Source organism: Streptomyces sp. NBC_01428 (assembly GCF_036231965.1).
Lineage (GTDB): Bacteria > Actinomycetota > Actinomycetes > Streptomycetales > Streptomycetaceae > Streptomyces.
Window position 1 is genome coordinate 4,802,573 of record NZ_CP109499.1, and the last position, 229,189, is coordinate 5,031,761.

A 229,189-nucleotide genomic window follows, 5' to 3' on the forward strand; every position below is an offset into this window, starting at 1 on the left:
GGTGCGCACCGACGACCGGCCGCGCTCTCCCGCACCCTCCCGCTCTCCCCTGCTGCTCGGCCTCGGACTGGCCACCGCCGCGCGGTGCGGTCCCGAACTGTCCTCGCCCGACGGTGTCGAGGCACAGACCTGTGTCCTGACGCAGGGCGAGGAGACCTGGGCGCGCACCTACTACCGCAACGCGACCGGAGAAGAGCTGAGTTCCCTGCTGAGCCTGATGGGCCCCGGAGGGCGCACGGTGCAGATCAACTGCGCGGTGGACGCCGAGGACGATCCGGGGGTGTGCGAGACGCCCAGGGAGCGCACCGCGGGAGGCGCGGAGGCGTACACGGCGATCGCCGAGTTCGCGAAGGGATCCGGGCCCGACGGGCCGCTGTTGCTGCGCTCGGGGAGCAACTCCGCCTCGTAGCAAGGCTGTTGACCGCATGTCTGACAGCGGGCATGAAAAGACCCGGTTGCTGGCGACGGGGGATGCACCAGCAACCGGGCTACTCGAACGGTAACAAGAGATCGGCGGTTCGCAAATTCGATCTCGGCTATTCGGACACGGATTTCCCTGTCACAACGGGGAGTTGTGACAGGAGTCACCCGCTTCCGAGGTCGCGACCAGCTGACCGGTCGGTCAGTGTCCGAGTCTGTGAGTCAGCTGAGCGTCACCTGTCGGTTGGTGAGTCCGCCGCGCGCGCGACGCTCGTCCGCCGTCAGCGGCTCGTCCGTGGCCAGAGCGGTGGCGAGGCGCTCGGCGAACTCCGCCGCCGGCTTCTCGACGTCGTCCGCCGTGACCCCCGTCGGCAGGTCCCAGACCGGCACGGTGAGCCCGTGCGCGCGGAAGGAGCCGACCAGCCGGGTGCCCTCACCGAGACCCGAACGGCCCGCCGCGTGAAGGCGCGCGAGGGCGTCCAGAAGCTGCTCCTCCTCGTGGGGCATGACCCAGCGCAGGTGGTTCTTGTCGGGCGTCTCGCACCAGTAGGCGGCGTCGACCCCGGAGAGCTTCACGGTCGGGATGGCCGCGGCGTTGGCCCGCTCCAGAGAAGCGGTCACCTCCGCCGTCGCGTTCTCCGCGTCCGGGACCCAGAACTCGAAGCCGCTGTGCACAACTGGCTCGAAGGCGCCTTCCGGGTCGAGCAGGTCCTGCAGGCGCGGACCCTCGGCCGGGGCGCGGCGGCCTTCGACCGGGGTGCCCGGCTGGGCGGTGAGCGCACGCTGGAGGGTGTCGGCCAGGTCGCGGCTGATGTCACCGGAGGCCGTGTCGTTCTGCAGGCCGAGCAGCACCGAGCCGTCGTCGCGGCGCAGCGCGGGCCAGGCCATCGGCAGGACGGTGGCGAGCGTGACCGAGGGAACTCCCTCCGGCAGGCTCTCCTTGAGTTTCAGCTCGACCGTCGCGGCGGGCACCAGCTCGCGCAGCGCGACCCAGTCCCCCTCGCCCGCCAGGCCCTCGAAGGGGCGGTGCACCAGCTCGGTCACGGCGTGCGCTGCGGCTCGGCCGTGGCAGGCCTTGTAGCGGCGGCCGCTGCCGCAGGGGCAGGGCTCGCGAGCGCCGACGACCGGGATCTCTCCGTCCTTCGGCTGCTGCTGCTTGGCCCTCGTCTGAGGTCGCTTCTTGGCCATCGTGGGCGTCTCCCGATCACGGCTCGTCTCGTACGGGCGCGAGCCTAGCCGTTCGTACGGGGGCCGACGGGACCCTGTGGACAACGCACCGCGTCGCACCGGAACCCGTGGTTCGGGCCGCGCGTGCCTCAGCCGAGGTCGTCGAAGGCGTCCGCGAAGTCCAGGCCGGATATCCCGGACACCGTCGGTGACGCGACGCGCGTAGCGAAATCGTCGCGTCTGCGGGCCGTTTCCACGTCGTCCTGGATGACCACCCACACGGTGACCTCGCCGTGGATGTCGTCCCGGACACCCCAGTCCTTGGCCAGCGCGGTGATGATGTTCAGCCCACGGCCGCCACGAGCGGTGACCGAGGGCGTCGACGGGACAGGGCGGGTCGGACCACCGCCGTCCGTCACTTCGACCGTCAGCCGTCCCGCCGGTTCGACGCGCCAGGTCGCCCGCACGTCGCCGTCGCCGGAGAGTGCGTCGCCCAGGGGCCTGCCATGTCGGCAGGAATTGCTGAGCAGTTCGGAAAGGATCAGTACCGCGTCGTCGATGACCGTTTCCGCCACGCCACCGGAGCGCAGGTGATCCCGCATCCGATGCCTTGCTTCCCCCACGCCCGCAGGGCCATGGGGTACGGCCATGCTCGACGACGTGGGCACCTCCTGTGCCACCACCAACGCCACCCCCGAGACCTCCTTTGCCCCACGCCACGGAGTGGATGCCCCTTTGGACTGGACCGGAAACCGGCCAATCGACGTCTGCTGACGCACTTGTAACGATCGAATACGGAGTGAACGCGCCGGTGCACTCCCTGTGACGGGCGTCCGGTTTTCGATGGTTTTTGAGGGGCGATCGTGGTGCTTTACGTGGGTGTCCGGGGTCGGAAGGAGCGGATTCAGCGGCCCAGTTGACGCAGTACCGCGCGCGGGCGGTTGGTGATGATGGCGTCGACGCCCAGCTCAACGCAGAGGTCCACGTCCTCGGGCTCGTTCACGGTCCAGACGTGCACCTGGTGCCCGGCCCGCTTGAGGCGCTCGATGTACCCGGGGTGGCTGCGTACGATCCGCATCGAGGGGCCTGCGATCCGGACACCCGCGGGCAGTCGTCCGTCCCGCAGCCGCGGGGAGACGAACTGGAGCAAATACACCGTGGGCAGGGTCGGGGACGCCGCCCGGACGCGGTGCAGGGAGCGCGCCGAGAAACTCATCACACGGACCGGGGAGTCGGTGGCGGATGCGGGGGAGTCCAGGCCGAAGCGCTTCAGCAGGACCAGCAGCCGTTCCTCGACCTGGCCCGCCCAACGGGTCGGGTGCTTCGTCTCGATGGCCAGCTCGACGCGACGGCCGGCGTCGGCGACGAGTTCGAGCAGTCTCTCCAGCGTGAGGACGGAGGTGTCCTCGGGGCCTCCGGGGGCGTGCTCCCAGTCGGGGGACTCGTCGCGGTTCTTCCAGGAGCCGAAGTCCAGGGCGGCGAGATCGGCGAGTTCCAGGGCGGAGACGGCGCCGCGGCCGTTGGACGTACGGTTGACGCGGCGGTCGTGCACACAGACGAGATGGCCGTCGGCGGTCAGGCGCACATCGCACTCAAGGGCGTCCGCACCGTCCTCGATCGCTTTCCTGTACGCGGCCAGTGTGTGTTCCGGGGCCTCTTCGGAGGCTCCGCGGTGGGCGACCACCTGGATCGGGTGCTGTCGTGCGAGGGTCACCGCGTCATGGTGCCACCGTCGCGGGGTAGGCGTGAGGTGGGAGACGTAGCGCTTCCTCCTTTTAGTCACAGAAGTCCGTTATAAAGAGTCGCCCCGGACGCACAGGCACCGCTTATGGTGCTCTGACGCCCGGTGGGAAAAGCTGACGGCGTACAAAAGCACATGCACAGCTGAATCGCGCCGGGCCATCAGCAAGCGTGAGTGGGTGTGACCGAGTGCGACCGAGAACAACAGCCGTGGATCGAGGAGAAGAGCTGTGAGCACCGAGAACGAGGGCACCGAGGTACCCCCGGCCCCGTCCGCACCTCCTGTGCCGGTGGACACTCCCGCTGTTTCCGCGCAGGCCCCGCACGGCGGGAGCGCACCGACCGCTCCGATCCCCGCCGTTCCGCACGGCGCCCCCGGCGCATCGGAGCACGCGTCGGCGCCCGCGGGCGCTCCGGCGTACGCCTCGACCGGCGCCGGGCACGGAGCCGACCCCTACGGACAGGGCGCCGACCCCTACGCACAGAGCACCGGAGCCCAGGGCTCCGCCCCCGAGGCGGGCTGGCCGCCTCCGCCGCCCGCCACCCCTTCGTATGCCGACGGCGGTTCGGGAACCGGCGGCTGGGGCTCCTCTTACCAGCAGCCCGCTCCGAAGCCGAAGAACGGCCGCGGCGGCCTGGTCGCCGCAATCCTGGTGGCCGCACTGGTCGCCGGCGGAGTCGGCGGCGGCATCGGCTACGGCCTGGCCAAGAACAACGACGACTCCACCGGCTCGACGACGGTCTCCGCCCCGAGCACCAGCGGGCAGGTGAAGCGCGCCTCGGGCACCGTCGCGAACGTGGCCGCCACGGCGCTGCCGAGCACCGTCACCATCGAGGCGCAGAGCACCAGCGGCGAGGGCGGCACCGGCACGGGCTTCGTCTTCGACACCCAGGGCCACATCCTCACCAACAACCACGTGGTGGCGGAGGCCGTCGACGGCGGCAAGCTGAGCGCGACCTTCCCGAACGGCAAGAAGTACGACGCCGAGGTGGTCGGACACGCGCAGGGCTACGACGTCGCGGTCATCAAGCTGAAGAACGCGCCCTCGGGAGAGCTGAAGCCGCTCACCCTGGGCAACTCGGACCAGGTGGCCGTCGGCGACTCCACGATCGCGATCGGCGCGCCCTTCGGTCTGTCGAACACGGTGACCACCGGCATCATCAGCGCCAAGAACCGTCCCGTCGCCTCCAGCGACGGCAGCGCGAGCAGCAAGGCCTCGTACATGAGCGCCCTGCAGACCGACGCCTCGATCAACCCGGGCAACTCCGGCGGTCCGCTGCTCGACGCATCGGGCGCGGTCATCGGGATCAACTCGGCGATCCAGTCGTCGAGCAGCGGCGGCCTCGGCGGCTCCGGCCAGTCCGGTTCCATCGGTCTGGGCTTCGCGATCCCGATCAACCAGGCGAAGAACGTCGCGCAGCAGCTGATCAAGAACGGCAAGCCGGTGTACGCGAAGATCGGCGCCTCCGTCTCCCTGGAGGAGGGCACGAGCGGCGCGAAGATCACCGAGCAGGGCGCGAGCGGCGCGGCGGCCGTCGAGTCCGGCGGTCCCGCGGCCAAGGCCGGTCTCAAGCCCGGCGACGTCATCACCAAGCTGGACGACATGGTGATCGACAGCGGCCCGACCCTCATCGGTGAGATCTGGACGCACAAGCCGGGCGACACGGTGAAGCTCACCTACACGCGCGACGGCAAGACCCGCACCACCGACGTCACCCTCGCCTCGCGAGAGGGCGACAGCTGACCCACGGGCCGGGCACGGGACCCGTTACTCTTGTCCCCGCGCCGCCGATCAACGGCAGCGCGGGGTGGGTTGCCCGAGCGGCCTAAGGGAACGGTCTTGAAAACCGTCGTGGCAGCGATGTCACCGTGGGTTCAAATCCCACACCCACCGCAGGTGAACGGCCCCTGACCGGGTTTTCGGTCAGGGGCCGTTCGCGTGCTCCTCGGTTCCGGCGCCGCCGGGTGCGCGGCCGTCACGCGTGGCCCCCGGCGATGGCGCGCCCTCAGCGCTGCCGGGGTGAAGGAGCCGTCATACGGGCCGCGGAGGCGATCGTCGAGCGGGCCTCGTGCTCGGTGAGGCCGGTGCGGACGGCGGCCCGGACGAGAGGGGTGGTCAGCTGGGGGCCGATGCCGTTCTCGTAGGCACGGCAGGCCGCCCAGAAGAGGCGCGTGTTGCGCTGGCCCTCGTGCGCGGCGAGGACGAACTGGACGAGTCCCTGGCCCTGTTGCCCGGTGGCGGAGGGGGTCGGGTGGTGCCTGCGCGGCGGTGGCAGCAGCAGGTCCAGGAGCTCGCGCGGGCAAGGTGCGGGTGCGAGCCGTGCGGTGCCGGGAGCGGTGCCGTACACGCCGTGTTCGGTGCGTGAACCGGGGCCGACGAGGTAGCCGCCCGCGCCACGGATGTCGATGCCGGGGGCCAGCCTGCTCGCGGAGTTGGGGACGACGACGTCCGGCGGGCCGCTCAGCCACAGGTGCCGGCCGCCGCTCGGGGTCAGGACCACGACCGTCTCCGGGATCGTGAACAGATGGCGCAGGGCCAGTTCGCGCAGGGCGGTGGAGGAGTCCGTACCGGATTTGGTGTCGAGGTCGATGCCGATGAGGTGGTGGGGGTCGAGGCCGCAGGCGATGCCGTAGCCGGTGGCCCACGGGGCGGCGGCGAAGAGTTCGCGGATGCGCCGGGGCTCGGTCGAGGCGTCGTACACGCCGTGTCCGAAGCGCCCGCACTCGCCGTGGCAGGGAGTGGGTTCGGGGTCGTCGCGGTGAGGGGAACGCAGGGCCGGGAGCTTCGTTCGGGACAGCGGGATCACCGCCAGTCCGCGCTCGGCGGCGGACAGGGCGTGGGCCAGGGCCAGGGTGGTGGCCTGCCGGTCGATGGTGGCCATGGCTCCATGTTCGTACGAGTGTTCGAAAAAAGGAAGAGCTCGCCGGGTGTGTGGGTACCCGAAGTCGCCGATGGGTGAGATTGGCCGAAAATGTGCCGGAACGCTTCATCTGGTGCAGCGCCTGGGGAGGGTCGGGGGTTGGGTGGTCGCCCCAGTGCTGAACAGGGGTTTTGTCCGATGGAAGCGGGTTTATCGACTTGTCATCACGCTTGAGGGGGAATCATTGCTTCCGGGGTGGTTCACCGAGGTCCCGTGGGCAACTCTGGAATCGCGACGTCGTGCACTTCGCCAAGGCGGTCGGCCAACTGCCTTGGAACAAGCCGTACTTCCCGTACAGCCCGGTTCATCGCCGGTGCGTACACCCCGGTTCTGGAGGAATTCACATGGCAGGCATCCGTACCGCTCGCGTCCTCGCCGCCGTCGCGGCCCTTCCGCTGGCCGCCGCCCTCTGCACGGGCGTCGCGTCGGCGGACAACGGTGGCTTCGCGAGCAACGGATCGAACGCGGGAGCGGCCACCGTCAGCGGCGGTGTCGGACACGACAACAACGGCAACTCCTCCACCACCCAACAGCAGGCGGTCGGGGCCGGAGCCTCGAACCAGAACAACACCGCCCAGGTGAACGGATCCGCCTTCACGGCCATCAACCAGGGCAACTCGAACGTCCTGGTGAACTTCGTCAACCTCTGGTGAGCGGACGGCCGATGCGCTCTCATCGGCCGCGGGACGTCCGTGTGGGGTAGTGCTCTGTGGGGTTTCACAGCGGCTGCGCGACGGTGCTTCGGCGCCGTCGCGCAGCCGTGTTTTCGGGGCGTGCCCCTCCGGAGCGCATGCGCGCGCCCGGCCGTTCGAGGGCCCCCGGCAGGCTGACCGTCGCGGCATCGGGGGCGGCGTCCGTGACCTTGACAGTGCAGTGCATCTGACGGACAGTCAGAAACCCCTGTCCGTACGAGGTCCGGGAGGCCGCCGCGGTGCACCTCGCCCCCACCGAACGCCAGCAGCGGCTGCGTGCCGAACTCCGCGCGTACTTCAAGGACCTGATGCCGGACGGACCGCCGCCCGCCGACGATCCGGCACGGCAGCGCGACCTGCTCCGACGCATCGGCGCCGACGGACTGCTCGGCCTCGGCTGGCCCGTCGCGTACGGCGGACAGGGGCGCGGCGCGGACGAGCAGTTCGTCTTCTTCGACGAGGCCTACCGGGCGGGCGCGCCCGTCTCGATGGTCACGCTGAACACCGTCGGCCCGACCCTCATGAAGTACGGCAGCGAGGAGCAGAAGGAAACCTTCCTGCCCCGCATCCTGAGCGGCGACCTCGTCTTCGCCATCGGCTACTCGGAGCCGTCGGCCGGCACCGACCTCGCCTCCCTGCGAACGCGTGCCGTACGGGAACCGGGCGCGTCCTCGGATCCGGAGGGCGCCGGGGACGGGTACTGGCGGATCGACGGGCAGAAGATCTTCACCTCCAACGCCCAGAACGCCGACTGGATCTGGCTCGCCTGCCGGACCGACCCGGAGGCGCCCAAGCATCAGGGCATCTCGATCGTCCTCGTCCCCACGGACGCGCCCGGTTTCTCGTGGACGCCGATCGAGACGGTCGGCGGCCAGACGACCACCGCGACCTACTACGACGGTGTCCGCGTCCCGGCCGCGAACCTGGTCGGCGAGGAGAACGGCGGCTGGGGACTCATCACCAACCAGCTGAACCACGAGCGGGTCGCCCTCGCCGCGATCGGCATGCAGGCCGAGGACTTCTACGCGGCCGCGCTGGCGGCGGCCAGGACACCCGATCCGGTGACGGGGCGGCGGCGGGTTGACGAGCCGTGGGTCCGTTTCCAGCTGGCCGAGGTGCATGCCCGGCTGGCGGCATCACGCCTGCTCAACTGGCGTTTGGTGGGGGACGTGGGAGCCGGTCGATTGGCGCCGGGAGACGCCAGCGGCGTGAAAGTCGTGGGAACCGAATCCGCGGTCGCGGTGTACCGAATGTGTCAGCACATTGTGGGAGAGGACGCACTGGTCCGCTCCGGTTCACCAGGGGCGTTCGGGGCCGGCGAGCTGGAGCGGATGAACAGGGCGGCGCAGATCAACACGTTCGGGGGCGGGGTGAGCGAGGTGCAGCGGGAGATCGTCGCGACGATGCGGCTCGGGATGAAGAGGGGGCGGCGATGAGCGGGCGCGGGAGGGGACCCGGAGACACTCCGGCGGACGGTCGCGGCCGAGGCCGCGGTGGGGGCGGATTGAGTGCAGATGGCCTCGGCACGGGTGGTGACCGCCAGGGTGGGGCTGGGGCCGGGGCCCGGGTTGGAGTTGGGGCGGAGATGGGTGCGGGTGCGGGCGTCGGTGCAGGGGGTGCGGCCGGTGGCGAGGGCTTCGCGGTGAGCGCCGGGGGCGGTGAGCGTGGGGATGGGGGCGACGAACTTCTGCTGAAGCTCCGGGAGTTCGAAGGGCGCGCTGCCACGGTCGGAGGCATCGGCAGGGACCCGGTCAACGCACCGATGATCCGGCACTGGTGCGAGGCGATGGGGGACGCCCACCCGGGCTATCGGGGGCCGGACGCGGTGGCTCCACCCACCATGCTCCAGGCGTGGACGATGGGCGGCCTCGCGGGTCACGCCGGTCGGCCCGGCCGCTCGGACACGAACGACGAGCTGTTCGCGCTCCTCGACGGAGCGGGCTGTACCTCGGTGGTCGCCACCGACTGCGAGCAGGAGTATCTGCGTCCGCTGCGGCTCGGGGACGAGATCACCTTCGACTCGATGATCGAGTCCGTCTCCGAGCGCAAGACGACCAAGCTGGGCACGGGGTACTTCATCACGACGCGCATGGACGTCCGCGCGGGAGGAGAACTCGCCGGGACACACCGGTTCCGCATCCTCAAGTACGCGCCAGCGCGGCGGAATCCGCAGGGCGATGAAGGTCCCGCCGGGGTGAGCGCCGCGAAGGGCGCCGGGCGGACCACCGACACCACCGACACGGCCAGCCCGGCCGACTCTGCGACAGCGGCCAGTACCGCCGCCCCCGCTGCACCGGTCGGGCCCGCGGAGCCTGTCGGCGCCACCGGCTTCGCCGTACCGGTCGGCTCCGCTGCGCCCATCGGCTCCGCCCCACCGGTTGGCTCCGCCGAACCGATCGGCACCGGCGCCGCGCCCCGGCCGGGGAGCAGTCGTCCGCGTCCCGTGGTCAACCGGGACAACGCCGGTTTCTGGGAGGGAGTCGGACACCGGCGGTTGCTGATCCAGCGCTGCACGGGGTGCGGGACGCTGAGGTTCCCGTGGCTGCCGGGGTGCAACACGTGTGGTGGCCCGGAGTGGGACACCGTGGAGGCGAGCGGTGAGGGGACCGTCTACTCGTATGTCGTGATGCACCATCCGTCGTTCCCCGCCTTCGACCCTCCCTACGCGGTCGGCCTGATCGAACTCGCCGAGGGCGTGCGCATGGTGAGCAACGTGGTGGGCGTGCCGCACGACCACGTCCGGGTCGGCATGCCTGTGCGCCTCGAATTCCGGCAGTACGACGAGGAGTTGCTGCTGCCGGTGTTCCGGGCCGGCACGGGACGCGAGGGCGACGGAACGGCCGGCGGACCAGCCACTTCGCCGGCCACGCCCGGCGCTGTCGGCGTCCCCTCGGGCGGGGGGAGCTGACATGGACTTCACGCCCACCGAGGAACAGGCGGCGGCCCGGGACCTCGCCGCCCGGATCTTCGGCGACCTCTCCACGCCCGAGCGGCTCACCGCGGCCGGGACGGACAGTGACGCGGGGCTGTGGAAAGAGCTGTGCGCCGCCGGGCTCGTGGCGGCCGTCGAGGACATCGGGCTCCTCGGCCTGGTGCTGCTGCTGGAGGAGCAGGGCCGCACCACGGCGCAGGTGCCGTTCGCCGCGAGCTGCGTGTACGGGCTGCTCGCGGTTGCGGCGCACGGTTCTCCCGAGCAGCGCGAGCGGCTGCTGCCGGGAATCGCGGACGGGACCGTGGTGGTGGCCGGAGCGCTGCGCGGCTCGGGCTCGGTCGTCGGCATCGAGGCCGGCCGCTCCTCGCCCGATGCTGATGCGGGACGGCCGCTGCTGACGGGGGTCGTCCCGGCGGTGCCCTGGCTGCGGGACGCGACGCATGTTCTGGTGGCCGACGACCGGCGCGGGCTCTGGCTGGTGCGCACCGCGGAGGCGCCGGCGGGCGAACCAGTCGAGCTGACGGCGCCCTGGTCGGCCATCCGCCTGATCCTTCAGGGAACGCCGGGCGAGCCGCTCGGCACGGCGAGTGCGTACGAGGACGTGCTGGCCATGGCCCGCACAGCGTTTGCCGGACTGCAGGCCGGGGTGTGCGCGGGATCGCTGGCGCGCGCCGTCGTTCACACGAACGAGAGGGAGCAGTTCGGACGCCCGCTCGCCGCCAAGCAGGGAGTCCAACTGCGCGCCGCCGACGCGCACATGGACATCGAGGCGATACGGGTGACGGCGTACGAGGCGGCGTGGCGCCGGGACGAGGGGCTGCCGTACCGGACGCATGCCCTGACCGCCGCTTGGTGGGCGTCCGAAGCAGGGCAGCGCGTGGTGCACGCGGGCCAATATCTGCACGGCGGAGCGGGGGCCGACCTCGACCATCCGGTGCACCGGCACTTCCTGTGGGGCCGGCAGCTGGACGCGTATCTGGGAGGCGGGGGCGAAGTGCTGCAGGAACTAGGTGAGTTGATCGTCGAGGGCGAGCCGATCGTCGAGGGCGAGCCGATGGTGGAGGGGGAGGTAGAGACATGAGGGGGGAGCGGACCGTTGCGGGTTCGGCGACCCGGGCCGGCGGTTCCGGGCCGACGCCTGGACCCGGAGAACCTGGTCATGGAGGCCCCGGTCATGGAGGCCCCAGTCATGGAGACCCCGGTCACGGAGGCCCCGGGTTTGGAGACCCAGGCCACGGAGACCTCGGGCTTGGAGACCCAGGCCACGGAAGCCCGGGAGCGGCAGCCGTGTCCGGCGGCACGGAATCGGCCTACAAGGCCGGTGACGCACTGCCGCCGCTGGAGATCGAGATCACCCGTACGTTGATCGTGGCCGGGGCGATCGCGTCGCGGGACTACCAGGACGTGCACCACGACGTGGAGCTGGCTCGGGAGAAGGGCTCGCCGGACATCTTCATGAACATCCTGACGACCAACGGCCTGGTCGGACGGTACGTGACCGATCACTTCGGCCCGGCTTCCGTACTGCGCGCGGTCGCCATCCGGCTCGGCGCCCCGAACCATCCGGGGGACACCATGGTGATGACGGGCTCGATCGAGAAAGTCGAAGGGGACACGGTCACGGTGCGCGTCCTCGGCACCAACAAGATCGGCCGGCACGTCATGGGCACGGTGACGGTGACCGTTCCAGGTCCGACAACGACGGCACCACCCTCTGCCCTGATCGCTGCCTCCTCCCGTTCCACGCCCGCTGCCCCCTCCTCTCCTTCCGCCTCCGGCAAGGCCCAGGCTGAGGGTGGTGCCTCGTGAGTGTGCGCAGGCGGGACGACCTCGGAGGGCGGGCGGCGATCGTCGGGATCGGGGCCACCGAGTTCTCGAAGGACTCGGGGCGCAGTGAGCTGCGGCTGGCGGTGGAGGCGGTGCGGTCAGCACTGGACGACGCGGGGCTGACGCCGGACGACGTGGACGGGATGGTGACGTTCACGATGGACACCAGCCCGGAGATCACCGTCGCCCAGGCGGCCGGGATCGGGGAGCTGTCCTTCTTCTCCCGCGTCCACTACGGCGGCGGTGCGGCCTGTGCGACCGTCCAGCAGGCGGCGCTCGCGGTGGCGACCGGGGTGGCCGACGTCGTCGTCTGCTACCGGGCGTTCAACGAGCGGTCGGGCCGCAGATTCGGCTCGGGTGTCCAGCGGCGGGAGCCGTCGGCGGAGGGCGCGGCGCTGGGCTGGGCCCTGCCGTTCGGACTGCTCACCCCGGCCTCGTGGGTGGCGATGGCGGCCCAGCGGTATCTGCACACCTACGGTCTGAGCCCGGAGGTGTTCGGGCATGTCGCGGTGACGGACCGGAAGTACGCGGCGACGAACCCGGCGGCGTACTTCCACGGAAGACCGATCACGCTCGCCGAGTACGCGGCGTCCCGGTGGATCGTGGAGCCGTTGCGGTTGCTGGACTGCTGCCAGGAGACCGACGGCGGCCAGGCGCTGGTCGTCACCTCCGTGGAGCGGGCCCGCGATCTGCCCCGTCCGCCGGTGGTCGTCGCGGCCGCCGCGCAGGGGGCCGGCCGGGCACAGGAGCAGATGACGAGCTTCTACCGGGACGATCTCACCGGGCTGCCGGAGATGGGCGTGGTGGCCAGACAGCTGTGGCGGACCGCGGGACTCGGGCCGGCGGAGATCGACGTGGGGATCCTGTACGACCACTTCACCCCGTTCGTGCTGACGCAGTTGGAGGAGTTCGGGTTCTGCAAGCCGGGGGAGGCGGCCGACTTCGTCGCGGAGGAGCGGCTGCCGTTGAACACGCACGGAGGACAGCTCGGGGAGGCGTATCTGCATGGGATGAACGGAGTGGCGGAGGGCGTCCGGCAGCTGCGGGGCACGTCCGTGAACCAGGTGGCCGGAGCCGAACGGGTCCTGGTCACGGCGGGCACGGGGGTCCCCACGTCGGGCCTGATCCTGGCCTCCGACGGCTGAGGGAGGCGTCCGCCCCGGCCTCGCGTCTCAGGGGGATCCAACTGTCTCCCTGCCGCCTCCGGCTGTCTCCCTGCCGCCACTTCTCCCGGCCGTTGTCAGGGGTGAACCCTCAGGGGGTGGTGGGCGCTCGTCCACCTTCAGGAGGTGGGGCCACCCCCCTTCCTACAACCTGAGGCGGACATGGCTTCGGGACCTGCGGCCGATCCGCTGGAGGAGGGGTCGAACCTAGCGTGGAGCCATGACCACACTCGTCTGCACCAGCGCCTCGGACGCCGCCACTCCGGCGACGCAGACCCGTTCGTACCCGTCGTTCTCCTCCTACATGAGGGCGCGCCAGCCGGTGTTGCTGCGGACCGCCCGGTCGCTCACCGCGAACCCGAGCGATGCCGAGGACCTGCTGCAGACGGCACTGACGAAGACGTACGTCGCCTGGGACCGTATCGAGGACCATCGGGCGCTGGACGGCTATGTGCGGCGGGCGCTGCTGAACACGCGGACGTCGCAGTGGCGCAAGCGCAAGGTGGACGAGTTCGCGTGCGACGAGTTGCCGGAGCAGGAGGGGCTGCCCGCGGCGGACCCGGCCGAGCAGCAGGCGTTGCGCGACGCGATGTGGCGGGCGGTCATGAAGCTGCCGGCGCGTCAGCGGGCGATGGTGGTGCTGCGCTACTACGAGGATCTGAGCGAGGTCCAGACGGCGGAGGTGCTCGGCGTCTCCGTCGGCACGGTCAAGTCGGCGGTGTCGCGCGCGCTGGGCAAGATGCGGGAGGACCCGGAGCTGGCCCCCGCCGCCTAGGGCGTCTCCGCGGGCCCGGTCCGGCGGATCCGGCGAGGACGTGGGGTCCGTTCCCGTGCTCCGTACCGTGCCCGAGCAGGGGTGGCGCTGATCGATCATTCCTGCGCCTAGTGACATACCACGCGGTATGTGAGCAGAATCAGCGGAACCCATTACTACCGCGTAGGCAATGTCGCCCCCGGGAGGACGCCGTGCTGAGCACGATGCAGGACGTACCGCTGACTGTGACCCGCATTCTCGTGCACGGGGCGCGGATCCACGGAGAGTCGCAGATCACGACCTGGACCGGAGAGGGCGAGCCGCACCGGCGCAGCTTCCGCGAGGCCGGCGCCCGCGCCAACCAGCTCGCCCACGCCCTGCGCGACGACCTCGGGGTGACGGGCGACGAGCGGGTCGCGACGCTGATGTGGAACAACGCGGAACACGTCGAGGCGTACTACGCGATCCCCTCCATGGGCGCCGTGCTGCACACGCTGAACCTCCGTCTCCCGGCCGAACAGCTCGTGTTCATCGTGCAGCACGCCGCCGACCGCGTGGTCATCGTCAACGGCTCGCTGCTCCCGCTGCTCGCTCCGCTCCTCCCCCACCTGTCGACGCTGGAGCACGTCGTGGTGTCCGGCCCCGGTGACCGTTCGCTGCTCGACGGGGCGAGCGTGCGGGTGCACGAGTACGAGGAACTGCTCGCCGGGAAGCCGACGGAGTACGCGTGGCCGGAGCTGGACGAGCGGCAGGCCGCGGCCATGTGTTACACCTCCGGCACCACCGGAGACCCCAAGGGCGTCGTGTACTCGCACCGTTCGATCTACCTGCACTCCATGCAGGTCAACATGGCGCAGTCGATGGGGCTCACCGACCAGGACACCACGCTGGTCGTGGTCCCGCAGTTCCACGTCAACGCCTGGGGTCTGCCGCACGCGACCTTCATGTCCGGCGTCAACATGCTGATGCCCGACCGTTTCCTCCAGCCCGCGCCGCTCGCCGAGATGATCGAGAGCGAGCGGCCGACGCACGCCGCGGCCGTCCCGACGATCTGGCAGGGTCTGCTCGCCGAGCTCACCGCCAAGCCGCGGGACGTCTCCTCCCTCACCCAGGTGACGATCGGCGGCTCCGCCTGCCCGCCCTCCCTGATGGCCGCCTTCGACGAGCTGGGTATGAGCGTCTGCCACGCCTGGGGTATGACCGAGACCTCCCCGCTCGGCACGGTCGCCCGCCCGCCGGCCCACGCCGTCGGCACGGAGGAGGAGTTCGCGTACCGGCTCACGCAGGGCCGTTTCCCGGCCGGTGTCGAGGCGCGCCTCACCGGCCCGGGCGGCGAACGCCTGCCGTGGGACGGCGAATCGGCCGGCGAGCTGGAGGTCCGCGGCCCCTGGATCGCGGGCGCCTACTACGGCGGTGCCGGCGCGGAACCGCTGCGCCCCGCCGACAAGTTCAGCCCCGACGGCTGGCTCAAGACCGGTGACGTCGGCACGATCAGCCCCGACGGCTTCCTGACCCTCACCGACCGCGCCAAGGACGTCATCAAGTCGGGCGGCGAGTGGATCTCCTCGGTCGACCTGGAGAACGCCCTCATGTCCCACCCGGACGTGGCCGAGGCCGCGGTCGTCGCCGTACCCGACGAGAAGTGGGGGGAGCGCCCGCTGGCCACCGTCGTCCTCAGGGAGGGCTCCACCGCCGACTTCGCGTCGCTGCGCGCCTTCCTCGCCGAGGAGGGCAAGATCGCCAAGTGGCAGCTGCCGGAGCGCTGGACGATCGTCGAGGCCGTGCCGAAGACGAGCGTCGGCAAGTTCGACAAGAAGGTGCTCCGCCGGCAGTACGCCGAGGGAGGCCTGGACGTGACCCGGCTCTGACCGATCGCTCCGGACGCATCGCGACACCTGCGCCGGGCGGGCGCCTCACGGCCCTGCCCGGCGTACCGCTGTCCCGGTCCCGGAGCGGCGAGCGGTCCCCGAGCGGTCCCCGACCTGCTCGGTGCCACCTCCGCGCCGCGGGGTGGGATGTGCACGACGGGATGTGCGCGGGGCGCTAGTTGGTACCGATGCGCGCCAGCAGGTCGACGATCCGGTCCTGGACCTCGTCGCTCGTGGAGCGCTCGGCGAGGAACAGCACGGACTCCCCCGCGGCCAGCCGCGGCAGTTCCGCGGGATCGACGGCGGCGGTGTAGACGACCAGCGGCGTGCGGTTCAACTGTCCGTTCGCCCGTAGCCAGTCGACGATCCCGGCGCGCCGACGACGTACCTGCATCAGATCCATCACCACGAGGTTCGGCCGCATCTGCGCGGCCAGCGTGACGGCGTCCTCGTCCGTCGACGCCCGCGCCACCTGCATCCCGCGCCGCTCCAGCGTCGCGGTGAGGGCGAGCGCGATCTCCGCGTGCTCCTCGATGAGCAGGACGCGCGGCGGATGCTGCTCGGAGTCGCGCGGCGCGAGGGCCTTCAGGAGGACGGCGGGGTCGGCACCGTACGCCGCCTCGCGCGTCGCCTGTCCGAGTCCGGCCGTCACGAGGACGGGCACCTCGGCGGCCACGGCCGCCTGCCGCAGGGACTGGAGGGCCGTGCGCGTGATCGGCCCGGTCAGCGGGTCGACGAACAGCGCGGCGGGGAACGCGGCGATCTGCGCGTCGACCTCCTCGCGCGAATGCACGATGACGGGACGGTAGCCGCGGTCGCTCAGCGCCTGCTGGGTGGTGACGTCCGGCGCCGGCCACACGAGCAGCCGCCGCGGGTTGTCCAGCGGCTCCGGGGGCAACTCGTCGTCCACCGGCCGGGGCTGGGGCTGGTCGGCGACCTCGACGGCACCGCCGGGCCCGTCGAGCGGCTCGGGGCCCTCGGCGGCGTTCTCGTCCGGTGCTCCTATGGCGTACGACCGTCCGGCGCCCTCGGTGGCTCCGGGCCGCCGAGGTCCGGTCCCGGGCTGGCCGGCCTGCTGGGGCGACCGGGTGCCGTTCTCCGGGCGTTCGACGACGGGCTCGGGCGGCGTGCCGAGTTTGCGGCGGCGGCCCGAACCGTTCGTCTGGTGCGGGGGAGGCGTCGGCGCCTGGACACCGCCACCCGGCTGGGCCGCGGCGACCTGGCGGGCGAAGGGGACGCCCTGTCCGAGGGTGCGCACGCTTATGGCACGGCCCTGCGTCGAGTTGGAGTCGGCGGCGGCGGACGCTGCCGACGCCTCGGCGGGCAGCGGCTGCGCGACCCGCGGGGCGGGCCGCTCCGGCGGAAGCGGCGCGGTGGCCGGCTGCGGCGCGGACGGCGCGGCCTGGGCGGCCGGTGCGGCACCGGGAACACCGGGCTGTACGGGGCGACCGGCACCGGGCGCCGGGGTGTTCGCGCCCGAGGTGTCGTCGGCACCGGTGGCGGTGCTCGCGTCGGGCCACGCCTGCGGGGGACGGCCCTGAGCCGGAACGCTGTGAGCGGGTGCCCCCGGCGCGGGAACGCCCGGCGCGGGAACCCCTTGCCCGGGTCCGGCCTGGCCGGGAACGGGCTGCCCCGGAACACCGCGTCCGGGGACCGCCTGCCCCGGTACCTGCTGCGCGGGAACACCCTGCGCCGGAACACCCTGTGCCGGGATGCCCTGCCCAGGAGCCCCAGGAGCCCCGGAAGGCTCAAGAGCCCCAGGAACGCCGGGCGTTCCCGTCGGCCCCGTCGTCCCAACCGTCGTTCCAGTCGTCATCCCCGTAGTCGTTCCCGTCGGAGCGACCGGCTGACCGGGCCGGCCCGGCGTCTCGATCTGGCGGGCGCGACGGCGGCCCGGGCCGGATACGGGATGCGGCTGCGGCGGGGTGTGGTCGTCGTCGGCGCCGGCGTGCGGCACCGCGTCGTGGCGGCCGTCGTCGGCCTGACCGTGACCGGGCCCGACCGGGCCGGCGGCCTGCTGGGCCCGGGCGACCTGGGCCTGCGCCTCCTGGGCGGCGTGCGCCTGGAGTGCCTGGACCTGCGCCGCCTGTGCCTGGACGGCCTGGGCCTGGGCGGCCTGCGCCTGCGCCTCGGCCTGGACGTACTCCGGCGAACGGTCCGCCTCCGCGGGCGGCAGCGCGAACACCGTACGGGCGCCCGTCTCCTGTGCCGCGGCCCGTTCGGCTGCCGCGGCCAGCGCACGACGGCGCCGTCCGGTCGGCTCCGCGTCCGGGGCGTCGTCGTCCGGACCGGCCGGACCCGTGCTCCCGGCCCCTGCCTGCGCACCGGCGGCGGCCGGCAACGCGGCGGGAAGTGCCTGCTGTTCACCGTCGCGGCGGGCGCGTCGTCCGGAGGGCACCGGCACCCCCTGCGGAGGCACCGTCCCGCCCAGTCCCGACCCGATGGCCGCCGTTCCCGCGCCGTGCTCGCCCGCCATGACGACCGCGCCCTCGGAGACGGCGTCGTCCGCGCCCGGAACCGCCGCGTCGCCCGCGCCCTCGGTCGGACTCGGCCGGCCACGACGGCGCCCGGTACCGCCCGAGCCCTCACCGGCCGCCTCGGCCGCGGTCCCCTGCGCGGGCACCGGAACCTCGCCGACCACGGGCTCGCCCGCCGCGCGCCGACGGCGCCGACCGGTGGGAACCGCCCCGCCGGCCCCGGTGCTGTCCCCGGACTGCGTGTCGGACTCGGCGGTGGCGTCGCCGTCCAGGAAGGCGTCGACCGAAGAGCGCCGGGCCCGTCGCCGGCCGCCGCTCTGCTGCGCGGCCTGCTCGGGCAGCGCGACCTCGGTGGAGACCGGCGGCCCGATCACGGGCGCGACCGCTCCGGCGCCGCCCCCGATCGGCACTTCGAGGACGAAGGCGCTGCCGCTCATCCCCGGCACCTCGTGGGTCTGGAGCACGCCGCCGTGGGCGCGCACGATCCCGCGCACGATCGGCTCGTGCACCGGGTCGCCCCCGGCGTACGGCCCGCGCACCTCGATCCGGACGACCTCGCCGCGCTGCGCCGCCGCCACGACCACGGTGTTGTCCATGTAACCGCCCGCCGAGACGGGCGCGTTGCCCGTGGCGTCGACTCCGGCGACATCCGCGATGAGGTGGGCGAGGGCGCGCGCGAGCCGCTGCGGGTCGACCTCGGCCTCGATGGGCGGCGCGTGCACGGCGAACTGGACGCGTCCGGGCCCGATCAGGTCGACGGCCCCGTCGACACCGGCCGCGACCACGGCGTCGAGCATGACGTTCGTACGGGCGATGGTCTCGTCGCCGGCGTCGAGGCGCTGGTAGCCGAGCACGTTGTCGACGAGCGTGGTGATCCGCGAGTAGCCGGCCGCGAGGTGGTGGAGCACCTGGTTGGCCTCCGGCCACAGCTGCCCGGCGTCGTCGGCCGCGAGCTTGGAGAGTTCGCCGCGCAGCTGGTCGAGCGGTCCGCGCAGCGACTGGTCGAGGACGGCGAGCAACTGCTCGTGCCGGGCGGTCAGTGCCTCGTAGCGGTCCTTCTCCCGCTCACCGAGGGACGCGTACCGCTCGTCCCCCGCGGCGAGTTCCTCCTCGTGCCGCTCGGTCAGCTCGGTGACCTCGGCCGTGTGCCGCTCGCGCAGGGCCTCCAGTTCGGCGGCGTGCTCCTCGCCGATCCGCTCCAGTTCCTCGGTGTGCCGGGTGGCCGCGGCGTCCTTCTCCTCGACGAGGGTGTCGTACGGCCGCCGGTCGGTGAAGGTCATGACGGCGCCGACGAGCTGGTCCCCGTCGCGTACCGGAGAGGTCGTCAGGTCGACCGGCACCTGGGCGCCGGACTTCGACCACAGCACCTGGCCGCGCACCCGGTGCTTGCGTCCGGAGCGCAGGGTGTCGGCGAGCGGCGACTCGGGATAGGGGAAGGGCTCGCCGTCGGCCCGCGAGTGCAGGATCAGGGCGTGCAGGTCCTTGCCGCCGAGGTCGCTGGCGCGGTAGCCGAGGATCTGGGCGGCGGCGGGGTTGACGAGGACGACCCGGCCCTCGGTGTCGGTCCCGACGACACCCTCGGCCGCGGCGCGCAGGATCATCTCGGTCTGGCGCTGCGAACGGGCGAGTTCCGCCTCGGTGTCGACGGTGCCCGAGAGGTCGCGGACGACGAGCATGAGCAGTTCGTCGGGGGTCGGGCCGTAGCTGTCGTAGGCCTGCTGGCCGTCCTCCAGGTTCGCGCTGGTGACCTCGACCGGGAACTCCGAGCCGTCGGTGCGCCGCGCGATCATCCGGGTCGGCTTGGTGCGGCCGCGCTGGTCGATGGTGTCGGGCCGCCGCATGGATCCGGGGATCAGCCGGGAGTCGAACTCGGGCAGCAGGTCCAGGAGCCCACGGCCCACCAGTGCCGTACCCGGGGTCTCGAAGGCCTCCAGGGCGATGGTGTTGGCGTTGACGACGGTTCCGTTGGCGTTGACCAGCAGCAACGCGTCGGGAAGGGCATCCAGTATGGCTGCGAGGCGAGCAGCGCCTCGGGATGGCCTGCTGCTCACGAGACGCTTCCTCCCTGTTACCGCACCTTGCCGACCGCGGATGCCATCTTGCCAACCTGCCCGCGGCGTGTCACGCGACGGAGTCTACGGGCAGAGGTCCCGCCGACGGTGCCGGATGAGAGGGAGGTCGCACGCAGAACACACGCAGAAGCGACGAAGAAGCTGTGACCACGTGTTTTCGCCCAACCGGGCGGTGACTCCCCGCGCGGCCGCCCTGTCCGGTCCGCCGACGGGTCAGGACATCAGGTCGGGCAGGAACGGGACCATGCTGTTCCAGCGGGAGATCTCGCACCCGTTCGTCCGGTCGTAGCGGGCGTCGACGGGCCGTCCCGCCCAGGTGCCCGTGACGTGCGCGGTGGCCGGGCCGCCGTACTGCAGGGTGCAGAGGGCGTTCGGCCGTACGGGGGCGAAGAGGTCCTTGCCCCAGGTGGTGTTCCCGTCGAGCAGGTCGCAGGCCTCGGCGGGCCGCGGGTGACTCCCGCCCGCGGGATGACAGTCCAGCTCGTACGTGCCGTCCGCGCCGTTCCCCGCGTCCTGGACCGTCACCGTCAGCCGGTCCCCGGAGTCCTCGGGGCGGGCCGGCGGTGGCGTGGCGGCGGGCTCCATTCCACCGCGTGCGGCGGTGTAGAGAGAGGACAGGCCGACGGGAGCGGCGGCCAGGGGTGCGGAGGACGCGGTGGGGAGCGGGGATGCGGCCGGCGGGGGTGCGGGGGTACCGGCCGATGCGCTGGGCACGGCGGTGAGCGCGGCGGTGGCGGACACGGCGGCGGTGAGGAGCAGTCGGCGCAACATGTGCTGCCTAACGCGACGCGTCCTCGCTGGTTGCGCGCGGTCGCGCGCCGGTGGCGGGCTTTGCCCTCCGGCCTGCCTGCCTAGTACCGTAGGGGGCGATTGGTGACGCGGCGCTCGTCTGTGTCATCATCTGCACGCACCACTCGCGCTCGCGTGAGCGGTTGTGCGGGAGGCGTCGCCTAGTCCGGTCTATGGCGCCGCACTGCTAATGCGGTTTGGGCCTTCAAGCCCATCGAGGGTTCAAATCCCTCCGCCTCCGCGCGAAGATCCGAAGCCCCGGTCCAGTGGACCGGGGCTTCGTCGTTCCCGGGCCGCCTCGAACCGCCCAGAACGGCGTTTTCGCAGCTCACAAGGGGTGAGGCAAACGGATTTCACATGGCGGCGGCAGTCATGTAATGTTCTTCCTGTCGCCGCGAGCGGGGGAAAACCCCGGGAAGCGAAGGCAGAAGGACAACAAAACAAGCACTCGTAGCTTAACGGATAGAGCATCTGACTACGGATCAGAAGGTTGCAGGTTCGAATCCTGCCGAGTGCACACAGATCGAAGGCCCCGCCGGGTGAACCGGCGGGGCCTTCGGCGTTGGTCATGACATCGACGCCGGTGTGGTCCCGGAGCGGGTGTCGATGTCATGTCGGTCGGGTCGGGCGCCAGTTGGCGGCTCGCGGTCCGGGGGTGTGGCCCGGGATGCCGCGAGGTGGCAGCGAAGGCCTCGGGGTGTCAGCCGCAACTGCACCCGGCCGGGGTCTCGTCGGGCGTCCGCGCGGTGCAGCATCCGTCGCCCGCCGCGCCGGGGTCGGCGCTCTTGCCGAGGGTGTCGGCGTCCGCCTTGACCACGTAGACCTCCCAGGGCTCCTGTCCCGGGCCGTGGACCCACACCTTGTCCTGGAGGGCGTAGCAGCAGGAGGTGTCGTTCTCCTCGAAGGTGGCCAGGCCGGCGTCCTTGAGGCGGGTGGTGGCCGCGGTGACCTGGTCGGTGGACGCGACCTCGACGCCCAGGTGGTCGAGCCGGGTCTCCTGGCCTGGCTCGCCCTCGATGAGGACGAGCTTGAGCGGCGGCTCGGTGATCGCGAAGTTGGCGTAGCCCGCACGCCGTTTGGCGGGCTCGGTGCCGAAGAGCTTCGAGTAGAAGGCGATCGAGGCTTCCAGGTCGCTGACGCGCAGGGCCAACTGGGCACGGGACATGGCCGGACTCCCATCCGCTTGTATTGATGACTGTCGATATAACCTTGCGCGCTGGATCGAAAAACGTCAACATAGAAGCATGTCGAAACAAGAGCTCGTGGTGATCGGGCAGGACGACCCGTCCGCGGCCTGCTGCCCCGGCCTCGCGACCGCCCCTCTGGACGAGGAGCAGGCGGCCGGGCCGGCGAGGGCCTTCAAGGCCCTCGGTGATCCGGTCCGCCTGCGCCTGCTGTCGATGATCGCTTCGAGGGCGGGCGGCGAGGTCTGCGTGTGTGACCTGACCCCGGCCTTCGACCTGTCCCAGCCGACGATCTCGCACCACCTCAAACTGCTGCGGCAGGCGGGGCTGATCGACTGCGAACGCCGCGGCACGTGGGTGTACTACTGGGTGCTCCCCGCCGCCCTCGGCCGGCTCTCCGCGTTCCTGGCCACCGTGCGGGCCCCCGAGGCCACCGCGTGAGCGCGCGGCTGGGGCGGCGGGTCCTCGCCGAGGCCGTCGGCTCGGCCGCGCTGGTCGCCGTGGTGGTCGGCGCGGGGATCCAGGCCACCGAACTGACCCCGGACAACGGGGTGCGGCTGCTGGCCGACTCCCTCGCCACGGTCTTCGGGCTGGGTGTGCTGATCGCCCTGCTCGGGCCGGTCTCCGGCGCGCACTTCAACCCCGTCGTCACCCTCGCGGTCTGGGTCACCGAGCGCGGTTCCGCCGAGGGACTGAGCGGCCGGGAGGTGGCCGCCCGGGTGCCCGCCCAGACCGTCGGGGCGATCGGCGGCGCGGTGCTGGCCGACGCCATGTTCGCCCGCCCGCTCGTCCACTGGTCCACGCACGACCGCTCCGCCGGCCATCTGTGGCTGGGCGAACTCGTCGCGACGGCCGGTCTGGTCCTGCTGGTCCTCGGGCTGGGGCGGACCGGACGTGCTCACCTCGCTCCGGTGGCCGTGGCGTCGTACATCGGCGCGGCGTACTGGTTCACGTCCTCGACGTCCTTCGCCAACCCGGCCGTCACGGTCGGCCGGGCGTTCACCGACACCTTCGCGGGCATCGCGCCCGCCTCCGTGCTGCCCTTCGTGGTGGCCCAACTGGCCGGCGCCGTACTCGGGCTGGCGCTGGCCCGGGCCCTGTTCGGACGCCCTCAGCCGGTGCGAACGCGTGTCCCTCCCGGCCGGAGCGCTCCCGAACCGGCCGCACCCTCGCCCTCCTGACCCGTCTCCGCCGAGAAGGACACCCGCCATGACGACCCCCGCCGACCGTCCGTCCGTCCTGTTCGTCTGCGTCCACAACGCCGGCCGCTCCCAGATGGCCGCGGCCTTCCTCACCCACCTCGCCGGGGATCGCGTCCAGGTGCGTTCCGCCGGGTCCGCGCCCGCCGACACGGTCAACCCGGCCGTTGTGGAGGCGATGTCGGAGTCCGGGATCGACATCGCCGCCGAGGTGCCCAAGGTGCTCACGACGGATGCCGTCCGGTCGTCCGACGTGGTCGTCACGATGGGCTGCGGCGACAGTTGCCCGGTCTTCCCCGGCAAGCGCTACCTCGACTGGCGGCTTCCCGATCCGGCCGGGCAGGGAGTCGCCTCCGTGCGCCCCATCCGCGACGCGATCGAACAGCGGGTCCGCGGACTGATCGACGAGATCGTCCCGCCCGGCCGCGCGTGACGCCGCCGGCCGGAGTCCGCGGTCGAGGGGCGAAGGCCGGGTCGTGGCGCGTCCGGTGGGCTTGGCGTACGGGCCGACGGCCGCCGCCGCCGTTCGCGGGCGAACGCGGCGGCGACGGCCGTGGGTGCGAGACGGGTCCGGGCTCCCCTCCCGTCTCCGGCTCGCACCGATCGTCCTCACCACCCACCCGGGCGTGCGGGAGTGCATCCCGGACTCCAAAAAGGCAGGAGAGGACGAGGGCCGGGAGCTGCGTCGTCGGTGATGCGGCCCCGGCCGTTCACAGTGGTCGGACGGTCACGAGGACCCGGGGGCCGGGGGCCTGAAGACAGGGAGGCGTCGCCGTCACCGGTCGGAACCGGGATGCGACGGGCCCTGGTGCGTGCAGCGTATACCGGGCCCCATGGCGGCAGCGCGCGTGTTTCGGCCGATGTGGGCGGGGGTCCACGGGCAGGGGCGTGCTGCTGAGGGGGCGGTGGGGGCCTGTGTCCACCTGTCCGGAGTGCCGCGGGCGGAGGATCCGCGGCCGGCGGTCCCCGGCGCTCGCGCGCGGGTGGCCTGAACCGTCCCGGCGCGCGAACTCCCCACGCCCCTAAGCGCCGTTGGCGGTCGCCGTGTGCCGGATCGCCTCCTCCATCGTGGTGAGGACCTCGAAGTGCGGGCCGAGTCCGGCGGCCCTGAGGATCCGCAGGTGCCAGGGCCGGACACACACCAGCGCCAGCCGGCCCTCGCGTTCGATGACCCGGCGCCGGGTCCGGCAGAGCACACCGAGTGCCGAGCAGTCGAGGAACTCCACCGGCCGCAGGTCCACGACCACCCGGGAGCCCCGGTAGGCGCTCGCGGCGTCCGTGTGCACCCGGATGTCGGGGATGACGTTCAGGTCGACGGTGCCGTGCAGCTCCACCACCGTCACTCCCCGGTCGAGACGGCTGCGCGCGTTCGGGCCCGGTGGCGGGAGGGGCCCCAGGGGCGCCGCGCCTCCGAGCGGGGTGGCGTCCGTGTGCCTGTCCTTGATGCCCATGGCGTTCCTCATACGAGATCCCTGGCGGGAGCTGTGGCCGTCGGAACGTCACCGGGGGCAGGGGCGACGCCCGACCACCGTAGAAACATCGAGGGAGGAAGAAACGCCCAGACGCCCGATGTGTCACCCGTGTGGGTGAACGGCGCTTGCGTCCGGGCGGTGACACCCCATGGTCGCCTCGCCCCTGTTGGTCCGATCCGGTCGATGTCAGTGCCGGGCTCTACTGTCGGTGGGGTGCGGCAGGTGTGGGCGTGTTCGGGGTTGCGGTGGTCGGCTGACGGGCCGGTGCTCGTGTGGAGCGGTGGGCGGGAGAGCCCGCTGGTCCGCGGGCGGCGCGTGGCGTTCGGGGTCGTGGATGGGGGTGTGCGGACATGCGTCGGTGCCAGGGGGAACGCGTGTGCCGTGCGCGCCGTCGTCTCCGCGCGCGGTACGGGCGCGCGCTGCGAGGACTGCGCCCGCCTGGACCGGGCGCACTCCGTGGCCGCCGACACGATGGCCGACGACCCGCGGCCTTACCGCGTGTATCTGGCGTGGTTCGGACCGGGCCTGGTGAAGGTGGGGATCACGCGGGTCGAGCGGGGTTCCGCACGGCTTCTGGAGCAGGGGGCCGTCACCTTCAGCTGGCTGGGGCAGGGGCCGTTGATGGCGGCGCGACGGGCCGAGGAGTTGCTGCGGGCCGCGCTCAGGGTGCCGGACCGGATTCCGTACACCGCCAAGCGGGCGGTGCGGGCCACCCTGCCGGGGCCCGAGGAGCGGATCGCCGGCATCGGAGAGCTGCACGCACGGGTGGGGCTGCTCGACGACTGGCCCGAGTCCCTCCGCCGCGAGCCCTTCGAACCCGTCGACCACACGGACGTGTTCGGGCTCGACGGCATGCCCCCCGCACAGGGGGTCGTCGGTGAGCTGGTGGCGGGAGGGGCGATCAGCGGTGAACTGTGCGGTGCCGCGGGGCCCGATCTGCACCTGGCGACCGGGCGCGGAGTCCTCGTCCTCGACACCCGGCTGCTGACCGGATGGGAGCTGACCGGCGCCACGGAGGAGAGCGGTGTACGGGCCTTCCCCGTACGGGAGTTGCCCGTGGAGGCGGTGGTCCAGGACGGGCTCTTCTGAGGGACTGGTCCGGTCGCCCGGGTTCCGACCGGGGCCTGACGGACGTCGCGTCCGTGGGCCGGCCCCGTGGGGGAAGTGCTGGACGCCGGGGGACCGGCGGACGGAGAGTGGCGGACATGAGCGATCACTCTGACGTACCCGCCGGGCCACAGCCGGCAGAGCGGGCGCCCGCCCCGGCAGTGGTGCCCGGTGAGGCCGCGGAGGTCCGCGCGTTCTGGCAGGGACTTGGGCTGCCCGGACTCGTGGACGTCCACACGCACTTCATGCCCGAGCGGGTCCTGCGCAAGGTCTGGGACTACTTCGACCGCGTCGGGGAGCTGACCGGCGGCGTCGAGTGGCCCATCACCTACCGCGCCGACGAGGACGAACGGCTCGCGCTGATCAGGGAGTTCGGGGTCCGCGCCTTCACCGCGATGCTCTACCCGCACAAGGCCGGCATGGCCGAGTGGCTCAACTCCTGGGCCGTCGACTTCGCGCGCCGCACCCCGGACTGCCTGCACACCTCGACCTTCTTCCCCGAGCCGGGCGTCGACCGGTACGTGCGCGAGGCGGTCGAGGCGGGCGCACGCGTCTTCAAGGCCCATGTGCAGGTGGGGGCGTACGACCCGGGGGACGAACTCCTCGACCCGGTCTGGGGGACACTCGCCGAGGCGGGCATACCCGTGGTGATCCACTGCGGATCGGGCCCCTCGCCCGGCAAGCACACGGGACCCGGCCCGGTCGCCGGCGTCCTCGCCCGCCATCCCCGGCTGCGGCTCGTCGTCGCGCACCTCGGCATGCCCGAGTACGAGGACTTCCTCGCCCTCGCCGAGCGGTACGACGAGGTGCGGCTCGACACGACGATGGCGTTCACGGACTTCAGCGAGCGGCTCGCGCCGTTCCCCGCCGGACTGCTGCCCCGCCTCGCCGACCTCGGCGACCGGGTCCTCCTCGGCACCGACTTCCCGAACATCCCCTACCCCTATGTCCACCAACTGCGCGCCCTGGAACGGCTCGGCCTGGGGGACGACTGGCTGCGCGCGGTCTGCCACGGGAACGGGGCGCGGCTGTTCGGGCTGTGAGGCGCCGGGACGTGCCGGCGGGCCCCGGGAAATCCACGAAGGTAAGAGCGGCACATGACCTTTCCAGGAGGTTCCTGAGAGGCGCCTGTGCGTTTCTCAGATAAATCACAGGTTGCCGAAAGGATGCTCTCAGCGGCACCGGCCAAGGTGTCCGCTATGACCACGACCTCGCCCCAGGGGCGCACCGAACTGCTGAGGCCGGACGGGAGCCCCGTCCGCGTGCTGGTGGTGGACGACGAGCTGTCGATCACCGAGCTGCTGTCCATGGCCCTCCGCTACGAGGGCTGGCAGATCCGCAGCGCGGGCGACGGGACGGGCGCGGTGCAGACCGCGCGCGAGTTCCGGCCCGACGCCGTCGTCCTCGACATGATGCTGCCGGACATGGACGGGCTGGCCGTCCTCGGGCGCCTGCGCCGGGACATGCCGGACGTGCCGGTGCTGTTCCTGACCGCGAAGGACGCGGTCGAGGACCGGATCGCGGGGCTCACCGCCGGCGGCGACGACTACGTCACCAAGCCGTTCAGTCTCGAAGAGGTCGTGGCCCGGCTGCGTGGACTCATACGACGTGCGGGTGCCTCGGACCGGCGCTCCGAGTCCGTGCTCGTCGTCGGGGACCTCACGCTCGACGAGGACAGCCACGAGGTGTCCCGGGGCGGCGCCAACATCCACCTCACGGCGACCGAGTTCGAGCTGCTGCGGTTCCTGATGCGCAACCCGCGCCGGGTGCTGAGCAAGGCGCAGATCCTCGACCGTGTGTGGTCCTACGACTTCGGCGGCCAGGCCAACGTGGTCGAGCTCTACATCTCGTACCTGCGCCGCAAGATCGACGCCGGGCGCGAGCCGATGATCCACACCCGGCGTGGGGCCGGCTACCTGATCAAGCCCGCCGCGTCATGAGTGGACGACGACGGCCGCGGACGCAGGGGAGGCGAGGACAGCCGCGCACTCTGCGGACGCGGCTCGTCGTCGCGTCCGTCGCGCTGATCGCCGTCGTGTGCGCCGTGATCGGCACGGTGACGACGATCGCGCTGCGCTCCCATCTGTACGACCAGCTGAACGGCAACGTGGCCCAGATGGCCATGCGCGCGGCCGGGGGCCCGCTGGGCGACCTGCCGGGCGGTGGCGGCAGTCCGAGGCCGCCGGGCGACGACGGCATCGTCAAGGATCCCCTGGACTTCGTCACCCGGGGCCAGGCCATCGGCGCCATCGGCGCCATCGTGAAGAACGGCGACGTCACCCAAGGCGTCGTCAGCGTCGGGAAGAAGGACTCCAGCGGCGCCGAGCAGCCCACTACGGTCAAGCTCGGCGACAGCCAACTGGCCGCCCTCGCCTCCGTGGCCAAGGACGGCAAGCCGCACACCGTGGAGGTCCCGGGCCGCGGCGCGTACCAGGCGCAGTACAAGAACGGCCCGCACGGCGCCTTCTACGTGGCCCTGCCGACCAAGGACGTCACCAACACCCTCACCACACTGATCTACGTCGAGATCAGCGTGACCGCCGCGGGCCTCGTGGCGGCCTCCCTCGCCGGAGCGGCCATCGTCACGCTGGCCCTCCGCCCCCTCCGCAAGGTCGCGGCCACCGCCACCCGGGTCTCCGAACTCCGCCTGCACACCGGGGAGGTCACGCTCTACGAGCGGGTGCCGGAGTCGGAGTCCGATCCGCACACCGAGGTCGGGCAGGTCGGGGCGGCGCTCAACCGGATGCTCGACCACGTCCACGGAGCGCTGCACGCGCGCCAGCAGAGCGAGACGCGCGTACGGCAGTTCGTCGCGGACGCCAGTCACGAGCTGCGCACCCCGCTCGCCTCCATCCGCGGATACGCCGAACTCACCCGGCGCGGCCGGGAGGAGACCGGGCCCGACACCCGGCACGCGCTCGGGCGGATCGAGTCCGAGGCCGGGCGGATGACGCTGCTCGTGGAGGACCTGCTGCTCCTCGCGCGGCTCGACGCCGGACGGCCCCTCGAGTACGAGCAGACCGACCTCGTCCCGCTGGTGATCGATGCCGTGAGCGACGCGCGGGCGGCCGGGCGGGACCACTACTGGCGGCTCGAACTGCCCGAGGAGCCCGCGCTGGTGGCGGCGGACGCCGCACGGCTGCAACAGGTCATGGTCAACCTCTTCGCGAACGCCCGGACGCACACCCCGTCGGGCACGACCGTCACCGCGCGGGTGCACCGGCACGGGCCGTGGCTGTGCGTCGACGTCCAGGACGACGGGCCCGGCATCCCCGGCGACCTGCTGCCCCGCGTCTTCGAGCGGTTCGCGCGCGGCGACTCCTCGCGCTCCCGGGCCTCCGGCTCCACCGGTCTCGGGCTCGCGATCGTGCAGGCCGTGGCGGCGGCGCACGGGGGCGCGGTGACCGTGGACAGCGTCCCCGGCAGGACCGTGTTCACCCTGCACCTGCCCGCGTCCGCACCCGAAACGACGTGGCAACAGCACTCACAGGCACAGCACAGCGCCACCACATGGGCACAACAGGGCGCGTGACGACAGTCGTTCCATGCGAACCGACTCTTCTCCCGGCGACCTGCCGGCGCGGGAGCATCTCCCGGCCACAGACGCCGGTACGCCTGTCCTGGACGTAGTGATCCCCGTCTACAACGAGGAGAAGGACCTCCAGCCCTGTGTGCTCAGACTCCACGAGCACCTCAAGCGCACGTTCCCGTACGCGTTCCGCATCACGGTGGCGGACAACGCGTCGACGGACACCACCCCGCAGGTGGCGGCGCGGCTGGCGGCCCGGCTCCCGGAGGTCGTCTCCCGCCGGCTGGAGCAGAAGGGCCGCGGCCGGGCGCTGCGGACCGTGTGGTCGGCGTCCGACGCGCCGGTCCTCGCGTACATGGACGTCGACCTGTCCACCGATCTGAACGCCCTGCTGCCGCTGGTGGCGCCGCTGATCTCCGGACACTCGGACCTCGCGATCGGTTCGCGGCTCGCCCGCTCCTCGCGGGTGGTGCGCGGCGCCAAGCGGGAGTTCATCAGCCGCTCGTACAACCTGATCCTGCGCGGCTCGCTCCAGGCCCGTTTCTCGGACGCGCAGTGCGGGTTCAAGGCGATCCGCCGTGACGTCGCCCAGGTGCTGCTGCCCCTGGTCGAGGACTCCGGCTGGTTCTTCGACACCGAGATGCTCGTGCTGGCCGAACGGGCCGGGCTGCGCATCCACGAGGTGCCGGTCGACTGGGTCGACGACCCGGACTCGACCGTCCACATCGTCAGGACCGCGACGGACGACCTGAAGGGAGTGTGGCGGGTGGGACGCGCCCTCGCCGGCGGATCGCTCTCGCTCGACCGGCTCGCCCGGCCCTTCGGGGACGATCCGCGCGACCGCGAACTGACCGACGTGCCCAAGGGGCTGGCCCGCCAGCTCGTCGGCTTCTGTGTCGTGGGCGGCCTGTCCACGCTCTTCTACCTGCTGCTCTACAGCGGCTTCCGCTCCTTCTCCGGGTCCCAGATCGCCAACGCGCTCGCGCTGCTCGTCTCCGCCGTCGCCAACACCGCGGCCAACCGGCGGCTGACCTTCGGGGTCCGCGGCCGGGGCGGCGCCGTCCGCCACCAGGCGCAGGGGCTGGTCGTCTTCGGTATCGGGCTCGTCCTGACCAGCGGATCCCTCGCCGCCCTGAACGCGGCGACGAACGATCCCGCGCACGCGACCGAACTGGCCGTCCTGATCGCCGCGAACCTCGCCGCGACCGTCCTGCGGTTCCTGCTCTTCCGCGCCTGGGTCTTCCCGGACCGGCACGACGAGCCGTCGACGTCGCCGTCGACGTCGACGCCGGCACCGTCGCCGGTGGTGGCCTCGCACCGGCCGGGCGGACACGCCGCACATCCGGCGGCGCCCCACCCGATGCCCGTACGGCCCGGCCCGCCGGCGTACCGGCCGCTGCCGCAGCGGCCGACGGCGCCCGCGACCCCGTCCTCCCCCACCCAGGCCGCGACCTCGTACGACACGGCTCCGTTCCGCGCCGGTGACGCCGCGGACCAGGGCTGGGGGGACTCGACCATGCAGATGCAGGCAGTGCGCCCGCACGACCACGACCCGAGGAACGCGCGATGACGACGCAGCCCGACACGAGTACCGGGAACGGTACGGGCACGAGCGGTGCCGGAGACCCGAGTCCCGGCACGGACGCCCGGTTCGCCACCAGCCCCGCCCCCTCCTGGGGCCCGCCCGCCCCCACGCTCCCGTCCGAGCCGGTCCGCCCCGCGGCCGCGCCCGGAGCCGGTGAGCCCGCACGGCCGTTCCTCCACCGTGCCTGGCGGGGCAGGCCCGAGGACCCGCGCTGGGCGCGCCCCGCGTTCCTCGCCCTGCTGCTCGCCACCACGGTGCTGTACCTGTACGGCCTGAGCGCCTCCGGGTACGCCAACTCCTTCTACTCCGCGGCGGTCCAGGCGGGCAGCCAGAGCTGGAAGGCGTTCTTCTTCGGCTCGCTCGACTCGGCCAACGCCATCACCGTCGACAAGCCCCCGGCCTCGCTGTGGCCGATGGCCCTGTCGGTTCGGATCTTCGGTCTCAGCTCGTGGGCGATCCTCGTCCCCGAGGTGCTCATGGGCGTGGCGACGGTCGGCGTCCTGTACGCCGCCCTGCGCCGCCGGTTCGGCCCGGCCGCGGGCCTGATCGCGGGCGCGGTGCTCGCGCTCACTCCCGTCGCCGCCCTGATGTTCCGGTTCAACAACCCGGACGCGATGCTCGCGCTGCTCATGACCGTCACGGTCTACTGCGTGATCCGGGGTCTGGAGGACGGCCGGACGAAGTGGCTCGTCTGGGCGGGCGTCGCGGTCGGCTTCGCGTTCCTCGCCAAGACGCTCCAGGCGTTCCTGATCCTGCCGCCGCTGGCCGTGCTGTACGCGGTGTGCGCGCCGGTGAGCCTGCGGAAGCGGTTCGCGCAGATCGGCCTCTCGGCGGGGGCGATGGTCGTCGCGGGCGGCTGGTGGGTCGCGATCGTCGAGCTGTGGCCCGCGTCCTCGCGCCCCTACATCGGCGGCTCGCAGAACAACTCCTTCCTGGAGCTGACCTTCGGCTACAACGGGCTCGGCCGGATCAACGGCGACGAGACCGGCAGCGTCGGCGGCGGTGGCGGCGGGGGCGGCACCGGGCAGTGGGGCGAGACCGGCTGGAACCGGATGTTCAACTCCGAGATCGGCAGCCAGATCTCCTGGCTGCTCCCGGCGGCCCTGATCCTGCTGGTGGCGGGCCTCGTCCTCACCCGGAAGGCGAAGCGGACCGACCTGACCCGCGGGTCGTTCCTCGCGTGGGGCGGCGCGCTGCTGATGACCGTGCTCGTCTTCAGCTACATGGCCGGCATCTTCCACCAGTACTACACGGTGGCGCTGGCCCCCTACATCGCGGCCGTCGTGGGCATGGGCGCGACGGTGCTGTGGGAGGAGCGCGGCAAGGTGTGGGCGTCGCTCACCCTGGCCGGGGCGGCCACCGCGTCCGCGGCCTGGGGGTACGTCCTCCTCGACCGCACCTCCGACTACCTGCCCTGGCTCAAGTGGCTCGTCCTCGTCGGCGGTCTGACCGGCGCCCTCGGTCTGATCTTCGTGACGCGGCTCGGCCGCCGGCTGGCGCTCGCGGCGGCGGCGCTGAGCTGCGCGGCCGCGATCGCGGGCCCGACCGCGTACACGCTCTCCACGGTGAACACCGGGCATTCGGGTTCCATCGTGACGGCCGGTCCGTCCGGGGCGAGCACGATGGGCGGACCCGGCGGCGGTGGCGGCATGCGCGGCGGCTTCCCCGGCGGCGGCCAGAACCAGCAGAACGGCGACGGTGCCCAGAACGGGCAGCAGGGTGGCGGCACGGGCGGGCCCCCGACGGGCGGCACCGGCGGTTTCCCCGGCCAGAACCAGCAGGGCAACGGGAACACGCAGGGCAACGGCGGTACCCGGGGCGGGAACCAGCAGGGCGGCATGCCCGGCGGTGGCCCGGGTGAGGGCGGCATGGGCGGAGGCGGTGGCGCGGGCGGTCTGCTGAACGGCGCGAACGTCGGCTCCGCGGCCAAGGCGCTGCTGTCGAAGAACGCCGGCGACTACACGTGGGCGGCGGCGGCCATCGGCTCCCAGAACTCGGCGAGTTACCAGCTCGCCACGGGCAAGCCCGTGATGGCGATCGGCGGCTTCAACGGCACCGACCCGTCGCCGACCCTGGCCCAGTTCAAGAAGTACGTGACCGACGGGAAGATCCACTACTTCATCTCGGGCGGCGGTATGGGTGGCGGCGGGGGCGCGAGCTCCTCGGCCTCGTCCCGGATCAGCTCCTGGGTCACGGCCAACTTCAAGAAGGTGACGGTGGGTTCGGCCACCTTCTACGACCTGACGCAGCCGACGAGCAGCAGCTGATCCCTCGACCGACGGAACGCCCCGCGGGGCGGCAGGCGGTGGCCCGGAGCGAACCCGCTCCGGGCCACCGCCCGTTCGCACGGGTCGAGAACGGTGGCGGTCCGGCTCCGGGACGCCTGTCCTGGACCGGCTCCGGGGCAGGCGGCGGACCGGCTCGGGGCGGGCGGCGAGCGGGCCGTTCCAGCGGCGGGCGCCCCCGATAAACCGCGTTGTACGCCGTATAGCGACTGTTCTACGGTGTACGGCATGTCAATCTCGTCCCCTCCCCAAGGGCACCCCCAGCGCTGGCTGATCCTCGGGGTCATCTGTCTCGCCCAGCTCACCGTGCTGCTCGACAACACCGTCCTGAACGTCGCCATCCCCTCCCTCACCCGCGAGCTGGGCGCGGCGACCTCCGACATCCAGTGGATGATCAACGCGTACTCGCTGGTGCAGTCGGGACTGCTGCTCACCGCGGGCAGCGCCGCCGACCGCTACGGCCGCAAGAAGATGCTGGTCAGCGGACTCGCCCTGTTCGGGGTCGGCTCGCTGGTGGCCGGACTCGCCGACTCCACGGGCCAGTTGATCGCCGCGCGGGCCGGCATGGGCGTGGGCGGGGCGCTGCTGCTCACCACCACCCTCGCCGTCGCCATGCAGATCTTCACCCCGGACGAGCACCCGAAGGCGATCGGCATCTGGAGCGCGGTCAACGCGGTGGGCTTCGCCGCGGGGCCGCTGATCGGCGGCTTCGTGCTGAACCACTTCTGGTGGGGGGCGATCTTCCTCATCAACCTGCCCGTCGCGGCACTCGGTCTCGTCGCGGTGATCGTGCTCGTCCCCGAGTCGAAGGCCGCGCCGCGCGTCACCGCCGTCTCCGGGTCCCCGGGCGAAGCGCGGCGCGCGGACCGGCCGGACATCGTCGGCGCCCTCCTCTCGACGGTCGGCATGACCGCCCTGGTGTTCGCGATCATCTCGGGCCCCGAGCACGGGTGGACATCGGCGCGGGTGGCGGCCACGGCCGCGCTCGCCGTGGTCGTCCTCGGCGCCTTCGCCGCCTGGGAGAGCCGGATCCCGTACCCCATGCTCGACCTGCAGTTCTTCCGCAACCAGCGGTTCACCGGTGCCGTCGCGGGCGCCGTCCTCATCACGTTCGGGATGGGCGGTGCGCTGTTCCTGCTGACCCAGCACCTCCAGTTCGTGCTCGGTTACGGGCCGTTGGAGGCGGGCCTGCGGACCGCGCCGCTCGCGCTCGCCGTCGTCGCGCTGAACTTCTCCGGACTGTCGGCCCGCTGGACCGCGCGGCTCAGCACGCCCCTCTCCATAGTGATCGGCATGACGCTGATGTCCGCGGGCCTGGTGTCGATCGCCACGCTCACCGGCCACGGATACGCCGGGACACTCGCCGGACTGCTCCTCATCGGCGCGGGCTGCGCGGTGGCCAATCCCGCGATGGCGCACGCCATCATGAGCGCCATCCCGCGCGAGAAGGCGGGCGTCGGCGCCGGGATCAACGGCACGCTCGCCGAGTTCGGCAACGGGCTGGGCGTGGCCGTGCTCGGCGCGGTGCTCAACTCGCGGTTCGCGGCGCTGGTTCCGGTGGCCGCGGCCTCGCTGCCCGCCGCGCTCGCCTCCGCCGGGTCGGCCGAGGAACGCGGGCGGATCACCGACGCGTTCTCCTCGGGCCTGGAGACCAGCCAGCTGGTGGGCGCCGTCGCCGTGCTGCTCGGAGGACTCCTCGCTGCCGCGTTGCTGCGGCGGGCCGAGAGGGCGGACTCCGCCGTGGCGGTCACCGTGTGAGGGCGGACGAGTCCGCGCCCAGGCGTTTCGGCGGCTGCCCGCAGGACACATCGGACAGAGACGGCTCGGTGGTGACCGTCGAGCGCCGTCGAGCGCCCGCTTAGCATCGTCAGGGTGACGGACCGGGGAGCCTCCGGTCCGTGCCGTGGTTCGAGTTCCGAGGAAGGTGCGCCATGGTGAGGGCAGCCGGCAGGGCCAAGCGTCCGGCGCGGACCAGTGTCTGGCTGGAGGGCAAGGCACCCCGGGGCCGGGCCGCGCGGAACGGAGGGCAGCCGTCGGGGCTCGACCGGGAGCGGATCACCGAGGCCACCGTGCGGTTGCTCGACGCGGAGGGACTCGCGAAGTTCTCGATGCGGCGTCTGGCCGCCGAGCTGAACGTCACGGCCATGTCCGTGTACTGGTACGTCGACACCAAGGACGACCTCCTGGAGCTCGCCCTCGACGCGGTGTTCGGCGAACTGGCGCTGCCGGACGTCGAGTCGGCGGAACACTGGCGGGATCAGCTGCGGGCGCTGGCCGTCGGCAACCGGGCGCTGCTGGTGCGCCACCCGTGGGTGTCGCCGCTCGTCGGGAGCTTCCTGAACATCGGGCCGCACTCCATGGCGTTCTCCATGTGCGTCCAGCGGGTGATCCGGAACACCGGGCTGCCGCCGCGCGGGCAGACCGGGGCGATGTCGGCCGTCTTCCAGTTCGTGTACGGGTTCGGCACGATCGAGGGCCACTTCGTGCAGCGGTGCGCCACGGCGGGGGTGTCGCAGGACGAGTACTTCCGCGAGGCCATGAGCACGATCAGCGAACAGCCCCAGCTGGCAGCGGACTTCGCCAGCGCGGCGGATCTGATGGAGGCCCGGGGCGGCGACACCGTCTCGGAGATGCGGGACCGGGACTTCGGGTTCGCGCTGGAGTTGTTGGTCGCGGGGATCGAGGCGATGGTGGCACGAGGCTGAGGCTCGGCTGCGCGCCGGGCGTTCCGGCTCCGGTGCGGTGGGTGGGTCGGGGCCGTGCCGGTACATCCGCCCGTCGCCGCTGCATCAGACGTGGAACATCAACGCCGGGCTGCTCGATCCAGGCGTAAGCGACGGGCATCTGATGTACCGGCACGGCCCCTCCTGCCGGACGCCGGGTGCGGGAAATTCAGCCCCTCCGGCGTTTGAGGAGCGGGGTCTGGGGCGGAGCCCCAGGTACGGGTCGGGCAGGGGCGGAGGGGGCGAGAAACCGCTGTACCTGGCCGGGTGGCTACTCCTGGGGGGCCAGGTGGGCCGGGAAGCCGCCGGTGGCCACCGGGCCCCAGCGGGTCGGGGTGACCCGGATGATCGACTTGCCCTGCTTGAGCATGGCCGCCCGGTACTCGTCCCAGTCCGGATGCTCCCCGGCGATGTTCCGGTAGTACTCGACGAGCGGCTCGACGGAGTCGGGGGAGTCGAGGACCTCGGCGGTCCCGTCGACCTGGACCCAGGGCCCGTTCCACTCGTCGCTGAGGATCAGGAGGGAGACCCTCTCGTCCCGCTTGGCGTTACGCGTCTTCGCCCGCTCCGGGTACGTCGAGAGGACGATGCGCCCCGAGTCGTCGACACCGCAGGTCAGCGGGGAGCCCTGCGGGCCGCCGTCGGCGCGGCGGGTCAGCAGGACGGCCCGGTGCCGGGGACGTACGAAGTCCAGCAACTCGTCGAGGGAGACGGAGGTGTTCGTCGCGATGTTGGGTGCCATGCGATCAGCGTAGGCCGCGTGCGCCCCTGGCGCCCCCGAGCTGTGACCGTGCCGCCACCGCACCCCATCCGAACAGCTAAAGTGCTGTTCGTCCTGTGCTCGCAGTCGGGAATGTGCTGCGGAGCTCTCCTGCGCATGGCCGTTTGGCCGTGCATGCCGAAGAGGTTCGTGGTGGCTGCGTCCGAGTTTTCTGAATTGCCCCGTTCTGCTACGGGTTTCGAGCTGGCGGATGCCCTGACGGTCGCCGCTCAGCAGTTGCACGACACCGTGAGCACCCACAGCACCCTGAAGACCGCCGTACGGCTCGCCGTGCACGTCCTGCCGGGCGCCGAGCACGCCGGGATCTCCGTCATCGAGCGCAAGGCCCACCGGGAGACGCTCGCCTGGACGGACGAGGTCGTCCGCTCCGCCGACGCGTTGAACGCGGGCCGCGAGCACCTGCCGTACTGGAACCGGCTGTGGACGGCTCCGGTGGCCCGGATCGAGGACAGTGCCTCCGTGGAGGAGGACGGGGACCTCGCGCTGTCGAGCCTCGGGCTGAGATCGGTGCTGTCGCTCAGACTCAGGGCCGACCGGCGCCGGCTGACCGTCCTGACGGCGTACGCGGGCAAGCCGCGCGCCTTCGACGACCAGGCCACCCGGGTCGGCCGGCTGTTCACCGCGCACGTCAGCATCGCGCTGGAGACGGCGACGATGCGCGAGCAGCTCACCGAGGCGATGCGCACCCGGGATCTGATCGGGCAGGCCACGGGCATCCTGATGGAGCGGCTCGACATCGACGCGTCGGAGGCGTTCGACAGCCTCGTGCGCACCTCCCAGCGGGAGAACGTCAAGCTCCGTGACCTGGCCCGACGGATCGTCGACGCCAGTGAAGGCGAGTGAGCCGGGCTCAGACGGCCGGCAGCGACTCCCCCTGCACCGCCTGGATGTCCAGCTCCACCTTCAGCGTCGTGCCGATGGCGGAGATGCCCGCCTGGACGACCTGGTTGTAGTTCATGGCGAAGTCCTCGCGGCGCAGTTCCACGGTCGCGCGGAACGCGGCGCGGGTGCCGCCCCAGGGGTCGGCGCCGGTGCCGAGGTAGGCGAGAGCGAGGTCGACGGGGCGTACGACGCCGTGCATGGTGAGTTCGCCGTGCACGGTCCAGCGGTCGGAGCCCGCGGGCGTCACGCCCGTCGACCGGTAGGTGATGTGCGGGTACTTCTCGACGTCCAGGAAGTCCGGGGACTTCAGGTGGCCGTCGCGCATGCCGTTGCCGGTGTCGATGGAGGCGGCCGAGATGGTCGCCTCGACGCGGGACGTGGCCACGTCGTCGGGGGCGATCTCGATGCGGCCGGCGAAGTCCGTGAAGCGGCCGTGCACGCTGGAGATGCCCAGGTGCTGGGCGACGGCGCCGATGGAGGAGTGCGCCGGGTCGATGGTCCACGGTCCGGGCGGGGGCAGTTCGGTGCCGCCCTGGCGGGCCAGCGTCACCTGGCCGACCTCGGCCCGGCCGGCCGCCGTGACGATCGCGCTGGACGCGGCGGGCGCGTACCCGACCGCGGTCACGATCACGGTGTAGGCGCCCGGGGTGAGGGCCGTGGTGTCGTGGACGGCCCCGTCGGTGTCCGCCTCGGCCCGCAGCACCTGCGTGCCGGTCATGTCGGTCACCGTGACGACCGCGTGCGACACGGCCCATCCGTCCCGCGTACGGATCTTCGCGGTCAGTCCCATGTGCAGTAACTCCTTGCGATGCAGCATGCAGCAATGAAAACCGGCCCGTGGGGGGCGCACCTCCGCTCAGAGTGCGCGCTCCCCACGGGCCGGGGCTTCGGACTACTCGCCGGGGTGGGCGAGTTCGATGTCGTGGTCGTCCACGCCACGGCCGTCGACGGTCAGGGCCGTCGCCACCGGCGGGTAGCCGGTCGCGATGACGGTGTACTCGCCGCCGTCCAGGTCGGTGAAGGCGTAGGCGCCGTCCGCGCCGGTCCTGGCCGTGCCGACCACGTTGCCGGCCGCGTCGACCAGCGTCACGCGGGCGTCCGACAGGGGGCCGTGCGGTGCCTTGACGACACCCTGGACCTGGGAGCCCGAGTCGAGGTCGACCTCGATCCGGGTGACCCCGGTGCCGCCCACCTCGACGGGCAGCGCGCGCGGCCGGTGGCCGGCCGCGTTCACGGCGACCGTGACGATTCCGGGCACCAGCTCGGCGAAGGCGAACTCGCCCTGCTCACCGGTGGTTCCGGTGGCGAGCACGTCACCGCGGACGTCGGTCACGATGACCATCGCATCCTTGACGGGGGTACCGCCGTCGGCCGCCCGGACGACACCGCTCAGCCCGCTCGTGCCGCTCAGCAGGATGTCGTACGTGAGCGGCTCGTCGTTGACGACGATCGTCGAGGCCTGCGGCTGGAAGCCGTCGGCGGAGGCGATCAGCACGTAGGAGCCGACGCCGGGCGCGTCCACCGCGTAGGAGCCGTCGGCCTGGGCGACCGAGCGGCCGAGCTGACGTCCCGCGAGGGAGATCAGCGTGACCGCGGCCTGCGGTACGGGCGCACTCTCGTTGCCGCGGACCTGGCCGCGCACCGGGATGCCGCCGGACGCGGGCTGCGGCACGCTCTCACGCGTCGCCGTGGCGACGGCCGCGAGGCGCTGCGTGCCCTCGGGGCCCGCCTCGGTGGCCGCGACGGCCTGGGCGGGGATCCGCTCGTCGTCGGCCGGGGGCTCGACGGACTCGGCGACGGTCGTCTCGGTGGCCGGGGCGCCGGACTGCTCGGCGGCGGCCTGGGCCATCGCGCCGGACGTCCGCAGCGGGACCTCCTTGATGAACAGCACGATCAGGAAGGCGACCAGCGCCATGCCCGCGGCGATCAGGAAGACGTCCGCGATGCCGTGGCCGTACGCGCTCTCCATCACGGTGCGCAGCGGCGCGGGGAGCTTGTCCATGTCCGGGATGGTGGAGCTGGAGTCCGAACCGGAGCCGAGGGAGGCGTACTTGGGGCCGAGGTCGGTCAGCCCGTCCTTCACGTAGTCGGTGATCCGGGTGGCCATGACCGCGCCGAGCGCGGAGACACCGATCGCACCACCGAGGGAACGGAAGAAGGTGACGGTGGAACTGGCGGAGCCCAGGTCGGACGGCGCCACCTGGTTCTGCGTGGACAGCACCAGGTTCTGCATCATCATGCCGATGCCGAGACCCAGCAGCGCCATGAAGATCGCGATGTGCCAGTACGTCGTGTCGTAGCGGATCGTGCCGAGGAGGCCGAGGCCCGCGGTGACCAGGAAGCCGCCGCTGACGAGCCAGTACTTCCACCGTCCGGTCTTGGTGATGACCTGGCCGGAGACCGTGGAGGAGATGAACAGACCGGCGATCATCGGGATCGTCATGACACCCGACATCGTCGGGGACTTGTCCCGCGCCAGCTGGAAGTACTGGCTGAAGAAGACGGTGCCGGTGAACATCGCGACGCCGACGAACAGCGAGGCGAGGGACGACAGCGTGATGGTCCGGTTGCGGAACAGCCGCAGCGGGATGATCGGCTCGCTGGCCTTGGACTCGACGAGGACGAACAGCAGACCGAGGACGACCGCGCCCGCGACCATCACGTACGTCTGCCACGAGACCCAGTCGTACTTGTCACCGGCGAAGGTGACCCACAGGAGGAGCAGGGAGACCGCGGCGGAGATGAAGAACGCGCCGCCCCAGTCGACCTTGACGTCCCGCTTCACGACGGGCAGGTGCAGGGTCTTCTGCAGCACGATGAGCGCGATGATCGCGAAGGGCACACCGACGTAGAAGCACCAGCGCCAGCCGAGCCAGCTGGTGTCGGTGATGACACCGCCGAGCAGCGGACCGCCGACCGTCGCGACGGCGAACGTCGCGCCCAGGTAGCCGGAGTAGCGCCCGCGCTCACGCGGGGAGATCATCGCGGCCATCACGATCTGCGCGAGGGCGGACAGACCGCCGACGCCGACGCCCTGCACGACACGGCAGGCGATGAGCATGCCGGCGTTCTGCGAGAGACCGGCGGCGGCCGATCCCAGTACATAGATGACGAGCGCTATCTGGACGAGCGCCTTCTTGCTGTACAGGTCGGACAGCTTGCCCCACAGGGGCGTGGTCGCGGTCATCGAGAGCAGCGCGGCCGTGACGACCCAGGTGTAGGCGGACTGGCCGCCGCCCAGGTCACCGATGATGCGAGGGAGCGCGTTGGAGACGATCGTCGACGACAGGATCGCGACGAACATGCCGAGCAGCAGCCCGGAGAGCGCCTCCATGATCTGCCGGTGCGTCATCGGAGCGCCGTCGGCGACGCCTCCGTGCTTGGCGTGAGAGCCCCGCACACCGGCTGGTGTGGTCGTTGCCATGGGCTTCCTTTTCTTACGTACTAAGCGGGTGTACGGGTGGTCAGTTCTGATACGTCTGTCGCGTACGGGGGAGGGTGCGCCGGGGTCCGCTGGGTGGAGCGGCAGTCGCCGAAGCTCTCGCGCAGCCTGCTCATCAGCTCGATGAGGAGCCCGACCTCGTCGTCGGACCAGTGGCTGAGCCGGTCGGCCAGCAGCCGGGAGCTGCGCAGGGAGAGCTCGTCGAGCTGCTCCTGGCCGGAGCCGGTGAGGCGCAGGATGCGTGAGCGCTTGTCGGCGGGGTCGGGGAACCGTTCGATCCAGCCCCGGTCGGCGACATGCGCGACATGGCGGCTGGTCACCGACATGTCCACGGAGAGAAGCTCCGCGAGTCTGCTCATCCGCATCTCGCCGTACCGGCCGAGCAGCGTGAGCACGGCCGCGGAGCCTCCGGGACAGTCGGGCGGCAGGATCCGCCCCATGTCCCTCTTCACGGCACCGATGGCGCTGAGCTGACGAGCCAGTTCCTCGTACTGCGCCTGCTCGGCCATCACACCTCCCCTATTCGTTGCTTAGGGCAACCATAAAAGCAGTTGGTTGCCGCAGGCAAACGAGTTCGGGACTTCAGGGCTAAAAACTTGGCAAAGGCAAGCATTGGCGAATGTAAACCCGCAGGTGAGGGTGGTCGTCAGACTATGGATTCGCTGTGACGGGGTCCGGAGCGCCCGCCGGACGCGTGTTCGGCGGCGCGCGGGATGCCCACGGAACGGGTGTTCCGGTCGAACCGCCCCTGGCCCGGGGGGAAAGCGGAACCCTGCACTTGGGCAGACCCCGCGGATTCGCTAGTGTCCTGGCCTATGGCAAACACCCAGGGCCCCGAGGGCAACTACGACCCCGCGGGCAGCACCCAGATGTTCCGTGCGTTCGTCGACGAGTCCCCCCAGGGCCGACAGCAGCAGCAGGCGGCGGCTCCCGCCGGTCCCCGTGTGGGTCTGATCGTCGGCGTCATCGTCGCCGTCGTGGTCGTCGCCGCGGTGGCCTGGCTCGCGTTCAAGTAGGCGGTCGGGCCGGACTTCCCGGCCACCACGCGAACCCTTCCGCGTCGCTCCGTGGTCCTACTTCCACTGGACGGACACGTCCCGCGTCTCGATGTGCATGCCCAACGGCACCCGCCACGCGTCGACGCACACCGTCCAGGTGCCGTCCTTCCCCGCACCGGCGGCGATCGGTGCGGGAAGGGCCTCGGTCGACGTGATCGTCGCCCAGTCGATCCCGAGCGACCCGATGATGTGCGTCCCGAACGTCACCGTGCCCGACCGCACCGCCGTCCCACCGGTGTTGCGGAACGAGACGGTGACCTTCTCGCACCACCGGTGATCGGTGGCGGCCCGCCGGGTGTCCGCCACCCCGAGCGCCGCCGGCCGGGGGCTCGCCGACGGTGCGGGCGTGACCGGAGCGGAGGGCTGCCCGGCGCCACCGCCGGCACCTGCGCCCGGACCTCCGCTCGAACTCCCTCCCGTACCACCCGAGTCGGACCCGGAGGACGCATCGGAACCGGTGCCGCCCGCGCCGGCCCCCGTGCCGCCGGAGCCGGCCCCGGCCTTGGCGCCGCCCGCTTTCTTCGTCCCTCCCGGGCCGCCGGTCCCGTCGCCCGCGGCCGAGCCCGGGCCGCTGCCGGACGCCGTCGATCCGTCCGCGCCCGAACCGGACCGCCCGTCAACGGACTTGGCGCCGCCCGCCCCGGAGTCCCGCTTCCCGGAGCCGTCCAGCGGCACCAGGGACACGTCGTCCGACGGGGCCACCGCGACTCCCGAGCCCCCTGGTGGACCGCCCCCGGGGCCGACCGCGACATAGCCGCCACCGGCTCCGCCGCTCCCGCACGCGGCCAGGACTCCGCCCAGACACAGCACGGCCGCCGAGGCACCCCAGAGGGCACCCCGGCGTCCGGGTATCGACTCGTGACGCATCGCGCCAGTGTGACTGACGGACCGTCAATTATGAACCCTGCGTGGGGCGATCAGTCGGAGATGAGGCCCTCGCGCAGCTGGGACAGCGTGCGGGTGAGGAGGCGGGAGACGTGCATCTGCGAGATGCCGACCTCCTCGCCGATCTGCGACTGGGTCATGTTCGCGAAGAAGCGCAGCATGATGATCCGGCGCTCACGGGGCGGCAGTTTGGCGAGCAGCGGCTTGAGCGACTCGCGGTACTCCACGCCCTCCAGCGCGGTGTCCTCGTAGCCGAGGCGGTCCGCGAGGGAGCCCTCGCCGCCGTCGTCCTCGGGCGCGGGCGAGTCGAGCGAGGAGGCGGTGTACGCGTTGCCGACGGCGAGACCGTCGACCACGTCCTCCTCGGACACCCCGAGCACGGTGGCGAGTTCGGCGACCGTCGGCGAGCGGTCGAGCTTCTGGGAGAGCTCGTCGCTGGCCTTCGTGAGGGCGAGCCGCAGCTCCTGCAGCCGGCGCGGGACACGCACCGACCAGGAGGTGTCACGGAAGAAGCGCTTGATCTCGCCCACGACCGTCGGCATCGCGAACGTCGGGAACTCCACGCCGCGTTCGCAGTCGAAGCGGTCGATCGCCTTGATCAGGCCGATCGTGCCGACCTGGACGATGTCCTCCATCGGCTCGTTCCGGGAGCGGAAGCGGGCTGCCGCGTACCGGACGAGCGGGAGGTTGAGCTCGATGAGGGTGTCCCGGACGTAGCCACGCTCCGGGCTGTTCTCGCCGAGTGCGGCGAGCCGCAGGAAGAGGGAGCGGGACAGGGTCCGGGTGTCGATGGCGCCCGAGGACTCGGGGACCAGAACGGCTTCCGGGGCCTCGGTGGCAGGGACATCGGGAAGCGCGGCGTGCGCCTCGGGCACTGCGTCGCTCTTCGTGAGCGTGAGCACCTTCGAGCTGCCCTGATCTGCGGACATGCCACCCCCTTTGGGTCGCGGACGGTCGCGGCAATCGCTCCCGTCGGAGGAACGCAGCCTCCACCTGAATACCGGAGGCGGGGCCGCGGCAAACGCGCTTCCGGAAGAATGTCACATGTCGGCAACACGCTGTAGTGACATGTCGACATGGGGAGGGTGAATAGGCCCTGGAAAAAGGGGGTCTGACGGTTTATCAGCGCTCAACCGCCGGAAAAAGTGACCTTGAGCGATTCGCTCTTGTCGGTTACGCCTCGATCCTGTTTGCGGATCGAAGACGCGCGAAACTGCGGGCGAGCAGCCTTGACACATGCATCTGGGACACTCCCAGCTCCGCGCTGATCTGCGACTGCGTGAGGTTGCTGTAGTAGCGCAGCAGCAGGATCCGCTGCTCGCGTTCGGGCAACTGTACGAGCAGATGCCGTACGAGGTCACGGTGTTCGACCCCGTCGAGCGCGGGGTCCTCGTAGCCGAGCCGGTCGAGCAGTCCCGGCAGCCCGTCGCCCTCCTGGGCGGCCTCCAGGGAGGTCGCGTGGTACGAGCGGCCGGCCTCGATGCAGGAGAGCACCTCCTCCTCGGTGATGCGCAGCCGCTCGGCGATCTCCGAGGTGGTGGGCGAGCGTCCGAAGGCGGTCGTCAGGTCCTCCGTCGCGGAGTTCACCTGCACCCACAGCTCGTGCAGCCGCCGCGGTACGTGGACGGTGCGGACGTTGTCGCGGAAGTACCGCTTGATCTCGCCGACGACCGTCGGCATCGCGAACGTCGGGAACTGCACGCCCCGGTCCGGGTCGAAGCGGTCGATCGCGTTGATCAGACCGATCGTGCCGACCTGGACCACGTCCTCCATCGGTTCGTTGCGGGAGCGGAAGCGGGCCGCCGCGTACCGGACGAGGGGGAGGTTGGCCTCGATGAGCGCCCCGCGGACCCGGTTGTGCTCGGGGGTGCCGGGCTCCAGCACCTTGAGCTCGCCGAAGAGCACCTGGGTCAGGGCGCGGGTGTCGGCGCCGCGGCGTCGCTCGGGCGCGACCTCCGGGGCGGTCTCGACGACGGGCGCCACGGGTGCGGCGCTGGTCGCGGTGCCTGCTGCGGCGTCGGGTGCGGTGCTCTGCGCCGGGGGCGAGGGCGGGACCTGGGCCGGGGCATGCGTGGGGGCCGGTGCCTGGGCCTGGGCCGGGGCTTCCTCCTGGGGCGGCGCAGTACTGGCCGACACGGTCAACGCCACCTCGTCATTCGTCAACGTCCGTCAACGTATCCGTCAACTCATCCGTCAAAAGCGGTCATAGCATCACAAGACATGTGCACTGTGTGCAAGCACCGCATATTGCCGTGTTGGGGGTGAGTTGGGGCGTAAGACACCAAAAACCCCTGACCGGTTGCGGTCAGGGGCGGGAAATGGGGGCGCCGCGGCCGGTCGCGGCAATCGGATCGTTCTGATCGAACGAGCGGAAAACCGACGCGGAGCGGGCGTATGGATCAGAACGGATAGTCGGCGATCACCCAGGTGGCGAACTCGCGCCAGAGGGCGACGCCCGCCTGATGGGCCGGGTGTTCCAGGTACCGGGTGAGCGCTTCGGTGTCCTCGACGGCGGAGTTGATCGCGAAGTCGTACGCGATGGGCCGGTCGGTGATGTTCCAGTCGCACTCCCAGAACCGCAGCTCGGGGATCCGGTCACCGAGCGCGCGGAAGGCGGCGACGCCCTCGACGACACGGGGCTCGTCCCGCTCGACGCCGTCGTTGAGCTTGAAGAGGACCAGATGGCGGATCACGGGAACTCCTTGGTGGTGTCGGCGCCGGGCGTCAGTTCTGGGCTCCGTCGGCGACCCAGGTCATGAAGTCGCCCACCGCCTGGGCGGCGCTCGATATGCCCTCGAAGCCTATCTGGACGTAATCGGCGGCCTTGGCCGGATCCGTGATGATCACGTAGAGCGCGAAGACCACGATGACGTAGATCGCGATCTTCTTCGAATTCACCGCCATGGCGGCCTCCCCTGTGCCTGCTGCGCCCGGTGGGCCCCCTGTGACGGCGGTGAGTTTAACCTTCACACGCTCTTTAGGGACCAACGGCCCACTGGTCGAGGTCTTTTGCCCGGCCCGGGGCGCGCTGCCGCAGGTCACGATGGAAGAGAGCCCGGCGGAACCGGCAGGAACTCCGCGGGGCCCGGAGGGGCCTCACTGCGGGGTCCGCGCCGCAGCTTCCCCCGAGACGGCGGCGTGGACCTGAGGGTCCTTGAAACGGGGGAGGCGGCTGTCCCCCCGATGCCGCCTCCCCCGCCCCTTGTGGGTGCGGAAGGTAAGCCCCGGCGACTGAGCGGACGCCGGGGCTTTTCCGTGCCCGGAGCCCCGGAAGGGCCCGCCCGGCCAGGAACGCACGAAGGGCCCCGTCTTTCGACGAGGCTCTTCTGAAGCGGTAGCGGAGGGATTTGAACCCTCGGTGACGGGTTACGCCACACTCGCTTTCGAGGCGAGCTCCTTCGGCCGCTCGGACACGCTACCGAGGAAGACCCTACCCCAAGGTGGGCCATGGTCTGAAATCCGTTTCGGGACCCCTGAACGTCCGCGCGGGACACGGGCCCACGAGCCCATCCGGGGCGCGGTCAGAGGTCGCGGAAGAAGTCGGTGAGCAGCGCGGCGGACTCCTCGGCGAGGACACCTTCGACGACCTCGGGCCGGTGGTTCAGCCGTCGGTCCCGGACCACGTCCCAGACGGATCCGGTCGCGCCCGCCTTCTCGTCACGGGCGCCGTAGACCACCCGCTCGACCCGGGACTGCACGAGCGCGCCGGCGCACATCGTGCAGGGCTCCAGGGTGACGACGAGCGTGCAGCCGGTCAGCCGCCATTCCCCGAGCCGTGCGGCGGCCCCGCGCAGCGCGAGGACCTCGGCGTGCGCCGTCGGGTCGCCGGTGGCCTCGCGTTCGTTGTGCCCGGCCGCCAGCACGGTCGCCCCGTCCGGCGCCAGCACGACGGCCCCGACGGGAACGTCCCCGTCCCGGACGGCCAGCCGTGCCTCGTCCAGCGCGAGCCGCATCGGGTCCCGCCAGGGGTCGCGTACGGGGTCGGGCCGGGGTGCCTGATGGGAGGTGCTCACCCCGGGAACCTAGCGGAACCCCCGCCGGGCCGAGGCGCGGAGAGCTGCCCGAGGGCACCGCGGATGCGGTGAGGCGCGAGCGGCCCGGGAGTGTGGGGCGCCGCGAGACCGGACGGACAGGGGTGACCCGGCCCCGCCCGGGGCCGGGTCACCGATCCCGTGTGATGCCGGGGCCGTCCGCCGGCGGTGTCGTCGTCCTGCCGCGTGCGGACAGGACTGTGGAGCCGGCCGCGTCCTACGCGCCGGCGCGGCGACTGTTGTCGTTGCTGATGTCGTTACCGCGTCGTTCGGTCCGGGGAGCGGGGGCCTGGCTCGCCGGTACAGAGGACCTGCCCGCCGTCCCGGGGCTAGCGGACGGTCTCCAGGACCTCGGCCGCCCCCAGCGACTCGGCGATCGTGCTGAGCGCCTCGCCTTCGTCCAGGGCCAGCAGTTCCCTCTCGCTCACTCCGAGGTCCGCGAGGATGTAGCGGTCCCCGACGGGGCTGTGCGACACGGCTTCGCCGGACACACTCCCCTCTTCTTCCTCCTCGTCGTCCTCGGAGTCCGCGGGCTCACCGTCCTCCGTGCCGTCCAGGTCGAGGGCGTCCAGGTCGGCGTCGTCGCCGCCCGGTTCCCGTCCCAGCACTTCGTCCGTGAGCAGGATCTCGCCGTACGAACTGCGGGCTGCGGCGGCGGCGTCCGACACGTAGATGCGAGGGTCCTCCTCGCCGTCCACGCGGACGACGCCGAACCACGCGTCCTCCTGCTCGATGAGCAGAAGCACCGTGTCCTCGTCCGAGACTTCACGGGCCAGGTCGGTCAGATCCGACAGGGTTTCCACATCGTCGAGCTCTGTGTCGCTCGCTTTCCACCCGTCTTCGGTGCGCGCGAGCAGTGCGGCGAAGTACACCGTGACTCTCCCACTGGTCATAGGTGTGCCGGTTGGGGTTCCCCCCGGCGGAGGCTGTGGACGGGGAGTGTTGCGCTGAGCCCCGCCCACTCGGAATCGTGGCAGAAACAGAGCGCTCAGGGGACGTCTTCGGCCTGCTGTGTCTGCCTCTTTTGATCGCTACCAGCGGATCGTACGCGGATGCCCCCGCCGCGCAGGCACCTCCCGGCCCGACACGGCGGCGTGCCGCCGAGGGCGCGCGGGGTGCGATGCCGCCCGCGTGGCGGGCGCGTCGCGGGCATCGGCCTCGGCCGTGATCCGGGCCTCGCGCTGGGCGAGTTGGCGACGGCCGGGCGGTCGTGGCGCCGGCCCGGTGCGGGCGCGTCGCCCGCGGTGTCGCTCGGTGTCGTGCCCGTCGGCGGGGCGGAGGTGCGGGCCGGGCCCGCCGGGCGGGCCGCCTACCAGCGGAACGTGCGCATCCGCATGGCGTGGCGCAGGCGGGCCGTCTTGGCCCGGCGGGGCTGGACCCGGTCGCGCAGCTCGCGCGCCTCGGCCAGGTCGCGCAGGAACTGGGCCCGTCGCCTCCTGCGCTCGGCCTCGCTCTCCTGCCGCTCGGAGGTCTCCTCTTCCGGGTTCCGCATTGGCACACCACCCCAGGTCCGTCCCTCCCACCTTCCCTCCGATGGTCGGTTTGATGCCAGCGGACGGGTGACGCGGCGGGCCGGGGCGTGCGGGACGGGGCAGTGGCGGGCGTCCGGGGCCCGGCTACTGTTGTGGACATGCGTCTCCACGTCGTCGACCACCCTCTGGTCGCCCATAAGCTCACCACCCTGCGCGACCGGCGCACCGACTCCGCGACCTTCCGGCGGCTCGCCGACGAGCTGGTCACCCTGCTCGCCTACGAGGCCACCCGTGACGTGCGGACGGAGCAGGTCGACGTCGTGACCCCGGTCTCCCCGACCACGGGCGTCAAGCTCTCCTACCCCCGTCCCCTCGTCGTGCCGATCCTGCGCGCGGGCCTCGGCATGCTCGACGGCATGGTCCGGCTGCTGCCGACGGCGGAGGTGGGCTTCCTGGGCATGGTGCGCGACGAGGAGACGCTTCAGGCCTCCACGTACGCCACCCGCATGCCGGACGACCTCTCGGGCCGCCAGGTGTACGTCCTGGACCCGATGCTGGCCACCGGCGGCACGCTCGTCGCGGCGATCCAGGAGCTGATCAAGCGTGGCGCCGACGACGTCACCGCGGTCGTCCTGCTGGCCGCGCCGGAGGGCGTCGAGGTGATGGAGCGAGACCTGGCGGGCACGCCGGTCACCGTCGTCACGGCCTCGGTCGACGAGCGCCTGAACGAGCACGGTTACATCGTGCCGGGCCTCGGCGACGCGGGGGACCGGATGTACGGCGCCGCCGAGTAACGACGGAACGGACGGCTCCCCGGAAACGGGCTCTGCGGAACGGGTGTTCGGCAGAGCCCCGGGTTCCGTTCCGAGGGGTCAGCAACTCTTCTTGGCGGAGGGCGTCGGCACGGGCTGGGCCAGGACGGTCAGCGCCTTGTCGGCGTCCTCTTTTGTCGTGAGGGTCTTGAAGCCGTTGCCGATGATGAGGTCGACGGTGGTCGCCTGCTTCCGGCCGTCGGTCTTCAGCTGGGCGCCGGAGAGCTGGGTGTTGAGGACAGGGAGCGCGGCCCGGTCGGCGTCCTTGGCGCCGAGCAGCAGCCCCGCGCCCTCGACCTTCTTGTCGTAGGCGGCGGTGGCGTTGCCCACGTCACCGATCTTGAAGCCGCGTTTCTTCAGTTCGTCCGCGGTCTGCTTGGCGAGCCCGCTGCGGGGCGTCGCGTTGAGGACGTTCACGGTGATCTGGCCCGGCTTCGGAAGGGTGCCCGCGACCGCGGCCGCCGCGGAGGCCTTCGCCGCCGGGGAGGCCTTGGACCCGCAGTCCGCCTTCGTGCCCGCGGCGCTGGCCTTGCCGCCACCGGTGAAGACGTCGATGAGCTGCAGGGTTCCCCACCCGATCAGCCCGAGTGCGGCGACGGAGGCGACGACCAGGAACGCGAGCCTGCGGCGCCCCCGGGGTCGGCGCATCCGCGGGTACTTGTCCCCCGTGATCCGGTACTGGCCACCCATGCCAGGGGGAGTGAGCATGCTCATGGGCGCAGCGTAGTGCGCCCGGACGGCGATGCCTACTAAATGATCATTGCTCGGCGCTCAGTTCAACCCATTGGGGTCAAGCCGTGGCCATTAGTCCAGTTCAAGGACGCGCGCGTGCAGCACCTGGCGCTGTTGGAGCGCGGCGCGGACGGCGCGGTGCAGGCCGTCCTCCAGGTACAGATCGCCCTGCCACTTGACGACGTGGGCGAAGAGGTCGCCGTAGAAGGTGGAGTCCTCGGCGAGGAGGGTCTCCAGGTCCAGCTGGCCCTTGGTCGTCACGAGCTGATCGAGGCGGACCGGGCGCGGCGCGACGTCCGCCCACTGCCGGGTGCTTTCCCGGCCGTGGTCGGGGTACGGCCGGCCGTTTCCGATGCGCTTGAAGATCACACGGAAAGCCTACCGGTCAAGACCTTCCGGGCGCAGCCACGGCGACGGAGTGCGACGCTGGAAAAGCCGCCGCAAAGCCGTGCAAACCGGAAACAGGGGTCTGATATGAGTGACAGCGAGACCGTGCCGTCGGCTGCCGCTGGGGCCGGTCCCGAGGGGCCCGGCGGCGCCCCCGCACTCCCGCAGGAGGCCCTGGAGATCGCCGCCGGCTACGCCTTCGCCGGGCCGGCGCTCGACCTCGGCGCGCTGCTCTGGGACGGAGCCTGTCTGCCCGACGCGCAGATCCGCGTGCCGCTGCCGATGCTCAACCGGCACGGTCTGGTCGCGGGCGCCACCGGCACCGGCAAGACCAAGACGCTCCAGCTCATCGCCGAACAGCTGTCGGCGCAGGGCGTTCCGGTGTTCCTCGCCGACGTCAAGGGCGACGTCTCGGGGATCTCGGTGCCGGGCGAACCCGGGGACAAGGTCCGGGAACGGGCCGCGGAGGTCCACCAGGAGTGGACGCCGGGCGGCTGCCCCGCTGAGTTCTACGCGCTCGGCGGCCTCGGCCACGGCATCCCCCTGCGCGCCACCGTCACCAGCTTCGGACCGGTCCTGCTCGCCAAGGTGCTCCAGCTCAACCAGACCCAGGAGCAGTCGCTCGGCCTGATCTTCCACTACGCCGACCAGAAGGGCCTGGAGCTCGTCGACCTCAAGGACCTGCGCGCGGTCGTCGCCTTCCTGACCTCGGACGAGGGCAAGCAGGAGCTGAAGGGGATCGGCGGACTCTCCACCGCCACGGCGGGCGTCATCCTGCGCTCCCTCACCGCCTTCGAGGCGCAGGGCATGAGCCCCTTCTTCGGTGAGCCGGAGTTCGACACGAGCGAGCTGACCCGGACGGCACAGGACGGCCGGGGCGTCGTGTCGGTCCTCGAACTGCCCGCCGTGCAGGACAAGCCGCAGCTCTTCTCGACCTTCCTCATGTGGCTGCTCGCCGACCTCTTCCACGACCTCCCGGAGGTCGGCGACTCGGACAAGCCGAAGCTCGTCTTCTTCTTCGACGAGGCCCATCTGCTCTTCGACGACGCGTCCAAGGCGTTCCTCGACTCCATCACCCGGACCGTCCGGCTGATTCGCTCGAAAGGGGTCGGCGTCTTCTTCGTGACGCAGACGCCGAAGGACGTGCCCGGTGATGTCCTCGCCCAGCTCGGCAACCGCGTCCAGCACGCGCTGCGCGCCTTCACGCCGGACGACCAGAAGGCGTTGAAGGCGACGGTGAAGACGTTCCCCAACTCCCCGTACGACCTCGAAGAGGTGCTGACCGGCCTCGGCACCGGCGAGGCCGTCGTCACCGTGCTGAGCGAGAAGGGCGCCCCGACGCCGGTCGCCGCGACCCGGCTGCGGGCACCGCGGTCGCTGATGGGGCCGGTGGCGCCGGACGCGCTCGACCGGGCGGTCCAGGCGTCGCCGCTGCACGGCCGCTACGCGCAGGCGGTGGACCGGGAGTCGGCCTACGAGAAGCTCACGGCCGCGCAGGCCGCCGGCGCCGCGGCGGCCGGTACCGCCGGGCGGGGCGAGCAGGAGGCTCCGCGGCCCGCGCGCTCCGGCGGCGGCCGGAGCCGGGCGCCGAAGGAGGACGCCTCGGTCGTCGAGCAGGTCGTCGGCAGCGGGATGTTCAAGTCGCTGGCGCGGTCGGTGGGCACCCAGATCGGACGGGAGATCACCCGGTCGCTCTTCGGGACGGCCCGCAGGCGGCGGTAGCGCGCGGCGGGTGAAGCGCGGCGCGACAGCGCCGGAGGCGGCCGTCCCGGGCGGGGCGGCCGCCTCCTGGTGTCAGGTGCGCGGGGTGTCCGGGGGCGAGCCCGGGTGCTGTTCGTCCGGGTCCGGGCGCGGCACGGGGCGCGGATTCGGTTCGGGGGCGTGATCGCGGGCTGCTTCCGCGCGCAGAAGGGCGCGCAGGACCGCGTACGGGTCCGTGGGCATGGGGGTCCTGTCCTGTTCCTCGGTTCCGGGACGGTGGTGCGCGGGGATGGCGGCACGCCGTGATGCCGGAAGGCGGGACTACCGGGGTTCGCTGGTGAGAGACCGGGCCGGGGGCTCGGGCCTGGGGCCGGGGCCGATCGGCGGGGCCGGATCCGTCAGCAGCGCAGGACCACGCAGCGGAGCGTGTTCAGCGTGGGCGAGGGGACGGGAGCGGGGCCGGTGGGCGCGGCTGCCCGTGGGGGGCGGGGGTGTCGTCCCGAGGGGCGCGGGGCGGCCGGGCGCGGTGGTGCGAGGGGCCGGTGGGCCTGGCGGTGCGGCGGGCGGAGCGCCGTGTCGGGCACGTCGTGCTCCGCGGCGCCCTCAGCGCCGCCGGAGACGGCGGCGACGGACGCCATCGGCGCGGTGAACGCCTCCGGGTGCGGGCCCGTCGCGAGCAGCGCGACGACGAGCAGGACGAGGATCCGGGCGACCTTGTTCCGGGCCCCCGTGTTCGGTCCGTTCCTTCCGGCGCGAGCCCCTCCCCGCGTCCGCCCGCGGCGGCGCAGCGGGTGCGGGCGGCGCGGGGTGGGGCTCATGAGCGTCATGTCCCCACCGGAGGCGGGGAGCTCACCGGGTCGGTGGCGAGATGCACCCGGTCGGCGTACACCTCAGAGGGAGCGGGGGATCGCCCGGGCGCCGGAGCGGATGCGGAACGCGACGATGATCTCGGTGATGCCGACCGCGACGAGCCAGATCCCGCCGACCACCGTCAGGACGGCGACGGATTCGAACGGCGACACGATCAGCACGACGCCCGCGAGGAAGCTGATGATCCCGAGGACGATCTGCCAGCCGCGGGCCGGCACGCTCGGGTCCGACGCGGCCGCCAGGGTCTGGGTGATGCCGCGGAACAGCCAGCCGATGCCGATCCACAGGGCGAGCAGCAGGATCGACTGCGTCGCGCCCCGGAAGCAGAAGAGGCCGAGCACGATCGACAGGGCGCCGCTGATGAAGGCCATCACGCGCAGCGAGGTCGCCACATGGGTGCCGAACGCGGCGACGAGCTGGAGGATGCCGCTGACGACCAGGTAGAGGCCGAAGAGGATGCCCGCGACGAGGAGGGAGGCACCGGGCCAGACCAGGACGATGACGCCGAGCGCCAGGGCCGCGACACCGGCGGCGAGGACGGCCTGCCAGGCACTGCGCGAGAGCAGGTGCAGCGGCCCTTCGAGGAGGGGGCCGTCCGGATCGATGGTTGCCTGGGTCATGGGCCCATGCTGTGAACGGGCGGGGCGGGGAGCCACCGGGGTGACCCGAACGGGTTCCGCCCGCCGGAGAACGCGTGCCGGGCCGGGCGCGTGGATTTCAGCCCCTCCGGCGTTTGAGGAGCGGGGTCCGGGGCGGAGCCCCGGGTACGGGACGGGCAGGGGCGGAGGGGGCGAAGAGAGGTCTGTTCACGGGGCCGGCACCGGCGCCGGAGAGGGGGAACCCCGGTTCACGGGGACCCGGTCACTTGCCGGAGGCCTTCGCCGCCTTGGCCGCCGCCTTCATCTCCTGCTTGTGCGCCCGCACCTTCGTCAACGACTCCGGCCCGGTGATGTCGGCGACGGAGCGGAAGGACTTGGCCTCGCCGTAGGGGCCCGCCGCCTCCCGCCACCCCGCCGGCCGCACCCCGAGCTGCTTGCCGAGCAGCGCCAGGAAGATCTGGGCCTTCTGGGCACCGAAGCCGGGGAGGTCCTTGAGGCGGCGGAGCAGCTCCGCGCCGTCGTCGGCGTCCTTCCAGACGGCGGAGGCGTCCCCGTCGTAGTGCTCGACGAGGTACTGGCACAGCTGGTGGATCCGCTTGCCCATGGAACCGGGGTACCGGTGCACGGCGGGCTTGGCGGAGAGCAGTTCGGCGAACTTCTCCGGGTCGTACGACGCGATCTCGTGGGCGTCGAGATCGTCCGACCCCATCCGCTGCGCGATCGTGTACGGCCCCGCGAAGGCCCACTCCATCGGCACCTGCTGGTCCAGCAGCATGCCGATCAGGGCGGCGAGCGGACTGCGGCCGAGGAGCTCGTCGGCTTCGGGCTGCTGGGCGAGGTGAAGAGTGACGTCCATGGACCGATGATCCCGCGTGCGGGGACGGGCCGCTCGGTCGCCACCGCCCGGGTCCACGGGGCCCTCACCAGGCACGTACGATCTCGGGGCATGCTAGTTAGGTGAGCCTAACCTGAGAAGAGTGGGGACGGATCGTGACCGCCGAGATCTACCGTGACGCCTGGGGCATCCCGCACCTGCGTGCCGAGAGCGCGCAGGAACTGGCGCACGCCCAGGGACGGGTCACGGCCGTGGACCGGGCCTGGCAGCTGGAGGTCGAACGGCACCGCTCACAGGGCACCTCGGCCGCGTTCCTCGGCGCGGAGGCGGTGGGCTGGGACCGGTTCGCCCGGCAGGCCCGCCTCGACGACACGGCCCGGCGCTGCTTCGCGGCCCTGGAGGAGCGGGACCCCGAGACCGCCGCGTGGATCGTCGCGTACGTCGACGGGGTCAACGCCGGGCTGGCGGAAGGCGCCCGGCGCGCACCCGGGTTCGGCGCGACCGGGCTCGCCCCGGGCCGCTGGGAGCCGTGGAGCCCGCTCGGGGTCTGGCTCGGCACGCACATCCTCTTCGCCGGCTTCCCGGCGAAGCTGTGGCGCGAGGAGGTCGTGCGCCGGCTGGGCGCGGACGCGGTCGGCCTGTTCGCCATGGACGGCCCCGGCACGGCCGGCAGCAACGGCTGGCTGGTGAGCGGCGAGCGCACCGCGGGCGGGCACGCGCTCGTCGCCGGGGACCCGCACCGCTACATCGAGGACCCCGGCGTCTACCAGCAGATACGTCTGGCCTGCCCGGAGTTCGACGTCGTCGGCATCGCGGTCCCCGGCATCCCGGGCATCGCCCACTTCGCCCACACCGGCACGGTCGCCTGGGCCATCACCAACGCGATGGCCGACTACCAGGACCTCTACCGGGAGCGTCTGCGCAGGGCGGACGGCGGCGAAGTCGAGGCACTCGACCCGGACGGCGTGTGGCGGCCCGCCGCCCGGCACGTGGAGCGCGTGGAGGTGGCGGGGGGACCGTCCGTCGAGGTCGAGGTGGTCGAGACGGCCCGCGGACCCGTGGTGATCGGCGACGCCGGTGCCGGGGAGGGCGTCAGCCTCCGGTATCCACCGCGCGTCACCCACGACCTCGGCTTCGGCGCGCTCCTGCCGCTGCTGCGGGCCCGCCGGGTCGCCGACGTGGATCGCGCGTTCGACCAGTGGGCCGAGCCGGTGAACGTCGTGCAGGCCGCCGACACCGAGGGCGGACTGCTGCACCGCGTCGCGGGCCGCGTCCCGGTGCGCGCCACGGACAACCGCGTGCGGATCGTGCCCGCCTGGGAGCCCAGGCACGCGTGGACGGGCTGGCACACGATGCCGTACGGCTCCGTCGAGGACGGTGTCGCGGTGATGGCGAACCAGCGCGGCCCCGCGGCCCCGCTCGGCATCGAGTTCGCCCCGCCGCACCGCGCCGCCCGGATCCGGCAACTCCTCTGCACTGGCGGCGGGTTGACGGCCTCGGACATGCCGGCCCTGCACATGGACACCCATCTCGCCTCCGCGGCACCCCTGTTGGACCGGCTCGCCGCCCTCGACCTGTCGGGCCCGGCCGCCGAGTTGAGGGACCGACTCCTGTGCTGGGACCGGCACATGGACGCCGGAAGCACCGCGGCGGCGGCGTACGCGGAGCTGCGGAGCGCGGTCGTCCGGCGGCTCGCCGCCCACCCCGCGCTCGCCGTCCTCGCCGAGCCGCCCGCCTACCCGGACGTCTTCCTGCCCTGGCTCGCACTCACCCCCCGCGTCGGCCTCGCCCTCGAAAACCTGCTGACCGCACGGGAGTTGTACGGCATCGACCGCGACACCGTCGTGCGTGAGGCCGCCGAGGAGGTGGCCGCCCGGCCCACCGCACGCACCTGGGGCGACACCCACCGCCTCGCCCCGTGGCGCGCGCTCACCGACACCGCGTACGACGAACCGGCGCTCTCCGGCGACAACGACTGCGTGCTGTGCACCTCGTCGGTGCCCGGCGTCACCGACCTCAGCGCGCGCGGACCCGCCGCCCGCTACGTCTGGGACCTCGCCGACCGCGACGCCAGCCTCTGGGTCGTGCCCCTCGGCGCCGACGGCGTACCCGGCGCCCGCCACCACCGTGATCAACTCGCCCTGTGGCTCGCCGGAGAACTCGCCCCGGTGACCACCGACTGGAAGACGCTGACCAAGGAGAGCGATGACGGCCACTGACACGACGGACACCGGAGCCACGACCACGGAGCCGTACGCCGCGGGCCGCGCCGCCGTGCACGAGCAGCCCGTCGAGGGCTTCGGCACGGTCCGGGTGCTGCCCGTCGACCCGCACGCCGACCTCGACGTCGTCCACGCCTGGGTGAGCGCGGAGCGCGCCGCGTACTGGGGCATGACCGGGTTCACGCGGCAGCAGGTCCTGGAGACCTTCCTGCACCTCGACGCGCTCGACACCCACCACGCCTTCCTCGCGGTCAAGGACGGCGTGCCGGCCGCGCTCTTCCAGACCTACGAACCCGGGGCCGACCGCGTCGGCGAGTGCTACGAGGTCGAGCCCGGCGACATCGGCATCCACCTGCTCATCGGCCCCCCGGCCCCCGGGAGCGGCCCCCTGCCGGGCTGGTCGGCGGCGCTGCTGGACGCGTTCACGGCGTACGCCCTGACCGGTCTCGGCCGGCGGCGCGTCGTCGTGGAACCCGACGCCCGCAACACCAAGGCCGTCGAACGGCTGACCCGGCAGGGCTTCGTGCCCGCCGGCGACATCGTGCTCCCCGAGATCGACCTGCCCGAGGTCCACCTGGCCGAGAAGCACGCCCGTCTCCTCTTCCTCACCCGCGCGTCCTTCGAGGAGGGTTCGCCCTCGGCGAGGTGAGCAGGACACCGCCCGGGTCCGTACGTAACCGAGACTCTGCCCATGCGAATACGGAGACGGCGTGTGAACGGAAGCGGGCGGCGAAACCGGCGGCACGGAGCCCGGGTGCTGACGCTCCTGGGCGGCGTCCTGATGCTGGTCCTCTTCACGGGCGTGAGCGGCGCCTCCGCGCACGCGGCGCTGACCGGCACCGACCCGCAGGACGGCAGTGTGCTGAAGTCGGAGCCCCGCCGGGTGACCCTGACGTTCAGCGAGTCCATCGGGCTGCTCGACGACTCCTTCCGCGTGCTCACCCCGGAGAACCGGCGCGTCCACACCGGTGCGCCGAGCCATGCCGACGACCGGTCCGACACCGCGAGCGTCACCCTGCCCCGCGGCCTCGGGACCGGCACGTTCACCGTGGCCTGGCGCGTCGTCTCCGCGGACAGCCACCCCGTCTCGGGCGCCTTCACCTTCTCCATCGGCAAACCCTCCGCGACCACCGCGCCGCTGCCCTCCGCCGCCGCGAGCAACCCCGCCTCCACCGGCCTCTACGACATCGCCCGCTACGCCGCCTACAGCGGACTCGCCCTGCTCATCGGCGCGGCCACCTTCGTCCTGGGCTGCGGCCACCGCGGCTCCGTACGGCGGCTGCTGCTGACCGGCTGGTGGACGCTGCTCGGCTCGACCCTCGCCCTGCTCCTGCTGCGCGGCCCCTACGAACGCGGCACCGGACTCGGCGACGCCCTCGACCCATCGATCCTGAGCGACACCCTGACGAGCCGCCCCGGCATCGTGCTGGTGGCCCGTCTCGCGCTGCTCGCCGCCGCCGTCCTCGTCCCGCTGCGAGCGCCGCTGCGGGACCGGGCGCCGGGTCCCGCCGTCCTGGTGCCCGGCGGAGTCCTCGCCCTCGGCCTCGCGGTCACCTGGGCCGCCGCCGAGCACGCGTCCGCGGGCATCCAGGTCCCGGTCGCAATGGTCTCCTCCGTGCTGCACCTGCTTGCCATGGCCGTCTGGCTCGGCGGTCTGGCCGCCCTGCTGAGCGCGCTCCACCGCCCGGCCGAACCCGTCGCCCCGGCCGTCGTCACCCGCTTCTCGCGGCTCGCCCTCGTCTCGGTCGCCGTCCTCGCCGCCACGGGCGTCTACCAGTCCTGGCGCGGCCTCGGCTCCTGGGACGCGCTGACCTCGACGTCGTACGGCCGTCTCCTGCTCGTGAAGGTCGCCGCCGTGGCGCTGCTGCTCGCCGGCGCGGCCGTCTCGCGGCGCTGGACGGCACGGCTCGCGACACCGCGCGCCGCGGTCACGGTCCCGGCCGGACGCGTACCGGTGACGGTGCCGGCCGGCGGCCCCGGCGAGACGCGGGAGGGGACGGACGGCCCCGGGGAGGAGCGGGGGCCGGAGCCGGAAGGCACGGAGGACCGGCGCGACGGACGGACCGAGGTCGGACACGACGGCGGACACGACGGCGGAGACGACGGCGGACACGACGGCGGACACGACGGCGGACACGACGGCGGACACGACGGCGGACACGACGGCGGGGCGGGCGGAACGATCGACGCCGGACAGCGCCAGGGGCTGCGGCGTTCGGTCCTCGCCGAGGTCACGGTCGGCATCCTCGTCCTCATGATCACCACGATGCTGACGGGGACCCAGCCCGGCCGTGCCGCCGAGGAGACCGCGGCCGCCACCGCGGCGGCCGACCACCCCGCCTCGTCGACGACGACGGTCCCCTTCGACGTCGGCACCCCGGGCGGCCACGGCAAGGTCCAGGTGGAACTGTCACCGGGCCGGGTGGGCGAGAACTCGGTGCAGGCCGTGATCTTCGGCCCCGACGGCGGCCTCGCGACCGTCCCCGAACTGCGCATCACCTTCACCCTGGAATCCCAGCAGGTCGGCCCGATCGACGCGGAGATCACCGACAAGGGCGGCTACTGGACCTCCGACACCCTCACCCTCCCGCTCCCCGGCACCTGGACCATGAAGACCACGGTCCGCACCACCGACGTCGACCAGGTCACGGTGGAGCGGAAGGTGAGGGTGAGCTGAGGCGGGGAGGCCCGGCCGGGCGGTCGCACGGCCGGGATCCGGGCACGGCACGGTTCGGTACGTCCCGCGGCTCGCACGCCTGACTTCCCGCAGCTCGTACGCCTGTTGGCGCCGCGCACGGCGCCGCCAACGTCGAAGGGCCCCACCTCGCGGTGGGGCCCTTCGACGTTAGTGCCCGGTGAGGCACTGGCGGAGGATACGAGATTCGAACTCGTGAGGGGTTGCCCCCAACACGCTTTCCAAGCGTGCGCCCTAGGCCACTAGGCGAATCCTCCGCGGCAAACAATACAAGACGTTGAGGAGTGCTCGCGAACTCGTTCCCCCTCCCAGGATCCTGTACTCTTTGCGGAGCCCCTCACGTGGCGCTATCTGACTGAACTCCCCCAGGGCCGGAAGGCAGCAAGGGTAGGTTGGCTCTGGCGGGTGCGTGGGGGGCGCTTACGTTTCCGGGGCCGGGTGTCCGGGCGGGTGCGAGGCGGGCTCCGAATCCGCCGGGTGCGCCCCGCGGGCCGGTACCGAGTCGGGGGTCACGTCCGCGAAGGGCTTCGGACGGTCCTGCTTGTCAGTGGGCGCCTATAACCTCGTAGACGTGTCGTCTCTCGCGCTGTACCGCCGCTATCGCCCGGAGTCGTTCGCCGAGGTCATCGGGCAGGAGCATGTCACCGACCCGTTGCAGCAGGCGCTGCGGAACAACCGGGTCAATCACGCGTACCTGTTCAGCGGTCCGCGCGGATGCGGCAAGACGACCAGCGCGCGCATCCTGGCCCGCTGTCTCAACTGCGAGCAGGGTCCGACCCCGACGCCGTGCGGGGAGTGCCAGTCCTGCCGCGACCTCGCGCGCAACGGACCGGGCTCTATCGACGTCATCGAGATCGACGCCGCCTCGCACGGCGGTGTGGACGACGCCCGTGACCTGCGCGAGAAGGCCTTCTTCGGCCCCGCGAGCAGCCGTTACAAGATCTACATCATCGACGAGGCCCACATGGTCACGTCGGCCGGTTTCAACGCGCTCCTGAAGGTCGTCGAAGAGCCCCCGGAGCACCTCAAGTTCATCTTCGCCACGACCGAGCCCGAGAAGGTCATCGGGACGATCCGGTCGCGGACCCACCACTACCCGTTCCGGCTGGTCCCCCCGGGCACCCTGCGGGAGTACCTGGGCCAGGTCTGCGGCCAGGAGGGCATCCCCGTCGCCGACGGCGTGCTGCCCCTGGTCGTCCGGTCCGGCGCCGGTTCCGTGCGTGACTCGATGTCCGTGATGGACCAGCTGCTCGCGGGCGCCGCCGACGACGGTGTGACGTACGCCATGGCGACGTCCCTCCTCGGGTACACGGACGGCTCGCTGCTCGACTCGGTCGTCGAGGCGTTCGCGGCCGGGGACGGCGCCGCCGCTTTCGAGGTCGTGGACCGCATCATCGAGGGCGGCAACGACCCGCGGCGGTTCGTCGCCGACCTGCTGGAGCGGCTCCGCGACCTGGTGATCCTCGCGGCCGTCCCGGACGCGGCGGAGAAGGGGCTCATCGACGCCCCGGTCGACGTCGTGGAGCGCATGCAGGCCCAGGCCGGGGTCTTCGGCGCCGCCGAGCTGAGCCGCGCCGCCGACCTCGTGAACGACGGACTGACGGAGATGCGCGGAGCCACCTCGCCGCGCCTCCAGCTCGAACTGATCTGCGCGCGCGTGCTGCTGCCCGCCGCCTACGGGGACGAGCGGTCCGTGATGGCCCGCCTCGACCGCATCGAGCGCGGGGTGAACTTCTCCGGCGGCGGAGCGGCCCCGGCCATGGGATACGTGCCCGGAGCCGAGGCGCACGCCGCGCCGCCGGCCTACCAGCCCGCTCCGGCGGCACCGCAGGCCGCGCCGGTGGTCCCGCCCGGCGGCGGCCCGGCCGCGGCCCGCGCGGCGGCACGCGGAGCCGGACCCGGCGCGGGAACCGGAGCCGTTCCTGCGCCCGAACCCGCGGCGCCCGTCGCCCCGACGCCACCTCCCGCCTCCGTTCCGCAGCCGGCCCCGGCGGCGGCCCCCGCGGCACCGGAACAGCCGCCGGCCGGTCCCCCCGCGGGCTCCGCGCCCGGCGCCTGGCCCACCGCGACGGCCGCCGGCAGTGGCAGGCGCCCCGGCGGCTGGCCCACGGCGGCACCCGCGGGCGGCGGACAGCCGTCGGCGCAGCCCGCACAACCCGCGCAGACGCCCGCCGCGAGCCCCGCTCCGCAGCAGGCCGCGCCCGCGGCGCCCGCGCAGGCTCCCGCTCCCGCGCCGGCCATGGGCGGCCCCGACCCGCGCACCCTCTGGCCGAACATCCTGGAGGCCGTGAAGAACCGCCGCCGCTTCACCTGGATCCTCCTCAGCCAGAACGCGCAGGTGACGGGCTTCGACGGCACGACCCTGCAGATCGGCTTCGTGAACGCCGGGGCGCGCGACAACTTCGCGAGCAGCGGCAGCGAGGACGTGCTGCGCCAGGCGCTGTCGGAGCAGTTCAACGTGCAGTGGAAGGTCGAGGCGATCGTCGACGCCTCGGGCGGCTCGGCCCCGCCCACCGCGCCGCCCGGAGGCGGTTACGGCGGAGGAGGCGGCGGCTACGGCGGCGGTGGCGGGAGCTACGGAGGCGGTGGCGACGGCGGAGGAGGCGGCGGCGGGTACGGCGGCGCCCCGTCCGGCCAGCGCCCCGCGTCCCCGGCAGCGGCCGCACAGCCGCCCTCCTCGCAGAGCGGCCCGTCGGGCGGACACGGCCAGGGCGGGGGCGCGTCCGCGTCCACCCGGCCCCCGGCTCCCGAACCGCACCCGGTCTCCCCGGAGGACGACACCCCGGAGGACGACGACCCCGACCTGGACGAGTCCGCGCTCTCGGGCCACGACCTGATCGTCCGCGAACTGGGCGCCACGGTCATGGAGGAGTTCTCGAACGAGTGAGCGGCCGGACCGGGTGACGGCACCCCGGACCGCCCCCTCCTCGGAGGATCGCACCAACCCCCTGGGGCTCCGTCTTCGGAAGCCCCCACAAGGGCAGCCCCGGCCGACGGCTAGGCTGACCCCCGTGAAGGTCCTTGTCATCGGTGGCGGCGCCCGCGAACACGCCCTGTGCCGCTCCCTGTCCCTCGACCCCGACGTCACCGCCCTGTACTGCGCCCCCGGTAACGCGGGGATCGCGGACGTGGCGGAACTGCACGCGGTCGACGCCCTCGACGGCGCCGCCGTGGCCGCGCTGGCCACGAAGCTCGGCGCCGAACTGGTGATCGTGGGCCCGGAGGCCCCGCTGGTCGCCGGTGTCGCCGACGCCGTGCGCACGGCGGGCATTCCCTGCTTCGGCCCCTCGCTGGAGGCCGCGCAGCTGGAGGGCTCCAAGGCCTTCGCGAAGGACGTGATGGCGGGTGCCGGCGTCCCCACGGCACGCTCGTACGTCTGCACGACGCCCGAGGAGGTCGAGGAGGCACTCGACGCCTTCGGCGCGCCGTACGTCGTGAAGGACGACGGACTCGCGGCCGGCAAGGGCGTCGTCGTGACCGGCGACCTCGACGTCGCCCGGGCGCACGCCAACGCCTGCGACCGGGTCGTCATCGAGGAGTTCCTCGACGGCCCCGAGGTCTCCCTCTTCGCGATCACCGACGGCACCACCGTCGTCCCGCTCCAGCCCGCCCAGGACTTCAAGCGGGCGCTGGACGGCGACGAGGGCCCGAACACGGGCGGCATGGGCGCGTACTCGCCGCTGCCCTGGGCGGACCCGAAGCTCGTGGACGAGGTCATGGAGACCGTCCTCCAGCCGACCGTCGACGAGCTGCGCCGCCGCGGCACCCCCTTCTCCGGCCTGCTGTACGCGGGTCTGGCGATCACCGGTCGTGGCGTGCGGGTCATCGAGTTCAACGCCCGCTTCGGCGACCCGGAGACCCAGGTGGTCCTCGCCCGTCTGAAGACCCCGCTGTCCGGCGTTCTGCTGGCCTCCGCGACCGGCACCCTCGCCGATCTGGAGCCGCTGCGCTGGAGCGGGGACGCGGCGGTCACCGTGGTCGTGGCCTCGCACAACTATCCGGAGACCCCGCGTACGGGCGACCCGATCACCGGCCTGGACGAGGTGGCCGCGCAGGACGCCCCGCACGCGTACGTCCTGCACGCGGGCACCCGGCACGACGGCGACGCCGTGGTCAGCGCGGGTGGTCGTGTGCTCTCGGTCACAGCGACGGGATCCGGCCTCGCCGAGGCCCGCGAGCGCGCCTACGCGGCGGTCGCCCGCATCGGTCTCGACGGCTCGCAGCACCGCACGGACATCGCGGCGAAGGCGGCGGCCGAGGCATAGCCGCAGGTCCCCCACGGCGTCACCGGACCCCGGACTCCAGGCGGAGTCCGGGGTTCCGTCGTGTCCGGACCCGGCCTCTCCCGTCTGGCCGTTTCTGTACGGAACCGGGGGCCTGATCATCGCCCACTGTCATCCACCTCTCCCCAGAGCCATTCCATCGAGTGACCGATGGCCCATCCGGCTGACTGGGGCCGGGGCCCCAACTAGGGTGCGGCGAAAGCATTCCGGCACTTGGCCCACCGGCATTGCGATGTCGGTGGCGGGTGCCACAGTGGGGGAGTGACCAACGCCAGGACATCCGTCGGCACCGGCCGCGTGAAGGCCGGAGCACGGCGGGCAGTAGGGGGTGACGTCCGGTCGTGACCGGTATGGGTGTGGAGGTGGGCGCGCAGGCCGCGCGCTCCCGGGCTCTCGCCGTGCTGCGGATCCGCAGCAGGGCGTCGGCCGTCGCCCTGCTGCCCGCGGCCGTCGCCGTCGTGCTGCTGGCCGGTGGCGCCACCGGCCACATCGTCGGCGGGCACTGGGGGACCGTGCGCTGGATCGTGACGGTCCTCGCCGTCGTCGTCCTGCTCGCGGCGGCGGGCGTCGCGCTCGTGATCGCCCGCGCCCGGCCCGCGATGAGCCCCACGGTCCCGGTCTCCGAGGCGTCGGCCCCCGACCTGTACCGCATGGTCCGCGACCTGGCCGACCGTCTCGACGTCCCGGCGCCCTCCGCGATAGCCCTGACCCCGGACTGCGACAGCTGGCTGGAGGACCGCACCCACCGGGCGCACGGCCGCTCCGCCACGGGCGGCGGGACGGACGGCACGGACACCGACCGGGCGGGCGTGACCGGAGGCCGCGGTGCCACGCGCTCGGCGAACCGCGCGCGCCGTGCGTCGGCCGCCCCCGTCCTCGTCATCGGCTCCCCTTTCCTGTGGTGGATGCGCGTCGGCGAACTGCGCGCGGTCCTCGCCCCTGTCGTCGCGGGTACGGGCCCGTCGGCCCACCCGGACATAGCCGCCGCCCGCCGTTTCGTGCGCGGACTGGACGCGGCCGTCGCCGTGACCTCGGAGCCCGGACGCGGCCCCCTGTCCCGCACGGTCCTGGCCGGAGCGGGCTGGGTGACCCGGCTGCTGCTGCGCAGCTGCCGCGTGCACGCCGCCGAGATGGAGCGGGGTGTCGCCGCGGCGGCGGCCGAGCGCGCACAGGCCGTGGACTACGGCCTGCGGATCGTCGCCCAGGAACAGGTGGGCCTGGCCTACGCGGGCTGGGACCGGCTGCTCACCCGGGTCGCGCTGCCCGCCTGGCGGATGGGCCGCTGGCCCTCCCGGCTGGACGTGGGCGTCGTCGCCGCGCTGACCGAGCTGTCCCGGCGCGACCGGCTGGCCGAGGGGTTCACCTCCCGGCTCGGCGAGCGGCCCGCCTGCGATCTGCTCGAAGAGCCCGGTTCGGTGGACGAGGCGACCTCGCTGCTGGCCGCCCGGCTCTTCCACGGCGGCCCCGCGGAGGCCGGCCCCGACTGGGCGCCGGTCGACTGGCAGGACTATCCGGACGAGGTCGTCGACCGCACCTGGCGCACCGACGCCGCCCGGCTGCACCGCGTTCTGGACGCGCTCGGCGTCCGGCACCCGGCCGGTCCCGGCCGGCCCGAGACGGGCGGCCCCACGCTGGCCCGGGTACTGGATCACCTCGCCATCCCGGTGGAGGACCGGCCGACGCCCGACGCGGACGCGGACCTCGATCCGGAGGCGGCCCTCGGCGTGCACGGCGCGCAGGCGTACGAAGGGATCGGCGTCCCCGGCGACGAGGACGACCCGGACCTCGCGGTGAGCAGTGAACGCACGGCGGCGCTCGCGGCCGGCCTCACGGCGGAGGTTGCCCGCGAGGAGGCGGCCGCCCCGGCGCCGCCCGTCGCGGGCGCGGAGCAGCAGGGGCCCGATCACGCCCTCTGGGACGACGGGACGCTTCCGCTGTTCCCGCTCCAGCCGCCCCGCACCGGCCGTGACCTGCTGGCCGACCACGTCACGGCGATGGTCTGCTGCGCCGCCATGGACACCGCGGGAGCGACCCCCGGACTCGACTGGCTGGACGGCCCCTCCCTGCTCGTCGCGGGGGAGCGCGCCGCCGACCTCGGCCCCCGCGTCCTCACTCTCATAGAGACCGGCGACCCCGCACCCCTGCGCGAATGGCTCCTGCGCCTCGGCGTCCGCCCGGAGAAGCCGGTCCGGCTGGTCTGACGGCCGGCTGGTCCGGCTGGTCCGACGGCCGCGGCCTGGTCCGACGGCCGCGGCAGCTCCGGCGGAGGCCGGCCGATCCGGCCGAACAGCCCGACCGTCGCTGCGCGGTACCGCTTCGGAACGGGCCGGTCCTGCGGGCTTCGCGGCCGCGCGAGGCCGGTTTCGTCCGAATTCGGTTTGTCCGGCCCGGCGCTCTTCCGGCCGGTCGGACGCACACTGTTCGCAGCCCGTCTCAGCCCCAGACGGAGCGCCCCGTTCCACTCACGTCAATTCGCGACGAACGGTGACGGACTGCGTGCGTAATGTGATGTGCTGGGACCGATCGCGCGCAAGGGCAAGGGCTTGCCGAACGACGGGGGCACGAGGGAGGGGACCGGCATGGGGTCGGAGCAGATCCGCCGCTGGGAGTCGGGCGCACTCGCACACGCCGTCACGGATCCCTTCGGCCAGGGCCCCGTCCCCTGGCTGCGCGGCAGCGAGACGTACTTCGACGACACCGGCCATGTCGTCCCCTGGTACCTGGACGCGGACACGGCTCCGGCCCCGCATCCCGAGTCCGGCGGTTCCCGTATCCCGGCGCCGCGCGCCACCTCGGGCACCCGCGCCCGCTCCGGCTCCGGCGGCCCCCGCTCCGCGGACGACGTCCACCGCCAGATCAAGGGGTTCACCACCACGGGCGCCGCCGCCCCGGGCGAGTCCATCGACTTCCACGTCACCGTCGACCCGCCGCAGGAATTCAGCGTCGACATCTACCGCATCGGCCACTACGGCGGTGACGGCGCCAGCAAGGTCACCACGAGCCCCCGGCTCTCCGGCATCGTGCAGCCCGCGCCGCTCACCGCCGACCGCACGGTCTCCTGCCACCACTGGTGGCTGTCCTGGCGCCTGCAGATCCCGTCGTACTGGAGCACCGGTGCCTACGTCGCCGTCCTCACCACCGTCGACGGCTACCGCTCCCACGTCCCGTTCACCGTCCGCAACGACCAGCCGGCCGACCTGCTCCTGCTGCTCCCGGACGTCACGTGGCAGGCGTACAACCTGTATCCGGAGGACGGCCACACCGGCGCCAGCCTCTACCACGCGTGGGACGAGAGCGGCCGGCTGCTCGGCGAGGCCGACGCCGCGACGACCGTCTCCTTCGACCGCCCGTACGCGGGCGCGGGCCTGCCCCTCCACGTGGGCCACGCCTACGACTTCATCCGCTGGGCCGAGCGCTACGGCTACGACCTCGCCTACGCCGACGCCCGCGACCTGCACGCCGGCCGCGTCGACCCCACCCGCTACCGGGGCCTGGTCTTCCCCGGCCACGACGAGTACTGGTCGCCGCAGATGCGCCGCACCACGGAGCGCGCCCGCGAACACGGCACCTCGCTCGTCTTCCTCTCCGCCAACACCATGTACTGGCAGGTCGAGTTGGGCCCGTCCCCGTCCGGTGTCCCCGACCGCCTGCTGACCTGCCGCAAGCGCCGGGGCCCGGGCAAGCCCGCCCTCTGGCGCGAGATCGACCGTCCGGAACAGCAGCTCATCGGCATCCAGTACGCGGGCCGGGTGCCCGAGCCGCACCCCCTGGTCGTCCGCAACGCCGACCACTGGCTGTGGGAGGCGACCGGAGCGCACGAGGGCGACGAGGTGGAGGGCATGGTCGCCGGAGAGGCGGACCGTTACTTCCCGCGCACCCCCCTGCCCGATCACCAGGCCCGCATCCTGCTCGCGCACTCGCCGTACCCGGACAGCGAGGGCGTCCCCCGCCATCAGGAGACCTCGCTGTACCGCGCCCCGTCCGGCGCCCTGGTCTTCGCGTCCGGAACGTTCGCGTGGTCTCCCGCGCTCGACCGCCCCGGCCACGTGGACCCACGTATCCAGCGCGCCACGGCGAATCTCCTCGACCGCATCTGCAAACACGACTGAGGATTCCCGGCCGGGTGTCCAGCCCCGCGCCCGCACCCGGCGACGGAACCGCCCCCGTTTCCTTCGCGACCACACGGCCCCTGTCCGCGGCCGCTCGCCCCATACGGGAGAATCGAGTCACTAGGACAGAACCACGGGGAGGAACCGTGTCCGGATTCGTCGAAAAGCCCGAGCCCCTTCAGGTGCCGGGTCTGGTACATCTGCACACCGGCAAGGTGCGCGACCTGTACCAGAACGAGGCGGGCGACCTCGTGATGGTCGCCAGCGACCGCATCTCCGCGTACGACTGGGTTCTCCCCACCGAGATCCCCGACAAGGGCCGAACGCTCACCCAGCTCTCGCTCTGGTGGTTCGACCAGCTCGCCGAGCTGGCGCCCAACCACGTGCTCAGCACCGACCTCCCGCCGGGCGCCCCCGCCGACTGGGCCGGCCGCACCCTGATCTGCACGTCTCTTCGGATGGCCCCGGTCGAATGCGTCGCCCGCGGCTATCTGACCGGCTCGGGTCTCGTCGAGTACAACGAGTCCCGCACGGTCTGCGGCCTCGCCCTCCCTGAGGGTCTCGTCGACGGCTCGGAACTCCCCTCGCCGATCTTCACCCCGGCCACCAAGGCCGCCGTCGGCGAGCACGACGAGAACGTCTCGTACGAGGAGGTCGCCCGTCAGGTCGGCGCCGACACCGCCGCCGAACTGCGCCAGGCGACCCTCGCCGTCTACAGCCGGGCCCGCGACATCGCGCGCGATCGGGGCATCATCCTCGCGGACACGAAGTTCGAGTTCGGCTACGAGGGGGAGACGCTCGTCCTCGCCGACGAGGTGCTGACCCCGGACTCCTCACGCTTCTGGCCCGCCGACGCGTGGGAGCCGGGCCACGCGCAGCCGTCCTTCGACAAGCAGTACGTCCGGGACTGGCTGACCTCCGCCGAGTCGGGCTGGGACCGCAAGAGCGAGCAGCCGCCGCCGGCCCTCCCCGAGAACGTCGTGGAAGCCACCCGCGCCAAGTACATCGAGGCCTACGAACGCCTCACGGGCATGAGCTGGACCTGACCCCGCCCCGGGCCCGGCTCCGAGCCGGGCCCGGAACACCCGGGCACCGCCCCCGGACACGAAGAAGCCCCCGATCGGAGATCGGGGGCTTCTTTTCCGGAGCGGACGACCAGGTTCGAACTGGCGACCTCAACCTTGGCAAGGTTGCGCTCTACCAACTGAGCTACGTCCGCATGCGCCGTGGCGCGACAGCCACTATACCCAACCTCGCAGGCGTGCGAGACGCACTGCCGCGTGACGGTTCTCCGCCCCCAGTTTGGACGCGGCCGACGACAGATAGTTCCGCACGGTCCCCTGGGACAGCGCGGCCCGCTCCGCGATCTCCGCCACCGGCGCGCCGTCGGCGGCGAATTCCAGCACCTCGGCCTCCCGGGCGGTCAGCGGAGAGTCCCCGGCGGAGATCGCGTCGGCCGCCAACTCGGGATCCACATAACGGTTTCCCGCGTGCACCGTGCGAATGATCTCCGCGAGCCGCTGCGCGCTGACCGTCTTCGGCACGAACCCGCGCACACCCGCCGCAAGCGCCCGCTTCAGATGACCCGGTCGTCCATGACTCGTCACGATCAGCACCTGACAGCCCGGCAGTTCGGCCCGCAGGGATGTGGCCACCCTCACACCGTCCGCTCCCGGCATCTGAAGATCCAGGACGGCGACGTCCGGTTCATGGGCCCGCGCCATCGCCAGTGCCTCGGGTCCGGTCGCCGCCTCGGCCACCACGACCAGGTCGTCCTCCAGCCCGAGCAGCGCGGCCAGCGCACCCCGGATCAGATGCTCGTCGTCGGCGAGCAGCAGCCGCACGGGAGCGGCCGGCGCCGCCGCGTCCTCCGGCACGGACGTCATGGCGTGACCTCCCCTGCCTGGTGCGGCACGGACGAAGACGTCCCTCCCTCATGCCCGGCGGCCCCGACCTCCAGGACTCTGTCCTTGTCCCCGCCGACTCCGCCGACTCCGCCGACTCCGCCGACTCCGCCGACTCCGCCGACTCCGCCGACTTCGCCGTCCCCACCATCTCTACGGTCTCTTCGGTCCTGACCGGCCCGGCCCTCGCCCGTCCTCACGCTTCTGACCACGTCCTTGTCCCAGTTACTGTCCGCGTCCGCGTCTGCGTCTGCGTCTGCGTGTGCGTTTGTGTCTGCGTCCCGGTCAGGGCCGGTGTCCGTCGACGGTCGGCCCGTCCCTCGCCCGGCCTGCACGGTTCTCCCGCGGTCCCGGTCCGGGGCGGGGGCCGGGTGCGGGTCCGAGCCCGGGGTGCGCGGAACGGGCAGGGGAACCTCCGCGGTCAGCCGGAAGAGCCCTCCGCTCGCGCCGGCCCGCAGTACCCCGTCCACCTCCCCCAGCCGCTCCCGCAGCCCCACGAGCCCGGATCCCCGGATCGGTTCGGAGCCGCCTTCCCTCCGGGGGCTCGGACCTTCCGTGTCCGGAGCCCCGTCGTTCTCGACCGTCAGGATCACCACGTCCGCGGCCGCCCGCAGCGACACCGCACAGCTCTTGGCGTCCCCGTGCCGGAGCACATTGGTCGTCGCCTCCCGGACGACCCAGCCGAGCGCCGACTGGATCGCCACGGGCAGCTCCGTGCTTGCGCCGGTGACGGAACAGTCGATGCCGGCCGCCGTCAACACGCCCTGGGCTCCCGCCAGTTCGACTCTCAAGTCCGCCTCGCGGTATCCCCGCACCACAGCCCGCACCTCCCGCTGGGACTCACGCGCTATCCGCTGGACCTCGGTCATCTGGTCCACGGCCTCGGGCCTCCCGCGCCGGGACAGCTGGACGGCCAGCTCGCTCTTGAGGGCGATCACCGCGAGATTGCGGCCCATCACGTCGTGCAGATCGCGGCCGAAGCGCAGCCGCTCCTCGGCGACGGCGAGCCGGGCCCGGGTCTCGCGGGCCGCGTCGAGTTCGTAGACGGCGTTCAGCAGCCAGACCGAGAACGCCGCGGTGAAGGTCAGGAACCCGGCGGTGAGCAGGACGGCGACGGCGGTGATCAGCGCGGCGGGACCGGGGAAGCCGAGCGGGAAGGAGACCGCTCCGCCTCCCGCGGCCGCTCCGACCACGGCTGAGGTCATCCGCCTGCGGTCGCGGGTCCCGAGGGCGAGCGTGCCGGTGCCGAACGCTATGACGCCGACGAAGATCGAGGACGACACCCGCATCTCGTCCTCGGTCGCCGGGCGCCAGTCGGTGCCCGACAGTGCCAGCGCCACGACGGCCACCGCGGCGGTGACCAGGGCCAGCGCGAGCATCAGTCGACCGGGCTGCCGCCGCGTACCGCGCGTCCAGTCCAGCGACTGCGACGCCGTCACCGCGCAGAGCACGGCGTGCGCGCACACCAGCAGGAACAGCGGCCAGGTCAGGGCGGACGAGACGTTGCCGAAGATCGGCAGGCCGAACGTGACGACCTCGATCACGGCGAAGAAGTGGAACGACCACCGCGTGTACGCCTCGACCTTGGCGGGTGTGCTCTTGTCGCGCCACCAACCGGTCGGCTCGTTCATACCCACCCCGTGTCCGTGGTCATCGTCGCGGCTCCCAGCGGAACCACCGCCGTACAGCAAACACCGCGATCGCGGCCCAGACCACCGCCGTGCCGACCGCTCCCAGGGTGTCGTGGGCGGAGAGGTGCCCGGTCCAGCCGCCGCGTATCAGGGTGATCACCGGAGTGAGGGGCAGCAGTTCGCAGAACGAGGCGACGCGGTCGGGCAGCACCTCCAGCGGTATGAAGGTCCCGGATCCGACCAGGGACACCAGCGTCAGGGGCATCGCCGCGACCTGGGCTCCCTCGATGCTCTTGCTGAAGCTCGCGGTGACGGCTGCCAGCGCCGGCCAGGTGAGGAACCCCAACAGGAGCCCGAGCAGAACGAGATGGGGTGCCCGGGGCGCCCCGATGTCGAGCATCACGGCATAGGCGGCGGTCAGGATCAGGCACTGGGCGAGACCGATCGTCACCGAGGGCAGTGCGGCGCCCAGGAGGATCTCCACGTCGCGTGGTTCCCCGGTGCGCAGCCGCTTGAGGACGAGCTCCTCCCTGCGGGCCGCGTAGACACTCACCAGCGAGCTGTAGACCGCGAAGAGCAGGGCGAACCCGATCGAGGACGGGAGCAGGATCGACCCGACGGTGAGCCCGGTGCCCTTCAGATCCATCTGGTCCACGGTCGAGCGGAGCGTGAAGGGCATGATCAGCGGCACGAACACCGCCGCCGCGAGCGTCGCCTTCGTACGGCCGAGCAGGGTCAGCTCGGCGCGGGCCAGAGCTCCCATCCGCCCCACCGCCGTGGTCCGGGCCGGGCCGGCTCCCGTAGTGACTGCTGTCCCGCTCATGCCGCCGTCCCCTTCGTCTGCCGTGTCCGCCCCGTCCGGCCCGTCCGCCTCGGTCCGGCGGACATGCCCGCTCCCGCCGGTTCGGGCCGGTGCCCGTCCTGCACCGCCGCGTCTCGCGCTATGCGCAGGAACGCCTCCTCCAGGGACGCCGAGCGCACATCGAGCCCCCGCAGCTCGACCCGTGCCCGCTCCGCCCACACCAGTAGGGCGGTCGCGGTCCGCTGCAGTTCGTTCGTGCGGAGTCTGATCACCCGGCCCACTGTCTCGTGGCTGCTCACGCCGAGTTCGGCCAGCGGGGGCAGGTCGCCCGGGAAGTACCCCTCGGGCAACTCGAAGGAGACGCGCGACGGCTGGGCCGCGGTGACCTCGGCCGGAGTGCCGAGGGCCGCGATCCGTCCCTCGTGGAGGATCGCCAGCCGGTCGGCGAGACCCTCCGCCTCCTCCAGATAGTGGGTGGTCAGCAGGACGGTCGTTCCGCCGTCGCGCAGCTCGCGCACCAACTCCCAGGTGCTCTGGCGGCCTTCCACGTCGAGTCCGGTCGTGGGTTCGTCGAGGAAGAGGACGTCGGGGCGACCGAGGAGCGCGAGCGCGAGGTCCAGGCGCCGCTTCTCGCCCCCGGACAGCTGTTTGACCCGGACCGCACTTCTGCGGGCGAGCCCGACCAGCTCCAGCGCCTCGCCGACAGGCCGCGCTCCGCTCGTGCATCCCGCCCACATGCGCAGGGTCTCCGCGACCGTCAGTTCGGAAGGGAAGCCGCCCTCCTGGAGCATCACGCCGATCCGGGGCCGCACGGCCCTCCGCTCCATGTACGGATCGTGCCCGAGGACCCGCACGTGCCCGCCGGCCGGAGGTGCGAGGCCCTCGATCAGCTCGACGGTGGACGTCTTGCCCGCGCCGTTCGTCCCGAGCAGGGCGAACAGTTCGCCGCGGCCCACCGAGAACGTGACGCCGCGCACCGCTTCGAAGTCTCCGCCCTCACCCCCGTACACCCGCCGCAGGTCAGTGACCTCGATCACGTGATCGTGCCCGTTCGTGTTCATGCATTCAGCCTCGCCGCGAACGTGGCCCCGCAGCAGTGCGCGGTGTCATCACTCCTCATGACAAATGTCAGACGACGCAGGGAGATCCGGCGGGAAGGGAGCCGTACGGAGAGGGAGCTGCGACGCGGGCGAGGTCGGAGAGAGTTGCCCGATGCCCGTCCGCGGTTGAAGGCGGGTGTGACGTGCACCGCCGTCGCGAACGGAGAGGCCGGTGACCGCAGGGATGGCATACGACAAAGGCCCCGGTCGACTGACCGGGGCCTTTGTCTTCTGAGCGGACGACCAGGTTCGAACTGGCGACCTCAACCTTGGCAAGGTTGCGCTCTACCAACTGAGCTACGTCCGCATTGCCTCCGACCGGCTTCCACCGATCGGCGCGAGCACCACCCTACCTGATCGACAAGACCGATCGGTAAGAGATGCAGAGCGGGTGACAGGAATTGCACACTGCGCCTTCCCCCTGGAAGGGGGATGTTCTACTACTGAACTACACCCGCGCGACCCCGTGGGTTTCGGCTTTCGGCCTTGCCCCTCGGCGTGTTCCAGACTCTAGCTGATCAGCGGGGGGTCAGCGCAAGTCGGCTGTCTGCGGGGTCCGGTGGCGGTCCCTCGCGGGTGTCCCCCGGTGCGGGGCGGCGGCTCAGTGGGACTCGGCGAACGCCTCGTAGACCTTCTTGGGGATCCGGCCGCGCGGCGGCACGTCCATCTTGTTGGAGCGGGCCCAGGCGCGGACGGCGGCGGGGTCGGGCGTCAGCGCGGTGTGCGTGTACGCCTTCCCGGACTTCGACTGCTTGCGGCCGGCCTCGAGGTACGGCGCGAGGACCTTGCGCAGTTTCTTGGCATTGGCTGGATTGAGGTCGATCTCGTACGACTTGCCGTCCAGTCCGAAGGCGATCGTCTCCGCCGCTTCCGAGCCGTCGATGTCGTCAAAGAGAGTGACCACGACACGCTGCGCCACGAATATCGGTCCCTTCGCGCGACAGCTCTGCGATCAACGGTCATGACGTGCGCGGACGTCACGGAGTTGTCGGGGAGATGTCGACTGTCCGGCTGTTATTGGGCAAAGTATCGGCTAATGCCAATTCCTTTGTACAGTGCCCGGCATTGCATTGTGAAGCCCGACTAAATCCTTCCGCGTGTCCGGAGGCAATGGGCTCCCGTCGCTCTTCTGCTGTTTTTCCCAGGATTTTCCGCGGAAGACCCCTTGTCGATGCGGGATCGTGATCGGGGTCACGTAGGATTCTACGAATCTACGCGAGTAGAAATTTTGTACGGGTAGTCTGAAGGGACCTGCTCAGCACCACACACCGGGAGTGCCAGTGGCACGCGTCGTAGTCGACGTCATGCTCAAGCCGGAGATCCTCGACCCCCAGGGCCAGGCGGTGCAGCGTGCACTGCCGCGCCTCGGTTTCGACGGTGTCTCCGACGTACGTCAGGGAAAGCGATTCGAACTGGAAGTGGACGGACCGGTGGACGACGCCGCGCTCGCCCGCATCCACGAACTTGCGGAATCCTTCCTCGCCAACACCGTGATCGAGGACTTCACCGTCAAGGTCGAGGAAGTCGCGGAGGCCGGAAAGTGACCGCTCGTATTGGAGTCGTCACCTTTCCGGGCAGCCTCGACGACCGTGACACGCAGCGCGCGATCCGGCTCGCGGGTGCCGAACCCGTCGCTCTCTGGCACAAGGACAAGGACCTCAAGCAGGTCGACGCCGTGGTGCTGCCCGGCGGTTTCTCGTACGGCGACTATCTCCGGGCCGGCGCCATCTCGCGCTTCTCGCCGGTGATGGAGACCGTCGTCGAGCAGGCGAAGTCCGGAATGCCGGTTCTCGGCATCTGCAACGGCTTCCAGGTCCTCACCGAGGCGCACCTCCTTCCCGGCGCGATGCTCGGCAACAACCACCTCCACTTCATCTGCCGTGACCAGAAGCTGCGGGTGGAGAACGCGGAGACCGCCTGGACCGCCGACTACGTGTCCGGCCAGGAGATCCACATCCCGCTGAAGAACATGGACGGGCGGTACGTCGCCGATTCGCGGACGCTCGACATGCTGGAGGCCGAGGGCCGGGTCGCGTTCCGCTACGTGGACGTCAACCCGAACGGCTCGCTGCGCGACATCGCCGGCATCACGAACGAGGCGGGCAACGTCGTCGGTCTGATGCCGCACCCGGAGCACGCCGTCGAGCCGCTCGTCGGCTCCGGCCGCACCGACGGCCTCCCCTTCTTCACCTCGATCCTCAAGAAGCTGGTCAACGCATGAGCCGCACGCCTCTGGACACGGTCGAGAACGCGGCCGCGACCCCCGACGTCGAGCTGCCCTGGGCCGAACTGGGCCTGAAGAAGGACGAGTACGAGCGGGTCGTCGAGATCCTCGGCCGCCGGCCCACCGGTGCCGAGCTCGCCATGTACTCCGTCATGTGGTCCGAGCACTGCTCCTACAAGTCCTCGAAGGTCCACCTCCGCCAGTTCGGCGAGAAGGCCCCGCAGTCCGACGCGCTGCTCGTCGGCATCGGCGAGAACGCCGGCGTCGTCGACGTCGGCCAGGGCTACGCGGTGACCTTCAAGGTCGAGTCGCACAACCACCCGTCGTACGTCGAGCCCTACCAGGGCGCGGCCACCGGCGTCGGCGGCATCGTGCGCGACATCATCGCGATGGGCGCCCGTCCGGTCGCCGTCGTCGACCCGCTGCGGTTCGGCGCGGCCGACCACCCCGACACCAAGCGCGTCCTGCCGGGTGTCGTCGCGGGCATCGGCGGCTACGGCAACTGCCTGGGCCTGCCGAACATCGGCGGTGAGGTCGTCTTCGACGCCTGCTACCAGGGCAACCCGCTGGTCAACGCCGGTGCCATCGGCGTCATGCGGCACGAGGACATCCACCTCGCGAAGGCGTCCGGCACGGGCAACAAGGTCATCCTGTACGGGGCCCGCACGGGCGGTGACGGCATCGGCGGCGCGTCGATCCTCGCCTCGGAGACCTTCGACGACGCCAAGCCGTCGAAGCGTCCCGCCGTCCAGGTCGGCGACCCCTTCCAGGAGAAGCTCCTCATCGAGTGCACCCTGGAGGCCTTCGCCGAGAAGCTCGTCGTCGGCATCCAGGACCTCGGCGCGGCCGGACTGTCCTGCGCCACCAGCGAGTTGGCGTCCAACGGCTCCGGCGGCATGCGCGTCACCCTCGACGATGTACCGCTGCGCGACTCCACGCTCTCGCCCGAGGAGATCCTCATGAGCGAGTCGCAGGAGCGCATGTGCGCGGTCGTGGAGCCGGAGAAGGTCGACCGCTTCCTCGAGATCTGCGACAAGTGGGATGTCATCGCCACCGTCATCGGTGAGGTCACCGACGGCGACCGGCTGGAGATCTTCTGGCACGGCGGCAAGATCGTCGACGTCGACCCGCGCACCGTCGCGCACGACGGCCCGGTCTACGAGCGCCCCTACGCCCGCCCTTCGTGGCAGGACGCGCTCCAGGCCGACGACGCGAACAAGCTGCCCCGCCCGGCGACGAGCGCCGAGCTGAAGGACCAGGTCCTGCGGCTCGTCTCCTCCCCGAACCAGGCCTCCAAGTCCTGGATCACCTCCCAGTACGACCACTTCGTGCAGGGCAACACCGTGCTGGCCCAGCCCGAGGACTCGGGCATGATCCGCATCGACGAGGAGACCGGGCTCGGTGTCGCCATCGCGACGGACGGCAACGGCCGCTACGCCAAGCTCGACCCGTACACCGGTGCGCAGCTGGCCCTCGCCGAGGCGTACCGGAACGTCGCGACCACCGGTGCCAAGCCGCTCGCCGTCTCCGACTGCCTGAACTTCGGCTCGCCGGAGGACCCGGCGGTCATGTGGCAGTTCGCCGAGGCGATCCGCGGACTGGCCGACGGCTGCCAGCAGTTGGGCACCCCGGTGACCGGCGGCAACGTCTCGCTGTACAACCAGACCGGCGAGGCCGCCATCCACCCGACTCCGGTCGTGGCCGTGCTGGGCGTCATCGACGACGTCGCCCGCCGCACGCCGGTCGCCTTCCAGGAAGAGGGCCAGCTCCTCTACCTGCTCGGTGACACCCGTGAGGAGTTCGGCGGTTCGGCTTGGTCCCAGGTCGTCCACGACCACCTGGGCGGTCTGCCCCCGCAGGTCGATCTGGAGCGCGAGCGGCTGCTCGCCGAGATCCTCATCTCGGCCTCGCGCGACGGAATGATCGACTCCGCGCACGACCTGTCCGACGGCGGCCTCATCCAGGCCGTGGTCGAGTCGGCGCTGCAGGGCGACAAGGGCGCGCGGCTGATCGTCCCGGACGGTCTCGACGCGTTCACCTTCCTCTTCTCGGAGTCGGCGGGCCGCGCGGTCGTCGCCGTCCCGCGCTCGGAGGAGCTGCGCTTCAACGACATGTGCGGTGCCCGGGGTCTGCCCGTCACCCGCATCGGTGTCGTCGACGGCGACGCGGTCGACGTCCAGGGCGAGTTCGCGCTCTCCCTGGCCGAGCTGCGCACCGCTCACGAGGAGACCATTCCGGCGCTGCTGGCGTGATCCGCTGACCTGCGCGAAGGCCCCGTCCGGACTCCGGGCGGGGCCTTCGCGCGTCCTGGCCTGTCGTGTTCGACTCAGGCAGCGACGGGCTGTTCCTCCCGCGCCCGCTCGGGTATGGAAGTCCCGGGCCGGGTGCCCGACCGGGGCAGCCGCAGCGCCAGCATCACGCCGACCGCCATGACCGCCGCCGCTCCCCAGAAGACGACGTCCATGGCGGAGACGAAGGCCTCGACCCCGTCGGTGCGGGCCCTTCCGGTGAGCCGGGCGAGGGAACCGATGCCGCCGCCGGGCCCGTCGGCCGCGTACAGACGGGCGAGGACGGTGCCGAAGACCGCGGTGCCGAGGGCGCTGCCCAGGGTCTGGAAGAAGCGGACGCCGGTGGTGGCGATGCCCAGCTGGTGCCGGGGTGCCGCGTCCTGCACGAGCAGGATCAGCTGGCCCACGAGCTGTCCGAACCCGGCCCCGAACAGCAGGAGTTCGGCGCGGATCAGCCAGAGGGAGGTGTCGGGACCGGTGGTGGACAGTGCGACGAACGCGAGCGCGGTGGTCGCGGTGCCGCTGATGGTGAAGGTGCGGGCCGACCAGCCACGGTCGGTGAGGCGGCCGGAGAGGATGCCGACGGCGGTCATTCCGGCCGCCATGGGCAGGAGATAGAGCCCGGCGGAGGAGCTGCCGATGCCTCGGGCCACCTGGAGATAGACCAGCACGTAGTAGATGGCGCACATCATCGAGGCCCCGACGAGGCCCTGGATCGCGAAGCCGAGGCGCAGCTCCGGAACCCGGAACAGGGAGAGTGGAAGCACCGGTTCGGGCGCCCGCGTCTGGCGCCACAGGAACAGGGCGAGTGTCGCGGCCGAGGTGAGCAACAGGCCCGCGATGACGGGTGAGGTCCACGCGTACTCCTGGCCGCCCCAGTCGGTGACGAGCAGCAGGGAGCAGGCGAAGGCCGCGACGAGGGCGGCGCCGGCGTAGTCGATCGGGCGGCGGACGGGGCGCTCGGGGAGCTTGAGGGCGAAGGCGGACGCGGCCAGGACGGCGACGCCGATCGGCAGGTTGACGTAGAAGATCCAGCGCCAGCCCGCGTGGTCCGCGAGCAGGCCACCGATCCAGGGGCCGACGGCCATGCCTCCGCCGGCGACGACCCCGCCGAGGTTGTTCCCCTTGCCGCCCTTCTCGCCGGGGCCCTTGAGGTGGGCGATGACGACCATGGTCACGCTCATCAGCCCGCCGCCACCGAGACCCTGGAGCGCGCGCGCCGCGATGAGCTGGCCCATCGACTGGGCGGCGCCGCACAGCGCCGAGCCCACCAGGAAGGTGGCGATGGCGCCGGTGAAGACCCGCTTGGGGCCGAGGACGTCGCACAGCTTGCCGTACAGCGGGAGCATCGCCGCCGAGGCCAGCGCGAACGAGCTGACCAGCCACGGGATCTTGTCGACACCGTGCTCGGGGTCGAGGTCGCGGACGATCGGGACGGTCGCCGCCGAGACGATCTGCAGGTCCAGGATGGCCAGCACGATCGTGACCAGGCAGACGAGGAAGCCGATCGTGCGCTGCCGCTCGGTCATGCCGGTCCCCGCCGCGGGGGCGGAGGTCCCCTCCGTGACGGCGGCGTTCGTGGCGGACCCCTCCGAGTCGGCGGCCTTCTCAGCCCCCTCCGCTGCCTTCTTCGCCTTCTTCGCCGTCCTGTCCCTCCCGCCCGTCCTGTCGGTCCCGCCCGTGCTGCCCTTCCTCTCCGCGCCGGTGTTCGTCCCCGGCGCGGAGCCGCCGCGACCCGTCGTCCCGGTGTCGGCCGATTTCCTGCGGGCTGATGTGGACATGCGTGACTCCCCGTCCCCGGCGGCGGGTTGGGCCCGCCGACTGCGATGGCACCACCATGCCCGACAATTATGTATCGGGTCAATGTTTTTTCTCGGATCAAATTTCATCCTGGTACAGTCATGGCTATGGCAGAGGCGATGGGACTGCGGGAGCGCAAGAAGCGGCAGACAGCCATGCGGATCTGGCAGACCGCCGTGGAGCTGTTCGTGGAGCGCGGGTTCGACGCCGTCTCCGTCGCGGAGATCGCCGACGCGGCCGAGGTCTCCAAGATGACGGTGTTCAACTACTTCGGAACCAAGGAGGACTTGGTCTTCCGGCCCATGGAGGAACACTTCGGGGACGCCGCCCGCGCGGTCCGCGAGCGGGAGCCCGGGGAATCCGCCGTGGACGCTGTCCGCCGCCAGTTCCTCGACATGGTCGAGGCGCGTGATCCCTCGATCGGTCTGAACACGGAGCCGTTCGCCCGCACGCTGCGCACCCTCGTGGGAGAGACGCCGGCCCTGCGGGAGCGCGCGCTCATCGCCTCGCACCGGGGTGAGGAGGAGCTGGTCCGGACCCTCGCCGAGGAGAGCGACGACCCCGTGCTCGCCGCCATCGCGGCCGCCCAGCTGATCAGCGCGCGCAACGCGCTGGTGGAGGCGCACCACCGCCGTATCAACGACGGCGAGAGCCCCGAAGCCGTCGCCGAGGACGCCGCCGACCAGGCCAACCGCGCGTTCGACCTGATCGAGAGAGGCCTCGCCGGATACGCGGTCCGGAAGTAGACCACCGGAAAACCCCACCGGCCCCCGTCCGAGCCGCCCCCGGTCCTAGGGTGAGGATCATGCCCCCCGCCAAGAAGCGCGCCCGTGCCTACGACTCCGCCAAGATCCGCGCGGCGGTCCTCGCCCAGTTCGGGAACGTACGGGACGGCGTGCGCACCCTGAGCGAGGAGCAGTCGGCGCGTCCCACGCACCTCGGCGGGTGGACCGTACGCGACCTCGCGGCGCACGTCACGACGGCCCTGGACACGGTGAGCCGCAGTCTCGACGGCCCCGAGCCCACCGCCAGGGAACTGTCCCTGCTCGACTGGCCGTTCGCCACCGCCGCCCGGGCCGCCGACATCGCGGCCGACACCCGTGAGCTCGCCGCCCGGAACGCGGACCTCGACGCCCTGTTCGCCCGCACCGAGCAGCGGATCACCGAGCGCCTGGCCACCGCGCCGGACGGCCGGCTGCTCGCCGCGCGCACCGGGACGATGACCCTCGCCGACTACCTCGTCACCCGCACCGTCGAACTCGTCGTCCACACCGACGACCTGAACCGCGCGGTTCCCGGCCTCGACATCCCGTACGACCGCCAGGCCCTCGCCGCCTGCACCCGGCTCCTCGCCGACGCGCTCGCCGTGAAGGCGCCCGGCGCGTCGACGGAGGTGCGGATCCCGCCGTACGCGGTCGTGCAGTGCGTCGAGGGCCCCCGGCACACCCGCGGCACTCCGCCGAACGTGGTGGAGACGGACCCGCTGACCTGGATCCGGCTCGCGACGGGACGTACGGAGTGGAAGACGGCACTCGACGAGGCGAAGGTCAGCGCCAGCGGCGAACGCGCCGACCTCGCCGGCCTGCTGCCCCTGATGGGCTGAACCGCCGGGCCGGTCGCTGCCGCCCGGTGCTCGCTCGACGACCCCGAGCGGCCCGGCGCCCGCGGGCCACCACCGCGGCCACCACGTCCTGACCCCCCCCGGACGTCCGCGAGCCACCACCGCGGCCACCACGTCCGAACTCGAGCCACTGCCTTCGGCACGGCCCGAAACCGTCCGGCGCACCCGGGCCGCCCCCAGGCCGATCCCGTCCGCGCGCACCGAACGTCCCGAACGCCCCGCCGTCCACCGCCTCCTGACGTGCTGAACCGTCCGCGTCCGGGCCCGTCACCCCAGCCGCGGCCGCCGCTCGATCGGGCGTCCTCGCCCGGGGAGGGGAACCGGACCCCCCACCCCTCCCGTCCCATCGGCATGGACAAGCAGCGAATGACCCTCAGCGTCCTGACCCTGCTTCCCCTCGCCGTGGCGTGCGGTACCCAGACGGCGGGAAGCGGTTCCGTCGGGACGGGATCCCCGGTGACCGGAGTCCACTGGACGGTCGACAGCCTCACCGTGGACGGAAGGACCGCGAAGGCACCGGCCGGCGCGTATCTGAAGATCGGCGAGGACGGCCGGGCCAGCGGCAACCTCGGCTGCAACGGCTTCGGCTCGAAGGCCACGGTCAAGGGCGACCGGGTCGCGTTCGGCGCGCTCCGGACGACCGAGATGGGCTGTACGAAGGGCCCGACCGCCTTCGAGCGGAACCTGAGCCGCTCGATCGCCGGCCAGGACGGGTTCACCGCCAGGACCGACGGTGATCGGCTGACCCTCACCGCCGACAGCGGCGACCGGGTCAGCCTCACCAAGGAGAAGGACGCACCCCTGCGCGGGACGAAGTGGACGGTCACGGCACTCGGTGACAGGAACACCTCCCGGTCGCTCCCGAAGGGCACCGACGCCTACTTCGTCCTGGGCGAGAAAGGCACCCTCGACGGCCGCCTCGGCTGCAACCACGCGTCCGCCCGGGCCACCGTGAGCGACGGACATATCACCCTCGGGCCGGCCAGGACCACCCGCATGATGTGCGACCGCTCACTCATGAGGACCGAGAAGGCCCTGCTGGAGCTCTTCGACGGCCGCACCTCGTACGCGGTGGATCATCGTGGCATCACGCTGACCAGCGGAAACGGCAAAATCGTCCAAGCGGTGGCCGCTGAGTGACCGGTGGGGAGCCCCTATCCCCAATTCGGACCAGTGGTCGATCTCGCCTACACTCGGTGCCGTGCCACGTGGTGACGGTCGACTCAATCATGATCTGCTCCCCGGTGAGAAAGGCCCCCAGGACGCTTGCGGCGTCTTCGGTGTCTGGGCTCCGGGCGAAGAGGTCGCCAAGCTCACTTACTTCGGGCTCTACGCCCTCCAGCATCGGGGTCAGGAATCCGCGGGAATCGCGGTCAGCAACGGCTCCCAGATCCTCGTCTTCAAGGACATGGGCCTCGTGTCCCAGGTCTTCGACGAAACCTCGCTCGGTTCGCTCCAGGGTCATATCGCGGTCGGTCACGCCCGCTACTCGACCACCGGTGCCTCCGTGTGGGAGAACGCCCAGCCGACGTTCCGTGCGACCGCGCACGGCTCCATCGCGCTCGGCCACAACGGCAACCTGGTCAACACGGCGCAGCTCGCCGAGATGGTCGCCGACCTGCCCAAGCAGGAGGGCCGCACCACCCGGGTGGCGGCCACCAACGACACCGACCTGCTCACCGCGCTCCTCGCGGCCCAGGTCGACGAGGACGGCAAGCCGCTGACCGTGGAGGAGGCCTCCACCAAGGTCCTCCCGCAGGTCATGGGCGCCTTCTCGCTCGTCTTCATGAACGAGCACACCCTCTACGCCGCCCGTGACCCGCAGGGCATCCGCCCGCTGGTCCTCGGCCGCCTGGAGCGTGGCTGGGTGGTCGCCTCCGAGTCCGCCGCCCTCGACATCTGCGGCGCCAGCTATGTGCGCGAGATCGAGCCGGGCGAGTTCGTCGCCATCGACGAGAACGGTCTTCGGAGCTCGCGATTCGCGGAAGCGAAGCCCAAGGGCTGCATCTTCGAGTACGTGTACCTGGCTCGCCCCGACACGGACATCGCCGGTCGGAACGTGTACCTCTCGCGTGTCGAGATGGGCCGCAAACTCGCCAAGGAAGCCCCGGTCGACGCCGACCTGGTCATAGCGACCCCGGAGTCCGGGACGCCCGCCGCGATCGGTTACGCGGAGGCCTCCGGCATCCCGTTCGGCGCCGGCCTGGTCAAGAACGCGTACGTGGGCCGGACCTTCATCCAGCCCTCGCAGACCATCCGCCAGCTGGGCATCCGGCTGAAGCTGAACCCGCTCAAGGAAGTCATCAAGGGCAAGCGTCTGGTCGTCGTCGACGACTCGATCGTGCGCGGCAACACCCAGCGCGCCCTCGTCCGGATGCTCCGCGAGGCGGGCGCCGCCGAGGTCCACATCCGGATCTCCTCGCCGCCCGTGAAGTGGCCCTGCTTCTTCGGCATCGACTTCGCGACCCGCGCCGAGCTGATCGCGAACGGCATGACCATCGAGGAGATCGGCACCTCGCTCGGCGCCGACTCCCTCTCGTACATCTCCATCGACGGCATGATCGAGGCCACGACCATCGACAAGCCGAACCTCTGCCGCGCGTGCTTCGACGGCGAGTACCCGATGGAGCTTCCCGACCCCGAGCTGCTCGGTAAGCAGCTCCTGGAGACCGAGCTGGCCGCGGGTCCCGCAGCCACGGCCGCGGCTGACGCCATCCGTCGCCCGTAAGTGCCGCAGAGCCCCGTTTCACCAACCCGAAAGATCCCAGGCAATGTCTTCTGTGTCTGATCAGTCACCTACGGCGACGGGCAGTGCCTCCGGTGCTTCCTACGCGGCTGCCGGCGTCGACATCGAGGCCGGCGACCGCGCCGTGGAGCTCATGAAGGAGTGGGTGAAGAAGACGCAGCGCCCCGAGGTCCTCGGCGGCCTCGGCGGATTCGCCGGCCTCTTCGACGCCTCCGCCCTCAAGCGGTTCGAGCGCCCTCTGCTGGCCTCGGCCACCGACGGCGTGGGCACCAAGGTCGACGTGGCCCGTCGGCTCGGCGTGTACGACACCATCGGCCACGACCTGGTCGCCATGGTCATGGACGACATCGTCGTGTGCGGTGCCGAGCCGCTCTTCATGACCGACTACATCTGCGTGGGCAAGGTCCACCCCGAACGGGTGGCGGCCATCGTGAAGGGCATCGCCGAGGGCTGTGTCCTCGCGGGCTGCGCCCTGGTGGGCGGCGAGACGGCCGAGCACCCCGGTCTGCTGGGTCCGGACGACTTCGACGTCGCCGGCGCCGGTACGGGTGTGGTCGAGGCCGACCAGCTGCTCGGCCCGGACCGCATCCGGACGGGTGACGCGGTGATCGCCATGGCGGCCTCCGGTCTTCACTCGAACGGGTACTCGCTCGTCCGGCATGTCCTCCTGGAGCGGGCCAAGCTCGGCCTGGAGCAGCACATCGAGGAGTTCGGCCGCACGCTCGGCGAGGAGCTCCTGGAGCCCACCAAGATCTACTCGCTGGACTGCCTGGCCCTGACGCGGACCACCGAGGTGCACGCGTTCAGCCACATCACGGGCGGCGGCCTCGCGGCCAACCTGGCCCGGGTGATCCCGGACGGCCTGCACGCCGTCGTCGACCGCGAGACCTGGACCCCGGCCCCGGTCTTCGACCTGGTCGGCCGGACGGGCGACGTCGAGCGCCTGGAGCTGGAGAAGACGCTGAACATGGGCGTCGGCATGATGGCGATCGTCCCGGAGGAGTCGGCCGAGGTCGCCCTCGCCACCCTCGCGGACCGCGGAGTGGACGCCTGGATCGCCGGTGAGATCACCGAGCGCGGCGACCACGCCACGGGCGCGGAGCTGATCGGCGACTACGCGAACTGATGCCCCCTGGGCAGCACAAAACCCGGTCCGGCGGCTGTGGCCCCGGACCGGGTGAAGTGCAGTCACTACGAGAAATCCGCCAGGCGGGATCTACCGGAAAACCACTTCAGGGAGACCCGCGGAGAAGATCGCGGAAACTGCGAGGGACGCTGGTGCGTCAAGCGCCACGACGTTGCGACTGAGGACCGGACTGGTCGTCGTCATCCTCGTCGTCGTCGTTGTAAAGATCCGCGTACTGTGCGTACGGGTCGTCTTCCTCGTCGTCGTCCTCGAACGGCTCGCCATTCGGCGGCTGGCTCGAAGTCGAAGCGCCCAGCTCATTGGCCAGACGCGAGAGGTCAGTCCCGCCGCTGCTGTACTTCAGCTGGCGGGCGACCTTCGTCTGCTTGGCCTTTGCCCGGCCGCGCCCCATGGCTCGACCCCCTCGGATACGGGGCTCGATGGCCCCAGAGTCTTGACACGCGTTCATGATCTGGAACGGACTCTCCGTGGAGAGACCGGTCCGTAGGGCTTCCACGGTACCTGAGCCCGCGCCCATACGGTACGTCGCCCGCAGCACGCGCCCTTGCCCAGAACCAACAAGGTGCCCTGTCCTCGCTGGTCAACCGCGATTTTAACCTCTTCTTGGCGTCCGACCCGCCGACAGACGTGAGAGTTGTCTCCCCGACGGCCGTCGGCGGGTCCCTGACAAGCACTTATGGCCCTCGAAAGGGTCAGTGAGAGCGTGCCTCCGCCATCCGCTGTTCGGCGATCCGGTCGGCCGCGGCGGCCGGCGGAATCCCGTCCTCCTTCGCACGTGCGAATATGGCCAGCGTCGTGTCGAAGATCTTCGCCGCCTTGGCCTTGCACCGGTCGAAGTCGAAGCCGTGCAGCTCGTCGGCGACCTGGATGACACCGCCCGCGTTCACCACGTAGTCGGGGGCGTACAGGATCCCGCGGTCCGCGAGGTCCTTCTCCACACCCGGGTGCGCCAGCTGGTTGTTGGCCGCGCCGCACACGACGCTCGCGGTCAGCGCCGGCACGGTCGTGTCGTCGAGCGCCCCGCCCAGCGCGCACGGCGCGTAGATGTCCAGGCCCTCGGTGCGGATCAGCGCCGCGGTGTCGGCGACGGCCGTGACACCGGTGGGGTGCTGGTCCAGGATCCGCCGTACGGAGTCCTCGCGCACGTCCGTGATCACGACCTCGGCGCCGTCCGCCCGCAGGTGGTCGACCAGGTGGTGGCCCACCTTGCCGACGCCCGCGACGCCGACCTTGCGGCCGCGCAGCGTCGGGTCGCCCCACAGGTGCTGGGCCGAGGCCCGCATGCCCTGGAAGACACCGAAGGCGGTCAGCACCGACGAGTCGCCCGCGCCGCCGTTCTCCGGGGAGCGGCCGGTCGTCCAGCGGCACTCGCGGGCCACGACGTCCATGTCGGCCACGTAGGTGCCGACGTCGCAGGCCGTGACGTACCGGCCGCCGAGCGAGGCGACGAACCGGCCGTAGGCGAGGAGCAGCTCCTCGGTCTTGATCTGCTCGGGGTCCCCGATGATCACGGCCTTGCCGCCGCCGTGGTCGAGACCGGCCATGGCGTTCTTGTACGACATCCCGCGGGCGAGGTTGAGCGCGTCGGCGACGGCCTCCGCCTCGCTCGCGTACGGGTAGAAGCGTGTACCGCCGAGGGCGGGGCCCAGAGCGGTGGAGTGGAGGGCGATGACGGCCTTCAGGCCGCTGGCGCGGTCCTGGCAGAGCACGACTTGCTCATGACCGCCCTGGTCCGAGTGGAACAGGGTGTGCAGTACATCAGCAGGCGCGCCGGTTACGTCGGTCACTGTGGTGACTCCCAGGTAATGAGCGGCGGTTGGGTGCGGGGCCCGTGCGGATGGCGGGCTCCGTGGGCATGAGAGTAGGGCCTGCGCCGACCCGCCTTCGGCGCAGTGTTCAGGATCACCCACCGACGGGGTACGACCATGGTTCGATTTGCATAGATTTCTCTTCAGGTCGTGAGTGGTTCTCGCTGGTTTTCCCGGTGGTCGTCGGGGGAGGGAGCAGGCGTGCCCAAGGTGTCCGCGGTGATCGTGCCGTACACGTCGTATCTGCGTGTGTACGAGCCACTCGTGGCGTTCCCGGAGGCGGAGCGCGATCACTGGACGCGCTACGCCCGGCGCACCGAGCGCCCCTCGTACCAGGACGAACTGCGCCGTTCGCTGGCCGACTTGCTGCCCACTCCGCCGGTGCCCGTGCCGGTGCACGAGAGCGCCGACGCGTTCGTGGCCGAGGTGGACGGCGTGGTCTGCGTCTGCCCCTGGCGCACCCGGCTGCGCGGCTGGCAGGCCCTGGACGAGATCGGCGAGGAACTCCCGGCCCCGGTCCTCGACGCGGTGCTGCCGCCGCTGGTGCGCCGTCAGGCCGCCCTCGACTACGAGCGCTGGCTCGCCCGCAACCCCGACGCCCGCCCGTGGATCCGCACCTCGACCTGGCAGGTGCCGCTGAACTGGTTCGTGCTCGTCTCCGAGGAGGAGCGGGAGTACGAGAAGGGGGCGGGCCCGGGAGGTGCCGCGCCGCGGCTGCGCTACCGGACGCCGATGGTGCAGGCCCGGCGGCGCACGGCGCGGGCCCTGCGCACGCTCCGGGACGCCCTGGACGAGGGACCGCTGATCGACGGTCTGGTGGACGTGGGGCGCTGGCTGGAGGAGTTCCATCCGCGTTCCCTGGTCGAGCTGGACTACGGAGGGCTCGTGCACACGTTGCCGGCCGGGCACCTGGAGGACGACCACTCGGCCGCGGACGTCGCGGAGGGCATCGAGGCGCTGCGCACCGGGGACGGGGCGACGGCCGGCGAGGCGTACGGGCGGCTGGTGGAGCGCTGGCGGACGGTCAGGGACCGGCGTTCGGCGAACTGACGGCGAACCGGCACCAGCTGCATCCACGAACGGGTCATGCGGGACACTTCCGGATGATTCAGCCCAACGGGCTGTTCCGGGTGGTTCCTGTGGGACGGGAGGGGCTCCTGGGCCCGCCGAGCAGTGTGATCTGCTTCTCACAGGAACGGTGTCGAACTCGCGTATGGTCCTCACACGCTGAAGAACCCTCACTCCAGGACGTAGGTCCCGATCCGGGCTTATGCGTCAACGGGTGTCAAGCGTGATGGATGGCACTTACCTGGCTCTTGCATCGCTTGCCCCTCCTCGTGCCAAAATAGGACAAGGAGTCCGGGGGAGGACTCTATCCGCCCACGTATGGGTGGAATCTCAGCATTGCACGCTATGGGGGGTCTGATGACTCCTGACGCCACTGTGACTGATCGTCACAGTGGCGTGACTGTCCGCTATGGCATGGTCCATCGGCTTCCGTCGCTGATGAACACCTGGGAGGGCAATTCCATCGGTTTGGCCGACGCGGCTGGACGGATGGTGTAGTTGTAGTGCCGAGGACAAGCCGTTCGTCCTATAACCGACTCGACTCGCGTCCGCCATTTCGGGCAACGCGGGTCAAGGTGCAGAATTTAGAGGAAAGAACCGAGAAGGTTCGGTTCTCCCGAGGAGGCCGCTCATGACCGCTCGCACCCCTGATGCCGAGCCGCTGCTGACCCCGGCTGAGGTCGCCACGATGTTCCGCGTCGACCCCAAGACGGTCACGCGGTGGGCGAAGGCCGGCAAGCTTACGTCCATCCGCACGCTCGGCGGACACCGCCGCTACCGCGAGGCTGAGGTCCGCGCACTGCTCGCGGGTATCCCGCAGCAGCGCAGTGAGGCCTGAGACCCCGCATAACCGGACAAGCCGACGGACCCCCCAATCCGCCGAGGCGTCCGAACCACAGCTCCAAGCGACGCGGGTTCTGCCCCAACAGAGCCCACGCCCCAGCTTTTCCGCCATATGAACAGGGTGCGTCGTAGATCGCGCTGGACTCCGCCGGGTCCAGCGCGATCTTTTTTGTGCGGTCCACGCGCCTCGACGACCGGCCTGTGAGCGGCCTTGTCGGAGTCTGGGGGCGGGTGTCGGATCGGCTGTGAACAGCCTCGACGGCGAGTGCAATTGCACATATTAAATTGACTCGTTGTAGGAGGGGGGTAAGTTCCGCACTTCTGAAAACCTATGCGGTGACTCCCGTCACATGCCAGAGTCCTTGTCGCCCGCGAGCCTTCTGCGCTAAGGGAGTTGAGCCCGAACGCGCGCTCCTTCATCTCAAGGGTCGCACCGCGCGGACCTCCTGGCCGGGGTCTTCGGTCACGCGGTGGAGGGGCTTTCGTCCTCGGGGGCGCCGTCGGCATCCTGCTCGTCGTACGGACCGGGTTCCATGGCCAGCCGCAGGAGCCGATGGCAGACCGTGCAGTGCCGCGTCAGATGGCGATAGCCGGAGGCGGCCGCCAGATGGGCTCGGAGCAGAGCCCGGGTCTCGTGCCGGGCGGACACCGCCATACGCACCTCCAGGGGGCCGACAGGGCGCGAGCCCCGGCTTCCGGAGTACCCGCTGGAATGTGACGCCGTCAAGAAGCGGGAACGCGTCCTGGGGGCGGCCGTTGGGGCGCCGGCGGGCGCACACGAAGCGGTGCGGGGTGCAAAGCGGCGGAGGGCGTGGAGGGGGAGGGGCATGGAGCGGCGGCCGACGCGAAGAAGGCCGACGCGAAGAAGGCCGCGGCAAAGAAGGCCGACGCAAAGAAGAAGGCCCGGAGCCGAAGCTCCGGGCCTTCTCTACTGCGGTCCTGACGGGATTTGAACCCGCGGCCTCCACCTTGACAGGGTGGCGAGCACTCCAAGCTGCTCCACAGGACCTGGTTTCGCAGCGACTTGTTCGTGCGCTGTGCTGCGAAAAGAGACTGTACAGGAGGGTGGGCCCAGGGTCGAACTCACCGCGTGTACAGGCTCCGTCACGGTGCCGCCGCGTCGATCGCCTTCACGATCCGTTTGTCGGAGACGGGGTACGCCGTGCCGAGCGCGTGGGCGAAATAGCTGACCCGCAGCTCCTCGATCATCCAGCGGATGTCCCGGACCGAGGCGGGCACCGGCCGGCCCTGCGGCAACTGCTCCAGGAGCCAGGCGTACTCGTCCTGCATCTCGTGGACCTTCTCCATACGGCTGGTGTCCCGCTGGACGCCGGTCGGCATCTGCTGCAGCCGGCGGTCCGCGGCCACCAGATAGCGCATCAGGTCCGGCAGCCGCCGCAGCCCGGTCGCCGTGACGAAGCCGGGCTTCACGAGGGCGTCCAACTGCTTGCGCACGTCCGTGAGGTTCGCGAGCAGGGTCGGGCTCCTGACGCCCTTCAGCCGGCGCTCACAGGCCTGCCAGGCGGCCAGCACCTGCTCCACCTGCCCGACGGTGCGCACGGTCGTGTCGACGATCTCGGCACGCACCTTGTCGTACAGCTTGCGGTACGACTCCTCGTCCCACGCGGGGCCGCCGAAGTCGCCGATCAGCTTGTCCGCCGCGGCCATGGCGCAGTCGTCGAAGAGCGCCTGGACCGAGCCGTGCGGGTTCGCGGACAGGGCGAGCTTCTGGGCGTTGGTGAGCTTGTCCGAGGCGAACTTGCCGGGGTTCACCGGGATGTTCCGCAGGATCAGCCGGCGGGTGCCCTTCCACATCGCCTCGGCCTGCTCGGCCTCCGTGTCGAAGAGCCGGACCGAGACGGTGTTCGCCGCGGGCCCGTCGTCGACCAGCGCGGGGTACGCCTTGACCGGCTGGCCCGCCCGGCGCGTCTCGAAGAGACGGCTGAGCGAGCCGATCGTCCAGTCCGTCAGCCCCGTGCGCTCCAGGGACTCGCCGCCCGAGCGCTCCGCGGTCGCCGCGGCGGCCTGCGAGATGGCCTGGCGCGCCTTGGGCCTCAGCCGGAGCTTGAGTGCCTCCAGGTCCTTGTCCTCGGCGAGCTTGCGGCGCCGCTCGTCGACGATCCGGAAGGTGGTCCGCAGGTGGTCGGGGAGCCGGGACCAGTCGAAGTCGTCCGCCGTCAGCGGCACCCCGACCATCCGCTTGAGCTCGCGCGCCATGGTCTGCGTCAGCGGCTCCTGGAGAGGTACCGCCCGCTCCAGGAACTTCTGCGCGAAGTTCGGGGCGGGGACGTAGTTCCGCCGGATCGGCTTCGGGAGGGAGCGGATCAGTTCCGTGACCACTTCCTCGCGCAGCCCCGGGATCTGCCAGTCGAAGCCCTCGTCCGTGACCTGGTTGAGGACCTGGAGCGGGACATGGACGGTCACGCCGTCCGCGTCCGCCCCCGGCTCGAACTGGTAGGTCACCCGGAACTTCAGCGGTCCCTGCCGCCAGGAGTCCGGGTAGTCGTCCTTCGTGACCTGACCGGCGCGGTCGTTGATGAGCATCGAGCGCTCGAAGTCGAGGAGTTCGGGCTCCTCGTGGCGCTTGTGCTTCCACCAGGAGTCGAAGTGGGCCCCGGACACGACGTGTTCGGGCACCCGCTGCTCGTAGAAGTCGTAGAGGGTCTCGTCGTCGACCAGGATGTCCCGGCGGCGCGCGCGGTGCTCCAGCTCCTCGACCTCGGTGAGGAGCTTGCGGTTGTCGGCGAAGAACTTGTGGTGCGTGCGCCAGTCGCCCTCGACCAGCGCGCTGCGGATGAACAGTTCGCGGCTGACCTCCGGGTCGATCCGCCCGTAGTTCACCTTCCGCTGGGCGACGATCGGCACGCCGTACAGCGTGACCTTCTCGTACGCCATCACGGCGGCCTGGTCCTTCTCCCAGTGCGGCTCGCTGTACGTCCGCTTGAGGAGGTGGCCGGCCAGCGGTTCGATCCACTCCGGCTCGATGCGGGCGTTGACGCGGGCCCAGAGCCGGGAGGTCTCGACGAGTTCCGCGGACATCACGAAGCGCGGGGGCTTCTTGAAGAGGGCCGAGCCCGGGAAGATCGCGAACTTGGCGTTGCGCGCGCCGAGGTACTCGTTCTTGCCGGAACCGCGTCCGCTCTCCCCGCCGGTCTCCTTCACGTCCTTCATGCCGACGTGCGAGAGCAGACCGGCGAGCAGCGAGACGTGGACGCTCTGTTCGGGAGCGTCCTCCTCGTTCAGGTGGATGTCCATCTGCTTGGCGACGGTCCGCAGCTGGCTGTAGATGTCCTGCCACTCGCGGATGCGCAGGAAGTTCAGGTACTCCTGCTTGCACATCCGGCGGAAGGCGGACGAGCCGCGCTCCTTCTGCTGTTCGCGCAGGTAGCGCCACAGATTGAGGAAGGCCAGGAAGTCGGACGTCTCGTCCTTGAAGCGGGCGTGCTGCTGGTCCGCCTGGGCCTGCTTCTCGGAGGGCCGCTCGCGCGGGTCCTGGATGGAGAGCGCGGCGGCGATCACCATGACCTCGCGGGCGCAGCCGTTCTTGTCGGCCTCCAGGACCATCCGGGCGAGGCGGGGGTCGACGGGGAGCTGGGCGAGCTTGCGGCCGGTCGGGGTGAGCCGCTTGCGGGCGTCCTTCTCGGCCGGGTCCAGCGCGTTCAGTTCCTGGAGGAGCTGGACGCCGTCGCGGATGTTGCGGTGGTCCGGCGGGTCGATGAAGGGGAACTTCTCGATGTCGCCGAGGCCGGCCGCGGTCATCTGGAGGATGACGGAGGCGAGGTTCGTGCGGAGGATCTCGGCGTCGGTGAACTCGGGCCGGGACAGGAAGTCGTCCTCGGAGTACAGCCGGACGCAGATGCCGTCGGACGTACGGCCGCAGCGGCCCTTGCGCTGGTTGGCGCTGGCCTGCGACACCGGCTCGATGGGCAGCCGCTGCACCTTGGTGCGGTGGCTGTAGCGGGAGATGCGTGCCGTGCCCGGGTCGATGACGTACTTGATGCCCGGCACGGTCAGCGAGGTCTCGGCGACGTTGGTGGCCAGAACGATCCTGCGGCCGGTGTGCTGCTGGAAGACGCGGTGCTGCTCGGCGTGCGAGAGCCGCGCGTACAGGGGGAGCACCTCGGTGAAGCGGTAGTTCCTCTTGTCCAGCGCGTCCGCCGTGTCGCGGATCTCGCGCTCGCCGGAGAGGAAGACGAGGATGTCGCCCTTGCCCTCCGCCTGGAGCTCCTCGACGGCGTCGCAGATCGCGGTGATCTGGTCGCGGTCGGTGTCCTCGGAGTCCTCTTCCAGCAGCGGGCGGTAGCGCACCTCGACGGGATACGTCCGGCCGCTCACCTCGACGATCGGGGCGTCCCCGAAGTGCCGGGAGAAGCGCTCCGGGTCGATGGTCGCGGAGGTGATGACGACCTTGAGGTCGGGGCGCTTGGGCAGCAGCTGGGCGAGGTAGCCGAGCAGGAAGTCGATGTTGAGGGACCGCTCGTGGGCCTCGTCGATGATGATCGTGTCGTAGGCGCGCAGCTCGCGGTCGGTCTGGATCTCGGCGAGCAGGATGCCGTCCGTCATCAGCTTGACGAAGGTGGCGTCCGGGTTCACCTGGTCGGTGAAGCGGACCTTCCAGCCGACGGCCTCGCCGAGCGGTGTGTCCAGCTCGTCGGCGACCCGCTCGGCCACGGTGCGGGCGGCGATACGACGGGGCTGGGTGTGCCCGATCATGCCGCGCACGCCCCGGCCCAGCTCCATGCAGATCTTCGGGATCTGGGTGGTCTTTCCGGAGCCGGTCTCGCCGGCCACGATCACGACCTGGTGGTCACGGATGGCGTCCGCGATCACGTCCTTCTTCTGGCTGACCGGGAGCTGCTCGGGATAGGTGATGGCGGGTACGCGGGCGCGGCGCTCGGCCATGCGGGCCTCGCCCTTGGTGACCTCCGCCTCGATCTCGGCGAAGACGGCGGAGCGGGCCTCGGGCTTGCGGATCTTGCGCGCGCCTTCGAGCCTGCGTCCGAGCCGGTGCGCGTCGCGCAGGGTCAGCTGGGCCAGGCGGGGGGCGAGATCGCCGAGGGCGGGGGCAGGGTGCGTAGACATACGCGGTCCAGGATCTCACCTCGGCGAAATGACTGGCGAACGCTTTTGCGCGCCGGTCCCGCGCCGGGGCACGAAAAAGGCCCCGATCCGAAGATCGGGGCCTCTGCTGTGGCTGGGGCCGGGGTCGAACCGGCGACCTATCGCTTTTCAGGCGATCGCTCGTACCAACTGAGCTACCCAGCCACGAGGCTTCCGGGGAAACCTCAGCGGTCCTGACGGGATTTGAACCCGCGGCCTCCACCTTGACAGGGTGGCGAGCACTCCAAACTGCTCCACAGGACCAAGCTTTGTGTGCGAACGAGCGAAGCAAGTCTCGCACACGGTGTTGCGTACCCCCAACGGGATTCGAACCCGTGCTACCGCCTTGAAAGGGCGGCGTCCTAGGCCGCTAGACGATGAGGGCTATCGGCCCGCCTGTTCGCTTCTCAGCGCGTCGGGGACGTGAGAAGCATATGGGATGGCGGCGGCTATCGCCAAAACGGTTTACCGAGCCGTCCCGGCGGGGCTCGGGGAGGGGGTCGCGCCGGGCTGGTTCTCCTTGGGGAGATGGCGGCTGACCTCGGCGCTCGTGAGGCCGAGACCGCCCAGCTTGATCTCGTCCCAGGCCTGGAGATGCCGGGTGTCCCGGTCGAAGTAGAGGACCGAGGCCTCGATCGGGTCCGGGTACGTGCCCTCGACCGCCCGCAGACCGCTGCCGCCCGTCGAGCCCTCGACGCGCAGCCGGGTGCCGTACTTCATGACCTCCATCTCCTCGTGGTGCAGATGGCCGGAGAGCACCAGCGGCACCACGCCGTCCGTCCCGCGCGCGGCGGCGGGTTCGTGCACGATCGCGACGTCCGCCGGGGTGCCCGCGGCGCGCTGGTCGCGCAGGGCCGAGGCGAGGCGGGCGCCGGCGAGGTCCTCCGCCGCGTCGCCGCCGGGCGCGACCGCGCGGTCCGGGGTGAACTGGGGGTCGCCGATGCCCGCGAAGCGCAGCCCGGCGACGGAGACGGCCCGGCCGTCGTCGAGGACGTGGACGTTCTTCATCCGTTCGAGGTAGCTCTGGGTGAGGCGCGAGTCGTGGTTGCCGCGCACCCAGACGTACGGGGCGCCCAGGTCCGGGACCGGGTCCAGGAAGCCGTTCTCGGCGGCCGTGCCGTGGTCCATGGTGTCGCCGGAGTCGACGATCACGTTGATGGAGTACTGCTTCACGAGCGAGGCGATGATCTTCCAGCTCGCCGGGTTGAGGTGGATGTCGGAGACGTGCAGGACCCGGATCGTGGTCGGGTCGGGCTCGTAGGCGGGGAGGGTGGACGTGACGTCGTACAGCTTCGTCACGTTCGTCACCAGGCGCGCCAGCTCCTTCTGGTAGACGTCGAACTCGCTGACGATGTTGCGGGCGTTGCCGACCAGGGAGGGCGCGGAGGACAGCAGCCCGGAGTACTTCGGTTCCAGGACCGAGTTGGGGTTCCAGGTGGCGAAGGCGGTCGCTCCGGAGGCGGCCAGCAGGGCGAGGGCGAGGCCGCCGGCGGCGAGGGCCCGGCGCGGCCGGCGGTAGACGCCGAGGCCGAGCGCGGTGGCGCCGACGACCACGGCTATGCAGGAGCGCACGGCCAGGTCGATCGTGCCGTCCTCGACGTCGCGGGCCACTTCGTCCTGGAGGCCGGAGAGCCGTTCGGGGTGGTCGACGAGGGCCTGGGCGCGGTCCGGGTCGAGCTGGTCCACGTCCACGTCGAGGCGCAGCGGGGCCCGGTGGCTCGCGAGCTCCAGGGCGCCGAGCGGTGAGACGTTGATCTTCGTGCCGCCGGTGAGGGAGGGACGCAGGGTCATGGTGGTGTTCATGGGGCCGACGGGGACCCGCACGTTGCCCACGACCAGCAGTCCGAGCCAGGCGCCGAGCAGCACCACGCTGAGGAGTCCGAGGGCGCGGACGTACGGGTTGGGCCGGGCGGCGAGCTCCGGCACGGCGCGCGAGCGGCGGGCGCGACGGCGGCCGAGGGCGCCGAGGGTGGGGAGCGCCCGGCGGGCGCGGTCGGCGGTACGGCGGACGAGGGCGGTTGCGGCGGCGGGGGCGCGGACCATTGGTCCCGTATGCCCAAGTGCCGGGGCGGGTATGCGGACGGCGCCCGCCCCGGCGGGGACGCGGCGGCTCGGACGCGTGTACGCCTGGCCGCCGTCCGGTCAGCCCCAGCCCAGCTCGTGCAGCCGTTCGTCGTCGATCCCGAAGTGGTGGGCGATCTCGTGGATGACGGTCACGGCGACCTCGTGGACCACCTCGTCCGGGGTCTCGCACATCCGCAGGATGGGACCCATGTAGATCGAGATGCGGTCGGGGAGCACTCCGGCGTACCACTCGCCGCGGTCGGTGAGCGGGGTTCCTTCGTAGAGGCCGAGGAGTTCGGGGTCGTCGGCCGGGGGCTCGTCCTCGACGAACACGGCGACGTTGTCCATGACCCGGGTCAGCTCGGGCGGGATCTTGTCGAGGGCCTGGCTCACGAGCTCTTCGAAGGTTTCGCGCGTCATCTCCAGCACAGGGCCATTGTCGGGGACGAGGTGCTCCCGGCGGGTACCGGCGGAGGGTCCGACGGGGCCGGATGTGGCGTGGGGCCTCGGACCGCACCCCGGCCCCGGGCACGCTCCCCGGACATCGAACTGTCCTGACGGACCCTCCGCGTGACGCGTCGTCAGCGGTCGGCACGGCAGTCCGGGTGCGTCCCCGGGCCCGGCCGGGCCCGCGGGCGCGTGTCCTCTTGCGGGCGGCGGGAGTTGGACAGGGGGAACTCCCGTTCCTTCCCCGCGCTCCCGGCTCCGCCCGAGCGGGGGACGCCCCCTACGGAGGTGGCCGCCCGTGCGCGCCTTGTACGTACCCGTCCGTCTGGCCGCCACGGTCATGGCCGTCGCAGCCGCCGCCGGCTGCATGAGCGTGGGGAACGACGGGGACGACCGGCCCGGGCCCTCGCACTCGGCGGGGCATCGGGCCGGCGAGGAGCCGGACGGCGGGACCTCGGTGGGCGGCGGCGGGATCGGGTCGCACGGCGGGAAGGGTGGCAAGGGTCACAAGGGGTCGCCGAAGCCGGGCGAGTCGGAGTCGGGTGACGCGTCTCCCTCGGCGTCCGCGTCGAAGGGCGGCAATCCGTCCGCGAAGGCGACGGACAAGGGCGGCGGCGACCCGTCCACGGACCCGGTGCCGCCGGGTGAGCCGACCCCCACGCGCACGACGGCGGAACCGACCCCCGAACCACCGCCCGTGTCGACGCCCCCGTCGTCCGATCCGGGGTCCGCCGAACCGTCGTCGTCGGCGCACGAGCAGCCCGCGACCCAGCTCGTCCAGCGGGAGCCGGCACCCGAGGCCGGCTCGCCCGTCTAGGCTCCTGGCGGCGGCCAAAGGTGTCCTGACCTGGGCGTATGGGGTCGGGTTTGCCTTCAGGGGTGGAGGGTGCGTATGGTGGTAGATCGTTTGATCCCATTTGCCCGGCGCCGCCAAAGAGAGCGCCGCGTGGCGCGTACTCTCCCTTGCCGTGGCCGGACCGCATAGAGGCGGTCGATTGCGACTTCACGGAGTTTGGGCGCGTGCCGAAGAACTCCGGAAGGTTCGCATTTCGCATGTCTGTTTCCAGTACTGATCACGTCGTCGTGCCCGAGAACGACCAGAACGACACCGTGAACGAGATCATCGAGGTCGTCGAGACCGTCGAGTCCGCCCCCGAGATGACCTTCTCCGACCTCGGTCTGCCCGAGGGTGTCGTCCGCAAGCTCGCACAGAACGGCGTGACCAGCCCCTTCCCGATCCAGGCCGCGACCATCCCGGACGCCCTGGCCGGCAAGGACATCCTCGGCCGTGGCCGCACCGGCTCCGGCAAGACCCTCTCTTTCGGTCTGCCGCTGCTCACGCAGCTGTCCGGTGGCCACACCGAGAAGAAGAAGCCCCGCGGCATCATCCTCACGCCGACGCGTGAGCTCGCGATGCAGGTCGCGGACGCCCTCCAGCCGTACGGCGACGTCCTCGGCCTGAAGATGAAGGTCGTCTGCGGCGGTACGTCGATGGGCAACCAGATCTACGCCCTGGAGCGCGGCGTCGACGTCCTCGTCGCCACCCCGGGCCGCCTGCGCGACATCATCAACCGCGGCGCCTGCTCCCTCGCGAACGTCCAGGTCGCCGTGCTTGACGAGGCCGACCAGATGTCCGACCTGGGCTTCCTGCCCGAGGTCACCGAGCTGCTCGACCAGATCCCCGGCGGCGGCCAGCGCATGCTGTTCTCCGCCACGATGGAGAACGAGATCTCCACGCTGGTCAAGCGCTACCTGACCAACCCGGTCACGCACGAGGTCGACAGCGCCCAGGGCAACGTCACGACCATGTCGCACCACATCCTCATCGTGAAGCCCAAGGACAAGGCGCCGGTCACCGCCGCGATCGCCTCCCGCAAGGGCCGCACGATCATCTTCGTCCGCACCCAGCTGGGCGCCGACCGTATCGCCGAGCAGCTGCGTGACGCCGGTGTGAAGGCCGACGCGCTGCACGGCGGCATGACGCAGGGCGCCCGTACGCGGACGCTGGCCGACTTCAAGGACGGTTACGTCAACGCGCTCGTCGCGACCGACGTCGCCGCCCGCGGTATCCACGTCGACGGCATCGACCTGGTCCTGAACGTGGACCCGGCCGGTGACCACAAGGACTACCTGCACCGCTCGGGCCGCACCGCCCGCGCCGGCCGCTCCGGCACCGTCGTGTCGCTGTCGCTGCCGCACCAGCGCCGCCAGATCTTCCGGCTGATGGAGGACGCGGGCGTCGACGCCGCGCGTCACATCATCAACTCCGGTACGGCCTTCGAGCCCGAGGTCGCCGAGATCACCGGCGCCCGCTCGATGACCGAGGTCCAGGCCCAGTCCGCGGGCGACGCCGCCCAGCAGGCCGAGCGTGAGGTCACCCAGCTCACCAAGGAGCTGGAGCGCGCGCAGCGTCGCGCCGCCGAGCTGCGCGGCGAGGCCGACCGTCTGGTCGCCCGTGCCGCCCGTGAGCGGGGCGACGACCCGGAGGTGGCCGTCGCGGCCGCCGCCGAGGCCGCCGAGCAGGCTGTCGCCGAGGCACCGGCCGCGGAGGCCCCGGCCGAGCGTCCCGTGTCCGACGAGACGCGTCAGCGCCGTGACGAGCGGGGCAACTACGAGCGCCGCGACAACGACCGTGGCGGCTTCCGCCGTGACGACAACCGTGGTGGCGGCTTCAACCGCGACGACCGCGGTGGCCGTCGTGACGACCGCCGTGACGGTGACCGTGGCGGCTTCCGCCGCGACGACAACCGTGGCGGTGGCTTCCGCCGTGACGACAACCGTGGTGGCGGCTTCAACCGCGACGACCGCGGTGGCCGTTCTTTCGAGCGTCGTGACGACAACCGCGGTGGCGGCTTCCGCCGTGACAACGACCGTCGGGACGACAACCGTGGTGGTGGCTTCAACCGCGACGACCGTGGCGGCCGTTCTTTCGAGCGTCGTGACGACAACCGCGGTGGCGGCTTCAACCGTGAGAACCGCAGCGGTGGCTTCAACCGCGACGACCGTGGCGGCCGCTCCTTCGAGCGTCGTGACGAGCGTGGCGGCCACCGTGGCAGCGACCGTCCCTTCAACCGCGACCGTCAGGGTGACCGCCCCGCGGGCGGCGGCTTCCGCGCCGGCGGCCACGACCGCCCGACCGGCCGCCGCGACGACCACCGCACGACCGGCACCGGAACCGGCACCGGTTCGTTCCGCCGCGACGACAAGCCGCGCTGGAAGCGCAACGGCTGACCGCCGCTGAGCTGACCAACTGACGTGGCCCCCACCCGACTCGGGTGGGGGCCACGTCGTCGTCTCGGGTGCCGTCCACCTGTTCGCGGCGAGGAGCGAGGCACCGGCACCGGGTCGTTCGGGGCGCGGGTGAAGATCAGCGGTGGCCGGCAGACCTGCAAGGGAGCTTTTCTGGCCAACTTGATGTTCCGCCCCGCGCATGTCGTGCCCCCCACGAGGGAATCGCTGGGGGCATGACAAATGACGCCACGGGCAGTGGGCTGTCGGACGAAGAACGGCTCGCCCAGCTCGGCTACACGCAGGTGCTCGCCCGCCGCATGTCGGCGTTCTCCAACTACGCGGTCTCCTTCACGATCATCTCGGTCCTGTCGGGCTGCCTGACGCTGTATCTGTTCGGCATGAACACCGGCGGTCCCGCCGTGATCACCTGGGGCTGGGTCGCGGTCGGTCTGATGACGCTGTTCGTCGGACTCGCGATGGCCGAGATCTGTTCGGCCTATCCGACCTCCGCCGGGCTGTACTTCTGGGCCCACCGGCTCGCCCCCGAGCGCAGCGCGGCGGCCTGGGCGTGGTTCACGGGCTGGTTCAACGTCCTCGGCCAGGTCGCCGTGACCGCGGGCATCGACTTCGGCGCCGCGTCGTTCCTCGGCGCCTACCTGAACCTCCAGTTCGACTTCGAGGTGACGCCGGGCCGCACGGTCCTGCTGTTCGCCGGGATCCTGATCCTGCACGGGCTGCTCAACACGTTCGGCGTGGGGATCGTCGCGCTGCTCAACAGCATCAGCGTGTGGTGGCACGTCGTCGGTGTCGCCGTCATCGTCGGCGCGCTGACCTTCGTGCCGGACCAGCACCAGTCGGCCGACTTCGTGTTCACCAAGTTCGTCAACAACACGGGCTGGGGCAGCGGGGTCTACGTCGTCCTCATCGGACTGCTCATGGCCCAGTACACGTTCACCGGGTACGACGCCTCCGCCCACATGACGGAGGAGACCCACGACGCCTCAACGGCCGGCCCGAAGGGCATCGTGCGGTCCATCTGGACCTCGTGGATCGCCGGTTTCGTCCTGCTCCTCGGCTTCACCTTCGCCATCCAGTCGTACGACAAGGAGCTGAACTCGGCGACCGGCGCGCCCCCGGCGCAGATCCTCCTCGACGCGGTCGGCGCCACGTCCGGAAAACTCCTGCTGCTCGTCGTGATCGGTGCCCAGCTCTTCTGCGGCATGGCCTCGGTGACGGCCAACAGCCGCATGATCTACGCCTTTTCGCGGGACGGAGCGCTGCCCTTCTCGAACGTCTGGCACACGGTGAACCCGCGCACGCGGACGCCCGTCGCGGCGGTCTGGCTGGCCGCGCTCGGCGCGCTCGTGCTCGGACTGCCGTACCTGATCAACTACGCGGCCTACGCGGCCGTGACGTCGATCGCGGTCATCGGCCTCTATGTCGCCTACGTCATCCCGACGTTCCTGCGGGTGCGCAAGGGCGAGGACTTCCAGCGCGGGCCCTGGCACCTGGGCCGCTGGTCCCGCCCGATCGGGGTGATCGCGGTCGGCTGGGTCGTCGTCATCACGATCCTGTTCATGCTGCCGCAGGTCTCCCCGGTCACCTGGGAGACGTTCAACTACGCCCCGGTCGCGGTTCTCGTCGTGCTCGGCTTCGCCGCGGCCTGGTGGCTGGCCTCGGCCCGGCACTGGTTCCTCAACCCCGGACACGAGCGCAACATCGCCCGTGAGGCCCTCCGCAAGGGAGCGCCCGAACCGGTGGATCCCTGACCTTGTGCGCGTCCGGCGTGGCCGGGTCACCGATACCCGATCGGCGTCCCGGCCACGTCCGGCTATGCTCGGGGATGCATCGGCGCGTCCGGTGCGCCGCATCGGCGTCGGCCGGTGCGGGGACCCTTAGCTCAATTGGCAGAGCAGTGGACTTTTAATCCATTGGTTGTGGGTTCGAGTCCCACAGGGTCTACCGCGTGACAGCGCCCCGTCCGGCTTCCGCCGGGCGGGGCGCTGTCGTGTCGTCAGGGCGCGGGCCCCGTGCGGGTGTCAGCCCGCGGTGAGCTCCGTGAGGCCGGTCAGCTCCGGCAGCGGCAGGGTGTGCTGGGTCTGGAGGACCTTGGCGCGCAGGTACCGGACGTTGTGCGCGGTGGTGAAGACGCCCGTCGGGACGCGGTGCGCGACCGTGACGCCGAGGTCGCGCAGCTGTTCCGCCTTGTCGGGGTTGTTGGAGAGCAGGTCGAGCGTGTCGATGCCGAGGGCCTGGAGCATCTGGGCGGCGGCCGTGTAGTCGCGGTCGTCCTCGGGCAGGCCGAGGGCGGCGTTGGCGGCGTACGTGTCGAGGCCCTCGTCCTGGAGGGCGTACGCGTCGAGCTTGTTGTAGAGGCCGATGCCGCGGCCCTCCTGGCGCAGGTACAGCAGGACGCCGCCGCGCTCCGCGATCTGCTCCACCGCCTCGCGCAGCTGCGGTCCGCAGTCGCAGCGGGCCGAGCCGAAGACGTCGCCGGTCAGGCACTCGGAGTGCAGCCGCACCAGCGGGTCGGTGCCCGGGTCGCCGAGGACGACGGCCAGGTGTTCCTTGCCGTCGACGAGGCCGTGGAAGGTGACGAGGTCCGCGTCGACGGAGTAGCCGTCGCCGAAGCGCAGGGGTACGCGGACGCGGGTGCGCACCGTGGCGGTGGGGTGGTCGCGCATGTTGTCTCTCCGTCCAGCGGGTTCGTACGGGACGGCGTTCACGGATTGTGCTTCAGATTTGAAGCACACCGTCCGGGACGAGACACTACATCTGCTTCAAAGTTCAAGCAACGGGGAGGAGTGCCGTCCGTGCCGTCCTGGTGTCGTCGTCCGCGCTCCTCATGACGAGCAGGAACGCCGCCGCCACGGCAGATCTTCCCCGCGCGCCGCCGAGTCCTCGTCCTGGATCGCCCGGGTGATGGCCCCGCAGATCTCCTCCAGCTGGCCCACCTGCTCGGGGGTCAGCCGGTCGAAGACCGCCGCCCGGACCGTCGCGACATGCCCGGGCGCGGTCCGCTCCACGAGGTCCATGCCCTCGTCCGTGAGTACGGCCACATGGCCGCGCCGGTCGGTCGGGCAGCCCTCACGGCGCACCGTGCTGTCCTTCTCCAGCCGCGTCACGGCGTACGTGAGGCGGCTGCGCGTGATCTTCAGCGTCTCGGCCAGCTCCGTCATCCGCAGCCGCCGCTCGGGCGCCTCGGACAACCTCGCCAGGATGGAGTAGTAAAGGTGGGGCATGCCCGCCTCGGCCTGGAGCCCGCGGTCGATGGTGTCCTCCAGGAGGGAGCTCGCGGAGATGTACGAGCGCCAGGCGCGCTGTTCGGCGGGGGAGAGCCAGCGGGTCGTCATGGGACCAGTCTAGGTATTGTTTAAAACTTGAACCACTGTGCGCGTGCGACCGGAGGAAACGCCCCCATGCCCCGTCCCCACGTCCTGTTGTCCGCCGCCGTCTCCCTCGACGGCTTCCTGGACGACACCGGGCCCGAGCGGCTGCTGCTCTCGGGCGCGGCCGACTTCGACCGGGTCGACGAGGTGCGGGCGTCCTGCGACGCGATCCTGGTCGGCGCCGGCACCCTGCGCGCCGACAACCCCCGGCTCCTGGTCAACTCCGCCGAACGCCGCGCGGCCCGCGTCGCCGACGGGCGCCCGGCCTATCCACTGAAAGTCACCGTCAGCGGCTCGGGCGACCTCGACCCGGAGGCGCAGTTCTGGCACACGGGCGGCGAGAAGGCCGTCTACACGACCGACGAGGGCGCGCGCCGGGCCGCCGGCCTGCTGCACGGCCTGCCCGGCGTCGACATCGTCGCGACCGGACCCGAGCTGGACTGGCGCGTGCTGCTGGAGCACCTGCACGACGTCCGGGGCGTACGCCGGCTGATGGTCGAGGGCGGCGGACGGGTCCACACCCAGCTCGTACGGGAAGGGCTCGCCGACGAGCTGCAACTCGCCGTCGCCCCCCTCTTCGTCGGGCAGCCGGACGCGCCGCGGCTGTTCGGGCCCGGCGCCTATCCCCCCGGCCGGCTGCGACTCGTCGAGACCCGGCCCGTCGGGGACGTCGTCCTCATCCGTTACGTCCCCACCGCCCCCGGCACCGGCCGGAGCGCCTCCGCCGCCGACCGGCAGTGGCTGGCCCTGGCCTGCGAGCTGGCGGCGTCCTGCCCGCCCTCGGAGACCGCGTTCAGCGTCGGCGCCGTGGTGGTCGCCGCGGACGGGACCGAGCTGGCCCGCGGCCACTCCCGCGAGGGCGGCGACCCCGTGGTGCACGCCGAGGAGGCCGCCCTCGCCAAGATCGACCCGGCCGACCCGCGGCTGCCCGCCGCCACCGTCTACAGCAGCCTGGAGCCGTGCGCCCGCCGCGCCTCCCGCCCCGCTCCCTGCGCCCGGCTCATCCTCGACGCCGGCGTACGGCGGGTCGTCACCGCCTGGCGCGAGCCGGACACCTTCGTCACCGACGCCGACGGCAACGGACTCCTCGCCGCCGCGGGCGCCGACGTCGTCCTTCTGCCCGAGTACGAGCAGCGCGCCAAGGCACCCAACCGCCATCTCCTGGACGGGGCCGCGCACGGCAGGGACTGAGGGGGCCGAGGCCCCCGGAACCGTGGTTCGGCCGCACGGAAGGGGCCCCGGTATACGTGTGTGCCGAGGGCCCCGCGGATGCCGTACACTGGCTCTTACGACGCGGGGTGGAGCAGCTCGGTAGCTCGCTGGGCTCATAACCCAGAGGTCGCAGGTTCAAATCCTGTCCCCGCTACTGAAGGCCAAGGGCCGGAACTCGGATTCACGAGTTCCGGCCCTTGGTGTTGGTACAGCCCCTTGAGCGTCCTCCCTTCCCGTCACCGTGTTCGCTCCGGAGGGTCGCGGAATCCCTCGGTCGGGCCACACCGGTCGCCCCCCGTCCCCGCTCCGGGTCTGCTGGACGGGTGGGTCAGCCAGGAGGTGAGGAGCGGACCGGAGAACTCGACGACCGGGCCGACCGCCCGCCCCTCGGTGATCCGCGGGCGACGGGGGGTGCCGGTCCTTCGGGTGCGTCCGGACCCGCGGGCGATCCCGGAACCGGTCCGGCGCGATGGCGGACGGGTCGTATCTCCGCCGTGCGTGCCCTGGTCCGGGCCCTGCCGGTGCTGCTGGTCGTCGGCGGGACCTTCTACGACTACTTCACGCCGGGCGAGTTCACCGCCGCCCCCCTCTTCACCGCCGCCACCCTGGTCGCCGCGCCCCTCTATTCGCTGCGCGGCACCGTCCTCACCGGCGCCGCCGCCGTCGGCGCGCTGATCCTCGTGCACTTGCGCCTCGGCATCGTCCTTCGGGTCGACGCGGTCACCGAGGTCGTCACCGTCGCCACGGCGGCCGTCCTGGGCGTCCTCATCAACATCCTCGTCCGGCGCAGCGACGAGCGGCTCGCCTCCGTCCGGGAGATCGCCGAGTTCGCGCAACGGGCCGTGCTGCCGGAACCGCAGGCACGGATCGACGGCCTCGACGTCGCCGCGCGCTACGAGGCGGCCCAGGCGGACGCGTTCATCGGCGGGGACCTGTACGCCGTGCAGGACACCCCGTACGGCGTGCGGCTGGTCGTCGGGGACGTGCGGGGCAAGGGGATGACCGCGGTCGCGGCCGTCGCCGTGGTCATCGGCGCCTTCCGGGAGGCGGCGGAGCAGGAGACGACCCTGGAGGCGGTCGCGCAGCGGCTGGAGCGGGCGCTGAAACGCGAGGGCACCCGGCGCGACAACCTCGACGCCGTCGAGGGGTTCACCACCGCCGTCCTCGCGGAGATCCCGCACGAGGAGGAGACCGTCCGCATCGTCAACCGGGGCCATCCGCCGCCCCTGATGCTGCACCCCGACGGCACACTCGTCCCGCTCACCGGCGGGCCCGCCGCGCTGCCCCTCGGGATGAGCGACCTGGGCAGCACGCCCGACCGGGCGGTGCCGGCCCGCTTTCCGCGCGGCGCGATCCTGCTGCTGCACACCGACGGGCTGTCCGAGGCCCGGGATGTGAGCGGGGAGTTCTACGATCCGGCCGCGCGGCTGGCCGGGCGGGTCTTCCCGGGGCCCGACGCGCTGCTGAACACCCTCGCGGTCGAGGTCCGCAAGCACACGGGCGGCGCCCTCAGCGACGACATGGCGCTGCTCGCCGTCCGGCGCGGCTGACGCCCTCGATGGCCCTTCTCGACTGCTGTCACGAGGAGTGAGCGAACCGTGTCCCTCCGCATAACGACTGACACACCGTCACATGAATCCGTGGCGACGGAATGAGGCCAACTCGCCCGTTTTTCAGTGCGCATGACCCCAAAGTCCTGGCCAAAAAGCGTTAACGATCAGTCGGAACAGCTTGGAATCAGGTGGCCAGGTCTATTAACGTTCGATAACGCAGCGCGGTCGTCCCAGCCGTCACAAGAGATGGCTCCGTGCGCACGCGCCGAATCCCGCAAGGGAACCGGGGAACCACCAACTTGGGGTGAATCGAGCGTCCTCCACCGTGGCAGCACGGTGGGTATACGCGCGTAGGAGACCTTCCTGCTCCGAACCCGTCAGCTAACCCGGTAGGCGAGAAGGAAGGAAAGGAGTGCGCCCACGTGGCGTCCAACCGGCCTGCTCAGCCAACCTCGTTCGCACCGAATGACACCCAGTCCTTCGGTTTCGCCCACGGCAAGGACGAGGGACCCTGGGAGGAGTGGAATCCCACCGAGGATTCCGTCCGTCCCGTTCGTGGCCGGCACCGCGTGGGAAAGCAGCGCGGCGGAGGACTCGCCCGCAGCTCCACGGTCCTCGGCGTAGGCGTGATAGCCGCCGTCGGCGCCGGTGGCATGGCCACCGCGGCGCCCGGCAAGGCGCCGGTCTCGATCTCGCTGCCCGACCTGTCCTCGGTCACGCACTCGGCCAAGGCCCTGATCAGTGACGGCGCCGAGACACCCAAGGGCTCCTCGACTCCGCTCACCGGCGCGGGCCTGACCACCGCCGACACCGCTCAGGGCACCGCGGACGCCGGTGAGGCGCTGCGGACCCGCATCATGCAGCAGGCCGAAGCGCAGCAGAACCAGGTCGACAGCGCCGCCCAGGAGGCGGCCGAGACAGCCGCCGCGAAGCAGGCCGTCGCGCTCGCCACCAAGCAGCAGGACGCCGCCGAGGCCAAGGCGGACGCCGCGAAGAAGAAGGCGGAGGAGGAGGCCAAGGCGAAGGCCGAGGCCGAGCGCCTGGCCGAGCTCGCCAAGAGCTACTCGCTGCCGACCTCCTCGTACACCCTGACCTCGCGCTTCGGCGAGGCCGGCGCCCTGTGGTCCTCGGGCTACCACACGGGTCTCGACTTCGCCGCGCCCACCGGCACGCTGATCAAGGCCATCCACAGCGGCACCATCACCGAGGCGGGCTGGGCCGGTTCGTACGGCTACCGCACGATCCTCACCCTCGACGACGGCACCGAACTCTGGTTCTGCCACCAGTCGTCGATCAGCGTCAGCGCCGGCCAGAAGGTCGCCACGGGCGACGTCATCGGCCGCGTCGGCGCGACGGGCAACGTCACCGGGCCGCACCTGCACCTGGAGGTCCACCCCGGCGGCGCGGCCACCGGCATCGACCCGATGGCGTGGCTCCAGGGCAAGGGCCTCAACCCCTGACGGGTGTTCCGGACCAGGGCCTCGGCCCCTGATCCGCACGGATTGCCGACCGGCCGGTCGTGGGGACTCCCGCGACCGGCCGGTTTCGTCCGCCGTACCGGCCGTGCGGGATGCGGCAGACGTGCGGGATGGATGTGGAATACAGGCATCCGACCCGGGCGTTGAATCGACACATGACTTCTCTTCGCAAGCTCGGCTCCTCCGACCTCGAGGTCTTCCCGCTCTCCCTGGGCGGCAACGTCTTCGGGTGGACGGCGGACGAGACCCAGTCCTTCGCGGTCCTCGACGCCTACGCGGCCGCCGGGGGCAACTTCCTCGACACGGCCGACTCGTACTCGTCGTGGGTCGACGGCAACGAGGGCGGCGAGTCCGAGACCATCATCGGCAAGTGGCTGAAGGCCCGCGGCAACCGCGCGGACATCGTCGTCGCGACCAAGGTCAGCCAGCACCCCGCCTTCCCGGGCCTCTCCGGCGCCAACATCAAGGCCGCCGCCGACGCGTCCCTGCGCCGCCTGGGCACCGACCACATCGACCTCTACTACACGCACTTCGACAAGACCGAGGTGCCGGTCGACGAGATCATCGGCGCCCTCGACGAGCTCGTGAAGGCCGGCAAGGTGCGGAACATCGCCGCCTCCAACATCTCCCCGGAGCGGCTCCAGGAGTCCCTGGAGTTCTCCGACCGCGAGGGCCTCGCCCGCTACGTCGCGCTCCAGCCGCAGTACAACCTGGTCTCGCGCGACACCTACGAGGGCGATCTGCGCGACGTCGCCTCCCGCGCCGGACTGGCCGCCGTCCCGTACTTCGCGCTCGCCGCGGGCTTCCTCACCGGCAAGTACCGTCCGGGCGCGACCGTCGACTCGCCCCGGGCCGCGGGTGCGTCCAAGCACCTGGAGACGGAACGCGGGAAGCGGGTCCTCACCGCGCTCGACGAGATCGCCGAGGCCCACAACGCCGCCGTCGCGACCGTCGCCCTCGCCTGGCTCGCCGCCCAGCCCACCGTCGCCGCGCCGATCGCCTCGGCTCGCACGGTGGAGCAGCTCCCCGCCCTGCTGGGTGTCGCGGACCTGTCGCTGACGGACGCGGAACTGTCGCGCCTGACCGAGGCGTCGGCCTGACACCCGCCGTGTGATCCCGGGCCCCCGCCCGAGCGAGGCGCCGCCCCGCGCGGACGGGGGCTAGGAACGGTAGGGGTTGTAGTCGTACGTCGGATCCGGCACCGGCGGCGCGTACGGCTGGGCCGGTGGGACCGCGTACCCGTAGCCGTGCGCCGGCCAGGGGGGCGGTGCGGGGATCGGCGAGGTGGTGCGGGCCGCGTAGGCGAGGGACGGCCGGGCGATCTCCCGGCGGCGCCACAGCTCGTGCAGCAGCTCGCGTTCCCGTACGACGAAGTCGGCGCCCGCGCGGCCCCGGCGCCCCCGGTGGCGCAGGAACGCCAGCGAGGTCGCGTACGCCTCGTACTCGGCGACCGAGCGGCCCGCCGACTTCCCCCAGTGATGTCGGGCGTACTCGCGGGCGAGCCGCCGGGCCCGCATCGAGCCGAGGACGTACGGCTCGGCCGTGCCCAGCCAGCCCGCCGTCGTGTACGCGGGCAGTTCCGTGCGTACGGTGCGCAGCTCGCGCTGCCGGGTCCACACGACCAGCCAGGTCAGCAGCCCGAACGCGGGCACCATGAACGCCGCGTAGACCGCGAAGAAGCCGTACTCGCCGAAGTCGGACGAGCTGTTCCACACCGAGTGCATCCCCATCGCGAGCAGCAGGCCGGCGAACGGGATCAGGGTGCGACGCACGTGCTGGCGCTCGGCGGACAGGGCCGCGACGCCGAAGCCGATGCCGGTCAGCACGGTGAACAGGGGATGCGCGAAGGGCGACATCACCACGCGGACGAAGAAGGTCGCGGCGGTGACGGAGGTCAGCCCGCTGCCCCCGCTGAGCCGGTCGGTGCCGAAGGCGGTGCCGAGATAGAGGATGTTCTCGGTGAACGCGAAGCCGGTGGCGGTGACTCCGGCTATGACCACCCCGTCGACGATCCCGGTGAAGTCACGTCTGCGGAAGAGGAAGACCAGCAGGACGGCCGCCGCCTTCGCCGACTCCTCCACGACGGGGGCGATGACGGTCGCGCCGAGGGTGTCGGCGCTGGAGGGATCGGCGGTCGCGGTCGCTATCCACCGCGTGGCGAAGCTGTTGGCGACGATCGCTATGAGCGCGGCCGCGCAGGCGCCCCAGGCGAACGAGAAGACCAGGTTGCGCCAGGGGCCGGGCTCGACCCGGTCCAGCCACCGGAAGGCCGCTATGAGCAGCGGCACCGGGAACACGGCGAGGCCGAGGCCGACCAGGAAGCCCTCGGTGCCCGTCTGTTCGCGGACGAGCGCGAGGATGACGAGACCGGACAGCACCAACAGGGTGATCAGTGCTCCGTACCGGACCCATCGGCGCTGCCACCAGTGCGGATGCCGCAACGCGTGCCCGGCGGGGACGCCGGGCTGCGGGGGGTACGGGGGACTGATGGCCACGGCATTGACCCTAACGAGGGAGGGCGGGACTCGCGACGGTGGCCGGAGTCGCCCCGGCGTGCGGGATCCCGGGGACGTCGGAGGGCCGTGCGCGGGTCAGGTGCCCGGGGCGTGCTGGTCTCGATGCTGTACGCGCCGGAAGAGGAGGTCGTTCACCACATGACCCTTGTCCAGTCCCTGGCCCTCGAAACGGGTGAGCGGCCGGAACTCGGGGCGCGGCGCGAAACCGTCGTCCGGCCGCGTGTTCTCGAAGTCGGGGTGGGCGCTCAGAACTTCGAGCATCTGTTCGGCGTACGGTTCCCAGTCCGTCGCGCAGTGCACGAGCGCACCCGGTTTGAGGCGCGTCGCGGCGAGGTCCAGGAACTCCGGCTGGATCAGCCGTCGCTTGTGGTGCCGCTTCTTGGGCCAGGGGTCGGGGAAGTAGACCCGCAGGCCGTCCAGGGACGCGGGCGGGAGCATCTCCCGGAGCAGGATGATCGCGTCGCCGTTCGCGACCCGGATGTTGGTCAGGCCGCTGCGCTCCGCGAGGCCCAGCAGGTTCCCCTGGCCGGGGGTGTGCACGTCGACGGCGAGGATTCCGGTCTCCTGGTCCTCGGCCGCCATCTGCGCGGTGGCCTCACCCATGCCGAAGCCGATCTCCAGCACGACGGGCAGGTCGGCCCCGAACAGCTCCGCGAGGTCGAGCGTGCGCTGTCCGTCGATGTCCAGGCCCCACTGGGGCCACAGGCGCTGCAGAGCCTCGCCCTGTCCGGTCGTCACCCGGCTCCGGCGCGGCTGGAAGCTCCGGATCCGCCGCTCGAAGTGCGATCCGGCGGGGTCGGCCTGCGGCCCGTCGGGAAAGCGGGGCTCGCGCTGGGAGCGGTGGTGACGCGGCGAGCCGTCCTCGGCGGAGGCGGGCCGGGTCTCTTCGGAGGAGTCGAGGAAGTCAGACACAGTGCGGTCGATTTTACGGGGGGTCGCGGCGGGGCGTGTCCGGACCGGGTCGGGTCGGTCCACCGGGGGTGCGGCCCGGCGCGGGCCGCACTCAGCTTGCCGCGAGAGCCGCCAGGGCCCGGCGGGCGACCTCGCGGCCGATGGGGAGGGACGCCGTGGCCGCGGGGGACGGCGCGTTCAGGACGTGCACCGTGCGCGGGCCCTCCTTGATCAGGAAGTCGTCGACCAGGGTGCCGTCCCGCAGGACGGCCTGGGCGCGGACGCCGGCCGCGGCCGGCAGCAGGTCGTCCGGGGTGACGGCGGGCAGCAGCCGGCGGACCGCCGCGGTGAACGCCGCCTTCGACACCGAACGCCGCAGCTCTCCCGCGCCGTACCGCCAGTGGCGGCGGGCTATCCGCCAGGAACCCGGCCAGGACAGCGTCGCGCCCAGCTCACGGGGGTGGACGACGCCCCAGCCGTATCCCTCGCGGGCGAGGGCGGGCACCGCGTTCGGGCCGACGTGGACGCTGCCGTCGATGCCGCGGGTGAGATGGACACCGAGGAAGGGGAAGGCCGGATCGGGCACCGGATACACCAGGCCGCGGACCAGCTCCGGCCGTGCCAGGGTGAAGTACTCGCCACGGAAGGGGACGATCCGCATCTCCGGGTCGTCGCCCGCCAGCCGGGCCGTCTCGTCGCAGTGGAGTCCCGCGCAGTTCACGAGGACCCGGCCGCGGACGATCGTGCCGTCGGCCGTGCGGACCGCGGCGCCGAGATCGGGGCGCCGGTCGATCCGCACGACGTCCGCGCCGTACCGGATGTCCGCGCCGGAGGCCTCTCCGAGCTGCCGGGCCACCGCTCCGTAGTCGCAGACGCCGGTGGTGCCCACGTGGATCGCGGCGAGGCCGCGCACCTCGGGCTCGGCCTCGATGATCTGGGCGGGGCCCAGCTCCCTGACCGGAATGCCGTTCTCCCTGCCGCGCTGGACCAGGGCGTGCAGGCGGGGCAGCTCGGCCTTCTCCGTCGCGACGATCAGCTTGCCGGTGACCGCGTGCGGGATGTCGTACTCCGCGCAGAACTTGACCATCTCGGCGGCGCCCCGCACCGCGTACCGCGCCTTCAGGGAGCCCGGGCGGTAGTAGACACCGCTGTGGATCACGCCGCTGTTGCGGCCCGTCTGGTGGCGGGCGGGGCCCTGCTCTTTCTCCAGCACCGTGACCCGGGTGCCCGGCGCCGCGCGCGTGACGGCATAGGCCGTCGACAGGCCGACGATTCCGCCGCCGATCACCAGCACATCGCAGTCGTACGCGCTCCGCACCTGCACCACCTCCCGGCTTCGATAGTGCACTGCGCCACTGACAATGCCCTCAAACCCGAGATTCACGCCCCGCCGCGTTTCGCCCGGTCGAAGGGGCGGCGGCAGCGGGACGCGGTGCCGCGGCTACGCCGGAGCCATCAGCAGCGGTCGCGCGCGCTCCCGCAGCTCCACCACACGCGGCTCGTCGCCGTACGGCTCCAGGCGGTGCAGCAGGTCCTTCACGTACTCGGTGGTGCGCGCGGACGAGATACGGCCCGCGACCTCCACCGCCCGTACGCCCTGCTCGCACGCCGCGTCGAGGTTGCCCGACTCCAGTTCGGCGACCGCCGAGACGACCAGGCGCAGCCCGTGCGACCGGACGAACTCCTCCGTCGGCTGGGACAGCGCCTGCTCCGTGAAGCGGCGCACCTGGCGGGGCGCCTTCAGGTCGCGGTAGCACTCGGCCGCGTCGGCCGCGAAGCGGTCGTACGAGTAGAAGCCGAGCCAGGACGGGTCGTGGTCGCCGTCACGGGCGCGCTCCAGCCAGCCCTCGGCGGCCTTCAGGGCGGTGCCGGCCGCCTGGGCGTCACCGGCGCGCGCGTGGGCGCGTGCCTCGACGAGCCGGAAGAAGCTCATCGTGCGGGCGGTGGCGAGGCCACGGTTGCGCTCCACGGCGGCCTGGGCGAGGTCGACGCCCTCGTCGCCGAAGCCCCGGTAGGTCGCCTGGAGGGACATGGAGGCCAGCACATAGCCCCCGAGAGGGACGTCCGCGGCGGCCCGGGCCAGGCGCAGGGCCTGGATGTAGTAGCGCTGCGCCGCCTCCTGCTGGCCCGTGTCGAAGGCCATCCAGCCGGCGAGACGGGTGAGTTCGGCGGACGCGCCGAACAGGGCCCGGCCGACCTCGTCGGAGTAGGAGCCGAGCAGCAGCGGCGCCGCCTCGACCCGCAGACACTCGGGCACCATGGACGAACGCCAGTCGCCGCCCCCGTACTTGGAGTCCCAGCGCCTGGCGTCCTCGGCTGCCTCACGCAGCTTCAGCACGTCGCTGTGGCCGACTTTCAGCGGTGCGCCCGAGTCCTCACCGGGGCTCACGTCGCGCGCCACCGAACTGTCGGCCGGGGTTATCAGCCAGCGCGACGCGGGGGTCGCATAGGCGCTCACGGCGAAGGAACCGGCCAACGACTGCCAGATGCCACCACCGCCGGCCCGGCGCCCGGCGAGATCGAGGCGGTACAGCTCGGTCGCCGAGCGCACCGCCTGCCCGACGTCACGGGGGAAGGCGAGACCCACCTCCGGCGCCGGATCGGCGTCGGCCAGGCCGATCTCGTGCAACGGCACCGGACGGCCGAGTTTCTGGCCGATGGCGGCCGCGATGAGGTGCGGCGCGGCGCCTTGCGGCACCATGCCTTTCGACACCCAGCGCGCCACCGACGTCTTGTCGTAGCGAAGTGTCAACCCGCGTTGAGCGCCAAGATCGTTGACGCGACGCGCGAGTCCTGCGTTGCTGATTCCCGCGAGGGCGAGAACGGCGCCGAGTTTTTCGTTCGGCCCGCGTTGCTCCCTGGACATGCGCCACCCCTCGACACAGACGGCTGCCGCACTGGCATAACCACGCGGCATTCGTAAACCCAGCGTAGTTCGCCCGATCCCCAGCGTTAAGGGGCGTAGGTCCGGTTGGCGGGATTGTGGTCCGTACGACTGTACGGACGGTCGCGGCGTGCTCCTGGTGTGTGGCCGTGCGCCTGTGCGTGCGCTCTTCTCCGGCCATCGGGGGAGCGCTTCCATGGAACGTGCGTGGGTCGGCCCGCTGTACTGGATCCAGTGGGCTGGGGGACACCGCCGCCTACATCCCCGCGGGCGGCGGACCGGTCCGGGAGGCGAACTCCGCCTCCCGGACTGTGCGTTGCCGAAGCGGTGCGCAGGGCCTGTACGGAGCGTGTCCGAACGTGTCCATCGAGCGCCGATTTGGCCGAAAATCGACGGTCGGTTCTGCGGGTGATCAGCCCTCTCACCACCACAGTTGAGGGCGCTAAGGGCGTCTTGGGGGAGCGTATCGGGGGCGCATTCACGTCGACTCCGCAGGGGTGGGTGACGTGCGGAGTGCGGACGGGGCGTTGCCCGCGAGGCCGGCCGGGGTGGCCGCCGGCCCGGTGACCTAAGTGCCGGGATGCGTACGGCGACGCGAGGCCGGGCTGGGCACAAGTGGGGTGCCGCCGAAGGTGATTCAGCGGTGCGTGGCGGTCCGGCCACACGGCACTCTGTGAAGTCCCCTTCCGCGGGGGCTATTTGTCGGAAGTGTGGCACCCCGTGGCGGCGCGAGCGGCGGCACGGGGGCGCACTTCGGGGAGCGCAAGCCGCCGCAGGGGCCCTCCCTCACGCTTCCTTCGTGGCAGCATGGTGCCGAGTTCGTACGTGCACTGGTTGTCCACAGCCTGTGGAGGCGGCGATGCGATGGTTGGTGGGGTGGAGCAGCACCGTCGCCAGAGCGCCTGTGATCGGCTCGGCGGGCGCCACCGGGAACGACGGCGAGACCGTGCACCCGGTGGGATCCCAACTCCTGTGGGGCGACCCCGATCCGCTGTGGGCCGTGGGCGACTGGCGCCCCGACGAGGTGCGCGTCGTGAAGGCCGACCCCGAGAACCGCATCGCCGTCCTCGGTACCTGCGGCGCCTCCGACGAGGAACTCCGGGTGGGGCTGTTCGCCGCGCGCGGCGGGGCGCTCCGCCACCTCACCAACTGGCCCGGGAGCTACACGGCGGTCGTCCAGGTCGGCCGCCGGGTCACGGTCTGCGGTGACCTAGCCGGCGCCCGGCCCGTGTTCTACACCCCCTGGGCGGGCGGTACGGCCTACGCGACCGCCGCGCTCCCGCTCGCCGACCTCATCGAGGCCAACCTCGACTTCGGACATCTCGCGGCCCTGCTCGCCGCGCCCGACGTACCGGCCGCCGTGCACGACTCCACCCCCTACGAGGGCGTGCGGCGCATCCCGCCGGGCCACACCCTGATCCTGCGCGCCGGGGCCCGCGAGATCGCCGGCTACGAACCCGTCGCCTCCCTCGCCGTCGCCGCGCCCACCGCCGACCCCGACCGCGCCGTCGACGCCGTACGGGACGCCCTCGTGGAGGCCGTCCGCACCCGGCTCTCGGCACCCCGCCATGTACCCGGCACCGACGTGGACCCCGGACCCGTGCCCGGCATGGGCCCCGCCGAACGGCGTGCCGCGCGCGGGATGCCGGTTCCGGGCATCGGCGCCGACCTCTCCGGAGGGCCCGCCTCGGGGACCCTCGCCCTGCTCGCCGCCGGACTTCCCGGAGCGCCCGGCACGGTCCTCGGACACGGCACCGGCGCCGGTGAGCGACTGCTCGCCGTGACCTTCAACGACCTCGCCGTACCGGGGCGCGAGGCCGAACTGGAGCGGGCCGGGACGCTCGCCGCGAACCCCCGGCTGCACCACGTGGTCGTCGCCGGGGGCGAGGAGACGCTGCCCTACGCCGATCTGGAGGGCCCCCTCACCGACGAGCCCGCGCCGTCCCTGGTGACGGCGGCCCGGCACCGGGCACGGCTCGCCTCCGGCAGCGCCGACCACTTCACCGGATACGGCGCCCGGCAGGTCCTCGACGCACATCCCGCGCGGCTCGCCGACCTCCTGATGGACCGCAAGCGGCGCCATCTGGTGCGACCCGTCGCCGCGTTGACCAAGGCCGACGGCTCGGTGATGGTCCCCGCGCGCGTGTACGGCGCCGCCCGCAAACTCGCCCGGACGCCGTACCGCACCGGGGTGGACGCCCTCGCCGACCGCCTCCTGCACCGGCGGTTCGACGAGCCCGGCGGTGCGGTGGGGGCCTCGCTCGCCGCGCTGAGCTGGGCCAGACCCGGGCCCGCCGCGCGATGGCTGACCGGTGAGGCACTGGCCGAAGTATCGGTTCGCCTGCAGGGCGGCGGGGGACGTCTGAACGTCGGCCCCGGACAGCGGCCGGGCGACTTCCGCGCGCGGGCCGCACTCGCCCGTCACGCGGCGGACGTACGCGTCCTGGAGCAGGCCGCCGAGATCCGCTTCCAGCGGCTGCACACGCCGTTCCTCGACAACCAGGTCGTCCGGGCCTGCCGTGACCTGCCGGAGGCGCTGCGGGTGCAGCCCGGGGCGCGGGCGGCCATCCTGCGCAGGGTGCTGGAGGGCGCCGGGGTGGCGGATCTTCCCCCCGGGTGGGGTGCGCCGTCCCACGCCTCCGCCGCCGCGGCGGCGCGCACGGGGCTGCGGGTCGCCGCCGACTCCCTGATCGACCTCTTCGATACCCCGCTGCTCGCGCAGGCGGGCCTGGTGGAGGCCCGGGTCGTCCGCAAGGCGCTGCGCGCCGCCGCGGAGGGATCGCCGCTGCCGCTCGACGGGCTGGCCGATCTGGTGGCGCTCGAACTGTGGCTGCGGCGGCTGCTGGCGCGGCGCGGCACCTGCTGGACGGGGACGCCGGCACGCCAGCGCGCTGTTCCGGCGGGGATCGTGCCGCAGGGGCGGGCGTTGGGGGCGGGAGCCGGGGCGGTCGTGCAGCGGCGTTGACGCGGTTGCTCTTCCGGCTCCGGCTCCTGTCCGGTGGGTGGGTCGGGGCCGTGCCAGTACATCCGCCCGTCGCCGCTGAATCAGACGTGAGTGGAGAAGCGGACCGCTGCTCGATCCGGGCGTAAGCGACGGGCATGTGATGTACCGGCACGGCCCCTCGCGTCGGACGCCGGGTGCGGGCAGCGACTGGCCGGGGCGCGTCCCTTTCGTCGGGTGCCGGGTGCGGGCGTGAATTGCAGCCCCTCCGGCGTTTGAGGAGCGGGGTCTGGGGCGGAGCCCCAGGTACGGGTCGGGTAGGGGCGGAGGGGGCGAAAGAAGCCCTGGCTTCGGCCGAGGGTGGCGGGGCACTGGCGGGCTCGCCGGGGGGAAGCCGTGACCTGGGGGCGGGGGGACGGTGAGAATGGGGGCGTGCGGTACAGGATTCTGGGGGTCACCCAGGTGGAGGACGACCGGGGGGCCCTGGTCACCGTCGGCGGCCCCCGGGTCCGCGCGCTGCTCACCGCCCTCGCCCGCCACCCCGCCCGCACGACGAGCCCGGACACCCTGATCGACGAGGTGTGGGGCGACGACCCGCCGCAGGACGCCCCGGCCGCGCTCCAGGCACTGGTCGGCCGCCTCCGCAGAGCCATCGGGAAGGACGCGGTCACCTCGGAGCCGGGCGGCTACCGCCTGCGCGCCGCCCGCGACGACGTGGACCTGCACGTGTTCGAGCGACTCGTGGCGGGGGGCAGGACCGCGCTCGACCAGGGTGACGCCTCCACCGCCGCGACCCGGCTGCGCGAAGCCCTCGCCTTGTGGCGCGGTCCCGCCCTCGCCGACCTCCCCGACCGTACGGCGGCGACCCGTCCGGAGGCCCTGCGCCTGGAGGCGACCCGCAGCCGCGTCGAGGCGGACCTGCGGCTGGGCCGCGCCGCGGAGGTCGTACCGGAGCTGAAGGGGCTGACGGCGGACCACCCGTACGACGAGGCCCTGCACGTGCTGCTCATCCGGGCCCTGCACGAGGCGGGCCGCGGGGCGGACGCCCTGGCCGCGTACGAGGAGGTGCGCCGCGCGCTGGCGGAGGGCCTCGGCACGGATCCCGGGCCGGAACTCCGCTCCCTGCACGCGGCGTTGCTGGACCAGGGAGACGCCGCGGGACGGCAGGACGTGCGGCTCGGGTCGGGCGGTGCCTCGGCAGCCGGGGCCGTTGCGGGGCTCGGCCTCGCGGATCCGTCCCGGGAACGGCGGACCGGCAACATCCGTCCCCGGCTGAACTCGTTCGTGGGGCGGGAACCCGAGGTCGGGGCGATCCGTTCGGATGTGCAGAGGGCCCGCCTGGTCACGCTGACCGGACCGGGCGGTTCGGGGAAGACCCGCCTCGCCGAGGAAGCCGCCGCCGGGCTTCCGCAGGCGTGGCTGGTCGAGCTGGCACCGCTCGACCGGCCCGAGGCGGTCCCGGGCGCGGTCGTCAGCGCCCTCGGTCTGCGCGAAACCGCGCTGATCACCAACGAGATGACGACGGCGCAGGCCGACCCGGTCGCCCTGCTCGTCGAGTACTGCGCCCCGCGCAGCCAACTCCTGGTCCTTGACAACTGCGAGCACGTCATCGGAGCGGCGGCCGACCTAGCCGAGACCCTCCTGACCCGCTGCCCCGGGCTCACGATCCTCGCCACCAGTCGTGAACCCCTGGGAGTCCCCGGCGAGTTGGTGCGTCCCGTCGAGCCCCTGCTGCCCGACTCCGCGCGCCGCCTCTTCCTGGAGCGGGCAGCGGTCGTCCGTCCCGACGCCGCGACCGCGCTTCCCGACCTGGTGGCCGTGGACGAGATCTGCCGACGGCTCGACGGCCTGCCCCTGGCCATCGAGCTGGCCGCGGCGCGGCTGCGGCTGCTCACCCCCCGGCAGATCGCCGACCGGCTCGACGACCGCTTCCGCCTGCTCACCTCCGGAAGCCGCACGGTGCTGCCCCGCCAGCAGACCCTGCGCGCCGTCGTCGACTGGTCCTGGGACCTGCTCGACGAGCGGGAGCGGACCGTGCTGCGCGAGGCCTCGGTGTTCGCCGGCGGCTGGGACCTGGCGGCCGCGGAAGCCGTGTTCACCGGCTCCGCCGCCGACCTCGTCGGCGCGCTCGTCGACAAGTCCCTCGTCGTCGCCACGCCCTACGACTCGCAGGACCGTGACGGCGGTGAGGGCGGTGTCGGCGGTCAGGACAGTGGGGCGGGGGGACGTGCGGGGTTCGACGGGGGAGACGGCGGTCCGTCCGCGCCGGGCGGCCGGGGCGGTGACAGTGCTGCGGCCGGCCCCGGGGCCGGCATGTGGTACCGCCTGCTGGAGACCATCCACGAGTACGCCGGTGAGCGTGCCACCGAGGTACCCGAGCTGCGTGCCGCCGCCGAGCGGCGTCACCGCGGCTGGGCGCGGTCCCTCGTGGAGGAGGCCGAGCCGCGGCTGCGCTCGGGGGACCAGCTCCCCTGGGTGCGGCGCCTGGAGACCGAGCTCGACAACATTCGGGCGGCGCTCCACCGCTCACTCGTCGCGCAGGACGAGGAGGAGGCCGGAGCCCTGGTCCTCGCCATCGGCTGGTTCTGGTGGCTGCGCAACTTCCGGACCGAGGGAATGGAGTGGATGGACCTCGTCCTGAAGCTCGGCGCATGGCTCGACACCACGACCGGGGGCCGCGCGCACGAGAACGCCTGCGACGCGATCCTGTCCGAGCTGGAGAGCGTGGATCCCGTCGCCTCCTTCCTCGACGACCCCGAGGGCGACGAGCGGCATCCGCTGCACCGCATGCGGATGCGTCTGCGCATGTTCCATCTGTTCATGAAGGTGGACGCCGTCCCGCTGGACGAGTGGGGGGACGGGCGGACACGGGAGTACGTGGAGCGGGTGCGGGCCGTCTTCGAGAAGGGAGGCCCGGACGCCGCGCGCATGCCGGGGATCATCTGGCCGCTGGCGGCGTTCTTCCTCGGCACCGCGGAGGACATGCGGGCCGCCATGGACGCGACCGTCGCCAACTGCCGTGAGTACGGCGGCGAATGGGAGATCGGCGTCGCGCTGATGTTCCGTACGCATGTGGTCGTCGACGCCCCGGGCGGGATGGCCGGCGTGGACGACGACCTGGCGGAGCTGCGTGTGCTCAGCCGACGGGTCGGCGACCGCTGGATGCGCGCCCAGGTGTGCAGCGCCGCCGGTGAGGCCGCGATGGCGCGCGGCCGCTTCGACGCGGCGCGCGGGGAGTACGCGGAGGCGTTGCGGCTCGCCTTCGAGGTGGGGGCGTACGCGGAGACGCCGTTCCTGCTGGCCCGGCTCGGCGAGGTCGCCTACCGCTCAGGGGATCAGGTCAGGGCGCTGTCCCTGCTCGACGAGGCGAGCGTCGCCGCCGACCGGTACGGCGTTATCGATTCCCGGGCGTTCGTCAACATGCTGCGTGCCCAGATCGCCCTCGACGACGGGCGGACCGAGCTGGCGCGCGAGCTGTGGAGGGAGGCGCGGGAGGACAGCTCCCGTGGCACCCCGCCCCCGCAGTTCATGGCCGCGCTGAACTGGTCCGACGCGATGATCACGGCGGCCGAGTCCGGTCCCGCGCACGGCCTTCGGAAGCTGCGCGGTGCCGTGCGGGAGGCGGTGGACGAGCGGTGTGCCGACGTGGTGGTCGCCGGTCTCGTCGAAGCCGCGGCGGCCTTCCTCGGCCGGCTGGACGCCCACCCGGCCGCGACCCGGCTGATGGCCGCCGGCACCACCTGGCGCGGGGGACTTCCGCGGGCCGCCCGTGAGCGCGCGGAGGCCGAGCGCACCGAAGCAGCGGCACGGGCCTCCCTCGGCCCCGAGCGGTACGAGTCCGAGCGCGCCGAGGGCTCCGGCTACACCATGGCGGAGGCACAGAGCGACCTCGCCGAGGCGCTCAGGGAGTATCCCGAGGACTAGCGGACGCGGCGCGCGGCGAACGGGCATGGCGAACGGACGCGGTGCGCGGCGAACGGACATGGTGCACGGCGAACGGACATGGCCGGTCCAAGTCCCGCATGTGTCCAGCTTGTTCAGCCGGTCGAGGCGTGCAGCGGTGCGGCCGCGGGCCGTCGCCCGTGCGGGTGCGGAGGCGTCACTGGCAGAGGAACTTCGACTCCGCCCAGTCGCCCAGCGCCGCCGACGCGAACGGACTCCGGGGTTCGACGACGAGCCGGATCGTCCGGTGACCGGTGAGGTTCACATGGACGGGCACCGCCCGGTCGCCGCCCTCGATCACGGGCGACCGCCAGACCGGGGAGCCGTCGGCGTAGACGGCGAAACGCATCCTGCCTAGACCCAGTGTCAGGTCGTCGACGCCGACCATCGCGTCGTACGCCGTGCAGCTGCGGTTGAGGTCGATGGTGACGGAGGACCTGCCGTGGACGGTGACCCCGTGCGCGTAGTCGGTGTTCGCGATCGACACCCCGCTGCGCTGCCACACCCAACTGCTCTGGCCCAGCCGCATCTCGGGCTTCGTGTGGTCGCCCGCGACGCCGTACTCCAGCTCGCTCCACTGGTAGACGACCGGAGCGGGCGGTGGTGGTGGCGCCGGAGCCGGTGGCGGAGTGGGTGTCGGTGTGGGCTTCGGCGGAGTGGGGGCAGGGGTGGGCGTGGGCTTCGGTGCAGGCGGCGGAGTGGGCGACGGCTTCGGCTTCGGGGTGGGCTTCGGCCGGGGCGAGGGGGGCGGGGTCGGTGTGGGCGCGGGCGCCTTCAGGACCGGTGGCGCGGGTGCGGGAGCCTTCTCGGGCGGCTCGGGAGTGGGAACCGGCGCCTCGACGGCGGGCGAGGCGGCCGGCCGGGCCTCGGGCCGCTTGGCCGCGCTGTCGTTGCCGACGAGGGCGAGTGCCACCGCCGCGGCGGCGACCGCGACGACTCCCGCGGCGATGCCCGCCTTGATCGGGGCGCCGATGCCCTCGGAGGCCGCCGCGCCTCCGCCGGCGCCCGCTCCTCCCGAGCTGCCGCTCGCCGCGGCGGCCGCGCCCGCCGCTCCGGCCGCGCCCGTTCCCACGCCACCGGCGATCAGCGCCATGACCTTCGCGTACCCGGCGGCACCGAACCAGCCGATGACCGCGACCGGGACGACCGCGGGGATGCCGCTGGCGACTTCCTTGATCTGGCCCGCCGCCAGGCGGCACTTGGCGCACTCCTCCAGGTGCTTGCGCAGGCCCCGTTCCGCACGGGTGCGCAGACCGCCGCGGGCGTAGGCGCCGAGCCGGTCGGCGTAGCGAGCGCACTCCTCGTCCATCGTCAGCGTGGTGCTGACGTGGGCCTGGAGGTACGCCTGCTTCAGCCCCTCGCGGGCGCGGCTGGCGAGGACGCGGGTGCCGTTGGCGTCGAGGCCGAAGAGCGTGGCGACCTCGCTGGGCGACTCGTCCTCGACCTCCGTGTGCCACAGCACGGCCTGCCAGCGCTCCGGCAGCGAACGGAAGGCCTGCATGGCCATCGACTGCTCGGCCTCGTGCATGGCCCGGACGTCGGCACCGAGGTCGAGGGTGTCGTCGTCGGAGACCTCGGAGCCGCGGGCGGCCTGGGCGGCGAACACCGCGAAGTCGTCCACGAGTTGCTCTCGCTTGGCGGACTTCGTCCAGTGCGCGGCGACCCGGCGCACGGTGGTGAGGAGATAGGCGCGGACGGCGTGCTCGGGACCACTGCCGCCGCGTACGGCCTGGAGCATGCGGGCGAACACCTCGGCCGTGAGGTCGTCGGCGGTGTGCGCGTCGCGGCAGCAGGTGCGGGCGTACCGGCGGACGGCGTCGGAGTGCCGGCGGTACAGCTCCTCGTAGGCGGTGTCGTCGCCCGCGCGCATCCGCTCGATCAGACCGGCGTCGGGGGGCGGCAGTTCCACCGGGGGTGGCAGCACACCGGGGTCACGCCGGTCGAACCGGTCACGCTGCGGAGGAACGCTCGGGTCGGGGGCGCCCGCTCCGGAGGGTCTGCTCCCGGACGCCGGGCCGCTGCCGGAAGCCGGTCCGGGGACGGGTGTTGGTCCAGGGGCTGCCGCGGGTCCGGGGACGGATGCCGGGCCGGGGCCGGGCGTGCGGCCGGTCGTGGAAGCAGGTCCGGTGCTGGTTCCCGGGGTGCCGGTTCCCGGATCGGGCGCGGCGTCGGACGGCGGGCCGGGCGGAGGGATGTGGGCGGTGCCGCCGCCGCGCGGGCCGCCCTGACTCGGCACCTGGTGCGGGGATGCGCCGCCGGATTCCGTGTCGCCGTCGGCGCCACCGTCACCGAGGGACTCGTCCCGCCCGTCAACGCTCATCGCGGAAAGCCCCCGCCTGCACACTCGGACCCGAATACCGGGACAGAGTGCCACATGCTCCTGAAGCGGGGCCTGTTCGTACGGACCAACCACTCGTCCGAGGGGATTTGCCGCTCGGCAGTACTAACCGTCACCCGTTCGGGGAATGGTCAACGGCCGCGTTGCTGCCGGGAGTTGACGTCCCGCACCGAGATGACCGGATAGGGGTGGAAGCTCCCGGTACGCGCAGGGAGTCCCTGCGCGTACCGGCGGAGCGAGCGTGCGGGCGTCCGTCCGTGCGGACGGCGTGGGTGCGCCGGGGTGGCCCCGGCGCGGATCACGCCGGACGCGAACGGAGACCCTCCAGCAGGATGTCCAGCAGCCGGGCCGAGGCCGCGGCCTGCTGGGCCGGGTCCGGCAGCGAGGGCGCCGCCGTCGCGATGACGAGCAGCACGTCCGCCACGGTGACGTCGGCGCGCAACTCACCCGCGGCGCGCGCCCGGTCGACCAGCCGGCCGACCACCTCGAGCAGCGTGGCCGCGCCGGCGTCGTCCACCGCCGCGATCACCTCGTCCTCGGGAGCGGGCCGCTGCTCGACGAGCCGCAGCTCGGGCGTGAGCTGGGACCGCTGCTGCGGCACCCGCGCCCCGTCCGGCTCCGTCTCGTCCTCCGGCACGCCGACCCGCAGCACCTGCGGGGGCAGCAGCCGTCCGGCGCCCGAGGCCACCGACGTCCGCAGGAAGCGCGAGAGCGCCGACCACGGCTCGTCCTCCTGGCCGAGCGCGGTGCGTGCCTGGTCGGTCAGCCGGGAGGTCTCCTCCTCGGCTATCCGGCGCACCAGGACGTCCTTGCTCGGGAAGCGCCGGTACACCGTGCCGACGCCGACCCGGGCGCGACGCGCGACGTCCTCCATCGGCGCGCCGTAGCCCAGCTCGCCGAAGACCTCGCGTGCCGCGCGCAGTACGTGTTCAAGGTTGCGCTGTGCGTCCACACGCAGCGGTGTCGTGCGCGATCCGTCCACCGGACCGCGGCCGTTCCCGCCCGCCGCGCCGACCGCGCCACCGGGTGCGATGGCAGAAGCCGTCGACCAATGAGAGTCCTGAATGTGCATAAGCGTTCCCCCGGTAATGACGTCTCCCCCCGGAGACTCTCCCCGCCATTGATAGCCGGAGCGTGCGGAACAAGCTTGTGCGCGGGCCCTCGTGCGGACCCACCGAGCGCATCCCCCTACACCCCGTCGACACACGAACATAGTTGAGTGAGGGTCAATTCAGAAGGGGCAGGTTCCGCACGGAGCGCCCCCCGATCGGAGTACGGGCCGGGTACGTCCCGGTTGCGCCCCCTCCGAGTACCCCCCTCGCCCACCGTGACCTGGCCTTCTCCTGCGGACTCCGGCAAATCGGCCAAGTCCGTACGTTGTCCGCGACCGGTCACACAAATTGCTGGGGCTGTGGACAAACTCCGGACAGGGGTGCGTCATGGGATGGTGAAGGAACGTGCGCGCATTCTCATTGTCGGCGGCGGCTACGTCGGGATGTACACCGCTCTGCGTCTCCAGCGAAAGTTGAAGGCCGAACTGAAACGGGGCGACGTCGAGATCGTCATCGTCTCCCCCGACCCATATATGACCTATCAGCCGTTCCTTCCGGAGGCCGCCGCGGGCTCCATCTCCCCGCGCCACGTGGTCGTTCCGCTGCGCCGGGTCCTCGACCAGTGCCGGATCGTCATCGGCGAGGCCCGCTCGATCGACCACGCCAAACGCACCGCGACGCTCACCACCCTCGCCACCGCGGAGGAGGGCGCCGGCGAGGAACAGATCTCGTACGACGAACTCGTGCTCGCGCCCGGCTCGATCTCCCGCACCCTCCCGATCCCCGGACTCGCCGAGTACGCCATCGGCTTCAAGACCGTCGAAGAGGCCATCGGGCTGCGCAACCACGTCATCGAGCAGATGGACATCGCCTCCTCCACCCGCGACCCCGCGATCCGCGACGCCGCCCTGACCTTCGTCTTCGTGGGCGGCGGATACGCGGGCGTCGAAGCGCTCGGCGAGCTGGAGGACATGGCCCGCTACACCGCGCGGTACTACCACAACATCCAGCCCGAGGACATGAAGTGGATCCTCGTGGAGGCCTCGAACCGCATCCTCCCCGAGGTCGGCGAGGAGATGGGCAAGTACACCGTCACCGAGCTGCGCCGCCGCAACATCGACGTACGCCTGGAGACCCGCCTCGACAGCTGCGCCGACCGGGTCGCCGTCCTCGACGACGGCTCGCGCTTCCCGACCCGCACCGTCGTCTGGACCGCCGGCGTGAAACCCCACCCGGTTCTCGCCGCGACCGACCTCCCGCTGAACGAGCGCGGCCGGCTGCTGTGCACCCCTCAGCTGACCGTCGACGGCGCCCCGCACGCGTGGGCGGCGGGAGACGCCGCCGCCGTCCCCGACGTGACCGCGGAGCCCGGCAAGGAGACCGCGCCCAACGCCCAGCACGCCGTGCGCCAGGCGAAGGTCCTCGGCGACAACCTCGCGCACACCCTGCGCGGCGAACCCCTGGAGACGTACTCCCACAAGTACGTCGGCTCGGTGGCCTCCCTCGGCCTGCACAAGGGTGTCGCACACGTCTACGGACGCAAGCTGAAGGGCTATCCTGCCTGGTTCATGCACCGCGTCTACCACCTCAGCAGGGTGCCCACCTTCAACCGCAAGGCCCGTGTGCTCGCCGAATGGACCCTGGCGGGCCTCTTCAAGCGGGAGATCGTGTCCCTCGGCTCACTCGAACACCCCCGTGCGGAGTTCGAACTCGCGGCCGGTGGAAAGCCTCCGACCGACCCGAAGGGGTCGTCCTGACCGGACGCAGGAACTCCACCGGCTGGGGCGGCGTCTGAAGGATGTCGGCCCGGTCGGTCAGACTGCCAGACTGGTCCACGACTTTGGGCGGGTGCACCGCTCGCCCTTCTAACACGAGGCTTTCCCCACTGTGAACTTCACGCGCTGGAGCGCCCGGCTCCCCGGAACGCAGCGCCGCGCCGCAGCGCGGACCGAGCACACGGCCGTCCCGGACCGGCGCGGGGAAGGCGCCGTGCCCGCGGCCCGGGCCGAGCAGCTCACCGACGACGCGCCACCCGGACTCGCCGTCGACGAACTCCCCGTGCGCGAGGTCCTCGACCGCGTCCCCGCGCTCGTCGCCCTCGTGCACGGCCCCGACCACCGCGTCGCCTACGTCAACGACGCGTACATCGCCGCCTTCGGCGCCCGGCCCGCCGCCGAGCCCGCGCGCGAGGCCCTGCCCGAACTGGAGGAGCTGGGCCTGCTGCCGCTCCTCGACCAGGTCCTGCGCAGCGCCAAGTCCCGCACGGTGAAGTCCCGCAAGGTGTCGACCGGCCGCTCGTACACGTTCACCTGCACCCCCGTCGAAGGCTCCCCGGAAGGACACGGCGGAGGCGTCCTGATCTTCGCGACCGACGTCACCGACCACGCCGAGGCCGCCGAGCGGCTCCGCGCCAGCGAGCGCCAACAGCGCGAGACCGCCGTCACCCTCCAGCGCTCCCTGCTCCCCCAGGAGTTGGAGGAGCCCGACGACCTGCGCATCGCCGCCACCTACCTGCCCGGCGGCACGGAAGCGGCGGTCGGCGGCGACTGGTACGACGTCATCACCCTCGGCGGCGGCCGTACCGCGCTCGTCATCGGCGACGTCATGGGCCGCGGGATCCGCGCCGCCGCGGTCATGGGCCAGCTCCGCACCGCGGTCCGCGCCTACGCCCGCCTCGACCTGCCGCCCCACGAGGTCCTCCAGCTCCTCGACGGCCTCGCCACCGAGATCGACGCGAACCAGATCGCCACGTGCGTGTACGCGATCCACGACCCGAACGAGGGCCGGCTGGTCTACGCGTCCGCGGGCCACCTGCCGATCCTGGTCCGCAACGAGGACGGCACCACACACCGCGGCGACGAACCGACCGGGCCGCCACTCGGCACGGGCGGCTGGCTGCACGCCTCCGGCTCGGTCCCCCTCGGCCCCGGCTCCACGGCCGTCCTCTATACGGACGGCCTGGTCGAGCGCCGGGACGAAGACCTCGACGAGGGCATCGCGTCCCTGGAACGCGCCCTGGCCGGCGCCACCGGAACCCCCCAGGTGGTCTGCGACCGACTGGTCCGCGCGGCCGGCGTCACCGCCGAGCACGACGACGACGTCGCCGTCCTCGTCCTCCAGCACCCGTCCCGCACCGGCCCCGACGGCGAACTCTTCCGCAACGCGGCCCTGGAACTGCTCGGCGGAGTCGAAGCCACCCCACGCGCGCGTGCCTTCGCCTCCGGCGTGCTCACCAGCTGGCGCTTCCCGGCCGAGCTGCACGACCTCGGTGTGCTGGCCGCCAGCGAACTCGTCGCCAACTCACTCCAGCACGGCACCCCGCCCATGCGCCTGCGGCTGCGCCGTACCGACCGCCGCCTGATCATCGAGGTGACCGACGGCGACGACCACCTGCCGCGCCGCCGCCGCGCCGAACCCGCGGACGAGGCGGGCCGCGGCATCGCCATCGTCGCCACGATCGCCTCCAACTGGGGCTCCCGCCGCACACCGGGCGGCGGCAAGGCGGTCTGGTGCGAGTTCGCCCTCCCACGCGCCGGGAGCTGAAGCGCCCGCCGGAAACCGAGACCGCCCGTCGGACCGGCACCCCGCGTCCGCCCGGACACTCACCGACGGCCACCCGGAAACATCCGTGCGTCCCCTGGCCGAGCGCGGCACCCGGTGCTAAGAGCTCCCCATGGCAGATGAATCGGGCTTTCAGCTCAAAGGAAGCGCCCCCGAGCGCTACGAGCGGTACGCGGCACCGTTCATGGCGCCCTTCGTGGAAGCGATCCTGGACGCGGTCGACCTCTACCCCGGAGCCACGGTGCTCGACCTGGCCTGCGGCACCGGCTTCGCGGCCCGCGCGGCGGCCGCCCGGGTGGGCCCCGCCGGCCGGGTCTCGGGGGCGGACATCAACACCGGCATGATCGGCGTGGCCGCGGAGCGCGCGCCCCGCATGTATCCGGACATCGAGTTCACCGTCGCCCCCGCCGAAAGGCTCCCCTACGAGGACGCGGCCTTCGACGTGGTCGTGTGCCAGCAGGGCGTCCAGTTCTTTCCCGACCTGGACGCGGCCTTCGCGGAGACGGCCCGCGTGACGCGCCCCGGCGGCCGCTTCGCCGCCACCGCGTGGGCCGCCCGAGAACTCATCCCGTACTTCGCCGCCCAGTACGAAGCGGTCGAGGAACACGGCGGGAAGGAACTCGCGGAGGACTACGAGGGCGCGTTCTCCGGCACCTCCGAACGGCTCTCCGCCGCCCTGCGAGGCGCCGGCTTCCACGATGTCGCCGTCCACCGGATCACTTTCGGCATCCCCTTCCCGCCCCTCGACGCGTACGCCCCCGGCCAGCTCTCGTCCACATCCTGGGGGCAGGCGATCGTCGACACCGCGGGCGAGGACGCGCTCCTGCGCGCGGGACGGGCGGTCCACACCAAACTCGCCGGCCACACCGCCCCCGACGGCACCGCCACCCTCCCCTTCACCGCCAACCTGCTGACCGGCATCCGCTGACACCCCTCCCGCACACACGAAGCGGCCGCCATCACGTCCCTTCGTGATGGCGGCCGTCGTGGTCCGCGTCCGTCCCGCAGCCCGGCGGTCAGGCGCTCGCGGGCACCGGCTCGGCCGGAGCCCCGCCCTGCGCGACCACCCGGCTCCTCGCGAGCCACGGCTGGTTCTGCACCGGCGTGAGCTGCCGCCCGAGCCGCACGGCGAGCACCGTGATGCCGAGCGAGAACAGCAGGAACACCACAACGTACGGGCCGTGCAGCGACGCCCCCATCGGACCGCCCACCGCCGGACCCACCGCCAGCGCGAGCTGCTTCACCAGGGCGAACGCCGAGTTGTACTGACCGGCCATGCCCGTCGGCGCCAGATCGGCGACCAGCGGCGCGACCGTCGGCGACAGCATCGCCTCACCGAGCCCGAAGAGCGCGTACGTCGAGACGAAGGCGGCCGTGGCCATCGTCTGGCTGCCGTGCCCGAGCCCCGCGTAACCGGCCGCCAGCCAGGCGACCGCCCAGATCAGCCCGACCGCGGCGATCACACGGGACCGCTTGCGACGCTCCACGAACTTCAGCACCGCGAACTGCGCGACCACGATCATCGCCGTGTTCGCCGCCATCGCCGTACCGAGCGCGGACGTGGAGATCCCGGCCGCCTCGACACCGTAGGCCGAGAGCCCCGACTCGAACTGGCCGTAGCAGGCGAAGAACAGCACGAAGCCCAGCACGGACAACTGCACCATGGCCCGGTTGCCGAGCAGCTGCTTCCAGCTGCCTCCCTTGCCCTGCGGCGCACCCTCGCCGATCCGTGGCGCATGCGGCATCCGCACCGTCGCCACGATCACGGCCAGCAGCAGGAACATCGCCGCCTCGATCGCGAACAGCAGCGTGAACGAACTCGCACGGCTGGTGTCGACGATGTGCCCGCCGATCAGACCGCCGACCCCGAGACCGAGGTTCTGCAGGAAGAACTGCATCGCGAACGCCCGCGACCGCGTGTCCGCCGTCGAGCAGTCCACGATCATCGTCGCCAGCGCCGGCTGCATCACGGCCTGACCGGCACCCAGCGCCGCAGCCGACAGCAGTACGGTCGTCGCGCCGCTCGCAAGCCCGAGGCTCAGCGCCCCGAGAGCGGCCGTCACCAGGGCGACGAGAAGGACCGGCAGCGGGCCGCGCCGGACGATCGCCCGCCCGGCGAACGGCAGCACGACGAGAGCGGCCACGGCGAAGACGGCGAGCACGATGCCCGCCGTCATGGAGCCGAGTCCCCGCACCTGCGCCACATAGACGTAGAGGAAGGGGACGGTAAAGCCGAGCCCGAACGCGCTGAGTGCGTTGCCCACGTGGATCCGGCGCATCGCTGCGCCCATCGCCCTGGTCACTTTCACCTGCCTTGATCGAGAAGCCGTCGCGGCCCACGTCCGTACGGGAGCGTCCAGGAGACGCGTTCCCCCGCATGGATGCAGGCCTGAAGACTTCGAAGCTAAAGTTAGATATTGAACTGTACACCTCGAAGGACTTCGACGCCAAGCGGTGCCGTGCCATACTCGGGCCATGGGCGACACCCCCGGCGTCAGCGAGCCGACACTCGACGAACAGATCGCCGCGTACCAGCGCGAGTTCCAGGACCTGGACCCCCAGGTCGAGGAGATCGTCTCGGCGCTGTCCCGCCTGAACCGGCGGATGAACGTCGCCTACGGCCGGCAGACGGCCGCACTCGGCATCAGCAACGCCGAGTGGGAGGTCCTCAAGGCCCTCGTGCTCGCGGGTGCCCCGTACCGCCTGGGCCCGAGCGAACTGGCCAAGCGGCTCGGCCTGACCCCCGCCGCCATGACCCACCGCATCGACCGCATGGTCGGCGAGGGCCTGGTCACCCGGGAGCGGGACGAGTCGAACCGGGTCCGCGTCATCGTCGAGCTGACGGACGAGGGCCGGGAGAAGTGGCTGGAGGCGATGCGGATGGCCACGGTCTTCGAGGAGGACCTGCTCCAGGACCTCTCCACCAAGGAGCGCGGTGTACTGGGAGAGGTGCTGACCCGTCTCCTGCGCAGGGTGGAGGACGCCCAGCCGGACGCCGGCGGCCGGCTCAGCGACCTCGATTAAAGATCTTGACAGGGGAGGGTTGACACTGCCTCCCCGGATCCGTAAGGTTCTTCGAGTTGCCACGGGGCCGGAACGGTTCCGCGACAACACATCCGCCGCGGATGCGGCACCCAAACCTTCAGTACGATCTCCCACCGGGATTCAATTCGGCGTGCCCGAATTGAATTCGATTTGGGCCTGGCAGCCCGATTAGGAACTGCCGGGAGGATCCGCTAAAGTTTGGGACGTCGGAACGGCCCAACAGCCGCGAGGACAAGCCCCGCTGACTGGGGGTCAGGCCCGAAAGGATCTGATAGAGTCGGACTCGCCGGAAAGGGAAACGCGAAAGCGAAAACCTGGAAAGCGCCGAGGAAATCGGATACGGAAACGGTCTGATAGAGTCGGAAATGCAAGACCGAAGGGAAGCGCCCGGAGGAAAGCCCGAGAGGGTGAGTACAAAGGAAGCGTCCGTTCCTTGAGAACTCAACAGCGTGCCAAAAATCAACGCCAGATTTGTTGATACCCCGTCTCCGGCCGATCGGCCGGGACGAGGTTCCTTTGAAAAAAGTCCTGCCCCTTGGGGTAGGCGCACAGCGAGGACGCTGTGAACGACCGGTCCTATTCCGACCGGTTGTTCCGCTCTCGTGGTGTCGTCCCGATTACGGGAAAACATTCACGGAGAGTTTGATCCTGGCTCAGGACGAACGCTGGCGGCGTGCTTAACACATGCAAGTCGAACGATGAAGCCTTTCGGGGTGGATTAGTGGCGAACGGGTGAGTAACACGTGGGCAATCTGCCCTTCACTCTGGGACAAGCCCTGGAAACGGGGTCTAATACCGGATAACACTCCTGCCTGCATGGGTGGGGGTTAAAAGCTCCGGCGGTGAAGGATGAGCCCGCGGCCTATCAGCTTGTTGGTGAGGTAGTGGCTCACCAAGGCGACGACGGGTAGCCGGCCTGAGAGGGCGACCGGCCACACTGGGACTGAGACACGGCCCAGACTCCTACGGGAGGCAGCAGTGGGGAATATTGCACAATGGGCGAAAGCCTGATGCAGCGACGCCGCGTGAGGGATGACGGCCTTCGGGTTGTAAACCTCTTTCAGCAGGGAAGAAGCGAAAGTGACGGTACCTGCAGAAGAAGCGCCGGCTAACTACGTGCCAGCAGCCGCGGTAATACGTAGGGCGCAAGCGTTGTCCGGAATTATTGGGCGTAAAGAGCTCGTAGGCGGCTTGTCACGTCGGTTGTGAAAGCCCGGGGCTTAACCCCGGGTCTGCAGTCGATACGGGCAGGCTAGAGTGTGGTAGGGGAGATCGGAATTCCTGGTGTAGCGGTGAAATGCGCAGATATCAGGAGGAACACCGGTGGCGAAGGCGGATCTCTGGGCCATTACTGACGCTGAGGAGCGAAAGCGTGGGGAGCGAACAGGATTAGATACCCTGGTAGTCCACGCCGTAAACGGTGGGAACTAGGTGTTGGCGACATTCCACGTCGTCGGTGCCGCAGCTAACGCATTAAGTTCCCCGCCTGGGGAGTACGGCCGCAAGGCTAAAACTCAAAGGAATTGACGGGGGCCCGCACAAGCAGCGGAGCATGTGGCTTAATTCGACGCAACGCGAAGAACCTTACCAAGGCTTGACATACACCGGAAAGCATTAGAGATAGTGCCCCCCTTGTGGTCGGTGTACAGGTGGTGCATGGCTGTCGTCAGCTCGTGTCGTGAGATGTTGGGTTAAGTCCCGCAACGAGCGCAACCCTTGTTCTGTGTTGCCAGCATGCCCTTCGGGGTGATGGGGACTCACAGGAGACTGCCGGGGTCAACTCGGAGGAAGGTGGGGACGACGTCAAGTCATCATGCCCCTTATGTCTTGGGCTGCACACGTGCTACAATGGCAGGTACAAAGAGCTGCGAAGCCGCGAGGCGGAGCGAATCTCAAAAAGCCTGTCTCAGTTCGGATTGGGGTCTGCAACTCGACCCCATGAAGTCGGAGTTGCTAGTAATCGCAGATCAGCATTGCTGCGGTGAATACGTTCCCGGGCCTTGTACACACCGCCCGTCACGTCACGAAAGTCGGTAACACCCGAAGCCGGTGGCCCAACCCCTTGTGGGAGGGAGCTGTCGAAGGTGGGACTGGCGATTGGGACGAAGTCGTAACAAGGTAGCCGTACCGGAAGGTGCGGCTGGATCACCTCCTTTCTAAGGAGCATCTAGGCCGCCAAGCTTGCTTGGTGGTCCAGGGCCATTACGTCGGCATACGTTCGACGGTGGTTGCTCATGGGTGGAACGTTGATTATTCGGCACTCTTGACTGTCTTCTCCTTCGAGTACTGTCCTTCGGGGCGTGGAAAGAATGAGGGAAGCAGGAAGAGGGTCGGGCACGCTGTTGGGTGTCTGAAGGTACGGCCGATTGTTGGCTGCCTTCAGTGCCGGCCCCAGTGAACTCCGGTGGTAACCGGGGGTGATGGGTGGTTGGTCGTTGTTTGAGAACTGCACAGTGGACGCGAGCATCTGTGGCCAAGTTTTTAAGGGCGCACGGTGGATGCCTTGGCACCAGGAACCGATGAAGGACGTGGGAGGCCACGATAGTCCCCGGGGAGCCGTCAACCAGGCTTTGATCCGGGGGTTTCCGAATGGGGAAACCCGGCAGTCGTCATGGGCTGTCACCCACTGCTGAACACATAGGCAGTGTGGAGGGAACGCGGGGAAGTGAAACATCTCAGTACCCGCAGGAAGAGAAAACAACCGTGATTCCGGGAGTAGTGGCGAGCGAAACCGGATGAGGCCAAACCTTGTATGTGTGAGACCCGGCAGGGGTTGCATGCAAGGGGTTGTGGGATCTCTCTTTCACAGTCTGCCGGCTGTGAGGCGAGTCAGAAACCGTTGATGTAGACGAAGGACATGCGAAAGGTCCGGCGTAGAGGGTAAGACCCCCGTAGTCGAAACATCAACGGCTCGTTTGAGAGACACCCAAGTAGCACGGGGCCCGAGAAATCCCGTGTGAATCTGGCGGGACCACCCGCTAAGCCTAAATATTCCCTGGTGACCGATAGCGGATAGTACCGTGAGGGAATGGTGAAAAGTACCGCGGGAGCGGAGTGAAATAGTACCTGAAACCGTGTGCCTACAAGCCGTGGGAGCGTCGCGCATCGAGTTTACTCGGTGCGTCGTGACTGCGTGCCTTTTGAAGAATGAGCCTGCGAGTTTGCGGTGTGTTGCGAGGTTAACCCGTGTGGGGAAGCCGTAGCGAAAGCGAGTCCGAATAGGGCGATTTAGTAGCGCGCTCAAGACCCGAAGCGGAGTGATCTAGCCATGGGCAGGTTGAAGCGGCTGTAAGAGGTCGTGGAGGACCGAACCCACCAGGGTTGAAAACCTGGGGGATGACCTGTGGTTAGGGGTGAAAGGCCAATCAAACTCCGTGATAGCTGGTTCTCCCCGAAATGCATTTAGGTGCAGCGTCGTGTGTTTCTTGCCGGAGGTAGAGCACTGGATAGGCGATGGGCCCTACCGGGTTACTGACCTTAGCCAAACTCCGAATGCCGGTAAGTGAGAGCACGGCAGTGAGACTGTGGGGGATAAGCTCCATGGTCGAGAGGGAAACAGCCCAGAGCATCGACTAAGGCCCCTAAGCGTACGCTAAGTGGGAAAGGATGTGGAGTCGCACAGACAACCAGGAGGTTGGCTTAGAAGCAGCCACCCTTGAAAGAGTGCGTAATAGCTCACTGGTCTAGTGATTCCGCGCCGACAATGTAGCGGGGCTCAAGCGTACCGCCGAAGTCGTGTCATTGCAGCAATAGGGCCAACGCCCGCTGTGATGGGTAGGGGAGCGTCGTGTGCCGGGTGAAGCCGCGCCGGAAGGCAGTGGTGGACGGTTCACGAGTGAGAATGCAGGCATGAGTAGCGATACACACGTGAGAAACGTGTGCGCCGATTGACTAAGGGTTCCTGGGTCAAGCTGATCTGCCCAGGGTAAGTCGGGACCTAAGGCGAGGCCGACAGGCGTAGTCGATGGATAACCGGTTGATATTCCGGTACCCGCTGTGAAGCGTCAAACATCGAGCCCATTAATGCTAAGGCCGTGAAGCCGCCCTGATCTCTTCGGAGTTGAGGGGAGTGGTGGAGCCGCCGGCCCAAGGTGGTAGTAGGTGAGTGATGGGGTGACGCAGGAAGGTAGTCCATCCCGGGCGGTGGTTGTCCCGGGGTAAGGGTGTAGGCCGTGTGATAGGTAAATCCGTCACACATTAAGGCTGAGACCTGATGCCGAGCCGATTGTGGTGAAGTGGATGATCCTATGCTGTCGAGAAAAGCCTCTAGCGAGTTTCATGGCGGCCCGTACCCTAAACCGACTCAGGTGGTCAGGTAGAGAATACCGAGGCGTTCGGGTGAACTATGGTTAAGGAACTCGGCAAAATGCCCCCGTAACTTCGGGAGAAGGGGGGCCATCACTGGTGATCCGATTTACTCGGTGAGCTGGGGGTGGCCGCAGAGACCAGCGAGAAGCGACTGTTTACTAAAAACACAGGTCCGTGCGAAGCCGTAAGGCGATGTATACGGACTGACGCCTGCCCGGTGCTGGAACGTTAAGGGGACCGGTTAGTCACTCTTCGGGGTGGCGAAGCTGAGAACTTAAGCGCCAGTAAACGGCGGTGGTAACTATAACCATCCTAAGGTAGCGAAATTCCTTGTCGGGTAAGTTCCGACCTGCACGAATGGCGTAACGACTTCTCGACTGTCTCAACCATAGGCCCGGTGAAATTGCACTACGAGTAAAGATGCTCGTTTCGCGCAGCAGGACGGAAAGACCCCGGGACCTTTACTACAGTTTGATATTGGTGTTCGGTTCGGCTTGTGTAGGATAGCTGGGAGACTTTGAAGTCATGGCGCCAGCCATGGTGGAGTCGTCGTTGAAATACCAGTCTGGTCGTGCTGGATGTCTAACCTGGGTCCGTGATCCGGATCAGGGACAGTGTCTGATGGGTAGTTTAACTGGGGCGGTTGCCTCCTAAAGAGTAACGGAGGCGCCCAAAGGTTCCCTCAGCCTGGTTGGTAATCAGGTGTTGAGTGTAAGTGCACAAGGGAGCTTGACTGTGAGACCGACGGGTCGAGCAGGGACGAAAGTCGGGACTAGTGATCCGGCGGTGGCTTGTGGAAGCGCCGTCGCTCAACGGATAAAAGGTACCCCGGGGATAACAGGCTGATCTTCCCCAAGAGTCCATATCGACGGGATGGTTTGGCACCTCGATGTCGGCTCGTCGCATCCTGGGGCTGGAGTCGGTCCCAAGGGTTGGGCTGTTCGCCCATTAAAGCGGTACGCGAGCTGGGTTTAGAACGTCGTGAGACAGTTCGGTCCCTATCCGCTGTGCGCGTAGGAATATTGAGAAGGGCTGTCCCTAGTACGAGAGGACCGGGACGGACGAACCTCTGGTGTGCCAGTTGTCCTGCCAAGGGCATGGCTGGTTGGCTACGTTCGGGAGGGATAACCGCTGAAAGCATCTAAGCGGGAAGCCTGCTTCGAGATGAGTATTCCCACCCCCTTGAGGGGTTAAGGCTCCCAGTAGACGACTGGGTTGATAGGCCAGATCTGGAAGGCGGGTAACCGCTGGAGGTGACTGGTACTAATAGGCCGAGGGCTTGTCCTCAGTTGCTCGCGTCCACTGTGTTGGTTCTGAAACCACGAACAACCGTCGTAGCTATGCCACGGCTCCGGTTGACAGTTTCATAGTGTTTCGGTGGTCATAGCGTGAGGGAAACGCCCGGTTACATTCCGAACCCGGAAGCTAAGCCTCACAGCGCCGATGGTACTGCAGGGGGGACCCTGTGGGAGAGTAGGACGCCGCCGAACAATTTTTGAGAAGACCCCCGTGCCGGGGATACCGGTACGGGGGTTTTCTGCGTTCCAGGGCCTTTTTCGTACGGCCGGGCGTCGGTGAATTGAGAAAGACGAAGGAATGGGGGGCGGTCTCCTTATGGAGACCGCCCCCGATTCCTGTTTTCCGGCTACTTCAGGCGGGACGACGCGACGATCGAGACGATGTGGGCCGGCACCAGGAGCCAGACGATCGCCGTCACGGCGATCGTGGCGACGCGGGTGGCGGTCAGGTCGCCGAGGGCCAGGTCGACGACCGCGGTGACGAGCAGCAGAAGAGTGCACTCGATGCCGTTGACCAGGCGGTGGAGGCCGACGGCCGAGGCGAGCCTGCGGACGTTGGCGAGACCGCTGGAGCGCGGGACGACGGACTGATCGGTGGCCTTCTGCATGCCACTGTCGGAGCGTGCCACGTGCACGAGGTCCGAGGACGACTTCAGCAGCAGGACGCCGACGGCCGCCGCGAGCCCCGCGACCAGGTAGGGGTCCAGACCGAGCTGGGCGGCCCGGATGCCCATGCCGACCATGACGGCCGCGTCGGCGAGGTAGGCGCCGAGCCGGTCCAGGTAGACGCCGAGCGGGCTGAACTGGCGCCGCCAGCGCGCCACTTCACCGTCCACGCAGTCGAGCAGCAGGTACAGCTGCATGAACAGGACGGAGAGGACCGCGCCGCCGAGGCCCGGCAGGATCAGGGCGACTCCGGACAGGACACCCGCGGCCACCATGATCACGGTGATCTGGTTCGGCGAGATACGGGCGTCGACGAGCCGGAGGGTCACCCGGAGGGACAGGGACCTCATGTAGAGGCGGCCGGCCCAGTGTTCGGCCCTGCTGTCCAGCTTGCCCTCGGGATGAATGACGGTGCGGAGTTCCTCGAGTTGGACCTTGGCCATGCGGTGTTTCTCCCTGACGAGCCGATGCTGTAGCGGTTGTTGGCTGGAGCTGTCGTACAAGGGAAGAGCATGACGGGGGGTGGGCAGACGGCGTTCGGCAGGGTGGATATCCGGGTGAGCGATGGTGCGGCGCCGTACTACCGTGACCCTCATGACCCACGTGATCCGTTCCATATGGCCCGACGAGTGGCGCCAGGTGAAGGAGCTCAGGCTCGACGCACTCCGGGACCCCGTCGCTCATCTCGCGTTCCTGGAGACCTACGAGGACGCGTCCGCCAAGGCCGACGGCTTCTGGAAGGAGCGGGCGGCCGGCGCTGCCGTGGGCGTCGAGCAGCGGCAGCAGCTCGTCGCGGTCGGCGAGGACGGAGCGTGGGGCGGGTCCGTGACCGTTCTGGTCGAGGAGGCCGGGTCGGTCGACCCGTTCGGGCAGGTCACCGAGCAGAGCCAGGGACATCTGGTGGGGGTCTTCGTACGGCCCGAGCACCGGGGGAGCGCGGCCGGGGTGACCCAGGCACTCTTCGACGCCGCTCTCGTGTGGTCCTGGGGGATCGGACTGGAGCGCGTACGGCTCTTCGTCCACGAGAAGAACAGCCGGGCGGAGGCGTTCTACCGGAAGGCCGGTTTCCGTCCCACCGGGAACACCGTGCCGATGCCCGGGGACACCGGGGAGCTGGAGCTGGAGTTCGTGATCACCCGGAGCGAGTGACGGAGCGCCCTCCGGTATCCGGCGCGGCGGCCTAGGATTCCCGGGGAGGATCGCAGCCGTCCCGGGGGAGCAGACGTGGAACTCGCCGCTGTCGGAACGAGGTTGGCCTCGGCCGCCGTGGGCCCTCTCGTGAAGAGACTGTTCGTCACCGAAGGACCCGGTGCCGGGCTCGTCGACCGGCCGATCCGTATCTCCGGGTATGTCTCCTTCACCGGGGAGAAGCGCTCCCTCACCGAGGCGGACGTCCGTGAACTCGCGGCGAAGCTGGTCCGGCAGGGGCTGCGGAGCGGCGAACGGGCCATCGCGGACGCCGAGGAACAGGCCGTCGTCGACGCGCTCGGCGCCACGCTCCACGCACTCGGTGACCTCACCCTCACCGACCTCGACGCCGTACGGCTGGGGCACCAGGAGTTCGCGCGGGAGCTGCGGCGGGCCGGTGACCGTCCCGAGCGCCGTCTGAGTTCCGCGGCGACGTACTTCTACGAGCGGCTGGTCGACACCGCCTGTCTGCACATCCTGCAGTTCTTCACGCAGCGGTCGACGTTCGTCGCGCACGCTCTGGTGGAGCAGGCCCGGGGCCTCGACGAACTCATCTCCAAGGTGGACGAGTTGGTCCGGCGCAGCCCCCTGCCGGGCGGCGAGGACGCCGCCTTCGAGCAGCGGTATCTGGAGCATCTGCGCAAGAAGCACGGGAAGCTCACCATCCACGGGATCGACCTGAGCAGCTCGCCCACGCGGTGGCCGCTGGATGTGGCGTACCTGAACCTGGAGACGACCCGTCGGGTGCCGAGTCCGGCGCCCCGGGGGGAGACCGGGCAGGCCTATCAGCGGGCGCTCGCCGACGGGACCGAACCCGCCGACCAGGTCCTCGACGCCGACCGTCGGGTGCTGCTGCGCGGTGAGGCGGGTTCCGGGAAGAGCACGCTCGTGCAGTGGCTGGCCGTCACCGCCGCCCGCGGGGGGTCGACCGGGCGGCTGGACCACCTCGACGGCCGGGTGCCCTTCGTCCTGCCGCTCCGTACCCTCACACGCCACGGCCTGCGGCTGCCCAACCCCCGTGACCTGCTCGCCGCGACCGGCTGCCCGTTGGCCGGCGGGCAGCCGGACGGATGGGAGGACCGGGTGCTCCTCGCCGGACGCGGGTTGATCCTCGTCGACGGGATCGACGAGGTCCCCGAGCCCGAGCGGGAACGGACCCGCGGCTGGCTGCGGGACCTGATGGAGACGTACGACGGGGAGAACCGCTGGCTGGTCACGTCCAGGCCCTCCGCCGTAGGCCACGACTGGCTGGTCGAGGACGGGTTCCGCGAGGTGACGCTCTCCGCCATGGGACCGGCCGACGTCGCGGCCTTCATCGGGCGGTGGCACGCGGCGGCCGGCGCGGGTTCGGACGACGGGGGCGAGCTGGACCGGTACACGGCACAGCTCCGTACGGCCGTGCGGACGCAGCCGGACCTGGGGCGGCTCGCCACCAACCCGCTGATGTGCGGCTTGATCTGTGCCCTCCACCATGACCGGCGCGGCTCCCTGCCCCACGGCCGCAAGGACCTGTACGAGGCCGCTCTGTCGATGCTGCTCAGCCGCCGCGACCGGGAGCGGGACATGGCGCTTCCCGCGCTCCGCGAGGAGCCGCAGCTGGCGGTGCTCCAACTCCTCGCCTACTGGCTCATCAAGAACGGCCGTACCGAGATGGACCGTTCACGGGCGGAGGCCATCGTGGCCCGGGTGCTGCCGGCGATCCCCGAGGTCGCGGAGCTGGGCGGGGCGCCGGCCGTCCTCGACCACTTCGTCCAGCGCAGCGGCCTGGTGCGCGAACCCGCGCCCGGCACCGTGGATTTCGTCCACCGGACCTTCCAGGACTTCCTCGGTGCGCGGGCCGCCGTCGAGGAGGGCGACTTCGGGCTGCTGGTCGAGCACGCGGACGACGACCAGTGGGAGGACGTGATCCGCATGGCCGTCGCGCTCGCCCGCCCCCGGGAGCGCGAGGCGATCTTCCGGGAGCTGTTGGCGCGGGGGGAACATGCACCGGACCAGCGGGTACGGGCGCGGATCCACCTGCTCGCGGCGGCCTGCCTCGAGCACGCCACGTCGCTCGCTCCGTCCGTGCGGGAGGCCGTGGAGCGGGCGACCGCGGCCCTCGTCCCTCCGGGGAACGAGGAGGAGGCGCGGGCACTGGCCGATGTCGGGCCGTTGATCCTGCACCTGTTGCCCGGGCCCGGGGACCTCGACGACGACATGGCCGCGTACCGCACGGTCATCGCGGCCTCGCACATCGCCTCGGACGCGGCGGTCGCCTTCCTCGCCCGCTTCACCGGGCACCCCTTCGTCCGGGTCCGTGCCCAGCTCATGTGGGCCTGGTCCCGCTTCGACAGCGCGCGGTACGCCGACGAGGTCATCGGGCGGCTGGATCCGGAGGGCCTCATCCACACCGTCCGCACCGACGAGCAGCTCGGTCACCTGCGGCGACTCGGGCGGGTGCCGGAGAGCATGGACGTGAGGGCCGGTGTGTCCGTGGCCGCTCTGGCCTCCTACCTCGCGGTGCACCGCGTCCGTGAACTGACGCTTCCCGAGGGCATGGTGGCCGGTGTGCGCGCCGCGCTGGGGGAGGTCTCCGTCGACGTGGACGCCGATCCCGTGCGCGGTGCCGACGGCCGGGTCCGGGTGGTGCGGCTGACGCTCGATGGGTGACGGGTGGCGGGTGATGGACGGGGCGGGGAGCGGTTCTCGGCCGGTCAGTCCGGCAGCTCGTACGACGGCCACCGCGAGCGGAGTTGTTCACGCGAGCGGAGGAGGGCCAGGGTCGGGAGGCCGCGGGCCGGGCCCGTGGTGAGGAGGTCGGGGAGCTGGGGGAGCGGGGCCACCGCCGCCACGTCGTCCAGGACGAGCGTGAGTGGTGGGTCGAGCCGACCGGAGGATGACCGTTCGGCCATGCGCCGGCCACGCTCGACCACGCTTGAGGTGAGGGCCGTCAGGAGCGGCATGGCGCCGGGGTGCGCCTTGGGGTCCTCGATCGGTTCACCGACCACATAGAGCGTGCCCCCTTCGTCCACGAAAGAATCCAGGGTGAGGCTGTCAGTTCGGTTCGGGGCGCAGGATTCCCGGATGTTGACCGTGCCGAGCGAGGAAAGGGCCCGTGCCGTCAACTCCTGGGCGATGTCCCGGCGTTCGGGGTGCGAGGTGAGTGCGGCCTCCAGTTCGCCGGCGGCGCCGGACGCGGCCTTGGGGTTCGTCCGCAGGGCCCGTACGGCGTCCTGGACCTGGGTGCCCTGGGCCCACCGATGCACGTGGCGGAAGGCCTTGCCCTCGACGGCCGCGGCGTGCAGATAGCTGCGCAGGAGCGTTTCGGCGACGTCGGCCATCGCCTGGTCGACCTTGGCGGTGGGGCGCACGCCGGCGAGGAGGGCGCTCGCGCGGGCAGCGGCCGTCTCCCTGTCCTGGCAGCCGGCCGCGGGGGACCAGTGCATGCGGGCCGGGGTGTCGCACAGGTGGGTGGGGTCGTAGAGGAGGACGGGGCCCAGCTTGGCGCGGGCGTCTTTGGTCTCCGACCAGATGCGCGGGTCGGAGGTGACGACGAGCGCGGGACCCTCGGCGTCGCGCACGGCCTGGGTGGCGGTGGGGCGGCGGGCCTCGGCCGCGCCCAGGACCACCGCGTGGGTGTTCTCCCAGGCCTGCTTAGGCTGGGCCGGTGTCGTGGTGAGGGGGGCCGTGCCGTCGGTGGGCGCCACCTCCCGGCCGCCCGCCCACATCGTGGCCGCCGTGGCGGCTCCCGCGCCCGCGTCCGCACCCGGGGCGGCAGGTGCCCGCCCGGCCGGCTGTGCGTCTGTCTGTACGCCCGCCTGGGCGGTGCCCGTCCGTCGCCCGGACCGATCCGCCGTCGGGGCGTCCTCGGCGGCCAGGGAGGCCGTGGGAGCCGTCACCGGCGGCTGCGTAGCGGATGTCGGCTGTGCGGGGCCGGGATACTGCGCGGTCGCCGGGGGCTGCTGCTCCGCCCACGCCTGCTGCTCGGCCCTGGCCGACGGCACCACCGGGCCGATCGCACCGGCGGACGCCACCGCTTCGGCACGTCTTCGGGCCCGGCCCGCACGCCACCGGGCCACCGTCCCCATCACGAACACGGTGAGGACCAGCAGGACCATCAACTGGCCGATGAACAGGCCCCAGAAGAGCCCGTAGCCGGACAGCTGCGCGGCGGGGGTGTCGGGCCAGGCGCCCGGCAGGTCGTGCGGCGCGCCGATCAGATGCCGCATGGCCAGGGGCGTCCGCGGAAAGGTGACCGCGTCCGGCCAGGCACCGCGGGCGAACAGGCCCGCGAGGCCCGTCGCCGTCCACACCATCAGGGTCATGCCGAGGAGGAAGCCGAGCACCCCGATCAGCAGGCCGTCGGGGATGCCGCCCTCCCCCTCGCGCCGGGGGCCGTTCCGGTCGTCCGGTCTCATCGCAGGCCGCCTCACGCCACCGTGGACTCGGAGGAGTCGTCGATGTCGCTGAGGTGCTGCTCCATGAAGGCCGCCGCCCGTTCCTCCGCCTCCAGTTCGGCGGCGCGCATCGCGTCGTCGGAGAGGAGGAGGTCGGCCGAGGACTCGGTCATGGCCCGGTCGGTGAAGACCAGGGGGCGCTCCGTCTCGGTGATGAGGTGCTTGACCACCTGGACGTTGCCGTTGACGTCCCAGACCGCGATGCCCGGAGTGAGCGTCGGGATGATCTCGACCGCCCACCGTGGCAGGCCGAGGACCCGGCCCGTCGCCCGTGCCTCGTCGGCCTTCTGGGCGTAGATCGTTCTGGTCGACGCCATCTTCAGGATCGCCGCGGCCTCCTTCGCCGCCGCTCCGTCGACGACGTCGGAGAGGTGGTGGACCACCGCCACGAAGGACAGGCCGAGGCGCCGCCCGAACTTCAGCAGCCGCTGGAAGAGCTGGGCCACGAAGGGGCTGTTGATGATGTGCCACGCCTCCTCCACCAGGAAGATGCGCTTCTTGCGGTCGGGCCGGATCCAGGTGTGCTCCAGCCACACGCCGACGATCGCCATCAGGATCGGCATGGCGATGGAGTTCCGGTCGATGTGCGACAGGTCGAAGACGATCAGGGGGGCGTCCAGGTCGATGCCCACCGTCGTCGGACCGTCGAACATGCCCCGCAGGTCACCGTCGACGAGCCGGTCGAGGACGAGGGCGACGTCCAGACCCCAGGCCCGAACGTCGTCTATGGCGACGTTCATCGCCTCGGCCGACTCCGGTTCGGGGTGGCGCAGCATCTCCACGATGTCGGTGAGGACGGGCTGGCGCTCGACGACCGTCTCGTTGACGTAGGCGTGCGCGACCTTCAGGGCGAAGCCGGAGCGTTCGTCGAGGCCGTGGCCCATGGCGACCTCGACGATGGTGCGCAGCAGGGCGAGCTGGCCCGTCGTCGTGATCGCGGGGTCGAGCGGGTTGAGCCGGATGCCCATGTCGAGGGCGGCCGTCGGGTCGAGCCGGATGGGGGTTATCCCCAGCTCCTCCGCGATGAGGTTCCACTCGCCGACGCCGTCCTCGCCCTGGGCGTCGAGGACGACGACCTGGCGGTCGCGGAAGCGCAGCTGGCGCAGGACGTAGGTCTTCTCCAGGGCCGACTTGCCGTTGCCGGACTCGCCGAGGACCAGCCAGTGCGGGGCGGGGAGCTGCTGCCCGTACAGCTGGAAGGGGTCGTAGATGTAGCCCTTCCCGGAGTACACCTCGCGGCCGATGATGACGCCCGAGTCACCGAGGCCGGGCGCGGCCGTGGGGAGGTAGACGGCCTGGGCCTGTCCCGTGGAGGTGCGGACGGGGAGCCGGGTCGTCTCGACCTTTCCGAAGAGGAAGGACGTGAAGGCGTCGGTAGCGATGGACAGCGGATCCCGCATCAGTGCATCAGCCCCTACCTGCGGATTCCGGTGGCGAACGGCAGTGTGTTGACGAAGGCGCGGTGGTGCTCGCGGTCGCACCACTCCAGCTTCAGGTACGACTTGCCGGCCGAGGCGCGGATGGTGCGCTTGTCGCGCGCGAGCGCCTCGGGGTTGCGCGAGGACACCGTGATGTAGCCGACGAGGTTGACGCCCGCGGCGCCGCTCGCGAGGTCCTCGCCGCGCTGGTCGAGCCGGTTGTGCGAGGCGATGTCGCGGGGGTCGACGGTGCGGTTCATCTTGGCGGCGCGGCTGGTCTCGGCGTCGTCGTTCGTCTTCTCGGTCAGCATGCGTTCGATGGCGATCTCGGTCGGTTCGAGGTCCATCGTCACGGAGACCGTGCGGATGACGTCCGGGGTGTGGACGAGCAGCGGGGCGAGGAAGTTGACCCCCACGGGGGTCATCGGCCACTCCTTCACCCAGGCCGTGGAGTGGCACCAGGGCGCGCGGGTGGAGGACTCGCGGGTCTTCGCCTGGAGGTACGTCGGTTCCATGGCGTCCAGCTCGGCCGGCCAGGCGTTGCGCTTGGTCATGGCCTGGATGTGGTCGATCGGGTGGTCCGGGTCGTACATCGAGTGCACCAGGGAGGCGAGCCGCCCCTGACCGAGCGGCTGCCGTACGCGGATGTCGGCTTCCTGGAGCCGGGAGCAGATGTCGGTCAGCTCGCGCGCCATGACGACGGCGAGTCCGGCGTCCCGGTCGAGCTTGCGTCCGCCCTGCGGCCGGGCGGCGCGCGCCATGGCCTGCGCCTCGGAGGCCAGTTCGCGCGAGTAGTGCATGCACGCGACGAGGTAGGCGCGGTGCTGCTCGCTGCTGGTGGACACCATCGACTGGAGCTGGTCGTAGGACTGCTGGAGCCAGCCCGGGGCGCGCTCGTCACCGCGGACCGAGACGTCCTTGGCGTGGGCGTCCGGGTCGGCGGGGAGGGTGCGGGCGAGCATCTGGAGGCGGGTGACGAAGCCGTCGCCGTTCGCCACGTGCTTGAGCAGCGTGCCGAAGCGGTCGACGAGGGCCTCCTGGTCCTCGCTGTCGCGCAGGCCGACGCCGGGTCCCTCGATCTCGATGGCGGCCGTGACGGTGCGCCGGTCGGCGTGCAGCAGCACGGCGATCTCGTCGGGGCCGAAGGGGGCGGCGAGCCAGGAGATCCGGCCGATGCCGGGCGGCGGGCCGATCTCGACCTCCTTGCCGTCGATGCGGACTCCGGCCTCCATCACCTGGCTGCGGTACGCGGTGCCCTTGCGCAGGCTCCGCTTGTAGCTGCGGTTGATCTCGAACCACTTGTAGAACGTGCGGCGCTTGTACGGGACGTACACCGCGGCCAGCGCGAGCAGCGGGAAGCCCATGAGCAGCACGATCCGCAGGGACAGGACCGGGACGATCAGGCCGCACATCATGCCGAGGAACGCGCCCGCGATGATGAGCGCGATCTCGCCGGACTCGCGGTTGCGGCCGACGATCGCGTTCGGCCGGGCGCGGCCGATCAGATATGTACGGCGGGGCGTGACCACGTGGGACACGTGGGACTCGGTCGTCAACGCCCTTCACCTCCCGTGCTGTTGGTGCTGCTGTTGCGGGTGTTGCTCGCGTGCGGGGTGTTGACCGGGCTGCTACGCGGTGGGGGTGCGGCGGAGGGGACAGATCCGCCGCCTCCGTTCGGCGTACGACTGCTGTGCGCGGCCACACCACCGGACGCGGGGTTGGCGGGGCGGGGCTGGCTGCTCCCGCCTCCGCCGCCGTTGTTGTCCGCGCGGGTGCTGTGCGTCTTGATGCCCTGCGCGACCATGGTGGCCGGGGAGCTGATGACGGCGGCTGCCTTGCCTTCGGCGCCCTGCATGATGCGGTTGTTGCGGGATCCGGCGAGTTCGTCGCCGAAGCCCGGTACGAAGCGGTAGATCATCGCGCTGGCGAAGATGGCGAGCAGGATGATGGCGAGGCCGGAGACGACCGCGGAGAAGGCGTCGGGGCCGCTGTCGGAGCTGAGGGCGCCGGCGAGGCCGAGCACGATCACGATGACCGGCTTCACCAGGATCACCGCGATCATGATGCCCGCCCAGCGGCGGACGTGGCCCCACAGGTTCTTGTCGACGAGGCCCGCGTAGACGACGGTGCCCAGCAGGGCGCCGACGTAGAGCAGGGCTGCCCGGATCACCAGCTCCAGCCAGAGGACGCCGGCGGCCAGGATCGAGACCAGCGAGACGACGATCAGCATGATCGGGCCGCCGCCGATGTTCTCGCCCTTGCCGAGCGCGCCGGAGAACGTCCCGAAGAACGCGTCCGTCTGGTTCCCGGTGGTCTTGGCGAGCACCTCCGTCACGCCGTCCGTCGCCGAGACGACCGTGTAGAGGATCAACGGGGTGAACGCCGAGGCCAGCACGGTCAGCCAGAGGAACCCGATCGCCTCGGACAGGGCCGTGCCGAGGGGGACACCCCGGACGGCCCGCTTCGCCACGGCCAGCAGCCACAGCAGCAGGGTCAGGATCGTGGACGCCGCGAAGACGACGGCGTACTGCTGGAGGAACTTGGGGTTCGTGAAGTCGACGTTGGCGGTGTCGTTCACGGCGGAGGAGAGTTTGTCGACGGTCCAGGAGGCGGCGTCGGCGCAGCCCTTCGCCAGGGAGGACAGGGGGTCGAGGGTCGACCCGAGCCCCCCGGGGTCACTGGTGAGGCCGGTCTTGCCGCCGCCCTTGTCGCTCTCGCAGTACTTCTTGGCGGGGCCGCGCACGAGATCGCACGCGTTGCTGCTGGGAGTCGGGGTGGGGGCCGCCATGGCGTTGGTGGCCAGCAGGACGGCGGCCGACTGCACGGCCGCCACCGCGGCAGCGAGCGAGAGGGCACGACGCGGCTTGTTAGCGGGCATACGTGAACCCTCCGTACTCCTCGACAGCCTTGGTCATGTCGTCGGCGGTGGAGGCCTTCTGGTCCCGACCGACCGGGACCGGCCCGTCCTTCTGGGTGAAGTCGGCGACCTTCCAGTCGCCGCCCACCCACTTGAGCTGGTAGGTCGTCGTGTACCAGCTCTCGGACACCGGGTTGGTGGATCCTTCTCCGGTCAGTCCGAACAGCGACGTGTACCAGAGCTCGACGGTGGCCGTGTCACCGCCGGACGCGGTGAGTTTGGTGCCCACGGGGATGATCCGCGAGACGAACGTCTGACCTGCCGGTGCGGCCCCGCTCTTGTCCAGACCGATGTTGGTCAGGAACTTCTCACTGGAGTACGCCGCGTCCAGGTCGGGCTGCCGTGCGGCGGCCACGTCGGGCGCGTACACGGCGTCGACGATCGCGTGCCGCTGTCCGGTGTCGAACATCCCCGTCGAGCCCAGCGCGATCCCGTAGTTGGTGGCCGCGCTCTGCGCGCCCTCCCCCGTGTGGGGGAAGCCCGAGGGGATGCCTGCGGATCTGGTGTCCACGGGGTGGTCGCCCGAGGCGGCCGTCGGGGACGTCTTCGCCTTGTCGCCGCCCGTGTCGCCCGACGAGGGCGAGTCGTCGCCGCGGTTCGCGAAGGCGATCGCGGCGATGAGGAGGACGACGACGCCGACGACCGTGATCAGGCTCCGGGAGGAGGATCCGCGGCCCCGGCGCGCGCCGCCGTAGACGTCGCCCGGGCGGTCGGGGAGGCGGGTGCGGGTCTGGCCGGAGCCGCCGTACCCTCCGTCCTCGCCGCGCGAGGCGTCGCCGTACCCGGGTTCGTCTCCGAGACTCATGCCGCGTACGCCCCCTCAACCTCTCGCTGAACCACGTAGTACGACGGTAGCCGTGCTGGTTCCCGCGCGGGCGCGGTGTGGTGACTCGACATCAGGGAAACGCAACCTCAGCCGGTGGGCACGACGGACGGGTGGGTCGGAGGACGGGGTGTCCGGGCACGCCCGGCCGGGGACTGACGGTGCGCCGGCTGCGGCGCGGTCCGGCCGGGCTACACGGCCATGCCGTACACGATGGTGAAGAGCGTGCCGAGGGAACCGATGATGAAGACTCCCGTGAGCCCGGCGATGATGAGGCCCTTGCCCTGTTCGGCGCTGAAGGTGTCGCGGAGGGCGGTCGCGCCGATGCGCTGCTTGGCCGCTCCCCAGATCGCGATGCCGAGGCACAGCAGGATGGCGACCGCCATCACCACCTCGACCATCACCTTGGCTTCGTTGCCCAGGCTGCCGAAGGGGCCCCAGTCCGGGGCGATCCCGCCGATGATCGTGTTGATGTCGCCCTTGTCGGCTGCGAAAAGCATGTAAGTCACCGCCCCTAGTGGGTAGTTCTGCACCCCCTGCCACTGCGCAGAGGTCGGGCCCATTCTCGCCGACAAAGACGCCTTCGTATGTCGACTTGACGTCATTGGTTGGCGGATTTCGCACGAATCCCTTGTCACCGGCGTGCGCGGGGACCCTTTCGGGAGGCGTACGGCGGTATACGTAGAGTCGTATGGTCACTCTGTGTATCACGGCCGGTCACGCCGGGCAATGAAGTGGGAGCGAAACCTGTCGTGTGGTTCCGTCGTTGTCCCCTTCTACGGCGCTCGCGCGGACCGCTGCCGGCCGACACGGCGCCCCCGTACCGCTCATGACGGTCCGTCGCCTCCAGGCTATCCCCCCGTGCGGGCGCGGGGGTACGCGCGTGGGGCTTCCGCAAGGGCGGACCGAGGCACCTCGGCTCAGGGGCGGTCGTCTGAGGGAGCCGGGGGCCGCTCGTCGTGGGCGCCCGCCACGAAGTGGTCGAACTCGCCCGCCCGGACACCCAGGACGAACGCGTCCCATTTCCTGCGCGTGGTGGTGACGACGTTCTCCGGGTCGCCGGTCTCCCGGAGGTGGACCAGGCCGTCCGTGCCGAAGGCGAGCTCGATCCAGGGGCCGGGTCCGGTCACGCCGTCCGGCGCGGCCCGCACCCAGTCGAGGCCCGGGGGGATGTCGGTCAACGGTGGTGTTCCTCTCCGGCCAGGTGGAAGCAGGCCTCTGCCTCGCCGCGTCCGGACCCCGGGTCCGTGATCGGAGACTTCCGCGGCCACCGTATCCCCGGCCCACGGCCCTCGTGGCGCGTGGACGGCAGCTCGCCCGGGGCTGTCCGGAAGAGGGCTGTCACCCGGCCGGCCGCCCTGCCGGGCCCGGGCCCCGCAGGGCCCGCGGGGTCTGGACGGGCGGCGCCGGAGGTCTCGGGCGATACTCGGACTCGTCCAAGGTTTCGCTCACCCGCTCGGGGCAAGGTGAGAGGCGATGAAGCGCACCCGCGTCACCCCTTTCCCCGGAGCCAGGCGGCGGCCCGCGCTGCTCGGCGCGGCGGTCGTGCTGCTGGCCGTGACGTCCTCGTCGGTGGCGGTGGCCGACGACGGGCCGGGACCGTTCGGCGTGACCGTCCAGGCCGCCGCGAACGCCCGCACGGCCCGCATCGGCGCCCTGTTCCACGGGGACGCGGCGAGCAAGGGCGGCGGCGGGCACTTCTGCACCGCCTCCGTCGTGCACAGCGCGGGACACGACCTCCTCATCACCGCGGCCCACTGCCTGGACGGGGGCCGGGCGATGTCCTTCGCGCCCGGCTACCGGGACGGCACCGCGCCGTACGGGTTCTGGGACGTCCGGCGCGTGTTCCTGCCCGACGGGTGGAAGAACGGGCGAGCCGAGGACAGGGAGGACAGCGACATCGCGTTCGCCGTCCTCGGCGAGCGGGACGGCAAGAAGGCCGAGGACGCCGTCGGCGGCGCCAACGCCTTCGCCGCGCACCGCGCCACCGGAGCCACCGCGGTCACCGTCACCGGATACCCCAGCTCCGCGGACACCGCCATCACCTGCACCGACAAGCCCACCGCGCAGAGCCGCACGCAGCAGCGCGTCGCGTGCCCCGACTTCGCCGGCGGGACCAGCGGCAGCCCCTGGGTGAACGGGGACGGCGCCGTCGTCGGCGTGATCGGCGGCCACGAGCAGGGCGGGAAGACCGACGACATCTCGTACAGCGCCGTGTTCGGCACCGAGGCCGCCGACCTCTACCGCGAGGCCGGACTGGCCGGCTAGGGACTGGCCGGTTAGGGACTGTCCGGCGGAACCTCGCCTCCCGCCTGTGCGCGATCTCCCCCGCGCGCGGAGCCCGCCTCTACACTGACGTCGGCGGACTCCTGTGCGGTGAGGGGCGGTTGACGGTGCGTAAGGCGTGGATCGTGGCGACCGTTGCCATCGGCGCGGGGATCAGCTTCGTGATGCTGCTCGTCGTCGGCGTCTACATGGTCGCCGGGAACCTCGCCAACGGCATCGGCGGCGGCGCCGTCGGACTCGCCAAGGGCGCCGTGCCCGCCGCGTACCAGCCCCTCGTGCAGAAGTGGGGCAATCTCTGCGGAGCGATCAATCCCGCGCTGCTGGCCGCCCAGCTGTATCAGGAGAGCGGATTCAATCCGAACGCGAAGAGTCCCGCGAAGGCCGAAGGGATAGCGCAATTCATCCCGGGGACCTGGGCCACGCACGGAGTGGACGGTGACGGCGACGGTGACCGCGACGTCTGGGACCCGAATGACGCGATTCCGTCGGCGGCCTCGTACGACTGCCAGCTCGCCTCGTACGTGAAGAACGCGCCCGGAAACGTCACCGAGAACATGCTCGCCGCCTACAACGCGGGCGCGTACGCGGTCATCAAGTACAAGGGCGTACCGCCGTACAAAGAGACCCAGAACTACGTGAAGACGATCACCACGCTGTCGAAGAGCTTCGCCGCTCCGGTGACCCGCGTGGACCCGTCGAAGCAGGCCGCGACCGCCATCACCTACGCGCAGAAGAAGCTCGGCACGCCCTACCTGTGGGGTGGCACCGGCACCGCTGACCAGGGCGGACGCTTCGACTGCTCGGGTCTCACCCAGGCCTCCTACGAGAGCGCCGGGATCACCCTGCCGCGGGTCGCCAACGACCAGTACAACGCGGGAGCGCACCCCAAGAGGTCCGAACTCCTGCCGGGCGACCTGGTGTTCTTCTCCGACGACCTCACCAACTCCCGCGCCATCCGGCACGTGGGGATCTACGTGGGCGGCGGATACATGATCGACGCGCCCCGCACAGGTGCCGTCATCCGCTTCGACCCCATCGACACCCCCGACTACTTCGGGGCCACCCGAGTGACGGAAGATGGCGCGAAAGCATTGCCCACTTCGATCTGAACCCACCCCCTGAGCTGCGGCGATGTGTCTCTCTTCGATAACGTCTGCGTGATCGTTCCGTGGAGTGCGGAACCCACCGCAGGGAACTGTGCGTTCCTATTCCACGTAGAGAACCTGTTCTACGACCACGGGGGTGGATCGAGCGGCGCGCGAAAAGGCGCGACCGTGGGAAAGACGACGAAGGGGCCGCAGCACCATGGCTGGACTCGCCGAATCCGGTTCGAACCCCGACGTCGACCTGCTGTACGACATCAATGGCCTGGCCAAGGACGCGCCGCACTGGTTCGACCGCGGTATGGAGTTCGTCGGTGAGTGGGGTCTCCTGCTCGCGATGGTCCTCCTGGTCGTCGGGTGCTGGTGGACCGTCCGGCGGCGGGGCGGCACCGACGCCGCGTCCTCCGTGGCCGCCCTCGTCTGGGCCCCGCTCGCGGCCGGCATCGCCGTCCTGGTGAACGTTCCGATACGGGGTTTCGTGGAGCGGCCGCGCCCCTTCGTCGACCACCAGGGCCTCGACGTCCTCATCGGCGGCAAGACCGACTTCTCCTTCGTCAGCGACCACGCGACGCTCACCATGGCGATGGGCGTCGGACTCTTCGTCGCGAACCGCAAGTTCGGCCTCGCCGGCATAGGGCTCGCCCTGCTCGAAGGCTTCTGCCGCGTCTACATGGGAGTGCACTACCCGACGGACGTCATCGGCGGCTTCGCCCTCGGCACCGCGGTCGCCCTGTTGCTGTCGCCGCTCGCCATGGCCCTGCTGACCCCGGTCATGAAGGCCGTGGAGCGGTCCCCGCGCGCGGGACGGCTGATCCGCGCGCGGAACGGCGCTCCCGCCGGGCAGGAGACGCTCATCCCCGGGGCGCGCACCGAGCACTCCGAGGAGCGGGACCTCGCGGCCTGAGCGTGCGAGCGGGTGCCCGCGGCGGTGACGGGCGGCGCCCGCTGCCGGGGCGCCCGTCACGGCGGCGGACTACAGCGCCTGCGGGAACGAGAAGAAGCGGTCCGGGTCGTAACGGTGCTTCAGCGTCTTGAGGCGGGTCGCCGCGTCCCCGTAGTAGGCCTTGCGCCAGTCCGTCAGGGTCGCGTCCGTGTAGTTCTGGTAGGCCGCGCCCGAGGCGTGCCGGGCCATCGCGTGGTGCGCGCCGGTCAGCCAGGACTGGGCGGTGGTGCCGGACGTGCCCGCCTGCCACGACACGATGTACTGCGCGAGCATCCGGGAGCGGCGGTGCACGAACGCCGTCGCCGTGGGCGACACCCGGTTGACCGCGCCGCCGAGCGCCGTGAGCGCGATGCTGCCCGCCCCGCCGCGGACCGCGGAGATCTGGCTCAGCAGCGTCTGGATGCCGGCCGCGGAGATCGACCGGTCGAAGAAGTCCGAACGGGCCGCGTACGTCTCGCGTCCGAGGGCGCCCTGCGTGTCGCGGCCCGGCGTCGAGCCCGGCAGATGGCACTGGGCGTCCGCCGAGAACGACGAGCAGCCCGCGTACACCTCCATCGACTCCTCGTACGAACGCCGCTTGAGGGAGACGCTGCGCGCGGGGGAGCCGATGCGGTCGGCCAGTTTGTCCACGGCGTTCTGGAGCTCGCCGTAGGTGCCGAGGGAGAAGGCGGCGACCGAGACGGTCGGGCTGCCGCCGGAGGCGCTCGCGAGATGGCACGACGACCAGATCTCGTCCGGCTGGTCCGGGCCCCATTCCTGCCAGGCCTTCACCACGGCGGCGGCCTTCGCCCACGGCCAGGTCATGTACGCGGAGACGCCCTGCGGCGCCGGGTGGGTCTTGAAGCGCAGTTCGGTCACGACGCCGAAGTTGCCGTTGCCCGCGCCGCGCAGCGCCCAGAACAGGTCCTTGTTCGCGGAGGAGTCGGCGGTCAGCTGCTTGCCGTCGGCGGTGATCAGCGTCGCCTGCGTGAGGCTGTCGCAGGTCAGTCCGTACGCCCGTGACACCACGCCGTGGCCGCCGCCCAGCGTCAGACCGGAGACGCCCACGGTGGGGCAGGAGCCCGCGGGGATCGTGACGCCCTTCGCGGCCAGCGTCCGGTAGACGTCGATCAGCTTCGAGCCGGCCCCGACGACGGCCTCGTTCGCCGAGGCGCGGATCTTGTTCAGCTTGGAGACGTCGATGATCAGGCGGCCGTCTCCGGAGGACCAACCGGCGTACGAGTGGCCGCCGTTGCGTATCGACACCTTGACCCCGTGGGCGCGGGCGTAGTCCATCGTCGTGCGTATGTCGCCGGCGTGCGCGACGTAGGCGACGGCGGCGGGCTTCAGGCCGTCGAAGCGCGTGTTGTACAGCTGGTGCGCGGCCGACCAGCTGCGGTCGCCCGGGCGCACGAGGGCACCGTCCAGGGAATGGGAGAGGGCTGTCCAGTTGGCGGCCGCGCGCGTGCTCGCGGTCGCCGAGCGTATGCCGGAGGCGTCCGCCGCGCTGTTCCCCGCCGTGCCGGAGGCACCTGAAGCACCGCCGCTGTCCGTGCCGTTGCACGCGGACGTCGCCGCCGCCGCGAGGACGGCTGTGGTGCCGCCGATGAACGTACGCCGTTGCATGTGCGCCTCCCCTGGGTTCCGTGGAACGAGACGGGCCCCCGGGCCCGCAGGTTCCACGTCCGAACGTCGCGAAACCGCTACAGCTCCCGCATCCCAGCACGCGCGCACCGTGAGGGGAACGGCGGGGTGGTCACGAAGGGGGAGCGAAAGGCGGAAAGGGAGGGGATGGAGAGGAGGGAGAGGAGGCCGGTGGGGGAGAGGGAGACGGGGGAGGGGCGGACGAGTGTTCCTCAGGGGGCGTCGCGTTCCTCAGGGGGTGTCGCCCGTCGCGTGGGCCGCGCCGTCCGCGCGGGCCTGGCTTCTCGCGCGGCGGGCCGGGCCCCGCCAGCCGCAGGTGCAGCGGGCCAGACAGAAGGGACCTTGCTCGACGGTGGTCGCGCGGTGCTCTGATACCGGGTCGGTGATGTCCTGCTGCTCCACACCGACAACGTTACCCAAGGCAAGTGAACGGACTCCTGCCGCGTGACGACCGCCCCCACCCGTCGTTAAGCGGGAGGACAGGGAGGCCCGGGACGGACCGGCTGGGGGTCGGCGGACGATGGTGGCGCAGCAGGAGGGACGGGCGACCGCGATGGCGCTCGTCATGGCGGGACTCGTGGTCTGCGGAACCGGGTGCTCGGGCGGCGGGGCCGCCGCCGAGGACGTCGGCACCGGCGCCGACACCGTGGGGACGCTGCGCCAGGCGGCCGGCGCGCTGGAACGCGCGGGCAGCGCCAAGGCCACCACGTCCATGGAGATGGCGACCGGCGGCACCCGGGTCACCATTCGCGGACAGGGCGTCTACGACTTCAGGAAGCAGACCGGTCGGCTGAAGGTGCTGCTGCCCGAGGACCCCGCCGGGGCCGACGAGCACCGGCCGATCACCGAGCTGCTCGCCCCGGGTGCGCTGTTCATGAAGAACCGGGGCGCCGGTGTGCCCGCCGACAAGTGGGTCCGGGTGGACACCGCCGGTCTCTCGGACGGGAACCTGGTCACCGGCGGGGCCACCGACCCGTACGCCGCGGCCGAGCTGCTGCGCGGCGCGCGGACGGCCACGTACGTGGGCCGGACCGAGGTGGCCGGCACCTCGGTGCGGCACTACCGCGGGACCGCCGATCTGCTGGTGGCCGCGCGGGGTGCGTCCACCGGGCAGCGGCCCGCGCTGAACGCGGCGGCGAAAGGGTTCGCCACCACCGCCGTGCCGTTCGACGCCTACCTCGACGACCAGGGGCGGCTGCGCAAGGTCCGGCACCGGTTCAGTTTCGTCAACGACCAGAAGAAGGGCACCGTCGACGTCGCCTCGACGACCCTGCTGTACGACTTCGGCGCCGCAGCGGACGTACGGCTGCCCGACTCCGCGGACATCTACGCCGGGAAGATCGCGGAGTAGTGGGTTCCGGCGGAATGGGCAAGAGCATCCGGAGCCGTAGTTTCACCGGAGGGCCGGAAATGGCCCTTCCGTGCCATGCGCGGTGTGTAGGCCGCTCCCTACTCTAGGAAGTCGGTGACGGCAGGAAGAGGTGATGCACGTGGCTCCGGTCGGCGGTACGGCAGTTCAGGACCACGTGGCCCTCGCCGAGATCGAGTTGTGCGGTGACCTGATCATCGCGGCCTCGGCCGCCGACGAGGACCGGCTCAGCCTGGAGAGCATCGACGAGGTGCTGAAAGTGGCCGAAGAACGCGCCCGTCCGCGCGGCACGGGGGACTAGCGCCCGGCTGTGAGGGCGCGGCGCCGCGGAGCAGGCGTCCTGTTCCGTCCGTTCGGTCCGGAGTTCCGGTTCAGGTGCTCGGAGTCCCGCCCTCCGGAGGTCCGGTCCAGGCACTCGACCTCCCGGCGTGCGGAGCTCCGGTTCGGGCGCTCGGCGTCCCGTCCTGTCGCACGGCGTTCGGGACGCGGGGCCTGGTGTCGCGTCGACTCTGCGTCCCGGTCCGGGTCCGGAACGTCACATGAGTCGGGGATGTCACATACGTCCCCCGCGTCGCGTGCGTCACATCTCTCAGGTGCGGAGCAGGCGGCCGATCGCCTTCGTCGCTTCTTCGACCTTGGCGTCGATCTCGTCGCCGCCCTTGAGGGCCGCGTCCGCGACGCAGTGCCGCAGGTGCTCCTCCAGGAGCTGGAGGGCGAAGGACTGCAGGGCCTTCGTGGAGGCGGAGACCTGGGTGAGTATGTCGATGCAGTAGACGTCCTCGTCGACCATCCGCTGGAGCCCGCGGATCTGCCCCTCGATCCGGCGCAGCCGCTTCAGGTGCTCGTCTTTCTGCTGGTGGTAGCCGTGGATCCCGCGGTCGTGATCGGTCACGACCTCGTGTTCTCCGCCGGAGGGCGCGGTCGCGCCGGCCTCGGTGCTCGTCATCGCGTCCTCCTGGTGGTCCGCTCGGCGGTTTTGTCAGGGGCCTGCCCGGGGACTGTCCCGGATGCCGGTCGTGATCCGGCCGGAAAGCCTGGCCGAATCTCGTCTGTTAAGCCCTGTACGTATACCCCTGGTGGGTATATGGTATCGAACTTTGCCGGGTATAGGGCCCTTGCCAGAAGCCGGTACCGGACCCTGTGCTGATCACTCTGCCCGATGGGCGACACTGGGGGACGGCCCATTAGCCGTGGCCGGATGATGCGCCTAGCATCAGCCTGACCGAACCGAAGCACCCCGAGGACCCCAACGTGCGCTTTCGTCTGACCCCCAGGGAGACGAGCTTCTACGACATGTTCTCCGCATCCGCGGACAACATCGTCACGGGCTCGAAACTCCTGATGGAACTGCTCGGCGCGGACACCTCCGCCCGGGCCGAGATCGCAGAGCGTATGCGGGCCGCCGAACACGCCGGTGACGATGCGACACACGCGATCTTCCACCAGCTGAACTCCTCGTTCATCACGCCGTTCGACCGCGAGGACATCTACAACCTGGCGTCCTGCCTCGACGACATCATGGACTTCATGGAGGAGGCCGTCGACCTGGTCGTCCTGTACCAGGTCGAGGAGCTGCCCAAGGGTGTCGAGCAGCAGATCGAGGTGCTGGCGCGGGCCGCGGAGCTGACCGCGGAGGCCATGCCGAACCTGCGGACCATGGACAACCTCACCGAGTACTGGATCGAGGTCAACCGTCTGGAGAACCAGGCCGACCAGATCCACCGCAAGCTGCTGGCCCACCTCTTCAACGGCAAGTACGACGCCATCGAGGTGCTGAAGCTCAAGCAGATCGTGGACGTGCTGGAGGAAGCGGCCGACGCGTTCGAGCACGTGGCGAACACGGTGGAGACCATCGCCGTCAAGGAGTCCTGACCCGTTCATGGACACCTTTGCTTTGATCGTGACCATCGGGGTCGCGCTCGGATTCACGTACACGAACGGTTTTCACGACTCGGCGAACGCCATCGCCACGTCCGTGTCCACGCGTGCCCTGACGCCCCGGGCCGCGCTCGCCATGGCCGCGGTGATGAACCTCGCCGGTGCCTTCCTCGGCAGCGGGGTCGCCAAGACCGTCAGTGAGGGGCTGATCGAGACGCCGGAGGGCTCGAAGGGGATGGGTATCCTCTTCGCCGCTCTCATCGGCGCGATCACCTGGAACCTGGTCACCTGGTACTTCGGCCTGCCCTCGTCGTCCTCGCACGCCCTGTTCGGCGGCATGGTCGGCGCGGCTCTGGCCGGCGGCACGACGGTCTACTGGAACGGCGTGCTCGACAAGATCATCATTCCGATGTTCCTCTCGCCCGTGGTCGGTCTGCTCGTCGGCTATCTGGTGATGGCCGCGATCATGTGGCTGTTCCGGCGCGCCAACCCGCACAAGGCCAAGCGCGGCTTCCGTATCGCGCAGACCGTCTCGGCGGCCGGCATGGCGCTCGGACACGGTCTTCAGGACGCCCAGAAGACGATGGGCATCGTCGTGATGGCGCTGGTCATCGCCGATGTGCAGGGTCCCGGCGACCCGATCCCGGTCTGGGTGAAGCTCGTCTGCGCGATGATGCTGTCGCTGGGGACGTACGCCGGTGGCTGGCGCATCATGCGGACGCTCGGGCGGAAGATCATCGAGCTCGATCCGCCGCAGGGGTTCGCCGCGGAGACGACCGGTGCATCGATCATGTTCGCCACCGCCTACATCTTCAAGGCGCCGATCTCCACGACGCATGTCATCACGTCCGCGATCATGGGTGTGGGGGCTACGAAGCGGGTGAAGGCCGTGCGGTGGGGTGTCGCCAAGAACATCGTCCTCGGCTGGTTCATCACCATGCCGGCGGCGGCGCTCGTGGCCGCGCTGAGCTTCTGGATCGTGAACGTCGCGGTTCTCTAGCGGGCTTTGCGTTCCCGTTCTTCCAGGGTCCGGTCGTCCGGAGGGTTTCCTCCGGGGGGCCGGATCTTTTGTTTCGCCCCCTCCGCCCCTTCCCTTCCCGTCCCCGAGGGCTGCGCCCCCGGACCCCCCTTCGGCCTGGACGGCCTCGTCCTCAAGCGCCGGACAGGCTGAAGCGAGGGCTGTGTTCCGGGACCCGGTTCCGCCTGGACGGTGGCTTTGTCCTCAAGGGCCGGACGGGCTGAGGCGAGGGCTGTGTTCCGGGACCCGGTTCCGCCTGGACGGCCTTGTCCTCAAGCGCCGGACGGGCTGACCGGGCCTTGTCCTCAAGTGCCGGACGGGCTGAAGATTTCCTGCGTGGCCGAGTTGAAGGCTCATGGTCCGGACGGGCCGATACGTAAACGAGTGGGCCCGCCCCCGGGAGCCAGGGGCGGGCCCTTTTCGTCCTCGCGGTGGCACCGCCATGCAGCACCGCGAGGGGTTCGAGGAGGAGGTCCGGTCTAGCCGAAGCGACCGGAGATGTAGTCCTCCGTGGCCTGGACGGACGGGTTGGAGAAGATCCGCTCCGTGTCGTCTATCTCGATGAGGCGGCCGGGCTGGCCGACCGCGGACAGGTTGAAGAACGCCGTGCGGTCGGAGACGCGGGCGGCCTGCTGCATGTTGTGCGTCACGATGACGATCGTGAAGCGCTCCTTCAGCTCGCCGATGAGGTCCTCGATGGCGAGGGTGGAGATCGGGTCCAGGGCCGAGCAGGGCTCGTCCATGAGGAGGACCTGCGGCTCCACCGCGATCGCCCGCGCGATGCACAGGCGCTGCTGCTGGCCGCCGGAGAGACCGGAGCCGGGCTTGTTCAGCCGGTCCTTGACCTCGTTCCAGAGGTTCGCGCCCTTGAGGGACTTCTCGACGACGTCGCTCAGCTCCGACTTCTTGTAGGAGCCGTTGAGCTTCAGGCCCGCCGCCACGTTGTCGAAGATCGACATCGTGGGGAAGGGGTTGGGACGCTGGAACACCATGCCGATGGTGCGGCGCACGGCGACCGGGTCGATCGAGCTGCCGTACAGGTCCTCGTCGTCCAGCAGCACCTTGCCCTCGACGCGGCCACCGGGGGTGACCTCGTGCATGCGGTTCAGGGTGCGCAGGAAGGTCGACTTGCCGCAGCCGGAGGGGCCGATGAAGGCCGTCACCGAGCGGGGCTCGACCGTCATGGAGATGTCTTCGATCGCCTTGTGGGCGCTGTAGTAGGCGGTCAGACCGCTTACGTCGATTCGCTTGGCCATGTCAGTTCACTGCTTCTTTCGAAAGGATTCGGGTCGCTGATGGCCGCGTCAGCGGCCCGCCTTGGGGGCTTTCCATCGCGCGATGGCTCGCGCCCCCATGTTGAGGATCATGACGAAGGCGATGAGGGCGAGTGCCGCCGCCCAGGCCCGGTCGTAGGCAGCACCGGAGCCGGCGCTGTTCGCGTACTGCTGGTAGATGTACAGCGGCAGCGAGGCCTGCGGGCCCGAGAACGGGTCGGTGTTGATGAAGTTCGTACCCCACACCAGGAGCAGTACGGGGGCCGTCTCACCGGTGATGCGCGCGACGGCGAGCATCACACCCGTCGTGATTCCGCCGATGGAGGTCGGCAGGACCACCTTGATGATGGTGCGCCACTTCGGGATGCCGAGGGCGAGGGAGGCCTCGCGCAGCTCGTTCGGGACGAGCTTCAGCATCTCCTCGGTGGAACGGACCACCACGGGCATCATCAGGATCGCGAGGGCCAGCGAACCGGCGAAGCCGGAGTAGCCCATGTCCAGGATCAGGATCCAGAAGCTGAGGATGAACAGACCGGCGACGATCGACGGGACGCCCGTCATGACGTCGACGAAGAAGGTGACGGCCTTGGCGAGCTTGCCGCGTCCGTACTCGACGAGGTAGATCGCGGTCAGCACGCCCACGGGCACCGCGATCAGGCTCGCGATGGCGACCTGCTCCAGGGTGCCGATGATCGCGTGGTAGATGCCGCCACCGGTCTCGGTGTCGGCGACCACCCCCATGGAGTGCGTCAGGAAGTAGACGTCGAAGACCTTCACGCCGCGCTTGACCGTCTCCCAGATCAGGGAGGCCAGCGGGATGACGGCGACGATGAAGCAGACCCAGACCAGGCTGGTGGCGACGCGGTCCTTGGCCTGACGGCGGCCCTCGACGCGGGCGGCGACGCCGTACGTGCCGAGGACGAAGAGGATCGCGGCGATCAGGCCCCACTGGACCTTGCTGTCGAGGCCGGCGCCGAGGCCGATCCCGACGGCGACGACCACGGAGCCGACCGCGATGGCCCACGGGGACCACTTCGGGAGGGTTCCGCCGCGCAGCGTGCTCGCGTGGCGTGCGGTGACGGGTGCGTTGCTCATGCGTTGGCCCCCGAGTACTCCTTGCGGCGGTTGATGATCACGCGCGCCGCGCCGTTGACCACCAGGGTGATGACGAACAGGACCAGACCGGAGGCGATCAGGGCGTCCTGGCCGAACGGGGTGGCCTCGCTGAACTTGCTCGCGATGTTCTGGGCGAACGTGCCGCCGCCCGGGTCGAGCAGGCTGGCGTTGATGTCGAAGGTCGGGGAGAGGACGGTGGCGACGGCCATCGTCTCGCCGAGCGCGCGGCCGAGGCCGAGCATCGAGGCGGAGATCACGCCGGAGCGGCCGAAGGGCAGCACCGACATGCGGATGACCTCCCAGCGGGTGGCGCCGAGGGCGAGCGCCGCCTCCTGGATCATCATCGGCGCCTGCCGGAAGACCTCACGGCTGACGTTGGTGATGATCGGAAGGATCATGATGGCGAGCAGGACACCGACGGTGAGCATCGAGCGGGGCGCTCCGCCCTGCCACTCGAAGATGCCGGTCCAGCCGAAGTAGTGGTCGAGCCAGCCGAACAGGCCGCCCATGTGCGGCACCAGGACGAGGGCGCCCCAGAGGCCGTAGACGATGGACGGGACGGCGGCGAGCAGGTCGATCACGTACGCGATGGGTCCGCCGAGCTTGCGCGGCGCGTAGTGCGTGATGAACAGCGCGATGCCGACGGCGACCGGGACCGCGAGGGCCATGGCGATGATCGCGGAGACCACCGTGCCGAAGGCCAGCACCGCGATGCCGAAGACCGGCGGCTCGATGTTGGTGTTCCACTCGAACGTCGTGAGGAAGTTCGCGTGGTCCTTGCTGATCGCGATCGCGGCACGGTAGGTGAGGAAGACCGCGATGGCGGCCATGATCACCAGGAGGAGGATGCCGGACCCGCGGGACAGACCGAGGAAGACACGGTCGCCGGGGCGGGTGGCGCCACGGGCCGCGCGCTTCTGCTCGATCGTCGAAGGCGGTGGGGTGGGAGGAGGTGCTTCGGTGTTCTGTGTCGATATGTCCATCAGGAGTCTCCGGTCTGCGGAGCCGAGTCGAGTGGCGGCTCCAGGCGGCGGTGCACCGGACGGTGCGGCCCGCCTCGGTGAGGCGGGCCGCACACTCGGGTCAGCTCAGGTTCGCGACGGTCGAGCGGACCTTGGTGATGATCTCGTCGGGGATCGGCGCGTACTGGGCGGCGGTGAGCTGCTTCTGGCCGTCCTCGCTCGCGATGTAGGTGAGGAAGGACTTCGTGGCGGCCAGGGTGTCGGCCTTGTTGCCCTTCTCGCAGACGATCTCGTAGGTGACCAGGGTGAGCGGGTAGGCGCCCTCCTCGGTCGGCTTGTAGTTCAGCTCCAGGGCCAGGTCGTTGCCGACGCCGGCGACCTTGGCGGAGGAGATGGCCTTGGTGGCGTTCTCGACGGTGGCCTTGACCGGGGTGGCGGCCTCCGTCTTGAGGTCGACGGTGCTGATGCCGTCGGCGGCGTAGGAGAGCTCGAAGTACGAGATCGCGCCGGCGGTCTGCTTCACCTGCTGGGCGAGACCGGAGGAACCCTGAGCGGACTGGCCGCCCTGCGCCTGCCAGGCCTTGCCGCCCGAGTACTTCCAGTCCGACGGGGCGACGGCCTTGAGGTACTTGGTGAAGTTGTCCGTGGTGCCGGACTCGTCCGAACGGTGGAACGCCTGGATCTTGGTGCTGGGGAGCTTGGCGTCGGGGTTCAGCTTGGCGATCGCCTCGTCGTCCCACGTCTTGATCTTGCCGTCGAAGATCTTGGAGATCGTCGAGGCGTCCAGCACGAGGTTGTCGACACCCGGGAGGTTGTAACCGATGGCGATGGGGCCACCGACCATGGGCAGGTCGACCGCGTTGTTGCCGTCACAGGACTTCTTGGCCGCCGTGGCCTCTTCCGGCTTGAGAGCCGAGTCCGAACCGGCGAACGCGGTCTGGCCCTGGGTGAACGCCGTGACACCGGCGCCCGAACCCGTCGGGTTGTAGTTGATCTGAACGCCCTTGCAGGCGGCCGTGTAGGCCTTGACCCAGGCGTCGATCGCGTTCTTCTGCGCGGAGGAGCCGGACGCCTGCAGCTGGCCCTTGGCGTCGTCGCACTTGATGGAGCCCGCGGCCGCGGTCGGCGCAGAGCTGCCGCCCGCGTCGCTCTTGCCCGTGTCGTCAGAGCCGCACGCCGTGAGGGCCAGGGCGCCGGAGACGGCGAGAGCACCGAGGGTGAGGGCCCGCCGGTTCATGCGCTGAAGCTTCACTTTCGGGAGTTCCTTCCAGGAGCCGCCGTCTGGTGGCGGCGTGCGAAGTCTGAGTAATGCGGTCTGTAGCGATGCGGCGAGAACGTCCGCGGACTTCCTTCGCACCGTGTAAGGCCGAAATTAGGCAGATCAGGTGAAGGCGCCGATGGCCATAAGTGAACGGGGGGTGAACCCCTGAGGGCGGTGCGGTGAGGTCACGGAAGGCTTACGTCGAGGACACGGCCGGATTCCGGCCCAGGGGGCCTACGGGGAAACGCTGAGTAACCAACAGGGGCGGCTGCTGTTTCAGCGTACGCACGCCTCCGCCATCCCTCATTCGACGCGCCTTTCCCGCGTGTACCGGCTCACGTCCCCTGCACGGAGCGCGGCGGATTCCGCGTTCGCGCCGGTACGGGCGGTGTGCGCCGGCACGGGGAGGCCTCAGGTCAGGTGGAGCGCGTCGAGCAGGGCGTCCACCAGATCCCGGTCGCGCGGCTGGGTGAGACGGTGACGGGCCGCGACGGGGGAGAGCCACAGGACGCGGTCGACCTCGTCGTTCGGCGTGAAATGACCGTCCGCCGCCTCGGCCGCCCAGTAGCGGACCTCCTTGGGCCGGTCGCCCACGAGATAGCGGAGCGTGGGGAGGACGGCGCCCGGGGCGGCCCCGTAGCCCGTCTCCTCGCCGACCTCGCGCAGCGCTCCGGTCAGGGAGTCCTCGCCGCGCTTCAGCTTGCCCTTGGGATGCGACCAGTCGTCGTACTTGGGCCGGTGCACGAGGCAGATCTCCAGCCCGGAGCCGACCGGGGAGCGGCGCCACAGGACACAGCCCGCGGCGTGAATGGTGTCGTCGGCCATGGGGCCTCCCTCACGGGGTGCGTACGGCTTCCTTCTGCCATGCCTGCTGGAAGGCGAACCGGGCCGCCTCCACCTCGTGCCGCTGGTCGGCGTGGAGCACTCCCAGCGCGTACGCCGTCGCCGGCGCGATCCGCGGGGTGCGTGCCGCCGAGGCGGCGGCCGCGGCGGCCTCCGCCGCGTCGCGGTGCCGGTTGAGCGCCTGCCCCGCGCCGAGCAGCCGTCCGTCGACGGGGAACTCCCCGCCGTGCAGCACCTCGCGCGCGTAGCGGTGCAGCCGCAGCAGCAGCCGGACCTGGTGCCAGGGCGCGTCCTGCGGCTGGGGGGCGGTGTCCGCGGAGAGGCCGTGCACGAGGGCCTCCGCGTTGTAGGGGTGGCCCGCGGTGACCAGCGGCAGCGCGGTCACGGCGTCGGCCAGCCGGTCCTGTGCCGCTCCGGCCAGTGGACGCAGGTCGGTGACGTCCGCGGCCGGGGTCAGCGGGACCTCGCTGGCGAGGACGGCGACGCTGTCGGCGACCGCGTGGAAGCGGGAGGAGCCGAGCGCCTGGAGGGCCGCCGAGTGGGCGCGGGTCCGCGCGAGGGTCAGCTGCCGGTCGAGAAGGGCGCCGGCCTTCGCGGCGCCGACGGTCAGGCTCCCTTTGGGGGCGGCGGCCGGGCCCGGTCCCGCCTGCGCGGGCAGCGCGGCGGTTCCCGAGAGCCTGTTCAGCGCGCCGAGCAGGCGCTCCAGGCGCGCCGCGTACGCGTGCTCGCGGGCCAGGGTGCCCGACAGCCAGGCCAGCTCGGGGCGCATCGCCTCCGACCAGTCCGCGTCGAGGAGCGGCCGGAAGGTGTGCAGGCTGCCGCTGATGCGACGGGCGGAGCGGCGCAGCGAGCGCGCCGCGTCGCCCGACTCCCCGGCGCCGTTCGCCGCGTTGCCGGTCTCCCGGTGCTGGCGCAGCGAGCGCAGGAACTCCGTGGCCTGGGCCCGGAGGTAGCCCGCCAGGACGTCACCGATGGGGGCACCTTCCTGGAAGGGAGGGGCCGGGACCGTGGGGGCCGTCCCGGCCGACGGACTGGTGGGGGGATCAAGGTGCTGCTGTGCCACGCCGGCGCCTCCGGGCGTCTATGAGCATCTCCTGGACGTTCCGCAGGGGCTGGCCATCCGCGTCGGTCGCGTGTCGGGTCCACTCGCCGTCGGGGCCGAGGTGCCAGGAGGCGGTGGTGTCGGACATGCCGGTCTCCAGCAGCCTGCCGAGGGCTGCGCGGTGTGCCGGATCGGTGACCCTGACCAGCGCTTCGATCCGCCGGTCGAGGTTGCGGTGCATCATGTCGGCGCTTCCGATCCACACCTCGGGTTCGCCGCCGTTGCCGAAGGAGAAGACCCGGGAGTGTTCGAGGAAGCGGCCGAGGACCGAACGCACCCGTATGTTCTCGGACAGGCCCGCGACGCCGGGCCGGACGGCGCAGATCCCGCGCACCCACACGTCGACCGGCACGCCGGCCTGGGAGGCGCGGTACAGCGAGTCGATGAGGGCCTCGTCCACCATCGAGTTGACCTTGATGCGGACGAACGCGGGACGCCCGGCGTTGTGGTGCTGGACCTCCTTGTTGATCCGCGCGATCAGGCCGTCGCGCAGCGACTTGGGGGCGACCAGCAGCCGGCGGTAGGTCTCGCGGCGGGAGTAGCCGGAGAGCCGGTTGAAGAGGTCGGAGAGGTCCGCGCCGACCTGGGGGTCGGCGGTGAGCAGTCCGAGGTCCTCGTAGAGCCGGGCCGTCTTCGGGTGGTAGTTGCCGGTGCCGACGTGGGAGTAGCGGCGCAGGGTGTCGCCCTCCTGCCGGACCACGAGCGACAGCTTGCAGTGCGTCTTCAGACCGACCAGGCCGTACACGACGTGGCAGCCGGACTCCTCCAGCTTCCTGGCCCACTTGATGTTGGCCTGCTCGTCGAAGCGGGCCTTGATCTCGACCAGGACGAGGACCTGCTTGCCGGACTCGGCGGCGTCTATCAGCGCGTCGACGATCGGCGAGTCGCCGGAGGTCCGGTACAGCGTCTGCTTGATGGCGAGGACGTCGGGGTCGGCGGCGGCCTGCTCCAGGAACGCCTGCACGGAGGTGGAGAAGGAGTCGTAGGGGTGGTGCAGCAGGACGTCGCGCTCGCGCAGAGCGGCGAAGATGTCCGGCGGGGACGCCGACTCGACCTCCGCGAGATCGCGGTGGGTGCCGGCGATGAACTTGGGGTACTTCAGCTCGGGCCGGTCGAGCGAGCCGATGCCGAAGAGGCCCGTGAGGTCCAGGGGGCCGGGCAGCGGGTACACCTCGGCCTCGGAGATCTTCAGCTCCCGTACGAGCAGGTCGAGGACGTACCGGTCGATGGACTCCTCCACCTCCAGGCGCACCGGCGGACCGAAGCGGCGCCGCATGAGCTCCTTCTCCAGGGCCTGGAGCAGGTTCTCGGCGTCGTCCTCCTCGACCTCCAGGTCCTCGTTCCGGGTGAGCCGGAACGTGTGGTGCTCCAGGACCTCCATGCCCGGGAACAGCTCTTCCAGGTGCGCAGCTATCACGTCCTCGATGGGGACGTAGCGGTTCGGGGAGGCCTCGAGGAAGCGGGAGAGCAGCGGCGGGACCTTGACGCGCGCGAAGTGGCGGTGGCCGCTGACCGGGTTGCGCACGATGACGGCCAGGTTCAGCGACAGGCCGGAGATGTACGGGAAGGGGTGCGCGGGGTCGACCGCCAGCGGGGTCAGGACCGGGAAGATCTGGTGCCGGAAGAGCGTGAAGAGCCGGGCCTGTTCCTTCTCGGTCAGCTCGCTCCAGCGGACCAGGTGGATGCCCTCCTCCGCGAGCGCGGGAGCGACGTCCTCCTGGTAGCAGGCGGCGTGCCGGGCCATGAGCTCGCGGGAGCGCGCCCAGATCATCTCCAGGACCTCGCGGGGCTGGAGGCCCGACGCGGACTTGGTCGCGACGCCGGTGGCGATACGGCGCTTCAGGCCGGCCACCCGGACCATGAAGAACTCGTCCAGGTTGCTGGCGAAGATCGCCAGGAAGTTGGCGCGCTCCAGCAGCGGGGTGTTCGGATCCTCCGCGAGTTCGAGCACGCGTTCGTTGAACGCCAGCCAGCTGCGCTCGCGGTCCAGGAACCGGCCCTGCGGCAGGGTGATCCCGTCCTGCACCGTGTCCTCGTACTCGTCGAGGTCGGCGTCGAGGTCGGGCTCCAGGTCGGAGACGTTGGCCGCGACGGTGTGCGGCCGGTGCGCGGCGATGGATCCGACGGACGGCTGCGGGTGCTGCACGGGTGCCTGGGCGCTTGGCTGGTTCATGGACCCATTCTTCCGCGCCGAAGGCGAGACCGGCGCGTCGGAGAGGGCGGGCGCCAGCGCGGCGATACGGAAATTTCCGTTCCGCTTGACTGGCGTACGCTCACTGCGCGTGGTCGTCGAGGGCTCGTTCTCCGGCGGAGGAGAAGGCTCGGGCGCGGCGGGCTGCATTCCCCGAGGGTCGCAAGGTCACCTGAATCGATGGTTACGAGGACATGACGTGCGGGCTATCGGGGGGAGGCTCCCGGACGTCCACGTGTCCGGAAACCCGGTTCCGGCCCCCCGTACGAGTCGCGTGGGCGCCCGGGGTACCGCCGGTCACGCCGTGCGACGGCGCAGCAGTGTGAACGTGGCGGCCACCGCGGCCCCCGCCACGGCCAGCAGCACCCCGCTCTCCACCAGCTGCAGGGGCCAGAAGTGGGACTCCGGGTGGACGGTCGCCCAGAAGTCGCTCAGCCGGCTGCTCTTCATGCAGGCCCGGATCTGGTCCTGTGTCTCGGAGCCGACGCAGGCCAGGTCGTTCCCGATGCGCCGCCCGTCGCTCGTGACGACGCCGTGTTCGAGGACCAGGACATCGGGCGGGAGGTCGAGAGCCGTCCGCCCGGTCATCGTCGTCGTGGGCCACAGGCTCGGCCGCAGCGCCTGCATCAGGTAGGAGAGGGCGAGCGTCGCGGCGAAGGCGGCTCCGGCGGCGGGCAGGGCCTTGCGCAGGATCAGACCGGCGAGGGCGCCGAGGGCCAGTCCGGCGAGGGCGTACGCGACGGCGGTCGGGCCGATGGAGAGATAGATGTCCGAGTCGTACCAGGCGCCGAGCAGGTTCCCGTTCCCGTCGCGGCGGACCCACACGTGGAGTAGGACGACCGCCGTGGTGCCTGCGGTGAGCAGGACCGCGGGGACGGCGAGCTTGGCGGCGAGCCAGCGCACCGGGGTGACGGACTGGGTCCAGGCCAGCTGGGCGGTGCCGTTCTCCAGCTCGCGTCCGAGCAGCGCGGCGCCCGCCCAGGCCGCGACGGGGAGCATCAGGTACGAGAGGGCGGTGGCGACCAGGTCGAGGCCGGCGCTGTAGACGTCGTTCGTGGTCATCGCGTCGACGGTCGCGCAGTCGGGCAGGCCGTCGACGGGTGGTGCGGCGCACGGGCCACCGGCCACGCCGGCGTTCGGGGCGATGACGTACATCCAGGTCAGGACCGCGCCGGCGACGAGCAGGGCGGCGACCCACACGAGCAGCGCGGCGCGGTGCAGGCGCAGCACGGTCCAGGTCAGGCCGGAGGGGCGGAGCGGGGCCGGGGCGGGCCGGGACGGCGCGGCAGGGTCCGACGGGGGGCGCAGGGTCGGGGCGCTCATGAGGTGGACGTCCTCCTCAGGACGGCGAAGGCCGCGGCGACCAGGATCGCGGTGGCGGCCAGCAGGACGCCGGTCTCCAGGAGCTGGCGGGGCCAGTAGTCGGGGGAGGGGAGGTACTGCCGGGTGAAGCCGACGACGTCGTGCTTGGCGAGGCACGCGCGGCTCGCGTAGCAGCCCGGGTCGTGGATCTCCGCGCCGGTGGACGTGATGGCCCGGCTGCGGACGGACAGCTCGGGCTGCTGATAACTGCGCTGGAACGGCCAGAAGTTGGAGCGCACGGCGATGACGGCGTACTGGACCGCACCCGCGGCGGCGAGGGCGGGAAGCGTACGGCGCAGGGTGAGCCCGGCGAGGACACCGACGGCCAGACCGAGCAGGGGTGCGGCGACGGTGGCCGGACCGATGGAGAAGTACAGGCGCTGGGGGCCGTAGCCGGCCAGCAGCAGGTTGCTGTGGGCGGACCACAGCATCCGGTAGAGCGCGACGAGCAGGCCGGTGCCGACCGTGACGAACAGCGCGGGCACCGCGAGTTTGGCGGCGAGCCAGCGGGCCGGGCTGACGGACTGGGTCCAGGCGAGACGCGCGGTGCCGTTCTCCAGTTCGCGCGCGATCAGCGAGGTCCCCGCGAAGACGGCGACCGCGAACGAGGCGGCGTTCAGCAGGGAGGCCGGGTCGTAGAAGAGGTCGTTGTAGGCGGTGGAGAAGGGGGAGCCGATGGTGCCTGCGGTCCAGGCGTCGTCCTGCACGCCCGCGTAGCCGAAGGTGTCGAGCAGGTGCTGGGTGTGGGCGGCGCCCGGGCCGTACAGCCACAGCAGGAGGCCCGCGGTGAGCACCACGAAGGCGGTCCAGATCCACAGGGCGGTGCGGTGCAGGCGCAGGAGCGTCCAGAGCAGCCCTCGTGGACGGGGCAGCGCGCGGCGCACGGGGGACGTCAGGGAGGTGGCGCTCATCGGGTCACCGCCACGGGGGTCGCGGTCGTGCCGGGGGTGAGCAGCGCGGGGGTCGCGGGGGAGCGCAGGTGGGCGAGGAGCAGCTCCTCCAGCGAGGGCTGTTCGGCCTGCCAGCGGTCGTCCACGGGGCCGTCCTTGCGTATCAGGGCGGTGAGACCGCGGCCGGCCGCGCGGGATTCGACGACGAGGTGCGGGGCGAGGTCGGCGGGGGTGCCGCGGCCGGTCACCAGGGTGTGCGCGAGGAGCAGGTCGTCGAGGCCGCCCCCGAGCCGGATGCGTCCGCCGCCCAGGAGCAGCAGGTGATCGCAGGCGTCGGCGAGTTCGGAGACGATGTGCGAGGACATCAGCACGGTGGTCCCGCGCTCGGCGGCGTCCGCCATCAGGGTGCCGAGCAGTTCGTGGCGGGCCAGCGGGTCCAGGTCGGCCATCGGCTCGTCGAGCAGCATCAGGTCGGGCCGCTTGCCCAGCGCGAGGGCGAGGGCCACGCGGGTCCGCTGGCCCCCGGACAGGCGCCTGACCTTGGTCCCCGGGTCGAGCGAGCCCTGCTCCACGATCGCGGCCGCGCACGAGGAGTCCCAGCGGGCCGGGTTGAGTTCGGCGCCCAGGCGCAGGGTCTCGGCGATGGTGAGCTGGGTGTGCAGCGGCTTGTTCTGGGAGAGGTAGGCGACGCGTTCGCGTGCCTCGGCGGGGCCGGCGCCGAGCACGGTGAGGGTGCCGGCGGCGGGGCGCACCAGTCCGGCCGCCGCCGCCAGCAGCGTCGACTTGCCCGCGCCGTTGGGGCCGACGAGGGCGCTGACCCGGCCGGCCGGAAGGCGGAAGGAGCAGTCGTCCAGGGCCGCGGCGGAGCGCCGGCCGTAGCGCACGGTGAGGCCGTGCGCCTCGACGGCGACGCCGGGGTGGGTGGTGCGGGTGGAACTCACTGGTCCCCCTTCGGGAAGTGTGCGTCCAGTACGGAGGTGAACAGCGCGGCCACGTCCTCGCGGTCCAGGCCCGCCGCGCGGGCGTCGCGCGCCCAGGCGTCGAGTTCCTCGCCGAGGGGCGAGTCGGCCGGGGCGGCGCCGAGCGTTCTGCGGACGAAGGTGCCGAGGCCGCGCCGGGCCTCGACCAGGCCTTCGCGCTCCAGCTCGCGGTAGGCCTTCAGGACGGTGTTCGGGTTGATGGCGGTGGCTTCGACGACCTCGCGGGCTGTGGGGAGCTTGTCGCCGGGTTCGAGGAGGCCGAGGCGCAGCGCCTGCTTCGTCTGCTGGACGATCTGGACGTAGGTGGCGACGCCGCTGCGTCGGTCGATGCGGTACGCGACCACTCGGACAACCACCCTTTCACTAATTGAGTAGTGAAAGGGTGGTGCAAGGGGGTGGCCGCCGTCAAGTCGCCCCCGCCCGCCGGGTGCCCGCGACGCCGGAATCATGGCTCCCACCAGGCACGGAAGGCCGATCAGAAAAAACTCGCCGGAGCGTGAACCGATCGGCGGGGCTCGTCCGATGAGGGGGTGTGAGGGAAACGAGAAGCGACGGAGAGCTGCTGCGGGCCATCGCGGCGGACAGGGAGCGTCGCGCCTTCGAGGAGCTGTACCGGCGGTATGCGCCGTGGCTGAGAGCGCGGCTGCGCGGCCGGTGCGCCGACCCCGGGATCGTCGACGACGTCGTTCAGGAGACCTTCCTCGCGGTCTGGCACGGCTCCGCCCGCTACCGCGAGGAGGGCGACCCGGCCGGCTGGCTGTGGCGCATCGGCTCGCGGCGGCTCGTCGATTCCCTGCGGGGGGACGGCGCGCGCGGCAGGCTGCGCGGCGCGCTGGCCCGGCTCCGGCACCGCGACGAGGTCTCGGCGGAGGAGCGTGTGCTGGCCGGCGTCGAACACGGCGACCTGGCGGGCGCGCTGACCAGGCTCTCGCCCGAACTCCGGGCGGTGCTCCAGGCCACGGTGATCGACGGGCTCAGCACCCGGGAAGCGGCCGTCCTGCTCGGCATCCCGCCGGGCACGGTCAAGACGCGGGCACTGCGTGCGCGCAAGCAGTTGCGGGAGGCCTTGGCATGAGCGACGACCGTCGCGGAAGCGGTGACAGCGACATGAAGGGTGACGGCGGCGTGGCCGACGGCAGCCGTACGGGCAGGAAGGAGAGCGTGACGGGCGGCAGCGCCGGGCGCACGGCCTGGCACGTGCCCGAGGAGGATCTCCGGGCCTATGTGCAGGGCGCGTTGGAGCCGCCCCGCCTGTGGTCGACCGACACCCACCTCGCCGCGTGCGACCGGTGCCGAGCCGAACTGGCCGCGTGCAGCGACCCGGTGGCCCTGGACGCCGGCTGGGAGCGGCTCGACGCCGAGCTCGACGCCCCCCGGCCCGGCCCGGTGGAGGCGCTGCTCGTCCGGTTCGGCGTCGCCGATCACACCGCGCGGCTGCTGGCCGCCGCCCCCGTCCTGCGCCGGTCCTGGCTCGGCGCGGTCGTCGCCGTCCTCGCCATGACGGTCGCCGCGGCCAACGCGGCACGGGTCGGCGCCACTCCCACCCTCTTCCTCGCCCTCGCCCCCCTGCTCCCCCTCGCCGGGGTCGCCGTCTCCTACGGCCCGAAGCTCGACCCGGCGTACGAGATGGCGGTGGTCTCCCCGCTCCACGGCTTCCGCCTCCTGATGATCCGTACGGTCGCGGTGCTCACGGTCGGCCTCGGACTGAACGGCGTGGCGACCCTCGCCCTCCCGTCCTACGGCCTGCGGGCCCTGGCCTGGTTGCTGCCCGCCCTCGCCCTCACCGCGAGCGGCCTCGCTCTGGCCTCCCGGCTCGGCCCCGTCCTCGCGCCCTCCCTGGTCGCGGGCGGCTGGGCCACCGTGCTGGCCGTGGCCCAGGCGACCACGGCGTCGGGCACCACCCTCGCCCCGTTCACGGCGGCCGGACAGGGCGTCGCCGGAGCCGTCGCGGTCCTCGCCGCCGCACTCCTCTACCTCGCGCGGGACCGGTTCGACACCTCGCGCCTCCCGTTCACCGACCTCACCGACAGGAACGCCGCATGATCCCCACCGTCTCCGCCTCCGGCCTGAGCCTCCGCTTCGGAGGGACGCGCGCGCTCGACGACGTCTCGCTGCGCCTCGGCGACGGCGTCACCGGCCTCCTCGGGCCCAACGGCGCGGGCAAGACCACCCTGTTGAGGGTGCTCGCCACCGCCGTACCGCCAGACCGGGGCGCCTTCATGGTCCTCGGACACGACCCGGGCACCACCGCGGGACGTCTGGACGTCCGCCGGGCCCTGGGTTACCTCCCACAGACCCCCGGATTCCACCAGGACTTCTCCGCCTTCGAGTTCGTCGACTACGTGGCGATCCTCAAGGAGCTGACCGACCGCACCGCCCGGCACCGCGAGGTGCGGCGCGTGCTGGAGGCCGTCGACCTCTCCGACGTGCGCGGCAAGCGCATCAAGCGACTGTCCGGCGGGATGCGCCAGCGGGTCGCGCTGGCAGCCGCACTCGTCGGCGACCCCGGATTCCTCGTCCTCGACGAGCCGACCGTCGGGCTCGACCCCGAACAGCGGATGCGCTTCCGTGAGCTGATCGCCCAGGCGGGAGAAGGACGCACCGTCCTGCTCTCCACCCACCAGACCGAGGACGTCGCGATGCTCTGCCACCGCGTGATCGTCATGGCGGGCGGCCGCATCCGCTTCGAGGGCACCCCGGCCGAGCTGACCGACCGCGCCGCCGGCCATGTCTGGAGCAGCACCGAGCGCGACCCGGCCGCCAGAGCCGGATGGCGCACCGGCACGGGAACCTTCCGCAACGTCGGCGACCCTCCCGAAGGCGCCGACCTCCTCGAACCGACCTTGGAAGACGGCTATCTGCTCACCCTCGACGGTGAGCGCGCGGAGGTGGCGGCATGAGCGCCGGTACGCACACGCTCCCCCCGACCGCTGCCACCGACGGGGAGCGGGCCACGCCGAGCCCGCGGTCCAGCGGGGCCGCCGTCGTCGCCCTCGCGCGCTTCGAGGCACGCGAACTGCTCCTCCAGATCCCGGTCCTGCTCTTCCTCGCGGTGTACGTCGCCTACACCGCGTGGACCCTGTTCTCCGGCCGTGAGGGCATGGACGAGTTCCCCGTCCTCCAGGACGTCGACCGGTCCACCCAGTCCGCCCCGCTGCTCCTCGCCATCGCCCTGTTCGTCGGGGTGAACCGCGCGGTGCTGCGATCGCGCCGCCAGTCCACCGACCGGCACTTCGACGTGCTGGTCATGGAGCCGTGGCGGCGGACGCTGGCCCACGCACTGTCCGTCCTGCCGTGCGTCGCGATCACCGCCCTGGTCGTCGGCTTCGAGTTCACCTGGGCGGCACTGAAGCCGGGCGCCGTCGGGCACGGTTCACCCGCCGAACTGGCCGTGGGCCCCCTGGTGATCCTGCTGGCCGGTGTCCTCGGCGTCCTGCTGGCGCGGCTGATCCCGGTCGGATTCGTCGCACCGCCCTTCGTGATCGGCGCCTACGCCCTCACCATCCTGGTCTCCGCGTCCACCCAGGGCGCGCACGGGGTGACCTGGCTCGGCCCGGTCGTCTCCGACGCCGGCGCGGACCCCTTCCCGTCCGACCTGCTGGGCCGCCCGGCCGCCTGGCACGCCCTCTATCTCATCGGCCTCACCGCCCTGTTGCTCTGCCTCGCGGTCCTGCTGAGCGGTGGCCGGACCCGACTGCTCGCGGCCGTTGCGGTGATCGCCGCCGCCGCGACCGGTCTCGGAGTGGCCGGACAGTCCCCGGGCGACTCCGCCGCGCTGACCGCGGCCCGCGCGAAGGCCTCCGTCACCCCGCAGAAGGTGCAGGTCTGCATCGAACACGGACGGTCGACGTACTGCGCGTTCCCCGAGTGGGCCGGCCGCACCGCCGACTGGGCCGACATCGTGGACCGCATCCAGTCCCGCGCGGGCGGATCGGCCGGAGGGGAGCGGCTGACGGTGCGCCAGCGCATCGACGCCCGGTACGGCCTGCAGAGCGACGCCATGGTCACCCCGTCCGGCACACCGGGCACCGTGACGGTCGGCACGCGCTGGGGCGGGAACCGCACCCCCGAGTTCGCCGTCGGCGTCGCCTCGGTGCTGGTCGCGGGGGACGAGAAGAGCGCCGGTGAGGCGTGCGACGCCCGCGTGGTGACCACCATGTGGCTGGCGCTGAGCACCCAGCCGGACCCGATGCAGTCCCTGCGCGACGTGCGGCTCGACGACAGCACGAAGGGCTCCGCCTACGTGCTCGCTCCCACCGGCAGTCGCTACATGACCGCCCAGCAGACCACCGTGGTGCGGGAGTTGCTGACCAAGCCGCACTACAGCGTGGCCGCCAAGGTCAAGGCCCACTGGACGGAGCTGACCTCACCGAAGACGCCCACGACCCGGGTGGCCGAACTGCTCGGCGTACCGGTCGGGGGCAAGGGCACGCCGGCGGACTCGGGGAGCGGATCGTGCGTGAGGTAGACGTGGCGGGTCGGCCGACGGGAGGCTCCGGCGGCTCCGCGGACGCTGATGAGCGGTTCGGAGAGGCTGCCGGACGGCCCGCGGGAGGAGCTGGGCGCCCCCGGGCTCACGAGGTCGCCGCCGTCCTCGTCCGACCGGTGTGGCGCACCCTGCCCCGCACGGCCCTGGCCGCGGGCGCGGTTCTCGGGCTGCTGCTGGCCTGCACACCGCGGATGCTCTCCGGCGAGGTCGACCCCTGGCTCTGCCTCAACCTGTTGCGGGCCGCCGCGCTCGCCTACGCCCTGGGACTGGCCTTCCTGCTGGACGACCCGGCCCGGCACACCACGGCCGCGGTGCCGACGCGGCGGCCGGTACGGATCGGGGTGCGACTGGGACTCGTCGCTCCGCTGACGGCGGCATGGTGGACGGCGGCCCTGTTCCTCGTACCCGAGGCGGGCCGGCCGCCCGTGGGGGCCGTCACCCTGGAGGCGGCGGCCCTCACCGTCCTCGCGCTGGCCGCCGCCACCGTGGCCGTACGGCTCTCGGAGGCGACCGAACCGGGCCTCGCGGTGTCCGCGGGACTCGTGGGCACCGTCTTCACGGCGGCCCTGCTGCTCCCCGAGCGCTGGGAGCTCTTCGTCGCGACGAATGACCCCCACTGGGACGACGCGCACCGGAGATGGGCGGGCGTCCTGGTCGTGTCGGTGCTGGTAGGGGCGGGCAGCCTCGCCGAGCCCCTGCGGCGGCGGAGAGCGACCGTCCCCGGCCGCCGCTGACGTCAACCGCCGGGGCCCGGAGCCGGAGCCGAGGCCGGGACGGGGGTCGGGGCCGCTCGCGGGCGGATCGTTTCCCCCCGTCGCGGACCTGGACCGCTGTTTCCTACCGGATCCGGACCGCTGTTTCCTACCGGACCAGGGCCTGTATCCCGTCCCGGACCGGCGCTTGTATCCCGTCCCGGACCGGCGCTTGTATCCCGGGCCAGGGCCGGTGTCGCCTCCCGGACCGCGGGGCTCCGTCCCGGACCGGGGTCAGGACTCCGTTCGGTACATCAGGTCGGTCTCGTGGGTGACGAAGCCGAGGCGTTCGTAGACGGCGACGGCCGGCTTGTTGTCGGCGTCCACGTAGAGCATCGCGGTGGGGAGGCCCTGGGCGGCGAGATGGCGGAGCCCGATCGTGGTCAGGGCCTTGCCGAGGCCGCCACCCTGGACGCCCGGGCGCACACCGAGGACGTACACCTCACCGAGGCCCTCCTCGGCGTGCACCTTCGTCCAGTGGAAGCCGACGAGTTCGTCGCCGCGGAAGGCGAGGAAGAAGCCGGCCGGGTCGAACCACGCCTCGCCGATCCGGTCGTCCAGGTCGCGCTGCGTGAGGGAGCCCTGCTCGGGGTGGTGCGCGAAGGCGGCGGCGTTCACGGCGAGCCAGGCGGTGTCGTCCTGTCCCGGTACGAAGGCACGGACGCTCACGCCCTCCGGCAGTTTCGGGTCGGCCAGATCGAGGCCCTCCAACGGGCGCCGCATCTGGCGCAGTTCACGGAAGAGGGTGAGGCCGAGGACCTGGGCGAGATGCCGGGCGGCGGAGTGGCCGCCGTGCGCCCACACCCGCAGGCGCTTGCCGGACTCGTTGAGCATGGCCGTGCCGAGCGCGCGTCCGTGCCCGCGTCCCCGGTGCGCCGGGTGGACGACCAGTTCGGCGGCCGGGGCCTCGACCGGGTCGGTGTCCTCCAGCTGGCCGTAGCCGACCAGTTCGTCGCCGAGGGTCAGCAGCAGGTGCCGGACGCCCTCGCGGGCCCCGCCCTTCAGCTGTAGCCGCCCCTGCTCGGACACCGCCTGCTGCCCGTCCTCCAGGGCGGCCTCCGAGAGCAGCCGGAGCACGTCCTCGGCCTGGTCCGGGGAGAGCTCGGAGTAGGTCGCGATCGAGCGCGAGCTGGCGAGGGGTGACGTGTCGTCGCTGGTCATGGATACGAGGGTACGGCGCGGTGATTGGGGGACAAGCGGTTGGACGGAGTCGATGTGGATCGTGGCGGGGCGAGGTCCCGTGCGGGTGCGGGGCGGCCCTGCGGACGGCGCGGGGTGAGTGCGGTGCCGCGCGATGGGCTCCCGGGAGCGGGGCGTCAGCCTCCGGTGAGCCGATGGCAACCAGTCCGTGACCCGAACCCCCTGTTGTGCTACGCGCGTTGATTCTAAAGTGCGTGCAAAAGCCACGGCTGTCACAGAGACCGCACAGCCCGCCCGGCCCGCGCACGCACCACCCTCTCGACCGAACCACCAGCCCGGCTCGCAGGACCCGCACCGCCCGCCCGTTCCGTGCACATCGCACGGTGCATATGGCACGTCAGTTCAGTCCGGTTCAGTCACGACCCACCGCTTTCGCCTCTCACCGTTCTCCAGGGGGGAACCATGCCGCCCACCTTCCGGCACAGACGAACTCATCGACTCCTCGCGGCCGCCGCGGGTCTCGCCACCGTGGGTGCGCTGGCCGCGGCGATGCCCGCCAGCGCGCACCAGGACGACGCGACCCCGCTGCACCACCACGGCAGCGGCCGCTACCAGGACGTCCAGCTGCTCTCCTTCAACGACCTGCACGGCAACCTGGAGCCGCCGACCGGCTCCTCCGGCCGTGTCACGGAGCTGCAGCCCGACGGCACGACGAAGACCATCGACGCGGGTGGCGTCGAGTACCTGGCCACGCACCTGCGCGACGCCCGCAAGGGCAACAAGTACTCGATCACGGCCGCCGCCGGTGACATGGTCGGCGCCTCTCCCCTGATCTCCGGGCTCTTCCACGACGAGCCGACGATCGACGCGCTGAACAAGCTCGACCTGGACGTGACGAGCGTCGGCAACCACGAGTTCGACGAGGGCGCCAAGGAGCTGGCCCGCCTGCAGAAGGGCGGCTGCCACCCGACGGACGGCTGCTACGACAAGAAGGCGAAGTTCAAGGGCGCCGATTTCCCCTACCTCGCGGCGAACGTCACCGACGAGAAGACCAAGAAGCCGATCCTCAAGCCCTACTGGGTCTGGAAGAAGAACGGCGTCAAGGTCGGCTTCATCGGCGTCACGCTGGAGGGCACGCCGAACATCGTCTCCGCCGAGGGCGTCAAGGGCCTGAAGTTCGGCGACGAGGTCGAGACGATCAACAAGTACGCCAAGGAACTCCAGCGGCAGGGCGTGAAGTCCATCGTCGCGCTGATCCACGAGGGCGGGGCGCCCGCCTCGCAGTCGTACAACTACGACTGTGACAGCCCCGGCGCGGGCGACGGCATCTCCGGGCCGATCGTCGACATCGCCAAGAACGTCACGCCGGCCGTCGACGCCCTGGTCACCGGCCACACCCACCAGGCCTACGCGTGCACCATCCCCGACCCGGCCGGCAACCCCCGCATGGTCACCTCGGCCTCCTCCTTCGGCCGGCTCTACACGGACACCACGCTGACCTACGACCGCCGGACCGGCGACATCGCGCGCACGGCGGTCAAGTCCGCGAACCACGTGGTCACCCGTGACGTCGCCAAGGCGGCCGACCTGACGTCGCTGATCGCCAAGTGGAACGCGCTCTCCGCGCCCATCGCCTCGCGTCCCATCGGCTACATCGCCGGTGACATCGGCAACGCCGGCACCGAGTCCCCCCTCGGCGACCTGATCGCCGACGCGCAGCTCGCGTACGGCAAGTCCGTCGACGCCGAGGCCGACCTCGCCGTGATGAACCCGGGCGGCATCCGTGCCGGGCTCACCTACACGGCGAGCGGCAGCGAGGGCGACGGCGTCGTGACCTTCGGCGAGGCGTACACGGTCCAGCCGTTCGCCAACACGGTCAACCTGGTCGACCTCACCGGCGCCCAGGTGGTCACCGCGCTCCAGCAGCAGGTCAGCGGTGCCAACGAGGCCTCCCCGAAGATCCTCCAGATCTCCAAGGGCCTCACCTACACCCTCGACCTGACGAAGACCGGCGCGGCCCGCGTCGTCGCCGACTCGGTCGAGCTGAACGGCACGGCCATCGACCCGGCCGCCACCTACCGCGTCGCGATGAACTCCTTCCTCGCGGGCGGCGGCGACGGCTTCGCGGAACTCGGCAAGGGCACCAACGTCCGGGTCGGCAACGACGACCTCGCGGCCCTGGAGAGCTACCTGACGGCCGGCTCCTCCGCCACGGCGCCGTACCCGGTCCCGGCCGCGGACCGGATCACGATCGTCAAGTAGTCCCGCGGTACCGCCGCCGATCGTGAAGTTGATCGCATACGGGCGGTAGCAGTTGCGGTCAGGGGCGGTACGCATGGTCGGATGAGACGATGCGTACCCCCCACCGCATAGCCACGCATTCCTTTCCGAACCCCTACGAAGAACTGGGTGCCCTCGACGGCACCGGGCCGCTGGAGGACTTCCTCCACGAGGACCTTCCCCGGGACGACCTCCCGGAGGACCCGGACGACGGCTGGTCCCCGCCCAACCACCGGCGCGGCAGCCGGCGCCGCCGCAGGCGCTTCGCCGGTCTCCCGTTCGCCGTCAAGGCGTCCGCCACGGTCCTGGCCCTCGCGGCCTTCCTCGCCCTCGGCGACCGCTGGGCGGTGCTGTACGCCGAGCACCGGGCGGCCGACAAGCTCAAGGACCAGCTGCATCTGACCGCGGCCCCCGAGGTCGAGATCGGCGGCTTCCCCTTCCTCACCCAGCTCGCCGACCAGCGGCTGGACTCGGTGAAGGTGACCGTGCCCGACGTGGCCGCCGACCGGGTGTCCCTGGCGAAGGTGTCGGCGACGGCGACGAACGTCCGGCTCGACGGCGACGGCCCGACCTCCGTGCGCGGCGCCCGCATTCCCCAGATGCACGGCGAGGTCCTGCTGTCCTTCGAAGACCTGAACCGTGAACTGGGTGCCTCGCAGGTCACGTTCACCGGGCACGGCCGTGACCAGGTGCGGGCGCGCGGCACCCTGCCCGTCGCCGGGCACGATCTGCAGCTGCGGGCCGACGCGCGCATCCAGCGGGACGGCGCGCGCGGCATCTCCACCCACATCGGCGGCATGCGTCTGGACATCGGCGACCTCGCGACCTACCGCCCCGGCGCGCGCGCCTCGGAAGGCCTGCACCTCACCCGGGACACGGCCGCCCGGCTCGGCAAGGAGGCCGGGAAGGCACGGGCGCTGCTCGCCGTTCCCTCGATCGTCCACCGGCTCGGGGTGCCCGACTCCGCGGTCCGTGAGGCACTTCGTGACGACACCAAGCTGGCGTCCCTGACCGGGGCACCCGCCTTCGTCCACCAGGCGATGCGGCTGAACCTGTTCGACGTGGCGGCCGCCCACCCGGAGCTCCTGAAGCGCCTCGGCTTCGACCCCTCCCTGCTCCAGGGCCTCACCCGTCTCACCCGTCCCGTTCTCGCCGACCAGCTCTCGCTGGGCTTCCAGCTGCCGCACCCGGCGGACGGAGCGGTGAACCTGCGGGACGTGCGGGTCGAGCGCGACGGTATCCGGGTCCAGGTGGCGGGCACGGACCTGCGGGTCGGGCACTGACCCGACCCGCGGGTCAGGGCAGCTCGGGCGGAGCGGCCGGGGCGCCGGGCAGCCGTACGGTCGCGATCGTGCCGCCGTCCTCCGCCGGGCGCAGCGACACCTCGCCGCCGGCCTGCTGGACCGTACGGGCCACGATGGACAGGCCGAGGCCCGATCCCGGCAGGGCCCGCGCGTCCGGCGAGCGCCAGAAACGGTCGAAGACGTGCGGGAGTTCGTCGGTGGGGATGCCGGGGCCGTGGTCGCGCACGCTCAGCTCACCGGCGTGCAGCCGTACGTCGACCGTGCCGCCCGGCGGGCTGAACTTCACCGCGTTGTCGAGGATGTTGACGATCGCGCGCTCCAGGGCGGAGGGCTCCGCCCGGACGAACCAGGGTTCCAGGTCCGCCGTGATCGTCAGCTCCGGGCCGCGCAGCCGCGCCCTGCGCAGGGCCGCCTCCACGGTGTCCTGGAGCGCCACGACCTCCACCCGGTCGCCCGCGTGCGCCTCGTCCGACCGGGACAGCGTCTGGAGGTCGCCGATGAGCGCCGCCAGTTCGGTCATCTGCGCGGTCACGGAGGCGAGCAGCGCCTTGCGGTCCGCCGGGGGGATCGGCCGGCCCGTCTCCTCGCTCCGGGTGAGGAGTTCGATGTTCGTCCGCAACGAGGTCAACGGCGTCCGCAGCTCGTGCCCGGCGTCGGCGATGAGCTGCTGCTGCAACTCGCGTGAGCTGGCGAGGGAGGCGGTCATCGAGTTGAACGACTCCGAGAGCCGCGCGATCTCGTCGTTTCCCTCGACCGGGATCCGGACGGTGAGGTCTTCCGTCCGGGCGACGTGCTCGACGGTCTCGGTGAGCTTGTCGACCGGGCGAAGCCCGGCCCGAGCCACCCAGAGCCCAGCGGCACCGGCGCCGAGAACTCCGATGCCGCCGACGAGGAGAAGGACCAGGGCCAACTCGTTCAAGGTGGCATTGGTGCCTTTGAGGGGGACGGCGTACATGGTCGCCGCGTCCTTGATGATCGTCGTGGTGCCGTCCGGATTGGAGATCATCAAGGGGACGGTCAGGACCCGGACCGGGTTGCCCTTGGTGTCGGTACCGTCCCGGAAGGTGCCGTGACCGGCCACGGGGTTCTTGGCGAAGTCCGTGTCGCTGCCGGCGACCTCGATCTTGCCCGGTGATACGGAGGCGACGCAGGACTCACCGTCCGCCGTGACCACCTGGAGGTAGGACTCGAACTGCGCCCGGAATCCGCCGGCGTCGGTCGGCGACTGTCCGGACGGGTCGACCTCGGAGCCGTTGCAGTTGCTGATGGTGCTCACCAGCTTTCCGCCCTGAGGACGGTTGGCCGAGGACTGCAACTCATTGTTCAGTTCGTCGTACAGCTTGCCCTGGACGATGAACCAGCACGTCACCGACACCGCCGCCACCGCGAACGCCACCGCTGCCGCTACCAGGAGGGCGAGCCGGGAACGCAGGGGCAGCGACCTGAACCGGCGGAACAGTCCTTTCACTCCGCGCCGCCCGACCGCAGCACGTACCCCACGCCCCGCACCGTGTGGACGAGGCGCGGCTCGCCGCCTGCCTCCGTCTTGCGGCGGAGGTACATCACGTACACGTCGAGGGAGTTCGACGACGGTTCGAAGTCGAAGCCCCAGACGGCCTTCAGGATCTGCTCGCGGGTGAGGACCTGGCGCGGGTGGGCGAGGAACATCTCCAGGAGCGTGAACTCGGTGCGGGTGAGTTCCACCGGGCGCCCGGCCCGGGTGACCTCGCGCGTGGACAGGTCCATGCGCAGGTCACCGAAGGTCAGCGCGTCGTCCTCGGGAACGGCGCCCGCGGACGCGGCGTACGAGCTGCGCCGCAGCAACGCGCGGATCCGGGCGAAGAGTTCGTCCAGCTCGAAGGGCTTGACCAGGTAGTCGTCCGCCCCGGCGTCGAGTCCCGTCACCCGGTCACCGACCGTGTCACGCGCCGTCAGCATGAGGATGGGCGTGGTCGTGCCCGCGCCGCGCATCCGGCGGGCCGCCGTGAGGCCGTCCATGCGGGGCATCTGGATGTCGAGGACCACGAGGTCGGGCTGGTAGGCCGTCGCCTTCTCCAGTGCGTCCGCGCCGTCGACCGCGACCTCGGTGTCGTACCCCTCGAAGGCGAGGCTGCGGCGGAGTGCGTCGCGCACGGCCGGCTCGTCGTCGACGATCAGGATGCGCTGGGTGTCACGGTCGCCTTCGGCGGAGCTCATGGATGTGGGTTCCTCGGGTGGGATGGGGGTCGTGGCCGGGTGCTTTCAGCGTCGCACGTCGCGGGCTGTCCCGGAATGGATCAGCTTCGTACGGTACGGCGGCGGGCCGGGGCCCGGCGCGCGGCGGGCCGGGAGGCGGCCGGGGCCAGCTCCGGGGCCCGCCGGACCGGCGCGTGCAGTGCGCGGGCGACCGCGAGGGCCAGGCCGAGGCCGGACGGGTCGTCGCCGGTCACGGTGTGCGCGACGTGCTGGATCTTCATGGCGACCTCCGGGTCAGCTGTCGGAGCCGCCGGCCCGCAGCGAGGCCAGGTCGGACTTGACGGTGTTGATCGGGATGGCGAAGCCGAGGCCGACGCTGCCCGCGCTCGACGAGGACGAGGAGGAGTCCGAAGCGGCCGAGTACATCGCGGAGTTGATGCCGACGATGTTGCCGTTCATGTCGATCAGGGCGCCGCCGGAGTTGCCGGGGTTGAGCGAGGCGTCCGTCTGCAGAGCCTTGTACGTGGTGGTGGAGGAACCGGTGTCGCCGTTGAACTGGCGCCCGCCGAACTCGAAGGGCCACTGCTCGCTGCCGCTGCCGCCGCCCTGCTGTTGCTGCTGGCCCTGGCTCTCGTCGGTGGAGACGGTCACGTCGCGGTCGAGCGCGGAGACGATGCCGCTGGTGACGGTGCCGGTCAGGCCCTCGGGGGAGCCGATCGCGACGACCTGGTCGCCGACCTGGACGCCGGCCGAGTCGCCGAGTGTCGCCGTCTTCAGGCCGGACGGCGCGTTCTCCAGCTTGATCAGCGCGAGGTCCTTCTTGCTGTCGGTGCCGACGACGCTCGCGGTGTACGACTTGCCGTTGTTCAGCCGCACCTTGATCGCGGAGGCGCCCGAGACGACGTGGTTGTTGGTGATGATCTCGCCGCCGGTCGTGATGATCACGCCCGAGCCGGTGGAGGAGCCCGCGTTCGAGGTCGCGCTGATCTCGACGATGCTCGGGCTGACCGCCTTGGCGACGCCGGAGACCGTGCCCTTCTGGCTGGTGGGCACCACGCTGGTGCTGGTGCTGCTGGAGGCGACCGTGTCGTTGCCCGTCAGCTCCTGGATGCCGTAGGCGGTGCCACCGCCGATCGCCGCGGCGACGATCGCGACAGCGGCGAGCAGGGCGAACGGGCCCTTGGCGCGCCGCTGCCTGGTGGGAGCCGGACCCTGCGGCGGAGCGGGCGGCGCCGCGAAGGCCGCGGTGGAGCCGGTGGCGTCGGAACCGTCGGGCTGACCGGCGTACGGCCCGGCGCCGTAGCCGTCACCGCCGTGGCCGTCGCCGCCGTGACCGGAGCCCGGCCACACGGTGGTGCCCGGCTCGACGTGGAGCGGCGGGGCCGGGTGGTACGCCGGCGGGGGCGGCCACTCGGGATTCACGGGGGAGGAGGAGGGGTGCGACTGCTGCTGGGGGTACGCGGACCCGTGGTCGTCGCCCTGGGGGTACTCGCCGCTGCGGCGGAAGCTCTCGGTCATGTCAAAAAGACTGTCCCCGGATCATGAGAGCTCCCTGAGGGGCCCCTGAGAAGCCCGACAGAACCTCGTATGCCCGATATAAAGGCGCCCCGGGCGGGCCCGGCCCCGCAGTCCAAGCCGCGGTCGGGCCCACTGCCGGGCGCACTGTCGGGCCCGCCGTCGGCCGTGCCCGGCGGGACCTGCCGGGTTCTCCCGGCGAGCGTCCGCCGGACGTGCGGCGGACGCTCGCCGGCCCCTCACGCGCTCCCCGGGCAAACAGCGGGTTGCGTCCCGGTGATCCCGTGGAACGGCAGGGGCGAACAGTTGTCTGACCCCTGTGAGGGCCGTGATTTCGGGGGCTGGAGAGGCCTACGATCTCCGCGCCGGAGGGGGGCTCCGCGGTTACGCCCGTTGTCGACGCACGCCATGCAAGCGGTTGCCGTCGACGGTCGGGCCGGTGCGTCGTACGCCCTTCTCAGGCCTCTGACACGGACGAACACACGCACCCACACCAGGAGCCCTGAGTGATACGTGCCCTGCGCGACCGCTGGAGACGCCCCGCCACGGCGTTGCCGACGGCCGCTCTCGCGCTGGCGCTGACCTGCGCCGGCGCCCTCGCGGCGCAGCCCGCCAGTGCGGCCGACCACCCGGCCGGACTGCCCGAAGCGAGCGTCGCCGCCCAGACCGGCGCCGCGCCCGCCCCGACCGCTTCCGACAAGGAACTGCGGCACCGCGTCGTCGAGGCCGCCAAGACCCAGGCGACGCCCGCGGCGAAGCCCAAGAAGACGCCGTTCATCATCGGCGGCACCGAGACCTCGATCTCCTCGGCGCCGTGGATGGTCCAGCTGTCCTACTACGACAGCGCGGCCGGCGAGGGCTACTTCTGCGGCGGCACCCTCGTCGCCCCCAACAAGGTCCTGACGGCGGCGCACTGTGTCGCCGGTCTCGACTGGGCGGAGAACGGCGCGGTGGTCGCCGGAGCCACCGGCCTGCTGGACGACACCAACGGCACCGTCGCGGGCGTCTACCGCCAGTGGAACCACCCGCACTTCAATGACGCGACCCTCCAGAACGACGTGGCGGTCCTCACCCTGGACCGTCCGCTGGAGCAGCAGTGGCTGAAGCTGACGGCCGCCGGCGACAGCGCCTCCTACAAGGCCGGCACCTCCGCCACCGTCTACGGCTGGGGTCTGACCTCGGGCGCCGAGGACGCGGACCTGTCGGCGAACCTGCGCAAGGTGACCCTGCCGATGGTCGCCGACTCCACCTGCAACACCGCGATGAAGACCGTCCTCGGTGAGGACGACTTCGTCGAGGGCTCGATGTTCTGCGCCGGCACCCCGGCGACGGGCACCGACGAAGGCACCAAGAGCCCCTGCAACGGCGACTCCGGCGGCCCGGTGGTCGTCGGCGGCAAGGTCGTCGGCATCGTCTCCTGGGGCGTCTCGGGCTGCACCGCGCAGGGCGCCTACCCGGTGTTCACCAAGGTGTCCTCGTACACCTGGGCGGCCCAGCCCCGTATCGACGACACGGACCTGACCTTCGACGGCCGTGCCGACCTGCTGGAGCGGACGCCCTCGGGCGGCCTGTTCGAGCAGGACAGCAAGGGCACCTCGCTGGCCGCCCGCGCCTACCAGGGCAAGGACTGGCAGTACGCGAGCTGGGTCATGCAGGCCGATCTGGACCGGGACTTCTTCCAGGACCTGATCGAGCGCGACAAGACCGACGGCAAGCTGTACCGCAGCTACTTCAACCACAGCTCGGAGCAGTTCGAGTGGATGCAGATCACCTCGGTGTGGGGCGGCTACACGTCCTACGCCGTCCCCGGTGACATGACCGGTGACTCGCGTCCCGACCTGGTCGCGGTGGACGCCGACGGCTCGGTCTACCTGTACCCGGGCAAGGGCAACGGCGAGTTCTACGGCCGCGTCAAGGTGGTCGACAAGGCCTGGAAGGGCGTCAAGATCTTCGGGCACGGCGACCTGACCGGTGACGGCCGCGCCGACCTACTGGTCCGCAACACCTCGGGCGTCCTGTACCTCTACCGGGGCACGCAGGACGAGCACACCCCGTGGTCGACGCGGATCCAGGCGCGTACGGGCTGGAACTTCACCTCGTACGTGGCCAACGGCGACGTGACCGGCGACGGCATCGCCGACGTCATGGCGCGTGACTCGGGCGGCACGCTCTGGCTCTACCCCGGCACCAACAAGGCCTCCAGCGACCTCTTCGGCTCGCGCAAGAGCCTCGGTACCGGCTTCAACCAGTACAACCTGCTGTTCTAGCTCCACCGCGGACCGACAAAAGAGATCCCCGCGTCCCCTCAGGGGCGCGGGGATCTCCGCAATCCGGGTGCCGTACGGCCTACTCGCAGCCGCAGGACTGGCGCACCACCAGCCGCGAGGGGAACAGCTTCAGCCGCTCGCGGCGGGAGCCGGCCACCCGCAGACCGTCGTCGAGCACGAGGTCGACGGCCGCGCGGGCCATCGCCGAACGGTCCGAGGCGATCGTGGTCAGCGGCGGGTCGGTCAGCCCCGCCTCCTTGACGTCGTCGAAGCCGGCGACCGCGAGCTGACCCGGCACGTCGATGCGCAGCTCGCGCGCGGCGCGCAGCACACCGATCGCCTGGTCGTCCGTGGAGCAGAAGATGGCCGGCGGCCGGTGCGGTCCGGCGAGCAGCTCCAGGCCGACCTGGTAGGCGTCGTAGCGGTTGTACGGGGCCTCGAAGAGCCGGCCCTCGGTGGGGAGCCCGGCCTCCTGCATGGCGCGCCGCCAGCCCTCGACGTGGTCGGAGACGGGGTCGCCGACCGCCGGGGTCTCGGCCGTGCCGCCGAGGCAGGCCACGTACGCGTACCCGTGCTCCAGGAGGTGACGGGTGGCGAGCTGGGCGCCCCCTATGTCGTCGGTGACGACGGCGACGTCGTCGATCGCCTCGGGGCGCTCGTGCAGCAGCACCACCCGGGCGTCCCAGGCGTCGATCTCGGCGGCCGCGTGGTCGTTCAGCGCGTGGCTGACGAGGATCAGCCCGGAGACCCGCATGCCGAGGAAGGCCCGCAGATAGTGGACCTCGCGCTCGGCGATGTAGTCGGAGTTGCCGACGAGCACCATTTTCCCGCGCTCGGCCGCGGCCTGTTCGACCGCGTGCGCCATCTCCCCGAAGAAGGGCTGGCGCGCGTCCGGGACGATCAGCCCTATGAGTTCCGTCCGCCGCGACGCCATGGCCTGGGCGACCCGGTCGGGCCGGTACCCCAGCTCCTTGATCGCCGCTTGGACGCGCTCGCGCGTGGCCGGGGCGACCGGCCGGGGTCCGTTGTTGATGACATAACTGACAACGGCGGTCGACGTACCCGCCAGTCGTGCCACATCATCCCGAGTCACCTTGGCCACGCGCGGAGTCTACGCGGATGGACCTACCTCTGGGCAGGGCGTACGGCTGCTTCCTGCGGCTGCTCGGAGGCCTCCGCCGGAGCGGCGGCGTCCAGGTGCGCCGTCTCGTCCGCATCGTCCGGCTTTGGCTGGGCCGCCTTGGCCTTCGCGTTGTCCGCCGCGCGGTCCACCTTCTCCGGTGTGACGAAGCGGTAGCCGACGTTACGGACGGTTCCGATCAGCGACTCGTGCTCGGGCCCGAGCTTCGCGCGCAGCCGTCGTACGTGCACGTCGACCGTCCGCGTGCCGCCGAAGTAGTCGTAGCCCCAGACCTCCTGGAGCAGCTGGGCGCGGGTGAAGACGCGGCCCGGGTGCTGCGCGAGGTACTTGAGGAGCTCGAACTCCTTGAAGGTCAGGTCGAGGACCCGGCCCTTGAGCTTGGCGCTGTACGTCGCCTCGTCCACGGAGAGGTCACCGTTGCGGATCTCCATGGGGGAGTCGTCGTTGACGATCTGCTGGCGGCCCATCGCGAGCCGCAGGCGGGCCTCGACCTCGGCCGGACCGGCCGTGTCGAGGAGAACGTCGTCGATGCCCCAGTCGGCCGTGACGGCCGCGAGGCCGCCCTCGGTGACGACGAGGATGAGTGGACAGCCGGGTCCCGTGGAGCGCAGCAGCTGGCACAGGCTGCGGACCTGCGGGAGATCACGTCGTCCGTCGATGAGGATGACGTCGGCACCGGGGGTGTCGACGAGGGCCGGGCCTTCGGCCGGCGCCACGCGCACGTTGTGCAGCAGCAGGCCGAGAGCGGGAAGCACCTCCGTCGACGGCTGAAGGGCGTTGGTCAGGAGCAAGAGTGAACTCATCGCGCCTCACCCACCTGGGTCGTCCTGCGGTCGTGCTCGGTTCGCTCGCCCATAACGTCTGGTTCCTCCTCGGTCCCTGCGAGGACGTTTGCGGCACTGCTCTTTCCTGCGGCTCCCGCGCCCTGGGATCCGCAGGGCCTCCCTGGCCCCGTACACCTGCGGTTTCCCGCTTCGTATACAACGGTCCTGGAAGCACAAAAGGACCCGGGGGCTACTCTGCCCGAGTCCTCATGCCCAGCAGAATAGCCCACATGAGCTCAGGTCCGGCAGGTCAAGTGACGCGATCTTTCAATAGTCCACACCGTGAGACAACGCCGCGTACCTCCGTACGGAGGTCTCTGCGCACGGTCGACGGAGTGACGATCGACGCGGCCTACGACCCCGGGGAGCGGCCCGGTGGTGACCTCGCGTTCATCCTGGCGCACGGGTTCACGGGCGACCTGGACCGTCCGCACGTGCGCCGCGCGGCCGGCGTGCTGGGCCGCGGCGCGGCCGTCGTCACCTTCTCCTTCCGTGGTCACGGCGCCTCCGGGGGCCGCTCCACGGTCGGCGACCGTGAGGTCCACGACCTGGCGGCGGCGGTCGCCTGGGCGCGCGAGCTGGGGCACACCCGGATCGTGACGGTCGGCTTCTCGATGGGCGGCTCCGTGGTGCTGCGGCACGCGGCGCTGTACGGGAAGACGGGTTCGGGTCCGGGGCCGGCGCTCGCCGAGGCGGCCGGTCCGGAGTCCGAGGGGCGCGCGGAGGCGGGTACGGACGCGGTGGTGTCGGTCAGCTCGCCCGCCCGCTGGTACTACCGGGGCACGGCCCCGATGCGGCGGCTGCACTGGCTGGTGACCCGTCCGGAGGGCCGGATCGTGGGCCGGCTGGGTCTGCGCACCCGGATCCACCACCGTGAATGGGACCCGGTACCCGCGTCCCCCGTCGAGTGCGTCCCGTACATCGCGCCGACCCCGCTGCTGATCGTGCACGGCGACCGGGACGGCTACTTCCCGGTCGACCACCCGAAGATGCTGGCCGAGGCGTCCGACGGCCACGCCGAACTGTGGCTGGAGCACGGCATGGGCCACGCGGAGAACGCGGCCCCGGACGACCTGCTGGGCCGCATCGCGGACTGGGGGGTCGCACACGCGGGCTAGCCTGGCGGGGTTCATGCGAAAGAGCGTGTGGACGCACAGAGACCGAACCGCTGATTGAGGAACGAGATGGCAAAGGGCACGGTGCGTTACTGGGCCGCCGCCAAGGCCGCGGCAGGCGTCGCCGAGGAGCCGTACGAGGCGGGCACGCTCGCGGAGGCACTCGACGCGGCCCGCGAACGGCACCCCGGCGAGCTCGTCCGCGTCCTGCGACGCTGCTCGTTCCTCATCGACGGTGACCCCGTGGGCACCCGAGGGCATGAGACGGTACGGCTGGCCGAGGGCGGCACGGTCGAGGTGCTCCCGCCGTTCGCAGGAGGGTGAGCGAGACGATGAGCAACCAGCCGTTCGAGGGCCGGTACGAAGGCACGTACGAGGAGTACGACCCCTACCGGCAGCCTCAGCAGGAGTCCGAGGACCAGCAGTCCCCGCACCAGGGGCAGCAGCAGGGACAGGGTCCGCAGGCGCAGCAGCAGGGTCAGGGGCAGCCCGACTGGCAGCAGCACACCCAGCAGTGGGAGGGCCGGACCTGGGAGACGCAGACACACTCGTCCGTCCCCGCCGCGGACACCGCCTATCTGCCTCCGCAGGCCTATCCCGCGTACGGAGAGCCGCAGCAGGGCCCCCAGGGCTACGGCGGCGCCGTGGGCGACCCCCTGCCGTCCGAGGCACCGGCACAGCCGTGGACCCCGGCCGCCGAGGCCCCCGCCCAGGAGCCGGCCGCCGAGCCGGTGGGTGTCCGGCTCCGCCCCGACGGGATCCCGCTCGCCGACGCGACGCCCGCCGAGGTCGCGGCCGACGCCACCTCGGACTACGGCCCCGCGACCGTCACCGGCAACGCCCGGATCACCGACGCCCAGCGCGCCCGCGCCGAGGGCCGGTCCCCGATCATCGAGCCCGGCATGCAGCCGGCCGCGCTGACGGCGGTCCTCGCGCTGCTGCTCTCCGGAGCGGCGGCCATCGGCGCGTACGCGCTCGTCGTCCCCCTGGTGCTGCTCCAGGGCGTCACCGCGGCGGGCTGGTTCCGGCTGAACGGGATGTGGCCGGCCCGGCAGGGCATCGCGCTGGCCTTCGCCGGTGCGCTGACCGCCGACGTCGCCCTGCTCGCCGCGGGCCGGGAGAACGCGCCCGCCGCGATCCTCGGCACCCTCGGCGCCTGGGTGCTGCTGACCCTCGTGCTCCAGCTCCGCAGCCACGCCGACCCCGACACCCGCATGTACGGGCTGATGGCGACCGTGGCCTCCGCGGCGCTGGCGATCATCGCGACCGGGCACCTCGCGGCGGAGCCGGACGCCGTCACCGTCGGCTGCGCGGCGGTCGCCGTGGCGATCCTGGCCCGCGCGCTGCCGCTGCCCACCCCGGCCTCCGTGGTGGTCGCGCTGCTGGCCGCGGCCGGCGCCGGTATCGCGGTCGGCGGGATGACGGACCTCGGCAGCCAGGGTGCCTTCCTGGGCCTCGGCGCCGGGGTGTGCGCCCTGATCGGGCACCGGGCGGCCAGTTACGACTACCCGTCCCGGTTCGTGCACTTCACCGCGGGTGTGGCGCTGCCGCTGGCCGCCGCCGCCCCCGCCGTCTACCTGCTGGGCCGCGCGCTCGGCTGACGGCCGGTTCGCACCGCCTCGATCCGGTCGACCTGCCGTTCCGAATCGTCACAGCTGATCGACAACCACCATGAAGGGCCCCCGGACCGGGGGCCCTTCATGGTTAGGCTCGCGTTCGGCGGCAACCAGGCCGACCAGACGGGGCCGTCCGACGTGGGGAACACCGAGCATGCGCGCACTGCGAATATTCCTGATCCTGGTCATCGTCCTCGGCGGGCTGTTCGTGATCGCCGACCGGGTCGCGGTCAACTTCGCGGAGGACCAGGCGGCCGACCGCATCAAGAGCACGGAGGGCCTCGCGAACACCCCCGACGTGTCCATCGAGGGCTTCCCGTTCCTCACCCAGGTCGTCGGCGGTGAGCTGGACGACGTGAAGATCGGCATCAAGGACTACGAGGCGTCGACGGGCACCTCCGCCGGCACGGTCCGGATCGACGACCTGCGCGCCGAGATGCACGGCGTGGCCTTCTCCGGCGACTTCAGCTCCGCCACCGCCGCCCGGGCCACCGGCACCGCGACGATCGCCTACGACGAGCTGCTGAAGGCCGCGAGGTCGGAGCCGGGGGACGTCGCACCCGGCCTCACCGCCCGGATCACGGGCCTCTCCGACGGTGGCGACGGCAAGATCAAGGTGACCCTCTCCTCGAAGCTCCTCGGCCGCGACCTGCCGCCGGTCTCGGTGCTCAGCTCCGTCACCGTCTCCGGGGACACCGTGAAGGTGCACGCCGACTCCCTGCCCAAGATCGGTGGCGTCCAGCTCGTCGAGGGCCCGATCCGGTCGGTCACCGACTTCGAACAGAAGATCCAGAAACTGCCCGGCGGCATCAAGCTCGACAAGGTCGAGGCGGCCCCGGACGGCGTCGACATCACGGTGAAGGGTTCGGACGTCAGCCTCGTCGGGTAGGCCGGAGAGGGTGGGGCGAGCCGGGCGTTCCTGGTCGTCGGGGCCCGGTTCCCGCCGGAATGAGTGCTGTCCGGAGGGGTCCTGTCCGAAAGGCGAGACGGTCCTGTCCGCACCGCAGATGCGTTCTCGGCAGGAAGAGGGCCGCGAAGGCCACGACCCGTGCGGCGAGGGCCCTGACGGCATTCTCGTATCACAGTACGGACGATCGCGTCTCAGCATGCGACACGCCGGTGACATGCCCGCCTGTCCGTCCCTACGATCGGACGCATGAAGCGACAGGCGGATCTCACGAAGCGGCGGGCAGTAGACCTGTGCCGCGTCGCCGCCATGCTCTGTCGCACCTTCTGAGCGGAAGCGTCGACTTCCGCGCGCCGGGCCCTTGGACCTCTCTCGTCAGGGCCACCCTTGCGCCGTGCGGCCCGATCGGCCGGCACCCACGCGCACCCCTCTCCATCGCATCACCCCGCCGCAACTGCCCCGGAGGAGAACGAGCATGAGCCGCACGGACGTCCTGGTAGACGCCGACTGGGTCCAGGACCACCTGGACGACCCGAACGTCGCCGTCGTCGAGGTCGACGAGGACACCTCGGCGTACGAGAAGAACCACATCAAGAACGCCATCCGGATCGACTGGACCAAGGACCTCCAGGACCCGGTCCGCCGTGACTTCATCGACCAGGAGGGCTTCGAGAAGCTCCTCTCGTCGAAGGGCATCGGCAACGACACGCTCGTCGTGCTCTACGGCGGCAACAACAACTGGTTCGCGTCCTACGCCTACTGGTACTTCAAGCTCTACGGCCACGAGAACGTGAAGCTCCTCGACGGCGGCCGCAAGAAGTGGGAGCTCGACTCCCGCGACCTGGTCGACGGCTCGCAGGTCCCCGAGCGCGCCGCGACCGCCTACAAGGCCAAGCCGCAGGACACCTCGATCCGCGCCTTCCGTGACGACGTCGTCGCCGCGATCGGTGCGCAGAACCTGGTCGACGTCCGCTCGCCCGACGAGTTCAGCGGCAAGCTGCTCGCGCCGGCGCACCTGCCGCAGGAGCAGTCGCAGCGTCCGGGCCACGTCCCGAGCGCCCGCAACATCCCGTGGTCGAAGAACGCCAACGACGACGGCACCTTCAAGTCGGACGACGAGCTCAAGGAGCTCTACGCCGACGAGCAGGTCGACCTCGCCAAGGACACCATCGCGTACTGCCGCATCGGTGAGCGTTCCGCGCTCACCTGGTTCGTGCTGCACGAGCTCCTCGGTGTCCAGAACGTCAAGAACTACGACGGCTCCTGGACCGAGTACGGCTCCCTCGTCGGCGTGCCGATCGAGCTCGGCGCCAACAAGTAACCCTCAAGGCCTGAAGGACGGAACTGACATATGTGTGGAGCGAAGGCCGGCGGCCCCGACGCCTCGACGATCAAGCCCGGTGAGACGACGATCCAGGGCCAGGTGACCCGCGACGGCGAGCCGGTGACGGGCTACGTCCGTCTCCTGGACTCGACCGGCGAGTTCACCGCGGAGGTCCCGACCTCCGCCACGGGCCAGTTCCGCTTCTACGCGGCCGAGGGCACCTGGACCGTCCGGGCGCTGGTCCCCGGTGGCACCGCCGACCGCACGGTCGTCGCGCAGACCGGCGGCCTCGCCGAGATCGCGATCGCGGTCTGAGCAGCCGGCCGCCGTCCCTGACGGCGGCCGGACCGAACGGCCGAAGGGCCGCACCCCCGGGGGTTGGACGCTTACCGGATCGGGGTGCGGCCCTTCGGCATGCCCGCCCGTGTGCGGTCCGGTCCCGCGGGCACTGCGCCGGACGGGTTGTCCGGGCCTACGCTGGAGGTATGTACGCACGCAGGCGTCACGTGTACTTCGCCATGATGGGGACGTGCATCACCCTCTTCGTCCTCGCCTGGGGCGTCGTACGGCTGTGGTCGGTCCCGGCGGCCGTCGCGATGTGCGTGGTGGCCATGGTCATCCCGCCGGTCGCCGCGATGGCGGCCAACCGGCGCGGCCCCGAGGACCGATGGTGGGACGACCCGTCCGGCGACCGGAAGTCCGACGAGTGGTGGGACGAGCTGGACGGCAAGAAACGACGACAGCAGTAGGACGACAGCAGTAGGACGACAGCAGTAGGACGACAGCAGTAGTCGGCGGCCGGCGGCCCTGTCGGGACAGCGGCAGCGGTTCCACGGCGCCGGCCGGAACGGCGCGGAAGGCTCACATGTCGCGTACGAGGTTGTCCACGGTGGTGCTGGACGCACCCGACGCCCACAAGCTCGCCGAGTTCTACCAGCGGCTGCTCGGCTACACGGTGCGCGCCGAGGAGCCGAACTGGGTGCTCATCGGGCCGCCCTTCGAGGGGACGGCGCTCGCCTTCGAGACCGAGCCGCTCTACACACCGCCGGTGTGGCCCGCGGGCCCCGGCGACCAGCGCATGATGCTGCACCTCGACATCGAGGTCGACGACCTGGCCGAGGAGACCGAGCGCGCCGAGGAACTGGGCGCCCGGCTCGCCGACCTCCAACCGCAGGAGGACGTACGGGTGCTGCTCGACCCGGCGGGCCACCCCTTCTGCCTGTGGGTGGACGTCCGCCGCAAGCCGCGTCCGTAACCGGCCCGGCGCGGGCACCCGGCACCACCGGACCGGCCTCGGGTCACCCGGCCTCGGGTCACCCGGTACCAGTACCGGTCGCGATCCGTCAGTAGACGAGCGCCTGCGTCCCGTCCGCCATCGCCTCCTGCACGAACACCTGCGCCCCCGCGATCCGTACGCCCTCCAGGACGTCCTTCTCGCCGATGTCGCGGCGGGCGGCGCACTGGGTGCACAGGGTGATGCGTCCGGCCGCCAGGATCGAGTCGATCAGGTCGGGCAGCGGAGCGGCGTGCGGCAGGTCGAACTCGGCGGCCCGGCCCGGCAGCGCGAACCACGCGGACTCGCCGGTCAGCCAGAGGGACACCTCGACGTCACTGGCCACGGCCACCGCCGCGACGGTGAAGGCCTGTGAGCAGCGTTCCGGGGCGTCGGCCCCCGCCGTCACCTTGATCACGAGCTTGTTCGCCATGGCCGTCATCGTATGCCGAATCGTGATCATCCTTCGTGCAACCCCATGCATGGGCCATGGGTCTCCTGTGCGCGCGGATACGGAATCCACGCTTCACGTTCTGTGGGGGGACGTCTTGGAAGTACCCGAAGGACCCGAAACACCGGAAAGACCGCACGTGCCTGAGGATGCGCCGGTTGTCGACCCGGGCCCGCAGCAGTCGGCGGAGCCCGTGCCGGCCGCGGAGGACGTCCCGGCCGCGCCGCGTCCACGGCGGCGGCGGGGGCGGGGGCGTACGGCCCTGCTGATCGCCACGGCCGCCGTGCTCGGTCTCGTCGCCGGTACGTGCACCGGATTCGTCATCCAGGCCGACCGCGAGCCCACCAGGCTGGCGCCGCTGTCGCAGCCGGTCGTCGCCCAGGCCAAGGGCGACGGTCCCGAGCCGCTGTCCGCCGCCCACGACCACCGCGTCAAGACGGACGGCGACCTGCGCAAGCTGCTGCTGTCGCGGCCGAAGGGCACGAAGACGCCCGACTGGGCGCCGGAGCAGGACGGCTGGCTGGACCTGGCCGGTTACGCGAGCTCGCTGGACCACTCCGACCGGGAGTTCGGCGACCTGATCAAGTCGGAGTTCCGCCGGGGCGCCGGCGTCAGCTGGACCGTGGGCAGTACCTACAACACCCAGATCCGCTTGGTGCAGTACCGCCAGGAGGAAAGCCTCGGTGCCGCGGACCGGGTGAGCTGGTGGGACGTCGAGGACACCCGCAGCTGGCCCGTTCCCGGGGCCAACGACGGCATGGTCTACCTCTTCAAGCCGGAGACGAAGCCCGGCTACCTGCCGCTCTACAAGGCGCAGGCCTCGGCATCACGCGGTGACATCGCCATGGAGATCTGGATCTACGACTCCAAGCCGATCCCGAAGTCGAAGATCATGGACCTGGCCAAGCGGCAGTTGGAGCGGCTGTGAGTGAGCGACCCACCACCCCGGAGGACCTGGAGTCCGAGCCGGCTCAGGCCGCACCGGAGCCGGCTGTCCCGACCGAACCCGCGGCGTCACAACCTCCGGCCTCCGAACCCCCGGCGTCCGAATCTCCGGCCGCCCAGCCTCCGGTCCCCGCAGCAGCCGGACCGGAAGCCGCTCCCGAGCAGGCGACCCCGGCGGACGAAACCCCCGCAGAGGCGACCTCCGTAGAGGCGGCCCCCGCGGAAGGCGCGCCCGGCAAGAAGCGCGTTCGCCGCGGCCGTGTCGCCGCGATCGCCGGGGCCGTGCTGCTCGTCGGTGCCGTCGTCGCGGGCAGCGCCTACACCGTGGTGACCGTCCGGGACGCCGACCGTGACGCGGGCGCGCCGTCCTGGGAATTCCCGAAGGCCGCGAAGGCGGACACGGGAGAGGCGAAGGCGGCGACCCCGCTCGCCGGGATGCTCGTGCCGTACGACGAGAGCTACGTCCGGGGTCCTGACATGACCCGGTTCGGCTCCGACACCGCGCTCAGCGGAGGCGAGGCCACCGCTCTGCGCAAGGAGGCGATCCGTGATCTGCCCCGCTCCCAGCGCCGGCAGATCGAGAAGCAGATCGACAAGCAGCACACCAAGGGCATGGCGATGCGGAGCTACCTCCACAGCGGCTCCACGCTGCCCGACGACGGCACCTTCACCGTCAGCATCCAGCTCGCCCAGATCGAGGACAAGCGGGCCGTGCGGAACATGTCGACGTTCCAGAACGGACTCCTCGACGCCCTGGAGATCTTCCGCTCCGGACCGAAGATCGAGGGCCACAAGAACGCCAAGTGCTTCCTTCCGCCCAAGGACAAGGAGGAGAAGCTCGACATGATGATCTGCTCCGCCTACCAGGGGGACGTGCTGGTCGACGCCGTCGCGTACGCGGCCAAGCCGATGAACACCAAGGGGGTCGCGAAGCTGCTCCGCGCGCAGCTCGACCGCATCCAGGAGCCGGGAGAGGCCGTATGACCGAGCAGACGACACCGGTCGACGACACGAGACCGGCCGAGGACACCACGTCGGCCTTCGTGCCGCAGCCCCGGTCGGAACCCCTGACGCCGGCCACGACGGAGACGGCCACGACGGAGCCGGCCGCGACGGAGCCGGCCGCGCCGGGGTTCGTGGTGCCGCCCCCGCCCGTCGCACCGCCCCTGGTGGGCGAGCCGCAGGAACCCCCGGTCAAGGTCAAGAAGGACCGCCGGGTGCTGCGTGCCGTGCTGCGCTGGACCGCCGCCACGGTGGTCTTCGCCGCGGTCGGAGCGTCCGCGGCGTACGGCATCACGCGCATGGAGCGGACCGACGTACCCGGTCTGGCGACGGAGGCCGACGGACGCTGGGACTACCCGGCGATCACGAAGCCGCCGCTGCCGTCGGGCAGCCCGGGCCCCTTCGCCGGGGCGGACAAGTCCGGCGTGCACTCCGCCGACCTGCGGGCGCTCCTGCTCCCCGCACCCAAGGGCGCCAAGGCGGACGCCTCTCTGCGCGGCGACGACGGCTGGCTCTCGTCCAAGGCCTTCCTGTCTCAGTACGCCGAGAAGGTGGACCGCGAGACGGTCGGCCAGATGCTGACCGACTACGCGGTGCGGCACATCGCGGCGCGCGGCTGGACCACCCCGGACGGCACCCGTACGCGGATCTACCTGCTCCAGTTCGACACCGCGGCCGTCGCGGAGGAGCTCGCCTCCACCAAGCTCGCGAACTACGGCGGGGCGCAGTACGCGCTCACCGGCGCCGCCACGACCGAGCGGGACGAGCACTTCCCCGCCGCGTCCGAGATCGACGACATCACCCGCTTCGCGTACACGGAGAGCAAGCCGTACGGCCCCGAGCAGGTCCGTGAGGCCTATCTGTCGGCCGGCGACACGATCGCGCTGGTCGTGCAGTCCCACAAGGGAACCGCGCCGGCGGTGCCGTTCCAGCAGACGGTGGTCCTGCAGAGCCAGCTGCTCGACTGAGGCCGCGTGGCCCCGGGAGGGTGTACCTGAAAGAGAGCGCCGGGCCCCAGCCGCGTAAGCTGGGGCCCGGCCTTGTGTACGTCCCCGGTCGCGGCAGCGCCGGGCGGGGGACCCCGTTCCGCTCACCGAGGAGCACCCGTGGAGATCTTCTTCGAAACCCTTCTGGTCCTGGTCTGCGTCGGCGTGCTCGCCTTCGCCGGACTGACCGTGAAGAAGCTGTACCAGGGCCAGCGCTGACCCCCATCAAGGAACTGTTCAGCTCATGATCGAGATCCCGTCGGACCTCCACAAGGACCTGGTCCCCCTTGTCTTCCTCCTCGGCGACTGGGCCGGAGTCGGCGTGCACGACTTCCCCGGCTCCGAGAAGTGCAACTTCGGGCAGGAGGTCAGCTTCAGCCACGACGGCCGGGACTTCCTGGAGTACCGCTCGCACAGCTGGGTGCTCGACGCGGAGGGCAACAAGGTCCGTCCGCTGGAGACCGAGACCGGCTTCTGGCGCGTCGACGCCGACCGCAAGGTCGAGGTCGTGATGACGCGTGACGACGGCGTCGTCGAGATCTGGTACGGCGAGATCGCCGACAAGAAGCCGCAGATCGACCTGGTCACCGACGCCGTGGCCCGCACCGCCGCTTCCGGCCCGTACAGCGGTGGCAAGCGTCTCTACGGCTATGTGAACAGCGACCTCATGTGGGTCGGCGAGAAGCAGACCCCCGAGGTCGAGCTGCGCCCCTACATGTCCGGTCACCTGAAGAAGACCGTCACCCCGGAGGACGTCGAGCGCTGGGCCAAGGACCTGCCCGACGACATGCCGGACGACGGCATCGCCTTCTTCAAGTAGGCCCCGTCCCGCCGCCCCCGGCAGCCGCCGCCGTTCGTCAGGTCGGTTCGGCGGCGAATGGTCCTAGACTTCCAGTGTGGTGAGCACCGACTGGAAGAGCGACCTCAGGCAGCGCGGCTACCGGCTGACGCCGCAGCGTCAGCTTGTCCTCGAAGCAGTGGACACCCTGGAGCACGCGACCCCCGACGACATCCTCGTGGAAGTGAGGAAGACGGCGTCGGGGGTCAACATCTCCACCGTCTACCGGACCCTGGAGCTCCTGGAGGAGCTCGGGCTGGTCAGCCACGCCCACCTCGGGCACGGCGCGCCGACGTACCACCTGGCCGACCGGCACCATCACATCCACCTCGTCTGCCGGGACTGCACGAACGTGATCGAGGCCGACGTGTCCGTCGCCGCCGAGTTCACCGCGAAGCTCCGGGACAGCTTCGGCTTCGAGACGGACATGAAGCACTTCGCGATCTTCGGACGCTGCAAGGACTGCGCCGCCCGGCAGAAGTGACCGGGAAACGGTGCTTCGTCGCCCGGGGCAGCTGAGCGGCCGGGCCGCAGAAATAAAAATGACGACCCCACGGTCGTAGTGTGTATGTCCATGAAGAGCTCCCTCCTGTCCCTGCCCGGCGCCGTTCCCGCCGAAGGCGTGGACGAAGGCGTCGCGGCGCACTACGGCGACCTGTTCCGCGAGCAGCGCGCCCTCGCCGACGGCCTCGGCTTCGTGGACCTCTCGCACCGCGGTGTCGTCACCGTCACCGGCGACGACCGGCTCACCTGGCTGCACCTGCTGCTCACCCAGCACGTCACGGATCTCCCGGTGGGCGAGGCCACGGAGGCGCTGATCCTCTCCGCCAACGGCCACATCGAGCACGCGCTCTACCTCGTCGACGACGGCACGACGGTGTGGATGCACACGGAACCGGACACCCAGGAAGCGCTGATCGCCTACCTGGAGTCCATGAAGTTCTTCTACCGCGTGGACGTCACCGACCGCACGGCCGACATCGCCGTGGTGTACCTCCCGGCCGGTTCGATCGCAGAGGTCCCCGAGGGCGTCGTCGTCCGCGAGACGCCGTACGGCCGTGATCTCTTCCTGCCGCGCGCGGACCTGGAGTCCTACGCGCGGAAGGCCGGCCCGGCCGCCGGACTCCTCGCCCACGAGGCGCTGCGCGTCGAACAGCACCGGCCGCGCCTCGGCTTCGAGACCGACCACCGCACCATCCCGCACGAGCTGGGCTGGATCGGCAGCGCCGTGCACCTCCAGAAGGGCTGCTACCGCGGCCAGGAGACCGTCGCCCGTGTCCAGAACCTGGGCAAGCCCCCGCGCCGCCTGGTCTTCCTGCACCTCGACGGCAGCGAGGTCCACCTGCCCGCGCACGGCACCGAGCTGCGCCTCTCCGCGGACGGTCCCGACGGCCGCAAGATCGGCTTCATCACGACCGCCGTACGCCACCACGAGCTGGGCCCGATCGCCCTCGCCCTCGTGAAGCGCAACGTGCCGCTCGACGCCCCGCTGACGGCGGACTCGACGGCGGCGGCGCAGGAGGTCGTGGTCGAGCCGTAGGGGGCTGTGCGTGGGCCCGCAGGACCCCATGGGCCCCGCAGGACCTCGTGTGGCCGGCGAGGTCTGTGCGGCCGGTGAGGTCGGTGAGGCCGGTGAGGTCCTTCCAGCGGGAGGGGCCCGGGCTCACATCTCCAGGAGGACGGTGAACGGGCCGTCGTTCGTGAGCGAGACCCGCATCCGCGCTCCGAAGCGGCCCGTGGCCACGGTGGCGCCCAGGGCGCGGAGCTGGGACACGACCTCGTCGACGAGCGGCTCGGCGACCTCGCCGGGGGCGGCGGCGTTCCAGGTGGGGCGGCGGCCCTTGCGGGCGTCGCCGTACAGCGTGAACTGGCTGATGACCAGCAGGGGCGCGTCGATGTCGGAGCAGGACCGCTCCTCGCTCAGCATCCGGACGGACCAGAGTTTCCGGGCGAGTTGAGCCGCCTTCTCCTTGGTGTCCTCGTGCGTGACCCCGACCAGGACGCACAGCCCCTCGCCGTCGATCTCGCCGACCGTCTCGCCGTCCACGACGACGCTTGCGCCGTCCACCCTCTGCACCACCGCACGCATGCCGACCATGATGCCGTGCGACGCCGGCGTGACGCGCTGCGGGCCCTTCGCGTGATTTCCGGAGGTTACTAACCCCCCATCTGGGGCCGATCGGGGGCACTCGGTCACATAGCGACCACCGGGGGTGGCACCATGCGGGGTGTTGCGGTGCACCCGGTGGGTGGACCGCGCCGGTCGAGGGGACGGTAGAGGCACATGAGCACACCGAGCACAGGGCGGCAGCCCGGGGCCGTGTCATTGACCCGCACGAGCGCACGGACGGCTCGGGCCGCGTCCCGGCCGCCGGTGCAGCGCACCGACAGCGGCCCGCTGCCCGCCGACGCCGGCCGGCCCGGTCTCGGCGTGCTCCGGCTGCCCGAACTGCGGACCCTGCGCCGGGAGGCCCAGCGGGACGAGGCCGACCTCAGCTACGTACGGCGGCTCCTCCAGGGACGGATCGACATCCTGCGCGCGGAGATCGCCCGCCGGGGACAGCGGAGGATGCCCGCCGCGGCCCCGGGACACCGGCCGTTCCTGCCCGCAAGGGAGCCGTCCGTCGTCGAGCGGCTCTCGGAGATCCTCACGGACGCGCCGGCCCGCCACCGCTCCTCCGCTCGCCACGTGACCGTCGGTACGCCCCACAGCGAGGAGTACCGGGCGCTCGCCACCGACATGCTGGCCGAGGTGGAGCTGTCCGACCTGGACGCCCGGACGGACGAAGAGCTGGGCGCGGGTCTCGGCCGTCTCGTCCGCTACGAGCAGCAGGTCTCCCGGCAGCGCCAGCAGCTCCAGCGCACCGCGGACGACTGCAGCGCGGAGATCGCCCGCAGGTACCGTGAAGGCGAAGCACAAGTAGACGACCTGCTCATGTGACGCGGCGGCCCCGGCGATCCCGGGGCCGAGGGGTACGCCCGACCCTGGAGAGGCGGCCCCGCTCCGCGGCGGAGGGCGCGGTCCGGGTACGACCCGGGTGACGCCGTCCGGGCGGGTCCCGTCCCGGAAGGTCACCGCCGATGCCCGCCACCTCCCGCACGCCCGAGGGTTCCTCCACCCCGGACGGCATATCCGCGGATTCCTCCGCCCCCGACGGCATGTCCGCCCTGTCCGCCGCCCGGGCCGGGATCCCCGCCGCTCCTCCGCCGGTCCTCGCCGAGGTCGTACGTTCCGGCTTCGTCGAGGGACACCATCGCGGCAGCCTGGTCCTGCTGGCCGCCGACGGGTCGGTCGAGCTGGCGCTCGGTGACGTGACGGCGCCCGTCTTCCCACGCTCCTCGAACAAGCCCATGCAGGCGGCGGGCGTCCTGCGTGCCGGCCTCGACCTGTCCGGGGAACGCCTCGCCCTCGCCGCCGCCAGCCACTCCGGGGAGATCTTCCACCGCGACCTGGTGCGGAAGATGCTCGTCGAGCACGGGCTGACCGGCGACCAGCTCCAGTGCCCGCCCGACCTGCCGCTCGACGCCGTCGAGGCGGAGACCTACCTCGCCTCCGGTGCCGTACGCGACCGGGTCACCATGAACTGCTCGGGCAAGCACACGGCGATGCTCGCGGTCTGCGTCCTGCGCGGCTGGCCCACCGAGTCGTACCTCGACCCCGGGCACCCGCTCCAGCAGCTGATCCACACGGTGGTGGAGGAGGCTGCGGGGGAGCCGGTCGCGGCGGTCGGTACGGACGGCTGCGGGGCGCCTCTGATGGCCATCGGTCTCACCGGCCTGGCCCGCGCCTTCCGCCACTTCGTCCTCGCCGCCCCCGGTTCCGCGGAGCGCCGCGTCGCCGACGCCATGCGGGCCCATCCCGAGTACGTCGCGGGCACCCGGCGGCCCGACACCTGGCTGATGCGGGAGATCCCGGGCGCGCTGTCCAAGATGGGCGCCGAAGCGGTCCAGGCGGTCGCCCTCCCGGACGGCCGCGCCCTCGCCTTCAAGATCGACGACGGCGCCACCCGAGCCCTGGGCCCGGTCCTCGCCCGAGCCCTGACCCTCCTGAACGTGCAATCCCCGATCCTCCAGCAGATAGGCAGGACCCCTTTGTTGGGCGGAGGCAGAGAGGTGGGCGAAATCAGGGCCACGTTCTGAGGCCCGGAGGGCCCGTCGGGGGACAGTGAACGGGGTGGGGGCGAAGCCCCGGTAGCGCCGGGTGGTGTCCAGGGGCGCGGGGAACTGCGCGATCGGCCCCCACCGGGCGCGCGCCGGTCAGAGGACCGGGAGCAGGGTGGGGGGCGAAGCCCCGGTAGCGCCGGGTGATGCTCAGGGGCGCGGGGAACTGCGCGATCGGCCCCCACCGGCGCGCGCCGATCCGGCGACCGGGAGCAGGGTCGGGGGCGAAGCCCCGGGAACGCGGGGTGGTGTCCAGGGGCGCGGGGAACTGCGCGACAAGCCCCCACCGGGCCGCACTGGTCCGGCGACCGGGGCCCGGGGCCGGCGGACCCGGGGCGACGGAAATCCCCGCGACACCCCGCCGACGGACACCTAGCGTGGGCCCATGACCCCGCACGACACCCCCGCCCCCACCCCCCTCACGGTCCGCCCCCTCGCACCCCCCGACATCCCGGACTGGCTGCGCGCGCTGAACACGGGGTTCCTGCGCCCGCCGGCGGTGTCCAAGGAGGAGACCGAGGCGCGAGGCGCGGGACTGGTCCTGCCGCGCACCCTGGGCGCGTACGACGGGGACCGCTGTGTGGCGACGTTCCGCTCGTTCCCCCAGGAGCTGACCGTGGTGGGCGGCGCGACCGTCCCCGCGGACGCGATCTCCAGCGTCACGGTCTCGCCCACGCACCGCCGCCGCGGCCTCCTCACCCGCATGATGGAGGCCGACCTGGCCGCGGCCAGGGAACGCGGCGACGTCGTCGCGACGCTCATCGCCGCCGAGTACCCGATCTACGGCCGCTACGGCTTCGGCCCCGTCACGACCACCGCCGAGTGGACCATCGACGTCGCGCGCACGGGCCTCGACCCCCGCTGGGCGGGCCCTGACGACGGCGGCCGCGTCGACCTCGTGGACGCCGACGACGTGCGCCGCGACGGACCCGGACTGCACGACCGCTTCCGCCGCGACCGGCCCGGCGCCATCAACCGCGACGACCGCTGGTGGCAGATCAACACCGGTGTCCTGCGGCTCGGCGCCGACCCCTGGAAGGAACCCTTCTACGCGGCGTACCGCTCGGCGTCCGGCGAGATCGAGGGCCTGGTCTCCTACGAGTCCGACGACCACTGGGACGACTCCAACCAGCCGCAGAACACCGCGACGGTGAACTGGCTGCTCGCGGTGACGCCGGCGGCGGAACGCGCCCTGTGGCGGTACCTCTGCTCGATCGACTGGATCACCCGGGTCAAGACGGGCAGGCGCGCCCCGGACGACCTGGTGCCCCACTTCCTGCCGGACCCGCGAGCCGCGCGTATCACCACGCAGTCGGACTGGCTGTGGGTGCGCATCCTGGACGTCGTACGGGCCCTGGAGGCACGGACGTACGGAGCCGCCGGGACGCTCGTTCTGGAGGTGACGGACGAGAGCGGGCCGGCGGGTGGCCGCTACCGGCTGCACGTCGCCGCGGACGGGACCGCGACCTGCGCTCCGACCACCGAGGACGCGCAACTCGCCGTGCCCGTCGCCGACCTGGCCACTCTCTGGCTCGGCGACGACTCCGCGGAGCGGCTCGTGGCACTCGGCCGGGTCCGGGAACGGCAAGAGGGCGCCGCCTCCGTCGCCGACGCCCTGCTGCGGACGTCCAGGCGACCGTGGTGCCCGGACATCTTCTGAACTACCGCTGTCGGTCCGTCGGTTCTCCTTCCACGCGGGTGCCGGGCTGTCGCTTCCCGTGATCTCTGATCACTGGTCGCTGATGTCTGTCTCTTGATCCGTAGCGATTCAGTTGTGGTTGTTTTTCCGGTGGTGCGGTGGTGCGGTGGTGCGGACCGACCGGGCTCCCGGCTCCCCTCCGGAGGAGAGACCGGTCGGCCGGGCTGGCGGACGACGCGCGTCCGGTCAGCCGGACTGGGCGAGCAGCATCACGAGGATCACCGCCCCGATGCCGCTGATCATGGTGTTCCTGGCCTTGAGGCCGACGGACAGCGCGACGAACGCGATGATGCCCATCGGCCCGTATTTCCACTGGATGAGCTGCTCGAATCCGATGGCGAGGGCGGCGACGGCGAGGGCGATGAGCGGCATGACGGTCCCTCCTTCGGGACGGGGAGGCGAACCCCGTTGAGGACCGTCCGCCTCGTCACCCGATCCGCAGGCGATGCTCAGGCGGCCAACCCTCTGGAAGCTTGACCATGTTGTGCAAGTTGGTGACCAACTCACTGCTAGTTATCTCCATGTTGGGACGACTCATAACCACCTATCCGGCAACTGCCCAAAGATGGCGGGAAGTTGTAGTGTTTGGTCGTGGAGCCGGAACATGCCGCCGTCAACGGGCGGAAGAGGTCACCACGGCCACCCAGGTCACACCGCGAGGTGGCCGACGAGCTGCGCAGCCGGATCAGGTCCGGTCAGCTGCGGGCCGGCGAGCGCATGCCCACCCAGGCGAGGCTGGCCGACGAGTTCGGCGTCGAGCGCGGCGCGGTGCGCCAAGCGCTGCGCATCCTGCAGTCGGAGCACCTGCTCGTCGACGTGTCCAAGGGGAGCCCGGCGACCGTCGCGGAACCTCCCGAGAGGGTTCTGACCGGCCCGGAAGCCGTGCCGCAGCCGACCACGGTGGCGCTCGGCGCGCGCGTGACGGCCGCGTTCTCCGCCCCGCACGTGGAGATCGACGCGCTGTGTCTCACCTCGATCTCCCTGACCCTGGCGATGGGGGAGCCGCTGCGTCAGATTCACGCCGGACGCATGAAACCGGCCAGGGTGGACGTCCGGGTGCTGCTTCCGAGCAGTGACATCGACCTGGCCTTCCCGGCGCCCGTCGACGCCCGCACCGACAGCCGGCTGCAGCGCAACTGGCTCGCCAACCGCAACGCGCAGGGGCAGGTGCTGCGGCACAATCTGCTGGCCCTGCGTTCCTCGCACGGTGTCGACGTCAGCGTCACCTTCCGGGCGCTGCCCTTCACCCCGCCCGTGAAGCTCTACCTGCTCAACGGCACCGAGGCACTCTTCGCGTACTACACGCTCGCCCGGCGGGAGGAGGAGATCGACCATGAGCAGCTGCAGCTGTACGACGTCCAGGGCACCCGCTCCACGCTCTTCCCCTTCGCCCAGGGTGCGGGGCTGCGGGACACGACGTTCGTGGAGCAGTCCCACCTGTGGTTCAACGCGCTGTGGGAGACCATCAGTTCCGAGTTGGTGCTCTCGGGCTGAGGCCTCCCGGATGCGGTACCGCGCAGCTCACAGAGCCGGCCCCGAGACCATCAGGGCGAGCACGACCGCCCCGATGGAGCTGCACGTGGGGCTCTTGGCCTTGATCCCGATGGCGAGCAGCAGCAGTCCGACGATGCCGGACGGACCGTACTGCCACTGGACGAGCTGCTCGAAGCCGACGACGAAGACGGCGGAGAGGAGGGCGATGACGGGCATGTGGTTCCTCCTGCGGTGGAAGGAGGGCCGGCAGGGGGACCGGCCACGATGGGGAGGCAAAACTTCCGCCAACTTGGCCAGGTTGGTTGCCAACTATGGTTAAGTTGTCCCCACTTGGCTACTAGTCATAAACAACTTTCAAACAACTGCCCGTAGATGGACGGCAGTTGTAGCGTCTGGTCGTGACTCAGGAGAACGTGGCCGTGAACGACAGCAGAAGGCTCTCGCCGCAGCAGATCGCCGACACCCTCCGGGAGCGCATACGGACCGGTGAGCTCAAGGCGGGTGACCGCCTGCCCACCCAGGCCGAACTGGCCGACGAGTTCGGCGTGGAACGCGGCACCGTCCGCCAGGCCCTCGGCCTGCTCCAGACGGACGGCCTCCTCAGCAACGTCAGCAAGGGCAGCCCCCCGCGCATCGCCGACGTCGCTCCCACCCGGGACGGGCCGCAGCCGACGATGGTGGGGCTCGCCCCCCGGCTCACCGAGGCGTTCTCCGTGCCGCACGTGCGTATCGACGCGGCCTGCCTGACGGCGGAGACCCTGATGATGGCGATCAGCGAGCCCGTCCGGCAGATCCACGACGGCAGGTTCCGCCCCCAGTCGATCGACGTCCGGATCCTGCTGCCCTCCCGGGACATCACGCTGGCGTTCCCGGTGCCGGTCCCCGGACAGGGCGAGGACGACGACGACGCCGTCCACAAGCGGTGGCTGGGCCAGCGCAACGCCCAGGGGCAGGTGCTGCGGCACAACCTCCAGTCCCTGCGCTCCTCGCACGGCATCGACGTCCGCGTGACCTTCCGCGCGCTGCCCTTCACCCCGCCGGTGAAGCTGTACCTGCTCAACGAGTCCGAGGCGCTGATCGCGTACTACATGATCGCCAGGCGTGAGGAGACCGTGGAGAGCGAGGTCCTGGAGATGTACGACACCATCGGCGCCAGGTCCCTCCTCTTCTCGTTCGAGAAGCAGGCCGGCCGGCGGGACGCGGCGTTCGTGGAGGAATCGCAGAAGTGGTTCGACGCCCTCTGGGAAACCATCACCACGGACCTGAAACTCTCCTAGTGACTTCTGAAACGGCGCAGGCCGAAGCGACGGCGACACGGACGGCGAAACTCAGGGACGCGATCAGCCGCGCCCGCTTCGTGCTCTTCGACTTCGACGGGCCCGTCTGCCGGCTGTTCGCGGGCCATTCGGCGGAGCGGGTGGCCCAGGATCTGGTCGAGTGGCTCGAACGGCAGGGCATGCGCGGGCTGTTGACCGCGGAGGAGCGGGTGCACCCCGATCCGATGGTGGTCCTGCACGCGGTCAACCGGCGGCGTCCGCACAGCGATCTGGTGGCCGAGCTGGAGGCGCGGTTCACCCAGCAGGAGCTGAAGGCGGTGGTCTCCGCCTGGCCGACCGCCTACGCCGACCCGGTGATCCGCACCTGGAGCGCGGTGGGCGCCCGCCTCGCGATCACCACGAACAACTCCCCGCAGACCGCCTCGCACTACCTGGCGGACCGCGGCCTGACCGAGTGCTTCACCCCCAACATCTACGGCCGCACCCAGGACCTGCACCACCTCAAGCCGGACCCGCACTGCCTCAACCGGGCCCTGAACGCCCTGGGCGCCGCACCCTCCACGGCGCTCATGATCGGCGACGCCCCCTCCGACCTTCAGGCCGCCCAGCGCGCCGGAGTCCCCTTCCTCGGCTACGCGCGCAACGAACGCACCGAGAAGCTGCTGCGGGACGCGGGAGCCGAGGACGTGGTGTCCTCGCTGGAGACCGTGCTGCGGATTCTGCGCGGACAACTCTGATCTGAACGACGGGTGGGATACGTGCGCGGCACCGGGTACTCGTCCGGGACCGCGCCCGCCGGAACGGCGTCCCGGTGGCCGGTGCGGCCGACCCGACCGTGTGAATCGTCGGGGGACGCGGCCGGTGCCCGCGTCGGCGGTCCTGCCTGATCAGTGCCCGCTCCCGGGCGAAAGGGAGGCCATACGTTCGAGGAAGGGAGCGAGGCGGTCGGAAGAAACCTTCTGGCACCATGCGCACTCATGGGGGAGTACCGTGCTCCCCTCTTTCCTCATTGGTTGCGGTCTCACGTGAGAGAACGGTCCATGCCAGCCCAATCGGCTTCCCCGGCGCTGCTGCGAGCCGTCGCGGTGAGCGGTGACGCGGACGCGGTCGAGGGGCCGCTCCACGGCTACCACCACGAGACGTACGTCTTTCCCCTGCCGGGCGGGGACGAGGAGGACGGGCAGGTCCGCTGGAAATGCCGGGAGCCGCACCCCGATCTGCTCTGGTTCGACCGGCGGTGCTTCGCCTCCGAGGAGCAGCTGCTCCGGTCCCTGGAAGGGCGGATCGAGGGCATCCCCGAGCTGATCGACGCGGGGACCGCCCGCCTCCAGCGGTTCGTCGAAGGCCACACACTGGGCGAGTTGCACGGGTCCGGTACGGAGGTTCCCGAATCGCTCGTCCAACAACTCATCGCCCTGTTCAGCCAGTTGGCGGCCGTCCGGCCCGGCTCCCTGTCCGCCGAGCGGACCTGCCTCCCCGAGGACCGTGCCACCGAGGCGGACAGCTCGGGCTTCCTGGAACGGCTGGTCCTGTTCACGGAGGAGCGGGTGTACCGGCGGAACCTGCCCCGCTTCGCCGGTCTCTTCCACGACCTCGGGCTGGACGACGACTCCTTCAAGAAGCTCCGCAAACAGGTGGCGGGCCTGACCGAGCGGCCCTTCTGCCTGCTGCACGCCGATCTCCACCGCGAGAACTTCGTGGTCGACGCCGACGGCCGGCTCTGGACGATCGACTGGGAGCTGTCGATGTTCGGCGACCCCCTGTACGACCTGGCCACGCACCTCTACCTGATGCGCTACCCGGCGGACCAGGAGACCGGGGTGATCGCGCGGTGGCGCGAGGCCGTCGACGGCGTCACCCCCGGCAGCTCGGCCGGGTACGCCGACGATCTGCCGAAACTGCTCGCTTACAAGCGCGCCCAGTCCGTGTTCACCGACGTCATCCGGACGGCCCTGACACTGGCCCCGGCGCCGGGACCCGTGCCCGACGGGGAAGCCCTCGACCGGGCGGGTCGCAGGATCGGGAGAGTGCTGATCGCCGCGGAGGGACCGCTGGAGATCGAGAAGACGCCGGACGTGGACGCCATCACGACCGCCCTCGAAGCGTGGTGCCGGAAGGTCTGACCCGGCGTGGTGCCAGGGCACTGGCCCGGACTGGCGGTACGCCGATGCCGCCTCCTCACACCCCCAGTACAACCTTCCCCACCACACCCCGCCCCTCCACCGCCGCGTGGGCCTCGGCTGCTCGGTCCAGGGGGAACACCTCGCCGATCACCGGGCGCAGGCGGCCCGCCGCCGCTTCCGTCAGTGCCGTCGTGGTGTGGCGGTGCAGGTCGGCGGGGGTGAACTGGACGTCGGTGATGCCGAAGAGGGTGACGGCGCGGCGGCGGGCCTCGGCCGGGTCGACGGGGGAGAAGCCGCCGGTCGGTGCCCCGTGCGCGGAGAAGCGGCCACCGTCCGCCGTCAACGCGAAGGCGGCCAGGCCGAGTTCACCGCCCACCCCGTCGAGGACCAGATCGGCTGCCTCCGGCCGGCCCCCAGCGCCTCCGCCGAGAGCAGTGCGCGCGGTGTCCGTCCAGCCCGGGAGCGTCACGTCGACGACCGCGTCCGCGCCCAACTCCCTTACCAGGGCGAGCTTCTCGGCTCCCCGGGCCGCCCCGACCACCCGTGCCCCGCGGGCGTGCGCCAGTTGGACGAGCAGGGTGCCCATGCCTCCGGAGGCGCCGAGGATCAGGACGCGGTCCGTGGCGCCGAGGCCGGTCAGTTCCAGCAGGCCGGCCGCGGTGACGCCGTCGTGGACGAGGGCTGCGGCGGACGGAAGACCCAGCGCGTCCGGCACGACGGTCAGGGCCGTGACCGGCGCGACGGCCCGTTCGGCGTAGCTCCCTTCCACGAGCGCCGTCACCCGGCGGCCGAGCCACTCCTCCGGGACCTCGGGCCCGAGGGCGCCGACCACCCCCGAGACCCCGCCGCCCGGGACGTACGGAGGCGTCACGTCGAAGAACTCGCCGCCCCAGCCCGCCCGGATCTGGGTCTCCACGAAGATCGTGTCGGAGTACGCCACCTCGATCAGGACCTCACCGGGCCCCGGCACCGGATCGGCGGCCTCCACCGTGACGAGCACCTCGGGACCCCCGAACTCCTTCACCTGTACAGCTCGCATCAGTCGCTCCTCGGCGTGATCGCGGATGTCGGCGAGGGGGTGGCCCCTCGCGATCAGTGTTCGACCTCAAGCCCGGTTGAGGTCAAGCGCCCGGATCGCGGGGCGCGTGCGGCCTCCGGCAATGCGTACGCTCGAGGCCATGAGCGACACCGGACTGCGTGAACGCAAGAAGCAGCGCATGTACCAGGAGGTCTCCGAGACCGCGATCGGCCTCTTCCTGGAGAAGGGGTTCGACGCCGTGTCCGTCGCCGAGGTCGCGGCAGCCGCCGAGATCTCCAAGCCGACGCTGTTCCGGTACTTCCCCACCAAGGAGGACCTCGTCCTGCACCGCTTCGCCGACCACGAGACGGAGGCGGCGCGCGTGGTCGAGGAGGGCCGCGCGGACGGGCGGTCCGCGATCGACGCCCTGCGCGCGCACTTCCTCGACGGACTGCGGCGCGAGGACCCCGTCACCGGACTCAGCGCGCACCCCGCCGTGCTCGCCTTCCACCGGCTGCTCTACGGGACACCCGCACTGGTGGCCCGTCTCGGCGGATACCTGGAGCGGTCCGAGGCCTCGCTCGCCGCGGTGCTCGCCGAGCCCCTCGGTGACGGGCTCGAAGCGCGGCTCGCCGCCGGGCAGATCACCGCCGTACGCCGGATCCTCGCCCTGGAGAACTGGCGGCGGATCGCCGACGGCGAGCCGGTGGACGCGGTCCGCCCGGACGCCGTGACCGCCGCCGAGCGGAGTTTCCGACGGCTGGCGGCGGCCCTTCCGGAACTCGCCTGACGGGAGCGGCACACCCCACCGGGCCTGCCTCGGTAAAAAATGTTACTCGGTCACGTTATTCGGCTACGCTGGATGGAATGACGCCACCCGACTCCGTCCCCGGGCAAGCCCCCGACGTTCCGCTCGCCCGCTCCCTCGACCGTGAGCGCGCCTTCCACGACACCTGCCGCGCCGCCCTCGCCGCGATGGTCGACGGAGCCGAGGAACAGGTCGTCACCGGTGAGGACGTCTCCGCCTCGGGCGCCGACGCCGAGGTGCTCGGGTACGTACTGCGCAGCCAGGCGAAGGCGTTGCGGGAACTCCCCCAGGGCCCGCTGTTCTTCGGCCGGCTGGACTTCGATGACGCGCCCGCCGCGGCCGGCGACCACGCCGGGCAGAGCTACCACATCGGGCGGCTGCGGATCAGCGAACGGCCCGCCACCCCGCCCCTCGTCGTCGACTGGCGCGCCCCCGTCTCGCGGGCCTTCTACCAGGCGGGCACCCGCGACCCGCAGGGCGTGGCCGTCCGGCGCCGCTTCGGCTGGGCCCCGGGCAGCCGCGGCGACTCCGCCGACCTCACCGGCCTGGAGGACGAGCCGATCGGAGCGGGCCGGCCGGGTGACCGAGGAGACGGCGCCGACGCGGGCGTGCCCGGAGTCAGCCGCATCCTCGCCGGGGAGATCGAGCGCCCCCGCGTCGGCCCCATGCGGGACATCGCCGCCACCATCCAACCCGAACAGGACGAGCTGGTCCGGGGTGATCTCGCGTCCTCCGTCTGCGTGCAGGGCGCCCCGGGCACCGGCAAGACGGCCGTCGGCCTGCACCGGGCCGCGTACCTCCTCTACACGCACCCCCAGCGCATCCGGCGCGGCGGACTGCTGATCCTCGGCCCGAACCGGACGTTCCTGTCGTACATCGCGGAGGTGCTGCCCGCCCTCGGCGAGACCGGTGTGCGGCAGTCGACGATCGGGGAGGAGATCGCGGACCGCCCCGTCACCGGCGAGGACGCGCCGCGCACCGCGGTCGTCAAGCACGACGCCCGGATGGCCGAGGTGCTGCGCCGCGCGCTGTACGGCCACGTCGGCGTACCGGCCGACTCCCTCGCCGTGCCGGACGGCACATACCGCTGGCGGGTCCCGGTCGGGGTGCTGCGGCGCATCGTGGACGGCGTCCGCGCGGAGGAGCCGCCGTACGCCGTCGGGCGGGAGCGGGTGCGGACCCGGGTCGTGCACCATGTGCGGGCCCAGGCAGAACTGCGCGCCGGTCCGCAGTCGAGCGCCTGGGCGCAGCGGATCGCGCGTGCCCGGCCCGTCAGCGCGTACGTCGACGCGGTGTGGCCCCGGGTGCGCCCCGAGGAACTCCTCGCCCGGCTGCTCACCGACGCTGACGCGCTGGAGCGGGCCGCCGACGGCGTGCTCGACGCCGAGGAGCGGAAGGCGCTGCTGTGGGCGAAGCCGCCGCGCTCGTGGAAGTCCGCGCGCTGGTCCGCCGCCGATCTCGTCCTCCTCGACGAGATCGCCGGGCTCGTCGAACACCCTCAGGGCTACGGCCACTTGGTCGTCGACGAGGCGCAGGACCTGTCACCGATGGAGTGCCGGGCGATCGCCCGGCGGGCCTCCTTCGGATCGCTGACCGTACTCGGGGACCTCGCGCAGGGCACGACTCCCTGGGCGGCGCGCGAGTGGGGTGAACTGCTCGGCCACCTCGGGAAACCGGACGCCGTCGTCGTGCCGCTGACGGTCGGTTTCCGGGTCCCCGAGGCCGTCGTCCGGCTCGCCAACCAGGTGCTGGAACAGCTCGGCGTGGGCGTGCCGCCCGGCCGATCCCTGCGCCGGGACGGGGAGTTGAGGATCCTGCCGGTGGGCGACCCGCCGGCCGGGGCCGTCGAGGCGGTACGCGGCGCGCTCGCGCACGAGGGCTCCATCGGTGTGATCGCCGCCGACCCGGACATCGCGGGTGTCCGCGAGGCGCTCGGGGCGGCGGGGATCGATGCGGCCGGTCCCGACGAACCCGGCGCCCGGATCGCGGTGGTGCCCGCGAGCCTCACCAAGGGACTGGAGTACGACCACGTCGTGGCCGTCGAACCGGCCGCGATCGCCGAGGCGGAGGAACGCGGACTGCACCGGCTCTACGTCGTGCTGACCCGGGCGGTCTCGCGGCTCGACGTGGTGCACGCCCGCCCGCTGCCCTGGTGACACGGAAGACACGGAAGACGCCGCAGAAACCGAAGACGCCGAAGACATCGAAGGCACCGAAGGCACCGATGAAGTGGATGAAGCCGGTCCCGGTGGTGTCCGCCGGTGTGCCCCGGCCGCCTCACCAGGGCAGCGGCCGTCCGTCGCGGAAGAAACCGCCGGTGGGGCCGTCGTCGGGGAGGGTGGCCGCCCAGAGGACGCTCGCCGCACCCTCCTCGACGGGGCGGCCGCCCGCACCGCCCATGTCGGTGGCGACCCACCCCGGGCAGACCGCGTTCACCAGGATCCCGTCGGAACGCAGTTCGGCCGCGAACATCCTCGTCAGGGCATTCAGCGCCACCTTCGACGCCGAGTAGGCGGGGGTCCCGCCGCCCATGCTGGTGAGGGACGCCGCCTCGCTGGAGACGTTCACCACGCGCGGATGGGCGCTCGCGCGCAGCTGCGGGAGCAGCGCCCGGGTCAGCCGCCAGGGCCCGTACAGATTGGTCTCCGCCGCCTCGCGCACGACATCCAGGTCGGCGCTCACCGCGCGCTGCCAGGTGTCGTACGTGATCGCCGCGTTGTTGATCAGCACGTCGAGGGCGCCGATGTCGCGGGCCGCCGTCGTGACGTCGTCGTCGGAGGTGACGTCGAGGCGGAGCGGCCGGACGTCCCGCCCGCCGATCGCCGCGGCCGTGTCGGCGGCGCCCTTGGCGGACCGGGCCGTCAGGTACACCGTGTGGCCCTCGGCGGCCAGCCGGCGGGCGACCTCGCGGCCGATTCCGCGGTTCGCCCCGGTGACGAGCGCGATCACGAGGGCGCTCCGGCGCCGTCCAGGAGTGGGATCAACTGCTCTTCCTCATAGGTCAGATGGGCTTCGAGTTCGCCGGTGAGGCGGTCCACCTCGGAGCGTACGCGTGCCGGGTCCGTCTCCCCGGGAGCGACGGCGCCGCGCAGCTCCCCCAGCAGCTCAGCGATCCGCGCGTGCTCACGGCGCAGCCGCTCCAGGAGGGGCGCGGTCCCCGGTTCGCGGCTTTCGAGGAGGGGGAAGACGCCGAGATCCTCGCCGGTGTGGTGGTTGTGCAGGCCCTGGCAGAGGGTCAGGCAGTTGACGCGGAGCTGGGCCCCCAGGGTCGCCGTGCCCTGGTCCGCCACCTCCCGCCGGATCAGGGCGAGTTCACGCCGGAAGGCGTCGTGGACGGCCTTCAGGTACGAGCCAAGGGAGCGGCCGCCGAGGTCGGGCGGCCCGCCCTTGGGGAGCGCGCGCAGGGCGACGACGGGGATGACCCGGTCCGTCTTCGCCTGGTAGTCCGCCCACCCCGGATCGGCCTGCACCGCACGGGCGAAGACCCGGTCCCGCTCGTCGCGTCCGAGCACGGTGGCCTCGGCCTCGTAGGTGAAGACCCCGTCCTCGACGGTCACCCGCGGGTTCGCGAGGAGGTTGCGGAACCAGTCCGGGTCGCGCGGCGCGCCCCCGGCCGACCCGATGACGAGCAGCCGCTCGCCGCCGTCGGGGTAGTAGCCGAGGGGGGTCGTGTGCGGGGTCCCGGTCCGTGCCCCGAGGGTCGTCAGCAGAATCAGCCGCGCCCCCTCGAAAGGACCGCCGACGCGTCCGTCCCGGGCCCGGAATTCATCGATGACCTGTTGGTTGAATGGGTTGGGCATTCTCGGCTTTCTTTTGTTTTCGGGCAGGGTGAATTACCGCGCACGGAATGTGTTCCGGCCGTCCGCGGTGATGACGGTGAGAAGAGCCCGCCTGCGGGACCACGCCTTCGCGCAAGGGGCCCAGGCGGCACGCGTACACGCTTCCGCGCAGGTGCGGCACCGCCTACGGAGGCGGGCAGCCCTGTGGGGCACGGCGTCGTACGAGATCAGCGGCTCGCCGCGGCGCGTGTCTCACGCGGGGGCGCGGCGGAAGCCACTGGGAAAGGGGAAATGCGGGAGGCGGGCCTCTGGCCCGCGCCGGCCTCACTCGGAGGCCGGGCACCCAACTCGCTCACGGCGCAAGGCCGACCCGGCAGTCATGGACGCAACCGTATTGCCTCCGCACGCGAAAAGGCAATACCTGTTTCCGGTCCCCTTTTCCGGCGGTGACTGTTCGTTCCGCCGGAAAAGGGGAGAGGGGTGACGCGGTGTACGTACGGGGAATTCAGGCGTCGAGCGCGGCGATCTCGATGCGGTGCAGGTCGTCCGGTTCCGCGACGACCCTGATCTCGGCGATGAGACCGTCCTCCGCGAAGGCGAAGCCGAGGACCAGACCGAGCCGGCCGAAGGGCGCCATGACGAGTCCGACCGTGCCGTCGAGGAGCGCCGGGCCGGTGAAGCGCGCCCGGCCGGTGGCGGCCATCGCGCCCTTCGCGACCGTGGCCGCCCCGCTGACGAGGACCGGTTCGGGCGTCGGGACGACGGAGCGGTCGGCGTGCAGGACGACATCGGGATGCAGCAGGGCGACCAGCGCCTCGAAGTCTCCGCCGCGCGTGGCGGCCAGGAACGCCTCGACGACACGGCACCGCCGGGCCAACTCGGCCTCCGGCAGCGGCGAGGCGCCCTTCACCCGGCGGCGTGCCCGGCTCGCGAGCTGGCGCACGGCGGCCGGTGAACGGTCGAGCAGCGGGGCGATCCCGTCGAACGGCACGGCGAACAGGTCGTGCAGCACGAACGCGAGCCGTTCCGGCGGGGTGAGGGTGTCGAGGACGACCAGCAGCGCCACGCCGACCGAGTCGGCCAGCACCGCCTCCTCCTCGGGGTCGGCACCGCTCCCGGGGGTGACGGGCCGGTCCGCGACCCGTACGTCGAAGGGCTCCTCGTGACGCCGCTCCCGCGCGCGCAGCATGTTGAGACACACCCGCGCCACGATCGTCGTCAGCCAGCCGGCGAGGTTGTCGACGGCGTCGGTGTCGGCGCGGGAGGCCCGCAGCCAGGCTTCCTGGACGGCGTCGTCCGCCTCGCTCAAGGAGCCCAGCATCCGGTGGGCGACGGCCCGCAGACGCGGCCGCTGCTCCTCGAAAAGCTCGGCCGACCACACGATCTCGCTCACCGTGTCACATTCCCTTCGTCCCGGGTGTCAGGGCAGTAGAACACCGGAACCCGCCGACGGGGCCCGGGTTTTCGGACCCCGGCCCCCACACCCTGGGAGCAGCCATGACGACCGACCCGGCGAACCCGACCGATGTGCCCACCCCCGCCGCCCTCGACTCCGACAAGCCCCCCACCACCCCTTCGGCGATCCTCGTCACCGGCGGCACCGGCACCCTCGGGAGCCTGGTCGTCCCGCTGCTGCGCGAGGCCGGGCACCCGGTGCGCGTGCTGAGCCGGCACGCCCGCGAGACGGAGGACGGCGTCGCGCATGTGGCCGTCGACCTCCTCAAGGCGGGGGACGAGGAGATCGAGGCCGCGGTGGACGGTGTCGGCACCGTCCTGCACCTTGCGGGCGGCCCCAAGGGCGACGACGTCTCGACCCGCCATCTGCTGCGCGCCGCGCAGGCCGCGGACGTACGGCACTTCGTGTACATCTCCGTCATCGGCGCCGACCGTGTTCCGCTCGCCTGGCTGCGGACCAAGCAGGAGGCCGAGCGCGCCGTCGCCGCGTCGGGGCTGCCGTGGACGACGCTGCGGGCGGCACAGTTCAACGAACTGACCCTGAAGATGGTCGCCGGGATGGCCAGACTGCCGGTGTTCCCGGCGCCGGGCGGGCTGCGGCTCCAGCCGGTGGACGCCCGCGACGTGGCGGCCCGCATCACCGAGCTCACCCTCGGCAGCCCGTCCGGCCTGGTCCCCGACCTCGCGGGACCGAGGGTCTACGCGCTCGCCGAACTCGCCGACGGCTACGCCCTGGCCCGGGGCAGGCGCCGCCGCCCGCTGCTGCCGGTCCGCATCCCGGGCAGCGCGGGACGCGCCTACCGCGCGGGCGACAACCTCTCGCTCGCCGGCGCCGACACCGGCCGGCGGACCTGGGAGGACTTCCTGGCCGAGCAGGTGGGCTGACGATGCGGGCCTGCGGGGGCACCGCGGTCCGCCGGCGTCGGCGGGGGACCGCCGCCCGGGCCGGGAAACCCGCTGGACAGCGCAGCACAGCTCTTTAGGATCGCCGCATGATCGACGGCAGACTTGTACGACTGCGGGCGCTGAGCGCCGAGGACCTCGACGCTCACTTCCGGTGGCGCAACGACCCGGAGGTCGTGCACTGGGCCACCGGCGACAACCCCTACTTCGGACCCGTCAGCCGGGAGGCCATGGCCACCTTCCACGAGGCGCGGCTGCGCGACAACCCGAGCAGCGAGCTGACGTTCACCGTGGAGGACCTGGCGGACGGCCGGGCGATCGGCATGGCGGACTACCGCGACCTGGACCCGTTCGCCGGGCGGGCGACGGTGGGCATCACGATCGGGGAGCGCGACCGCTGGGGCGGCGGCTACGGCACCGAGGCGCTGAGCCTCCTGGTCGGCCACCTCTTCGGGGCCTGCCGCCTGCACCGCGTCGAGCTGGACACCTGGAGCGGCAACGAACGCGCCATGCGCGCCTTCCGCCGGGTCGGCTTCGTCGAGGAGGGGCGCCGCCGGTCGAGCGTCCGGGTGGGGGACGCCTGGTACGACAGCGTCGAGTTCGGCCTCCTGCGCGAGGAGTGGGCCGCCGGCCGCTGACGAACCCGTACGGTCCAGCTCGTACGGCACACCCCGCGCCCACCGTCGGTGGCCTCACGCGGACCGCGGTACCGGTGTGCGGAGCGCCGCACATTGCACGGTGCACATCGCGCGCTGCACATTGCACGACCTCCCACGGATATCCCCGCGCCGCCCCGGCTCCGCCCCCGGCATGTCACAGATGCCGGGGGCTGTTTCGTCCCAGTGACGAGAGCCGGTCGTGGAAATCAGGAAGGTGATGGTCATGCGGGTGTTCGTGGCGGGCGGGACCGGGGTTCTGGGGCAGCGGCTGGTGCCGCAGCTCGTGGCGCGCGGTCACCAGGTGACGGCTACGACGACGAGCGCGGCCAAACTGGGTCTGCTGCAGCGGCTCGGCGCGGACGGCGTCGTGATGGACGGGCTGGACGCGGTGTCCGTGGGGGAGGCCGTGGCGGGCGCCCGGCCCGACACGATCGTCCACCAGATGACCGCGATCTCCCTGGCCCACGCGGGCAAGCCCGACATCAAGCATCCGGACCGGTGGTTCGCCACCACCAACCGACTGCGCACCGAGGGGACGGACCATCTGCTGGCCGCGGCCGAGGCGGCCGGTGTCTCCCACGTCGTCGCCCAGGGCTACGCGAGCTGGAACGGCATCCGCGAGGGCGGCTGGGTGAAGACGGAGGAGGACCCGCTGGACCTCATGGAGGGGACGGCGGCCCACGGCGGCATGCTCGCGATGCGGCACGTCGAGGACGTCGTCCTCAAGGCCGGCGGCGCGGTCCTGCGCTACGGCGCGTTCTACGGCCCCGGCGCCACCGACGACCAGGTCGAGCTGGTGCGCAGGCGGCAGTTCCCGCTGGTCGGACGGGGGACCGGACACAGTTCGTGGGTGCACCTCGACGACGCGGCGAGCGCCACCGTCCTCGCCGTGGAGCAGCGGGTGACGGGTGTGTTCAACGTCGTCGACGACGAACCGGCCCCGGCCTCCGCGTGGTTGCCGCACCTGGCCGCGTGCGCCGGGGCGAAACGGCCGATGCGGATCCCGGTGTGGCTGGCGCGCGTGCTCGCGGGGGACCAGGCCGTGGTGATGATGACCGAGGGCCGCGGCTTCTCCAACGCCAAGGCCAAACGCGAACTCGGCTGGCAGCCCGGCCATCCCTCGTGGCGGACCGGGTTCGAGGAAGCGCTGACGTGACGCGCGTGACGCAGACCGAGGAGTTCGAGGAACTGCGGCCCCTGCTCTTCGCGATCGCCTACCGCGTCCTCGGCAGCGTGACCGAGGCCGAGGACGCGGTCCAGGAGACCTGGCTGCGCTGGGCGGCCTCCACGACGCGGCCCCGGTCGGCCCGGGCCTACCTCGCCGCCGTGGTCACCCGGATCTCGATCGACGTCCTGCGCTCGGCCCGGGTCAAGCGCGAGGAGTACGTCGGCCCCTGGTTCCCGGAGCCGCTCCTGGAAGACCCGTACGAGGATCCGGAGCGGTCGGCGGAACTCGCCGACTCGCTGTCGATGGCGGCGCTGCTCCTGCTGGAGCGGCTGAGCCCCCTGGAGCGCGCCGTGTTCGTGCTGCGCGAGGTCTTCGGGTTCGGTTTCGGGGACATCGCCACCGCCGTGGGGCGCTCGGACGCGGCCTGCCGGCAGCTCGCGGTACGGGCGCGTCGCCACATGGACGCGGGCCGGCCCCGCTTCGAGGTCGACCGCAGAGCACGTGAGGAACTCGCCGGGCGTTTCTTCGACGCGTTCCGGGAGGGCGACGTCGACGGGCTGCGCGAACTGCTCGCCGGGGACGCGCGGTTGGTCGGCGACGGAGGCGGCAAGGCGCCACAGCTGATGGGCGGCGTCAGCGGCGCCGACAACGTGGCCCGGCTGCTCGCCGCGTTCGCCCCGGGGTTCGACCGGGTCGGGGTCACGCTGCGGCAGCACGAGGTGAACGGCCTGCCGGGCGCGGTCCTGCGCGACCGGGACGGCAGGGTCGTCGGCATCTGGTCGCTCGAAACCCTCGACGGACGCATCGTGACGATCCGCTCGGTCATGAACCCCGACAAGCTCACCCACATGGGCCCGGTGGCGGACGCCTGGGCCCTCGCCGCGGAGGCGGGGCGAGCGGGGGAGTGGCCACCGCGGGAACTGCGGGGGTGAGCGGGGCGCCGCCGTGACCGTCCGGTGGCCGCTCAGTCCCCTCAGGCCTCTCATTCACCGCAGGCCCCTCATTTACCCGAGTCCGCGCAGCCGGGTCCTTCCCCTCAGTCGAGAACGGCCGTGGCCTCGATCTCGACCAGGTGGTCGGGGACGTCCAGGGCCGCCACGCCGAACAGGCTGGCCGGCGGCACGGGAGCGGCTCCCAGCCTCGCGCAGGCCCGGGCGATGCCCTCCAGGAGCAGCGGCATCTTGTCGGGGGTCCAGTCGACGACGTGGACGGTCAGTTTCACCACGTCGTCGAAACCGCCGCCCGCCGCGGCCAGCGCGGTGGCGATGTTGACGTAGCACTGCTCGACCTGCGCGGCGAGGTCGCCCGCGCCGACGGTGACGCCCTCGGCGTCCCAGGCGACCTGCCCGGCGACGAAGACGAGCCTCGATCCGGTCGCCACCGACACCTGCCGGTAGACGTCGATCTCGGGCAGCCCGGCGGGGTTCATCAGGGTGACGGCCATGGTGCGTTCCTGCCTTCTCCGTGGTCTCTTGTGGTTACTCGGGAACCATAGGAGAGTGGCCGCTGACGTGGAAGAACGCACTTTTCGGTGACAGGGGAACCTCATGGTGACCAAGCAGGTCAACGGCCTGTCCGAGGACGACGCGGATCTCAGGCGGGCGGATTCGCTGGCCCGGGAGATCTTCTCGGACGTCGCCAACAAGTGGGCGTTGCTGATCATCGAGGCCCTGGGCGAGCGGACGCTCCGGTTCACCGTTCTGCGCGACGAGGTGGAGGGCGTCAGCCACAAGATGCTCACCCAGAACCTGCGCATGCTGGAGCGCAACGGCCTGGTCGACCGCCGCGTGCACCCCACCGTGCCGCCCCGGGTCGAGTACACCCTCACGGAATCGGGCCGCGCGCTGCGGGCGACGGTCGACGCGATGTGCGACTGGACCCACCGCTACCTAGCCGACATCGAGACGGCCCGCCGACGCTTCGACGACTGAGTGTTTCGACGACGACGTGCGGAGCACTCGTCGAGCCGGCGGAGCACCCGTCCGGCTTGCGGAGCACCCGTCCGGCCTTCGGGGTACGCGTCGGCGTGTGGCGCCGGGACACACTTTTGCAAGCGGCTGCTTGCAAAAGTTAGCGGAGATGCGGCATGGTGGAGCCATGGCATCGCTCAACGTCGGCAATCTTGGTGAGTATCTGCGGGAACAGCGGCGCACCGCGCAGTTGTCCCTGCGGCAGCTCGCCGACGCCGCCGGGGTGTCCAATCCGTATCTGAGCCAGATCGAGCGCGGGCTGCGCAAGCCGAGCGCGGAGGTGCTCCAGCAGGTCGCGAAGGCCCTGCGGATCTCCGCCGAGACGCTGTACGTGCGGGCCGGGATCCTCGACGCCGAACGGGACCGGGACGAGGTGGAGACGCGTGCCGTCCTCCTCGCCGATCCCACGCTGAACGAGCGGCAGAAGCAGGTGCTGCTCCAGATCTACGAGTCCTTCCGCAAGGAGAACGGATTCGAGATCACGCCGGCGGACGAGACCGCTCACGTCACCGAGGTGCCCGGGACCGACGAGGACCCCGGCACCGGCGTGCCCGCGGCTCAGGACATACCGGGCGCCCAGCCTGCACCGGACACCGCCGTCCGCGGCCCCCGCACGGCCGACGGCAACGATGCCGGTCCGCAGCAGAACGCCAGTTGACCACCTGCGTGCGGACCACCAAAACCCTCAGCTGACAGCGATTCACGGGAGGACCACCGTCATGGCCATCACCGACGACATCCGCAAGGCCGCCACCGACCCCACCCCGCTCTACTTCCTGGCCGGCACCGCCGACCTCGCCGTGCAGCAGGCGAAGAAGGTCCCCGGCCTGGTGGAGCAGATCCGCACCGAGGCGCCGGCGCGCATCGACACGGTGAAGAACATCGACCCGAACACCGTGCAGGAGAAGGCCTCCGCCCGCGCCAAGGAGGCGCAGGAGAACCTGCAGACGAAGGTGACGGAGTTCATCAACTCCCTCGACACCGACCTGAAGAAGCTCGGTGAGTCCGCCCAGGACTTCGCCCTGCGCGGAGTCGGCGTCGCCGCCGAGTACGCCGTCAAGGCCCGGGAGACGTACGAGAAGGTCGCCGAGCACGGCGAGCTGACCGTGCGCACCTGGCGCGGTGAGGCCGCCGAGGAGATCGAGGACTTCGCGATCGCGGTGGAGCCGAACGCCGAGCCGGGCGAGATCAAGACCGAGCCCAAGCCGGTGGTCGTGGCCGACGCCACGCCCGCCAAGAAGGCTCCGGCGAAGAAGGCCCCCGCGGCCCGCAAGCCGGCCGCCAAGAAGACCACCCCGCCCGCCAAGTAGGCGAGTGGTGTCCGTGCCCGGCACGTCCTCGGACGGGCCGGGCACTCTCGGACTTACCGGCCCGTTCTCCGGGTACGGTTTGCCACACGACGACTAGACCCGGGCGGTGGGCATTGTGCTGATGACGGCATTCGGCGGCCTCATGTGGCTGATCTTCACAGCCATGCTGGTGCTCGCCGTGGTGGCGCTGGTGATGGCCGCGGTCGCCCGCGACGACGCCTACCGCGCCGCGGAGAAGCAGAACAAGATGTTCTGGCTGATCATCCTCGGCGTCACGGTCGCCGTGAACCTTCTGGTTCCCATGCTGTTCCTGCAGATCGCGGGCCTGATCGCCACGATCGTCTTCTTCGTCGACGTCCGTCCCGCGCTGCGCCAGGTCTCCGGAGGAGGCCGCGGCCGCCGCGGCGGAAGCAGCAGCGACGGCCCGTACGGCCCCTACAACGGCGGACGCTAGAGCGCACTGCTCACTTCTCACTGCCGATGCCACTGCCCCCTGCCCTGCCGCCGGACACCGGCGGCAGGGCAGGGGGCAGTGTGGCTGTATTCCCCGTGTCGCCGCGCGGCGCGTTCCGGCTGCGGCTACGGCTTTCGCTGCGGCTGGGGCTACGGCTTCCGGTCGAGCAGCAGGACGGCCACGTCGTCCGCCAGCTCCCCGCCGTTGAGTTCGCGAACCTCGCTCACCGCGGCGCGCAGCAGCTCCTCGCCCTCCAGGCCCTGGGCGAGCTGGCGGCGGACCATGTCCACCATGCCGTCCTGGCCCAGGCGTTCGTTGCCGACGCCGGTGTGGCCCTCGATCAGACCGTCGGTGTAGAGCATCAGGCTCCACGCGGCACCCAGTTCCACCTGCATGCGCGGCCAGCGGGCGTTGGGCAGCAGGCCGAGCGCGGGGCCGTTGTTCTCGTACGGCAGCAGCTCCGCGGGCCGGCCCGGGCGGGCGATCAGCGGCGACGGGTGACCGGCCAGGCAGAGCCCGGCACGGCGGCCGTCCGGCGCGATGTCCACCGTGCACAGCGTCGCGAAGATCTCGTCGCTCTCCCGCTCGTGCTCCAGGACCTGCTGGAGCGTCGAGAGCAGTTCGTCACCGCACAGCCCCGCGAAGGTCAGCGCGCGCCAGGCGATGCGCAGTTCCACGCCGAGCGCCGCCTCGTCGGGCCCGTGCCCGCAGACGTCGCCGATCATGGCGTGCACCGTGCCGTCGGCCGTGCGCACCGTGTCGTAGAAGTCGCCGCCGAGCAGGGCGCGGGAACGGCCCGGGCGGTAGCGGGCGGCGAACCGCAGCGAGGAGCCCTCCAGCAGCGGAGTCGGCAGCAGGCCGCGCTCCAGCCGGGCGTTCTCCTGGGCGCGCAGCCGCGACTCGGTGAGCCGTCGCTCCGCTTTGTCGGAACGTTTCCGCTCCACCGCGTACCGGATCGCGCGGCTCAGCAGCCGGCTGTCCAGCTCGTCACGGAAGAGGTAGTCCTGCGCGCCGACCCGGACGGCCTCCGCGCCGGTCTCGGTGTCGCCGGACGCGGTGAGCGCGAGGACGGCGTGCCGGGGCGCGAGCTCCAGGACGTGCTTGAGGGTCGCCAGCTCGTCCGCGACGTCCGTGGCGCGTCCCGGGGCGGGCAGCGCCAGGTCGAGCAGGATGCAGTGGACGTCATGCGTGAGCAGCCGCTCGGCCTCGGTGAGGTTGCGGGCGGTGCGGATCCGGATCGGCCGGCCGGCCGCGTCGAGCATTTCGGGCACGCCGAGGGCACCCGCCGGGTCGTCCTCGATGACCAGGAGGGTCAGGTTGGTGGTGCTGTCGACCGGGGTCGTGGCGGCACGGGGCGCCGGTGCTGTCCCGGCGAGGCCGCCGGTTGTGTCTCCGGATGGGCCGCCGGGTGAGAACACGGCTTGAGCCTGACCACTTTCCACGGCCGGGATCGCTCTCTGCCGCGGTACGGGTACGGGCATCGTCTGGGTTCCTTCCCTCCCCCCGAGGGCGTGGTGGGGCGAAGGACCTCGACCCACCGACGGGGACCATAGCGCCCGTCGGTGCCGCAACGGAATGGCGTACGGCACGGCGCAGGGCAAAGGGCCACCGTCATATGCCGCATCCCGTACCGCATTTGGACAGGACGCTCTCCCGCCAGGAATGACGAAGGTCACGTCCTCGGGGACAGGGATCGGGCGCAACGGTGCGGTGGGTCACGTGCGGTGGGTCACTGGCGATGGGCGCGCTGACGGGCGGGCGTGACGGGCCGTGTGCACGGCGACCGCGCGTCGGCCGACACCAGGTGCGCACCTCGCGTACGGACCCCGCGTACGGACCTCGGGTGCGGCAGCTCACGTGCCCTGCGTCACGCACACTGCGCCCAGCCGCCCAGCCGCCCAGCCGCCCAGCCGCCCAGCCGCCCAGCCGCCCAGCCGCCCAGCCGCCCAGCCGCCCAGCCGCCCAGCCGCCGAAGCCCCGAGGCCGCGTCGTGCAAGGCGCGTCCAGCCGCGTCGCCCACGCCGTTCCCCGCCGCGTCAGGCGAGGACCGCCCCGCCGGGCGCCCGAGGCCGCGGCGCCGCCCTACGCGTCCGGTCGTACGACGCCCAGGATCTGCATCGAACCGGCCCCCGTGATCGTCACGTTCCGGCCGGGCCGGGGGGCGTGCACGATGGCGCCGTCGCCGATGTACATCCCGACGTGGCTGGCGTCGTCGAAGTAGATGACGAGGTCGCCGGGGCGCATGTCCTGGACCGCGACGTGCTTGAGCTGCTTCCACTGCTCCTGCGAGGTGCGCGGGATGGGGTGGCCGGCGCTGGCCCAGGCCTGCGAGGTGAGGCCCGAGCAGTCGAACGAGCCCGGCCCCTCGGCGCCCCACACATACGGCTTGCCGATCTGGTCCGTCGCGTACTTCACGGCCTTCCTGCCCTCCGCGGACGCCTTGCTCTTGATGTCCGCGAGGACGCCGGAGCCGAGCCAGACCGACTGCGCCTGGTACGCGGCCTGTTCCTCCAGCTTCGCCAGCCGCTCCTTCTCCTTCTTCTCCAGCTGGGACTCCAGCTGCTCGGCGGCGGCGATCCGCTTGGTGATCTTCTTCTTGGCCTCGGCCCTGGCCTCGCGGTTGGCCTCCAGCTTCTTCCACTGCGCCGAGGCGTCCTTCTCGTACTGCTTCAGGTCCTGCTGGGTGCGCGCCATCTCGTCCAGCAGGCCCTTGGTCGCGTGCTCGCCCGCCCGCACGCGGCCCGCGCCGTCGAGGAAGCCCTGCGGGTTGTCGCTCAGCCACAGCCGGGCCTCGGGCGGCAGGCTGCCGCCGCGGTACTGCGCGCGGGCCGCGGCGCCCGCGCGGTCCTTCAACTCGTCCAGCTTCGCCTGGCCCTTGACGATCTCCCGGGCCAGGTCGACGATCTCGGCCGACTGCTTCTCGGTCTTCTCCTCCGCCGCGTTGTACGCGTCGGTGGCGACGGCGGCGTCGTGGTAGAGCTCGTCGAGCTTCAGGCGGACCGCCTCGAGTTCCTTGGTGCTCACCGGCTTCGGTGTCGCCGTCGGAGTCGGTGGGGCGGCCGGGGTGCCGGTGGTCGTCGGTTTCGGTGCCGGGCTCGCGTACGCCACTCCTGGTGTCGCCAGGACCGCGCAGGCACACGCGCAGGCCAGGAACAGTGTCGCCGTGGTCAGGCTCCGCTTGCCGGATCCCATTGCTCCGCCCCCTACCTGATTTACCGTCAGTAACTTCCGGACGCCTCGGGGATCGTGCCATGTCGGCGCGCAATGCGACAGAGCCGGGCAAGAACTCCCTTCCCACCAGCCCCGCCCGGCATGACGGTCTCGTCCCCCGGCCTGTGTGACGTGCGACTCATCGAGATCGTTCCCGCCCGCTCGCGGACGGAGTGGTTCCGCCGTGCGTCAGAACCGCGGCGCCAACGCCTCCCAGCGGACCGTCACTTCGCCCTGGCGCCGGCGCGCGATCCCGTCCGCGAGCGGCCAGTCGGCCGACAGGTCGCGGACCGCGCGTATCCAGCGCTGCCGGGCGCCGTACGACGCGTACGGTGCGGCGGCCGCCCAGGCGCGGTCGAAGTCGCGCAGGAAGGCGTGCACGGGCTCGCCCGGGACATTGCGGTGGATGAGGGCCTTGGGCAGCCGCTCGGCCAGGTCGGACGGACGGTCGAGCGAGCCGAGCCGGGTGGCGAACGTGACCGTGCGCGGGCCCTCCGGGCCGAGGGCGACCCAGACGTGCCGGCGGCCGATCTCGTCACAGGTGCCCTCGACGAGCAGTCCGCCCCGCGAACCCTCTGCGGCCGGCGCGAGCCGCGCGCACAGCCGCCGCCAGACCTCGGCGACCTGCTCCTCGTCGTACTGGCGGAGCACGTTCGCCGCGCGGATCAGGGACGGACGGCCCGGCACCGGGACCTCGAAGCCGCCGTGCCGGAAGGTGAGGCCCTCGCGCTCGTACGGCAGGGCGGCGGCGACGCGGGCCGGCTCGATCTCGACGCCGAACACCCGGGTGCGGGGGGCGGCGGTGCGCAGTCGGGTCAGCAGCTCGACCGCGGTCCACGGAGCCGCTCCGTAGCCCAGGTCGACCGCGACGGGGTCCGGGGACCTGCGGAGCTCGGCGCCGTGCGTCGCGGCGATCCAGCGGTCCATGCGCCGCAGTCGGTTGGGGTTCGTCGTCCCGCGCGTCACCGTGCCCACGACAGGGGTCGCCGCGCTCGAACGAAGCCGAGCGAGGTGAGGGGACGTTGCGCGGGTTGCCATGCGTACGAGAGTAGGCGGCTCCGACGAGGGCCGTTCCGGCCTGTGGACAACCTCCGGCGGCCCCCCACAGCCCTGTGGACAACCGCACACGCCCGTGTGCTCGCGCCCTGCGGAGTACCGCGCACGCCCGTGTGCTCGCGCCCTGCGGAGTACCGCGCACGCCCGTGTGCCCGCGCCCTGCGGAGTACCGCGCGGGCAGCGGGGCAGACGCACTCTCGGATCGAACGGTTGAGCGACCGGCGGTAATGATTCGGCAAAGCGGAAATGGAGCGGAGGCCTCCGGCGTTCCCCCTGCTGGAGGGCGCCCTGTGTCCTCCGACCGGCATGCCCGCAGCGAGGAGGAAACGCCACGTGAGCCAGTACGTCAGCAGGCTCGGGCGTCGCTCGGCGGCGACGCCCTCGCGGCTCAGGCTGCACCGCAGGCCCCGACGCGTAGCGATGCTCTCCGTGCACACCTCGCCGCTGCACCAGCCCGGCACGGGCGACGCGGGCGGCATGAACGTCTACATCGTGGAGCTGGCCCAGCGGCTGGCCGCGATCAACATCGAGGTCGAGATCTTCACGCGCGCCACCACGGCCGCGCTCCCGCCCTGTGTCGAGCTGGCCCCCGGCGTCCTCGTCCGGCACGTCGACGCGGGCCCCTACGAAGGCCTCGCCAAGGAAGATCTCCCCGCCCAGTTGTGCGCCTTCACGCACGGCGTCATGCAGGCGTGGGCCGGTCACCGCCCCGGCTACTACGACCTCGTGCACTCCCACTACTGGCTCTCCGGCCACGTCGGCTGGCTGGCCGCCGAACGCTGGGGCGCCCCCCTCGTCCACGCCATGCACACCATGGCCAAGGTCAAGAACGCCTCGCTCGCCGAGGGCGACACCCCCGAGCCCGCCGCCCGCGTCATCGGCGAGACCCAGATCGTGCGCGCCGCCGACCGCCTCATCGCGAACACCGCGGAGGAGGCCGACGAACTCGTGCGCCACTACGAGGCCGCGGCCGGCAACGTCGCCGTCGTGCACCCCGGCGTCAACCTCGACCGCTTCCGCCCCGCCGACGGCCGCGCCGCCGCCCGGGCCCGCCTCGGCCTGCCGCAGGACGCCCTGATCCCCCTGTTCGCCGGCCGCATACAGCCCCTGAAGGCCCCCGACGTGCTGCTGCGCGCGGTCGCCGTACTGCTCGACGAGCGGCCCGAACTGCGGCGCAGGATCGTCGTCCCGGTGGTCGGCGGACCGAGCGGCAGCGGCCTCGCCAAGCCCGAGGGGCTCCAGAAGCTCGCCGCGCGGCTGGGCATCGCCGACGTCGTGCGGTTCCGGCCGCCCGTCGACCAGGACCAGCTCGCCGACTGGTTCCGGGCCGCCTCCGTCCTGGTGATGCCCTCCTACAGCGAGTCCTTCGGGCTCGTCGCCATCGAGGCGCAGGCGGCCGGCACGCCGGTGCTCGCCGCCGAGGTCGGCGGTCTGCCGGTGGCCGTCCGCCACGGGGAGACGGGCTTCCTGGTCCCCGGCCACCATCCCGCCGACTACGCGCGCGTACTGGGCGACTTCGCGGACGACGCGACGCTCCCGGACCGGATGGGCGCCGCGGCGGCCCGGCACGCGGAGCGCTTCGGCTGGGACACCGCGGCCGCCGCGACGGCGGACGTCTACGCGGCGGCGACGCAGGAACACCGGCGCCGGGTGCGGGCGCACCACGCCTGAGGCGGTCCGCGCACGTCCCGCCGGTGAACGAGTGCGGTCGCGCGCCCGGAGATGATGGGCCGCGCGGCGGAGGTGGGCCGCGCCCGGAGGTGGTGGGGGCCGCGTCCGGAGCGGTCACGTAGGCTCGCTGCATGGCTGACGCAGCGTCGATCATCGAGCAGGTCCTCACCGAGGCCGAGCTGGAGTGGGAGAGTCCCGCGGCGGGCTCGTACGTGGTGAAACTGCCCGGTACCCGCAAGCTGTCCACGACGGTCTCGCTGATCGTCGGCAAGCACTCGCTGTCGCTGAACGCCTTCGTGGTCCGCCACCCCGACGAGAACCACGCGGCGGTGCACCGCTGGCTCCTGGAGCGCAACCTCAAGCTCTACGGGGTCTCCTACGCGGTCGACTCCCTCGGGGACGTCTATCTGGTCGGCAAGCTGCCGCTGGCCGCCGTCACCCCCGAAGAGGTGGACCGGCTGCTCGGCTCGGTCCTCGAAGCGGCCGACGGCTCCTTCAACACCCTCCTGGAGCTCGGTTTCGCCTCCGCGATCCGCAAGGAGTACGACTGGCGGGTGTCCCGCGGCGAGTCGACCCGCAACCTGGACGCGTTCACCCACCTGACCGAGCGTCCCGCCAACTGACGCTCCCCGCCTCGCCATTGACCCGTGCGCGACCTCTTCCGGTGCGCGGGGTCCTCGTGGCATGCTCGCCGCCGACGCAGATCTGAACGTCGTTCACATCCATGAAAACCATGTCGGGTCGGACGAGCACCATGGAAGGGCGGACGGGCATGAACGACAGGCACCGGAACAGCGGGCGCGCGGGGATGACCAGACGGACCCTGCTCGGCAGCGCCACGGCCGTGGCGGCCGTCGCCGTGACCGGCGCGGCGGCGGGCCCGGCGGCGGCCGGGCAGGCGGCGACGACGGCCGGGAGCCCGCCGAGCACCCCGGCGCGGCACGGCGAAGTACCGGCGATCTGGCGCGAGTTCACCCGCTCCCCGTTCACCCACCCGCAGATCCCCTACGTCGGCAGGGCCGGCCTCGGCGGCGGAGCGGCACGCC

General features: G+C 71.4%; 195 protein-coding genes, 14 tRNA genes, 3 rRNA genes, 1 other RNA gene, 1 pseudogene and 1 riboswitch (2 of these 215 cut by a window edge). Of the genes and pseudogenes, 117 read left to right on the forward strand and 97 right to left on the reverse strand.

Annotated features, from left to right (window positions below; all coding sequences use genetic code 11):
* A protein-coding gene (locus OG406_RS20825) for a hypothetical protein (RefSeq protein WP_266847747.1) crosses the window boundary here: on the forward strand, positions 1-409 show its 3' portion. Its footprint begins 176 nt before the window's first position; only the last 409 of its 585 coding nucleotides appear in the window; the start codon falls outside the window, past its left edge; its stop codon occupies positions 407-409.
* Between the two features lie 233 nt (positions 410-642).
* On the opposite strand, the gene OG406_RS20830 is transcribed toward OG406_RS20825, so the two are convergent.
* The 3 genes from OG406_RS20830 to OG406_RS20840 form a co-directional block, all read right to left on the reverse strand.
* On the reverse strand, positions 643-1,608 hold the full coding sequence (locus OG406_RS20830) for a DUF5926 family protein (protein WP_164372646.1): 966 nt from the start codon (positions 1,606-1,608) through the stop codon (positions 643-645).
* A 128-nt stretch (positions 1,609-1,736) separates the two neighbouring features.
* Complete coding sequence (locus OG406_RS20835; RefSeq protein WP_164372645.1) at positions 1,737-2,366, reverse strand: ATP-binding protein; 630 nt, start codon at positions 2,364-2,366, stop codon at positions 1,737-1,739.
* A 125-nt stretch (positions 2,367-2,491) separates the two neighbouring features.
* Positions 2,492-3,301, reverse strand: a complete 810-nt coding sequence (locus OG406_RS20840) for a glycerophosphodiester phosphodiesterase (RefSeq protein ID WP_329187141.1) — start codon at positions 3,299-3,301, stop codon at positions 2,492-2,494.
* A 256-nt stretch (positions 3,302-3,557) separates the two neighbouring features.
* Between OG406_RS20840 and OG406_RS20845 the strand changes: the two genes are divergently transcribed.
* Positions 3,558-5,072, forward strand: coding sequence for a S1C family serine protease (locus OG406_RS20845; RefSeq protein ID WP_329187143.1), 1,515 nt, complete (start codon positions 3,558-3,560; stop codon positions 5,070-5,072).
* 63 nt (positions 5,073-5,135) lie between these two features.
* Positions 5,136-5,222: transfer RNA gene (locus OG406_RS20850), tRNA-Ser, on the forward strand.
* Between the two features lie 112 nt (positions 5,223-5,334).
* Here the strand turns inward: OG406_RS20850 and OG406_RS20855 are convergent.
* Positions 5,335-6,210 (reverse strand): bifunctional DNA primase/polymerase, encoded by an 876-nt coding sequence (locus OG406_RS20855; RefSeq protein ID WP_164372642.1) that lies wholly within the window; start codon positions 6,208-6,210, stop codon positions 5,335-5,337.
* Positions 6,211-6,593: 383 nt separating this feature from the next.
* On the opposite strand from OG406_RS20855, the gene OG406_RS20860 reads away from it, so the two are divergent.
* The 8 genes from OG406_RS20860 (at position 6,594) to OG406_RS20895 (ending at position 15,485) form a co-directional block, all read left to right on the forward strand.
* Positions 6,594-6,902 carry a hypothetical protein gene (locus OG406_RS20860; protein WP_081218250.1) on the forward strand — a complete coding sequence of 103 codons (309 nt, stop codon included), beginning with the start codon at positions 6,594-6,596 and terminating at the stop codon, positions 6,900-6,902.
* Positions 6,903-7,180: 278 nt separating this feature from the next.
* Positions 7,181-8,377 (forward strand): acyl-CoA dehydrogenase family protein, encoded by a 1,197-nt coding sequence (locus tag OG406_RS20865; protein WP_327409424.1) that lies wholly within the window; start codon positions 7,181-7,183, stop codon positions 8,375-8,377.
* A gap of 149 nt (positions 8,378-8,526) precedes the next feature.
* Positions 8,527-9,849 (forward strand): bifunctional MaoC family dehydratase N-terminal/OB-fold nucleic acid binding domain-containing protein, encoded by a 1,323-nt coding sequence (locus tag OG406_RS20870; RefSeq protein WP_329187146.1) that lies wholly within the window; start codon positions 8,527-8,529, stop codon positions 9,847-9,849.
* 1 nt (position 9,850) lies between these two features.
* Entirely contained in the window at positions 9,851-10,954 is a 1,104-nt protein-coding gene (locus OG406_RS20875) for an acyl-CoA dehydrogenase family protein (RefSeq protein WP_329187148.1), read from the forward strand.
* A gap of 206 nt (positions 10,955-11,160) precedes the next feature.
* Positions 11,161-11,682, forward strand: coding sequence for a MaoC family dehydratase (locus tag OG406_RS20880; protein WP_329187150.1), 522 nt, complete (start codon positions 11,161-11,163; stop codon positions 11,680-11,682).
* The gene (locus OG406_RS20885; protein WP_329187152.1) at positions 11,679-12,845 is read left to right on the forward strand and encodes a lipid-transfer protein; all 1,167 of its coding nucleotides are present in this window, start codon (positions 11,679-11,681) and stop codon (positions 12,843-12,845) included. Before OG406_RS20880 ends, OG406_RS20885 begins: the two co-directional genes overlap by 4 nt.
* A gap of 238 nt (positions 12,846-13,083) precedes the next feature.
* On the forward strand, positions 13,084-13,638 hold the full coding sequence (locus tag OG406_RS20890; RefSeq protein WP_164372636.1) for a SigE family RNA polymerase sigma factor: 555 nt from the start codon (positions 13,084-13,086) through the stop codon (positions 13,636-13,638).
* A 203-nt stretch (positions 13,639-13,841) separates the two neighbouring features.
* Positions 13,842-15,485 carry a long-chain fatty acid--CoA ligase gene (locus tag OG406_RS20895; protein WP_164372973.1) on the forward strand — a complete coding sequence of 548 codons (1,644 nt, stop codon included), beginning with the start codon at positions 13,842-13,844 and terminating at the stop codon, positions 15,483-15,485.
* Between the two features lie 175 nt (positions 15,486-15,660).
* Here OG406_RS20895 and OG406_RS20900 read toward each other — a convergent pair whose 3' ends face one another.
* Together OG406_RS20900 and OG406_RS20905 are read right to left on the reverse strand one after the other, a co-directional pair.
* Positions 15,661-20,013, reverse strand: coding sequence for a PAS domain-containing protein (locus OG406_RS20900; RefSeq protein WP_329187154.1), 4,353 nt, complete (start codon positions 20,011-20,013; stop codon positions 15,661-15,663).
* Between the two features lie 234 nt (positions 20,014-20,247).
* Complete coding sequence (locus OG406_RS20905; protein ID WP_329187156.1) at positions 20,248-20,805, reverse strand: SSI family serine proteinase inhibitor; 558 nt, start codon at positions 20,803-20,805, stop codon at positions 20,248-20,250.
* Between the two features lie 168 nt (positions 20,806-20,973).
* On the opposite strand from OG406_RS20905, the gene OG406_RS20910 reads away from it, so the two are divergent.
* Together OG406_RS20910 and OG406_RS20915 are read left to right on the forward strand one after the other, a co-directional pair.
* A tRNA-Ser gene (locus tag OG406_RS20910) sits at positions 20,974-21,064 on the forward strand.
* A 203-nt stretch (positions 21,065-21,267) separates the two neighbouring features.
* Positions 21,268-21,340, forward strand: a tRNA-Arg gene (locus OG406_RS20915).
* Between the two features lie 183 nt (positions 21,341-21,523).
* Here the strand turns inward: OG406_RS20915 and OG406_RS20920 are convergent.
* The gene (locus OG406_RS20920; RefSeq protein ID WP_329187158.1) at positions 21,524-21,988 is read right to left on the reverse strand and encodes an ArsI/CadI family heavy metal resistance metalloenzyme; all 465 of its coding nucleotides are present in this window, start codon (positions 21,986-21,988) and stop codon (positions 21,524-21,526) included.
* Between the two features lie 79 nt (positions 21,989-22,067).
* On the opposite strand from OG406_RS20920, the gene OG406_RS20925 reads away from it, so the two are divergent.
* Genes OG406_RS20925 through OG406_RS20935 form a run of 3 tightly spaced genes read left to right on the forward strand, consistent with a single transcriptional unit; the run spans position 22,068 to position 23,639 of the window.
* Positions 22,068-22,448, forward strand: a complete 381-nt coding sequence (locus OG406_RS20925; protein ID WP_329187160.1) for an ArsR/SmtB family transcription factor — start codon at positions 22,068-22,070, stop codon at positions 22,446-22,448.
* Complete coding sequence (locus tag OG406_RS20930) at positions 22,445-23,188, forward strand: aquaporin (protein ID WP_329187161.1); 744 nt, start codon at positions 22,445-22,447, stop codon at positions 23,186-23,188. Before OG406_RS20925 ends, OG406_RS20930 begins: the two co-directional genes overlap by 4 nt.
* Before the next feature lie 28 nt (positions 23,189-23,216).
* Entirely contained in the window at positions 23,217-23,639 is a 423-nt protein-coding gene (locus OG406_RS20935) for an arsenate reductase ArsC (RefSeq protein ID WP_329187163.1), read from the forward strand.
* Positions 23,640-24,228: 589 nt separating this feature from the next.
* Here the strand turns inward: OG406_RS20935 and OG406_RS20940 are convergent.
* Entirely contained in the window at positions 24,229-24,669 is a 441-nt protein-coding gene (locus OG406_RS20940) for an STAS domain-containing protein (protein ID WP_329187164.1), read from the reverse strand.
* 222 nt (positions 24,670-24,891) lie between these two features.
* On the opposite strand from OG406_RS20940, the gene OG406_RS20945 reads away from it, so the two are divergent.
* From OG406_RS20945 to OG406_RS20980, 8 genes are all read left to right on the forward strand, one after another.
* A complete protein-coding gene (locus tag OG406_RS20945; protein ID WP_329187166.1) occupies positions 24,892-25,767 on the forward strand; it encodes a DUF2797 domain-containing protein in 876 nt (291 codons plus the stop codon).
* A gap of 116 nt (positions 25,768-25,883) precedes the next feature.
* Positions 25,884-26,828, forward strand: a complete 945-nt coding sequence (locus tag OG406_RS20950; protein WP_329187168.1) for an amidohydrolase family protein — start codon at positions 25,884-25,886, stop codon at positions 26,826-26,828.
* Positions 26,829-26,984: 156 nt separating this feature from the next.
* On the forward strand, positions 26,985-27,725 hold the full coding sequence (locus OG406_RS20955; protein ID WP_179165267.1) for a response regulator transcription factor: 741 nt from the start codon (positions 26,985-26,987) through the stop codon (positions 27,723-27,725).
* Complete coding sequence (locus OG406_RS20960; protein ID WP_329187171.1) at positions 27,722-29,317, forward strand: sensor histidine kinase; 1,596 nt, start codon at positions 27,722-27,724, stop codon at positions 29,315-29,317. Before OG406_RS20955 ends, OG406_RS20960 begins: the two co-directional genes overlap by 4 nt.
* Before the next feature lie 13 nt (positions 29,318-29,330).
* A complete protein-coding gene (locus OG406_RS20965) occupies positions 29,331-30,884 on the forward strand; it encodes a bifunctional glycosyltransferase family 2/GtrA family protein (protein WP_329187173.1) in 1,554 nt (517 codons plus the stop codon).
* On the forward strand, positions 30,881-33,166 hold the full coding sequence (locus OG406_RS20970; protein ID WP_329187175.1) for an ArnT family glycosyltransferase: 2,286 nt from the start codon (positions 30,881-30,883) through the stop codon (positions 33,164-33,166). Before OG406_RS20965 ends, OG406_RS20970 begins: the two co-directional genes overlap by 4 nt.
* A 246-nt stretch (positions 33,167-33,412) precedes the next feature.
* On the forward strand, positions 33,413-34,942 hold the full coding sequence (locus OG406_RS20975; protein ID WP_329187176.1) for an MFS transporter: 1,530 nt from the start codon (positions 33,413-33,415) through the stop codon (positions 34,940-34,942).
* Positions 34,943-35,115: 173 nt separating this feature from the next.
* Positions 35,116-35,889: a TetR/AcrR family transcriptional regulator gene (locus OG406_RS20980; RefSeq protein ID WP_164372626.1), complete on the forward strand. Its 774-nt coding sequence runs from the start codon at positions 35,116-35,118 to the stop codon at positions 35,887-35,889.
* Positions 35,890-36,178: 289 nt separating this feature from the next.
* On the opposite strand, the gene OG406_RS20985 is transcribed toward OG406_RS20980, so the two are convergent.
* The gene (locus tag OG406_RS20985) at positions 36,179-36,649 is read right to left on the reverse strand and encodes a PPOX class F420-dependent oxidoreductase (protein WP_164372625.1); all 471 of its coding nucleotides are present in this window, start codon (positions 36,647-36,649) and stop codon (positions 36,179-36,181) included.
* Positions 36,650-36,802: 153 nt separating this feature from the next.
* Here OG406_RS20985 and OG406_RS20990 point away from each other — a divergent pair, with 153 nt between their 5' ends.
* Positions 36,803-37,531, forward strand: a complete 729-nt coding sequence (locus OG406_RS20990) for an ANTAR domain-containing protein (RefSeq protein ID WP_164372972.1) — start codon at positions 36,803-36,805, stop codon at positions 37,529-37,531.
* A gap of 7 nt (positions 37,532-37,538) precedes the next feature.
* On the opposite strand, the gene OG406_RS20995 is transcribed toward OG406_RS20990, so the two are convergent.
* The 3 genes from OG406_RS20995 to OG406_RS21005 all read right to left on the reverse strand — a co-directional run bounded on the left by OG406_RS20995 (position 37,539) and on the right by OG406_RS21005 (position 41,521).
* Positions 37,539-38,360: a YceI family protein gene (locus OG406_RS20995; RefSeq protein ID WP_329187179.1), complete on the reverse strand. Its 822-nt coding sequence runs from the start codon at positions 38,358-38,360 to the stop codon at positions 37,539-37,541.
* 102 nt (positions 38,361-38,462) lie between these two features.
* Positions 38,463-40,994, reverse strand: a complete 2,532-nt coding sequence (locus tag OG406_RS21000) for an MFS transporter (RefSeq protein ID WP_329187180.1) — start codon at positions 40,992-40,994, stop codon at positions 38,463-38,465.
* Between the two features lie 20 nt (positions 40,995-41,014).
* Positions 41,015-41,521: a MarR family winged helix-turn-helix transcriptional regulator gene (locus OG406_RS21005; RefSeq protein WP_081218228.1), complete on the reverse strand. Its 507-nt coding sequence runs from the start codon at positions 41,519-41,521 to the stop codon at positions 41,015-41,017.
* 306 nt (positions 41,522-41,827) lie between these two features.
* Here OG406_RS21005 and OG406_RS21010 point away from each other — a divergent pair, with 306 nt between their 5' ends.
* Positions 41,828-42,028, forward strand: a complete 201-nt coding sequence (locus OG406_RS21010) for a hypothetical protein (RefSeq protein WP_081218227.1) — start codon at positions 41,828-41,830, stop codon at positions 42,026-42,028.
* 57 nt (positions 42,029-42,085) lie between these two features.
* On the opposite strand, the gene OG406_RS21015 is transcribed toward OG406_RS21010, so the two are convergent.
* The 9 genes from OG406_RS21015 to OG406_RS21055 all read right to left on the reverse strand — a co-directional run bounded on the left by OG406_RS21015 (position 42,086) and on the right by OG406_RS21055 (position 48,478).
* A complete protein-coding gene (locus OG406_RS21015) occupies positions 42,086-42,937 on the reverse strand; it encodes a hypothetical protein (RefSeq protein WP_329187182.1) in 852 nt (283 codons plus the stop codon).
* Between the two features lie 50 nt (positions 42,938-42,987).
* On the reverse strand, positions 42,988-43,884 hold the full coding sequence (locus tag OG406_RS21020; RefSeq protein ID WP_329187183.1) for an RNA polymerase sigma factor SigF: 897 nt from the start codon (positions 43,882-43,884) through the stop codon (positions 42,988-42,990).
* Between the two features lie 244 nt (positions 43,885-44,128).
* The gene (locus OG406_RS21025) at positions 44,129-45,097 is read right to left on the reverse strand and encodes an RNA polymerase sigma factor SigF (RefSeq protein WP_203660524.1); all 969 of its coding nucleotides are present in this window, start codon (positions 45,095-45,097) and stop codon (positions 44,129-44,131) included.
* A gap of 257 nt (positions 45,098-45,354) precedes the next feature.
* A complete protein-coding gene (locus OG406_RS21030; protein WP_081218224.1) occupies positions 45,355-45,648 on the reverse strand; it encodes a Dabb family protein in 294 nt (97 codons plus the stop codon).
* 31 nt (positions 45,649-45,679) lie between these two features.
* Positions 45,680-45,859: a hypothetical protein gene (locus OG406_RS21035; protein ID WP_081218223.1), complete on the reverse strand. Its 180-nt coding sequence runs from the start codon at positions 45,857-45,859 to the stop codon at positions 45,680-45,682.
* Positions 45,860-46,287: 428 nt separating this feature from the next.
* A tRNA-Ser gene (locus OG406_RS21040) sits at positions 46,288-46,375 on the reverse strand.
* 101 nt (positions 46,376-46,476) lie between these two features.
* Positions 46,477-46,908, reverse strand: coding sequence for a tRNA adenosine(34) deaminase TadA (gene tadA / locus OG406_RS21045; protein WP_329190898.1), 432 nt, complete (start codon positions 46,906-46,908; stop codon positions 46,477-46,479).
* Between the two features lie 407 nt (positions 46,909-47,315).
* Positions 47,316-47,858, reverse strand: a complete 543-nt coding sequence (locus OG406_RS21050; RefSeq protein WP_266620086.1) for a tRNA adenosine deaminase-associated protein — start codon at positions 47,856-47,858, stop codon at positions 47,316-47,318.
* A 437-nt stretch (positions 47,859-48,295) separates the two neighbouring features.
* Entirely contained in the window at positions 48,296-48,478 is a 183-nt protein-coding gene (locus OG406_RS21055; RefSeq protein ID WP_081218220.1) for a hypothetical protein, read from the reverse strand.
* Between the two features lie 138 nt (positions 48,479-48,616).
* On the opposite strand from OG406_RS21055, the gene upp reads away from it, so the two are divergent.
* A complete protein-coding gene (upp, locus tag OG406_RS21060) occupies positions 48,617-49,252 on the forward strand; it encodes a uracil phosphoribosyltransferase (protein WP_164372620.1) in 636 nt (211 codons plus the stop codon).
* Positions 49,253-49,330: 78 nt separating this feature from the next.
* On the opposite strand, the gene OG406_RS21065 is transcribed toward upp, so the two are convergent.
* Together OG406_RS21065 and OG406_RS21070 are read right to left on the reverse strand one after the other, a co-directional pair.
* A complete protein-coding gene (locus OG406_RS21065) occupies positions 49,331-49,984 on the reverse strand; it encodes a LytR C-terminal domain-containing protein (protein WP_239155393.1) in 654 nt (217 codons plus the stop codon).
* Positions 49,985-50,074: 90 nt separating this feature from the next.
* Positions 50,075-50,371, reverse strand: coding sequence for a type II toxin-antitoxin system VapB family antitoxin (locus OG406_RS21070; protein WP_003999914.1), 297 nt, complete (start codon positions 50,369-50,371; stop codon positions 50,075-50,077).
* A 105-nt stretch (positions 50,372-50,476) separates the two neighbouring features.
* Between OG406_RS21070 and OG406_RS21075 the strand changes: the two genes are divergently transcribed.
* On the forward strand, positions 50,477-52,111 hold the full coding sequence (locus OG406_RS21075; RefSeq protein WP_329187188.1) for a helicase HerA-like domain-containing protein: 1,635 nt from the start codon (positions 50,477-50,479) through the stop codon (positions 52,109-52,111).
* A gap of 72 nt (positions 52,112-52,183) precedes the next feature.
* On the opposite strand, the gene OG406_RS21080 is transcribed toward OG406_RS21075, so the two are convergent.
* From OG406_RS21080 to OG406_RS21095, 4 genes are all read right to left on the reverse strand, one after another.
* On the reverse strand, positions 52,184-52,333 hold the full coding sequence (locus tag OG406_RS21080; protein ID WP_266614940.1) for a hypothetical protein: 150 nt from the start codon (positions 52,331-52,333) through the stop codon (positions 52,184-52,186).
* 155 nt (positions 52,334-52,488) lie between these two features.
* On the reverse strand, positions 52,489-52,917 hold the full coding sequence (locus OG406_RS21085) for a hypothetical protein (RefSeq protein ID WP_329187191.1): 429 nt from the start codon (positions 52,915-52,917) through the stop codon (positions 52,489-52,491).
* Between the two features lie 63 nt (positions 52,918-52,980).
* Positions 52,981-53,616, reverse strand: coding sequence for an HdeD family acid-resistance protein (locus tag OG406_RS21090; protein ID WP_443067094.1), 636 nt, complete (start codon positions 53,614-53,616; stop codon positions 52,981-52,983).
* A gap of 205 nt (positions 53,617-53,821) precedes the next feature.
* Positions 53,822-54,415, reverse strand: a complete 594-nt coding sequence (locus OG406_RS21095; RefSeq protein WP_266847779.1) for an HhH-GPD-type base excision DNA repair protein — start codon at positions 54,413-54,415, stop codon at positions 53,822-53,824.
* 134 nt (positions 54,416-54,549) lie between these two features.
* Between OG406_RS21095 and OG406_RS21100 the strand changes: the two genes are divergently transcribed.
* From OG406_RS21100 to OG406_RS21110, 3 genes are all read left to right on the forward strand, one after another.
* Entirely contained in the window at positions 54,550-56,613 is a 2,064-nt protein-coding gene (locus tag OG406_RS21100) for a penicillin acylase family protein (RefSeq protein WP_329187195.1), read from the forward strand.
* Positions 56,600-57,265: a GNAT family N-acetyltransferase gene (locus OG406_RS21105; protein ID WP_267051273.1), complete on the forward strand. Its 666-nt coding sequence runs from the start codon at positions 56,600-56,602 to the stop codon at positions 57,263-57,265. Before OG406_RS21100 ends, OG406_RS21105 begins: the two co-directional genes overlap by 14 nt.
* A gap of 132 nt (positions 57,266-57,397) precedes the next feature.
* Positions 57,398-59,293 carry a copper resistance CopC/CopD family protein gene (locus OG406_RS21110; RefSeq protein ID WP_329190902.1) on the forward strand — a complete coding sequence of 632 codons (1,896 nt, stop codon included), beginning with the start codon at positions 57,398-57,400 and terminating at the stop codon, positions 59,291-59,293.
* Positions 59,294-59,480: 187 nt separating this feature from the next.
* Here OG406_RS21110 and OG406_RS21115 read toward each other — a convergent pair.
* Positions 59,481-59,568, reverse strand: a tRNA-Ser gene (locus tag OG406_RS21115).
* Between the two features lie 71 nt (positions 59,569-59,639).
* Between OG406_RS21115 and ffs the strand changes: the two genes are divergently transcribed.
* The 6 genes from ffs to OG406_RS21145 all read left to right on the forward strand — a co-directional run bounded on the left by ffs (position 59,640) and on the right by OG406_RS21145 (position 68,749).
* Positions 59,640-59,738, forward strand: an RNA gene (gene ffs, locus OG406_RS21120) — signal recognition particle sRNA small type.
* A 144-nt stretch (positions 59,739-59,882) separates the two neighbouring features.
* Positions 59,883-62,198, forward strand: coding sequence for a DNA polymerase III subunit gamma and tau (locus OG406_RS21125; RefSeq protein ID WP_329187198.1), 2,316 nt, complete (start codon positions 59,883-59,885; stop codon positions 62,196-62,198).
* A 124-nt stretch (positions 62,199-62,322) separates the two neighbouring features.
* Positions 62,323-63,576 carry a phosphoribosylamine--glycine ligase gene (purD, locus tag OG406_RS21130; RefSeq protein WP_267051271.1) on the forward strand — a complete coding sequence of 418 codons (1,254 nt, stop codon included), beginning with the start codon at positions 62,323-62,325 and terminating at the stop codon, positions 63,574-63,576.
* 368 nt (positions 63,577-63,944) lie between these two features.
* Positions 63,945-65,795: a hypothetical protein gene (locus tag OG406_RS21135; protein ID WP_329190904.1), complete on the forward strand. Its 1,851-nt coding sequence runs from the start codon at positions 63,945-63,947 to the stop codon at positions 65,793-65,795.
* Between the two features lie 378 nt (positions 65,796-66,173).
* On the forward strand, positions 66,174-67,703 hold the full coding sequence (locus OG406_RS21140) for a N,N-dimethylformamidase beta subunit family domain-containing protein (RefSeq protein WP_267051270.1): 1,530 nt from the start codon (positions 66,174-66,176) through the stop codon (positions 67,701-67,703).
* Between the two features lie 146 nt (positions 67,704-67,849).
* Entirely contained in the window at positions 67,850-68,749 is a 900-nt protein-coding gene (locus OG406_RS21145) for a phosphoribosylaminoimidazolesuccinocarboxamide synthase (RefSeq protein WP_267051269.1), read from the forward strand.
* A 100-nt stretch (positions 68,750-68,849) separates the two neighbouring features.
* Here OG406_RS21145 and OG406_RS21150 read toward each other — a convergent pair.
* From OG406_RS21150 to OG406_RS21185, 8 genes and pseudogenes are all read right to left on the reverse strand, one after another.
* A tRNA-Gly gene (locus tag OG406_RS21150) sits at positions 68,850-68,922 on the reverse strand.
* A 22-nt stretch (positions 68,923-68,944) separates the two neighbouring features.
* Positions 68,945-69,589, reverse strand: coding sequence for a response regulator transcription factor (locus OG406_RS21155; RefSeq protein ID WP_164369474.1), 645 nt, complete (start codon positions 69,587-69,589; stop codon positions 68,945-68,947).
* A 419-nt stretch (positions 69,590-70,008) separates the two neighbouring features.
* Positions 70,009-71,238 (reverse strand): annotated as a pseudogene (locus tag OG406_RS21160) (sensor histidine kinase); the annotation flags it as partial.
* Between the two features lie 19 nt (positions 71,239-71,257).
* Positions 71,258-72,061: an ABC transporter permease gene (locus OG406_RS21165; protein ID WP_267051268.1), complete on the reverse strand. Its 804-nt coding sequence runs from the start codon at positions 72,059-72,061 to the stop codon at positions 71,258-71,260.
* Complete coding sequence (locus tag OG406_RS21170; protein WP_326842839.1) at positions 72,058-73,101, reverse strand: ABC transporter ATP-binding protein; 1,044 nt, start codon at positions 73,099-73,101, stop codon at positions 72,058-72,060. Before OG406_RS21170 ends, OG406_RS21165 begins: the two co-directional genes overlap by 4 nt.
* Positions 73,102-73,374: 273 nt before the next feature.
* Positions 73,375-73,447 (reverse strand) — tRNA-Gly (locus OG406_RS21175).
* A gap of 79 nt (positions 73,448-73,526) precedes the next feature.
* A tRNA-Gly gene (locus OG406_RS21180) sits at positions 73,527-73,598 on the reverse strand.
* Positions 73,599-73,741: 143 nt separating this feature from the next.
* The gene (locus OG406_RS21185; RefSeq protein WP_081218206.1) at positions 73,742-74,059 is read right to left on the reverse strand and encodes a histone-like nucleoid-structuring protein Lsr2; all 318 of its coding nucleotides are present in this window, start codon (positions 74,057-74,059) and stop codon (positions 73,742-73,744) included.
* Positions 74,060-74,420: 361 nt separating this feature from the next.
* Between OG406_RS21185 and purS the strand changes: the two genes are divergently transcribed.
* From purS to purL, 3 genes are read left to right on the forward strand one after another with little or no spacing between them, the layout of a single operon-like run.
* Entirely contained in the window at positions 74,421-74,684 is a 264-nt protein-coding gene (gene purS / locus OG406_RS21190) for a phosphoribosylformylglycinamidine synthase subunit PurS (protein ID WP_060898438.1), read from the forward strand.
* A complete protein-coding gene (gene purQ / locus OG406_RS21195; protein WP_164369477.1) occupies positions 74,681-75,361 on the forward strand; it encodes a phosphoribosylformylglycinamidine synthase subunit PurQ in 681 nt (226 codons plus the stop codon). Before purS ends, purQ begins: the two co-directional genes overlap by 4 nt.
* The gene (purL, locus tag OG406_RS21200) at positions 75,358-77,616 is read left to right on the forward strand and encodes a phosphoribosylformylglycinamidine synthase subunit PurL (RefSeq protein WP_266614920.1); all 2,259 of its coding nucleotides are present in this window, start codon (positions 75,358-75,360) and stop codon (positions 77,614-77,616) included. Before purQ ends, purL begins: the two co-directional genes overlap by 4 nt.
* Positions 77,617-77,690: 74 nt before the next feature.
* On the opposite strand, the gene OG406_RS21205 is transcribed toward purL, so the two are convergent.
* The gene (locus OG406_RS21205; protein ID WP_443067095.1) at positions 77,691-79,433 is read right to left on the reverse strand and encodes an MFS transporter; all 1,743 of its coding nucleotides are present in this window, start codon (positions 79,431-79,433) and stop codon (positions 77,691-77,693) included.
* 126 nt (positions 79,434-79,559) lie between these two features.
* On the opposite strand from OG406_RS21205, the gene OG406_RS21210 reads away from it, so the two are divergent.
* The 5 genes from OG406_RS21210 to purM all read left to right on the forward strand — a co-directional run bounded on the left by OG406_RS21210 (position 79,560) and on the right by purM (position 84,945).
* Positions 79,560-80,198: a TetR/AcrR family transcriptional regulator gene (locus OG406_RS21210; RefSeq protein WP_267051266.1), complete on the forward strand. Its 639-nt coding sequence runs from the start codon at positions 79,560-79,562 to the stop codon at positions 80,196-80,198.
* 59 nt (positions 80,199-80,257) lie between these two features.
* The gene (locus OG406_RS21215) at positions 80,258-81,055 is read left to right on the forward strand and encodes a maleylpyruvate isomerase family mycothiol-dependent enzyme (protein WP_267051265.1); all 798 of its coding nucleotides are present in this window, start codon (positions 80,258-80,260) and stop codon (positions 81,053-81,055) included.
* Between the two features lie 369 nt (positions 81,056-81,424).
* Positions 81,425-82,213: an META domain-containing protein gene (locus OG406_RS21220; RefSeq protein WP_329187208.1), complete on the forward strand. Its 789-nt coding sequence runs from the start codon at positions 81,425-81,427 to the stop codon at positions 82,211-82,213.
* 61 nt (positions 82,214-82,274) lie between these two features.
* Entirely contained in the window at positions 82,275-83,801 is a 1,527-nt protein-coding gene (purF, locus tag OG406_RS21225) for an amidophosphoribosyltransferase (protein ID WP_081218200.1), read from the forward strand.
* A 43-nt stretch (positions 83,802-83,844) separates the two neighbouring features.
* A complete protein-coding gene (gene purM / locus OG406_RS21230) occupies positions 83,845-84,945 on the forward strand; it encodes a phosphoribosylformylglycinamidine cyclo-ligase (protein WP_164369482.1) in 1,101 nt (366 codons plus the stop codon).
* 157 nt (positions 84,946-85,102) lie between these two features.
* On the opposite strand, the gene OG406_RS21235 is transcribed toward purM, so the two are convergent.
* Together OG406_RS21235 and OG406_RS21240 are read right to left on the reverse strand one after the other, a co-directional pair.
* The gene (locus tag OG406_RS21235) at positions 85,103-85,357 is read right to left on the reverse strand and encodes a DUF3073 domain-containing protein (RefSeq protein WP_164369483.1); all 255 of its coding nucleotides are present in this window, start codon (positions 85,355-85,357) and stop codon (positions 85,103-85,105) included.
* Positions 85,358-85,658: 301 nt separating this feature from the next.
* Positions 85,659-86,753, reverse strand: coding sequence for a Leu/Phe/Val dehydrogenase (locus OG406_RS21240; protein WP_164369484.1), 1,095 nt, complete (start codon positions 86,751-86,753; stop codon positions 85,659-85,661).
* 222 nt (positions 86,754-86,975) lie between these two features.
* Between OG406_RS21240 and OG406_RS21245 the strand changes: the two genes are divergently transcribed.
* Complete coding sequence (locus tag OG406_RS21245) at positions 86,976-87,824, forward strand: hypothetical protein (protein ID WP_329187211.1); 849 nt, start codon at positions 86,976-86,978, stop codon at positions 87,822-87,824.
* A gap of 649 nt (positions 87,825-88,473) precedes the next feature.
* Entirely contained in the window at positions 88,474-88,680 is a 207-nt protein-coding gene (bldC, locus tag OG406_RS21250; RefSeq protein WP_003949541.1) for a developmental transcriptional regulator BldC, read from the forward strand.
* A gap of 468 nt (positions 88,681-89,148) precedes the next feature.
* On the opposite strand, the gene OG406_RS21255 is transcribed toward bldC, so the two are convergent.
* The 8 genes from OG406_RS21255 to OG406_RS21290 form a co-directional block, all read right to left on the reverse strand.
* On the reverse strand, positions 89,149-89,340 hold the full coding sequence (locus OG406_RS21255; protein WP_266614914.1) for a DUF6274 family protein: 192 nt from the start codon (positions 89,338-89,340) through the stop codon (positions 89,149-89,151).
* 279 nt (positions 89,341-89,619) lie between these two features.
* Positions 89,620-89,694: transfer RNA gene (locus OG406_RS21260), tRNA-Asp, on the reverse strand.
* A 95-nt stretch (positions 89,695-89,789) separates the two neighbouring features.
* On the reverse strand, positions 89,790-93,767 hold the full coding sequence (hrpA, locus tag OG406_RS21265; protein WP_329187213.1) for an ATP-dependent RNA helicase HrpA: 3,978 nt from the start codon (positions 93,765-93,767) through the stop codon (positions 89,790-89,792).
* A gap of 109 nt (positions 93,768-93,876) precedes the next feature.
* A tRNA-Phe gene (locus tag OG406_RS21270) sits at positions 93,877-93,950 on the reverse strand.
* Positions 93,951-93,974: 24 nt separating this feature from the next.
* Positions 93,975-94,049 (reverse strand) — tRNA-Asp (locus OG406_RS21275).
* Positions 94,050-94,097: 48 nt separating this feature from the next.
* A tRNA-Glu gene (locus tag OG406_RS21280) sits at positions 94,098-94,170 on the reverse strand.
* Between the two features lie 80 nt (positions 94,171-94,250).
* Positions 94,251-95,828, reverse strand: a complete 1,578-nt coding sequence (locus OG406_RS21285) for a metallophosphoesterase family protein (RefSeq protein ID WP_164369488.1) — start codon at positions 95,826-95,828, stop codon at positions 94,251-94,253.
* A 99-nt stretch (positions 95,829-95,927) separates the two neighbouring features.
* Entirely contained in the window at positions 95,928-96,278 is a 351-nt protein-coding gene (locus tag OG406_RS21290; protein WP_081218193.1) for a metallopeptidase family protein, read from the reverse strand.
* A 316-nt stretch (positions 96,279-96,594) separates the two neighbouring features.
* On the opposite strand from OG406_RS21290, the gene OG406_RS21295 reads away from it, so the two are divergent.
* From OG406_RS21295 to OG406_RS21310, 4 genes are all read left to right on the forward strand, one after another.
* On the forward strand, positions 96,595-97,113 hold the full coding sequence (locus OG406_RS21295; RefSeq protein WP_329187217.1) for a hypothetical protein: 519 nt from the start codon (positions 96,595-96,597) through the stop codon (positions 97,111-97,113).
* Positions 97,114-97,349: 236 nt separating this feature from the next.
* On the forward strand, positions 97,350-99,527 hold the full coding sequence (locus tag OG406_RS21300) for a DEAD/DEAH box helicase (RefSeq protein ID WP_329187218.1): 2,178 nt from the start codon (positions 97,350-97,352) through the stop codon (positions 99,525-99,527).
* Positions 99,528-99,760: 233 nt separating this feature from the next.
* Complete coding sequence (locus OG406_RS21305) at positions 99,761-101,296, forward strand: amino acid permease (protein ID WP_266614907.1); 1,536 nt, start codon at positions 99,761-99,763, stop codon at positions 101,294-101,296.
* A gap of 120 nt (positions 101,297-101,416) precedes the next feature.
* Positions 101,417-101,489, forward strand: a tRNA-Lys gene (locus OG406_RS21310).
* A gap of 77 nt (positions 101,490-101,566) precedes the next feature.
* Here the strand turns inward: OG406_RS21310 and OG406_RS21315 are convergent.
* Together OG406_RS21315 and OG406_RS21320 are read right to left on the reverse strand one after the other, a co-directional pair.
* On the reverse strand, positions 101,567-102,211 hold the full coding sequence (locus tag OG406_RS21315) for a GTP cyclohydrolase II (protein ID WP_266614905.1): 645 nt from the start codon (positions 102,209-102,211) through the stop codon (positions 101,567-101,569).
* A gap of 159 nt (positions 102,212-102,370) precedes the next feature.
* Entirely contained in the window at positions 102,371-102,880 is a 510-nt protein-coding gene (locus tag OG406_RS21320; protein ID WP_267051260.1) for a MarR family winged helix-turn-helix transcriptional regulator, read from the reverse strand.
* Between the two features lie 66 nt (positions 102,881-102,946).
* Here OG406_RS21320 and OG406_RS21325 point away from each other — a divergent pair, with 66 nt between their 5' ends.
* From OG406_RS21325 to OG406_RS21345, 5 genes are all read left to right on the forward strand, one after another.
* On the forward strand, positions 102,947-104,107 hold the full coding sequence (locus OG406_RS21325) for a dihydrofolate reductase family protein (protein WP_266847791.1): 1,161 nt from the start codon (positions 102,947-102,949) through the stop codon (positions 104,105-104,107).
* 101 nt (positions 104,108-104,208) lie between these two features.
* A tRNA-Met gene (locus OG406_RS21330) sits at positions 104,209-104,282 on the forward strand.
* Positions 104,283-104,451: 169 nt separating this feature from the next.
* Positions 104,452-105,678 carry a PP2C family protein-serine/threonine phosphatase gene (locus tag OG406_RS21335; RefSeq protein ID WP_404117399.1) on the forward strand — a complete coding sequence of 409 codons (1,227 nt, stop codon included), beginning with the start codon at positions 104,452-104,454 and terminating at the stop codon, positions 105,676-105,678.
* A 256-nt stretch (positions 105,679-105,934) separates the two neighbouring features.
* A riboswitch (cyclic di-AMP (ydaO/yuaA leader) is annotated at positions 105,935-106,092 on the forward strand.
* A gap of 11 nt (positions 106,093-106,103) precedes the next feature.
* On the forward strand, positions 106,104-107,141 hold the full coding sequence (locus OG406_RS21340) for a M23 family metallopeptidase (protein ID WP_164369495.1): 1,038 nt from the start codon (positions 106,104-106,106) through the stop codon (positions 107,139-107,141).
* Positions 107,142-107,314: 173 nt separating this feature from the next.
* Positions 107,315-108,259 (forward strand): aldo/keto reductase, encoded by a 945-nt coding sequence (locus tag OG406_RS21345; RefSeq protein ID WP_329187222.1) that lies wholly within the window; start codon positions 107,315-107,317, stop codon positions 108,257-108,259.
* 60 nt (positions 108,260-108,319) lie between these two features.
* Here OG406_RS21345 and OG406_RS21350 read toward each other — a convergent pair whose 3' ends face one another.
* The 4 genes from OG406_RS21350 to OG406_RS21365 all read right to left on the reverse strand — a co-directional run bounded on the left by OG406_RS21350 (position 108,320) and on the right by OG406_RS21365 (position 113,432).
* Positions 108,320-109,654 carry a PrsW family intramembrane metalloprotease gene (locus tag OG406_RS21350; protein WP_267051258.1) on the reverse strand — a complete coding sequence of 445 codons (1,335 nt, stop codon included), beginning with the start codon at positions 109,652-109,654 and terminating at the stop codon, positions 108,320-108,322.
* 96 nt (positions 109,655-109,750) lie between these two features.
* A complete protein-coding gene (gene trmB, locus OG406_RS21355; protein WP_329187225.1) occupies positions 109,751-110,587 on the reverse strand; it encodes a tRNA (guanosine(46)-N7)-methyltransferase TrmB in 837 nt (278 codons plus the stop codon).
* Between the two features lie 91 nt (positions 110,588-110,678).
* A complete protein-coding gene (lhgO, locus tag OG406_RS21360; RefSeq protein WP_329187226.1) occupies positions 110,679-111,914 on the reverse strand; it encodes an L-2-hydroxyglutarate oxidase in 1,236 nt (411 codons plus the stop codon).
* Positions 111,915-112,007: 93 nt separating this feature from the next.
* Positions 112,008-113,432: an MFS transporter gene (locus OG406_RS21365; protein ID WP_081218179.1), complete on the reverse strand. Its 1,425-nt coding sequence runs from the start codon at positions 113,430-113,432 to the stop codon at positions 112,008-112,010.
* An 877-nt stretch (positions 113,433-114,309) separates the two neighbouring features.
* Between OG406_RS21365 and OG406_RS21370 the strand changes: the two genes are divergently transcribed.
* Positions 114,310-116,415, forward strand: a complete 2,106-nt coding sequence (locus tag OG406_RS21370; protein ID WP_081218178.1) for an asparagine synthase-related protein — start codon at positions 114,310-114,312, stop codon at positions 116,413-116,415.
* 408 nt (positions 116,416-116,823) lie between these two features.
* Complete coding sequence (locus tag OG406_RS21375) at positions 116,824-120,315, forward strand: BTAD domain-containing putative transcriptional regulator (RefSeq protein ID WP_329187231.1); 3,492 nt, start codon at positions 116,824-116,826, stop codon at positions 120,313-120,315.
* 175 nt (positions 120,316-120,490) lie between these two features.
* Here the strand turns inward: OG406_RS21375 and OG406_RS21380 are convergent, their stop codons facing one another.
* Positions 120,491-122,653 (reverse strand): sigma-70 family RNA polymerase sigma factor, encoded by a 2,163-nt coding sequence (locus tag OG406_RS21380; protein WP_266847795.1) that lies wholly within the window; start codon positions 122,651-122,653, stop codon positions 120,491-120,493.
* 316 nt (positions 122,654-122,969) lie between these two features.
* Positions 122,970-123,743, reverse strand: a complete 774-nt coding sequence (locus OG406_RS21385) for a TetR/AcrR family transcriptional regulator (RefSeq protein WP_266614895.1) — start codon at positions 123,741-123,743, stop codon at positions 122,970-122,972.
* A 372-nt stretch (positions 123,744-124,115) separates the two neighbouring features.
* Here OG406_RS21385 and OG406_RS21390 point away from each other — a divergent pair, with 372 nt between their 5' ends.
* From OG406_RS21390 to OG406_RS21400, 3 genes are all read left to right on the forward strand, one after another.
* Entirely contained in the window at positions 124,116-125,480 is a 1,365-nt protein-coding gene (locus tag OG406_RS21390; protein WP_326842851.1) for an NAD(P)/FAD-dependent oxidoreductase, read from the forward strand.
* A gap of 130 nt (positions 125,481-125,610) precedes the next feature.
* Positions 125,611-127,266 (forward strand): ATP-binding SpoIIE family protein phosphatase, encoded by a 1,656-nt coding sequence (locus OG406_RS21395; RefSeq protein ID WP_329187235.1) that lies wholly within the window; start codon positions 125,611-125,613, stop codon positions 127,264-127,266.
* Positions 127,267-127,396: 130 nt separating this feature from the next.
* Positions 127,397-128,212, forward strand: coding sequence for a class I SAM-dependent methyltransferase (locus tag OG406_RS21400; protein ID WP_164369502.1), 816 nt, complete (start codon positions 127,397-127,399; stop codon positions 128,210-128,212).
* Positions 128,213-128,300: 88 nt separating this feature from the next.
* Here OG406_RS21400 and OG406_RS21405 read toward each other — a convergent pair whose 3' ends face one another.
* Positions 128,301-129,575, reverse strand: a complete 1,275-nt coding sequence (locus tag OG406_RS21405) for an MDR family MFS transporter (RefSeq protein WP_329187238.1) — start codon at positions 129,573-129,575, stop codon at positions 128,301-128,303.
* A gap of 184 nt (positions 129,576-129,759) precedes the next feature.
* On the opposite strand from OG406_RS21405, the gene OG406_RS21410 reads away from it, so the two are divergent.
* From OG406_RS21410 to rrf, 4 genes are all read left to right on the forward strand, one after another.
* Positions 129,760-130,308 carry a MarR family winged helix-turn-helix transcriptional regulator gene (locus OG406_RS21410; protein ID WP_164369504.1) on the forward strand — a complete coding sequence of 183 codons (549 nt, stop codon included), beginning with the start codon at positions 129,760-129,762 and terminating at the stop codon, positions 130,306-130,308.
* 651 nt (positions 130,309-130,959) lie between these two features.
* Positions 130,960-132,485, forward strand: a 16S ribosomal RNA gene (locus OG406_RS21415).
* Between the two features lie 315 nt (positions 132,486-132,800).
* Positions 132,801-135,924 (forward strand): 23S ribosomal RNA (locus OG406_RS21420).
* Positions 135,925-136,010: 86 nt separating this feature from the next.
* A 5S ribosomal RNA gene (gene rrf / locus OG406_RS21425) occupies positions 136,011-136,127 on the forward strand.
* The 16S, 23S and 5S rRNA genes sit together here, the layout of an rRNA operon.
* 155 nt (positions 136,128-136,282) lie before the next feature.
* On the opposite strand, the gene OG406_RS21430 is transcribed toward rrf, so the two are convergent.
* Complete coding sequence (locus OG406_RS21430; protein WP_266614888.1) at positions 136,283-137,044, reverse strand: CDP-alcohol phosphatidyltransferase family protein; 762 nt, start codon at positions 137,042-137,044, stop codon at positions 136,283-136,285.
* A 151-nt stretch (positions 137,045-137,195) separates the two neighbouring features.
* Here OG406_RS21430 and OG406_RS21435 point away from each other — a divergent pair, with 151 nt between their 5' ends.
* Both OG406_RS21435 and OG406_RS21440 read left to right on the forward strand, forming a co-directional pair.
* Positions 137,196-137,750, forward strand: coding sequence for a GNAT family N-acetyltransferase (locus OG406_RS21435; RefSeq protein ID WP_329187240.1), 555 nt, complete (start codon positions 137,196-137,198; stop codon positions 137,748-137,750).
* A 75-nt stretch (positions 137,751-137,825) separates the two neighbouring features.
* The gene (locus tag OG406_RS21440) at positions 137,826-140,438 is read left to right on the forward strand and encodes an NACHT domain-containing protein (RefSeq protein ID WP_443067096.1); all 2,613 of its coding nucleotides are present in this window, start codon (positions 137,826-137,828) and stop codon (positions 140,436-140,438) included.
* Positions 140,439-140,482: 44 nt separating this feature from the next.
* Here OG406_RS21440 and OG406_RS21445 read toward each other — a convergent pair whose 3' ends face one another.
* From OG406_RS21445 to OG406_RS21475, 7 genes are all read right to left on the reverse strand, one after another.
* Positions 140,483-142,186 carry a type IV secretory system conjugative DNA transfer family protein gene (locus OG406_RS21445; protein WP_329187244.1) on the reverse strand — a complete coding sequence of 568 codons (1,704 nt, stop codon included), beginning with the start codon at positions 142,184-142,186 and terminating at the stop codon, positions 140,483-140,485.
* An 11-nt stretch (positions 142,187-142,197) separates the two neighbouring features.
* Positions 142,198-143,625 (reverse strand): ATP-binding protein, encoded by a 1,428-nt coding sequence (locus tag OG406_RS21450; RefSeq protein ID WP_081218166.1) that lies wholly within the window; start codon positions 143,623-143,625, stop codon positions 142,198-142,200.
* A gap of 14 nt (positions 143,626-143,639) precedes the next feature.
* Positions 143,640-145,199 (reverse strand): SCO6880 family protein, encoded by a 1,560-nt coding sequence (locus OG406_RS21455; RefSeq protein ID WP_081218165.1) that lies wholly within the window; start codon positions 145,197-145,199, stop codon positions 143,640-143,642.
* Positions 145,196-146,521, reverse strand: a complete 1,326-nt coding sequence (locus OG406_RS21460; RefSeq protein WP_266614882.1) for a hypothetical protein — start codon at positions 146,519-146,521, stop codon at positions 145,196-145,198. The genes OG406_RS21455 and OG406_RS21460 overlap by 4 nt, the downstream gene beginning before the upstream one ends.
* On the reverse strand, positions 146,511-147,365 hold the full coding sequence (locus OG406_RS21465; protein WP_266614880.1) for a hypothetical protein: 855 nt from the start codon (positions 147,363-147,365) through the stop codon (positions 146,511-146,513). The genes OG406_RS21460 and OG406_RS21465 overlap by 11 nt, the downstream gene beginning before the upstream one ends.
* A gap of 209 nt (positions 147,366-147,574) precedes the next feature.
* Entirely contained in the window at positions 147,575-147,883 is a 309-nt protein-coding gene (locus tag OG406_RS21470) for a hypothetical protein (RefSeq protein ID WP_037622434.1), read from the reverse strand.
* 420 nt (positions 147,884-148,303) lie between these two features.
* Positions 148,304-148,564, reverse strand: coding sequence for a DUF397 domain-containing protein (locus tag OG406_RS21475; RefSeq protein ID WP_266614878.1), 261 nt, complete (start codon positions 148,562-148,564; stop codon positions 148,304-148,306).
* 295 nt (positions 148,565-148,859) lie between these two features.
* Between OG406_RS21475 and OG406_RS21480 the strand changes: the two genes are divergently transcribed.
* The 3 genes from OG406_RS21480 to OG406_RS21490 all read left to right on the forward strand — a co-directional run bounded on the left by OG406_RS21480 (position 148,860) and on the right by OG406_RS21490 (position 151,676).
* Complete coding sequence (locus tag OG406_RS21480) at positions 148,860-149,651, forward strand: trypsin-like peptidase domain-containing protein (RefSeq protein ID WP_329187248.1); 792 nt, start codon at positions 148,860-148,862, stop codon at positions 149,649-149,651.
* 119 nt (positions 149,652-149,770) lie between these two features.
* Positions 149,771-150,778: a bifunctional lytic transglycosylase/C40 family peptidase gene (locus OG406_RS21485; protein WP_241539733.1), complete on the forward strand. Its 1,008-nt coding sequence runs from the start codon at positions 149,771-149,773 to the stop codon at positions 150,776-150,778.
* 196 nt (positions 150,779-150,974) lie between these two features.
* Positions 150,975-151,676, forward strand: a complete 702-nt coding sequence (locus tag OG406_RS21490) for a phosphatase PAP2 family protein (protein WP_164374166.1) — start codon at positions 150,975-150,977, stop codon at positions 151,674-151,676.
* A 69-nt stretch (positions 151,677-151,745) separates the two neighbouring features.
* Here OG406_RS21490 and OG406_RS21495 read toward each other — a convergent pair whose 3' ends face one another.
* On the reverse strand, positions 151,746-153,320 hold the full coding sequence (locus OG406_RS21495; protein ID WP_164374167.1) for an FAD-binding oxidoreductase: 1,575 nt from the start codon (positions 153,318-153,320) through the stop codon (positions 151,746-151,748).
* A gap of 249 nt (positions 153,321-153,569) precedes the next feature.
* Positions 153,570-153,740, reverse strand: a complete 171-nt coding sequence (locus OG406_RS21500) for a hypothetical protein (protein WP_179165265.1) — start codon at positions 153,738-153,740, stop codon at positions 153,570-153,572.
* Positions 153,741-153,858: 118 nt separating this feature from the next.
* Here OG406_RS21500 and OG406_RS21505 point away from each other — a divergent pair, with 118 nt between their 5' ends.
* On the forward strand, positions 153,859-154,689 hold the full coding sequence (locus tag OG406_RS21505; RefSeq protein WP_266614863.1) for a hypothetical protein: 831 nt from the start codon (positions 153,859-153,861) through the stop codon (positions 154,687-154,689).
* A gap of 133 nt (positions 154,690-154,822) precedes the next feature.
* Positions 154,823-155,008 carry a hypothetical protein gene (locus tag OG406_RS21510; protein ID WP_081218157.1) on the forward strand — a complete coding sequence of 62 codons (186 nt, stop codon included), beginning with the start codon at positions 154,823-154,825 and terminating at the stop codon, positions 155,006-155,008.
* A 288-nt stretch (positions 155,009-155,296) separates the two neighbouring features.
* Here OG406_RS21510 and OG406_RS21515 read toward each other — a convergent pair whose 3' ends face one another.
* Positions 155,297-155,653 carry a metal-sensitive transcriptional regulator gene (locus OG406_RS21515; RefSeq protein WP_267051239.1) on the reverse strand — a complete coding sequence of 119 codons (357 nt, stop codon included), beginning with the start codon at positions 155,651-155,653 and terminating at the stop codon, positions 155,297-155,299.
* A 305-nt stretch (positions 155,654-155,958) separates the two neighbouring features.
* Between OG406_RS21515 and OG406_RS21520 the strand changes: the two genes are divergently transcribed.
* Entirely contained in the window at positions 155,959-156,579 is a 621-nt protein-coding gene (locus OG406_RS21520) for a DUF47 domain-containing protein (RefSeq protein ID WP_081218155.1), read from the forward strand.
* Between the two features lie 7 nt (positions 156,580-156,586).
* Positions 156,587-157,585, forward strand: a complete 999-nt coding sequence (locus OG406_RS21525; RefSeq protein WP_266847805.1) for an inorganic phosphate transporter — start codon at positions 156,587-156,589, stop codon at positions 157,583-157,585.
* 497 nt (positions 157,586-158,082) lie between these two features.
* Here OG406_RS21525 and pstB read toward each other — a convergent pair whose 3' ends face one another.
* From pstB to OG406_RS21580, 11 genes are all read right to left on the reverse strand, one after another.
* On the reverse strand, positions 158,083-158,859 hold the full coding sequence (gene pstB / locus OG406_RS21530; RefSeq protein ID WP_164374170.1) for a phosphate ABC transporter ATP-binding protein PstB: 777 nt from the start codon (positions 158,857-158,859) through the stop codon (positions 158,083-158,085).
* 48 nt (positions 158,860-158,907) lie between these two features.
* Positions 158,908-159,972 carry a phosphate ABC transporter permease PstA gene (gene pstA, locus OG406_RS21535; protein ID WP_329187255.1) on the reverse strand — a complete coding sequence of 355 codons (1,065 nt, stop codon included), beginning with the start codon at positions 159,970-159,972 and terminating at the stop codon, positions 158,908-158,910.
* The gene (gene pstC, locus OG406_RS21540) at positions 159,969-160,976 is read right to left on the reverse strand and encodes a phosphate ABC transporter permease subunit PstC (RefSeq protein ID WP_164374172.1); all 1,008 of its coding nucleotides are present in this window, start codon (positions 160,974-160,976) and stop codon (positions 159,969-159,971) included. Before pstC ends, pstA begins: the two co-directional genes overlap by 4 nt.
* A gap of 100 nt (positions 160,977-161,076) precedes the next feature.
* Positions 161,077-162,207 (reverse strand): phosphate ABC transporter substrate-binding protein PstS, encoded by a 1,131-nt coding sequence (pstS, locus tag OG406_RS21545; protein ID WP_266847806.1) that lies wholly within the window; start codon positions 162,205-162,207, stop codon positions 161,077-161,079.
* A gap of 420 nt (positions 162,208-162,627) precedes the next feature.
* Entirely contained in the window at positions 162,628-163,041 is a 414-nt protein-coding gene (locus OG406_RS21550) for an NUDIX hydrolase (protein ID WP_164374173.1), read from the reverse strand.
* Between the two features lie 10 nt (positions 163,042-163,051).
* Positions 163,052-164,122 carry a CHAD domain-containing protein gene (locus tag OG406_RS21555; RefSeq protein ID WP_329187258.1) on the reverse strand — a complete coding sequence of 357 codons (1,071 nt, stop codon included), beginning with the start codon at positions 164,120-164,122 and terminating at the stop codon, positions 163,052-163,054.
* Positions 164,103-166,334: an RNA degradosome polyphosphate kinase gene (locus OG406_RS21560; protein ID WP_081218146.1), complete on the reverse strand. Its 2,232-nt coding sequence runs from the start codon at positions 166,332-166,334 to the stop codon at positions 164,103-164,105. The genes OG406_RS21555 and OG406_RS21560 overlap by 20 nt, the downstream gene beginning before the upstream one ends.
* A 315-nt stretch (positions 166,335-166,649) precedes the next feature.
* A complete protein-coding gene (locus OG406_RS21565) occupies positions 166,650-167,675 on the reverse strand; it encodes a hypothetical protein (protein ID WP_329187260.1) in 1,026 nt (341 codons plus the stop codon).
* Positions 167,672-168,625, reverse strand: a complete 954-nt coding sequence (locus OG406_RS21570; RefSeq protein WP_164374175.1) for a hypothetical protein — start codon at positions 168,623-168,625, stop codon at positions 167,672-167,674. The genes OG406_RS21565 and OG406_RS21570 overlap by 4 nt, the downstream gene beginning before the upstream one ends.
* On the reverse strand, positions 168,622-169,545 hold the full coding sequence (locus tag OG406_RS21575) for an ABC transporter ATP-binding protein (protein WP_266847811.1): 924 nt from the start codon (positions 169,543-169,545) through the stop codon (positions 168,622-168,624). Before OG406_RS21575 ends, OG406_RS21570 begins: the two co-directional genes overlap by 4 nt.
* Positions 169,542-169,928 (reverse strand): GntR family transcriptional regulator, encoded by a 387-nt coding sequence (locus OG406_RS21580; RefSeq protein ID WP_081218143.1) that lies wholly within the window; start codon positions 169,926-169,928, stop codon positions 169,542-169,544. Before OG406_RS21580 ends, OG406_RS21575 begins: the two co-directional genes overlap by 4 nt.
* Before the next feature lie 188 nt (positions 169,929-170,116).
* Here OG406_RS21580 and OG406_RS21585 point away from each other — a divergent pair, with 188 nt between their 5' ends.
* From OG406_RS21585 to OG406_RS21605, 5 genes are read left to right on the forward strand one after another with little or no spacing between them, the layout of a single operon-like run.
* On the forward strand, positions 170,117-170,659 hold the full coding sequence (locus OG406_RS21585; protein ID WP_164374177.1) for an RNA polymerase sigma factor: 543 nt from the start codon (positions 170,117-170,119) through the stop codon (positions 170,657-170,659).
* On the forward strand, positions 170,656-171,627 hold the full coding sequence (locus OG406_RS21590) for an anti-sigma factor family protein (RefSeq protein ID WP_443067097.1): 972 nt from the start codon (positions 170,656-170,658) through the stop codon (positions 171,625-171,627). Before OG406_RS21585 ends, OG406_RS21590 begins: the two co-directional genes overlap by 4 nt.
* Complete coding sequence (locus tag OG406_RS21595; protein ID WP_329187262.1) at positions 171,624-172,484, forward strand: ABC transporter ATP-binding protein; 861 nt, start codon at positions 171,624-171,626, stop codon at positions 172,482-172,484. Before OG406_RS21590 ends, OG406_RS21595 begins: the two co-directional genes overlap by 4 nt.
* Positions 172,481-174,052: an ABC transporter permease gene (locus OG406_RS21600; RefSeq protein ID WP_329187264.1), complete on the forward strand. Its 1,572-nt coding sequence runs from the start codon at positions 172,481-172,483 to the stop codon at positions 174,050-174,052. Before OG406_RS21595 ends, OG406_RS21600 begins: the two co-directional genes overlap by 4 nt.
* Positions 174,040-174,807: an ABC transporter gene (locus OG406_RS21605; RefSeq protein WP_329187266.1), complete on the forward strand. Its 768-nt coding sequence runs from the start codon at positions 174,040-174,042 to the stop codon at positions 174,805-174,807. Before OG406_RS21600 ends, OG406_RS21605 begins: the two co-directional genes overlap by 13 nt.
* 252 nt (positions 174,808-175,059) lie before the next feature.
* Here the strand turns inward: OG406_RS21605 and mshD are convergent, their stop codons facing one another.
* Positions 175,060-175,986 carry a mycothiol synthase gene (mshD, locus tag OG406_RS21610; RefSeq protein WP_329187267.1) on the reverse strand — a complete coding sequence of 309 codons (927 nt, stop codon included), beginning with the start codon at positions 175,984-175,986 and terminating at the stop codon, positions 175,060-175,062.
* Positions 175,987-176,427: 441 nt separating this feature from the next.
* On the opposite strand from mshD, the gene OG406_RS21615 reads away from it, so the two are divergent.
* Both OG406_RS21615 and OG406_RS21620 read left to right on the forward strand, forming a co-directional pair.
* A complete protein-coding gene (locus tag OG406_RS21615) occupies positions 176,428-178,227 on the forward strand; it encodes a bifunctional metallophosphatase/5'-nucleotidase (protein ID WP_267051232.1) in 1,800 nt (599 codons plus the stop codon).
* Positions 178,228-178,316: 89 nt separating this feature from the next.
* On the forward strand, positions 178,317-179,528 hold the full coding sequence (locus OG406_RS21620) for an LmeA family phospholipid-binding protein (RefSeq protein WP_329187269.1): 1,212 nt from the start codon (positions 178,317-178,319) through the stop codon (positions 179,526-179,528).
* Positions 179,529-179,541: 13 nt separating this feature from the next.
* Here the strand turns inward: OG406_RS21620 and OG406_RS21625 are convergent, their stop codons facing one another.
* The 4 genes from OG406_RS21625 to OG406_RS21640 form a co-directional block, all read right to left on the reverse strand.
* Positions 179,542-181,017, reverse strand: coding sequence for a HAMP domain-containing sensor histidine kinase (locus OG406_RS21625; RefSeq protein ID WP_164374183.1), 1,476 nt, complete (start codon positions 181,015-181,017; stop codon positions 179,542-179,544).
* Entirely contained in the window at positions 181,014-181,745 is a 732-nt protein-coding gene (locus tag OG406_RS21630; RefSeq protein WP_081218134.1) for a response regulator transcription factor, read from the reverse strand. The genes OG406_RS21625 and OG406_RS21630 overlap by 4 nt, the downstream gene beginning before the upstream one ends.
* Positions 181,746-181,825: 80 nt before the next feature.
* On the reverse strand, positions 181,826-182,005 hold the full coding sequence (locus tag OG406_RS21635) for a hypothetical protein (protein ID WP_164374184.1): 180 nt from the start codon (positions 182,003-182,005) through the stop codon (positions 181,826-181,828).
* A gap of 13 nt (positions 182,006-182,018) precedes the next feature.
* A complete protein-coding gene (locus tag OG406_RS21640; RefSeq protein ID WP_329187271.1) occupies positions 182,019-183,242 on the reverse strand; it encodes a S1C family serine protease in 1,224 nt (407 codons plus the stop codon).
* A 503-nt stretch (positions 183,243-183,745) separates the two neighbouring features.
* Here OG406_RS21640 and OG406_RS21645 point away from each other — a divergent pair.
* Positions 183,746-185,506, forward strand: coding sequence for a trypsin-like serine protease (locus OG406_RS21645; RefSeq protein ID WP_329187272.1), 1,761 nt, complete (start codon positions 183,746-183,748; stop codon positions 185,504-185,506).
* Positions 185,507-185,585: 79 nt separating this feature from the next.
* On the opposite strand, the gene OG406_RS21650 is transcribed toward OG406_RS21645, so the two are convergent.
* On the reverse strand, positions 185,586-186,608 hold the full coding sequence (locus OG406_RS21650; RefSeq protein WP_081218131.1) for a LacI family DNA-binding transcriptional regulator: 1,023 nt from the start codon (positions 186,606-186,608) through the stop codon (positions 185,586-185,588).
* A gap of 23 nt (positions 186,609-186,631) precedes the next feature.
* Complete coding sequence (locus tag OG406_RS21655) at positions 186,632-187,450, reverse strand: winged helix-turn-helix transcriptional regulator (protein WP_164374187.1); 819 nt, start codon at positions 187,448-187,450, stop codon at positions 186,632-186,634.
* 251 nt (positions 187,451-187,701) lie between these two features.
* Between OG406_RS21655 and OG406_RS21660 the strand changes: the two genes are divergently transcribed.
* The 9 genes from OG406_RS21660 to OG406_RS21695 all read left to right on the forward strand — a co-directional run bounded on the left by OG406_RS21660 (position 187,702) and on the right by OG406_RS21695 (position 193,688).
* Complete coding sequence (locus tag OG406_RS21660; RefSeq protein WP_329187274.1) at positions 187,702-188,589, forward strand: alpha/beta hydrolase; 888 nt, start codon at positions 187,702-187,704, stop codon at positions 188,587-188,589.
* 66 nt (positions 188,590-188,655) lie between these two features.
* Positions 188,656-188,910 carry a MoaD/ThiS family protein gene (locus OG406_RS21665; RefSeq protein ID WP_081218128.1) on the forward strand — a complete coding sequence of 85 codons (255 nt, stop codon included), beginning with the start codon at positions 188,656-188,658 and terminating at the stop codon, positions 188,908-188,910.
* Between the two features lie 8 nt (positions 188,911-188,918).
* On the forward strand, positions 188,919-190,187 hold the full coding sequence (locus OG406_RS21670) for a hypothetical protein (RefSeq protein ID WP_329187275.1): 1,269 nt from the start codon (positions 188,919-188,921) through the stop codon (positions 190,185-190,187).
* Positions 190,188-190,356: 169 nt separating this feature from the next.
* Positions 190,357-191,091 carry an LmeA family phospholipid-binding protein gene (locus tag OG406_RS21675; protein ID WP_164374190.1) on the forward strand — a complete coding sequence of 245 codons (735 nt, stop codon included), beginning with the start codon at positions 190,357-190,359 and terminating at the stop codon, positions 191,089-191,091.
* A 267-nt stretch (positions 191,092-191,358) separates the two neighbouring features.
* Entirely contained in the window at positions 191,359-191,439 is an 81-nt protein-coding gene (locus OG406_RS39435) for a putative leader peptide (RefSeq protein WP_350310325.1), read from the forward strand.
* A gap of 145 nt (positions 191,440-191,584) precedes the next feature.
* Positions 191,585-192,430, forward strand: coding sequence for a sulfurtransferase (locus OG406_RS21680; RefSeq protein WP_164374191.1), 846 nt, complete (start codon positions 191,585-191,587; stop codon positions 192,428-192,430).
* Positions 192,431-192,460: 30 nt separating this feature from the next.
* A complete protein-coding gene (locus OG406_RS21685; RefSeq protein ID WP_081218125.1) occupies positions 192,461-192,748 on the forward strand; it encodes a DUF1416 domain-containing protein in 288 nt (95 codons plus the stop codon).
* A 170-nt stretch (positions 192,749-192,918) separates the two neighbouring features.
* Positions 192,919-193,182: a DUF3099 domain-containing protein gene (locus OG406_RS21690; protein ID WP_164374192.1), complete on the forward strand. Its 264-nt coding sequence runs from the start codon at positions 192,919-192,921 to the stop codon at positions 193,180-193,182.
* Positions 193,183-193,298: 116 nt separating this feature from the next.
* Positions 193,299-193,688, forward strand: coding sequence for a VOC family protein (locus tag OG406_RS21695; RefSeq protein WP_267051223.1), 390 nt, complete (start codon positions 193,299-193,301; stop codon positions 193,686-193,688).
* An 88-nt stretch (positions 193,689-193,776) separates the two neighbouring features.
* Here OG406_RS21695 and OG406_RS21700 read toward each other — a convergent pair whose 3' ends face one another.
* On the reverse strand, positions 193,777-194,139 hold the full coding sequence (locus OG406_RS21700) for a DsrE family protein (protein WP_267051222.1): 363 nt from the start codon (positions 194,137-194,139) through the stop codon (positions 193,777-193,779).
* A gap of 157 nt (positions 194,140-194,296) precedes the next feature.
* Between OG406_RS21700 and OG406_RS21705 the strand changes: the two genes are divergently transcribed.
* The 6 genes from OG406_RS21705 to ygfZ all read left to right on the forward strand — a co-directional run bounded on the left by OG406_RS21705 (position 194,297) and on the right by ygfZ (position 199,468).
* Complete coding sequence (locus OG406_RS21705) at positions 194,297-195,085, forward strand: hypothetical protein (protein ID WP_329187278.1); 789 nt, start codon at positions 194,297-194,299, stop codon at positions 195,083-195,085.
* On the forward strand, positions 195,082-196,086 hold the full coding sequence (locus OG406_RS21710; RefSeq protein ID WP_329187280.1) for a hypothetical protein: 1,005 nt from the start codon (positions 195,082-195,084) through the stop codon (positions 196,084-196,086). Before OG406_RS21705 ends, OG406_RS21710 begins: the two co-directional genes overlap by 4 nt.
* On the forward strand, positions 196,083-197,072 hold the full coding sequence (locus OG406_RS21715; protein WP_329187282.1) for a hypothetical protein: 990 nt from the start codon (positions 196,083-196,085) through the stop codon (positions 197,070-197,072). The genes OG406_RS21710 and OG406_RS21715 overlap by 4 nt, the downstream gene beginning before the upstream one ends.
* A gap of 262 nt (positions 197,073-197,334) precedes the next feature.
* Entirely contained in the window at positions 197,335-197,910 is a 576-nt protein-coding gene (locus OG406_RS21720) for an FABP family protein (protein ID WP_081218111.1), read from the forward strand.
* 76 nt (positions 197,911-197,986) lie between these two features.
* Entirely contained in the window at positions 197,987-198,412 is a 426-nt protein-coding gene (locus OG406_RS21725) for a Fur family transcriptional regulator (protein WP_081218109.1), read from the forward strand.
* 90 nt (positions 198,413-198,502) lie between these two features.
* Positions 198,503-199,468: a CAF17-like 4Fe-4S cluster assembly/insertion protein YgfZ gene (gene ygfZ, locus OG406_RS21730; protein ID WP_329187285.1), complete on the forward strand. Its 966-nt coding sequence runs from the start codon at positions 198,503-198,505 to the stop codon at positions 199,466-199,468.
* Between the two features lie 123 nt (positions 199,469-199,591).
* Here the strand turns inward: ygfZ and dtd are convergent, their stop codons facing one another.
* Positions 199,592-200,017 (reverse strand): D-aminoacyl-tRNA deacylase, encoded by a 426-nt coding sequence (gene dtd, locus OG406_RS21735; protein WP_329187287.1) that lies wholly within the window; start codon positions 200,015-200,017, stop codon positions 199,592-199,594.
* Positions 200,018-200,212: 195 nt separating this feature from the next.
* Here dtd and OG406_RS21740 point away from each other — a divergent pair, with 195 nt between their 5' ends.
* The 3 genes from OG406_RS21740 (at position 200,213) to OG406_RS21750 (ending at position 203,749) form a co-directional block, all read left to right on the forward strand.
* On the forward strand, positions 200,213-200,869 hold the full coding sequence (locus OG406_RS21740; protein ID WP_266614810.1) for an RsiG family protein: 657 nt from the start codon (positions 200,213-200,215) through the stop codon (positions 200,867-200,869).
* A 218-nt stretch (positions 200,870-201,087) separates the two neighbouring features.
* Positions 201,088-202,068 (forward strand): asparaginase, encoded by a 981-nt coding sequence (locus tag OG406_RS21745; protein ID WP_267051660.1) that lies wholly within the window; start codon positions 201,088-201,090, stop codon positions 202,066-202,068.
* 406 nt (positions 202,069-202,474) lie between these two features.
* Positions 202,475-203,749 (forward strand): GNAT family N-acetyltransferase, encoded by a 1,275-nt coding sequence (locus OG406_RS21750; protein ID WP_327409476.1) that lies wholly within the window; start codon positions 202,475-202,477, stop codon positions 203,747-203,749.
* Between the two features lie 225 nt (positions 203,750-203,974).
* On the opposite strand, the gene OG406_RS21755 is transcribed toward OG406_RS21750, so the two are convergent.
* Positions 203,975-204,160, reverse strand: a complete 186-nt coding sequence (locus OG406_RS21755) for a hypothetical protein (RefSeq protein WP_164374197.1) — start codon at positions 204,158-204,160, stop codon at positions 203,975-203,977.
* 213 nt (positions 204,161-204,373) lie between these two features.
* On the opposite strand from OG406_RS21755, the gene OG406_RS21760 reads away from it, so the two are divergent.
* Positions 204,374-205,282: a FadR/GntR family transcriptional regulator gene (locus OG406_RS21760; RefSeq protein WP_266614807.1), complete on the forward strand. Its 909-nt coding sequence runs from the start codon at positions 204,374-204,376 to the stop codon at positions 205,280-205,282.
* Positions 205,283-205,309: 27 nt separating this feature from the next.
* On the opposite strand, the gene OG406_RS21765 is transcribed toward OG406_RS21760, so the two are convergent.
* Positions 205,310-205,498 carry a hypothetical protein gene (locus OG406_RS21765; protein WP_081218093.1) on the reverse strand — a complete coding sequence of 63 codons (189 nt, stop codon included), beginning with the start codon at positions 205,496-205,498 and terminating at the stop codon, positions 205,310-205,312.
* 176 nt (positions 205,499-205,674) lie between these two features.
* Here OG406_RS21765 and OG406_RS21770 point away from each other — a divergent pair, with 176 nt between their 5' ends.
* The 3 genes from OG406_RS21770 (at position 205,675) to OG406_RS21780 (ending at position 208,682) form a co-directional block, all read left to right on the forward strand.
* Entirely contained in the window at positions 205,675-206,559 is an 885-nt protein-coding gene (locus tag OG406_RS21770; protein ID WP_267051659.1) for a winged helix-turn-helix domain-containing protein, read from the forward strand.
* The gene (locus OG406_RS21775; protein ID WP_329187291.1) at positions 206,559-207,296 is read left to right on the forward strand and encodes an HAD family hydrolase; all 738 of its coding nucleotides are present in this window, start codon (positions 206,559-206,561) and stop codon (positions 207,294-207,296) included. The genes OG406_RS21770 and OG406_RS21775 overlap by 1 nt, the downstream gene beginning before the upstream one ends.
* Before the next feature lie 303 nt (positions 207,297-207,599).
* A complete protein-coding gene (locus OG406_RS21780) occupies positions 207,600-208,682 on the forward strand; it encodes a phosphotransferase family protein (RefSeq protein ID WP_329187292.1) in 1,083 nt (360 codons plus the stop codon).
* 55 nt (positions 208,683-208,737) lie between these two features.
* Here the strand turns inward: OG406_RS21780 and OG406_RS21785 are convergent, their stop codons facing one another.
* Positions 208,738-209,721, reverse strand: a complete 984-nt coding sequence (locus OG406_RS21785; protein ID WP_329187293.1) for a zinc-binding dehydrogenase — start codon at positions 209,719-209,721, stop codon at positions 208,738-208,740.
* Positions 209,722-209,860: 139 nt separating this feature from the next.
* Between OG406_RS21785 and OG406_RS21790 the strand changes: the two genes are divergently transcribed.
* Together OG406_RS21790 and OG406_RS21795 are read left to right on the forward strand one after the other, a co-directional pair.
* The gene (locus OG406_RS21790; RefSeq protein ID WP_329187295.1) at positions 209,861-210,490 is read left to right on the forward strand and encodes a TetR/AcrR family transcriptional regulator; all 630 of its coding nucleotides are present in this window, start codon (positions 209,861-209,863) and stop codon (positions 210,488-210,490) included.
* 77 nt (positions 210,491-210,567) lie between these two features.
* A complete protein-coding gene (locus tag OG406_RS21795; RefSeq protein WP_329187297.1) occupies positions 210,568-212,664 on the forward strand; it encodes a HelD family protein in 2,097 nt (698 codons plus the stop codon).
* A gap of 121 nt (positions 212,665-212,785) precedes the next feature.
* Here the strand turns inward: OG406_RS21795 and OG406_RS21800 are convergent, their stop codons facing one another.
* The 3 genes from OG406_RS21800 to OG406_RS21810 all read right to left on the reverse strand — a co-directional run bounded on the left by OG406_RS21800 (position 212,786) and on the right by OG406_RS21810 (position 215,680).
* Positions 212,786-213,457 carry an SDR family NAD(P)-dependent oxidoreductase gene (locus OG406_RS21800; protein WP_329187299.1) on the reverse strand — a complete coding sequence of 224 codons (672 nt, stop codon included), beginning with the start codon at positions 213,455-213,457 and terminating at the stop codon, positions 212,786-212,788.
* Complete coding sequence (locus tag OG406_RS21805; RefSeq protein ID WP_329187300.1) at positions 213,454-214,308, reverse strand: nitroreductase/quinone reductase family protein; 855 nt, start codon at positions 214,306-214,308, stop codon at positions 213,454-213,456. Before OG406_RS21805 ends, OG406_RS21800 begins: the two co-directional genes overlap by 4 nt.
* A 484-nt stretch (positions 214,309-214,792) precedes the next feature.
* Entirely contained in the window at positions 214,793-215,680 is an 888-nt protein-coding gene (locus OG406_RS21810; protein WP_266847830.1) for a sigma-70 family RNA polymerase sigma factor, read from the reverse strand.
* 104 nt (positions 215,681-215,784) lie between these two features.
* Between OG406_RS21810 and OG406_RS21815 the strand changes: the two genes are divergently transcribed.
* The 4 genes from OG406_RS21815 (at position 215,785) to OG406_RS21830 (ending at position 219,404) form a co-directional block, all read left to right on the forward strand.
* Positions 215,785-216,627 carry an SDR family oxidoreductase gene (locus OG406_RS21815; protein ID WP_329187302.1) on the forward strand — a complete coding sequence of 281 codons (843 nt, stop codon included), beginning with the start codon at positions 215,785-215,787 and terminating at the stop codon, positions 216,625-216,627.
* A gap of 107 nt (positions 216,628-216,734) precedes the next feature.
* Positions 216,735-217,283 carry a GNAT family N-acetyltransferase gene (locus OG406_RS21820; RefSeq protein ID WP_329187303.1) on the forward strand — a complete coding sequence of 183 codons (549 nt, stop codon included), beginning with the start codon at positions 216,735-216,737 and terminating at the stop codon, positions 217,281-217,283.
* A gap of 238 nt (positions 217,284-217,521) precedes the next feature.
* Positions 217,522-218,460 (forward strand): NAD-dependent epimerase/dehydratase family protein, encoded by a 939-nt coding sequence (locus OG406_RS21825; protein ID WP_203661176.1) that lies wholly within the window; start codon positions 217,522-217,524, stop codon positions 218,458-218,460.
* 5 nt (positions 218,461-218,465) lie between these two features.
* On the forward strand, positions 218,466-219,404 hold the full coding sequence (locus tag OG406_RS21830; RefSeq protein ID WP_267051658.1) for an RNA polymerase sigma-70 factor: 939 nt from the start codon (positions 218,466-218,468) through the stop codon (positions 219,402-219,404).
* A gap of 104 nt (positions 219,405-219,508) precedes the next feature.
* On the opposite strand, the gene OG406_RS21835 is transcribed toward OG406_RS21830, so the two are convergent.
* Positions 219,509-219,916 carry a RidA family protein gene (locus OG406_RS21835; RefSeq protein ID WP_329187306.1) on the reverse strand — a complete coding sequence of 136 codons (408 nt, stop codon included), beginning with the start codon at positions 219,914-219,916 and terminating at the stop codon, positions 219,509-219,511.
* Positions 219,917-220,019: 103 nt separating this feature from the next.
* On the opposite strand from OG406_RS21835, the gene OG406_RS21840 reads away from it, so the two are divergent.
* From OG406_RS21840 to OG406_RS21855, 4 genes are all read left to right on the forward strand, one after another.
* Positions 220,020-220,403: a winged helix-turn-helix transcriptional regulator gene (locus OG406_RS21840; protein ID WP_164374211.1), complete on the forward strand. Its 384-nt coding sequence runs from the start codon at positions 220,020-220,022 to the stop codon at positions 220,401-220,403.
* 166 nt (positions 220,404-220,569) lie between these two features.
* A complete protein-coding gene (locus OG406_RS21845; protein WP_164374212.1) occupies positions 220,570-221,100 on the forward strand; it encodes a helix-turn-helix domain-containing protein in 531 nt (176 codons plus the stop codon).
* A gap of 61 nt (positions 221,101-221,161) precedes the next feature.
* A complete protein-coding gene (locus OG406_RS21850; RefSeq protein ID WP_164374213.1) occupies positions 221,162-221,752 on the forward strand; it encodes a hypothetical protein in 591 nt (196 codons plus the stop codon).
* Positions 221,753-221,867: 115 nt separating this feature from the next.
* The gene (locus OG406_RS21855) at positions 221,868-222,206 is read left to right on the forward strand and encodes a DUF2516 family protein (protein WP_081218065.1); all 339 of its coding nucleotides are present in this window, start codon (positions 221,868-221,870) and stop codon (positions 222,204-222,206) included.
* 149 nt (positions 222,207-222,355) lie between these two features.
* Here the strand turns inward: OG406_RS21855 and OG406_RS21860 are convergent, their stop codons facing one another.
* The 3 genes from OG406_RS21860 to OG406_RS21870 all read right to left on the reverse strand — a co-directional run bounded on the left by OG406_RS21860 (position 222,356) and on the right by OG406_RS21870 (position 226,454).
* Positions 222,356-223,687, reverse strand: coding sequence for a PP2C family protein-serine/threonine phosphatase (locus OG406_RS21860; RefSeq protein ID WP_266847833.1), 1,332 nt, complete (start codon positions 223,685-223,687; stop codon positions 222,356-222,358).
* A gap of 601 nt (positions 223,688-224,288) precedes the next feature.
* A complete protein-coding gene (locus OG406_RS21865; protein WP_266614779.1) occupies positions 224,289-225,398 on the reverse strand; it encodes a C40 family peptidase in 1,110 nt (369 codons plus the stop codon).
* Between the two features lie 207 nt (positions 225,399-225,605).
* Positions 225,606-226,454: a class I SAM-dependent methyltransferase gene (locus tag OG406_RS21870; protein ID WP_388700889.1), complete on the reverse strand. Its 849-nt coding sequence runs from the start codon at positions 226,452-226,454 to the stop codon at positions 225,606-225,608.
* Between the two features lie 351 nt (positions 226,455-226,805).
* Here OG406_RS21870 and mshA point away from each other — a divergent pair, with 351 nt between their 5' ends.
* From mshA to OG406_RS21885, 3 genes are all read left to right on the forward strand, one after another.
* The gene (mshA, locus tag OG406_RS21875; RefSeq protein ID WP_164374216.1) at positions 226,806-228,143 is read left to right on the forward strand and encodes a D-inositol-3-phosphate glycosyltransferase; all 1,338 of its coding nucleotides are present in this window, start codon (positions 226,806-226,808) and stop codon (positions 228,141-228,143) included.
* A gap of 131 nt (positions 228,144-228,274) precedes the next feature.
* Positions 228,275-228,766: a YbjN domain-containing protein gene (locus tag OG406_RS21880; RefSeq protein ID WP_164374217.1), complete on the forward strand. Its 492-nt coding sequence runs from the start codon at positions 228,275-228,277 to the stop codon at positions 228,764-228,766.
* Between the two features lie 185 nt (positions 228,767-228,951).
* Positions 228,952-229,189 carry the 5' end (the start) of a glycosyl hydrolase family 28-related protein gene (locus tag OG406_RS21885; RefSeq protein WP_329187311.1) on the forward strand. 1,457 nt of this gene lie beyond the right edge of the window, so the window shows 238 of its 1,695 coding nt (coding positions 1-238); it begins with the start codon at positions 228,952-228,954; its stop codon lies beyond the right edge, outside the window.

What these genes read in the sequence shown, in the direction of transcription:
- OG406_RS20830 (WP_164372646.1), bottom strand. Translation starts at nt 1,608, where the DNA reads ATGGCCAAGAAGCGACCTCAGACGAGGGCCAAGCAGCAGCAGCCGAAG.
- OG406_RS20855 (WP_164372642.1), bottom strand. Translation starts at nt 6,210, where the DNA reads ATGGCCACCATCGACCGGCAGGCCACCACCCTGGCCCTGGCCCACGCC.
- OG406_RS20860 (WP_081218250.1), top strand. Translation starts at nt 6,594, where the DNA reads ATGGCAGGCATCCGTACCGCTCGCGTCCTCGCCGCCGTCGCGGCCCTT.
- OG406_RS20870 (WP_329187146.1), top strand. Translation starts at nt 8,527, where the DNA reads ATGGGTGCGGGTGCGGGCGTCGGTGCAGGGGGTGCGGCCGGTGGCGAG.
- OG406_RS20875 (WP_329187148.1), top strand. Translation starts at nt 9,851, where the DNA reads ATGGACTTCACGCCCACCGAGGAACAGGCGGCGGCCCGGGACCTCGCC.
- OG406_RS20890 (WP_164372636.1), top strand. Translation starts at nt 13,084, where the DNA reads ATGACCACACTCGTCTGCACCAGCGCCTCGGACGCCGCCACTCCGGCG.
- OG406_RS20895 (WP_164372973.1), top strand. Translation starts at nt 13,842, where the DNA reads ATGCAGGACGTACCGCTGACTGTGACCCGCATTCTCGTGCACGGGGCG.
- OG406_RS20905 (WP_329187156.1), bottom strand. Translation starts at nt 20,805, where the DNA reads ATGTTGCGCCGACTGCTCCTCACCGCCGCCGTGTCCGCCACCGCCGCG.
- OG406_RS20920 (WP_329187158.1), bottom strand. Translation starts at nt 21,988, where the DNA reads ATGTCCCGTGCCCAGTTGGCCCTGCGCGTCAGCGACCTGGAAGCCTCG.
- OG406_RS20925 (WP_329187160.1), top strand. Translation starts at nt 22,068, where the DNA reads ATGTCGAAACAAGAGCTCGTGGTGATCGGGCAGGACGACCCGTCCGCG.
- OG406_RS20935 (WP_329187163.1), top strand. Translation starts at nt 23,217, where the DNA reads ATGACGACCCCCGCCGACCGTCCGTCCGTCCTGTTCGTCTGCGTCCAC.
- OG406_RS20940 (WP_329187164.1), bottom strand. Translation starts at nt 24,669, where the DNA reads ATGAGGAACGCCATGGGCATCAAGGACAGGCACACGGACGCCACCCCG.
- OG406_RS20950 (WP_329187168.1), top strand. Translation starts at nt 25,884, where the DNA reads ATGAGCGATCACTCTGACGTACCCGCCGGGCCACAGCCGGCAGAGCGG.
- OG406_RS20955 (WP_179165267.1), top strand. Translation starts at nt 26,985, where the DNA reads ATGACCACGACCTCGCCCCAGGGGCGCACCGAACTGCTGAGGCCGGAC.
- OG406_RS20960 (WP_329187171.1), top strand. Translation starts at nt 27,722, where the DNA reads ATGAGTGGACGACGACGGCCGCGGACGCAGGGGAGGCGAGGACAGCCG.
- OG406_RS20965 (WP_329187173.1), top strand. Translation starts at nt 29,331, where the DNA reads ATGCGAACCGACTCTTCTCCCGGCGACCTGCCGGCGCGGGAGCATCTC.
- OG406_RS20970 (WP_329187175.1), top strand. Translation starts at nt 30,881, where the DNA reads ATGACGACGCAGCCCGACACGAGTACCGGGAACGGTACGGGCACGAGC.
- OG406_RS20975 (WP_329187176.1), top strand. Translation starts at nt 33,413, where the DNA reads ATGTCAATCTCGTCCCCTCCCCAAGGGCACCCCCAGCGCTGGCTGATC.
- OG406_RS20980 (WP_164372626.1), top strand. Translation starts at nt 35,116, where the DNA reads ATGGTGAGGGCAGCCGGCAGGGCCAAGCGTCCGGCGCGGACCAGTGTC.
- OG406_RS20985 (WP_164372625.1), bottom strand. Translation starts at nt 36,649, where the DNA reads ATGGCACCCAACATCGCGACGAACACCTCCGTCTCCCTCGACGAGTTG.
- OG406_RS20990 (WP_164372972.1), top strand. Translation starts at nt 36,803, where the DNA reads ATGCCGAAGAGGTTCGTGGTGGCTGCGTCCGAGTTTTCTGAATTGCCC.
- OG406_RS20995 (WP_329187179.1), bottom strand. Translation starts at nt 38,360, where the DNA reads ATGGGACTGACCGCGAAGATCCGTACGCGGGACGGATGGGCCGTGTCG.
- OG406_RS21000 (WP_329187180.1), bottom strand. Translation starts at nt 40,994, where the DNA reads ATGGCAACGACCACACCAGCCGGTGTGCGGGGCTCTCACGCCAAGCAC.
- OG406_RS21005 (WP_081218228.1), bottom strand. Translation starts at nt 41,521, where the DNA reads ATGGCCGAGCAGGCGCAGTACGAGGAACTGGCTCGTCAGCTCAGCGCC.
- OG406_RS21010 (WP_081218227.1), top strand. Translation starts at nt 41,828, where the DNA reads ATGGCAAACACCCAGGGCCCCGAGGGCAACTACGACCCCGCGGGCAGC.
- OG406_RS21015 (WP_329187182.1), bottom strand. Translation starts at nt 42,937, where the DNA reads ATGCGTCACGAGTCGATACCCGGACGCCGGGGTGCCCTCTGGGGTGCC.
- OG406_RS21020 (WP_329187183.1), bottom strand. Translation starts at nt 43,884, where the DNA reads ATGTCCGCAGATCAGGGCAGCTCGAAGGTGCTCACGCTCACGAAGAGC.
- OG406_RS21035 (WP_081218223.1), bottom strand. Translation starts at nt 45,859, where the DNA reads ATGGCGGTGAATTCGAAGAAGATCGCGATCTACGTCATCGTGGTCTTC.
- tadA (WP_329190898.1), bottom strand. Translation starts at nt 46,908, where the DNA reads ATGCGGCTCGCGCTGGACGAGGCACGGCTGGCCGTCCGGGACGGGGAC.
- OG406_RS21055 (WP_081218220.1), bottom strand. Translation starts at nt 48,478, where the DNA reads ATGCGGAACCCGGAAGAGGAGACCTCCGAGCGGCAGGAGAGCGAGGCC.
- upp (WP_164372620.1), top strand. Translation starts at nt 48,617, where the DNA reads ATGCGTCTCCACGTCGTCGACCACCCTCTGGTCGCCCATAAGCTCACC.
- OG406_RS21065 (WP_239155393.1), bottom strand. Translation starts at nt 49,984, where the DNA reads ATGAGCATGCTCACTCCCCCTGGCATGGGTGGCCAGTACCGGATCACG.
- OG406_RS21075 (WP_329187188.1), top strand. Translation starts at nt 50,477, where the DNA reads ATGAGTGACAGCGAGACCGTGCCGTCGGCTGCCGCTGGGGCCGGTCCC.
- OG406_RS21080 (WP_266614940.1), bottom strand. Translation starts at nt 52,333, where the DNA reads ATGCCCACGGACCCGTACGCGGTCCTGCGCGCCCTTCTGCGCGCGGAA.
- OG406_RS21085 (WP_329187191.1), bottom strand. Translation starts at nt 52,917, where the DNA reads ATGACGCTCATGAGCCCCACCCCGCGCCGCCCGCACCCGCTGCGCCGC.
- OG406_RS21095 (WP_266847779.1), bottom strand. Translation starts at nt 54,415, where the DNA reads ATGGACGTCACTCTTCACCTCGCCCAGCAGCCCGAAGCCGACGAGCTC.
- OG406_RS21105 (WP_267051273.1), top strand. Translation starts at nt 56,600, where the DNA reads ATGACGGCCACTGACACGACGGACACCGGAGCCACGACCACGGAGCCG.
- OG406_RS21110 (WP_329190902.1), top strand. Translation starts at nt 57,398, where the DNA reads ATGCTGGTCCTCTTCACGGGCGTGAGCGGCGCCTCCGCGCACGCGGCG.
- OG406_RS21135 (WP_329190904.1), top strand. Translation starts at nt 63,945, where the DNA reads ATGGGTGTGGAGGTGGGCGCGCAGGCCGCGCGCTCCCGGGCTCTCGCC.
- OG406_RS21140 (WP_267051270.1), top strand. Translation starts at nt 66,174, where the DNA reads ATGGGGTCGGAGCAGATCCGCCGCTGGGAGTCGGGCGCACTCGCACAC.
- OG406_RS21155 (WP_164369474.1), bottom strand. Translation starts at nt 69,589, where the DNA reads ATGACGTCCGTGCCGGAGGACGCGGCGGCGCCGGCCGCTCCCGTGCGG.
- OG406_RS21165 (WP_267051268.1), bottom strand. Translation starts at nt 72,061, where the DNA reads ATGAGCGGGACAGCAGTCACTACGGGAGCCGGCCCGGCCCGGACCACG.
- OG406_RS21170 (WP_326842839.1), bottom strand. Translation starts at nt 73,101, where the DNA reads ATGAACACGAACGGGCACGATCACGTGATCGAGGTCACTGACCTGCGG.
- purL (WP_266614920.1), top strand. Translation starts at nt 75,358, where the DNA reads ATGAGCCGCACGCCTCTGGACACGGTCGAGAACGCGGCCGCGACCCCC.
- OG406_RS21205 (WP_443067095.1), bottom strand. Translation starts at nt 79,433, where the DNA reads ATGTCCACATCAGCCCGCAGGAAATCGGCCGACACCGGGACGACGGGT.
- OG406_RS21210 (WP_267051266.1), top strand. Translation starts at nt 79,560, where the DNA reads ATGGCAGAGGCGATGGGACTGCGGGAGCGCAAGAAGCGGCAGACAGCC.
- OG406_RS21215 (WP_267051265.1), top strand. Translation starts at nt 80,258, where the DNA reads ATGCCCCCCGCCAAGAAGCGCGCCCGTGCCTACGACTCCGCCAAGATC.
- OG406_RS21220 (WP_329187208.1), top strand. Translation starts at nt 81,425, where the DNA reads ATGGACAAGCAGCGAATGACCCTCAGCGTCCTGACCCTGCTTCCCCTC.
- purM (WP_164369482.1), top strand. Translation starts at nt 83,845, where the DNA reads ATGTCTTCTGTGTCTGATCAGTCACCTACGGCGACGGGCAGTGCCTCC.
- OG406_RS21235 (WP_164369483.1), bottom strand. Translation starts at nt 85,357, where the DNA reads ATGGGGCGCGGCCGGGCAAAGGCCAAGCAGACGAAGGTCGCCCGCCAG.
- bldC (WP_003949541.1), top strand. Translation starts at nt 88,474, where the DNA reads ATGACCGCTCGCACCCCTGATGCCGAGCCGCTGCTGACCCCGGCTGAG.
- OG406_RS21255 (WP_266614914.1), bottom strand. Translation starts at nt 89,340, where the DNA reads ATGGCGGTGTCCGCCCGGCACGAGACCCGGGCTCTGCTCCGAGCCCAT.
- hrpA (WP_329187213.1), bottom strand. Translation starts at nt 93,767, where the DNA reads ATGTCTACGCACCCTGCCCCCGCCCTCGGCGATCTCGCCCCCCGCCTG.
- OG406_RS21285 (WP_164369488.1), bottom strand. Translation starts at nt 95,828, where the DNA reads ATGGTCCGCGCCCCCGCCGCCGCAACCGCCCTCGTCCGCCGTACCGCC.
- OG406_RS21300 (WP_329187218.1), top strand. Translation starts at nt 97,350, where the DNA reads ATGTCTGTTTCCAGTACTGATCACGTCGTCGTGCCCGAGAACGACCAG.
- OG406_RS21305 (WP_266614907.1), top strand. Translation starts at nt 99,761, where the DNA reads ATGACAAATGACGCCACGGGCAGTGGGCTGTCGGACGAAGAACGGCTC.
- OG406_RS21315 (WP_266614905.1), bottom strand. Translation starts at nt 102,211, where the DNA reads ATGCGCGACCACCCCACCGCCACGGTGCGCACCCGCGTCCGCGTACCC.
- OG406_RS21320 (WP_267051260.1), bottom strand. Translation starts at nt 102,880, where the DNA reads ATGACGACCCGCTGGCTCTCCCCCGCCGAACAGCGCGCCTGGCGCTCG.
- OG406_RS21325 (WP_266847791.1), top strand. Translation starts at nt 102,947, where the DNA reads ATGCCCCGTCCCCACGTCCTGTTGTCCGCCGCCGTCTCCCTCGACGGC.
- OG406_RS21345 (WP_329187222.1), top strand. Translation starts at nt 107,315, where the DNA reads ATGACTTCTCTTCGCAAGCTCGGCTCCTCCGACCTCGAGGTCTTCCCG.
- OG406_RS21365 (WP_081218179.1), bottom strand. Translation starts at nt 113,432, where the DNA reads ATGTCCAGGGAGCAACGCGGGCCGAACGAAAAACTCGGCGCCGTTCTC.
- OG406_RS21370 (WP_081218178.1), top strand. Translation starts at nt 114,310, where the DNA reads ATGCGATGGTTGGTGGGGTGGAGCAGCACCGTCGCCAGAGCGCCTGTG.
- OG406_RS21380 (WP_266847795.1), bottom strand. Translation starts at nt 122,653, where the DNA reads ATGAGCGTTGACGGGCGGGACGAGTCCCTCGGTGACGGTGGCGCCGAC.
- OG406_RS21385 (WP_266614895.1), bottom strand. Translation starts at nt 123,743, where the DNA reads ATGCACATTCAGGACTCTCATTGGTCGACGGCTTCTGCCATCGCACCC.
- OG406_RS21390 (WP_326842851.1), top strand. Translation starts at nt 124,116, where the DNA reads ATGGTGAAGGAACGTGCGCGCATTCTCATTGTCGGCGGCGGCTACGTC.
- OG406_RS21400 (WP_164369502.1), top strand. Translation starts at nt 127,397, where the DNA reads ATGGCAGATGAATCGGGCTTTCAGCTCAAAGGAAGCGCCCCCGAGCGC.
- OG406_RS21405 (WP_329187238.1), bottom strand. Translation starts at nt 129,575, where the DNA reads ATGGGCGCAGCGATGCGCCGGATCCACGTGGGCAACGCACTCAGCGCG.
- OG406_RS21410 (WP_164369504.1), top strand. Translation starts at nt 129,760, where the DNA reads ATGGGCGACACCCCCGGCGTCAGCGAGCCGACACTCGACGAACAGATC.
- OG406_RS21430 (WP_266614888.1), bottom strand. Translation starts at nt 137,044, where the DNA reads ATGGCCAAGGTCCAACTCGAGGAACTCCGCACCGTCATTCATCCCGAG.
- OG406_RS21435 (WP_329187240.1), top strand. Translation starts at nt 137,196, where the DNA reads ATGACCCACGTGATCCGTTCCATATGGCCCGACGAGTGGCGCCAGGTG.
- OG406_RS21445 (WP_329187244.1), bottom strand. Translation starts at nt 142,186, where the DNA reads ATGAGACCGGACGACCGGAACGGCCCCCGGCGCGAGGGGGAGGGCGGC.
- OG406_RS21450 (WP_081218166.1), bottom strand. Translation starts at nt 143,625, where the DNA reads ATGCGGGATCCGCTGTCCATCGCTACCGACGCCTTCACGTCCTTCCTC.
- OG406_RS21460 (WP_266614882.1), bottom strand. Translation starts at nt 146,521, where the DNA reads ATGCCCGCTAACAAGCCGCGTCGTGCCCTCTCGCTCGCTGCCGCGGTG.
- OG406_RS21465 (WP_266614880.1), bottom strand. Translation starts at nt 147,365, where the DNA reads ATGAGTCTCGGAGACGAACCCGGGTACGGCGACGCCTCGCGCGGCGAG.
- OG406_RS21470 (WP_037622434.1), bottom strand. Translation starts at nt 147,883, where the DNA reads ATGCTTTTCGCAGCCGACAAGGGCGACATCAACACGATCATCGGCGGG.
- OG406_RS21480 (WP_329187248.1), top strand. Translation starts at nt 148,860, where the DNA reads ATGAAGCGCACCCGCGTCACCCCTTTCCCCGGAGCCAGGCGGCGGCCC.
- OG406_RS21490 (WP_164374166.1), top strand. Translation starts at nt 150,975, where the DNA reads ATGGCTGGACTCGCCGAATCCGGTTCGAACCCCGACGTCGACCTGCTG.
- OG406_RS21495 (WP_164374167.1), bottom strand. Translation starts at nt 153,320, where the DNA reads ATGCAACGGCGTACGTTCATCGGCGGCACCACAGCCGTCCTCGCGGCG.
- OG406_RS21505 (WP_266614863.1), top strand. Translation starts at nt 153,859, where the DNA reads ATGGTGGCGCAGCAGGAGGGACGGGCGACCGCGATGGCGCTCGTCATG.
- OG406_RS21510 (WP_081218157.1), top strand. Translation starts at nt 154,823, where the DNA reads ATGCACGTGGCTCCGGTCGGCGGTACGGCAGTTCAGGACCACGTGGCC.
- OG406_RS21515 (WP_267051239.1), bottom strand. Translation starts at nt 155,653, where the DNA reads ATGACGAGCACCGAGGCCGGCGCGACCGCGCCCTCCGGCGGAGAACAC.
- OG406_RS21525 (WP_266847805.1), top strand. Translation starts at nt 156,587, where the DNA reads ATGGACACCTTTGCTTTGATCGTGACCATCGGGGTCGCGCTCGGATTC.
- pstB (WP_164374170.1), bottom strand. Translation starts at nt 158,859, where the DNA reads ATGGCCAAGCGAATCGACGTAAGCGGTCTGACCGCCTACTACAGCGCC.
- pstA (WP_329187255.1), bottom strand. Translation starts at nt 159,972, where the DNA reads ATGAGCAACGCACCCGTCACCGCACGCCACGCGAGCACGCTGCGCGGC.
- pstC (WP_164374172.1), bottom strand. Translation starts at nt 160,976, where the DNA reads ATGGACATATCGACACAGAACACCGAAGCACCTCCTCCCACCCCACCG.
- OG406_RS21550 (WP_164374173.1), bottom strand. Translation starts at nt 163,041, where the DNA reads ATGGCCGACGACACCATTCACGCCGCGGGCTGTGTCCTGTGGCGCCGC.
- OG406_RS21560 (WP_081218146.1), bottom strand. Translation starts at nt 166,334, where the DNA reads ATGAACCAGCCAAGCGCCCAGGCACCCGTGCAGCACCCGCAGCCGTCC.
- OG406_RS21565 (WP_329187260.1), bottom strand. Translation starts at nt 167,675, where the DNA reads ATGAGCGCCCCGACCCTGCGCCCCCCGTCGGACCCTGCCGCGCCGTCC.
- OG406_RS21570 (WP_164374175.1), bottom strand. Translation starts at nt 168,625, where the DNA reads ATGAGCGCCACCTCCCTGACGTCCCCCGTGCGCCGCGCGCTGCCCCGT.
- OG406_RS21590 (WP_443067097.1), top strand. Translation starts at nt 170,656, where the DNA reads ATGAGCGACGACCGTCGCGGAAGCGGTGACAGCGACATGAAGGGTGAC.
- OG406_RS21595 (WP_329187262.1), top strand. Translation starts at nt 171,624, where the DNA reads ATGATCCCCACCGTCTCCGCCTCCGGCCTGAGCCTCCGCTTCGGAGGG.
- OG406_RS21600 (WP_329187264.1), top strand. Translation starts at nt 172,481, where the DNA reads ATGAGCGCCGGTACGCACACGCTCCCCCCGACCGCTGCCACCGACGGG.
- mshD (WP_329187267.1), bottom strand. Translation starts at nt 175,986, where the DNA reads ATGACCAGCGACGACACGTCACCCCTCGCCAGCTCGCGCTCGATCGCG.
- OG406_RS21615 (WP_267051232.1), top strand. Translation starts at nt 176,428, where the DNA reads ATGCCGCCCACCTTCCGGCACAGACGAACTCATCGACTCCTCGCGGCC.
- OG406_RS21620 (WP_329187269.1), top strand. Translation starts at nt 178,317, where the DNA reads ATGCGTACCCCCCACCGCATAGCCACGCATTCCTTTCCGAACCCCTAC.
- OG406_RS21630 (WP_081218134.1), bottom strand. Translation starts at nt 181,745, where the DNA reads ATGAGCTCCGCCGAAGGCGACCGTGACACCCAGCGCATCCTGATCGTC.
- OG406_RS21635 (WP_164374184.1), bottom strand. Translation starts at nt 182,005, where the DNA reads ATGAAGATCCAGCACGTCGCGCACACCGTGACCGGCGACGACCCGTCC.
- OG406_RS21640 (WP_329187271.1), bottom strand. Translation starts at nt 183,242, where the DNA reads ATGACCGAGAGCTTCCGCCGCAGCGGCGAGTACCCCCAGGGCGACGAC.
- OG406_RS21655 (WP_164374187.1), bottom strand. Translation starts at nt 187,450, where the DNA reads ATGAGTTCACTCTTGCTCCTGACCAACGCCCTTCAGCCGTCGACGGAG.
- OG406_RS21660 (WP_329187274.1), top strand. Translation starts at nt 187,702, where the DNA reads ATGAGCTCAGGTCCGGCAGGTCAAGTGACGCGATCTTTCAATAGTCCA.
- OG406_RS21665 (WP_081218128.1), top strand. Translation starts at nt 188,656, where the DNA reads ATGGCAAAGGGCACGGTGCGTTACTGGGCCGCCGCCAAGGCCGCGGCA.
- OG406_RS21670 (WP_329187275.1), top strand. Translation starts at nt 188,919, where the DNA reads ATGAGCAACCAGCCGTTCGAGGGCCGGTACGAAGGCACGTACGAGGAG.
- OG406_RS21675 (WP_164374190.1), top strand. Translation starts at nt 190,357, where the DNA reads ATGCGCGCACTGCGAATATTCCTGATCCTGGTCATCGTCCTCGGCGGG.
- OG406_RS39435 (WP_350310325.1), top strand. Translation starts at nt 191,359, where the DNA reads ATGAAGCGACAGGCGGATCTCACGAAGCGGCGGGCAGTAGACCTGTGC.
- OG406_RS21680 (WP_164374191.1), top strand. Translation starts at nt 191,585, where the DNA reads ATGAGCCGCACGGACGTCCTGGTAGACGCCGACTGGGTCCAGGACCAC.
- OG406_RS21685 (WP_081218125.1), top strand. Translation starts at nt 192,461, where the DNA reads ATGTGTGGAGCGAAGGCCGGCGGCCCCGACGCCTCGACGATCAAGCCC.
- OG406_RS21690 (WP_164374192.1), top strand. Translation starts at nt 192,919, where the DNA reads ATGTACGCACGCAGGCGTCACGTGTACTTCGCCATGATGGGGACGTGC.
- OG406_RS21695 (WP_267051223.1), top strand. Translation starts at nt 193,299, where the DNA reads ATGTCGCGTACGAGGTTGTCCACGGTGGTGCTGGACGCACCCGACGCC.
- OG406_RS21700 (WP_267051222.1), bottom strand. Translation starts at nt 194,139, where the DNA reads ATGGCGAACAAGCTCGTGATCAAGGTGACGGCGGGGGCCGACGCCCCG.
- OG406_RS21715 (WP_329187282.1), top strand. Translation starts at nt 196,083, where the DNA reads ATGACCGAGCAGACGACACCGGTCGACGACACGAGACCGGCCGAGGAC.
- OG406_RS21720 (WP_081218111.1), top strand. Translation starts at nt 197,335, where the DNA reads ATGATCGAGATCCCGTCGGACCTCCACAAGGACCTGGTCCCCCTTGTC.
- ygfZ (WP_329187285.1), top strand. Translation starts at nt 198,503, where the DNA reads ATGAAGAGCTCCCTCCTGTCCCTGCCCGGCGCCGTTCCCGCCGAAGGC.
- dtd (WP_329187287.1), bottom strand. Translation starts at nt 200,017, where the DNA reads ATGCGTGCGGTGGTGCAGAGGGTGGACGGCGCAAGCGTCGTCGTGGAC.
- OG406_RS21740 (WP_266614810.1), top strand. Translation starts at nt 200,213, where the DNA reads ATGAGCACACCGAGCACAGGGCGGCAGCCCGGGGCCGTGTCATTGACC.
- OG406_RS21745 (WP_267051660.1), top strand. Translation starts at nt 201,088, where the DNA reads ATGTCCGCCCTGTCCGCCGCCCGGGCCGGGATCCCCGCCGCTCCTCCG.
- OG406_RS21750 (WP_327409476.1), top strand. Translation starts at nt 202,475, where the DNA reads ATGACCCCGCACGACACCCCCGCCCCCACCCCCCTCACGGTCCGCCCC.
- OG406_RS21755 (WP_164374197.1), bottom strand. Translation starts at nt 204,160, where the DNA reads ATGCCGCTCATCGCCCTCGCCGTCGCCGCCCTCGCCATCGGATTCGAG.
- OG406_RS21765 (WP_081218093.1), bottom strand. Translation starts at nt 205,498, where the DNA reads ATGCCCGTCATCGCCCTCCTCTCCGCCGTCTTCGTCGTCGGCTTCGAG.
- OG406_RS21780 (WP_329187292.1), top strand. Translation starts at nt 207,600, where the DNA reads ATGCCAGCCCAATCGGCTTCCCCGGCGCTGCTGCGAGCCGTCGCGGTG.
- OG406_RS21785 (WP_329187293.1), bottom strand. Translation starts at nt 209,721, where the DNA reads ATGCGAGCTGTACAGGTGAAGGAGTTCGGGGGTCCCGAGGTGCTCGTC.
- OG406_RS21790 (WP_329187295.1), top strand. Translation starts at nt 209,861, where the DNA reads ATGAGCGACACCGGACTGCGTGAACGCAAGAAGCAGCGCATGTACCAG.
- OG406_RS21795 (WP_329187297.1), top strand. Translation starts at nt 210,568, where the DNA reads ATGACGCCACCCGACTCCGTCCCCGGGCAAGCCCCCGACGTTCCGCTC.
- OG406_RS21805 (WP_329187300.1), bottom strand. Translation starts at nt 214,308, where the DNA reads ATGCCCAACCCATTCAACCAACAGGTCATCGATGAATTCCGGGCCCGG.
- OG406_RS21815 (WP_329187302.1), top strand. Translation starts at nt 215,785, where the DNA reads ATGACGACCGACCCGGCGAACCCGACCGATGTGCCCACCCCCGCCGCC.
- OG406_RS21820 (WP_329187303.1), top strand. Translation starts at nt 216,735, where the DNA reads ATGATCGACGGCAGACTTGTACGACTGCGGGCGCTGAGCGCCGAGGAC.
- OG406_RS21825 (WP_203661176.1), top strand. Translation starts at nt 217,522, where the DNA reads ATGGTCATGCGGGTGTTCGTGGCGGGCGGGACCGGGGTTCTGGGGCAG.
- OG406_RS21835 (WP_329187306.1), bottom strand. Translation starts at nt 219,916, where the DNA reads ATGGCCGTCACCCTGATGAACCCCGCCGGGCTGCCCGAGATCGACGTC.
- OG406_RS21840 (WP_164374211.1), top strand. Translation starts at nt 220,020, where the DNA reads ATGGTGACCAAGCAGGTCAACGGCCTGTCCGAGGACGACGCGGATCTC.
- OG406_RS21845 (WP_164374212.1), top strand. Translation starts at nt 220,570, where the DNA reads ATGGCATCGCTCAACGTCGGCAATCTTGGTGAGTATCTGCGGGAACAG.
- OG406_RS21850 (WP_164374213.1), top strand. Translation starts at nt 221,162, where the DNA reads ATGGCCATCACCGACGACATCCGCAAGGCCGCCACCGACCCCACCCCG.
- OG406_RS21860 (WP_266847833.1), bottom strand. Translation starts at nt 223,687, where the DNA reads ATGCCCGTACCCGTACCGCGGCAGAGAGCGATCCCGGCCGTGGAAAGT.
- OG406_RS21865 (WP_266614779.1), bottom strand. Translation starts at nt 225,398, where the DNA reads ATGGGATCCGGCAAGCGGAGCCTGACCACGGCGACACTGTTCCTGGCC.
- OG406_RS21870 (WP_388700889.1), bottom strand. Translation starts at nt 226,454, where the DNA reads ATGGCAACCCGCGCAACGTCCCCTCACCTCGCTCGGCTTCGTTCGAGC.
- OG406_RS21880 (WP_164374217.1), top strand. Translation starts at nt 228,275, where the DNA reads ATGGCTGACGCAGCGTCGATCATCGAGCAGGTCCTCACCGAGGCCGAG.